Below are 230,686 nucleotides of genomic sequence, written 5' to 3'. Positions count from 1 at the left end.
CGTTCAGCAATCCGCGTTGCAACATTCCAAATGGGCAACGTATGAACCCGCGAGACCAAATCGTCCGCAATATCCACCACATCCCCTTGCTGAACACGCCATACTTGCAAAGCAAACATCAAGGCTAACGCCAACGCCCCTTCGTCGGTAAAACGCACACCCATTTGCGTTTCAGCCCGCTCCACGTAGTGCAAGCCACGTTTGAGATCAAGGTGTTTGATGATCTGCGCGACCTCATCAATCAATTTCACAGCGGGCAATTGCGTGCGATCCAGGATCATGCCATGCTCGTAGGAAATGCGAACACTGCTTCCAGCCCCCGGAAACGCCCCCCACAGCAACGCCGCTATGGCTTGCCGCTTGCTCTTTTCGTCGCCCTGGATCCACACACCATAGTTGCGCCGCTTCTTGAGCATCAAATCGAAAGAAGCCAGCCACTCATTCAGCGCATCCAAATCCAAAAAGAGGGTCCGCCGCGAAACGGTGGTCAACCGTTGAAGTTGATAGAGGATAGCAGGCTCGTTTTCAGCGAGAAGGTAAAGAGCCAAAAAACGCCGCCGCTCTGCGTCCACCCAAACGCTCTGTTGCGTCCGGCGCAACGCTTCCAATGCGGCACTTTTTTGCTCAACAGTCCCATCAATCACGATGCCGACCCCCGCTTGCATCCTGAGCGCAAGCCCAAAACGCGCCAGCCAGTCCTGCACACCCCGTAAAGCATACCGCACCTGAGCCGGGCTCAGCCCAAGCGAAGCCCCCAATGCGGCGGCGCTCATCGGTGTTGACGATTCCAACAACCGTATGAGCAATTGCTGTTGATGAAAATGAAGATTTGGCATGGTATGCCTAATAGGTGAACCCCCAACCAGTCCAACGACTTTGGACAGTTTTCAGTATACAAGCAAAGGCGCACCGTGAAACAGTCAATAAATTCCTTCCACTTGTAACAAGTTGTAATAAAATGATATTTATTATGTCAAATTCACCTCATTTTGCTATACAGCCACATCCGCTTGACCGTTTGACGCTTTCCCCCACAATTCCCCCACACCAAGGGGGGTGAAGCCACAACGTGGTGGCGGCAAAACAGCCGAACAACCACGGAGGGGCTTTATGACACGTTCAACCACATCCCAACCCACAGCGCAAGCCGCACCCAACGAACGCCTGCGCGAACAAATCCGCTTGCTTGGCAATCTCCTTGGCGAAACCATCATCGCCCAAGAAGGGCGTGAACTCTTTGACATTGAAGAAACCATGCGCGCCCTCACCAAAGCGCACCGCGCCGGCGATGAAGACGCCGGACGCCAAGCGCTGGAACTCGCCGAGCGCCTGGCGCAGAACCCGCGCCAGGCGGCAGCCATCATCAAAGCCTTTGCCACCTACTTCCAACTCGTCAACCTGGCGGAAGAAGAACAGCGCGTGCGCGTCTTGCGCCGCCGCGCCCGTGCCGCCGCCCGCGACGGCTACCCCGTGCGCGAATCCATCGCCGCCGCCATCTTCCGCCTGCGCGAAGAGGGATTTACCGCCGAAGACGTGCAAGCGCTCCTGCGCGACGCGCTCGTCATGCCCGTTTTTACCGCCCACCCCACCGAAGCCCAGCGCCGCGCCGTGCTCACCAAACTCCAAGCCCTTGCCAACATCCTCTACGAAATGGACACGCGCGACCTCTTGCCCGACGAAGAAGCCCGCCTCATTCAGCGCATCCGCGAAATCATCGTCGCGCTCTGGCAAACGAACGAAACACGCCCACGCCCCCCCACCGTCATGGATGAAGTGCGCAACGGGCTTTACTACTTTGAAACCGTACTCTTCGACCTCATTCCGCGCATCTACGAGGACTTGCAAGCCGCGCTCGCCGACATGTACCCCGACGCCGCCTTTGACATTCCCTCCTTCCTGCGTTTCGGCTCATGGATGGGCGGCGACCGCGACGGCAACCCCTACGTCACCACAGACGTGACCGAAGAAACCCTGCGCGCCCAAAAAGCGCTCGTGCTCAAACTCTACCGCCGTGAAGTCGCTGAACTCTACAACGAACTCACCATGTCGCAGAAACGCATCGGCGTCTCGCAAGCCCTGCTCGATTCCATTCCCGAAGACGCCGCCCGCTTTCCGGACGAAGCGCCCGAAATCCTGGACCGCTTCGCCGATGAACCCTACCGCCAAAAACTCGTCTTCATGCACCGCCGCATCATGGCCGCCCAGCGCGAAACCGAACACGCCTGGACCGAAGGCTTCCACGAACCCGGCGCCTACCACCACCCCGAAGAATTCCTCGCCGACCTGCGCCTAATTGACGAAAGTTTGCGCGCTCACAAAGGCGAGATCCTCGCCAATGGGCGGTTGGCGCGCCTCATTCGGCAGGTGCAAGTCTTTGGCTTCCACCTGGCAACGCTGGACATTCGCCAACATTCCGGCCGCCACGAGGAAACACTCGCCGAAATTTTCAAACGCTACGCCCTGGCAGACGACTACGCCGCACTTGATGAAAACACCAAAGTCGCATTGCTGGAACGCGAAATCAACAGCCCGCGCCCCCTCACCGCGCAACTCACCTTCTCGCCCGACACCAACGAAACCGTGCGCGTCTTCCGCCTGATTCGCCGTGCGCATGACCTGCTCGGACCACGCGCCATTCAGTCCTACATCATCAGCATGACCACCAGCGTCAGCGACATGCTCGAAGTGCTTTTGCTCGCCAAAGACGCCAACCTGTTCGGGCAGATTGACATCGTGCCGCTGTTTGAAACCATCGAAGACCTGCACAACGCCCCGCGCATCATGAGCGCGCTTTTTGAAAACAGCGTGTACCGCCGGCACCTCGCCGCGCGCGGCAACCGCCAGCAAATCATGATTGGGTACAGCGACTCCAACAAAGACGGCGGCTACCTCACCGCCAATTGGGAACTCTTCAAAGCCCAGCGCGCGCTCGCCCAAACCTGCGACCGCTACAACATCCAACTCACACTCTTCCACGGGCGCGGCGGCACCATCGGGCGTGGCGGCGGCAACGCCGTGCGCGCCATCCTTGCCCAACCCCCCGAATCCGTGCGCGGGCGCTTCCGCGTCACCGAGCAGGGCGAAGTGATTAGCCACCGCTATGGCAACCCTCACCTGGCGCATCGCCACCTGCACCAAATCATGTACGCCGTCCTGCTCAGCAGTGGCCGCCGCCCGCATCCCGAACGGGAAAGCGTGTGGAGCAACGCCCTGGACGAGATGGCGGCGATTGCCTTCCGCACCTACCGCGCACTGGTGGAACGCCCAGAATTTTTGCGCTACTTCCACGAAGCCACACCCATTGACCACATCACACGGTTGAACATCGGGTCGCGCCCCGCCAAACGCCGCCAAACACAAGGCATTAGCGACCTGCGCGCCATTCCGTGGGTCTTCGCATGGACGCAATCCCGCGTCAACCTGCCGGGATGGTATGGGCTGGGCACGGCACTTGAAACATGGGTAGAGCAAGGCGATGAAGAAGAACGTATCGCCCTGCTCAGTGAAATGTATCGGCAGTGGCCTTTCTTCCGCACCGTGATTGACAACGCCCAAATGTCCCTGCGCAAAGCCGACATGACCATCGCCGCCATCTACGCCACACTCACCGACGACGCCACCCGCGCCGCCGTCTTCGACCCCATCCGCGAAGAACACGCCCGCACCGAACGCATGATTTTGCGCATCACCGGATACAGCGACCTACTCGAAAACGAACCCTGGTTGCAGCAAAGCATCCGCCTGCGCAACCCATACGTTGACCCCATGAACTACATTCAAGTGGCGCTCATTCGGCGCTTGCGCGAAACACCCCCGCCCGAAAACAGCGCCGAACTGGAAGACATCGTCTTGTTGGCTGTGAACGGCATTGCGGCGGGTTTGCGCAACACGGGATAAACACCAGCACGACGGCGGGCGCCGTTGCCGAAACACAGAGGCGGCAAAAGAAAAGCGCCTTGCTTCCAACGAAGCAAGGCGCTTCTTCAATCCCCAAAAAACTTACAGTTCAATCGGCGCACGCGGGCTAATCTTGCGAATCTTCTCAATCAAGCGCGCGCGCTCTTCACTGCTCTTCGCCTGCGCCAGCCGCGCCCGCAGTTTGCGCAGTTTTTCGCGGCGGTGGCGGCGACGGCGAATTTCACGTTTGCGTTCTGCACGATTATGAGCCATGTCTTCTTTTCCTCCCTCTTGCTTCTTCGCCTCGACTGTGTTTTAATAGTATTCAACTACGATTGTAGCGCAAGCAACCACCTTGTTCCAGATAGGTGTAAAAAAGAAAGGAGTGCAGCATGAGCAGCCTTGCCAATGCCAGCAGCGAATTCATTGCCCTTTTCAAGCAGGCGCTCGCTGCGTACGACCAAGGCGACCAAAACACAGCCTACGACCTTTTTCTGCAAGCCTCCGAACTTGAACCAGACAACGTCTGGTGTCTCATCTGGCTTGGGGCAACCGCCCCCAGCGCCGCCCAAGCCATTGAATGGCTGGAACAAGCCCTCGCTCTCGACCCCGAAAATCCGCACGCCCAGGCGGGGTTGGCATGGGCGCGCGAACAGTTGAGCCTTGAACAGACCATGGACATGCTCTCGGTGGATGAAGAGGCGTTGAGCGAGGAAACCGCCGAGCCGCTTTTTGAGGAAGAGGTTTCGTTCACCGAGCAGGAAGAAGAAGCCTTCTCGGCGGAAGAACTCGGCATTGACGAAGAAGAATTGCCCGACTGGCTGCGCGGCGAGGGTGAAGGTGAGGCTGGCGTTGCCGAGGTTGCAGAAGAAGCGGAAGAAGAAATCCCCGATTGGCTGCAAGGCGGCCAGGCGGAAGCCGCAAGCCCCGCCGCAACCGCTGAACCAGCCATTGACACCGGTTTACTGGGCATTGACGAAGAAGAATTGCCCGACTGGCTGCGTGGCGACGCCGAAGATATCTTCGCCGAAGCCGAATCCTCCGAAGAGTGGGTGGCGGGCGAACAACCCACCGCCGCCGCGGAAGCCATCACTGAACCCGACTGGCTTGTCGGTGGCGGCGAGCTCACCGCCGAAGAAGAAGAATCCTTGCAGTACCAGCTCACCGACAGCTCGCTGGAAGCCAGCGACGAAGCCACACGCGCCTACCAAATGGGGCTTGCCGCCTACGAAAACGACGACCTCGACGCCGCCGCGCGCTTCTTCGAGCGCACCGTCAAACTCAATCCGCGGCATGTGGAAGCCTACAACTACCTGGGAAGCGTCTACTTCTTGCAGGGCAACGTTGAACCCGCCATCAAAGCCTTTGAAACAGCCCTGGCGATTGACCGTAACCACGCCGAGACCTATCTCAACCTGGGCTTGATTTACCAGAACCTGGGGCAAAAGCAGAAAGCCATCTTCATGTTCGAGCAGTATCTGCGTATCGCCCCCGATAGCGAAATGGCAGACGAAGTGCGCAACATGATTGAAAGCCTGCGCTAACCACCACCGCCGCACCACACGCGCCGACGCCATGTCGGCGCGTGTTTGTTTTGGTGGACAACCCTCCACTGAATGGATACAATGGCATGTGTCGCAAACGGTGGCAGGAGCGGGAGCAATGGACGAACGGCACATGACCTGGTTGCGCCGTATCGAAGACGCCATTCGGCGCGCCTTTCAGCAAGGCGATTTTGAGGACTTGCGCGGCACAGGCCAACTGCTAGGCGACACCCACAGCGATTACTACGCCGGCGAGCACGATTTAGCCAACCGCGTGTTGGGCGCGCTGGAAATGCCCCCCGAATTTATCACCATGCGCCGCGAAATCGAGCGCGAGGTGGACGAAGCCCGCCGCGCCCTGCGTTCAGCTGCGCGCCGCCGTGAACGCCTGCTCGCACAGCTCAACCGCGCTGCCATCGGCGAAATTGTAACCCTGCACCGAGAAGCGTGGGATTCGTGGTACCAGGCGGTGGAAACGTTCTACGAGCAAGCCCGCGCCATCAACCGCAAAGTGGAAATTTTCAACTTGAAGAACCCAATCCCCAATCTCTTCTACCCACCCCTGCGCATTGAAGAGGAGATTGAGCGTGCCGAGCAAGACATCCTCAACGAAAGCCATCAGCCGCCACGCTAGCCGCACAAAAAAAACGCACGCGCGCGGCGTGCGTTCCCCCACTCCCACCAAACAACGGCTTAGCGCATGAAAAACCACAAAACGACTTGCCCGCCAAAAATCAGTGCCGACAAAATCGCAATACGGGTCAAGTCGTGCTTCACATGCGTGTAATCCATCTCAATGCGCGTCGAAGGTTGCGTCGAAACGGATTGCGTGCGTGCGCGGCGGCGTCCTTGTTTGCGTGCCATCGGTTCGTTCCTCCTGCTTCTCTCAAAGTGCCCGCGATTTTAGCGAGAAGTATCCAGTTCGGCAATTACAACGAGCCGTTGCGTGTCAATCAAATAGGGGTGGCACGTAATCAACGTGGCAATCGGTTCCTGGCTGGGCGCCAACACCTCCACCGCCGTGGGTTCGACAATGCGTTTCTGCGCAACAATGTAGCGGTATTCACGCCCCGCGCCATCGTAGACCAGCACTTCATCCCCCACTTCCACCTTTTCCAGATAGCGGAAGATTTCCCCAAAAATATCGTTGTGCGCCGACAACACCATGTTGCCCCGCTCGCCTGGGTTGGCTGAGCCGAGATGATGCCCCACGCCACGCTTCAACGCCTCCCAATCGTCGCCCTCCACAATCGGCGCATCCACCCCGATTGAGGGGATGACAATCCGCGTGGGCAATTTTTGCGCTTCGGCTTCATCCACCACAGGCGCGCCGGCGGCAGACGGCTTTTCTTCCAGCCATTCGGCGTACAACACGGGAATGGCGGCAATTTGCGCATTGGGCGGCGGCGGCGGACGCCCCGGCAACACCTGTTCCGCCACGGCGCTGGTTGCGCCGCTGTTGCCGGGTGCAAGCGATAGGTCGCCCACGGTGATCTCGTCGGGGGGGCGCACCAATTCACGGTTGGCGCGCCAATCCTGCACGTAGAAGAAAATCGCCGTCAGCAAACCGATGAGCGCCACCACTTCTACCACCACCAACAAACGCTCATACCAGCGCGCCCCCCGGTACAGACCGCGCGTCATCACCGAGCCGCGGCGGCGTTCCAGAAACGCGAGTTCATCATACCGCTGGACGCCCGGCTTGGGGGGGGCATGCGACGGCATAGGCTTTTCACGCAAGCGGCGCTGACGGGCTTCGCGCCGTTTGAGCAACAGCAGACGTTCCAGTTCTTCAACGCTCAACTCTTCCGGTTTTTTCTTGCCGAACATAGGTGGGCACGTATCCTTTTCTGTTCCGCTTTCCCGCCAAATTGGTTTTCAACCGTCTACGTATTCGTCTCATTCCTTTCAAAGCAAAGCACTGCCGCTCATATCATGACAAACAGGACGGATGCCACATTGCTCACGCCATGAACCAACCACCCTGGAATGATACTCCCCGATTTCAATCTGAGCCATCCCGTCATCAATCCAGCCACAAACGGCAACACAACAGCAACAGGCCATAGGCGTATATCTACGATCAACACCAAAAGGTGGGGTAAGGTGAAAATAGCGGCTTGTATCACATTCGCTCGCCAGAGTGCTTGTCGTCGCCCTAGCCAACCAGCGATGAGTCCACGGAAAAACAATTCCTCTCCTAACCCCGTTTCAATCATCCCAAAAGTCAATATAGCAAACAAATTTTTAAGAGTGAACGTTTCCCCAGCAAACCGGCTTACTGCCATTAATTGTTGGCTTTTTACATCCTCAGGAATCGTCGGCCATAACATCCACGAAAAGGCGACGCCCAATACAGAAAACCCCAACGCCCACCAGTAGTAGGTGCTTTGGCCAACCGTCAATCCAAGTCGTTGGGCAATATCACGCCATTCGTCCTTAAACTTCCACTTGGCAACAAACGCGTAAATCATCAAAGGAATGCTATACAAAATCAATGATGCCATATTGCATTCTCCTAGATGTATCAGCGATAACAACGCTTGTTTTGTCGGGTACGGCAAAAGGAAGTTGCGTGGCAAGAACAGACGAACATCACGATTGTACCGCCCATTTGCGCCTTGCCAAACACGTTTGCAAACAGTTTTCCCTCTTGCGCGCCCTGTGTACAATCACGCCATCATGCCAAGGGGGAAGACGATGCGGCGACCATACGAACCCGACTGGTGGAAAGAAGACGCCAAAGAGCAATGGGGGCGCTGGAAGCGGCTCTGGTTCTTTGTTGATGCGTTGTTACTGGTTGCCGCCGCAGGCGCAGCAGCAGGGCTTGCCTTGTGGGATTACACCTATCCCGCGCAACTCCCTAAACTCTGGAACACCGATACGCTGTTCACCTACCACCGCCTGCAATTGGAGCGCTTTCTGGCGGTTGGCGCTGGGGTGGCGGTGGTGCTCTGGCTGCTGGCAACCTGGCGGCGCTTGCACATCAGTCCCTGGACGCCGACCACCTTCTTCCAGCGCGGAACATGGCCGCCGTTTGTCCGTTGGGCGCGCCGTCTGGCGCGGGGGTATTTGCCGCTCTTCTGCATGCCGCTCATTGGCGTGCGCTATCTCTGGACACCGTTGGGCATGGGGATTGGCAGTTCATTCTGGACGTATGTGCTGATTCTCCCGCTCGCGTTCACGCTGGCGGTTGTGCTCGTGCCCTGGCTGGAACGCAACGAACGCCCCCCCGACTGGCTGACCGACACCAACGTGCGCCCTTCGTGGCGTGAACGTGTGCGCCCCGCCTTCGTCGTCATCGTCGGCATTCTGCTCTACCTCGCCGTCTTCGGCGGACTTTCGGCGGCACGCCATCTCTCGTTTCGCAGCCACGCCCTCGACCTGGGCACAATGGCGCAAGCCGCCTGGAACACAGCGCACGGGCGCTGGCTGGAATACACCCCCATGCCGGAAGAAGCCACCACCGCCGCGCCCCCCATCTCCAACCGTCTCACGTCCGGCAAAGCCGAATTTATTTTCTTGCTGATTGCGCCGCTCTACCGCCTCTGGCCCGACCCACTCTTGTTGTTGTTCATTCAAACCGCCCTGCTGGGCTTGAGCGCCTGGCCGCTCTTCCTGGCTTTTGAGAAAGTCACCGATTCTGGGCGCACCGCCGCCCTGCTCGCTCTGGCCTATCTCGCCTACCTGCCCCTGCACTACGTCAACATGGCGGATTTTCACCCCTCGGCGCTGGCGCCCTTCTTCCTGGCGTGGATGCTCTATGCCAGCGTCACCGACCGCTGGCGGCTCTACGCGCTGGCGCTGGTGCTGGCGCTCGCCTGCCGCGTGGACGTCGCGTTTGCGCTGGCGGGGTTGGCGCTGGCGTTCATGGCATACGAGCAATGGCGCGTGGGGCTTTTCACATTGCTGGCGGCGGTCGCCTGGTTTCTGGTGGATTTCTACGTCATCGTACCGTGGGCAACCGCCCGCTACGGTCCCGACCCCCTGGCGCTGGTCAATCAGCGTTTTGGGCAATACGGCGAGACGCCGCTGGAAATCGCCCGCACGCTTGCCCAACAGCCCCGCACCCTTTTGGGGCTCTTCCTGGACCGCGAAAAGGTGCAAACGCTGTTCGACCTCTTCATGCCTGTGGGCGGCGTGGCACTGCTCGCCCCCGTCTGGCTGGTTGCCATCGTGCCGCTCCTGCTCGTCAACCTGCTCGCCGACTCCGCCTGGCAAGGCACGGTGCAGGCGCACTACTTCGCGCCGATTTTGCCCTTCATCTTCTTCGCCGCTGCCATCGCCATTCGCATTCAGCCCAGCCTGCGCCGCGACGCCTTCTGGCGCGACGGGACGGCGCTCTACATCTTGCTCTCGGCGTTGCTGGTCGGCTACTTTTTCAGCCCCTTCCCACCGGGCAAGGATTTTCATCTGGCGCGCTTTTGGGTGAACACCCCCCACCAAGACGCCATCCGCACGGTGCTCACATACGTTCAGCCTGAAAGCCGCCTCAGCGGACAAAGCGACCTTGTGCCGCACGTCGCCAACCGGCGCTACCTGTACCTCTTCCCCGTCGGGCTGGATGACGCCGAAGAAGTCCTGCTCGACCTGGACAACGGCGCGGAACGCGCCCCGCTGGATTACTTCGCCTATTTCGACATGGTCAACCGCCTGCTCGCCAACCCCGAATTTGGCGTGGTGGCGTGGGAAAACGGCGTCGTCCTCTTGCGGCGCGGCTGGCCGCACGACGCCAACGCCATCGCCGCCCAACGCGCCGCCTTCGATGAGGGCTTCTACCGCCTCACCTGGCTCGACCATACCACGCCGCACAGCATGCAAGCCGGTGAGTTCTACCCGGTGCGCGTCTGCTTCCGCAATGACGGCACTCAATCGTGGCGCTCCGAAGACTGGTATCCCGTCTTTGTCGCATACCACTGGCTCACCCCCCAGGGCGACGTCGTGCAGTGGGAATCGGAGCGCGTGCGCTTGCCCTACACGCTCTACCCGACGCAATCGCTCTGCCTGCGCGTGCCGGTGGTCGCCCCGGAGACAGTCGGCGACTACATCTTGCAATTCGACCTCGTGCGCGAGCACCAATACTGGTTTGCCCAGAAAGGCGCGCCCCCGCTGGACGTAGCGGTCTCTGTGGTGCGCTAACCCCGCTGGCGTGAGTGGGAGCGTTCCCCCTCTGGCGCGTCTTGTGATACAATGGCGGCACACTTTGGGGGAAGGAGTTCGCCGCGCGTGAACATTGACTATCTCGTCATCGGCAACATCACCAAAGATATGCAACCCGACGGCTCATGGCGGCTCGGCGGCACAGGGGCGTATTCAGCCCTTGCCGCGCGCCGAATGGGCTACCGCGCGGCGTTGGTCACCCGCGCCGATGAAAACGTACCGCTGGAAACGCTCTTGCCCGGTGTGCAGGTGCACCGCCTGCCCGCAGACGTTTCGACGACGTTCGAGAACATCTACAACGGCAATGCACGCACCCAATGGTTGAAAGCGTGGGCGCCGCCCATTTCCTTTGAAGATATCCCGCCGGCCTGGCGCGACGCGCCCATCGTGCATTTGGGCCCCATCGCGCAGGAATGCGACCCACGCATGGCGGTGCACTTTCCCAACGCACTGGTTGGCGCAACACCCCAGGGGTGGTTGCGCGCGTGGGATGACGAAGGGCGCGTTTTCTTCCGCCCCCTTGCCAACCCCGCCGAGGCGCTGGCGCACATTGACGCGCTTGTTTTCAGCCTGGAAGACGTGCAAGGCAACCGCAACGCCCTGCACGCGCTGGTGAACGCCGTCCCCATCGCCGTGGTCACATGCGCAGATGAGGGGTGCCTGGTGTTTGCCGAAGGGGAAACGTGGCGCGTACACGCTCGCCCCGTCGCCCATGTGGTAGATCCCACCGGCGCAGGCGACGTGTTCGCCACCGCCTTCTTCTTGCGCTATGCCGAATGCCGCGACATCCTGGACGCGGCACGGTTTGCCAACGTGGCGGCTTCATTCGCCGTCGAAGGGGTCGGCGTCGAGGCGGTGCCCAACCGTGAGCGTATTCACGCCTGGCTTGCCGAACAAACTTTGCCAATTGAACAGGTGGTCGAATGGCGATGACGCACATCATTGTTTTTGCCAACCAAAAAGGCGGCGTGGGCAAAACCACGTCGGTGGTCAACGTGGGCGCGGCGCTCGCCGCCCGCGGTATGCGCGTGCTGGTGGTGGATATTGACCCACAGGGCAACAGCACCAGCCACCTGGGCATTGACAAAACCACGCTCACCGCCAGCCTCTACGACGTGCTGGTGCGCGACCTGCCCATCAGCCAAGCCATTCACCCCACAGGACGCCCCAACCTGGAGATTGTGCCCGCTTTGCCGGCGCTGGCAGGCGCCGAAGTGGAACTCATCAACGTCATTGCCCGTGAAACCTTGCTGCGGCGCGCCCTGCAAACCGTGCACAACCGCTACGATTACATCCTGATAGACCCGCCGCCCAGCCTGGGGCTGCTGACTGTGAACGCCCTCACCGCCGCCCGCTATGTGGTCATTCCCGTGCAAGCCGAATACCTGGCGCTGGAAGGGCTTTCGCAACTCTTGCACACCATCACCCTTGTGCGCGACAACCTGAACCCCACCCTGGACATTCTGGGCGTCCTGCTCACGCTTTTCGACGCCCGCACACGGCTGGCAAGCGACGTCGCCAAAGAACTGGTTGAACACTTTGGGCGGCGCGTGTTTCGCACCATCATCCCGCGCAATGTGCGTTTAGGAGAAGCGCCCAGTTTCGGCGAAACCATTTTTGAATACGCCCCCGATTCAGCAGGCGCGCGCGCCTACACCGCACTGGCGGAAGAACTGCAGGCACGCTTGCAAACGGCACACACCTGATTGACCAAAGAAACACGGCAGAGCGAGAGGCGGAGGAGCAGCGATGAGTGCGCAAAAGCGCCAAGGCAAGAAGAAAAGAGGGCTCGGCAAAGGGCTGGAAGCGCTTATCCCCACCAGCGAACAGAGCGCCACACCGCCCCCCAATGCGGGCAACGTGCGCGAAGTGCCCATCAACAGCATTCTGCCCAACCCCTACCAGCCGCGCAGCCACATAGACCCTGCCGCGCTGGAAGAATTGGCGGCTTCTATCCGCGAACATGGGCTTATCCAGCCGCTCGTCGTCACCCAAATTGAAGAAGGCGCGGTGGGCGAACGCTTCCAACTGATTGCGGGTGAACGCCGCTGGCGCGCCGCCAAAGCCGCAGGGCTGGAAACCGTCCCCGTCGTCATCAAAGAAGCCAGCGAGCAACAAATGCTCGAATGGGCGCTCATCGAAAACATCCAGCGCGCCGACCTCAACCCCATCGAAGAAGCCTTGGCGTATCAGCAACTGGCGGAAACCTTTGGGCTGACCCACGCCGAAATTGCCGAACGCGTGGGCAAAAGCCGCAGCGCCGTGAGCAACATGCTCCGCCTGCTCAAACTACCCATGCCCATCCAGGAACTTGTCTCGCAGGGCACACTCAGCGAAGGGCATGCGCGCGCGCTTCTGCCGCTGGAACGGCTCAGCCGCATGCTCGACGCCGTGGAAATCATTGTGGGACGTGGGTTGAACGTGCGCCAAACCGAAGAACTCGTCAAGCGCATGTTGGAAGAACCCACCGAACGCCCCCAAAAACAAGACCTCTCGCCGCTTGACCGCCGCCTGCAAGAGCGCATTCAAGCCCGATTGGGCACCAAAGTTGAACTCAAACGCGGCAAAAAAGGCGGCAAAGTGGTGATTCACTTTTACAGCGACGACGATTTGGAACAGATATACAAACTGGTGACAGGAGAAGACGACCTCTCATGAACGATACACGTCCACGTTGTGATTACGAAGGTTCACGCTATCAAGATGAATTTTGGACACCCGACCGCACGTATGAAGACCGTGTGGAACGTATCGCCTTGCGCCGACTGCTTCCGCCGCGTGGTCGGCGGCTGATTGAGATTGGCGCAGGTGCGGGACGGCTCGCCTCGCTCTACGAAGGCTACGATGAAGTGTACCTGCTCGACTATGCACGCTCGCAACTGGAACAAGCCGCGGAACGTCTGGGGCACGACCCCCGCATTCGCTACGTGCAAGGCGACATCTACAATCTCCCGTTTCCCACGGGCTTTTTCGACACCGTGGTGACCGTGCGCGTCCTGCACCATGTGGTGGATTTGGGCGCAGCGTTTGAAGAAATTGCGCGCATTCTGGCGCCCAACGGCGTGTACGTCACTGAATACGCCAACAAGCGCAACCTGAAAGCCATCTTGCGTTGGCTGTTGCGCCGCGCACGTCCTGGGGAAAACCCCTTCTCACTCGACCCATACGAATTCGTGCCGCTCAACCTGGACTACCACCCCGCCATGGTGGATTGGGAACTCCGCATCGCCGGCTTCACCCATCACGGCGAATTGTCGGCGAGTTTCTTCCGCATGCCGCTGCTCAAACGGCTGCTGCCCACCGGCTTGCTCGTCGCTCTGGACGCGCGCCTGCAACGCCCGCTTGCGCCCCTGCGCCTGACGCCGAGCATCTTTGTGCGGGCGCGGCTCATTCGCCAGCAAACCAGCGCCCCAGAGACGGCACAATGGCGCTGCCCCGCCTGCCACAGTTTGGACATGCACGAAGAAGAAACCGGCTTGGCGTGTCGAGCGTGCGGGCGGTTCTATCCCAAAACCAACGGGGTGTATGTGTTGCGCGCCGATTTGGTCGAAGAAGTGGCTTCACGTTCGTAAATCATCTATAATGCCAACATCGTTGACAAGCCTGTTCGATTGAAGAATCAGAGAAGCAAGGAGGCTGTATGCGCGTCACATGCTCTCAGGAACAACTCGCGCGAGGGCTTTCGATTGTGGGGCGTGCCGTTGCCACGCGCACAACGTTGCCCGTGTTGAGCAACATTTTTATTGGAACAGATGACCACCGCCTGAAACTGGTGGCGACAAACCTCGAAATTGGGATTACCGCCTGGGTGCCTGCGCAGGTGATTGAAGAAGGCGCAACGACCGTCCCCGCGCGCCTCATCGAAGACCTGGTGAAACAATCGCCCGCCGAAACCATTGAATTGGAGATGAAGAACGCGAACGAACTGGGCTACCACTGCGCCAGCATCTCCGCCACCATTCGCGGCATTCCCGCCGAGGAGTTTCCCATCATTCCCACGTCTGAAACGGCGGAAGGCGAAGTGGTGACGTTGCCCGCCGATTTGCTGAAAGAGATGATTAGCCAGGTGGTGTTTGCCGCCGCCACCGATGAAATGCGCCCCGTTCTGACGGGCGTCCTCGTCAAATTCGAGGATGATACACTCACCATGGCAGCCGCCGACGGCTACCGCATGTCCGTTCGCAGTGCGGCAGTCGGGGCGGCGGTGGAAGCGCCCGTCTCGGTGATTGTGCCCGCGCGTGCGCTCAATGAACTGGCGCGCATTCTGCCATCCGACAGCACGGTGGACGTGATTTTGTCGCCCAACCGCAACCAGATCCTGTTCCACGCCGACGACATGGACCTGGTGTCGCAACTGATCGAAGGCGCATTCCCGGACTATCGCAAAATCATCCCCCAAACTCACAAGACGCGCACGGTTGTGGACACCGGTCAACTCCTGCAAGCCGTGCGCCGTGCGCTCATCTTCGCCCGCGACGCCGCCAACATCGTGCGCCTGCGCTTCGAGCCGGGGAACGGGCTGGAGGGGCGCATGGTGGTTTCGGCGCAAGCCACCGAAGCTGGCGGAAATGAAGAAGTATTGCCCGCCGCGGTTGAAGGCGACGCCATGGAAGTTGCCTTCAACGGGCGCTATCTGGTGGACGTGTTGAGCGTCATGCACAGCGCCCAAACGGTCATCCAAACGCAATCATCCTCGCATCCGGGCGTCTTCCGCCCCGCCAACGAGGATACGAACTTCACCCATGTTATCATGCCCATGCACATTTGAACGGCGTTTGCGCCTGAACAAAAAACGCGCCACACGTGTGGCGCGTTTTTTTTGGCTTGCGAAGCGTGCCCGGCTTATTCGAGAAACGAGCTCGCTCCCATATCGTCCACAAATTCCACCAGCTCGCCCGACACCATGTAAATGGTGCGTTCGCAAATGTTCGTCACACGGTCGCCAATGCGTTCGAGGTTGTGCGCCACCCAGAGCAGATAGGTCAACCCCTGAGCGTATTCGGGTTGTTGCGCAATCTCGCGGATGAGGCGCTGAACAAGGTCGTTGTAGAGGTCGTCCAACTCATCGTCGCGCATGCCAATTTGGCGGGCGGTCACTTCATCGTTGTTGATGAACGCATTGAGGGCGTCGCGCAACATTTCGCGCCCAATGTGCGACATCTGCTCGAACGTGGGCAACAGTTCGCGCGGGTAGGGCACATCGTGCATGCGCAAAACAAGCCGCGCCACGCCTGCGGCGTGGTCGCCCATGCGTTCCAGGTTGGTCGCCAGGTACATGACGGCGATAATCGTGCGCAAATCGCGCGCCAGTGGCTGTTGAGTGGCAATCAGGGCAACGCTGTGTTCTTCGATGTAGTAGCGCAAGCGGTTCATCTGCTCATCTTCGGCAACCACCTGCTGCGCCAGCGAGATGTCATCTTCAACCAGGGCTCTCACCGCTTTTTGAAGAGCCACGTCCACCATGCTCCCCAGGCGCAGCACGTCGCCCACCAGTGATTCGAGTTTATGTTGGAATTCTTGACGGATGTCCATAGGTCGCTCCTTTCACTTGCTCCGCTGTTGATATCTTCGCCCAAACGCTCTTTGCTGGCAACTGAACGTCATTGCGCACGCGGCAGGGTGATGGTAAAGAGCGCGCCGCCTTCGGGAGCATTGGCGGCTTCAATCCGCCCGCCGTGCGCTTCGACGATATGGCGGGCAAGCGCCAAGCCGATACCACTTCCCCCCCGTCCGCGCGTGCGCGCACGATCAATTTTGAAAAAACGCTCAAAAATGCGCGGCAACAAATGCGGGGGAATGCCGGGTCCCGTGTCTTGCACGCGCAGGAACACATGCTCGTCATCACACATACCTTGAATGGTAATGCGTCCCCCCGCGGGTGTAAACGTGATGGCGTTGTCCAGCACGTTCGTCAACACTTGCGCGAAACGGTCGCGGTCAACCATCACGCGGCACTCGGCGGGCGCGTCGTAGGTGATGGTAATCTGCTTTTCGCGCGCCAGCGGCTCCATGCGCTGGACATGGGCGGCGATGAGGTCGCGCAGTGGGACGTCGGTCAAGCGGAGCGGCAACCGCCCACTTTCGATGAGCGCGAGCGAGAGCAAATCATCCACCAGACGCGTCATGGCGTCGGCTTCGCGTTGCAGGCGTTCGACGATGTGAGCCGCGGTTTCAGGCTCATCGAGTGCGCCGGCAAGCGTTTCCAACCAGACCTTCATGCCCGCCAGCGGCGTGCGCAGTTCATGCCCCAAATTGCCCGCGAGTTCACGCCGCGCACGTTGGGCGCGCACCTGCTCGGTAACGTCTTCCACAAAGAAAATTACGCCGTGCTGTCCCTCGTTGTGCCACGGAATCACTTCAATTTGAAACGTGCGGTCACCTTCAACAGCCAACCGTTCGCGCAACGGGGCGTTTTGACGCCGTACCTGCTCCGCCAGGTCCATGTAGGTGTGGTGGCGAAAATAGACCATGATGTTTGCAGGCAACGTTGGCGCGCCAAAGAGCGCCGCGGCGCTTTGGTTGGCATACACCACACGCATCACCGCGCTTTCAACCTGCGCCACCACAATCGCAATGGGGGCGGCGTCGAGCGCTGTGCGCCACCAGGAGGGTGAGGGCGTCGCCTGAGCACTACGCGGCGACGGCGGCGGCATGGCGGCGCTTCGCCGTACCGCACGCGCCCACCCCAACGCCAGCAAGACGCACAGCGCTAGCAAGAATGTGTCCAGCAATGACCAGGTCATACGGCTTCGTCGTCGGGCACTTCAAAGCGATATCCCAAGCCGCGCACGGTTTGAATGTAGCGCGGGTTGGAAGGGTCGGCTTCGATTTTCTTGCGCAACCAGGAGATATGCACGTCCACGGTGCGGGTTTCCCCGACGTAGTCCTCGCCCCACACACGTTCAAGCAACCAGTCGCGCGAAAGCACAATGCCGGGATGGCGCAACAAAACGTGCAAGAGTTGGAATTCGCGAGGGCTGAGCACCAATTCGCGGTCGTGCATGAAGGCACGCCAGCGCTGCAAATCCAGGCGGAAGGGTCCTACTTCGAGCACATCTTCATGCTCACCGCTCCGCTGCGCACGACGCAAGACGGCGCGAATACGCGCCACCAATTCGCCCACACTGAATGGCTTGACCACGTAATCATCCGCGCCGCTTTCCAGCCCAATGATGCGGTCCACTTCGCTGGTACGCGCCGTGAGCAGAATTATCGGAATATCGGAGTGGGCGCGCACAATGCGGCAGACGCTCAGCCCGTCGAGTTTGGGCAACATCACGTCCAGGATGACAAGGTCCGGTTCGGCGTCGCGGATGGCGTCGAGGGCGGCTTCGCCGTCGGCAACCTGCAAGACGGTGAAGCCCTGACGGGCAAGGTTGAACGCCAACCCTTCGCGCAGGGTGTCGTCATCTTCGGCAAGCAACAGTGTGGGTGTCGTGCTTTTGGTTTTCATGTGTTCGCGTGCACCTGCTTCTTGACCAACGGTTGCTATGCGTGCGCCAAATTGGCGAGATACCCCACAATCCGCTCACGGATACCGTCGCGCACCTCGCGAAAGACGCGCATTTGCGCCTCTTCATCACCTTCGGCTTTGGCGGGGTCGGGGAAGCCGATATGCACAACGTGCCCGCCCCCCAGCCAAACGGGGCAATTTTCCGCGGCGTCATCGCAAACAGTGATCACCACATCGAAGGTTTGCCCGCGAAATTCCTCGGTGGATTTGGAACGCAAGCCCGCAGTTGGCACCCCAATCTCTTCCAGCGCCCGCAGGGCGAGCGGATGGACATAGCCGGATGGGTTTGTTCCTGCTGAAAAGGCTTCCCAGGTCTCGCCCAACTCGTGGTTGATGATGGCTTCAGCCATTTGCGAGCGGCAAGAGTTGCCGGTACACAGTACCAAGACGCGCCGCTTGGACATCTGTTGCTCCTTGCTGGTTGGTTGTCTGTTTAGCCAAACCGCCCTGTGATGTAATCTTCCGTGCGCTGGTCACGCGGGCGGGTGAAAATTTGCTCGGTCGGTCCAAATTCAATCACCGTGCCTGCTTTGCGGTCGTCGGTCAGCATCATCATCGCCGTGTAATCACTCACACGCGCGGCTTGCTGCATGTTGTGCGTGACGATGAGGATGGTGTAGTTCTGTTTCAATTCCTGCATCAGGTCTTCAATTTTGAGCGTGGCAATCGGGTCGAGCGCCGAAGCGGGTTCGTCCATGAGAATGACTTCGGGTTCGATGGCGATGGTGCGGGCGATACACAACCGCTGCTGCTGACCACCACTCAACGCCAGCGCACTGCTATGCAAACGGTCTTTGACTTCGTCCCACAACGCCGCCTGGCGCAAAGAGCGTTCAACCAACTCATCCATGTTGCCCTTGTAGCCGTTGATACGCGCCCCCCAGGCAATGTTTTCGTAGATGGATTTGGGGAACGGGTTAGGCTTCTGGAAGACCATGCCGATACGGCGGCGCACTTCCACCGGGTCAATATCGGGGGCGTACAGGTCTTCCCCGTGGTAGGTGAGACGCCCTGTGATACGCACATTGGGAATCAGGTCGTTCATGCGGTTGAAGCAACGCAAGAGCGTACTTTTGCCGCACCCCGACGGTCCGATGAGCGCAGTAATTTTGTTTTTGGGCACATAGAGCCAGACATCGCGCAAGGCTTCTTTTTGCCCGTAGTGCAATCCCACCTCTTCGGCTTGAAGCACAATCTCTTCGTTGGCTGGTTTGTCCACGTATTTGGGCTTCATTGTCTCCCCCCTCGTCTGCGTCTGAATCGCGTCAACAGTCATCGGCTCGCGTGTTTCTGTTTCAATCATGGCTCATCCTTTCAAACGCTGCTCGAAGCGATAGCGCAAGAAGACCGCCAGGGCGTTCATGCTGAGCAAAATCGTCAGCAACACAATAATGCCGGCGGCGGCGTTCGCGTGGAAATCCGCCTGCGGGCGTGAAATCCAGTTGAAAATCTGGATAGGCATCACGGTGAACTGGCTGTGCAGGCTATCGGGCAAGAAAGCGACATAGGTGAGCGCGCCGATGGTAATGAGCGGCGCAGTTTCGCCGATCGCGCGAGAAATCGCCAGGATGGTGCCGGTGAGAATGCCGGGCATGGCGTAGGGCAACACGTGGTCGCGCACGACTTGCCAGCGCGTTGCACCCAGCCCAATCGCCGCCAGCCGCACGCTGTTGGGCACAGCGCGGATGGCTTCACGCGCGGAGATAATCACGATGGGCATCACCAGCAACGCCATGGTGAGCGCCCCGGTGAGCAAGGAGCGCCCGCCCGTCCATGCGCCCAGCACACGGGCGAAAAATTCCAACCCCAGCAACCCGTAGATGATGGACGGCACGCCCGCCAGGTTGGCAATGTTGATTTGGATGAGGTCGGTAAGCCAGTTTTTGGGTGCGTACTCTTCCAGATAGACCGCCGCGCCCACGCCAATGGGAAAGGCGAAGAGCACCATCAAGCCGACCATGTACACAGAGCCGACGATGGCGGGCAAAAAGCCGGCGCGTGCCGCACGCCGCGAGGGATAACTGGTGAGGAATTGCCAGTTGAGCCGCCCCAACCCGTCGCGCAACACATCCCAAAAGAGCAACGCCAACGCCGTCAAGGCAATGGTAATCGCCAAAAGCGCCACTATCTCGAAAATGCGCCCTTTCAGGCGACGGCGAGCAAGTTGGGCTTCAAATTCGATATCGTGAAGTGTCATCTCACACCCCCTTTACTCGTAGCGCTGGCGGTAGCGCCGCACAATGAAGTGGCTGGCCACGTTGAGCGAGAGCGTCATCAAGAAGAGCAGGAACGCCACCGCAAAGATGGTTTTGTACGCCAGCGAGCCCGCAGGTGTATCGCCCAGGCTGACTTGCACGATGTAGGCGGTCATCGTTTGGATGGGCTGGCGCGGGTCGAAGGTGAGCACGGGGCGTTGCCCAGCAGCGATGGCAACAATCATCGTTTCGCCCACCGCACGAGAGACCGCCAGGATGAAGGAAGCCGCAATCCCCGAAAGCGCCGCCGGCACGACGATTTGCGTCGCCACTTCAAACTTGGTGGCGCCCAAGCCGTAGCCCGCATCACGCAGGGCTTTGGGGACGGCGTGCAGGGCGTCTTCGCTGAGCGAAGAGACCATGGGCAAAATCATAATGCCCATGACGATACCGGGGCTGATGGCATTGAAGCCCGCCAAATCGGGGATGATTTTCTGCAAGGCAGGTGTGACGAAGAGCAAGGCAAAGTAGCCGTACACCACGGTGGGAATGCCCGCCAGAATTTCGAGAATGGGCTTGAGAATGCTGCGCGTGCGCGCCGAGGCATACTCGCTCAGGTAAATGGCGCTCAACAAGCCCAGCGGCAACGCCACAATCAGGGCAATCGCCGATGTCATGAACGTCCCCACCACCAGCGGCCAGACGCCAAAATGTTTGTCAGTAAAAAGGGGCGTCCATTGCGTGTCGGTCAGAAACTCCCACACCGAGACCAGCGGGTCGCGGAAGAATTGCACCGATTCCCAAAACAGAATCACAACAATCGCAATCGTCGTCGCAATCGAAACCAAGCCGCACAACAAGAGCAAATAGCGAATGACTGTTTCCCCCACGTCGCGGCGTCGTTTGCGCCGCAACGCCTCGGAAATGGGCAGAGATGTGCTCATAGCCGGTCAACTCCTTTCATGTACGCGCTCCCCTCACTGAACAAGAACCGACGGTATGAGCATCCCACTCATACCGTCGGCATTCTATCATAACGCACGTTGTTCTGGCGAAACGCTCATTGCTCTTCAATCGCCAGCAAATCTTCAATCGAAACGCCCACTTGCGAACCACCACTGAAGACCGAACCCGTAATGCGCTGGGCGACGCGCGCTTTCGCCAGTTCATACGCCTTTTCGGGCAACCCAACGTAGCCCACTTCTTCGGCCAACGTGGCGGCGTTGTCCAGGTAGAAGTTGACGAACGCTTCGACCTCGGGGCGTTCCAGCGCCTTGGTGCTCACGTAGATGAAGATGGGGCGCGACAGCGGCTGGTACGTCCCGTTGTTGATGGTTTCCACCGTTGGCTCGACACAGCCGTTGCCGCCGTCAATCGCCACGGCTTTCACCTTCCCCTGGTTTTCGACGTAGTACGCAAAGCCGAAGTAGCCGAGGGCGTACTTGTCGTTGGCGACACCCTGCACCAAAACGTTGTCGTCCTCGCTGGCGGTGTAATCGCCGCGGCTGGCGCCTTCTTCACCCACAATCGCGTCGGTGAAGTAGTCGAACGTCCCCGAGTCGGTGCCGGGACCGTAGAGGCTCAGCGTTTCATCCGGCCAGTCGGGGCGCACCTGGCTCCACTTGGTAATCACGCCCTGGGCGCTCGGCTCCCAAATCATCTTCAACTCGTCCACGGTCATGCAGGTCGCCCAATCGTTTTCGGGATTGACCACCACGGTCAAACCGTCAAACGCCACCGGCAACTCGATGAATTCAATCCCGTTCGCCTGGCACTGTTCAATTTCGCTCTGCTTGATGGGACGCGAGGCATCCGAAATGTCGGTTTCGCCAGCGCAGAACTTCTTGAACCCGCCGCCTGTGCCGCTCACACCAACGGAGACACGCACATTCGGGTTTTCCAGACCAAATTCTTCGGCAACGGCTTCACTGATGGGGAAAACGGTACTGGAACCGTCAATCAAAATGTTGCCGCTCAATTCCGCACTACCTTCTGTGGTGGTCGTGCTTTCATTGCTGCCGCCACAGGCAGCCAACACGAACACGAGCAGGGATACAACCAGCCAGGAAAGTCGCTTCATGCTTTCTCACTCCTTCTTGCCATGGTTTTTGGTTTGGGCGTGAGGCGTTTGACACCCAAGGATGAGCGTAGCAGACGTGCGAAAATCGTTTGTAAAGGTTCTGCTAAGATTTCTTTACAAAAGCGGAAAGGGTGGCCTCTGTTCGGCCACCCCGGCAAGCGCTACTTGTTTTTGCGCGTGTGTTTATTCGTTGAACAGTGCCCCCACCGAAATACCAAAGTGAATGCGGCGAATCACTTCACCCAACAATGGTGCCACGCTCAAAATGGTCATGTTGGGCAGGCGCTTTTCAGGCGGGATGGGGACCGTGTTGGTCAGGATGAGTTCGGTCAGTGGGGCTTCGCGCAAGCGTTCAAGGGCGGGTGGTGAAAGAATGCCGTGCGTGGCAACCGCGTACACCTCTTTTGCGCCCGCCTGCTTCAAGAAGTGGATGGCGTTCGTCATCGTCCCGGCGGTATCAATCTCGTCATCAAAGATGATGGCGTTCTTGCCTTCCACATCGCCAATGAGCGAGAGCGCCCGCGCTGTGGGGTCGTTGCCCACGCGGCGCTTTTCGACAATGGCAAGCGGAGCGTTGAGCGCTTCGGCAAGGTTGCGGGCTTTCTTGGTTGCGCCCACGTCCGGCGCGACCACGACCATGTTGTCCAACCCTTTGCGCAAAAGATAGTCGCGCTGCAAGTGGAACGCCGTCAATTCGTCGCCCGGAATTTTGAAGAAGCCTTGAATTTGCCCCGCGTGCAGGTCAATCGTCAGGTAGCGGTCAGCGCCCGCAGTTTCAATCAAATCGGCAAGCAAGCGGGCCGTGATGGGCACGCGCGGCTGGTCTTTCTTGTCCGAACGCGCATAGGCGAAGTAGGGAATAACCGCCGTAATGCGCCCAGCGGAGTCACGCTTGAGCGTGTCAATCATGATGAGCAATTCCATGATGTTTTTGTTCACTGGGCGCGTCATCGGTTGAATCAAAAACACATCTTGCCCACGCACGCTCTGGTGCAGTTTGACGAAGATGTTCTCGTTGGGAAACTGGAACACATCCGCGCCGCTCAGCGGAATCTTCAAGTAATCACAAATTTCATGCGCCAACTCCGGATGCGCCGTCCCGGTGTAGATTTTGATTTCGCCGTACAAGGTTCTCCCTCCCCTGGTGGTCGCTCCTGTTGGTTCCTGCATTCACCATGATTATGGCAGTTTTGTGTTTTTGCAAAAGCGCATCAGGGGGCGTTGCAGCCCAAGCGGGCAGACCACCGCCAAGCCGTCTATGGCAAATGACCATTGATCACATGACATTCGCGACTAGCAACCTCACGCCGCTTTATGTATCGTACCATTTTGAATGTCCGTGGTGATACGTGTTTGCTCAAATTCAGGAGGAATTGCAATGGTGCATCAAAAACGCTCCATCACCCGTGAAGAAGCATTGGAATACCACCGGCTCGGTGGGCGTCCCGGCAAACTCGCCATTCGCCCCACCAAGCCCCTCACAACGCAGCGCGATTTGTCGCTCGCCTATTCCCCCGGTGTCGCCTACCCCGTGCTGGAAATTGCCGCCAATCCGGACGATGTGTACGAGTACACCGCCAAAGGCAACCTGGTCGCCGTGGTCTCCAACGGGACAGCGATTCTGGGGCTGGGCAACCGGGGGGCGCTTGCCGCAAAGCCCGTTATGGAAGGCAAAGCCGTGCTCTTCAAGCGCTTTGCCGATATTGATGTGTTCGACATTGAAGTCAACGAAACCGACCCCGACGCCTTCATCCGCGTCGTTGCCGCCATTGCACCAACATTTGGCGGCATCAACCTTGAAGACATCAAAGCGCCCGAATGTTTCTACATCGAAGAACAACTCAAAGCCATGCTGGACATTCCCGTCTTCCACGACGACCAGCACGGCACCGCCATCATTGCCGCGGCGGGGCTTCTCAACGGGCTGGAACTGGTCGGCAAGCGTATCGAGGAGATTAAGATGGTCATTTCGGGGGCGGGGGCGGCCGCCATCGCCTCAGCCGACCTTGCCATCAAAATGGGGGTACGCCCGGAAAACATTCTGCTGGTAGACAGCCGCGGCGTGATTTACAAAGGACGCACCGAAGGCATGAACCCCTACAAAGAGCGGTTCGCCGTTGAAACCGACGCGCGCACACTCGCCGACGCCGTGCGTGGCGCGGATGTGTTCTACGGGCTCTCGGTCGCCGACATTCTGACGCCGGAGATGGTCAAAACGATGGCAGAGCGCCCGCTCATCTTCGCCATGGCCAACCCAGACCCCGAAATCAAGTATGAAGTAGCGCGCGAGGTACGCCCCGACGCCATTATCGCGACCGGGCGCTCCGACTACCCCAACCAAATCAACAATGTGTTGGGCTTCCCCTTCATCTTCCGCGGCGCACTGGATGTACGGGCGCGCGCTATCAACGATGAGATGAAACTGGCGGCTGCGTATGCGCTGGCGGCGCTTGCCAAAGAGGATGTGCCCGATGCCGTTCTCCGCGCCTACAACCTGGAAAACCTCCAATTCGGGCCGGAGTACATCATCCCCAAGCCGTTCGACCCGCGCGTGCTGTTGTGGGTTGCGCCGGCAGTTGCCAAAGCCGCCATCGAAAGCGGGGTGGCACGCCGCCCGCTGGATATTGACGAGTACCGCGAACTGCTCATGTTGCGCCAGGGCAAGGCGCAAGAAGTGCGCCAATTCATTCTGCACCAGGCGCGCCGCAGCCAGGGGAAGGTGCGGCTGGCGTTTGCCGAAGGCGATCATCCCAAAATCATCCGTGCGGCGGCGCAAGTAGCGGATGAGCGTATCGCGCACCCCATTCTCATCGGCAATGAAGCGCGTATTCACGCCACGGTGGAACGTCTGGGGCTTTCTTTCGACTACACGGTTGTTGACCCCGATACGTTCCCCAAACGTGACGAATACGCGCGCGTCTTCTACGAACTACGCCAGCGCAAAGGCGTCACGTATGAAAAAGCGCGCAAGATGATGCACGAACGCAACATCCTCGCGCCGATGATGGTCAAAATGGGAGACGCCGACGCCTGTATCTCCGGGCTGACGTATGAATACCCCGAAGTAATTCGCCCGGCGCTGCAAATTCACCACACCCGCCCCGAAAGTCGGCTTGTCGCCGGGGTGTACATCATCATCGTAGATGAGAAGGTCTATCTCTTCACCGACGCCACCGTCAATATCGAGCCGAGCGCCGAAGATTTGGCGGATATCGCCATTCTGGCCGCCGACTTTGCCACGCACATTGGGCTGGAACCGCGCGTTGCCATGCTGTCGTTCTCCAACTTCGGGTCAACCCAACACCCACTGGCGCAAAAAGTGGCGCGCGCCGTCGAACTGGTACGCCAACGCCGCCCCGATTTGGCGATAGACGGCGAAATGCAAGCCGATACGGCGGTTGTGCCGGAACTGGTGGAAGAACGCTACCCGTTCAGCCGCGTGAAAGACGCCAATGTGCTCGTCTTCCCCTCGCTGGAAGCCGCCAACACCGCCTACAAACTGCTCATCCGCCTGGGGCACGCCGAAGCCATTGGTCCCATTTTGCTCGGCACGGGCGCACCCGTCCACGTGATTCAAACCGGCGACGACGTGCGCAACATTGCCAACATGGCGGCTGTCGCGGTGGTGGATGCACTCACACGCCAGGAGGCGTAATCCGCCAGACACAAAAAAGGTGCGCCGCGCATTTGATGCCGGCGCACCTTTTGTTTTCCCCACGGTGTGCGACTTACAAACGCCCCGCCTCCACCAATTGCAGGATGACATCACGCAAGGCGCGCGCCGCACGTCCCCGATGGCTGAGTGCATTCTTTTCCTCACGCGATAACTCGGCCATCGAGCGCCCCTTTTCGGGGACGTAGAAAATGGGGTCGTAGCCAAAGCCCCCTTCCCCACGCGGCGCGAAGAGAATGCGCCCTTCCACTTCACCGCGCGCGCTCCAACAATCGCCGTCTGGGAGCCGCAACACCGCCACCGCTACAAAGCGCGCCGTGCGCTGCGGCCACGGTACATGCGCCAGGCGCGCCAGCAACGCTTCGTTGCGCTCCGCCGCCGAGACCGCGCCCGCCCAACGGGCGCTGTAAACACCGGGGAAGCCGTCGAGGGCGTCCACTTCCAAGCCGGCGTCTTCGGCAATCACGGGCAACCCACTCGCTTCACCGTAGGCGACGGCTTTCAGGCGCGCGTTTTCTTCAAACGTTGTGCCTGTCTCTTCCACATCCATGGTTGCCAGGCCCACATCATGCAGGCTGAGCAGACGCACCGGCAACGCCTCGAAGGCTGCGCGATATTCGCGCAATTTGCCGGCGTTTGTGGTCGCAATCAGCAGATCCGGTTGGCTCATTGTGATTCCTCGGATTCTTCACCCAGGACACGCAACGGCAAGCGCAGCACACCGTCTTCAATCTCAACCGTTGCTGTCAGGGCTTCCGCTGTGATGCGTTTGTTCGATTCGGTTTCGCGCCAGAAGAAACGCAGTTGGTACTCACCTGCAACGGCAATCGGCGGCACGGCAACCTGCATGGTGGTCACCACACTTTCACCGGGCGTCCAGACTGTCGTCGGGTATAAGCCGCGCAAGGGGCGCTCTTCAATCTCGGTGACGGTAGGCGCTGCACATGCGGCGTCCTGGCAGGGTCCCACGAGCGAGAGCACGCCCGTCCAATCGGCGGCGAGAGGCTGTTCCACTTGCCAGCGCGCTCGCACCACCACCGAATCAAAGACGCGCGCTTCTTCGGGAGCGTCCAATCCCACCAGCGTCACAGCGTCGCCGAAGCGCGCCAATGGTTCGCCGGCGGGCGGTATGTCTTCCGCCTGGTCGAGCGGGACTTTGAAGCGCGGGATGGTGAGGGCTGTCCCCACGGGCAACACGGCGGCGCTGGGCGAGGTCGCGCGGAAGACCATCAGCACAAGCGTGTACGCCCCTTCGGGGAGTTTTTCAGGTAAGGCAAAGGTGATGCGTTGCTGAACCACGCCATCGTGGACTTCCTCAACCGCCAGCGGGATTTCCGCCTGAAACACCTCCCGCCCCAACACATGGCGCAACTGCGCCTGCACCTGATACGCCCCCTGTGGGGGTGTTTCCACGCGCCACACGAGGTCAATGTCAAGCGTGGCGGCTGGGCGCAACAGCACAGGCACATCGGCTGGCGTTCCATCAACGGTAGCGCGCCACTCTTGCAAGGTCAGCCACGGCGCCACCGTCATCCCCGCCGGTTCGGCGGCATGCGGCGGTGTGGTGGGCGTTGCGGATGGTGTCGTGGATGGACCGGAACGCGCAGATGCGCACGCCGACACAAACAGAAGTATCCACACAAGCCCAACACCAACGAATGCGGCAAATGGTCGTCTGAACGTGGTCATTGGCGCTTTCCCCCTTGTGGAACATGTTTCAAGCGGCGCGTATTATGGCGTGATTGGGCGCAAGAGCAACTCCCCCATGCAGGGCAAACAAAAAACGCGGCACACAGTGCGTGCCGCGTTGGTGGGCGTCAGAGCGTATTAGAGCGTCAAATCCATTGCTTGCTCAACACGTTCCCACATTTCCGTGTCGGGGTTGACAATATCCGGATCAATCGTCTTCATCAAACGCGCCGCCACCAAAATCAACGTCCCCACCAGGTCGGGCAACATGTTGACAACGTCTTCGCTCAACTCGCGCTCAAGCGGGGGATAGGTCGCCAGGTGGTCGAGAATCGGCTGCAATTCGATTTCTTCTTCCAGTTCGCGGAATTGGCGCAGGCTTTCCTGCAACCCCTTGGTGATGGGCAAATCAGGCTCCATCACAATATCGCGCCCGTTGTAGGACGCATTGCGCACACCCACCACGAGCAAATCATTCAACTTGCGCCCCACCAGGTCGGTCAGGCGCTTGATGTCGTTCTTGTCCACGTTCAAGCCGGCAACACGGCGAAGCAATTCTTCCAGACGTTTGGCGCCGATGACTGCACTCATTGTTTCCTCCTCCTGTCAATGAAAATTTGGGGTGTGAATCGGGTGGCGGGGCGTCTACCGCCCCACCACCCTTGGGCGAGATTATGCCGTCGCCGCTTCGGCTTCCTGCTCTTGCACGTTGCCAATCTTGCGGAAGACGAACTCGTTCAATTCATCGTCGTAGTCCACTTCGATGATGTCGCCTTCCATGAAGCGCCCTTCCAGAATCTCCATCGCCAGTTTATCCTGGATACGGCGCTGGATGACGCGCTTCAACGGACGCGCACCATAGACCGGGTCGTAGCCCTCTTCGGCCAAGCGCTCTTTGGCGCGGTCGGTCAGGCGAATTTGCATACGGCGATCCTCCAACAGGCGCGCCAGCCGCTTGATCTGGATGTCCACAATCTGCTTCAAGTCTTCCTTCGTCAGCGGCCGGAAGATGATGACTTCGTCCAGACGGTTCAAGAATTCCGGCCGGAAGTGCTGGCGCAGGACTTCCATCACGGCTTCGCGCATGCGTTCTTCGTCGTGCACCAGTTCCTGGATGTACTGGCTCCCCAGGTTCGATGTCATGATGATGACCGTGTTGCGGAAGTCCACCGTGCGCCCTTGCCCGTCGGTCAAGCGACCATCGTCGAGCACTTGCAACAACACGTTGAAGACTTCCGGGTGCGCCTTTTCGACTTCGTCGAACAGGATGACGCTGTACGGGCGTCGGCGCACCGCTTCGGTCAACTGGCCGCCTTCTTCATACCCGACATAGCCGGGCGGCGCACCAATCAGGCGGGCGACCGTGTGCCGCTCTTGATATTCGCTCATGTCAATGCGAATCATGGCGTCTTCATCATCGAAGAGCACTTCGGCCAATGCACGCGCCAGCTCGGTCTTCCCAACCCCGGTCGGGCCGAGGAAGAGGAACGAACCGATTGGGCGGTTCGGGTCTTTCAAGCCGGCACGCGCACGGCGAATTGCGTTCGCCACGGCACGCACCGCCTCATCCTGACCAACGACGCGCTCATGCAAGCGCTCTTCCAGATGCAAGAGCTTCTCGATTTCGCCTTCCATCAGCTTGCTGACGGGGATACCCGTCCACGCCGAGACGACCTCGGCGATTTCTTCGGGCGTCACTTCTTCACGCAAGAGCGCGCCCTCTTTCTGCATTTCGGCCAGTTTCTGCTCTTGCGCGGCTAATTTCTGTTCCAGCTCGCGCAGTTTGCCGTAGCGCAAGCGGGCCGCTTCTTCCAGGTCGGCGCGGCGTTCAGCCTGCTCAATGGCAATCTTGGTCTGCTCGATTTCTTCCTTGATGTTGCGCAATTCATCAATGACCTGGCGCTCGGCTTCCCAGCGCGCCGCCAACGCATTGCGGCGTTCTTGCAAGTCCGCCAATTCTTGTTCGAGCTTCTTCAAGCGCTCTTTCGACGCCGGGTCTTTTTCCTGTTTCAGCGCCTCACGCTCAATTTCCAGCTGCATGATGCGGCGGTCCAGTTCGTCCAGTTCCGCCGGCTTGCTGGTGATTTCCATCTTCAGCCGACTGGCCGCTTCGTCCAACAGGTCAATCGCCTTGTCGGGCAAGTAGCGGTCGGTGATGTAGCGGTTGGACAGGGTCGCCGCCGCAATCACCGCCGGGTCGGTGATGCGTACACCGTGGTGCACTTCGTAGCGCTCTTTCAGACCACGCAGAATCGAAATGGTGTCCTCAACGGACGGTTCACCCACAAAGACGGGCTGGAAGCGCCGTTCGAGCGCGGCGTCCTTTTCAATGTACTTGCGGTACTCGTCCAGCGTGGTCGCGCCGATGACGCGCAGTTCACCACGCGCCAGCATGGGCTTGAGCATGTTCGCCGCGTCCACAGCCCCTTCGGCGGCGCCAGCCCCCACGACCGTGTGCAACTCGTCAATGAAGAGGATGATGTCCCCTTCGGATTCTTCGACTTCCTTCAAGACCGCTTTCAAGCGTTCTTCAAACTCACCGCGGTACTTGGCGCCTGCCAGCAACGCACCCATGTCCAGCGCCACAATGCGCTTGTTCTTCAGGTTTTCGGGCACGTCGCCGTTGACAATGCGTTGCGCCAAGCCTTCCACAATCGCCGTCTTCCCGACGCCCGGCTCACCAATAAGCACGGGGTTGTTCTTGGTGCGGCGGCTCAAAATCTGGATGACACGCCGAATCTCCTCATCACGCCCGATAACGGGGTCGAGTTTGCCCTGGCGTGCCAGTTCGGTCAGGTCGCGTCCATACTGTTTGAGCGCTTCGTAGGTCGCTTCGGGGTTTTGCGATGTGACACGTTGCGACCCACGAATTTGCTGCAATGCCGCCATGACGGCGTTTTCTTCCACGTTGTAGGTGCGCAAAATGCGGTCAGCCGCGCCCCCCGCCGCGCGGATAATCCCCAGCAAGAAGTGCTCCGTGCTGAGATAATCATCGTTGAATTGGCGGCGGGCTTCCTGCGCCTTTTCCACCACACGGCGCAAGCGCTGGCTCACCAGCGGTTGCCCAGCGCCGCCGCTCACGCGCGGCATTTTTTCCAGCGCGTCTTTGACCGCGGCACGCATGGCGCGCACGTCAATGTTCAGCCGCTGCAACACGCGCGGCACAACGCCTTCATCCTGCTCCAGCAAGGCGTACAACACATGTTCGGGCTGAATTTCGGGGTGCCCGTATTCCACAGCGAGCGATTGGGCTCGTAGAATTGCCTCTTGTGCTTTTTCGGTAAATTCATTCAGGTTCATAGAAACCTCCTCTCGTTCTCTCACCTAAACAGTCTGGTATCTGCACCAGACTATCGCCCAAACATGTTGGAATTTCCGCAACATTTTGTTAGAAAGTTATTGGATTTTGGCTGTGAAGCGAGTGCGTTGCGGGTTGTTTTCACACGTTGGAGTAGCGTATTCGCTCTGTGTAGCGGGAACGTGCGAGTGCAATGGCAAGAAAAAATGTTGATGCAGTGTGTCAGCGGAAAATCGAGAAAAAGTGAGGCATATTTTCTTGTTGTTCCAGGGCTAATCCCCTTCGGCATTGCGCCACTGAGACATGTAGCGGAAGAACCAGACCAACACGATGCCTGTTCCAAAACCGCCTACGTGCGCCCACCAGGCAACGCCGCCACGCGCTTGCAAGGTGTCCGCCGAAAGCGCAAAAAAGTCGTTGAAAAATTGCGAAAGAAACCACACGCCAAAATAAATGACGGCGGGAATACCTACCACTTCAACCCAGATGAGCAGCGGTATCAGCGTATAGACCAGCGCTCTGGGGAACATGATCAAATAAGCCGCCAACACCCCCGAGATAGCACCGTTGGCGCCCACCGTGGGAATTGAACTGGTGGGGTTGAGATAGAGATGCGCCAACGCCGCCTCAACCCCACAGAGCAAATAGAAAAGCAGATAGCGCAGGTGCCCCAGGCGGTCTTCGACACTGCCCCCAAAAAACCACAACGCCAGCACATTGCTCAACAGGTGAACCGTCCCGCCATGCAAAAACATGCTGGTGAGCACCGGCAACCAGCGCACCATGCCGGTTTCGCGCCAGAAATGCGCCGGTACCAACCCAAACTGGCGAATCGTTGGCTCTAACGCCGCCCCCAACCTGAATTCCCACACAAACACGAGGACATTCAGCAAGATAAGCGTATAGTTGACCCAAGGGGTACGGCGCGACGGGTTGTTATCGAATAACGGAATCATGCATTCTTCCTCGCCTGGTTGCGTGTGGATGAAGTGCTGATTCGCCAGGCTTGGCGTCGGTGCCCGTCAGAGCATGGGCAACACGTGCAGTTTCGGCTGCTCAGCGCGTTTGCGCCCCATTGCGGCGCTCATACGGAGCGGGAATGTACTGCACGGACGGGCGTTGTTGCTGTGGTTGCGGGTAGAGCGCCATCAGTTCGTACACTTCTTGCGGCATCTCCGTGGAAACCGGCAACCCCAACTCGCGCGCTTCATCCACCATGATCGGATAATCGTGCGTCCAAGTGCCGGTCGCCATAATGCGCGCGACCTCCGCGGCGCGTTCCGGCGGCATTTTGTCCTTCAAAATCGTTTCCACCGTCCGCGTCACCTGCTGAATCGCCTTGCGCGAGACGTCCGCCATGATGAGCGTTTGGTCGTCAATCTCGGCTATCGGCTTTTCTTCCACCACTTTGAGAATGCTCGCGGCGGGGAATTGCCCCAACTGCGGGTCAACAGGTCCCAACACCGCGTTTTCATCCATGACGATTTCATCCGCCGCCATGGCAATCAGCGTCCCCCCGGACATGGCATAGTGCGGCACAAACACCGTCACCTTCGCCTTGTGCTTCTTCAACGCCATGGCGATTTGCTCCGCCGCCAGCACCAGCCCGCCCGGCGTGTGCAGGATGAAGTCAATCGGCACATCGTCGTCGGTCAACTTGATGGCGCGCAACACCTGCTCGCTATCATCAATGTTGATGTAACGCGCAAGCGGAAAGCCGAGAAAACTCAACGCTTCCTGGCGATGAATCATGGCAATCACACGGCTGTTGCGTTTGCGTTCCAATTCACGCATCTTGTTAATACGTTGCATCATCAAAATACGTTGCTGCAACATGGGCTGCAACGAAGAGAGAATGATGAAGAGCCAGAGAAGCGAGAAAAAGTCCATATGTGCCTCCTTGTTGTTCGATCGTGCGCTTACCAGGGCCAATACTCATCGGCATAGCGTCGCTCCGGCGGTCGGCGGAAGAACCAGACCAGCACCAACCCCGCCACAAAACCGCCCACGTGCGCCCACCAGGCGACGCCGCCACTGGCTTGCAAGGTGTTCACCGAAAGCGCAAACAAGCCATTGAAGAGTTGCGAGAAAAACCAGATACCCAAATAGACGACGGCGGGGATACGCACCACCTCAACCCAAAAGAAAAAGAGGGGAATGAGCGTATAGACCGACGCCGTGGGGAACATGACGAAATAGGCCGCCAACACGCCCGAGATAGCGCCGCTGGCGCCCACCGTAGGAATTGGGCTGGTGGGATTGAGATAGACATGCGCCAGCGCCGCCGCAACCCCACAGAGCAAGTAGAAAATCAGATAGCGCAGGTGTCCCATGCGGTCTTCCACGTTATCGCCAAAAATCCAGAGTGCGAGCATGTTGCTGAAGAGGTGAAACGTTCCACCATGCAAAAACATGCTGGTGAACACCGGCAACCAACGCGCCATGCCGGTTTCGTGCCAAAAGCGCACCGGCACCAACCCAATCTGGCGAATGGTTGGCTCTAACGCCGGTCCCAAACTCACTTCCCATACAAACACGAGCACATTCAGCAAAATAAGCGTATAATTGACCCAAGGAATACGGCGTGAGGGAATGTCGTCGAATAGGGGAATCATGCAATACTCCTCGCCTGGTTGCTTCTGAATGCGTTGCTGTCGGGGAGTATATGCGCCCAATAAAAGCGAAGCAAATGGGTACAAGGCTCTTCAACGCTCGCAAAAGCCAGCCAGCGGAACGCAGGACGCTGCCTGCATCTAGCCACAACAGCGTGCTCATGCTACAATCGCGGCAACCCGAGACGAGGTGGTGAAGACGACGGAGGCGGTTTGTGTCTGAGTGGTTGACGCTCAAAGAAGCAAGTGATCTCCTTGGCGTGCATCCTTCCACATTGCGCCGTTGGAGCGATGAAGGCAAAATCAACACCATTCGCACACGCGGCGGGCACCGTCGGTTTCACCGCCGCGATATTGAAGCCCTACTCCAACAAGGCATTACCTCGCACAGCGAACCCCAGATTGATTCACTGGCCGGGCGTGTGCATTCCCAACACCCTGAATGGGGGCAAACCCTGGGCAAGGAAGCCCGCACCCAGGCGCGTGAACTGGGGCAACGCTTACTGGGCTTGTTGATGCAATACATTCTGCAAGCGGGCGACGAAACACGCTTGCTCCAACAAAGCCGCGACGTCGGACGCGAGTATGGCCGCCTGATTGCCGCCGCGGGTTTTTCACTGCTCGAAACGGTGGAAGCGTTTCTCTACTTTCGCCGTCAGGTCACCACCATGGCGCTCAAACTGCCCTCGTTTCCACAACCAGAAGATAGCCAAGCCCTGCGTGAATTGCATGAACGCCTGGACCACTTTATGAATGAAGTGCTTTTGGGCACAATCGAAGGCTTTGAATCTGTCAGCATGAAAGGATGACGACCATGCCAAAACTGAACGTTGGCGACCCTGCACCCGATTTTGAACTGCTTGACGACCAAGGGCGTCCTGTACGCCTGAGCGATTTTCGCGGGCGTCCCGTGCTGCTCTACTTCTACCCCAAAGCCATGACCAGCGGATGTACCCGCCAAGCGTGCGCCTTCCGTGACGCCATGCCCGAATTCGAGCGCCTGGGCGTCACCGTACTGGGCGTCAGCCCCGACCCCGTCGAACGCTTGCAGGCATTCAAAGCCAAAGAGGGGCTCAACTTTACGCTGCTCTCCGACCCCGACCACACCGTCGCCGACGCATACGGTGTTTGGGGCGAAAAATCCATGTACGGGCGCACCTACATGGGTATCATTCGCAGCCAGTTTCTGATTGATGAAAACGGCATCATTCGTGCGGCGCACTACAAAATCAGCCCTGCCAAAAGTGTGCCCACCGCCCGCAAAGACCTTGAAGCCTGGCAACACGCATCCCAACAAGGCTCGTAGTCCATCAACACGGGCGTATGCTCGTGTTTCCACCTTCATCATCAACCCAAAACTGTTGCAGGAGAGACGCCATGAAAATTGACACCGCCTTGTTTGTCACCAACCTGAAAGATGCGCCCGCGCTGGCGCGCCAGGCCGAAGAGATTGGTTTCGACGGGCTTTGGACCAGCGAAACCAGCCACAACCCCATGTTCCCCCTCGTGCTGGCCGCCGAACACACCAGCCGCATTGAACTGGGAACCGCCATTGTGGTCGCGTTTGCACGCAGCCCCATGGATGTGGCGTATCAGGCGTGGGATTTGGCGCAGTACAGCAACGGGCGCTTCATTCTGGGGTTAGGGACGCAGGTGAAGGCGCATATCGAACGGCGCTTCTCCATGCCGTGGGATAAACCCGTGGCACGCCTGCGCGAATATGTGCAAGCCCTGCGCGCCATCTGGCATGCGTGGCAAACGGGCGAAAAACTCAATTTCCGTGGCGAATTCTACAAATTCACGCTGATGACGCCCTTCTTCAACCCAGGTCCCATTGACCACCCCAACATTCCCATCTACATCGCCGGCGTCAACCGCGGCTTGTGTCGGCTGGCGGGCGAAGTTGCCGACGGGTTCCACGTGCACCCCTTCCACACCGTGCGCTACCTGAAAGAGCGCATCATCCCCTGGATTGAGGAAGGCGCCGCCGAAGCGGGACGCAGCCGCGCCGATGTGAAACTCAGTTCCACCATCTTTGTGGTCACAGGACCCGATGAAAAAGCCGTCGAAGAAGCCAAATTCGGCGTGCGTCAGCAGATTGCTTTCTACGCCTCAACACCCAGTTATCACTCGGTCATGGAATTGCATGGCTGGAAGGACGTTGCCGAAGAATTGAGCCGCCTGGCGGCGCGCCAAAAGTGGCATGAAATGCCTGCGCTGATTACTGATGAAATGCTGGAAACGTTCGCCGTCATTGCGCCGTACGACTCGCTGGCGGCGGCTATCCGGCAACGCTACGAAGGCTTGCTCGACCGAATCACGTACTACGCCCAATTTATTCCCGGCGCCGATGAAACCTTCTGGCGCGAAACCGTGCGCGCCTTCAAGGAAGGTTGAGCGCCAACACCACGCCGGCTTGCCGGTTGGAGGACGCAATGAGCAAACTTTCTTTTGTCAACATCGTCAAACTGCTGCGTGAAATTGACCTGGAAAGCATCCGCAAAGAAGTGGAACGCCGCTTTGCACTGGTCATCTTTGGCGAACACACGCAAGACACCATCGAAATCGGGCGGCTGCTCAGCGGTCCCGAAATTCACCCCTGGATTGACCTTGCCGATACGACCATTCCCGCAAATGTGACGTATGACCTCGGCATTCTGGTGACGCCGAACCAGAAACCCTCACAAGCCGAAAAAGCGGCGATGGATCGCCTGCACCACCAGAAAGCGCCCATCATCGTGGTTGAAACACCTTCCCCCACGGTGATGAAGGGCATCCCGCGGCGGGGCGAGTTTGCACGTGTGAAACTCCGCCGTGCCAACGACCAGGAAGGGTTTGCGGAGGTGCTGGCGCCCACCATCCTGGACGCCCGCGACGACCTTTTGCTGGCGTTTGGTCGCCAACTCGATGGACTGCGCCCCTTTGTGGTGCAGCGCCTCATCGAGCAGACGGCGACCACCAACGCCACCTACGCCCTCACAACTGGATTGGCCGAAAGTGTGCCCGGTTTGAACGTGCCGCTCAACGTCGCCGATATGGTCGTTCTCACCAAAAACCAGTTGATTATGGCGTACAAAATCGCGCTGGTGTATGGCAAAGAGGGCGACCCGCGCGACTTGTTGGGCGAGATTCTCGGCGTGCTGGGGGGCGGCTTCTTCTTCCGCCAACTGGCGCGCCAACTCGTCGGGCTGATTCCGGTGGCGGGCATCCCCGCCAAAACAGCGGTCGCCTACGCCGGCACCTACGTCATCGGCGAAGCGGTGCGCCGCTGGGCGGCAGGCGAAGTGCCGATGAGCACAGAAGAATTGCGCGCCATGTTCAGCACGCTGGTGCGCGAAAAACGGCTGGCGTTGCGCGCCCCAGATGAACCGCTGCCGGGCGACGAACCGCTTGCACAACATGACGAGTAGACGCCATGCGGTGGTTGATTGTCGGAGCAGGCGCTATCGGTTCGCTTGTGGGGGCGCGGCTTGCACAGGCGGGTGAAACCGTTGTGCTGGTTGTGCGCCCCCACACTGCGGCGCACCTTGCCCAACACGGGCTTACTCTGCGCGCGCCCGACAGCACCTACACAGCACATCTCCCCGCCGTGACAACCGTGGCCGAGGCGCGCACCCGTTTCGGCGATTTTGACGCCATCGCCTTCACCATGAAAGCGTTTGGCGTGCAAACAGCCGCCGAAGACCTGGCACACGCCGGCTACACCCAAACACCGGTGCTCACGTTCCAGAACGGCGTTGGGAGTGAAGAAATCGCCGCGCAGGTGCTGCCCAACGCGCCAATTGTTTCAGCCAGCATCACAGTGCCGGTTGAAGTGCCTGGTCCGGGCGTGGTGGTTGCCAAAGCCAAAGGGGGGATTGGGCTGGCGTGTGTGCAACACTGCACGGCGCACACGCTCGAAACGCTGGCGCGCACCTTCCAGCGAGCGCACTTTCCAGTGCATCTCCACACCGACTACCGCGCCATGGTCTGGAGCAAACTCCTGCTGAACATCATCGGCAATGCCACATCCGCCATCACCGGATTGCCGCCGCAGCGCATCATTGCCGACCCCGTGCTCTTCGAGGTGGAACATCTCGCCTGGCAAGAAGCCTACACCGTCATGCAAGCGCATCGCATTCCGGTGGTCAATTTGCCGGGGTATCCCCTGCGCTGGTTCGCGCGACTGGTGCGCTGGCTTCCCGCGGTGCTTCTGCGTCCGGTGCTTGTGCGCCTGGTTGCGTCGGGGCGTGGGGGCAAAATGCCGTCGCTCTATCTCGACATTGAAGCGGGGCGCACCCAATTGGAGATTGACTTCCTCAACGGGGCGGTGGTCAAGGCGGGGCGTGCGGTCAACATCCCAACCCCGGTCAATGAAACACTGACGACACTTGTCTGGCGCGTCGCCGAAGACCCCGCCACGCGGCAACGTTTTCGCGCCCACCCTCACGAACTGGCGCGCGAAGTGGCTCACGCGCGCGCGTGTGGGCGGCAACCCTAGGGTGACGGTTCCAGCGGCTCGAATTCCAGCACACGCACAACCACTTCGGTATCGCGCAGAACCGCCCCATTCTGGTCGTGCACGTTGCCCAGCCGAATGAGCGTGGGGAAGTGATACGTTTCATCATAACGAGCGGAAACCCCGCGCTGTTGCCCCGCCAGTTGCCCCCCCACCATCTCGAACAACCCCGGCACCGTATAGGGTTCACCTCGCTCTTCACTGAGCACCTGCGGCGCCTCCCAGTCGCGCGCCTCGTCATTCCAATAGCGCAAGACGGCTTGTTCCAAACGCCCATCACGCACCACGGCTTCCACCTGACGTCGTTCGTTGTACTTTTCCACTTCCACCAGCAGGCGGTACGACGTAATGCCCAATGCGTTCCACGCTTCACGTTCAGCGTTGTTCGTGTCGAACGACGCCGCAGGCGCAAACCCATCGAACCATCCACACCCGCTCAACATCAGCAGGCTCAGCATGAATAACAACCAGCGTCGCATCTCATTGCTCCTTTGCCTTCGCTCCATACGTCTCTTGTGAAGGCGCTATCATTTTTCGACGCCCTGCACCGCACGCCAAAACGCTTCATTCAACACCACCGTGCGAAACCACCGCGCCATCTGGGGGTCGGCAATATCCAATTCGCGCGGCGACACCATCAAGCGGGCAAACCCGCGTCGAAAAAGCGTTGCCGGTTCCTGCGTGCCCAACAGGTCTTCGGCGTAGCCCAGCGCCAACACATCTTGCCAGCGTCGGGCGGCATCTTCGGGCACAAAAGGGGCGCGCGCCCCTTCGCTGAAAAACGCCCCCGTCGCATCGCTCCCCAGCCAATGGTCAAGCCAAGCGCCGACCACTTCCCAAAAGGCTTCGCGCCGCTGCATCACATCATCCACATGCCAGAGCAACAGTCCCGCTGTGTGCAAATGCCGCCAGTAGGTCGGTTCCGCCAGGTAGGCGCTAGCGGCTGAGGCGTCAACCGCCATCACACCGCGCGGGTGCTGCGCCCACAGCGTGCGCAAGGCGCGGGGCAAGCGTGAGAGGTGGCGCAAGACGGCGTCGCGCAGACGCCCCGGCGGTGTTGGCACAGAGGGCGCGATATGAATGCGGTCGAACAACGGCGATTTATTTTGCTGAGGCATGCGCAAACCTCTCAAACAAGTCAGGACGCAGATACGCGAGTACCAACTGGTTGGCGTTCAACGCCCAATGCAGCACAATCACAAACCACAAACTGCCTGTTGCGATGAACAACCACCCCATGACCATCCCCAACGCCGCCGTCAGCAGGACGCCCCACACACCTTGCGCCATATGCAGAACCCCAAACAGCAAAGAAGAAAGCACCACGAGCAAGGGTGCAGGCGCCCACAACGAAAAACCGCCCACCAGCAACGCGCGAAAGAGCATTTCTTCAAGCGCGGCGGCGGGCAACGCGGCGAGCACAACCGGCGCCACTTCATCGCGTGTGCGGGGGCGCAACAGCCGCATGGCTGTCGGGGCGTACAACCCTGGGCGCAAACGAGGCAAAAGCCCCATCGAAAAGGCGTTCACCACCCACGCCAGCACAACCCCCAGGAAGGCGGCCATCGCCAGGTCGCGCATGGGGTTGAATGGCACCACGCCAAATTGCTCGCGCGGCAAACCGCTCACCAGCATCAAACCGGCGCACAGCAGGAGCAACGCCAGGCGAAACGCCGTTTCCAGGGGGTGCAACAAGGGGTTGAAAGGCAACGGTTCGTCGGTAATGGCAAGCAAGCGTGCTGTTTCCAATGTCATCATCGCCACGAAGCCCAACAGCACAAGCGTTCCCCCGGCAAACAGCACGAGCCGCAGCGTCTCCATGGCGCTTACTCCTCGAACGTGGCTTGCAATGTGTACTCCGCCCGCTCCGTTGTCACGGGCGTCGCGCCGGCAACCACCAGCACGACCGCTTGCACATCGTCACCAAAGCCGGGCACTTCCAATTGCCCGCGGTTGGTTTCATCCAGCACAAGCGACACCACGTCCTCATCGTTTTCACGCAGAAGCACGGCGCGCACCACAAAACCTTGCTTCAGGCGGTTGTGAGTGCGCACCCATCCGTCGGCGTGCCACCCGCCCTCATCCTGCTCAAAGTCGGTGGCGTAGCCGATTTCGGGCACGCGCACATCGTCCAGCCAGAAGCCGTTGGCGTTGAGCGCATCATCGTTGACCATTTCAAAACGCACCAGCACCTCTTGCCCCACAAAGGGCGTCAAGTCCACACGGTTGAAAACCCAGGTGGGCGTTTCACCATCGCCACTTGTGCCGGTAAAGCCCGGTCCAAATGCATTGCCATTCGGATTGCTGGCGACGGTATGCGCCGTGGGGAGCGCCTGCCAGGTGGCGCCGCCATTCGTCGAAACCGCCACATAGACGTAATCAAAGTCTTTTTCGATATCGTACCACGCCCAGAATTCCAGCGTGGCGCTTTCCACATCACGCAAGTCGAAGGAGCGCGTGAGCGTTGTGTCCACATCGTCGCCCCGATGGCTCCAAAAGCCAAATGCGCCGCTGTGCGCCGTGGCCGGAAGCAACGAGACCTCATCCTGACCGTCGAAGGTCAACACAAGCGTGCCGGTGCGCCCACTTTCAGGCTGGAACTGAAAATAATCAATGCCATACTGGGCAACCGAGTCGGAAAAGGTGGCGGGGTATCGGCGAAAGGTGCGCGTTTGCCAGACGCCGCCCAAATTGAGCGAGGGAAACGCATAGGGACCACCGTCGGGGTCATCCAACAGAAGCGCAACCGCCCAATCGCCAAACACCTCGTCGAACGGTACGCCCAACACCCGTTCCAATCCGTGCATGCCATTGAAAGGCTCCGCCACCAGGGCACGAATAGCGTCATCACCAAAACGGTCGGCGACATACTGCATAAACAGATACGCCGACCCGTAGGCTTTCGCGCTCTGGTCAGGCCAGTTGGTCAAGGGCCAATCGGGTTCCAGCAAAAACTGGCGTTCGGCGCGGCTTGCGGGGAAGCCATTGCGGGCGGCCGCCAATTCGGACAACCCTTCGTTGACCCAGGTCTCTTCGTTGCGGTCTTCGTTCCAGTGAATCATGTGCTGGTACTCATGCGCCAGCACTTCATCAAATCCCGGTTGCCCTGGGCGGCGATTGTTCAGGTTGATGTAGAAAATTTCTTTTTCATTGGAATAGGGATTGATGAGGCGCACAAATTCGTCCGCGCTGGAATAGTAGCCCCCCACACCGGGGACATTCCCCAAAAAGATGTGCAAGCGGGATTCGCCGTCCACTCCAGGCGACCACTCTTGCCCAAAGAGGTCGCGGTCTGTCGGGTAGGTGCGTGTGTCGAACCGTTCCACAGACGCCGCCAAGGCCGCCTCATCCACTTCGTAGCCCACCTGCACCCACCAGTAGGCGTGTTCGCCAATGGCGCGCAGTTCCGCTTCCACGCGGTTGTGGGTATTGTTCAGCAAATCCGCCACCGTAAAGGTTTCGCGGTCTCCCAAACGGCGCTCTACCGGGGGCGCTGAAACCGTCCGTGGGGTATCCGGCGAAATGCGCCCATAGCGGATACCGAGGTCGTGCAAATCACGCATGGGCAAATCGGGCCGGTTCACCAGCGCGAGCATATCGGCGGCGGGAGAAAAATGCCCTTCACCCGAAGGGAGTTCCGCCGTCGGCGAGACGGCTGGGGGAGGCGTCGCCTCTGGGGATGCCATGGGGGTGGGCGTCGGCGCGCTTGCGGTTGCCGCCGTTGGAAGAGGTGTCCGAGTCGCTTGGTCATTCGCCAGCCACGTCAACCCAATGCTCACCGTGACAAGGCTGAGCACCAGCAAGCAAAGGCCGAATGCCAGAAAAAAGAGCACGTACGCGATTTTACGCATGTTGAAGCGGCTCCCGTTGATTGGTTCGCTGGGGCAATTATAGCGCCCTGGGTATGAAGTCGAAAGCGCATTGCGGTGCATAAAAAAACAGCCCCATGTGGGGCTGTTTGGGTGCTCGGGCAAACAGCGGTTCGTGAGTTAGAAAGGAATTTCGTCCGGTCCGAAGTCGTCTTCTTCTTCAAAAGCGGGTGTCGAAGGGGCGGTGGTGCTGCGGCGCTGGGAAGTTGCCGAAGAAGCAGCCGGTGCTTGAGCACCGCCGTTTTCACCACGCCCACCGAGAAACTTCACCGTGCGTGCCCGCACTTCAAAACTGGCGCGCACAGTACCATCTTGCCCCGTCCAGAGACGCGGACCACCGGTTTGCGGGTCGGGCACGATTTCGCCCTCGATGAAGACCATGCGCCCTTTGCTCAGGTATTGGTGGCAGGTTTCACCAAGGCGTCCCCACGCGCTGACACGCCACCAAACGGTTTCTTCGCCTTGTGTGCCATCGTTGTTCGTCCAGCGGCGATTGGTCGCGACGCTAAACGTGCAGACAGGCGTGCCTTGGGGTGTGTAGCGAAGTTCCGGGTCGCTTCCAAGATTGCCGATAAGCGTTACTTTCTGAAACATGGTGCCTCCTTAGGTGTCAATTGGCTGTTTCTGTCGAACCATGTTTGCCGAGCGTGAGGGTATGATAGCAGAGAGGTGCGACAGAAACGGTTCAACTGGTGATGAAAGTGTAGATTGAGCATGTGGAATGTGCGTCTCAGTGAAGCGCGTTGTACGGGCGTATTGTTCCACAAGTGGATGAGATTGGCAAACGTCAAATCGCCGGTTCAAGGTGTGGCTGTTGGCACAGGCGTGAGCACCAACGTTTGGGTTGGGGTGGCGGTTGGCGGTGTGGCGGCGGGGCTGGGCGAAGGCGTGACGCTCGGCGTGGGCGAGGGGGTCGCGCTGGGCGTGAGCGACGCTGTCGGCGAAGGTGTGGCGCTGGGCGTGGGTGATTGTGTGGGCGAAGCCGTCGGCGTCGCAGTAGGTGACGATGTGGGTGTGAGTGTCGGTGTCGGTGTGAGTGTGGGGGTGGATGTTGGCGTAGGCGTTGGCGTAGGCGAGAGCAGCACCCACTGCACACGGATGGCAGCCTCGCCGCCGGCATCGTAGTATTCGACGATGAAGCGGCGTGGTTCTCCATCGGTAGCGAGGTCGAACGTGTAGGTAGTGTCGGCGGCGTGCCATTCATCCAGCATGAGCGTGTTCCCAACCCAGAGCCGCACGCCACCCTTCACGTCAACCGTGAAGCGATAGCCGGGTGCGGGGAGTGCCAGCGTGCGTTCCCAGCGAGCCGACCAGCCATCACGCGGCAAAACGGGGGCGGGCGCATCATTGCCCCAGTCGAAATCAATCACCGTATCATCGCGTTCAAGGACTGGGGTGCCGGTCGGCAAAGGGGCGGCAAAATAGCGCCCCTGCCAGCCATCAAAAGAGGTGGGAATGGGCGACCACCAGAGAATGGCGACCGCCTCGCCCGCCGCTTCAAAGTATTCCAGGCGCAGCGTATGCTCGCCTTCCGTCAAGGTCACGTCCACCGTCAACGTGCGCGATGGTCCCAGTTCCCACGCATCAAGCACAAGATTGTCATCAATCCAGAGCCGCGCGCCGTCATCTACACGCACGGCAAAGCGATACGTTCCGGCGGCAAAGTGCAGGCGGCGCATCCAGCGCACGCTGAAATTGTCGGCGGGCACCCCCTCAGCAGGGGCTTGTGTGCCCCACTCGAAGCGCAGTTCGGCGTCGGTGCGCACAAGCGCGGGAACGCCCAACAGCCCGGCGTTGCTAAAATACTCGCCCCGCCAGGCGTCGGTCGGGATCACGGTCGGCGTTGGTGTTGGCGTGGCGGTTGCCGTGGGGGTGGGCGTTGGCGTCTCTTGCGGTGGCACAAGCACAGGCAAACGCGAGAGCGGTTCCGGGCAGTTGAGCGCGTCCGCCGTCACCCAGCCGCGTGTGCCATCGCTGGCCTCAATGTGCACCCAGAGCGTGTCCGCAAGCCGCCCGACAGCCTGCACGGTCGCACCACGCATCAACACCACGAGGACAGGGCTTGCGCCGTCAGGAAAGGCGCGCACATTCGCCGAGGCGAGATAGATTGAGCAGGCAAACGCCCCTGCAATGGTCGGCGTGGGGGTCACGCTGGGGGTTGGCGTGGGTAAGCGCCAATCGAACGTGCTTTCCTGGCGCACAGCCCCGCTCAACACAATCAACGTTATGCCTTCGCCAGAAGGCATCAAGGATTGGTGCGTTCCCCGCCATTCAAAGCGCCCTTGTTCATCCGTGGTCACGGTGCCCAAGAAGTATTCGGCGCTGATAGATGGATGGCGCAGCCACAATTGGACGATGGCGTTGGCGGGCCAATTCGTTCCGACGACTGTGAGGGTGTTTTCTTCAACACGAACATTGAGCAGAGGCGTGGACGGCGTGGCGGAAGGTGTCGGTGTTGAAGGCAGGCGCGGTGTGGCGGTCAACATGGCGGTGGATGGCGAAGCCACGGACGACCAGACAAGGCGCGCCGCCAGAATGCAGACAACGCCCCACACCACCACCAGCCCCACAACGATGATGTAGGGCAGGTTTTTCCAAAACCACGCCGAGACACCCTTCACCGATGATTGCTCCTTTGATGGTCAGGGTTGTTGCGGGGTGGGTTGCTGCGGGGTCGGTTGTTGCGGGGTCGGTTGTTGCGTTGCCGACGGAAGTTCCCCTTCTTCCAACGTTTTCTGTACATTGATAAGCTGCTCACGCCAGACCTTGATCATTTCGGCGAATGGCGTGTTCGCGAGCGAGAATTGCACCGGCACCGTCATGTTGATGGGGACTTCGGCTTGCACGGGAATGGTGCGCTGAACAGGAACCGCCACCGTCATGTCAATCGGGACTTCGAGGTAGAGTGGGATATCAATCGTGTAGGTACGTCCCGGCACACCAAACTCCAGGGGAATGGACTGGTCAATAACAAACACGTCGCGAATGGGCACAATCCAGGTATCACTGATGGCGATGTCGGCGCTAATCGTCAGCGTGTCGCTGATAGGCACCTTCAGGTCAATCGTCGTGTTTTCCAATTCACCCATTTGCTGTGTGGCTTCTTTCAGCACGCCGGCGGCGGCTTTTGCGCCCTCGCTGATTTGGGTTTGGACTTGCAAGGCTTCGCGAATGATGAGGATATTCAACGCCAACGAGGTGATGGCAATCACCGTGAGTACGAAGATGTAAATGCGCCACCATTTGGACATACCGTCCCCCTTTCTTGGTTGCCCATCGTGCCAATAGTACCTTTTTTTACACAGAATACAACAAACTCATCAACAACACGTTCAGCGTGTTGTACAAAGCATGTACGAGTATCACGGTGGTTGTGTTTGTGCGGTCGCGCACGACACCCAACACAAGCGCAATCACGAACACTTCGAGCATGGCGGGGCTCAATCCATATTGCACGTGCAACAGGCTGAACAAGACCGCCGTCGGCAGTAAGCCAAAGCGGGGTTGCAACGCCCCCCGGAAGAGTAATTCTTCGCCAATCCCCGCTGTCAGCCCGATGGACAATGCGCCGGCGACGTTCATCAAACCGCCAATCAAGCCCATGAAACTTTCGTTGAGCGCCTCAAAGCCCTGGGGGTCGAGCCACTGCCAGAGCAGCACGATCATGGTGTCCAACACCTGCAAAAGCAGCATGATGCCCACCGCCAGCACGATTTGCCGCCCCGTTGGACGTTCAAGCCCCAGACGGTGCAGGGTCTCGCGCCAGGAACGGCGCACAAACAGCCCTACGCCTAAAAACGCAAAGAGCACGAACACAACCCCTTGCGCCCAGACGGTGAGCAAACTGACACTGGCGTCCAACGTTTGTAACAGGTCGCCAATGCCGGAAAGAATTTGCGCCAGGCTCACCCCGACGACGTAAACGCTGAACATAAGCGCGGTGATATGCACCATGTTCTCCGGGTCGAAGGCACGCAAAAGAGGCGCAACACCACGCCGTACAGGCGGCAACAAGACGAGCATGCCAGCACAACCGGTTGCAAAAAGAATGAGGGCAAAGGTGGGTTGCACGAAGAACAGAACATTCGGCGGGAGCGTGTCGAGCATGGCGGCGTCAAGTGTGTTGAGTATTTGCCCCAAAAGCAGCGTCAAAAGCCCCAAGCCCATAGCGAGCAGGTTGGTGATGAGCAACAACGCCCACGCCGCCACGCGCCACGAGCGCATTTTTTCAGCCACATTGGCAACCAGCAGCACGGCTAAAAACCACAACAATTCAAACATGGCGTTTCCTCATTGACTTTCTTCATTTTGCAAAGCCGCCCACACCATGAGCGCAGCCTGTTTGGCATTGTGCTCACTTTCCGGGTGTGGTCCAACACACGAAGGACACCCATGCCGACACGGGCAATCTCGAATCAGTGCGCCGACTGTGTCCCAGATACGGGTATGCAACGCAAAAAGTTGTTCGGCAAACCCAATTCCGCCCTCGGCATATTCGTACACAAAGATGGTGGGGCGCTGAGTGAACGCGTTGTTGATGTCCGTCGTCACGCCGATGTCGGCGGGGTCGCACATGAGGAAAAGCGGCGCCACATGTTCCAGCGCATGGGCGACGCCCTGCAACCCCAACGCTGTCTCACTGATGTATGACGGTTCGGCGCGGCGATGGCACGTTGGGCACAGGCTGATGAGGTTGTCAAGCGCATTGGCGAGCAGATAGCGGTCGGCGCGGGTAGGGTCGGTGGGGTCGTACTCAAATTCGCGGAAGGGGCGCTTGTGGTGGACGTCGAGTTCGCGCCCCAGTTCGTCTTCGCTCACGCCGCACATCTGGCAGCGAAACCCATCACGCCGGCGGGCTTTGCGCCGCTGGGTTTCCCAATTGGGTCCATAATCGCGGCGCTGGGGGGCAAACGACGCCGGCAAGCACGCCCAATAGGCGGTGGTGTGCAAGCGGCTTTCGGGCAGGGTGAGCGAGTGTTGCCCCAACACTTCATGCGTGAAGAAACGAATCTGCTTGTAGCCAGTGGCGCGCCGAATCACCTCGACTTCCCCCAAGGCATGCCTGCCCTCATGCGCCAGCACGTTTTGGGGCGTGACGGTGGTTTTGGTGATGGGGCGTGTGTAGTATTCCACCTCGGTGGCGACAGCCTCGGCACGCCCTTGCTCCCAATCGAGCGCCGTAATGCGGTACTGCCGCCCTTCGTGCAGGTAAATCGCGCCGGGAAAGCACATTTGATGCACGGCGAAACGGTCTACTTCGCCAATCGTTGTACCGCCGGGCTGTTCCACGATGAGAATGCGATACGGTGTGAGCGTTCGCAATGAAACCTGTTCTGACGGATACTCCGGCGCGCTCCAATAGTAGGTGTCGGCGGCTTTGTGCAGTGCGCCTTCTTCCACCAGAAAATCGAGCAACACTTGCACCATTTCGGCAGGCAGCGAGCCAAACGTCTCCCCCGGACGAAATGGAAGTTCAAACGCTGCACACCGCAAATGGTCTATGAGGATGGGCAGGTTGTCGGGGTTGATGCGGGCGTGTTCCGGCGAAGCGTCGAAAAACCATTCGGGATGCTGTACCAAAAACTGGTCGAGCGGGGCGCTGCTCGCCACCAACGCCACCGCCGAGGGGGCGCCCCGACGCCCCACACGCCCGGCTTGCTGCCATGTGCTGGCAATCGTGCCGGGATACCCCACAATGACACAGGCTTGCAGCGCGCCGATGTCAATGCCCAGTTCGAGCGCATTCGTGCTGACCACCGCCCGCACACGCCCTTCACGCAACCCCCGTTCAATGTCGCGTCGTTCACGCGCCAGATAGCCACCACGATAGCCACGCACTGCATGCGTGGCGACACCCAGCGCGGGGGCGTCATTGCGCAAATAGGTGAGCAGGACTTCTGTGTTGAGGCGGGCGCGCGTAAAGATGATGGTTTGCGCACCACGAGCGATAAACGCGCCGGCGACACGTCGCCCTTCGAGCAAGGCGGAACGGCGCATGTTCAATTCTTCATTGACCATGGGGGGATTGATGAAGAAAAAATGGCGTTCGCCGGAAGGGGCGCCGTTTTCATCCACCAGATGCACAGGCGCGTCAATGAGCCGCTCGACAAATTCGCGCGGGTTGGCGATGGTGGCGCTCCCACACAGAAATTGCGGGCGACAGCCGTAAAATTGGGCAATACGGTGGCAGCGCCGCAACACATTCGCCAGATGGCTTCCAAAGACGCCCCGATAGTGATGAACTTCATCAAGAATGATGTAGCGCAAATTGGTCCAAAACGAGAGCCATTTGGTGTGGTGGGGCAAGATGCCGGTGTGCAGCATGTCGGGATTGGTCATCACAACCTGCGCCGAAGCGCGAATCTCACGGCGCGCCGCGGCGGGCGTATCGCCATCGTACACTGCGACACGAGGCGCGACGGGCAGCCCTTCGGCAAGATGCTGAAACGCCATGCGCTGGTCTTGCGCCAGGGCTTTGGTGGGGTAGATGTAGAGTGCGCGGGCGTTCGGGTCGTGCAGAAGGGTGTGCAACACCGGCAGGTTGTAAGCGAGCGTCTTCCCCGAAGCGGTCGGCGTCACCAGCAAGACATGCCGCCCCTGCAACGCCGCAGAGACAGCCGCCGCCTGATGCGTATAGAGCGCCTGAATGCCACGGCGTTGCAGCGCTTCGACCAGCGCGGGGTGCAAATCAGGTGGAAAAGGGGCATACTGCGCTGAACGGGCAGGCAGAATGCGATGATGCACCACGCTTCGCTGAAACGCGGGGTCGTGCAAAAGGGGTTCCAGCCAGGTTTTTGAATGCGTGTGTGCCGACATGCCGCTCCGGGCGCTGCTCGTTTTCGTCAACTTTCAAGCGCCATATTGTGGGCGCGTTTGGATGGGATGCAAATGGACCAGCAAGGCACGCCAATTGCATTTGACAGCGGGCATGCGCGGCATATACTTTTTTGATGCACCCCATATACCCAGGGGGGGCATTTTTGACAAAAAGACGCCCTGATGGGCGATAAAGGAGGCTCCCATGAGCGAAAAACAGGTAACACTCCCGGTTCAGGGGATGACCTGCGCCTCGTGTGTGCGCACCGTGGAGCGCAACTTGAAAAAAGTGCCGGGTGTCAAAGAAGTGCATGTCAACTTGGCCACCGAGCGCGCCACAGTTGTGCTTGACGAAGAGGAAGGCGCAGGGGTCGGCGACCTGGTGAGCAAAGTCAAGGAAATTGGGTACGAAGTGCCTACCGCGACGGTCACGATTCCCGTGCAAGGGATGACCTGCGCTTCGTGTGTGCGCACTGTGGAGCGCAACCTGTTGAAACTGCCCGGCGTGCTCAGCGCCGATGTGAATCTGGCGACGGGACGCGCCACAGTCACCTACATTCCCACCGAAATTACCGTGCGCGATATTCAGCAGCGCGTGCGCGACATTGGCTATGAATCGCCTGATTTGACCGCTGAAGAGGAAGAAATGCGCGACGTTGAACGTGAGGCGCGCGCGGCCGAATTGGCCGGCTTGCGGCGCGACCTGACGGTGGCGCTGGTCTTCGGCACGCCGCTGTTGTTGCTGAGCATGTTGCCGATGGTGCTACCGGGGGTGATGGAAACGCTGCTGGCGCTAGTCGGTTCGGAGCGCGTGCTCTGGTTCGTGCAACTGGCGCTGGCAACCCCCGTGCAATTTTACGCCGGTCGGCGCTTCTATCGCCTGGCAATCAAAGCCGCCCGCCACGGCACAACCGACATGAATACGCTTGTGGCGTTGGGGACCAGCGCGGCGTACTTTTACAGCCTCGCCGTCACGCTCGCGCCCTCGATCTTCCCCGAAGGCACCGCGCATGTGTACTACGAAACCTCGGCGGTCATCATCGCGCTGATTTTGCTGGGGCGCTACCTGGAAGCACGCGCGAAAGGTGAAACCAGCGAGGCGATTCGCCGCCTGATGGATTTGCGCGCCAAAACCGCCACCGTTTTGCGTGATGGGCGCGAAGTTGAGGTGCCGGTTGATGAGGTGCAGGTGGGTGATGTTCTGCTGGTGAAGCCTGGGGAAACGGTACCCGTGGACGGCGTCATCATCGAGGGGCGCAGCACGATTGACGAAAGCATGGTGACGGGTGAGAGTGTGCCGGTTGAAAAAGGTATCGGCGCACAAGTGATTGGCGGGACCGTCAACCGCGCGGGGGCGTTCAAAATGCGCGCGACCGCCGTCGGCAAGCAAACGGTGCTAGCGCACATTATTCGGCTGGTGGAAGAAGCCCAAGGCTCAAAAGCCCCTATTCAGCGCCTCGCCGACCAGATTGCCGCCATTTTCGTGCCGACGGTGCTGGGCATTGCCGCGTTGACGTTTGTCGTCTGGTTCTTCTTTGGGCCGGAGCCCCGCTTGACCTATGCGCTGGTGACAACGGTGGCAGTCCTCATCATCGCCTGCCCGTGCGCGTTGGGGCTGGCAACGCCCACCGCCATCATGGTGGGCACAGGCGTTGGCGCTCAGCGCGGCATTCTCATTCGCAGTGGTGAGGCGTTGGAAACGCTCCACAAGGTCAATGCGATTTTGCTGGACAAGACGGGGACGCTGACGGTTGGCAAGCCATCGCTGACCGATGTGGTGCCGCTGAACGGGTATGACGCCAATGCGCTGTTGCGGCTGGCGGCCGCCGCCGAACGCCGTTCGGAGCACCCACTGGCGGAGGCGATTGTTGAAGCCGCGCAACGCCAAAATGGGCATACCATCTCCGAACCAGAACGGTTCGAGAGCCTGACCGGCCACGGCGTGCGGGCGTTGGTCGAAGGGCATGAGGTGTTGATTGGCAATGCGCGCTTGATGGTAACCGAAGGCATTTCCATTGATGATTTTACAGCCGAAAGTGAACGGCTGGCACAGGAAGGCAAAACGCCTGTCTTCGTGGCGATTGATGGGCGCGCCGCAGGCATTTTGGCGCTGGCGGATACGGTGAAAGAAAGCAGCCGCCGCGCGGTGGCCACTTTGCAGCAAATGGGCATTGAGGTCTGGATGATGACGGGTGACAATCGCCGCACGGCGCTGGCGATTGCCCGCGAACTGGGTATCCCTGACTCGCATGTGATGGCCGAGGTCGTGCCGGAGCAAAAAGCGGCAAAGGTGAAGGAACTGCAAGCGCAGGGCAAAATTGTTGCTATGGTGGGCGATGGCATCAACGATGCGCCCGCGCTGGCGCAAGCCGATGTGGGGATTGCTATCGGCACAGGGACGGATATTGCGATGGAAGCCGCGGATGTCACCCTGATGCAGGGCGACTTGTTGAAAGTGGTCGAGGCGATTCAGTTGAGCCGCGCCACCATGCGCACCATCAAAGGCAACCTGTTCTGGGCGTTTTTCTACAACGTGATTGGTATTCCCGTGGCGGCCGGGGCGCTCTACCCCTTCACGGGCATGCTGTTGAACCCGATGTTCGCCGCGGCGGCAATGGCGTTCAGCAGTGTCTTTGTGGTCAGTAACTCGCTCCGCCTGCGCAACTTCAAGCCCGAATTGGTTTAGGCGTGTAAGAAGACGCCTGTTGCATACCTCAAAAATGGGGGCTGTCATGTGCATGGCAGCCCCCGTTTTTGCAAAGCAAGAGGGAAAGAACCATGCGAACCATGACGATTTGGCAACGGCTTTTCGTTCTGGCGCTTCTTCTGGGGGGCGCGTGGCTGGCGGTTTCCCGCATTCCGCCTCTGCCCAACGCCGACGCCGTGGATGCGGCGCTACCGGCACAACCGCGCGCCGGCTTTCCCGCGCCCGATTTTGAAGGGCAAACATTGGACGGCGAGACCGTGCGGTTGGCGGATTTCCGCGGTCATCCCGTGGTGTTGAACTTTTGGGCGACCTGGTGCGGTCCATGCCGCTTTGAAATGCCGGCTATCGAGCGCGTGGCGCAAGCGTATGCCGACCGCGGATTGGTGGTCTTGCTCATCAATCAGGGCGAATCACCGGACGCGATTCGTGCATTTTTGCAAGAGATGGGTATTACACAAACCGTAGTGCTGGATAACGGCGAGATTGGTGCGAAGCAGTACCGCGTGCGCGGATTGCCCACCACCGTCTTCATTCATCCTGATGGGATGATTGAAGATGTGGTCGTTGGCGGTCCTATGAGTGAGGCGTTTTTGGAAGAAAAGGTGCAGAGCATTACACCGTAAACAAGCAGAGGGAAATCCATGTTGCCAGTGTTGAATGTCGGCTCCGTTGCGCTGCAAACGCGCGGATTGGTGCTCCTGGCGGCATTTTGGTTTGGGCTGTACGCCACCGACCGCGCCGCCCGCCGCCTCAACCTTGATCCTGATGACTTTTGGAACGCGGGGTTTATGGCGTTGCTGGCGGGCATTTTCAGCGCGCGCACTGCTTACGCGATCCGCTTTTGGGACGTGTATGCGCACTCGCCACGCCTGCTGGTTTCGCCCAACATTCGTGATATGGATTGGCGCGTGGGCGCACTGGTCGGGGCGCTCGTTTTTGTTGTCTGGCTGATACGCATGCGTGTGCCGCTTCGACGCGCCGCCGACGCTCTTGTGGTGGGTGGTGCAGTGGCATGGGCGCTGGCGGGATTGAGCGCCTTTCTGAGCGGCGACGCTTTCGGGACGCCCACCCGTCTGCCGTGGGGCGTGGTGTTGTGGGGGGTGAAACGCCACCCGGTGCAACTCTACGAAAGCGTGGCGGGGGTTGCTATTGCGGCCATACTGTGGGCATGGCTGCCACGCCGACGCTTCGATGGATGGCTGGCGCTGGTCGGGGTGGCGTTGCTGGCAGGGGCGCGGATGCTCATCGAAACGTTTCGCGCCACGCAAACCGTTTTGCCGGGGGGCTTTCGCGCGGTACAATTTGCGGCGTGGCTGATTTTGCTGGCGGCGCTGGCGCTGCTCGCCATGCTCGACCGCCCAGAATCACACCAATCCAGCAATTCAGGTAAATAATCATGCAACAAAAGCCGGTTGATACACCATCATCACGACGCTTTGCCCACCTGGTGCTGATGCTGCAAACAGGGGTATATTGGATTGCACGGCATTGGTTGCTGTTGTTCAACGGGTTTTGGGCGCTCTTTCTGGGGGGCATTTTCCTCACGCCGCTGTTGATGGTGGCGGGGTTTGAACGCACAGCCAACGTGCTCTACACGCTCTACGGTTCCACCTGCCACCAACTGCCCGACCGATCCTACTTCTTCGGCGGCGAGATGCGCGCCTTTTTCAGCACCTACGACCTCGCAACGCTCATCGCGCATGGCGCCAACGCCACAAACGAATTGACCTTGCGGGCGTTTCGCGGTGATGCGGTGCTGGGATACAAAACGGCGGTGGGATTTCGCTGTATCGCCGAGTATAGCGGCGTGCTTGGGATGGGGCTTCTGTACGCGCTGGTGCGGCACTGGAAACGCCTTCCCCGGCTTCCCTGGTGGGGGCTTGTCTTGATGAGCCTGCCCATGGCGATAGACGGCACGTCGCACCTCATCAACGACATAACAGGCTGGGGGTTTCGCGATACGAACACGTGGGCGATGGCGCTGACCGGCAACATGTTTCCGCCGGAGTTTTACACGGGCACGCAACTCTGGTCGCTCAACTGGTGGCTTCGTACCTTGACGGGGCTTTTGTTCGGGGCTGGCGTGGTCTGGTTCGCCTACCCACTTTTGAACGAGGGCATGTGCGAGATTGCGGATGAAGCCAAAACGGCGTTAGCGCAAACCCGGCAACGCCTACAGGCCAACGTGTAAAGGATGAGGAAATCATGACGGCGACACCACAGATTCCACGCGCGCAACGGCTCGCTTTGCAGATGCAGCGGTTGGTGCTGTGGGTTTCAAAGCATTGGCTCTTGCTCTTCAACGGCTTTTTTGCGCTCTATCTGGGCGGCGCGTATCTGACGCCCTGGCTCATGCAAGCCGGCTTGGAGACGCCGGCACGCATTTTGTACACGCTATACGGCTTCACATGCCACCAACTGCCCCAGCGCAGTTACTTTTTCGGTGGGGAAGCGGGTGCTTTTTTCGCAAGTTATGATTTGCCAACACTGATAGCGCATGGCGCCAACCCGACGAATGAATTGACGTTGCGCACATTCATCGGCGACCCACAATTGGGGTACAAAGCGGCTATCGCCCACCGTTTGACGGGCATGTACAGCGGCGTGCTGACAGCGGGGCTGCTCTACGCATTGGTGCGCCATAAGCGCCGATTGAAGCCTCTACCGGTGTGGCTGCTCTTCTTCTTCCTGGCGCCGATGGCGATAGACGGCACGTCGCACCTCATCAACGACCTCACCGGCTGGGGGTTTCGTGATACGAATGCGTGGGCGGTCAGGCTTACGGGGGGCGCGTTTCCGCCGGACTTCTACGTTGGCAGTGGGGTTGGCACGCTGAACTGGCTGTTGCGCACAGTGACGGGTTTTCTCTTTGGCTTCGGCATGATTGCGTTTGCCTATCCACTTCTGGAATGGGGGTTTGAGGATATGCGCCGCGAAGCCGAAACGGCGCTTGCGCGCAATTTGGCGCGCCTGCATGCAGCGGCGGCACCCACACAACAAGAACCGTAAGCCCGCGCACGGCTGACCGCACCCACAGCCGTATGTTTCACGTGAAACATCACGCTTGCTGAACCGGCACCAGCCACATGCCATCAGGGCGCACCCGCAAAGTGATGGGCGCACCAACCGCGGGAATATCCGTGCCCGTGGTGGTGATATCGAACACGAGCAAAGCGCCGCTGGTGTGTTGCACACGCACATGAAAGAATGGCCCCCGGAACGAGCGTTCCACAACCTCGCCGCGAACGATATTGACGCCTGTCTCCGGATGTTCAGCCACATGCGCAGCTTCGGGGCGAATCGCCAGCCGTACCGGTAGCGGCGGCATGGTCATCTCAGCAGGCCACTCCACCAGCAAGCGCCCCAATGCTGTTTCGACTTCCACCATATTCGCCGAGCGTGTGCCATATCGCACCACGTTGATGAGATTCTCAACCCCAAAAAATTGCGCCGCAAAAGGGCTATTCGGACGGCGATAGACCGCCTCGGGCACACCTTGCTGAACAATGCGGCCCTCATGCAACAAAACAAGCCAATCGCTGACGGCAAAGGCCTCTTGCTGGTCGTGGGTCACATAGAGCGCCGTGACGCCAACATGCTTCAAAATGCCGCGCACCTCATCCAGCAAGCGGTCGCGCAAAGCACGGTCGAGCGCGCCAAGCGGTTCATCCAGCATGAGCAATCGAGGTTGCGGCGCAAGGCTCCGCGCCAGCGCCACGCGCTGTTGTTCGCCGCCGCTCAGATCCAGCACATCGCGGTCTTCATACCCCTCCAACCCCACCAACGCCAGCATTTCCGCCACGCGACGGCGAATGCGCTCGCGCGGCCACCCCTGCATACGCAAGCCAAACGCCACATTTTCAGCCACGGTGCGGTGGGGAAAAAGAGCGTATTGCTGAAACATCAAGCCAAAGCCGCGTGCATGCGGTGGTACCGTATCAATACGCTCACCGGCAAACCAAATCGCCCCGCGATCAGGGTGTTCCAGACCGGCGATGCAGCGCAGCAACGTGCTTTTTCCGCTCCCACTCGGTCCCAACAAGGCCACAATCGCCCCTTGAGCCGCGCCAAAAGTTATATCGCGCAAAACCGGTTGGTTATCAAAAGACTTGTATATGTTTTCCACAAACAGCAATGAGTTATCCACAATTGGCATTGCTTCTCTCCACCTTTGTTGTTGTCAAAACTCACCAATATCACGATACCGGAAGCGCTCGATAATGAGAAAACCGGTTGCTGTGACCAACATCAACAAGGTGCTCATGGCCAATGCCTGACCATAATTGCGTTGGCCGGGTTGCCCTAAAAACCGATAAATGACCACAGGCATGGTTGGGTATTCAGGGCGCGCCACCAGCGCCGTCGCGCCGAATTCACCCATGGAGATGGCAAAAGCAAAAACCGCTCCCACCAGCAACGCCCGGCTGACGATAGGCACATCCACTTCACGCCAGACGCGCCAGGGCGATGCGCCCAAAATGGCGGCGGCTTCACGCAAGCGGGGGTCAATGCCACGCAAAACGGGCAAAATCGTACGCACAACAAACGGAAACGCCACCAGGGAGTGCGCAATGGGAATCAGGAGCGGGCTGGTACGCAAATTGAGCGGCGGTTCATCTAGGGCGATCACAAAGCCAAAGCCCAACGTCACGGCGCTGGTACCCAAGGGCAAGAGGATGAGCGGGTCGAAAAGACGCCGCAACCAATCGCTGCGCCGCGCACGTTGCCCCGGTACAAGGAAGTAGGCGCTGAGCGTTCCAATCACCAAGCTCAGCGTCATGGTCGCCAGTGCAAAGAGCACTGAGTTGCGCACCGCCACCAAAGGTTTCACGTGAAACACTGAGCGTGTTGGGTTGGTATTCAATGCGCGATAAAATTCAAGCGTCAACTCCCCGCCCAGCGTCAAACTGCGCACCGCCAGCAACAACAAGGGCGCTACCTCGAACGCTAACACCGCCGCCAAAAACACCCAGACGAGCCACGCCCGTCGCCCGCGCAACGGGCGTTCCACAGCAGCCGCACGGCGCAAGCGGAGCGGGACACTGGCGCGTTGTTGCAGGCGCGTATAAGCCACCATGACGACGAAGGTGCAGGCAATTTGAAGTAATGACAACGTCGCGGCCAAAGGTAAGTTGAAAAAACTAATTGTCTGACGGTAAATTTCGACTTCGAGCGTCGCGTAGCGCGCGCCGCCCAGAATCAGCACAATGCCAAAGCTGGTAAAGCAGAAGAGGAAAACAAGCAACGCCGCCGCCCCCACCGCCGGGAGCAAGAGCGGCAAGGTAATCTCACGAAAAACGCGCCAGGGTGATGCACCCAATACGGTCGCCGCCTGTTCGAGTTGAACATCCAAATTCCCCCAAACGCCCCCTACAAGGCGCACAACAACAGAAATGTTGTAGAAGACATGCGCCAGCAAAATCGCCCAAATGGTGCCTGTCAGCACCAGCGGTGGTGTATCCACCCCTAAAAGGCGCATCAATATGAGGTTGAGCCACCCCGAAGGCCCCAGCAAGGCTGCAAAAGCCGTTGCGACGACGACGGTCGGCATCACAAACGCAACGGTCAAAAGGGCGCGCCATAACGCTTTGCCCGGCAAACGATACCGCGCCAACACATAGGCAACAGGCATCCCCACCAACAAGGTCAAGCCGGTGGAAAGCGCCGCCTGCCAAACCGTGAACCAGAGAACGCGCCATATGTACGGGCGCGAAAAGAGCGCTATCACGCCTGCCGCAATGAAACGTCCTTCGGGAAACAGGCTGGTTTGGAAAATCGCCCAGAGCGGATAAAAATAAAAAAGCAACAAATATCCCAAGGGGATACCCCATAGCAAATGACACGATACTTTTAATAAAGTAATTCGACCTCTTTTTTGCGCTTCTTGCTGCATGCCGACCGCTCCTTGGAAGACGTGATGCATTCGATTTTCATAAAAACACGTTGAAAGACAAAAGATTGTTGGTAAAGAAAATAATATTGCTACTCAAATGAGTAGTTGCAAAATCGTTTTGCGTTCTGATATAATGCCCCTGCACCTTCAATCAACATGTTTATTCGTATCACCCGTCGAGTATCCAAAGGAGGATTGTATGCGACGGATTGTCCCTCTTTTACTCTTGCTCGCAGCTCTTCTTTTGACCGCCTGCCCCGCCCCGCCGACGGAAGAAAGTAGCACTAGTGAAACAGCCTCCCAAAGCGAGCAAACCGCAAGCGAATCATCCAGCGGGGAGATGAAAGTCATCCGCCTTGGCGCTGCGGTGAGTGAAACCGGCAAATATGCCCGCGAAGGGAAAGATACCCGCCAGGGCTACGAAACGTGGCGCAAGTGGGTCAACGAAGAATATGGCGGCATCAAAGTGGGTGACGAACGCTACAAAGTCGAAATCATCTACTACGACGATGAAGGCGACCCTGATACCGCCGCCCGTCTTGTCGAGAAACTCATCACTGAAGACAAGGTTGACTTCCTGCTGGGGCCCTACTCCTCAGGCTTGACGATGAGCACCAGCGCCATCGCCGAAAAGTACAACAAGATCATGATTGAAGGCAACGGCGCATCGGAATCACTCTTTGAGCGCGGCTTCAAAAACCTCTTTGCTGTGCTCACGCCCGCCGGAAACTATACCCAATCCGGGTTGAAACTCCTCGCCGACAAGGGCGCGAAAACAATGGTGCTCGCGTATGAGGACACTGCTTTCCCAACCAGTGTTGCTGAAGGGGCGCAACGCTGGGCGCAAGAATACGGCATTGAAGTCTTGGCGGTTGAAACGTATCCGAAAGACGTCGCCGACGTGAGCGGCATCATGAGCAAGTTCAAAGACCTTAACCCCGACATCTTCGTAGGCGGTGGGCACTTCAACGATGCCTTGCTCTTCGTCCGCTCCGCCAAAGAACTCGACTTTGTGCCCAAAGCCATGCTCATCACCGTGGGACCCAGCAACCCCGAATTTGTGTCCGAAATGGGCGCTGATGCCGAGTACATCCTGGGGCCGACGCAGTGGGAACGCACGATGTCATGGAAAGGTCCCTGGTTTGGCACAGCGGAAGAATACGCCCAGCGTTATGAGAAGTTGTGGGGTGAACCACCCACTTACCAAGCGGCTGAATCCACTGCTACCGCGTTAGCCCTGCATGTTGCCATCGAAAACGCCGGCTCGCTCGATACCGATGCCGTCCGCCAGGCCCTGCTCGACCTCGACATTATGACCTTCTACGGTCCCATCAACTTTGATGAAACCGGTAAGAACGTCGCCAAACCCATGGGCACCATCCAGATTCAAGACGGCAATATTGTTGTCGTCGCACCCGAAGAAGCCGCGGTTGCCGAACTACGCTACCCAATGAAGCCCTGGAAAGAACGCTAAGCCAACCGGTATGGGGGGCGAGAAGGGGGGACGTTGCCCTTCTTGCCCCTTCTGTGGCGTGTTAATCGAATTGTGAGGAAGCATCATGGATCGCGTGCTTCAGGCGCTTGTAAGCGGGCTCTTACTCGGTGGGTTCTATGGCATCATGGTGCTCGGTTTTTCCATCATTTGGGGCGTCATGGGCGTCATCAATCTGGCGCATGGCGAATTCCTGATGATGGGGGCGTACATGGCATGGGCGCTCTTTCGCGCATTCGGTTTAGACCCCTTCGCCTCGCTGCTCATCGTCATGCCGGTCATGTTCGTTGTCGGCTATCTCTTGCAAAGCGTTTTGCTGAACCGCATTATTGAACGCCCCCACTTGATGGCACTGCTCGTCACTTTCGGTATTTCAATTAGCATTGCTAACATTTACAAGGTGGTTTACACCGCCAGCCCGCGCAATGTTCCGGTTGCCTACAATGGGTCTTTTGACCTCTTCGGCATTACCTTCCCGATTGTAAAGACCATCGTCTTTTTTGTTGCGCTGGCGCTTATGCTCGCCCTGCACCTTTTCTTGCAGCATACCCGCCTGGGAAAATCCATCCGCGCAGCGGCGCAAAATAAAAACGCCGCTCGCATCGTCGGCATCGAAGTCAACCGCGTTTATGCCATCACCGCCGGCATCTGCATTGCCTTGACGGGCGCAGCCGGTGCCATGCTGAGCCCCACCCAGGCGATTTTCCCCTTCATGGGCGCCCCCTTCACGCTCAAAGCCTTCACCATCACCGCGTTAGGAGGCTTGGGACGTATCCCCGGTGCGCTCTTGGGCGGCATCGTCCTCGGCATGACCGAGGTCTTTGTGGCCACCTTCGTGCCAGGCATTGGCACCAATCTAGGCGTTGCGGTCAGTTTCGTTCTGCTTGTGATCATGCTGATTGTGCGCCCCCAAGGCTTGCTGAGCGGCTTGCGTCCCATGGAGGAAGCCGAATGAACAGACTTCGACAGCATCTCGCACCCTGGCGCGGACTGCTCGCGTGGCTCACGCTCATCGTCATTCTGGCACTCTACCCCTACACAGGACTCAGCGGCTCGACGCTGTTCACATTCAGCCAGGTGTTCATTCTGGTCACGCTGGCATCCAACTGGAACCTGATTGGTGGGATGACCGGCTACGTGGACTTCGGCCACGCGGTCTTCTTCGGAATCGGCGCCTACGTCATGGGAATTTTGGTGACACCTGTGGACATGGCGTTTTCGCCGCATCTCACCTTCTGGCAAGCCCTGCCTCTGGCCGGTTTGGCGTCAGCCCTGTTTGCGGTTCTCATCGGGCTTCCCACACTGCGCCTCAAAGGGCCCTACTTCTCCATCGCCATGCTAGGCACTTTTGTCGCCATGCGCGAAATCATCCGCATCGCCGCCCCCATCACCGGCGGCGGCAAAGGGCTGAGCCTCCCGCCTGTGCTCAATCGCGTCAACGATTACTACTTCACGCTCAGCCTCATGGCGCTAGTAGTGGCGCTCATCTGGTGGATTCGTCGCAGTGAATTCGGCGCAACGCTCATCGCCATTCGCGAAGACGAAATCGGTGCTGAAATGCGCGGAATCAACACCACCTTGCACAAAATCGCCGCCTTCGTCATCGCGGCTTTCTTCACCGGCATCGTGGGCGCCTTCTGGGCGTGGCAAAACACCTACATTGACCCCGACGTGGTGTTCATCGAAAGCCGCACCGTCGAAATGGTGATGATGAGCATGTTGGGCGGTCTGGGAACGGTGTGGGGACCACCTTTGGGCGCTGTGGTACTCTACTTCATGCGGGATATCCTGTGGGCGAACCTACTCGATTATCACCTCATCTCGCTGGGCGTCCTCCTCATTCTGACCGTGCTTTTCATGCCGGAAGGGATTTTGGGCACATTGGGTAACCGCCATAGCACTTCCCTCTTGCGCATCTGGCGGCGCGACCCCCAATCAATCACACCCAACAAAAAACCAGGGGGACCATCATGAGCCAATCAGCAGAACTCCTGCGGGGAGAAAAGATTGTCAAATATTTTGGTGGTCTGGCGGCGGTCAATGGCGTGGATATTGTCGTGCGGTCTGGTGAAATTGTGGGCTTGATTGGTCCGAATGGAAGCGGCAAAACCACCTTGTTCAACTGTCTGAGCCGGCTTTTGCCCATAGACAGCGGGCGTATCTTCTTCAAAGGGCGCGACATCACCCGTGCGCGCCCCTACCAGGTTGCCCGTATGGGGCTTTCGCGCACATTTCAGGTCATTCGTGTCTACCGCAAAATGACCGTCTTGGAAAACATGCTCATCAGCCGCCAATGGCGTGGTGAAACGCTCCTCAGCATGTTGAAACCCAGCCATCCCGAAACCGAACGCCGCGCTCGTGAACTGTTGGATTTTCTCAAACTCTCGCACCTCATCAACGAACAAGCAGGCAACCTTTCCGGTGGGCAACGCCGCCTGCTCGAAATTGGTATGGCGCTCATGCCCGACCCCGACCTAGTCTTGCTCGATGAAGCCACATCCGGCGTCAATCCCACGCTTATCGAAGAAATCAAAGACCATATTCGCGAACTCAACCGCACCCAGGGCAAGGCGTTCTTGCTCATTGAACACAACATCAACTTCATTGCCGACCTGTGCGAGCGCGTCTATGTGCTGAACTACGGGCAATTGCTCGCCCACGGCACACCGCACGACATCATGGAAAATGAAGCCGTCATCGAAGCCTATTTTGGCGCATAACCTGCCAGACAGACAGGAGTTGAACACCCATGACGCAAACGCAACCCGTTATCCGCTCCCCCCTCTCACCAGAAAGGGCATTGTTGCGCGTCGAAGACGTATACGCCGGCTATCAAGATTTCGACATCCTGAAAGGCGTCTCTCTCCACGTGCATGAGGGCGAAATCGTCTGTGTAATTGGCCCCAATGGCGCGGGAAAATCCACCGTTTTCAAAGCCATCTATGGCTTTGTGCGTATCCGTCAGGGGCGTGTTCTGTTTGATGGGAAAGACATCACCAACTGGAAACCCCAACAAATCTTGCAAGCCGGCATCTCTATCGTGCCGCAATTGCGCAGCGTGTTTCCCCAAATGACCGTGTACGAAAACCTGGAACTCGGCATGTACCTTGAAAAAGACAAGCGCCGCATCAAAGAGCGCATCGAATATGTGTTCGAGCTCTTTCCCCGCCTGGCGGAACGCCGCAACCAACTTGCCGGCACCATGTCAGGGGGGGAACAGCGCATGCTCGAAATCGGGCGGGCGCTCCTGCTGGAACCCAAAATGGTGATGATGGACGAACCCAGCGCAGGGCTAGCGCCATTGATTACGCGCGCTATCTTCCAGACAATTCGCGAGCTGAATGAAAAAATCGGCCTGACGGTGCTGATGATTGAGCAAAATGCGCGCCAGGGGCTGGAAATCAGCCACCGCGGGTATGTGCTCGAATTGGGACGGAACACATACGAAGGAAACGCCCAAGACTTGCTCAACAATCCAGACGTGCGGCGAGCATTCCTGGGTGGACGATAAACCGGGAGGGACAACATGGCACGCAAGCCCTATTCCCCCATTGCCTCATACGCCAAGCTCAAGGAAGTCGAAAAAGCGTTGCAAAACGCCCAAACGGCTGATGATATTCGCAACCTCACGCGCAAATATGGGGCTGACATCGGCTATAAAGCCTTTTGCTACCTGCTCACTGGCAAAATGACGCCCGAAGCCATGAAACCGGATGAAGCCGCCATTCTCGCCTTTGAATATGAACAGCAAGGCGAACGCGAAGCCGCACGCGAAATCTACCGTCGTATCCTGGAAGTGCATCCCAACCATCCGCTTGCCAAATCGCGGCTCTCGTAAACCTCGCCCCGCTTCACCACGATGACGCCAGACCGCTCGTTTCAGGCCAACCTAGCCCGCCGCCTTCCCTTCTTCTACGGCTGGGTCGTTGTTGGTGTCTGCTTTGTGGTCATTACCCTGCTTTTTGCAGTGCGGCTCAGTTTTGGACTTTTTTTCGATGCGCTCATTCGTAGCGGCGAATTCAACTGGTCGCGCGGGAGCACAGCCGGCGTCTTTAGTCTTTCGATGATCATCGCCACCCTCGGCGGCATGCCCACAGGCTGGCTGCTTGACCGGTATGGCGCGCGAAAAGTCTTTACAAGCGGCTTATGCCTGCTGATTGCCGGCTTAGTTCTCACCAGCCGCATCCGCTCACTGCGTGAGTTTTACCTCGCGTACGGCGTGCTCGCCGGTTTAGGGATTACCATTCTTTCGCTCCCCGTCCACGCGACCACGATTAGCCGCTGGTTTAGCCGTACCGGGCGGCGCGGTCTCGCCATTGGACTGGCATTTTCAGGCACAGGCATTGGCGTCCTCACCATCATCCCCTTCCTGGAACGGGTCATTACACGTTGGGGCTGGCGTGAGGGGTATCTACTCCTTGCCGCGTTGCTGGGTGGCATCGCCCTCCCCATCACATTGCTTTTCTTGCGCAACCACCCATCCGAACTCGGTTTATCCCCCGACGGTGCGCCGTCGCCACTCACACCAGATTCCACCACACGCGCCACGCCTCACACAACGTGGCACTGGCATGACGCAATCCAAACGCCGGCATTCTGGTTGCTCCTGCTAGCGGGCGGATTGAGCCTTTTCTCGTTGCGCATGGTGACCGTCCACCAAATCGCGCACTTTGTAGACCGGGGGTTTTCTCGTCAAACAGCCGCTACCATTTTTGGCGGCAGTGGGCTTATTACGGGCTTCTCTTTTATCTTTTTTGGGCGTCTGAGTGATAGTATTGGTCGCGAGCGCGCCTTTATGCTGGGCACACTGTTTCAAGTGCTGGCATTTGGGCTTTTGCTCATTGTCAGCCCGCGCTACCCGGTGGGCATGCTTTACCTCTATGCGGTCTGCTGGGGGCTTGGCGAAGGAAGCCGCAGCGGCCTCTTGACCGCCATCGCCAGCGACACCTTTCCCGGCCCCGCTATTGGCGCGATTGTCGGCTCACTCGGCGCCACATTTGCGCTGGGGGCTGCCTTAGGCAGTTGGGTGGGCGGCGTCCTGTTTGATATGACACACACCTACACCGTCCCTTTTTCAATCGCGCTTGGCGCAACGGTGCTTGCCACCCTAACCGTGTGGGCGGTCAAACGCATGACACCAACCCCAACGGCGGCATAATCGCACATAAAAAGAGAGCGGGGTCTCCCGCTCTCTTCCCCACAACACGCATTCACAACAGCCGGGACTACGCCTCGTTGTTTTGCGCGGCTTCCGCCCCCACGACAATGCCACTCAAGCGCTCAATCGCTTTGACCAACGCATGATTGCCCTCATGCCCCAAGCCGGCGCGCTGCAACGTGCGATACAGGTTGAAAATCACCGCCGTTGTGGGCACCGGGACGCCCAATTCATCCGCTGTTTGCAACACCAACCGCAAATCCTTCTGCTGCAAATCAATCGTGAACCCCGGTCGCCAATCACGCGCAATGACCTGTGGACCCCGATTGCTCAACATCCAACTGCCGGCTGCCCCTTCGGTCACTGCTTCCAGCGTTTTTTCCAGGTCAAGCCCGCCTGCTTGCGCAAAAACCAACGCCTCACTCACAGCCAACATGTTGATGACAACTAAAATCTGATTGACCAACTTGACCATTTGCCCCGCACCATGCCCGCCAACATGGGTAATCTTCTTGCCCATGGCTTGAAAAACAGGCATGGCACGCGCGACCTGTTCCGCCTCTCCCCCCACCATGATGCTCAATGTACCGCGCTCTGCGCCTTCACTCCCGCCGCTAATGGGGGCATCCAACAAATGAATGCCGCGTTCGGCAAGCGCCGCGGCAATGCGTTGGGTCGCCTTGGGGCTAATCGTGCTCATGTCAATCACCAGCGCCCCCGGACGCGCTCCATGAATGACACCATTCTCCCCCAGAATGACAGCCTCTACGTCAGGCGTATCACTCACACAAGTGATGATAATATCGCTCTGCGCCGCCAAATCCGCCGGCGACGTTGCCGTGCGCGCCCCTGCTTCGGCAAACGGTTGCATCTTCTCCGGCGTTCGATTCCAGACGCACAGGTCAAACCCCGCTTTGAGCAAGTTGCGCGCCATACCGCGCCCCATAATGCCGAGACCAATGAAACCCACACGTTCGCTCATATGCCCTCCCGCTGGTTCTTGATTCATGCGCCTCATGCTTCTTCGGCGACGCGCTTCACCACCACATCGCCGCTTTCCATGCCAATGACCACTTGCGTCGCATACCCCAAAAACAAACCATTCTCCACCACTCCGGGACGGTTATTGATGGCGGCTTCGACACGCATGGGGTCGTCAATCCCTTGGGGGAAGTGGCAATCATAAATGTAATTGCCGTTGTCGCTCACAAACGGCTCGCCTTGCGCTGTGCGCCGCAACACCGGCTCCACCCCCAGCGAACGCAACCACGCCTCATGCAACTGCCAGCCAAACGTCAAAACTTCCACCGGCAAGGGCGCGCGCGTTCCCAATTTGGGCACAATCTTGCTCTCATCCACCACCACAACCATGCTCCGCGAAGCGCTCGCCACGATTTTTTCCCGCACGAGCGCCCCACCCAAGCCCTTCACCAGGTTGAGCGACGGGTCAACCTCGTCAGCGCCGTCAATACAGAGATCCAACGACTGCACATCATCGAACGAGAGCAAAGGAATACCCAACGCTTGCGCCCGCTGCGCCGTCGCTTCTGACGTGGGGATGCCGGCGATATCGCGCAAATCGCCTGTCTGCAACCGTTGCGCCAAGCGTTCCAACACAAACGCCACCGTTGAGCCGGTGCCCAAGCCCAAACGCATACCGCTTTGCACAAAATGGTCTACAGCGTAGTACGCCGCCGCACGCTTGGCGGCACTTTGCCAATCGCCCATACCGCCTCCTTTCGTCAAATATATGTTCGATTTATCCACACTTCACAAGAGTTATCCACAAAAAAAGGGGCTTCTTCCCCAATTTCATATGACTTTCGACCTGCCAACCCGTTTTGACATTGCAACATTTGTTCGTATCTGATTGGCACATTTGTGCTTTTGACAAGGCTTTGCCCTGAATTCCCACTCTGTGGTAGGATGCAAACCAACAATCGCTTACAAGGGAGGCGCCTTCATGCAAGCGTGGTACGACTTTTTCGAGCAATTTGCTCCCGAACTCATGCTCTTTGCACTCGTCGGGTTGATTGTGGTGCTGCTCTGGACATTCTTTCTCGCCTGGCGGCTTCAACGCCTGTACAGTTTGCGGCGCTCACGGCTACGCTTGCACGCCGACGGCACGCTTGACATTGAAACGATGGTGCAACACATCCTCGATACGCTCGACAAACAATCCGCCCACATGCACCATCTGGAAGAAAGCCTGAACGCCCTGACTCAGCGCGTGGATAGGCTCGCCGGTCATGTCGGCATTGTGCGCTTCAACCCGTTCCAGGAAACAGGCGGCAATCAGAGTTTCGCCATAGCCATACTGGACAGCGCAGGCAACGGCGTCACCATTACAAGCCTGCACAGCCGCGATGGAACGCGCGTGTATGCCAAACCGGTTGAAAAAGGCCAATCTGAATACGCGCTGAGCGACGAAGAACGCGAAGCGATTGCCCTGGCCATGCAACACCGCGCCGCCAAGCCTTCCAGCGCATGAAAGCGGTACGCATCCCGCCAACACCCATCAAAGGGCAAGGGGGGCGTTTGGGTCTACGTCAAGGTCAAGCGGCGAACGTTCACCCCTGACGAGCCGATAGTAAGCCGCTCCGGCAATCATGGCGGCGTTGTCGGTGCAAAGGGCTATGGGCGCCACATGCAACGCGACGTTGTGGCGCTCCAGCGCCTTTTGCATCTGCTCGCGCAAGGGACGATTGGCAGCCACCCCGCCGGCCATCACCACAACCTGCACGCCGTATTGCTCCACGGCTTGCAGGACTTTCCCCACCAAGACATCAATCACCGCTTGCTGAAAGCCCGCCGCAATGTGTGCAACAGGCAACTCACGCGTGACCACCGGCATAAAGGACGCTTGCTTTTTTGATGAAGCCGCAGGCTTGCGGTACTTTTCCACCTCGCGCAAGACGGCCGTTTTCAAGCCGCTGAAACTGAAATCATAGGTGCCAGGCAACCACGCACGGGGGAATTCAAAATGGCGGGGGTTGCCTTGCTCTGCGGCACGCTGAATGTGCGGACCACCCGGATACGGAAGCCCCAGCAACCGCGCTACCTTGTCGAACGCCTCGCCGGCGGCGTCGTCTTGGGTTTGCCCCAGCAGACGATAGACGCCGTGGTCTTCCATGAGCACCAATTCCGTGTGACCGCCACTGACAATCAAAATCAGCGCGGGAAATTCCGGCAAAGGGGCGTCCTGGTCGGGGCGCAGACGCAACCAGGCGCTGTAAATGTGCCCTTCCAGATGGTTGATGCCGATAAAGGGCAACCCCCGCGCAATTGCCAGCGCCTTGGCAAAATTCAAGCCCACTACAAGCGAACCGGCTAAACCCGGACCATAGGTTGCGGCGATGGCGTCAATCGCATCCCAGGTGACGCCGGCTTTTTGCATCGCTTCGCGCAACACTGGCGTGATAGAGAGAATGTGTTGCCGCGCCGCCATTTCGGGAAAAACGCCCCCATACTGGCGATGCAAATCAATCTGCGAGGCAACAACGTTTGACAAGATATCGCGACCATCGCGCACGATAGCCACGGATGTTTCATCACATGACGTTTCAATTCCAAGCACCAACATAGCAGCCCTCACTTTTGGGAAATGTATCACACATGCCAACAAGATGCCTGTTCTTGTTGTGGTGGTAGCATATCCAGACTCACGTAAAAGGGCAAGGTTTTTTTGCAAACAGGTTTGTGCACACGTTCATCCCCATAAAGAACATGTCTATTTGTTTTTTAGACGTAGTAGGGGGCGTGGATAAGTGTATAACTCACGTTTCTGTGTTTCACATCACCGTAGTAGTTGTGGTTGTACCTTCGGGATACCACAAGATGTTGTGTAAACATTCCTTTTGACAATGTGGATAACAGGGCGTTCTCTTGTGGAAGAGTGTGGGGAGATGCCAAAACCTTGATTCAATTCCTGCAAGCACCACCCCCTATATCTTGTGGTATCGGTTTGGAAGCGTGGAATATGCGGGTCTCCTGTGGGAAGTTGACCATAAAGTTATCCCCATTTACCCACACTTTTCCACATCTATCCCAAAGTTATCCACAAAAATGTGGAAAAATATCAACATCCGTTGATAAACGAACCTTGAAATGGAGATAAAAAAAGCGGGAGTCCTGTGTGACTCCCGCTTGAAGGTTGCCGTCTGATTACGCCGGCAGAGGAGACAGGGATAAATCCCCCCCCGCTTTTTTGTCGCTGTCGGTTTGCGTTGATGCTGTCGGTTTCGATGCGGGGGCTGATGGCGCGGGTGGTTCTTCGCCACGCATCAGCGCTTCAAATTCCGCGCGGCTCATCGTCTCAACTTCCATAAGGCGTTGCGCCAGGCGGTCGAGTTGGTCGCGGTGTTCAATCAAAATTTGGCGAGCGCGCTCATACGCGTGCGTGACCAGTTTACGCACTTCTTCGTCGATCATCTGCGCCACTTCTTCGCTGTAATTGCGCTGTTCGGCAATCTCACGCCCCAGGAACACCATTTCCTCTGTATCACCAAAAGTCAGCGGACCCAGTACATCGCTCATGCCGTAGCGTGTCACCATTGAGCGCGCCATGTGAGTGACTTTTTCCAGGTCGTTGCTGGCGCCGGTGGTGACATCGCCAAAAACGAGTTCTTCGGCGATGCGTCCACCCAGCGCCGCCGCCATTTCATCCAGGAATTTGGATTTGCGCATAAACATGCGGTCTTCCGCCGGCGGGTTGAGCACATAGCCGCCGGCCATGCCGCGTGCAACAATGCTGATTTTGTGCACGGGGTCGCAATTGGGCAGGTGGTAGATGACAACCGCATGCCCCGCTTCGTGATAGGCGATGACGCGCTTTTCGTGTTCGCTGATGATGCGGCTCTTGCGTTCCGGCCCCGCCAACACCCGTTCGATGGCTTCCTGGAATTCCGCCATGCTAATGGTGCGGCGGTTGCGGCGTGCCGCCAGAATAGCGGCTTCGTTCACCAGGTTTTCCAGGTCGGCGCCGGTGAAGCCTGGCGTTTGTTGGGCGATAGCGTCCAGGTCTACGTCTTTGGCAAGCGGTTTGCCGCGCACGTGCACGTCCAGAATGGCGCGGCGACCACGCAGGTCGGGGCGGTCGAGCACGACGCGGCGGTCGAACCGCCCAGGGCGCAGCAACGCCGGGTCGAGAATGTCGGGGCGGTTGGTGGCGGCAATCACGATGACGTTGGTATCGGTATCGAAGCCGTCCATTTCCACCAGAATCTGGTTGAGCGTCTGCTCGCGTTCATCATGGCTCCCGCCCAGGCCGGCGCCGCGATGCCGCCCGACGGCGTCAATCTCGTCAATGAAAATGATGCAGGGACTGTTGCGCTTCGCCTGCTCGAAGAGGTCGCGCACGCGGCTCGCGCCGACGCCTACGAACATTTCTACAAACTCACTCCCCGAAATGCTGAAGAAAGGCACACCCGCTTCGCCGGCGACGGCACGCGCCATGAGCGTTTTGCCGGTTCCCGGCGGCCCGACCATGAGCACGCCTTTGGGAATACGCGCGCCCAGCGAAACGAATTTTTCGGGTTCGCGCAGAAACTCAACGACCTCTTTCAGTTCTTCCTTGGCTTCGTCCGCACCGGCGACGTCGTCAAAGGTGACTGTGGGCTTGTCGCCGCTGAACATGCGTGCGCGGCTTTTTCCAAACGACATCGCCTGATTGTTCGAGCCTTGGGCTTGCCGCAGCATGAAGAAGAGGAAGCCGGCAAACAGGAGAAGCGGCAGGAAAGACCCCAGCACACTGAGCAAGGCGCCCCATTGTGAGGGGGGCTCATAGATGATATCCACGCGGTTCAACTGTTCAGGCGTCACGCCAAAATCGCGCAGAAGTTTTGTGATGTCGGCGTCGGGTTCGAGCGTGGCGCGATAGCGGTCACCGCGGCGTGTGATGATGGTGGCGGTGTTGTTGCTGACGCGGATTTCGCGTACTTCGCCGTCCATGACGGCTTGCGCAACCGTGTTCAGCGCGACAACCTGGGTTGGTTCGGAAGATGTCAACATGCTGTACACAAACAGACCGAATGCGCCGAACAGCAAAATATACAGAATGTACGACCGTGGATTGCGTGAAAAGTTCATAGGCTATTTACCACCTTCAATGTATGGAATCGTTTTATTCTCATTGAATCACGTAACGACTCTTGAACGAGTTTGCTGTATCTGTGTTAGGGCGTACAGATTTTACGTTTCGCTTTGCTGTTTATTTTCTTGAATTATTTCTGTCAATGTTTTTCCTGCAAAGATTTCATCACGTTCTTGCGTGTAATTCCCAAAACCTGTTGTAAATTGTTTTAAAAATCGCACGGTATCTACGATACCCAATTCTCGATACAACACACGCAACGCATGTTGGTTGATTTCAATGAGTGGTCGCTCTTTAGCCATTTTTTAACCAGGAGAGTTTGTATAACCACAAGCGCATTTTGAAATTATAGCCAACCTGTATGGAAAATTGAAAGCACCGTTGCTGTATCGTTCAGCCACCCGAGCAAATTCGATGACGTGAGTTCGCGATAGACGAGCGCGTAGAGTGGAATGAGGCCTAGCACCGCCAGCATGGCCAGAATGCCGAGCAGAACCCCCACCCAGTCCACACCTGGCGTGCCTGGTTGCGGTTCGGCGCGGCGTTGCGGCTCCGCCCGTACGGGCGCCGTGCGATAGTCCGGCGTGCTTGTTGGCGCGGCTTTGGGGGGAGGCGCTGAACGCGCAGCCGCGGCTTGGCGTGGCGGTGTGGTTGGTGTCTGAATGCGAGGGGTGACGGCGGTGGCTTCATTCCCCATGTTCTGGTAGGCGCGCAACAGTCGCGCAACTTCGTTGGCGTCGGCGGGGCGTTGCGCAGGGTCTTTGCTGAGCATGCGCAGCACCAGGCGTTCCAATCCCGGCGGCACGCGCGGGTTGAGTTCGTGCAGCGGTGGCGGGGGTTCGTTCAGATGTTTGAGTGCCACCGCCACGCGGTCTTCTCCCTGGAAGGGCGTTTGCCCCGTCAGCATTTCGTAGAGCAGAACCCCGATGGCGTACACGTCCGACGCCGGTGTGGCGGTTTCGCCCCGAATTTGCTCTGGTGAGAGATAGGCGGTGGTTCCCCACACAACACCCGGCTCGGTGAGATGTTGGGCGTCGGCCATGGCGCGGGCAATCCCGAAGTCAGCGACTTTGACGCGCCCATCGCTGGCAATGAGAATGTTGCCGGGTTTGATATCGCGGTGCACGATGCCTTTGCGGTGCGCTGCGCCGACGCCTTCGGCAACCTGGCGGGCGATTTCAAGCGCTTCGCCGATGGAGAGGCGCCCTTCTTGTTGCAATTTGCGGCGCAGGTCAATGCCGTCCACATATTCCATGACGATGTAGGGGCTGGCGCCCGTGCGCCCTACGTCGAAGACGTTGACGATGTTGGGATGCGAAAAGCCCGCCATGGCGCGTGCTTCTTGCACAAAACGCTCCACGAAAGTGCGTTCGTTGGCGTATTGCGGGCGCAGAATCTTGATGGCCACTTCACGCCCCAGGCGCAAGTCGTCGCCACGATAGACTTGCGCCATGCCACCTTCACCAATCAGTTCAACAATGCGGTAGCGATTGTCAATCGTTTGTGGCAGTTGCATAGGGTCTCACCAAATTCATAAAGTTGCATTGTGCGTATTGTTTGGTATGCGCATTGTAGCCGAGAGTGTGGCAAGATACAAGGTTTTGCAACGCCACAAAGGTCTCTCTCTGCATACCATGCAAGCGTGCCAAAAGCACCACCGCCACGGTTGCGCCGTGGCGGTGGGTTCGTTCTTTCAAGGTGTGATGCTAAACGGCAATTCGATGGTGTCTGTGCCGTTGGTGGTGGTGAGGCGCTGGAAGGTGACCGGATCGTACATGACCACGATGATGCGCGCCCCCGCTTGCGGTGTTTCGCGGAAGGTGATGGTGTGCGTGTCTTCGATGTATTCACCCGCCACCCACGAGGTGGTGGGCGTTGCGCCGTTGCCCGGTTCGTGGTCGCTTTGCCCGATGAGTCGCCCCTCGGCGTTCAATACCTGCACAGAGACGACGTAGGGCGTGGCGATGGGCGCGTCGTTGATGGCTTGCCAGACCAGGCGCACGGTGGCGGTACCGGTTGCGGCGTTGTAGGGTTCGGCGAGTGTTGCGCCAACTAGTTCGGCGACGCCGGGGAATGACTCGCCAATAGCATGCTCGAACGCGGGTGGTTCAAACAGGCGCGCGCGCCCTTCGATGGTGATTTCGCCGATGGTAAGCGGTTCCCCTTCGCCCCAGCGCACACGCACCGTCGCGGGACCTTCGCCGGCGTCGGGGGAGATGATGACAAAGCGGCGTTCCAGCACGGGATAGCCCGGTTGCCATTGCGAAACGGGATAGCGCCCGTAGCCCACGTGGTCGGTGGCAGCACCCAGCACGGTATCGCCGCGCACAATCTCCACGGTGAAGGGATTATCGGGCAAGCCGGCTTCGTCGGCGTGAAGCAGGAGCACAACTGGCAGGCGTTCGCCCGGCGCGGCGCTGGTCTTGGGCAGGAGCGCGCCATCCAGCGCGACGCCTTCGCCCAGCGTGCGCGGTTTTTCGATGGGAATGCCTTCCATGGTGTCGTAAGGGTCGGCGAGCAAGCGCGGCGGCATGATTTCGACCGTACCCAGCACCGCTATGCGCCCCGCGGGGTTGCCGGCTTCGTCAAGAACATCCAGCCCACGCAGGGCTTCTTCTTCGTACACGGTGGTGGCGATGCGGTAGGTGCCTGGCGGCGTGCCCAGCGGGACCGGCACCACGTGGTAGGTCGTGGTGGTTTCGCCCACATCCCACCGCGTGGTGTAGCGGTGCAGTTCATTCATCATCATGATATCCATGTTGTTGATGAGTTGCCCCGCTTCGTCCAGCAGGAAGACCGACACCTTGTAATCCACGTCCACGGGGGCGGGCATGTGCCATTGAAGCGCGACCGGCACACCTTCACCCGCGTAGGCGCGCGTTTCGCTAAACAGACCTTGCAGATAGAAGGTGTTGTTGAAGTTGACAGCCGTCGGTGTGAGCGGCGGCATTTCCACCGGGCGTTCCAGTTCGTACATCCAGACATCGTAGCCGTGGAACGTTTGATGGTCGGCGAGCCGCCCAGCGGTTTCCAGCAAGAAGGGCAGGAAGCGTTTGTCGTCCGTCACCGAGAGGTCCCAGTGAATGAGGAAGACGCGCTTTTTGCCGGCGCTGACGGCTTGCAAATCAGCCAGCCCCGCGGCTTCACGCCCACGCATTTTAATGCCGCGAATGGGCGCGGGACCAGTGTAATACTGCTCAAGCGTGTAATCTTCCGAGTCGAACACAATGGCATCGTCGGCGGTGGTCACACTGTCAAGATAGCGGGCGAGGCTGCGTGTGTCGGCGCGGTAGTAGGCTTCATCGTAATAGACAATCCACAAGCCGCGCGCAAATGTGGCGCTGATACTGAGCAGCAGCGCCAGCAAGAGCCCCCAACTGAGCCAGCGCCACCGCTTTGGCTGTGAGAGGTCGGCGAGGAGTGCGCCCACCGTCAGGAAGAGCGCGGGTGTGAGCATCATCACATAGCGGGGGTGAATGAGCGGCTTCCACTGCATCAGCCCGAACACGGCGAGCAACGGGATGGCAAACGCGGCAGTCCAGAGGCTGAGCATGCCCAAATCGCCGGTGCGGCGTTCGCGCCACCAGCGCACCACTACGAACACAAACGCCGCCACGAAGAAGACGCCAAACCAGCCTGAGGCGGCGACGACGAAGGGGCGCGGTGGTTCTTGGCCCGGGTTGCCCAGTGCGCCGCGCACGCCAATGTTGAAGAAATGCCACACCAGGGTGATGAAGTCCATGAAGGGCAGTGGGGTGGCGCGTTCATCGCTGTGGCGCAACGATTGGCGGATGGCGAAAGGCAGCCATGGGAAATACGAGACGGCAGCCAGCACCTGAGAGATAAACCAGGCGCGTGCATTTTGCCAGCGCAGCGCGCCGTGTTGGCGCGCCAGCAACACCAGCAATACCAGATTGATACAGACAATTCCCACCGATGAGAAATAGTGGGTGTACATCATCGCCGATTCGACGAGAATGAGCGCCCCCAACGTGCGCCACGACCAGCGCTCGCTTTCCGCCAGACGCATCAGCAGCCAGATGGCGGCCAGGTATTCGAGCGCAAAGAGCGTGTACATGCGCACTTCTTGCGAGTAGTAAACGTAAAGCGGCGAAAAGACGCTCACCAACGCCGCCCAAAACCCCACACGTTCATTGAACCCTTTTTTGCCCACCTGGTAGATGAACGGGATGAGCAACACGTTCAAAAAGGTGGAGAAGAGGCGCGTGGAAAATTCAGTATAGCCGGTAAATGTGCCCCAAATCGAAAGCAAGACGTAGTAGAGCGGCGGATGGATATCCACCGAAGTCATTTTGATGGCGGTGATGATACCATGCCGTGCCAGATAGGTGCTATACCCTTCATCCCACCACCAACTTTGAACATCAATCCGGTGAATACGAAGGGCAAACGCCAGCAGTGTAAGCCCCAGTATGCCCCATTGGGTACGCTGTCGGTTGGTCATGCGTCACAACCTCGTTTCCAGGTTCTGAATCTGTTTCAAAGCGGCAGATTATACGTTAATGGGCGGGGAGAGCAAAGCCTGATTTTTCCATACCGTCTGAACCGCTCCGCTTCCGTGCGCAACACTCCCTGCACTGCACAGACCCCGGCGGGGATTGCCGCCTTTGTCTTCTTTGAACCTTCTCACTATACTTGCGCCACCTTGCCAACCAACTGATGACGAGGGCGTTATGAACAGACGCCGTCTTCTTTGGCTTCTTCTGGGCGTTGTCTGGTTGCTCTTTGCCACACCGGTGAATGCCCAAGACCCCATCGAAGTGGACATCCAACCCTTCTTTGATGGTCACATGAAACTCGGCGCCCTTCATCCGGTGCGTATCGTGCTCCACAACCAAGGGGGCACGCGCGACGTGGTGGTCTCGGCACGCTTTGTTGGGCGTGCCGGGCTTGTCGAACGTGAGGTCAATCTCCCCACGGGGGCGCAAAAAGCCGTCACGCTCTTTATGCCGACGTCCTCGGGGTTGTTGAATAAAGCCACCTTGCGCGTCATTGTCCGCGATATGGCGTCCGATGAGGTGCTGGTACGCCAAGACGTCACGGTGACGCTCCACACCAGCGACGTGCTGTTTGTCGGGCGTGTGCGCGGCGCGGGCAGAGGGCTGGATTTTCTCACATCGCGTGAAATGCAAATCGCCGACGTTCCCCTTGCGTCCTTGCCGGAACACCCCGCCGTCTTGCATATGCTTGACGTGCTGATCATCAGCGGCGTGGATACGTCGCGGCTTTCGCCGGCGACCCAGCGCAGTTTGGTGGCGTGGGTCAACCGCGGGGGCGTCCTCGTGCTCGGTGGTGGGGCGGACGCCGCGGCTGTGTTGAGCGGATTGCCGGAGACGCTTCAACCGGTGCGGCTCAATGCCACCGAGACTGTGAACGCCGACGACCTGTCCATACTTGCCGAGACGACGGGCGAACAGCTTCGCCTTGCGGGGGATTTTGTGTTTGCGAACGCCACACCGACCACCGGCTTTGTGCAACTGGCGCTGGCGGACGGTCGCCCCCTGGTGGTGCAACGTCGTTTGGGCTATGGCGTCATCTACTGGCTGGCGCTCGACCCCAACCAGGCGCCTTTTGACGCTTGGGCGGGACGTGAAACGTTTTGGACCTACCTGCTCCCTTCGTCAATGATGACCTACATCCAGCCCGTGTTCCAACTCAACGCTTGGGCAATGCGCTCCACTTCCAATCTGCTGGCGCTGACCGTCCCCTCCTTGGGCGTCTTGGGCGTGGTCTTGTTGCTTTACATCATCTTTGTTGGCCCTATCAACTACCTCTTCTTGCGCTGGAAACAGCGTCTGGAATGGGCGTGGCTCACCATTCCCCTCTTTACGCTGGTCTTTTCCGTCGTTACGTACATGTGGGGTACGCGTCTGCGTGGGACTGATTTGTGGTTGGCTGAAATGGGGGTGGGCTTCCTGTTGCCCAATGATACCCTCGAAAGCGAGGGAGGCGCGCTCTTCTTCTCGCCCTACGATGACACCTTCACGATTGAAGCCCCCGGTGACGTCGTGTTCGCCCCCTTGCCCGACGGGACATTTGACGTTCAACCCGCGTCCACGGCGAGTGTGTACACGTTCCGCTTTGGCGACCGTGCGCAGGCAGGCCCGATTCAAACACGCCCTGGGGCGCAAACCGTCTTCTACGTTTCGCCCCCCGTCCAATCCGCCCCCGTGCACATTGAAACGCGCCTCACGCCGGACATTGTGGAAATTCAGGTCACCAATACAGGCACTGTGCCGCTGAAACACCTGGTGCTTGGGCGCGGAAAAACCATTACGCGCCGCTCCGAACTTGCGCCTCAGGAGACCTGGACGGTGCAGTGGAATGTCAACATCTTTGCGCCTTCGGCAGAGAGCACGTTTATATGGCCAGGCGGCTACTTCGTTCCCGACAGTGGAGATGATGAAAATCGCCGTATCGCCCGCGACCAATTTGTGTCCGCCTTGCTCAATCTCCCCTTTGCCAGCAATATGCCGCCGCCCACCTTTGAAGGCGAACTCGATCCGTTTCTTTCGCTGTTCCAGGCCCCACTGGGAAGCGCCATTTGGTTTGGCGCATGGCTGGATGAACCGCTTTACAATCTCAGCGTAGCCGGAAATCCCGCCAAAACCGTCGGCATGCACCTGTTGCTGGCGCGTATCACGCCCGCAGCCCCCAATGCCGCCTACATCGTGCCGGGCGATATTCCGCTTTGGCCTGAACGCCCATTTTTGGCGCTCGACCGTTGCACGTCCTGGTGGGGAATGGGCGTCGCCAATGAAGAGATGACCTTCTCCGCATGGCTTCCCACCCCCCAACCCGGCGATACCATCTTGCTGGGAAAAGCCTACCTGGGATCCTCTCAAACGCGCACGCTTGAAGTACTGAATGTGCGCACAGGTGAATGGGAGCAAGTCGCCTATGAAAGCGGCCTTGTGCGTTTACCCGTTGCTGACTATGCCGATGCCAACGGACGCGTGCGCATTCGCGTGCAACCGAACAACATGTGCGCCTATCCCGCTATCGGACTTGAACGAACAACCGGAGCAGGCTCATGAGTACCCAGCCCCTCGCTATCGAAACACGCCATCTCACCAAGCGCTATGGTTCGCTCGTGGCGGTGGATTCGCTTTCGCTCGCGATTCCACGGGGTGTTGTCTGCGGCTTCATTGGACCCAATGGCGCCGGCAAAACCACCACCCTGCGCATGCTCGCCGGCTTGCTCAAACCGACGTCGGGTGAAATTCGCATCGAGGGGGTGGACATTCTCGCCGAACCGGAGCGCATCCCCTGGCTGATTGGCTACATGCCCGACTTTTTCGGTGTCTATCATGACATGAAAGTTTGGGAATACCTCGATTTCTTTGCGCGCGCCTACCGTATCCCCGCCGCTCGGCGTCCCGGATTGATTGCTGACTTGCTCGAACTGGTGGACCTGTCGCACAAACGCGACGCATTCGTGCAGTCGCTCAGCCGCGGCATGCGCCAGCGGCTCTGTTTGGCGCATACTCTCGTGCACGACCCCCATGTGCTCTTGCTGGACGAGCCCGCCAGTGGGCTGGACCCCCGCGCCCGTGTGGAAATGCGCGAATTATTGCGCGAACTGGGGCGCATGAACAAAACCGTCTTCATTTCCAGCCACATCCTGACCGAATTGGCCGAACTCTGCGACATGGTGGTCATCATCGAAAAGGGGAAACTGGTCACGGCGGGCAATGTGCGCGAAATCAGCGCCATGACCCAGGGGTATCGGCTCTTGCAGGTGGAACTGCTCGCCCCTGACCGCGATACCCCCAAAGCCCTGGAACTGCTTCGTCAAACGCCCGGCGTCCAAGACGTTTTCACCACCGACGACCATCTGGAAATCGCATTTGCCGGCGACGCCGCGCAACAAGCCGCGTTGCTGGAACGCCTCATCCACGCGGGGATTTCCGTGCTTACATTTGGCGAAGCCACCACCGACCTGGAAGACCTCTTCTTGCAACTGACGAAAGGCGAGGTGCAATGATGAAACTCGCACGCCTCCCCCGCCCCACCACAATTGAAATCAACCCGGTGTTGCTGAAAGAAATTCGTGGGCGTATGCGCGGCGTGCGCGCCTTCATCCTGCTCACGGCGAACCTGGCGCTACTCGCCTTCTTCACCGGGCTTTTTTACCTGGCGCAACGCTCAAGCATGGGCACGCCTTTTGGGCCTACGCCGGCGGAAGTGGGCTGGAACCTTTTTGTCGCGATCGCCTTCATGCAGTTTCTCATTATTCTGTTTGGCGTTCCCTCGCTTGCCGCCAACACCATCAGTAGCGAGTATGAAAACCAAACCTACGAAATGTTGTTGACAACGCCGCTCTCGGCGCGCAGCATCGTTCTGGGAAAACTCTTCGCCATGCTGGCGTATGTGGTCATCACGCTTCTCTCTGCGTTGCCCCTGTACAGTCTTGTGTATGTGTTGGGGGGCTTCCGGTGGACGGACGTCTTCAAAGCCAACGTGGGCATGCTCTTCCTCGCCACCTTGTTTAGCATCATCACCATGTGCAACTCCGCCTGGCTGCGACGCACCGTGCGCGCTTCTGGGCTTTCCTACTTCCTGATTGGTGGCTGGACGGCGTTCCCCTATGTTTTTGCCATTTTTGATGGTATCCTGAATGAGGCCTCCCCACTGCGCCTTTGGTTTCTCTTCTCCCCCCTTTCGTTCTATGCCTCATTGCTCGCCGCTTCTGAAAACAGCATTTTGCATGGCTCGAGCGGGCAAACCAGCACGCAAACGCCCACTTGGCAATTGAGCGTTTTCCTCTTTGTGGCAGTCGTCGCCGTTTTCTTCATCTTGACGACGCGTCTGGTGCTCCCCGAAGCACGCCGAGCGCCGCGCTCACGCACCTTTGTCATGATTGCGCTGGTCGTTGTGGCTGTGACGATTGCCGCTTTGTTGGTGCATCCCCCATCTGTATGGAAAACGATTTTCGAGCGCCCCGCATTCTAGCGGGGGAACGGTTGCAGCCTGTTGGACGTTTAGACAAAAGCGGCTAGCATGATGAAAAGCGTATGGCGAAGGTGGGGGCATGGACCAGCAACCGACAATGGAAAGTGAAGAGCGCCTGTTTCGCGCATTGCAGCGGATACGGCGGTATGCTCGCCGCCGCGCGCTGGTGGAACACGGCGCACATTGGGCATGGGCGCCTCCCCTTTTGGCGTTGTGTGTGCAGGTGCTGGCGCGTGCCGTGCCGCTTGAACACGCCGACCTGCTGACGGTGAGCATGCCGCTGGCGCTGGTGCTGGTCTGGCTGGCGTGGGAATGGCTACGCCCCATGCCGCTGGCTCACGTGGCGTTGTGGGCGGATACCGAAGCCCATCTCAAAGAACGCCTCACCACAGCGCTCGACCTGCTGGCGCACGCGCCGCACGAACGCCCGCCCCTGGCGTCGCGCCAGATTGCCGACGCCGCCGACCATGCCGAACGCCTCGCCCGCGACGCCCGCCGCCTTTTGCCGCCCCGCCTTGCCACGCGCCCGCCCGCGCTGGCGGCGGTGTTGGTTGTGGGCGTTGTGGCGCTCTGGTGGTTGCCCAACCCCCAGGATGCGGTACTCGCCGAACGGCGAGCGATACGCGCCGCCGCCCAGGCCGAAGCCGAACGATTGGAGCAAGTGCGCGAAGCGCTCACCCCGCGCGACCGCTTGCCCCCACCCGACCTTGAAGCCGTCTTGCAAGAACTTGACCGCCTCGCGCTTGCATTGCGCACCAACCCAGGCGACCTTGAAAAAGCGCTTGCCGACATCGAAGCCGCCCGCGCGGCGCTCGAAGCGCAGGTGCCCCCCAACCTTGCCGCCCAAGAGGACGCCTTGCAAGCCCTCAGCCGCCAACTGGAAAGCGCCAGTCGCCCCAACGAACCACCCACTGGCGACGCTCGCGCCGCCGCCCAAGCCTTGCGCGACCTGGCGTCGCGTTTGGGGTCGCTTTCACCGTTGGAACGCGCCGACCTCGCCGCCCAATTGCGCGAACAAGCCGCGGCTGTCGCGCCTTTCGACGCCGACCTTGCCGCCGACCTGAACGCGCTTGCCAACGCCCTCACCCAAAACGACCTTGCCGCCGCGCAGGAAGCGGCGGAGCAAGCCGCCCAGCGGCTGGAAGCCGCGGACGACGCCTTGCAAGCCGCCGAAACCGCCCAACGTGCCGCCCAGGAACTTGACGCCACGCGGCGTGCTGTTGCCCGTGCCGCACAACAGGCGCAAGCCCAGGCGCAGGCTGGCGGCCAGAATGGGCAAAGCGGTCAAAATGGCCAGAACGCCGGAACCGGGCAAGGGGGACAGGGAACCGGTGGCCAGAATGGGGCGCAAGGGCAAAATGGGGCTCCCAACCCGCAAGGCGGACAAAACGGGCAACCTGGCGGTGGGGGCGGCACAACCGCCGGGCAATTGCCGGGCGGCACGCGCCAGGGGCAATTTTCAGGGAGCGACCCCAACCGCGCCGGTCCCGGAGCGTTGGAGGGGGCGTATCAACCGGGCGTTTTTGCGCCGGTTGCGCCCACCAACCCCGACATTGACCGCGTGGAAGGCACGCTCGGCGACAATGGCACAAGCACGGAACGCCTCAGCGCCCCCGGTGCGGGCGTGCAAAACCCCGCCATTGTCCCGCTGGATGCGGCGTTGCCGGTGTATGCCGAAAGTGCTGCGCGCGCACTCGAACAGGAGCAGTATCCGCCTCATTTGCGCACCTTCATTCAGGAATACTTTACTGCTTTGGGCGGTCAACCATAGCCACCAAACCAAGCCATGCAGGAGGAACCCATGTCCATGACGCCCGAAACGTTCCGCGCCACCGCCGCCGCCATCGAACAGGAGGTTGGGCGCGTGATTGTCGGCCAGCAGGCGCTCATCCGGGGGGTGCTCATCACCTTGCTGGCGGGAGGGAACGCCCTCCTGGAAGGGGTGCCCGGCTTGGGCAAAACCATGCTCATTCGCACGCTGGCTGATGTGCTGGATGTGCAGTTTAGCCGCATTCAATTCACGCCCGACCTGATGCCTGCGGACATCACGGGCACGAACATTATCGCTGAAGACGAGCAGGGGCGGCGCTTCTTCCGCTTCGAGCCGGGGCCCATTTTCGCCAATCTCGTGCTGGCGGACGAAATCAACCGCGCCACGCCCAAAACCCAATCGGCGCTGTTGGAAGCCATGCAGGAGCGTACCGTCACCGTTGCCCGCCAGATTCACACATTGCCGCAACCTTTCTTTGTGCTGGCAACCCAAAACCCGCTGGAAATGGAAGGGACATATCCGCTCCCCGAAGCCCAATTGGACCGCTTTTTCTTCAAAATTGATGTGCCCTTCCCCAGTGTGGAAGAGTTGGTGGAAATCGCGCGGCGTACCACAGGCGCGGAAACGCCTCGCGCGCAAACTGTTGCCGATGGCGCAACCGTGCTTGCCATGCAGGCGCTCGCCCGCGAAGTCCCCATCGCTGACGCCGTGTTGACCTACGTCGCGCGCCTGGTGCGTGCGACCCACCCCACCGACGCCAACGCCCCCGACACCGTGCGGCGGTATGTGCGCTATGGAGCGTCTCCGCGTGGGATGCAAGCCATCATCCTGGCGGCGAAAATCACCGCCCTGCTCGACGGGCGCTTCAATGTCGCGTTCGACGATGTGCGCGCCGTGGCGACGCCAGCCTTGCGGCACCGCATTGGCTTGAACTTCGAGGCGCTCGCCGAGGGCGTCAGCACGGATACGATTGTGGAAACCTTGCTCGACCACGTCCAGCCGCAAGCCGCCTTGTGAAATGGTGCACAACATCTTGTGGTGGTGTTTCCAGTACAACACAAGCCTTGTGGAAAAGTCTGTGGACAAGTGTGGAAAACTGCCGTTTTTGATGTGGATAACGTGGGAAAAGTGTGGAAAACTCGCCCATAGGTGTGGGAAATCATGACGCTTCAACGTGAAGACGCCCCCTTGCTCGAAAGCGCTTTTTTGCGCCGATTGGAACAACTGACGCTTGTCAGCCGACAGGTGCGGCGTGGCATGTTGCAGGGGGAGCGCCGCAGCCCCAAACGGGGGCTTTCGGTGGAATTTGCCGACTATCGCCCATATGTGCCCGGCGATGATTTGCGTCAACTGGATTGGAACGTCTATGCGCGGCTGGAACGCTTTTTCATCAAACTCTTTGTTGAAGAAGAAGACATCACCGTCCATCTTCTTTTGGATGCGAGCCGTTCCATGGCGTGGGGTGCGCCTTCCAAACTGCGCCTGGCTGTGCAGACAGCCGCCGCCATCGGCTACATCGCCCTCAACCATCTCGACCGGGTGACGCTCACGCGCTTTGGGGCAACGCGCGACACCTTGCCGCCCCGCCGTGGGCGGCAAGCCGCACTGGCGTTGTTCGACTTCTTGCAGCAGACGCGCGCCGAGGGCGCTACACACATGGGCGAACACTTGCGGGCATACGCCGCCGCAGCACGCCACCCTGGCCCGTTGTACCTCATCACCGACCTGCTCGACCCCACCTGGCAAGACGGCATGCGCGCCCTGCTGGCACGCCAATTTGAAATCAACATCCTGCACATTCTGGCGCCTGATGAGCGCACCCCTGATTTTTTTGGCGATTGGCGCTTGCGTGATGCCGAAACGGGGCAGACCGTGGAAATCACATTGGACAACGCCTTGCTGGATGCGTACCACCGCCACCTCAACGCCTGGCTTGATGAGGTGCGGCAGTGGTGTCAGGCGCGCGCCATCACGCATGTGTTGGTGCCGTCCGAAACCGCGCTCGATGCGTTGTTGTTTGGGCTTCTGCAACGGTATGGTCTGTTGCGGTAGGCGGCGTACACTTGCGGCGATACCGGTCGGTACATTGCAAAACGCCCACCCCATGCACGGGGTGGGCGTTGCCGTCTCAAACCGGGGAAGGGTTAGCACCCAAAACAGAGTTTTCCTGCCCAAAAGAGCAGGAAGCACCCATACACAACCACGTTCAGGAAAATCAACACGCTGATGATGAAGAGCCAATGTTTGGGTGTAAACAGGCTGAAATCCATGGCTGTCCCTCACGCTTTGCAGTTCGCTCCTGTGTCAACCTTACGACGGCTTTGCGGTGGCGTCAAGTTTCTGACGAAGGAAAACGCACACGCACATCCGCCGCATAGATGGCGCGCACACCTTCTTCGGTTTGTACCAGCAGCGCCCCATCTTCGGCCACATCCAGCGCCACACCATACCAGGCGTCTTCCTCTTCAAAGACGGTGATGGGCTTGCCAAGCATCGGGGCGCGCGCTCGCCAGGCGTCTAACGACCATGCGCCCGCTTGCAAGGCGTCGTAGGCTGTTTCCAGGCGCGGCAACAGCGCCGCCAGAAGGTCTTCCCGCTCCCAAATTTGCCCCGTTTCCAGGCGCAGACTGGTGGCGGGCATTCCCACACGCTCAAAATCGTGCGCTTGCATGTTGACGTTGATGCCCATGCCAATCACAGCCGCTTGTTGCCCGCGTTGTATCACCGTTTCCACCAGCACACCCGCGACTTTGCGCTCGCCTATGAGGACATCGTTCGGCCATTTGACCGTGGCGCGCGCACCGCTCACGGCTTCTATCGTTTCAGCCAGTACAGCGCCTGTCATCAATGGGAGAAGCCCCACCGCCTGACGTGGACGTACCAGCAGGCTCATCAACAACCCCGTGCCCGGCGGTGCGATCCATTGACGCCCGCGCCGCCCCCGTCCTGCGGTTTGTTCGTCGGCGACGAGCAGTGTGCCTTCTTCCGCACCGCGCACCGCCCATTCCAGCAACTCGCGATTGGTCGAGTCAATGCGGTCGTACCAGTAGAGCGGTCGCCCAAAGCGGCGTGTAGCCAGGCGTGCTTCGATATCAGTGCGTCGAATCATGGCGGTTTTTCCACAATCTGCTTTTGTTTCCACACATTTGCAGTATACTGCTGCGCGTGATGAACGCAATACCATGTTGAAGCAACCATGAAGCATCTGGAGAACTTGGTCCAGCACACTGTGCTTGTGTTGGGCGACCTGATTCTTGATGAATACCTTTCCGGGCGGGCGGTGCGCCTCTCGCGCGAGGCGCCGGTGCCTGTGCTGGAACGCACTCGCCGCACGCTTGTGGCGGGTGGCGCCGCCAACCCCGCCGTCAACCTGGCGCGTTTGGGGGCGGAGGCTTGGGTGGCGGGCGTGGTCGGCGATGACCAGCAGGGGCGCGACCTGCTGGATTTGCTGCACCGGGCGGGCGTGCACACCGAGGCGGTAGTGCGCGACCCCTCGCGTCCCACCACGACGAAAACGCGCATTGTGGCCGAGGGAAGTTTTGTGCATGGGCAGCATTTGGCGCGTATTGACCATCTGGATCGTCGCCCGCTGGATCATCCTGTCGAAACGCTGTTGGTCGAGCGGCTTCATCATGTTGCCGGGCGCGTGAACGCCATTGCGGTGAGCAACTATCGCAACGGCGTCATCACCGACGGCGTTATCGCCGCTTGCCATGCCGCGCGTGCCCAACACGGCGTTTTGCTCTGTGTGGATTCGCAAGGCGGCTTGCAGCGCTTTCGAGGGTTCGATGTGGTGAAATGCAACCGCGCCGAAGCCGAAAGCGAACTGGGGGCGCACTTGCCCGATGCGCCCGCCGAGCGGCTGGACGCCGTGCGCGCCTTGCGCCGGCAGTGTGATGCCCATTGGCTTGTGGTGACGCTGGGGGATGAAGGCATGGTGTGGGCGACACCCGACGCCGCGGGGCATGTGCCCCCTGCGCGGCGCGCCACCGTGTACGATGTGACGGGAGCGGGCGATACCGTGCTGGCTCTGCTCACGCTGGCGCGGCTGGCGGGGCTTGCCCCCGCCGACGCGTGCCACCTTGCCAACCTGGCGGCTGGGCTGGTGGTGCAAGTGTTGGGCAACTACGCGCCCACGCGCGACGAACTCGAATCTCTCTGGCAGGCGCATCCCACGCCGCCGGTATGAACGAGGCGGACCTATGGGACGTATTCTCACATTGGATGATGCACAGCGCGAACGTGAACGCTTGCGCGCTGAAGGCAAACGCCTGGTGCTCACAAACGGGTGCTTCGACCTGTTGCACGTCGGGCATTTGCGCTCTTTGCGAACCGCCGCTGCCCAAGGCGATCTGCTCTGGGTGGGGCTCAATAGCGATGCGGCTGTGCGTCTGCTCAAAGGACCACAGCGCCCGCTCGTGCCTTGGGAAGAGCGCGCCGAACTCCTCAGCGCGCTTGACGTTGTGGATGCCGTGATCGGATTCAACGACATCACCGCGGCACACCTTCTTGTGGCACTTCGCCCTGATGTGTACGTCAAAGGGGGCGATTACACCCCTGCAACCCTTCCCGAATATCGCCTGGCACGCTTGCTTGGCGCCGACGTGGTGTTGGTGCCGCCTGTGCCGGCACGTTCAACCAGTCAACTCATTGCCACCGTTGTTGAACGATACGCGCCATGAGTGCTGAAACACCGCATGCCACACCTGCTACCGAACCGCAACCGGTGATTGTCCCCTCACGGCGGGGTATTGCGCGCGCCGCAAGCATCATCAGTTTGGGGAATATCGCCAGCCGCGTGCTGGGCTTGGTGCGCGAAACCGCCTTTGCCAATGCTTTTGGCGCCAGTGGGGCGTTCAGCGCCTTTACCGCCGCCGCCCAAATCCCCATGATGATTCATGACATGCTCATCGGCGGCTTGCTCAGTTCCGCGCTTGTGCCTGTGTTCAGCGAACACGCCGAGGACCGCGAAGCGATTTGGCGCATTGTGAGCATCGTGTTGGGCACCATCGTGGTGCTGGTTTCGCTGGCGGTTTTGCTGGTTGAATTGACGGCGCCGGCGCTCACCGTCTTGCTTGTCGGCGGCTTTTCGCCCGAATTGCAAGCGCTCACCACGCAACTCATCCGCCTGGTGACGCCTGCGGTGCTTCTGCTGAGTGTCGCGGGCGTGCTCACAGGGTTGCTCTACGCGCTCAAACGCTTCACCTTCGCCGCGTTTGGGGCGGCGGTGTACAACATCGGCATGATTGTCGGGGCGGTCTGGCTAACGCGCTTTTTCGACGAACCGCACCGCATCTATGCCCTGGCGCTCGGCATGTTGCTGGGGTCGGCGGGGCAAGTGCTTCTCCTGCTGCCCGACTTGCGCGACCAGCGCATTCGCCTGGCGTTTGATTGGCGGCATCCCGTTTTGCGGCGCATTGGCAAACTCTATCTGCCCATTGCCTTGGGGCTGGTCATCAGCCAGATTGGCATTTTCATTGATCGCAACCTCGCATCGGGGACGGGTGAACAAAGCATTTCGTGGATGCGGTACGCCACCACGCTCATCCAGTTCCCGCTGGGGCTGATTGCCGCCGCCGTCTCGCTCGCCGTCTTGCCCAATCTCTCTGAACTGGCATCGCGGCGGCAGTTTGAAGCGTATCGGCAGACGCTCTTCACCGGCTTGCGGCTGGTGCTGGTGTTGATTTTGCCCGCCACATTGGGCTTGTTCGTGCTGGCGCACCCGATTGTGGCGTTATTGTTCCAGCGGGGCGAATTTACCGCCTACGATACCGCATGGACGGCGCGGGCGTTGCGCCTCTACTTGCTGGGGTTGCCCTTCGCCGCCATAGACCAGCCGCTGGTGTTTGGCTTTTACGCCCGCCAAAACACCACGTTGCCCGCCATTGTCGGGGCGATTGCGGTGGGGATTTACACGCTCGTGGCGCTCTCGTTCGTCAACACCTTCGGCATGATGGCGCTGGTCGCCGCCAATTCGATTCAGTGGATGGGGCACGCCTTCATCATGTTGTGGCTCACGCGCCGCCATGTGGGCACGTTCCACGAAAGCGGTTTGCTGACGACGACACTCAAGGCGGGGCTTGCCGCGCTCATCATGGCGGTTGGCGTTGCTGGGGCGCTGGCTGGGCTGACGCCCATGCTCCCCGCCACGCTGGTGGGGCGGGTGTTGGCGGTGGTTGTGCCGGCGCTGGTGGGCGTCGGTCTCTATGCCCTGATGGTTTGGCTGTTGCGGCTGGATGAAGCCCGTGCGGCGGCGCGCCTCGTCTGGAAAAAAGTGCGCGGGCGGTAATGCGCATGAGCGTGCAGGTTCATCGGCTGTTGCGGGCGTCCCGTTTGGCGGCGTGGGGGCTTCCGCTGGCGATTGTGGCGCTGGCGCTTCTCCTGCGCATGGCGTTCCCCACTCTGGTGGAATTCAAGTATGACGAGGCGAATGTGGTGCGGCGGGCGCTTGCCATTGCCTACGAAGGCGACCGCCCCGCAGTGGGGGCTATTTCTTCCGTGGGCACGTTTCACCCCCCTTTGCACTTGTACCTGGCGGCGCTGCCGCTCCGTCTCTGGCCTGACCCCGTTGCGCTGGTGCTCTTTCTGGGCTTTTTGGGCGGCGTGGCGGTTTGGATGTGCTACTTGCTGGGGCGCACCTACCTGGGGCGCGACGTCGGGCTGATTGCCGCTTATCTGTTTGCTGTCAACTCGTGGTCGGTTTACTACACACGCAAAATCTGGACGCAGAACAACCCGCTCGTCACCGTGCTCTTTTTCATGGCGTTGCTGGCGTTTGTTGTGCAGGGGCGGGCGTGGGCGCTCAGCGGGGCGTTTTTGGGAGCGGCGGCGCTCATCAGCCTGCATTTGGGTGGGTTGGCGTTTGTCCCTGTGCTCGTGCTGGCGTTGTTCATGGGACGCCGACGCCTTGCATGGCGACCTTTGGCGCTTGGGGTGGTGCTCTTTGGGCTTCTGCTGGCGCCCTATTTCATCCATGACGCACGCCACGGGTGGGAGAAGGTGCGCGGGTTTCTTGAATATACGGGCGGAGAAGCGCATTTCTCCACTGCCGCACTGCGCTATGCGTTCTTGCTGACCGGGAGCAAGGCGGGGTTGACCGTTGTGGGGGGAAACCGCGAGGCGTACCTGGCGGGATTGCCCAACCTCTGGTGGCTTGATCGGGTTGCTGCGGTCTGTTTGGCGCTGGCGCTGGTGTATGCGCTTGTAGAGGCGGTGCGTGGTGATGAAACGCGCCGCCGCACTTTGCTGGTGTTGCTGCTCTGGTTCTGGACGCCTGTTCTTTTGCAAAGCCGCCCCACACGCCCAATCTATCCGCATTATTTCATTCTGCTTTTCCCCGTCCAATTCCTGCTGATAGCGTTCCTGCTGGTTGATGGGGGGCGGCGATTGCCGGATTGGCGTCTCTCATTGGCGACAAAAACGGTTTCCGCCAAGCGGCTGGTGTTGGTCGCGGGGTTGCTGGTTTGGGGGGCTTGGAATATCGCAGCGCTGGGGCGCTTGTGGTTCGTGATGGAGGCGTACCCCAAAGGCGGCGGCTATGGCGCCCCGCTCAAATACACGCGCCAGGCGGCGCATACCGCCCGCGCGTTAGCCGCCGACGGCGAGGTAGTGGTGCTGACTGACGGATTGACGCCCTTCATTGATGAAGCGCCCACGCTTTTTGAAGCATTATTGTTCAACACCCCTCATCGCTTTGCCAACGGCGCCTGGGCGCTTCCTCTGCCTGAAATGCCTACCACTGTGTATCTCGTGGGGGAGATTCCCCCCGATGCTGAATCAGTTGCGCCTTTGCTGGATGGTCTGGCTGCGTGGCATTCCCCGCGTGCGCACACGGCGCTGGTGATGCCCGGTGGGTGGGCGTATGAGGTGTGGGCGTTTTCATCGGACGTGCGCACGACGGTGTGGCGGCACCTTACGCGCTTTCCGCGCCCATTGAGGCTGGCAAACGGTGTGACGTTTGAAGGCTACACGCTGCGCGGAGAAGCCCGACCTGGCAACACACTGGAAGTTTGGCTGGCGTGGCGGGTACACCAGGCGCAACCGACGGGCGTCGAGTATCACTTTTTTGTGCACCTGCTGGATGAAGGCGGCGCACGCCATGCCCAGCACGACGGCACCGGTTTTCCCGCCTACGCCTGGCGTGTGGGCGACCTCGTGCTCAGCCGATTTGTGTTGACCCTGCCCCCTGACTTGACGCCGGGGCGCTATGTTTTGTGGGCGGGCATGTACACATACCCCGATGTTGTCAATGTGGCGGTGGTGGACGAAGCCGGCAACGCCGTGGACGCCGGCGTTTGGCTGGGCGACATCTTCATCGAATGAGCATGCGTGTGGCGTGCCAACCACAAGGCGCTTCTTTGCGTAGAAAAAAAAGCGTCCGCAACTGAACACCGGGAGGCTTCTATGAACGCTCAAGCCGTCTTGGGCTATTTGGTCGGATTGGTTGATCGTCCGTTGGAAACGTTTCGGAACATTGCGCCTCATGCGCGCCGTGCGTGGGTGGTGCCTGCTCTGTTGATGGTGCTCATTTTGGGGGTGCATTCGGTGCTCACGCGCGAGGCGCAAGCGGACTTGCAACAACGTGTGACCGAGTATGTGCTCACACATTCGCGCTTCGCCAGCCAATTGAGCCCCGCTGAGCGCGAGCAACTTTTGGAACAACAACGCCAGGCGCGCGGCGGTCTGTTCGACCCTGCTTCGCCCATGGGGTTTGCGCTTCAATTGAGTCTCAGCACGCTGGGGACGCTGGTGGGTTGGCTCATCTGGGGCGGTGTGCTGTATGGGCTGGCGTTATTGCTCGGCGGCGAAGACCTCACGTTTGCGCCTTTCTTCAACGTGGCGGCGTGGTCGTGGCTTCCGTTGGGGGTGGGCTTGCTTGTGCAAGCCGCCTATGTCGCCTGGTCGGGAACGATGCCCATTTATGAAGGGCTTTCGTTCCTGGTTGCCAGTGGCGAACCGATTGCCGACCTGTTCAACCCGTTGCATACCTTCCTCACCAAACTGACCGTGTGGCAACTCTGGTCGTGGTGGTTGCTCATCAATGGCACGGCGGCTGTCAGCGGATTTTCACGCCGCAAAGCCGCGGGGATGGTGCTTCCTGTCTGGTTTTTGTTTGCCGCCTTGCAGGTCGCCCCAACGGTCATTTCATCGCGGTTGCAGGGCTTCTGACCTTTCGGGCGTGCGCACAAAACACGCGGTGCATGGCGAACATGCGCCGCGTGTTGCTTTCAAGATGGAAAGTGTGGAACAAGGAGCAGCATTGTGACGTTTCATAGGCACACCAGCCCAAGGATATGCAAGGAGGAGTGCCATGAAACGTCTATCAACTGTTGTGCTCGGCTTTGTCTTCGTCCTGTTGACGGCATGCGGCGCCCGTACGGCTTCTTTTGAAGAAGCGCGCATGGCGCCGGAAACCGCTGACATGGCAATGAGTGCTCCCGTGGGAGCAGGAGCCCCCGCTGAGATGGCGGTTGCCAGCGAAAAAGCCTTTGTGGATGGGCAAGAAGGGGGTGCCGAAAGCGCGAACCCGCTTCTCTTTGATCGAAAAATCATCAAGACCGGCTCGATGACGCTGGAAGTCGATGACGTTTTCGATACCCTCGACCAAATCACCCTGCTGGCCACACACTATGGCGGGTATATGGTGGCTTCACGCACCTGGTATGAAGGCGAGTATGCCTACGCTCAGTTGACGCTTGCTGTGCCCGTTGACCAGTTTGAGCAGGCTGTGGCGCAAGCGCGCCGTTTGGGCAAAGTGCTCGATGAAGCCATTAGCAGCGAAGATGTGACCGACCAATACGTTGACCTGGAAGCCCGCATTCAAAATCTCGAAGCCACTGCTGCTCGCATTCGTGCGTTTCTGGATGAGGCGCAGACGGTAGAAGAGGCGTTGCGTGTCAATGCCGAGTTGAGCCGTGTCGAAGCGGAGTTGGAGCGCTTGAAGGGGCAACGCCAGGCGCTGGAAAAGCGCACCGCCTTTTCGACCTTGCAAGTGACCTTGCAGCCCGCTTTGCCGACGCCTATTGTTGAAGAAAACGGCTGGTCGCCCATGCAAACTGTGCGGGAAGCCTGGCGCACGCTGACGCACCTGGGGCGTGGCGTTGTAGATGCCGCCATTTGGCTGCTCGTGGTGGGTGGTCCGATAGTGTTGTTGGTGGGCGCTGTGGGATTTGTGGGCTGGCGTGGTTTGCGTGCGCTCTGGCGATTGGTGCGGATGCGCAAGCCTGCGTCTCCGCCGCTGAGCCCGCCGGCGGTTGAATAGTCGGCAACACATTCAACAAGAAAGCGGCGCACATTGAACGTGCGCCGCTTTGTTCTGTCAGCGAAATTATTTTTCTTCTTCAAGCCGTGCTGTGTCCAGCAACGCCAGGCTAGCGACCAGGTCGCCGTCGTCGAGTTTCATGACGCGCACCCCCCGCGCTTGCCGCCCCATTTGCGAAATCTGCTTGGCTTTGGTGCGAATGAGGATGCCTTCCGCCGAGATGATGGTAATGTCGCTTTCTTCCGTCACCACACGGGCGTCCACGATCGGGCCGGTCGTCTTCATGGCGCGGGCAATCGCACGCACGCCTTTGCCGTAGCGGCTTTGCGTGGGGAATTCGCTCAGCGGGACGCGCTTTCCGTAGCCGCGCGCCGTCACAATCAGCAAATCAGCGTTGGGTTGCACAACGTCCATTGCGGCAACTTCGTCGCCTTCTTCCAGGCGAATTGCCATGACGCCAGCCGCTGAGCGTCCCATGGGGCGCACATCTTCTTCGGAGAAGCGGATGGCTTGCCCTTGCTTGGTGACGATGATGAGTTCTTCGTTGCCGTGGGTCATCTTCACCCAACGCAATTCATCGTTGTCGTCCAGTCCTATGGCAATCAAGCCGCTTGAACGCACGGATTGGAACGCCGACAAATCCACCCGCTTGATACGCCCAAAGCGTGTGAGCATGACCAAATAGTCGGCGGCGTCCCAATCGCGCACAGGAATAGCGGCTGTCACCGTTTCATCTGGCGCGAGGTTGATGAGGTTGACCAGGGGCGTGCCTTTGCCTGTGCGCCCGCTATCGGGAATTTGGTAGGCGCGCACCTGGTACACCTTCCCTTTGTTTGTGAAGAAGAGCACGTCGTCATGCGTGCGGGCGGCGAACATTTCCTTGACTTCATCCTCGCCGCGCGTGCCCATGCCTTTCACACCACGCCCGCCGCGCCGCTGAGTGCGGAATGTTTTGGCGTCAATCCGCTTGATATAACCGCGGTCGGTAATCGTGACGAGGATAGGCACGTTGGGGATGAGGTCTTCCTCATCAAACGAGCCGTCCGCGCCTGGGATAATCTCGGTGCGGCGTTCATCGCCATATTTGGCTTTGATATCTTCCAGGTCTTCACGAATCAAGCCGCGAATTTTTTCTTCGTGTTCCAGCAAATCGGTCAGGTACGCGATGCGGGCTTGCAATTCGCGGTACTCGTCTTCCAATTTCTGGCGTTCCAACGCCGCCAGACGGCGCAACTGCATATCCAGAATAGCGCGGGCTTGTTCCTCGCTGAACCCGAACGTTTCAACCAGCGCGGTCAACGCCTCATCAGCGGAAGCCGACGCCCGAATGGTCTCAATCACGGCGTCAAGCACGTCCAGCGCTTTGAGCAGCCCTTCGACAATGTGGGCGCGCGCTTTGGCTTTGTCCAGTTCAAAGATGGTGCGGCGGCGAATGACCTCGATACGGTGGTCGAGGTAATGTTTGAGCATGTGCTTCAAGGGGAGAACGCGCGGCACGCCGCCGACGAGTGCCAGCATGTTGATGCCGTAGGAGACTTGCAGTTGGGTGTACTTGAACAACTGGTTGCGCACTTTGTTGGCAAACGCGCCCCGTTTCAGTTCGATAACGATGCGAATACCGTCGCGGTCGGTTTCGTCGCGGATGTCGCTAATCTGGTCAAGCCGCCCCTGGCGCACAAGTTCCGCCATGCGCTCAATGAGCGAGGATTTGTTCACCTGGTAGGGAATTTCGGTCACGACAATCTGCTGACGGCCGCCACGCAGGTCTTCGATTTCGGCGCGAGCGCGCACCGTGATTGTGCCGCGACCAGTGGCATAGGCGGCTTTGATGCCTTCTGTGCCTAAAATGCGGGCGGCGGTGGGAAAATCAGGCCCTTTGATGAAGTCCGTCAGTTCATCAACGCTGATGTCGTCAAAGCGTTCCCAATTGTCGAGCATGTAGATGAGCGCGTCGGCGACTTCGTTCAGGTTGTGCGGAGGAATGTTGGTCGCCATGCCAACGGCGATACCACTGGCGCCGTTCAGCAACAGGTTGGGAATGCGGGCGGGCAACACGACGGGTTCTTGCAAAGAGCCGTCGAAGTTGTCCACAAAGTCAACCGTGTTTTTGTCAATGTCGGCGAGCATTTCCATGGCGATGGGCGCGAGCCGCGCTTCGGTATAACGCATAGCGGCGGGAGAATCCCCGTCAATCGAACCGAAGTTGCCTTGCCCATCCACCAGTGGGTAGCGCATGGAAAAATCTTGCGCGAGGCGCGCCATGGCGTCGTACACGGCGCTGTCGCCGTGGGGGTGGTATTTCCCCAACACTTCCCCGACGATACGGGCGCTCTTTTTGTAGGGTTGGTTGGGGCGCAAGCCCATATCGTACATGGCGTAGAGGATGCGCCGATGGACGGGTTTCAGCCCGTCGCGCACGTCGGGCAGGGCGCGGCTGACAATCACGCTCATGGCATAGTCGAGGTAAGCGCCGCGCATTTCGTGTTCGATATCAATTTGCTCAATGCGTCCTGCAAAACTTGTCTCAGTCATAGGATGCGTCCTTCCAGCGAGGGTCTTCTGTGCGTCTTTTCACAACTCTTTTAGTATAGCCAGATTGGCGAGAGAAGCGAGTATGTCCACGTTGTGGCGCGTCTCAGCGCCAGGTGAAGCGCCACGTTTCGCTGGGGTGGCTGAGCGGCTGGCGCATGACGCCCCATACGCCCTGCACAATGCGCACACGCCAATTCCAGGTTGCGCCGTGGTCGTCCTCGGTCAGCACCCATTCGGTGGCGCGCGTCCAGCCGCGCGCGGCTGGTGGTTCGCCGTCGCGCCAGAGCATGACTTCAAACCAGGCGTCCTCAGGAAGCGGTGGTGCGCGCCATATGAGACGGGGCGGCGTTTCGGTTGTCAGGATGGCGGTGTTGGCGGGCGCGAGCAGGCGCGGCGCGGGGAGCGGCGTGGGCGTTGGCGTGGGGGCGGGGAGTGTGGCTTGGAGTGGGGCGTGGGTGGGTGTTGGGGGCGCTGTGCGCTCAGGCGCGGGAATGATGAGCCGTTGCCCAACACGCAGGGCGGTCGCGTCGTCCAACCGATTGCGTGTTTGGATGCGTTCGGCGGAGACGCCAAAGCGTTGCGCGATGGCAAACAGCGTATCGCCGGCTTGGACGGTGTACTGTTGCTCGCCGGGTGCAAGTGTGGGCGTGGCGGTTGGTGTGGGGGTGGGCGTAGGCGGGTTGGGTATGGCGTTGGGGTCAAGTGGGATGATGAGTTCTTGCCCAATTTGCAGGAAATCGGTTTCCAGCGCATTCGCTTGCCGGATGGCGTCTACGGTTGTCTCATACCGGCGGGCAATCAGCAACAAGGTTTCGCCCTGTTGCACGGTGTGCAGTGTGGTGGGGGGCGGTGTAGGGGTGGCGGTTGGCGTCGGCGTGGGCGTGGCTGTGGGGGGCGGCGGCAATGTGGGGCGGGGTGTTGGCGATGGGATGCGAGCGAGCGGCGCGAGGGCGGGGGTGGGAAGCAGGCGCGTTGGCGCATTTTGCGGCGCAAGCGGTGTTGGGTGGGTCAGACGGGGTGTTGCAACCCACAGCACAAGCCAGACCCCCAGGACGAGCAGCAGACCGTCGAGCCAGCGCGCAAACGGTTCTTGGCGCAGGTGATGGATGCGACGTAGAACGTTGGTTGCCAGTTCCCGCCAGTCCATGCGCTTCACGGGATGATGAGTTCCTGCCCGACTTGCAAACTGTCCGGGTTGATGTTGGGGTTGAGTTGGATGATCTCTTCGGTGCTCACGCCGAAGCGCTGCGCGATGAGATAGAGGGTGTCGCCGGGTTGCACAACATAGGTGCGGACGATGACATCACCTTCGCGCGGGATGATGAGTTCTTGCCCGATGCGCAAGATGTCGCTGGTGAGGCGGTTCGCCAGACGCAAGTCTTCCACGGTGACGCCAAAGCGTTGTGCAATGCCCAAAAGGGTGTCGCCTTGCTGGACGACATACACAAAGGGCGTTGGTGTGGCCGCGACGGTTGGCGTCGGTGTGGGTGTGGGCGTCGCCGTCGGTGGCAGAGCGGTGGGGGTTGCGCTGGGTGTTTCGGTTGGCGTCATGGTGGGCGTCGGTGTGGTAGTCGGCGCGCTGGTTGCGTGGGGTGTGGCTGTGGCGGTTGGGACGGGCGCGCGCGTGGCGGTGCGTGTTGGGCGGGGTGTCGGTGTTGGCGTTGCTGATGGAACGGGCGTGGCTGTTGGGGCTTGTGCAATGGGTTCAGAGCGTGTGGGAGACGGCACCGGGGCAAGTGCCAACAAGGCGAACAAGACCGCAAACGACGCGACCATGGCGGCTGTATCCAGCATGATGAGCCAGGTGGGGCGGTGGACCATGCGGCGGCTGTTGACCACCAACCAGACAAACCCCAACCAGATGACAAATGCGAAGACGATGAGAGGCGCCATAGCCCACCTTTAGGGAATGATGAGTTCTTGTCCGACTTGCAGGCTGTCAGGGTTGATGTTGGGGTTGAGCCGCACAATCTCGTCAATCGTGACGCCGAAGCGTTGGGCGATGAGGTAGAGTGTATCGCCTTGCTGAACGATGTACGTTCGCACAGCCGGCGTTGGTGTTGCCGTAGGCGGAACAGGTGTGGGTGTGGCTTCGGGCGTTGCTGTCGCCGCAACCGCTGTTTCGTCGGGTTGGGTTTCAGGTGTTGGGGTGAGTGGAATGATGAGTTGCTGGTCAACCTGAAGGGCGTCGCTGTTCAAATTGTTGGCGGCGCGCAACGCTTCCACTGTAACGCCAAACCGTTCTGCAATTGCTGCGAGCGTATCGCCCTGTTGAACCACGTACACAACAGGGGTTGGGGTTGGCGGTGGCGCAGGTGTTTCCGTTGGCTGGGGCGGTGTTTGGGTAGGCGACGGTGCAGCCGTCGGTGTCAGGGTTGGCGTTGGTGTGAGAATGACGACGGCTTTGCGGGGCTCCACGACCGGCGTTGGGGTGGCCTCGACGGTTGCCCCTTGCTGGCTCAAAACGACAGAAGTCACAAGGAAAGCCGTTATAGCGACTGCAATGAGATCAACGTAGAGACTGGCTTTGTGTTTCCACCGATTGCCTTGCCGGTAGCGCTGCCAGGCGATACCCAGTAGCCCAAGCACTAACAAACCGACAAGGATGCCTAGCCATTCATTCACCATTGATGTTTCTATCCCCCCACTCGTTCAAGCAGCGAAGCGGATTATAACGGTTGGACTTCAAAGAGCAAAAGAGCGTTTTCTGTTGATGTCGGCGTTGTTTTCGCAAGGTTGTTCATTTATGCTATTATCGACGCGTCTGAAGAAACCAAGTTTAAGGCTGACGGCAGAGCATTCTATGCGACACCTTATCATCTCTGATATCCATGCCAACCTTGTGGCACTGGAAACAGTGCTTGAACAGGCAAAACAATATGGCTATGACGATGTGTGGTGCCTGGGCGATATTGTCGGGTATGGACCAAACCCGAACGAGTGCGTGGAACTCGTCCGCGAACATGCCGTGTATAGTCTGGCAGGGAATCATGATTGGGCGGCGCTCGGTCGCATAGATATCAGCGATTTCAACCCTGACGCCCGTTATGCGGTTGAATGGACGCGCGCGCAGTTGACACCCGAGTCGGTTGAATATCTCCAATCGTTGCCGCCGCGCATTGACGATGTGGCGGATGTTTTTACCCTGGCGCATGGAAGCCCACGCCACCCGGTGTGGGAGTACATTATTTATCCCGCCACGGCGGCTGAAAACTTTGAGCATTTCGACACTCCATTTTGCCTCGTTGGACATACGCACCAGCCGGTTATCTTCCGCAAAGACCCGGACGACGATTACGTCCAAGCATTGTTGCCTGCTTTGCAACAACCATTGCCGATTGCCAGCGCCGCCAAGCAAGGTGTGCGCCTCATTATCAACCCCGGTTCAGTGGGGCAGCCCCGCGATGGTGACGCGCGGTCGAGTTTTGTGATTTATGATGATGAAACCGGCGCGCTGACCTACTATCGTTTGCCCTACAACATTGGTGAAACCCAATCGCGCATGCAGGCTGCGGGGTTGCCCGAACGCTTGATTATGCGGCTTGAATTTGGATGGTAAACAGGCCCCATGCGTAGCGCACTGGCTTTACGCATTCGCTGGGAGCTTTTGCATCTTTGCATTGCCACTTTTGAAGCGACGTGGGTGTACGCCTGGGTGGAAGCTCTTCACGCTCCCGGCGATGCGCACATAGGTTTCGGAGCGCTGTGGTTCTACGCGCTCGTGCTTTTTACCTTTTCGCGTTTTGTCATCGCACAAGAAACGTGGACCAACCGCCGGCAGTGGCTTGTATTGGGAGGTACAGCTGTTGGGTTGGCGCTTCTCCTTCTGCAATTGACTTTGTTCCCCACGTATGGCTGGTTAGGGCTCCATGAGATGTATGAGTTATTGGCGTCGCCGGTGGCTCTTTTTTTGGGGAGCGTAAGTCCCTTGACCAGTGGGGGAATCGCCTTTTTGCTGGTGTGGTTTCGTCTGATTCACAATTATGAATTTCAATTTACTTCGTATCGTTTTCGTTTGGGCGTTCTGTTTTTGTTTGCTGCGCTCCTCGTTGATACGTACAGCCCGTCCGTTGGGTGGTGGGTTCCCGTGATGTATTTTGTGAGCGGGCTTGTTGCCATTGCTTTGGCGCGTGCTGAAGATGTGAGTGCGATGACCAAAGGAGAGGCCTTACCGTTTACCCCGCAGTGGTTTCTCACGTTGTTCGTCGGTGTTGTTGTGATGTTTATAGCGGCTTCTTTTATCACATGGTTGTTCTCTGACAATGGGATAGCATGGCTTCGTGAGAATGTCCCATTGTTTTTTGTTGTGGGGAATAAAGTTGTTGACCTCTTTTTGTATCTGGTGTATTACATAGCAGCCTTCACCCTTTGGCTTCTCTCACCTTTATTGCGGATATTTCAGGAGGCGCTATCGGATGCGCGCCCTTTGATGCAGCCACTACCGCTACCCCCAACGCCTATGGCGGAAGAAGCGCAACCTGTATTCGGAAATTGGGCTTGGCTGAGAACTGTGTGGAACGTTTTGCGGGTTGTCGCACCGATGGCGATAATGGCGTTTCTGTTCTGGCTGGGCTTTGAGATGACGCAACGTGAGGAACAGACCGACGCTGATGTGTATGCCGATTTTACCACTGTGGTGCAGGAGGAACAGGAAGAGGACTCACTTCTTGATAAGTTGATGGCTCGCGGGCGGCGTTTTTTCCGATGGCCACGCAGGGCGGAGTATCGTACCGAGTCCGTTCGTGATTTGTACCGCAATTTGCTCATTCTTGGCGAACGTGTGGGACATCCACGCCACCCCGATCAAACGCCGCTTGAATATTGGGAGCAACTCCGTATGATTTGGCCGTCGTTGAGTGAACCTATCTTGAAACTGACGCAGACATACATTCAAACACGGTACGGGCATGAACCTGTAGATGATGACACGTTGGAAGAGTTGCGGCGTGTGTGGGAAACAATCCGAACATTTGTGACAACGCAAAAGGCGCATTCTGACTCAAAACACAAAATTTCCTCAAAAACATTGCCAATGTGACAAAAGCACCATTGACCAAAACCTTGACTTATGGTACGTTTGGTGATAGCAATACAGTATTCACTGGGCACACATCAATGATTTGTCAACAATGTTGACTTGAGGAGGAAACTACGTCATGGTTCGATCGCGAAATGAACAGATGTTGGAAGAGTTGCGCTCCTTGCGTCGCAATTCCCCCGATATTGAAGCATCCGCTATTGTGAGCGCCGACGGCTTGACGATTGCATCGGACTTGCCAACGGGTGTGGAAGAAGACCGTGTTTCCGCGATGTCCGCGGCAATGCTTTCGTTGGGTGAGCGTATTGCCTCTGAATTGGGGCGTGGTGCTCTGGATCAGGTGTATATTCGCGGGGACAAGGGGTATGTCATTCTGACCTCGGTCGGTGAAGAAGCGGTGTTGACGGTTCTTGCACGGCAAGAGGCGAAGTTGGGCTTGGTCTTCCTCGATATGCGGCGTGCTGCTGAAAGCCTGGCGAAAATCATCTGAAACCGACGTTTCGGAAAGCAACGGCCTCTGCCAATGCAGAGGCCGTTTTGGTATGCATGCAAAAAGCCCCCATGCGCGGGGGCTTTTTCTTTGGCGAATCTTCACACTAATACGCGTTGCGGTCGGTAAAAATGCGTACCAGTGTCATCAGCATAATCTTGAAGTCGAGCGTGAGTGACCAGTTCTCGATGTACCACAAATCATACTTCGTGCGTTCGGCGATACTCGTATCACCCCGCAACCCGTTGACTTGCGCCCACCCTGTCAAGCCGGCTTTTTCGCGGTGGCGGTCCATGTACCGCGGGATGTAGCGGCGGAATTGCTCCACGTAGATTGGGCGTTCAGGGCGTGGTCCCACCAGGCTCATTTCCCCCAGCAGGACGTTGATCAGTTGCGGCAGTTCGTCAATGCTCAGGCGGCGCAAGATGCTCCCCAGGCGCGTGCGGCGCGGGTCGTTTTCAGTGGTCCAGCCAGGGCCAAACTTTTCCGCGTCTTGTCGCATGGAGCGGAATTTGAGCATCTGGAAGGGTTTGGCGTCCAGCCCCATGCGCTCTTGCGTGTAAAAGACCGGACCAGGGGAATCCAGTTTGATGAGAATGGCGATGAGGAGCATAAAGGGCGAAAGCAACACCAACGCTGTTGCACTCACCACAATGTCAATCAGGCGCTTGGCCGCCAGTTTCCAGCCGCGCAGGGCGATATCGCGCACCGTCAACAATGGCAGACCGTTCAGGTCGCTGATTTCCATATCGCCGGCAATCAGTTGGAAGAGGTCGGGGAAGACCTTGATGGTGACTTTTTCGCGCTCACACAATCCAATGATGCGCAGAATTTCCCGATGACTGGCTTCGGGCAAGGCGATGATGACTTCATCCACACCATAGCGGTCAATGAGGCGGGGAATGTCCTTGTCCGTGCCGAGTAGCGGCGCGGGGAGTGAATCCAGGACGGGATAGCCGTTGAGGGTGACAAACCCCACAGCGCGATACCCTTGCCCCGGCGCGCGGTTGATGGCTTTCAACACCATGTTCGCGGTATCGCCGGCGCCCACGACAAGGACGTTTTCGTAGGTAAAATCGCGGGCTTGCAAGGCTTTTTGCAAGCGCCCATTGAGCACACGCCCAACCATCACCAGCAGAATGCTCAGCCCCCACGCATAGACCACCATCAAGCGAGGGTAGTCAATAGCGTTTTTGTAGGCGAATGATGTAGCGGCGATAGCCAGCACCATGCCAATCGAGGTGGCTGAAATGACGCGCCCCAGTTCATCCACAAACGAGAGCACACGTTTGCGGCGATACAGGCGTGCCATCGAATACGCCAGAACGAGCGCCACCACGTGAATGGCAAGCATACCGGTGTACGCCTGGAAGGGCGGAATTGAGACCGGTGGCGGAAACTCAATGGTCAGGCGCAGGCGGTACGCCAGGTAGAAGGCGACAGCCGCCATGATCGCATCAGTCGCAATTTGCAGGAGAGGGAAGAGAAACGCGCGGCGACGCCGTCGTTGGCGTTCGGCGGCCTGTTGCGCGATTGAAGGTTCTTCGGCGGTCACAACCTGCAAAGCAGGGCGAAGCCCCTGGACATCTTCGGTGACCGCGGGCGAAACGGTAGATGGTTCGGGTTGGTTTTTGATTTGCGGATAACTTGCCTTCATACTGCCGAAGCCACTCCTTTTCGCTCTCGCGGACGAAATGCGTTGCGTACCAGTTCAATGCCACAAAAGACCCAAATGCCGGCTTCGATGAGCCAATTGAGCGGTGTGATGGTTTGATGCCAGTAATGTTTTCGATGGAAGCGGTGCATGGCATCGTAAAATGCCAGGATAGAGCGCACGCTGCGCTGTCGGCTCGCTGCACCTTTATAATGCAGAATCGTCACATTGGCATTGTACCAGATACGCCAGCCCGCTTGTTTGATGCGATACGCCCAATCCAAATCTTCACCATACATGAAAAATTGTTCGTCGAGCAAGCCGACGTCGCGCACCGCTTCGCGGCGCACCATCATGAACGCCCCGACAACCGAATCCACCTCAATCGTTTCATCGGGCGAGATATACGTCAGGTTATACCGACCGAACCGCTTGCTCTTCGGAAAGAGAAAACTGAGCCCCGTCATGCGCCAGAAACTCACTTCGGGCGTTGGGAACGAACGGCGACATGCACGGTCCAGCGAGCCGTCGGGGCGCAAAATTTTGGGACCAGCCGCGCCGGCTTCGGGGTGCGCATCCATGAAGGCGACCATATCCGCCAGCGCGTTTGGTGGGAGCACCGTATCCGGATTGAGAAGCAAGACATAGCGCGGCGCATCGGGCGCGGGAGGGGTGCCGGGTTCATCATGGAAGCCAAAGCGCCGCAACCCAATGTTGTTGGCATAAGAGTAGCCGCCGTTACGCGGCGTGACAATCACTTCCACTTCGGGAAAGGCTTCCCGTACGGCTTCCGCGCTCCCATCGGTCGAGCAATTGTCAACAACGCAAATATGGTACGAAACGCCTTCGTTTGCCAAAACGGAACGAAGGCAATCAAGCAGCAATTTTTTGGTATTGTAGTTGACGATGATAATGCCCACATCAATCATAAATCTTCCTCGTCTTTCAAGCGGTGTGTATTCTAACACTCGCCCCCCTGAGCGGCAAACTATTCGACGAGTTGCCCAAATTGGCTACGATTGCGCAAAAAGTGAAGGAGTCAGCGCTATGTGCACGTATGAAGAATTGAGCCACACAGCCGACCTTGCCATCCGTGTGCAGGCGGAGACGCGCGAAGGCGTGTATGAATGCGCGGCATTGGGAATGTTTGATTTGATTGCGGGCGGCGAGCGCCACCGTGTGCCTTGCCTGCGTGAAGAACGGCGCACGCTCTCTTCAATTGACCCAGAGAGTTTGCTGGTGGATTGGTTGACCGAATTACTTGTGCAACATGAAACGAGCGGCGAATATCTGGCGCGTGTTGAGATTGAATCGCTGAGCGATACGACGCTGACGGCGCGGCTATGTTGGGGAACCGTTGATTTTGAGCCGTTTGAAGATATCAAAGCCGTCACGTATCACGATTTGCGTATCGCCCAACGCGAAGATGGCACGTGGGAAGCCACGATCGTGTTTGACGTGTAATGTTCTCTTTTTGAGACTTTTTTGCAATGATTGTTGCATTTTTCACAAATAGGCGTACACTGCGATTGCAACCAACGGCGTTTGCCCCTGACGATGGTGTCTATCAACGGCCACACAGGAGGCGAGCAGATGGCTATGAACGACGCCGTATCCACAAAACCCCCTCTTTCCCGCGAGACGTTGCGCAAAATTGCGGATGTGTGTCTGCTGGCGGGGCAATTGTTGTTGCAATATGGCGCTGATGCGCAGCGCGTCGAAGAGACGGTCCACCGCTTGGGGACGGCTTTGGGCGCGGAATGGATGGATATTCTGGTTTCACCCAATGGGCTGTTGGTGAGCACCATCAGCCATGGGGAATTTCGCACGAAAATGCGGCGCGTGGTGCGGCATGGCGTCAACATGCATGTTTTGACGCAGGTCAATGAAATAAGCCGCCGTGCTGAAAGCGGCGAGTACGATTTGTATGAAGTGCGGGCGGCGCTGGAAGCGTTGGCGGCGCACCCTCCGCATGCCCCGCGCTGGCTTGTCATCGGGTTGGTGGCGTTGGCGTGTGCTGCGTTCAACCGTTTGATGGGTGGTGATTGGGGCGCGTTTGGGGTCACGTTTGTGGCGGCTGCGGCTGCCATGTGGGTGCGTCTCACCATGGCGCAACGGGCATTCAACCCGTTGTTGGTGACGTTGGCGACGGCTTTTACCGCCGGCGTGGTGGTGCTGCTGCTGGTGCGCCTGCCGTTGACGGCGAAGCCGCAAACGGCGCTCACGGCGTCGGTCTTGTTGCTTGTGCCGGGGGTGCCGCTCATCAATGCCGCCGAGGATTTGATTACGGGGCATTTGGTGATTGGTTGGGCGCGTGGTGTGCAAGGCGGGTTAATTTCGATGGCGATTGCACTGGGCTTGTGGTTGGCAATGAGTCTTTTGGGGGTGCCGCGATGAACGCAAACACATGGATGGAATGGGGTTGGCTTTTGTTGCGTGATGCTTGGTGGTCGGCAATTGCGGCGTTGGGGTTTGCCGTTTTGTTTAGCGTGCCGCCGCGCTTGTTGTGGGGGTGTATGCTCGGCGGTGCGGTCGGGCACATGGTGCGCACATTCTGCATGCAAATGGGGCTTAGTATTGAAGCCGGGACGCTGTTGGGGGCAATGGCGATTGGTTTGTTGGGGGAATGGCTGGCGCGGCGCACGCACACGCCGGCGCTGGTGTTTACCGTTTCGGCGGCGATTCCGATGGTGCCGGGGGCGTTTGCTTTTGGCACCATGCTCAATTTGATTGACTTCTCGAATACGCCGGATGCGGGTGCGGGGCAGGTTTTGCTTTGGCAAGCGGCATATGACGCCATCAAAACAGCGCTGGTGTTAGCGGCGATTGCGTTTGGCATTACGTGGCCGGCGCTGGTGCTACGGCGACCGCGCCCGGTGGTATGAGCAGCACCTGGCGCGCGTGTCGTGGCGATGGATTTACCCGAGATGTGCCAGTTCGCCGCTTTCCAGCATAAGCAAAAAGAGAGGCAGAATGTCTGGGTCGAAATGTTTCCCAGCCTGCTCGCGAAGATAGGCGATGACTTTTTCCTGTGGCCACGCGCGGCGGTATGGGCGGTCGTGGGAGAGGGCGTCCCACACGTCTACGATGGCAAACAAGCGCGCTGCGAGGGGAATTTGGTGCTCTGCCAGCCCGCGGGGATACCCGCTGCCGTCCCATTTTTCGTGGTGGCAGTAGGGGATATCAATGGCGGGGCGCAGGTATTCGATGGGCGAAAGGAGTTCATAGGCATAGACCGGATGCAAGCGCATCACTTCCCACTCTTCGGGGGTGAGTGGTCCCGGCTTGTTGAGGATGGCGTCTGGAATGCCGATTTTACCAATATCGTGCAGCAAAGCCCCACGCCGAATGTGAAGTAAATCCTTATCGGGGACGCCAACGCGGCGAGCAAGCGCGAGTGTTGCGGCGGTTACACGGCGACTGTGCCCTTCGGTTTCATGGTCGCGCAGTTCAAGCGCGCGCGCCCATCCTTCGATGGTTTCGTCGTAGGCAATGCGCAATTGCAAATGTGCGCGGCGGCTGGCATCTACCAATGAGAGAACGTCAATCGCGACGGCGGCCTGGTTGGTGATGAGGTGCAGCATTTCGAGCCATTCTTTGTCAATAGAAACAGGATGGCGATGGTACACTTCTAGAACGCCTTTCAGCACCCCACGCGCCAGAAGCGGCGCACCGTGATAGAGAACGAACCCCTCTTTTTCCATCAGGTCTCGATGGACGGATGTTGCCCGTTCGTCATAGAGGGGCGCATTTGACCAGACAACCTTGCGTGTACGGGCGACCGTTCCCGCTAAGCCTTGGCCTACGCGCACATATGCTTGTTCGATGTCACGGAACAAGAAGCCGTAGTTGGCGAGATGCGAAAGCGTCATGCTTTCTTCATCCAGTACCAGCAACGCAGCGGCGTCTGCTTCGAGCAAAGTGGTGGTGTGCGAGAGCAGAATATCGGCGGTGAGATGCAATTCAAGGCTGCCAGTCATCGCCACGGCGATATCACGCAGGGCGGTCATGCGGTGAAGTTGGCGTCGGGTTTCTTCGTAGAGTTGGACACGCCGGCACGCACTGGCTGTAAAATCGGCGAGGAGCGTGAGCAACGCAAGGTCTTGCTCATCGGGCATTTTGTTTGTGCCGATAATAACAAGCCCAAAGGTGTCATGATGGCTGCGCAAGGGAACATAGGCCAGTGCATCCATGGTCTGCAAATCTTCATAAAATGGAAACTTTTGGTGTGTCAGTACATCTTGAATCTCATTGAGAGAGAGCGCAGCGGCGCTTTTTTGTTGCAAGGCGGTTTGGGCAAAGTCAGGGTCAATTTGAACAGAGTGCCCTTGCAGGGCTTCCCATGCGCCGGTTGTGCAGGCAATCAAAAATGTGTCTGGTGAGCGTTGTTCCAGAAGGGCGACCGCAGCTGCGTTGAGTTGGTCTTTGATCACCTCAGCCGCAAGGGTGTACACCTCTTCGAGTCGGGTGATGTCTCGCAAGGCGTCGGCAAGGGTGGCTATGGCTTGCCAGCGTTTTTCCTGGCGTATGCGGTCGCTGATATTGCGCACCAATACTTGAATGGCTGGGCGTCCTTGCCACATGAGCGGCGACGAGACGATTTCGGTGTGGAGCACGCTGCCATCAACCCGCACAATGCGGTGTTGTTGGGGGGGCACCGGTTCGCCGGTGGTGAGCATGTGGCGGATACGCGCAATGGAGATGGGGTGTTCATCAGGGTGAATAAAATCAAGTGGATTGCGCCCCACTAAGTCGCGGGGGGAGGCGGCACCGACAAATTCGGCCGCGCGCTGATTGGCGAACACAATTTGCCCGTCGGCGTGAATGATGATGGCGTCTGGTGATTGTTCAACCAGGGTACGATACCGTTCTTCGCTTTCGCGCAGTGTTTGTTCAGCGCGTTTGCGGTCTATGGCATAGCGTATGACACGTTCAAGATTGGTATGGTTGAGTTCATCTTTCAGCAGATATTCTTCTGCGCCGAGTTGTAAAACCATCGAGGTGATATGGCGCGAGTGGACTGCTGTCAGCACAATGATGGGAACAGTTGGCGCGGCGGCAATAAATTTCTTGACCGTGTGTACACCGGTGGAGTCAGGTAAGTTGAGGTCCAAAAAAACAATGTCGAATGCTTGTTGCAAGACGATCTCACATGCTTCAGAGAGGGTTTCGACAGAAACGATATCCCACGTAAAGGCGGAAACGGTATGCAACGCCGCCATGATGGTGCGCGCGTCGTTTGGGTTGTCTTCAACCAGCAAGGCGCGCAAATGTGTGGGGTTGACGTGGCGCGAGGTATCTCGCATGACGTGCCGCTCCTTATGCGTCATTGGTGTTTGATGGGGAGGCGGTTGGCAACGTAAAGTAAAAAGTTGTGCCTCTATCGGGTTCTGTGTGCGCCCAGATACGTCCCGCGTGGCGCTCAACAATATGGCGGCAACTCACAAAACGCAAACGCGTGCCTGGCGTCAGGTCTGTTTCCTGGGTGAGTAACGACGTGAATAAACGCGCCATATTTTCGGGGGCAATGCTTGTTCCGCTGCTGTAGATGGCAATTTTCCACATTTCGTCGTCGCGTTCGGCTGAAAGGCGCAGCAACGGCGTTGACGTGTTGGTATGTTGGATGCTGTATTCAAGGAGCGCCTGGAAAAGCAGAGAAAGCTGGGCGGGGTGCCCCTGAACGCGCGGCAATTCGTCCAGAATGACGGTGGTTTGATAGGTTTGAATGAGCGGCGCAAGTGCCTTCAAGATCGCCTGGACGAGTTCGTTCAGGTCCACTTCGGTGAAAGCGGTATCTTGGGCAACGATGATTGCCGAGCGCACCATCTCATCTACGAGCGTGTGGAGTGTGCGTGTGGTCTCCAAGGCGTCTTCTATCGCCTGGGTGTGCGATGTTCCCAGTTCGCTATCCGTCAGCACGTGATTGAGGTTGTTGGCAATACGATGCAGTGGTTTGGTAAATTCGCTCGCCATTGCGAGGAGATGGCTTTCAAACCATTGATCGCTGGAAGCGTTTTGCAGAGCGCGTTCGAGTTCTTGCTGCAAGAGCACGTAGTCGTGAATGTCATGCGCATTGATGACGATACCGCGCACGATGGGGTTGTGCAGCAGATTGGTAGCGATGCATGCAAGGGTGCGCACGGTGCCGTTTTTGCGTCGGTATCGCGCAATTGCCGAAACAGCGCGGTCGGGGTTTTGCAAGGCCTCTTGCAGGCGTTCACGTGCGTATGGGCGGTCTTCGGGTACCAGCAAGTATTCGAGCGGTTGCCCCAAGACCTCGTCCGGAGCGTATCCCGAAAAGCGTAAACCGGCGTCGCTCATGAACCGTACGCGTAAGTGCTCGTCAAGCACCAGAATTGAATCACGCGAATGTTGGACGAGCGCCCGGAAATAGGCTTCGCTCTGTGCTAGCGCGTCGCGGGCTTCTTTCTGGGCTTGAATATCGGTGGCTAACACAATCCAGCGTTCGGCATGGGGTTGGGGCGCCGGCAATTCGCCGACGGAGATGTACGCCCAGCGTTCCGTCCCATCGGCGCGGCGTATGCGGAATTCGGCGGTGGAAGATTGATGTTGCCAGAGTTGATACGCGCGGGGAATATCTTCCTCAAAGCAGAGTTGTTTCCAGGAAAGCCCTTCAAGCTGCTCGCGAGGCATGCCAACCAGCGCGGCAAAAGCGGCGTTGGCATACCGAATACGTCCCTCTTGGTCAATGGTGCAAATCCCCTCTGATGCCGACTCCACCAGAAAGCGGTAGCGTTGCTCGGCGATGCGCAGGTGTTCGCGGGCTTCAATCGGCTCGGTGATGTCGGTGAGCGCACAGAGCAGTTCCACAAGCGTTCCTTCGGCGTCGAAAACAGGCGAGATGTCCAGGCGCGCCCAGCGTGGTGTGCCATCGGCACGACGCCAGGCAATTGGTGTCAGCGTGATGGGATGTGTGGCATTGGCGATGGATGTTCGCCATTGTTCGGCGGCGTCATCGTCGCGCCAAAATTCGTGTATGGAGCGCCCAACAAGGGCAATGGCTGAGGAGACGCCGGCAATTGTGGCGGCGGCGGCGTTCGCCGAGAGAATACGCCCTTCGGTATCGAGCCGCAGGACCCCCAGCGGCATGTTCCAAATCATGTCTTGGTAGGCTTCAACTTTGTGAAGATGGTCTGCCATGCGTTGATATGTGCGCTGAATGGCGTCGGCGAGCAGGGTCATTTCACGCACGGCGGGCGTATCGAATGCCGCCGGTTGACGGCTTTCGAGTGTTTGCACGTATTTGACGAGCGCATGCATTGGGACAATGACCAAACGGTACAACGTGAACAAGAGTACCAAGGCTATGCAGAAGAGAAGGGTGTCGAGGACGAGAAGAAAGCCTCGCGGCAGCGTGGGAAAGAAGAGTGTTGCCCCAACGAGCACCAAAAAAACCAAAAGAGTGATACCTATGGCAATGAACAACAGCTGTTGCAATGTCGGAAGGCCCGAAGCCTGCTGACGTCCCGCGCGCATGGTCTTGATCCTTGAACCAATACTCTTTTTCCCATTTGCCGCTTATGTGCCGGAAGAGCATATCTGAGAAGTACGTTGGATGTGCAATGATAACACAGGATGGAGTGATTTTCCAACAAACCCATGTTTTCCACATGTGGCGGAAAGAAGAGGGCGTTTGATGGGTGAGGTGTTCAACGGAACTGTGGCATTGGAAGGTGTATGCTCGGGTGAGATGAGGCGGCGTCAACGCCATAGGCGGCGCAGAAGCGCGCGCACATGCCAGAAGAGAAAGCGCCAGCCGCTCGGAGGCTGGACAGCCAGCAGGCGCAGGGGCGCGTCGCCGGTATTGGTGACGCCTTGAATGTGACCACGCGGTACGATAATGCGGTCGCCGGGGAGGATGTCGGCTTCTTCGTGCTCGATGGTGAAGCGTCCTTGCCCTTCCAGCACAAAAAAGACTTCTGCTCCGTGGGCGTGCAGCATGATGCGCCCCCCCGGTGCAATTTCAACGAAGAGCATTTTGACGCCGTTGGTGGCGCCTTCGACACCTAAATCTTTGAAGCGCGTTGCGATATGGTGCGCTGATGTTCCCCAAGGGATACGTGTATCAAAAACGTTGATAATTTCCATAAGAGATTTTTGCCTCAAACGTGCTCTTTTTCTTCGGGTTCCAGATGCGCCATGTCGTTGAGACACATGAGCATGCCGGGCGTCATGCCGGCGGTACTGGGGCGTGTTTTGAAGACCACGCGCGAGATGCCCGTGTTGCCTAGATGCAAACGCCAGGCGTGTTCAAGTGGAAGGTGGAGAACGTGCGCCAGGTACGTGCGCAGCACGCCGCCATGCGAGACCACAAGGATACGCTCGCCCGGGTGGCGGGCGGCGTACTCGTTTATTGCCGCCACAATGCGCGTTTGCATTTGCACGTAGGATTCTCCACCACCCCGCGGATGGTGAGGGTCATTGGTGCGTTGTATGTAGGCGCATTCTTCGGGAAACGCTCGGCGGACTTCCTCAAAGGTTTTCCCCGTCCATGCGCCTAAATCCCCTTCGCGCAGGCGGCTGTCCGGGTGGGGTTCAAGCCCTAACGCCTGCCCGATTATCGCAGCGGTCTGTGCGGCACGTTGCAAGTCGCTGGTGTACAGCGCGGCAAATGGCGCATGGCGCGCAAGACGCGCCAACCGTGCCGCCAGTTGTGCCGCCTGGTCGCGCCCGCGTGCGGAAAGGGGCGTATCGGTTTGCCCTTGCAAGCGACCACTGGCGTTTGCTTCTGTTTCCCCGTGGCGAATCAGCCATATGTCGGTTGGTGTGTGCGGGCTGTGCATGGTTTAGTCAACTCCTTGTGCGTGGGCGATGTCTTCAACCAATTCCTCCGGCTCGGCACGGGTGACGATGTAAATGCCGCCCAGGATAAAAGCGCCGCCGATAATTTTCGGGATGGTAACCGCTTCGCCCAGAATGAAGTAAGCCAGCAGGGTGCTCCCGATGGGTTCGCCCAAGAGGCTGACGGCTATCACACCGGCGCTGAACCATTCAAGCGCCCAGTTGTAGGCGCTGTGCCCAATCAATTGTGGCACAAGCGCCATAGCCAGAAACCACCCATACGTAGCCGGCTGATAACCGGTGATGGGATAGCCCAGTATGAGCACCAGCGCCCACAAAAGCACAGCGGCCATACCATAGCAGAGCGTTACGTAGACGAGAAGCGAGAGATGTTGGCGCAAACGTCGCCCCATCAGGATGTAGAGCGCGGCGCTGATGCTCCCCAAGATGGCGAGGATATCGCCCCACAGCGCTTTGCCGCCAACCGCAAAGTCGCCCATGCCGACGATGACGCCCCCAATGACGCTCACAACGATGCCGAAAATGGCGCGCCGCGAAAGGCGGTCGTGGCTGATAAAAGGCGTGAGTAGCGCCACCCAGAGTGGGTTGGTGTTGACAAGCACGACGCTGCTGGCAACCGTCGTGTAGTCGAGCGAAGAGACCCACGTGATGAAGTGGATGGCCAGAAACACGCCCGCCAGCAATGCCAGGCGAATGTCTTGCCATGCCAGGCGGCGGAGTTCGTCGCGTGCGCGCCACCAGGCGATGGGCAACAAGATGAGAACCGCAAGCCCGACACGGTAGGCGGCAATCACCAGGGCGGGGGCTTCATCTGCCAGGCGAATGAAAATGGCGCCGGTTGAGACGGCGACAACGCCTACCAGCAATGCCAGAATGGGCGGAAAGGGAGGATGGCGCTGCGGAGAGAGCGTTTGCATGTGTCAGCCTCGCCGGGTTAGTTGACAATGTGAGCCATGCAAGCAAGCGAAACAGGCGTGCACAGAGTGACACGCCTGTTGTTGAAACCAGACCGCCGATGAAGTCCTACATACCCAAGCGCGCCCGCAAGCGTGCCAGAAGCCCACGTGCCCCTTTCTCTTGCTGATGAGATTGATTGTTTTCTTCAAGTGGGCGGGCATAACTGCGGTTTTTGTTGGGGTCTTCTTCGGGATTACGCGGCACATTGTAGCGTGGGCGCTGAATGAGCCGCCGATGTTCGCGGTAAAATTCCTCGTTGTTTTCGTAGCATACCAGGCACAGGAATTCACCACGTTGAACGCGAATCATATGGTCGTAGCAGGCATAGCGCCCGCATTCACTGCATTCAGCATTGGCTGGATTGGGCTGTTCAACTTGTTTCTCTTCACAAATGAAACACGTTTCCATATGCGCCCCTCCTTCCTCTTTGAGATGGGCGCATGCTAGCACAAGCCTGCGGCAATGAAAAACCGCACGAAACAAAAAAAGCACTCTCCACATGGGAGAGTGCTTGGCGTTTTGCTGGCTTCATCAGGGGGTTGGGATGATCAGTTTCTGCCCCGGATAGACGGTGTAGGGTGGTTGCAGGTTGTTGGCGGCGATGATAGCGTCCGGTGAGACGCCGTAGGTGCGAGCGATGGCGTAGAGCCATTCGCCTTCTTGCACAACGTGGATGCGCTGCTCGCTGGTGGTATCGCCGGTTTGTGTTTCATCGCTGGTCGCTTCAGGGATGATCAGTTCTTGCCCCGGATAGACGGTGTAGGGTGGTTGCAGGTTGTTGGCGGCGATGATAGCGTCCGGCGAGACGCCGTAGGTACGAGCGATGGCGTAGAGCCATTCGCCTTCTTGCACAATATGCACACGTGGCCCGGTGGCCGCTTCTTCTTCCGGCTGGGTCGTTTCCGCGGGCTGTTCTTCCGCAGCGGCGGCTTCAGGTGTCGGCGTCGGTTCAGTGACGGCGACTTCGGTCGCTTCCGGTTCAGGTGTGGGCTCTGCCGCTTCTTCGGCTTCTGGGGTCGGGCTTGCTTCGCCCACTTCAATCACGGTTTCTTCGGTGGATTGGGTGGGTTCTTCAACGGAGGCGGCCACTTCGCCTTCTTGCGTTGGTGGCGTTTCTGCGGTTGCGCCCTCTGTTGTCTCTTCGGTTGCGCCTTCTTCCTGCGTTGTTTCAGCAGGAACGAGATCACCGACAACCTCTTCGCGCTGGCGTTCACATGCCGTGAGGGTGAACAGGCTCAGCAGTGCGATAAGCAGAAATATCCGAAATGACTTCATGCAATCTCCTCCTGGCGTCAACAGCCATTCCTCATTCTGTCAGACAAGTGCAATGATAGCACAAGGCAAAAGGCGGCGTCAAGCAAATTGTAACAAAGATGTACTAAAAATGTGCAATTTTTTGTATAAAACAAGGCTGAAACGGCTCACAGCATTGCGGCATGAGCGCGGCCGACTAGGCGCTCCGCAAGGCTTCCAGCACAAATTGGATGAGGGGCAAGAGAGTTTGTGGCGCGAGGGCAATCAGCGATGAGAGCGCCACAACGCCCAACATGAGAATGGCAACAGGAAGCGGTTCGGGGTCTGTGATGGCAGCGCCATCATGGTCAAGGCGCACCGCCACATGGAGCGCGCGCACATACCCCAGCACGCCCAACAAGGTGGCGGCAAGGGTGCCCCAAAACCAGATGGAAGCGTCCGGGAAAATGGCGCGCAACGTCATCCAGTGCCCCGCAAAGCCGGCGGAGAGCGGTAATCCAAAGAACGAAAGCCCCCCACCCAGGAGCGCCAGGTACGTCAGCGGCAGGCGTTGCGCCGTACCTGGCAGGGCGTCAAATTCGAGGGAGGTAAGGCGGTAGCGAATGGTGGCAATTGCCATTCCGCTCAGCAAGAGCGCCAGCAGGCGTGCCCCAAGCAGGAAGAGCACGATGCGCAAGCCGCTTGCGCCCCCCAGGCTCAGCGCCAACAAAATGTAGCCCTGGTCGGCGAGAATGCTGTACGCCCACAGACGCCCCAGATGCGTTTCACTGAACGCAAACAGCCCGCCGCTGATGGCAAGGATAAATCCCGCCCCCCGCAATAACGTGCTCATGCCTCCGAAGGTCAGCACCCATGGGTTTTGGGCGAGCAGTTCTACCAATGTCATGAGGAAGACCGTGCCAAACAACCCGACCACCCATGCTGTGACGAGCGGGGGACCGTCTTCCGTGGCTTGCGGCACCCAGGCGTGAAAGGGGAAAATTGCCAGAATCAGCGCGGTGCCCAGCGCCAAAAGTGTGCCCGCAGCCGGTGCAAGCGACAAGTCCGCCGCGTCGGTGCTGATGCGCCCGACCAGAAGCCCCCCCGCAAGAAGAACCGGCGTCGCCAGCATAATCACGATGAGCATGCGGGTCGCCGCACGAGTGCGTTCCATGGTGCCGCTTTGAATGAGCAAAATCGCCAGCAACCAGGCGCTTTTGAAAACCAGCATGCGCAACACGAAATCCTGAAACAGGAAGACGCCCGTGAACAGCGCCTGCACAACCAGCCAGAAGGGGTAGATGCTCCAGCCTTGGGAGATGCGCAGTGTGTAGAGTGTCGCGCCAATCACCCAAACGTTGGCGCTGATGAGAAACACGCGCCCTGTGCGCCCCAGCGCCAACGTGCGCCCCAGCACGTCAAACGTAGCCGGCGGATAGTTCCACAACAAGAAGGTGTGGACGGCGAGTGTGACAATCACAATGCCAGCCGCCAGCACTTCTTGACGGCGGAGGAGGTACGCGAGCGGTGCGGCAAAAAGCGGCAACCCCAGCACCAACAACGTCGCAATCATTCGGCTTCCTCCTCTGCGAACATGCGCTGCCGCCGAAAAGCCGCTAACGCCCGTGCAAGCGCCTCAGGACTACGGGGGTCGGGGAAGGCTTCCACAAAACGCAGATTGCGGGCGATTGTGAGATATGCCCCGACGAGCGCCGTGAGCAGGTTGGTCACACCTAGTAGACCGATGAGGACTAACCCCGGTTCGATAGCCAGAAAGACCAACTCAAAGCCTTGCTCGAATATCAGTACCGCCACCGTGGTTTTGAAGGGGTCGCGTGTGAGGATGATGGCGAGCAAACTCATGGCAATCATCCAGAGCGCCGCCGTCATAAGCGCTTCGTCCACGGGCGGCAGTCGCAGGCGCTGTTCCATTGCCAGCAAGCCAATCACCCACACAACCAGCGCCAGCAGGCGAAACGACATGCTCATGGGCAACACTTCATGCTCAATGTCGCTCCATCCACCGGGCGCCGTGGCGATTTCAATGGCTTCTTGAATATGCCGCCCCGTCCAGTAGAGCAGGAGCACCACGAAGAACCCCCCCACCAACAGGACAATCGTCAGTGGAGCGGGCAGGACGGAACTCAGCAGCAGGCTTGCGGCTGCATACGCCGTGCCAAGCATGAAAAGGAGAAGACGCCAATCCACCGCCACAGCCACCACCGATGCGGCGATGGCGGCGATGAGCACAAGTTGCGTTGATGAAAGCCAGCCAACCCAATCGAGCATGAGCGCGAACCTATGAGAGCAGAATCAGGATAATCACCAGGAAAAGCAATAACCAGCCATAGTTTTCGCCTTCCAGAACGCGGAGCAAGCCGCGTGTTGCACGCATGAGCAAAAGCCCCAGCGCGCCAACCCCTTGCCAGAGCCAGCGGGCGCTGAGCGTGGCGGCAAGCGCGTTGAGCCAAGCGCTCAAACCGAGCACGCTCGTTTCCAGGCGTATGAAGAAGAACGCCGCGAGCCATGCAAGCCCCAAGGTTGCGATGTGCATGCCCCAAGGGAAGGCACTCGTCGCGCTTGCGGGTGGCGCGAGGCCAAGCACGCCACCCACAACCGGCCATGCCGCCAGCCCCAACACCATCAACCCCAGCCAGGTGCGGTCGGGGGTGTGGGCTGAAGGAGCCTCTTCTTCCTCGGTTTCGTTTGCCGAAGCGGCGTCTGCGGCTTCTTCGGCATGAGCATACATGCGGCGCAGCAGAGCGAGCATGCCGGCAAAAAGCATGCTCATGCCAACCACAACCGCCCCTGCCAGCCAATCATGCCCCTGCGTGGTGAGCGTTGCCAGCAAACGCCCAACTTCCCCCAGTGCGCCGCCGGGAAGCCCACTCAGCGCCAGAATCGCCATGCCCAGCGCCAAGGTTGACGGCTGCCGCCAGGGGCGTGAACCACCATGAAAGGCAATCACAGCCGCCGCCAGCGTGCCATTCCAGAGAATAGCGTGGGCGAGCGTGGGAATGTTGAAGAATACTGCCAGCGCCAGCAGATGCCCCAACCAGACCGTGAGCGTAGCGGTGCGCAGAGCGGGACGCCGCGCCCGCCAAAAGAGCAGCCCCGAAGCAACCAGCCCAATCCCCAGCAGAAAGTAAACGAGCCATGCGTAGGAGAGCGTTTCGAGTGATGCCCCAAAAACCAACCACCAGAATCCCCCCGCGCCCAGCGTCAGCAGGGGAAGGAGCGCGCGGGTGTGGGGCGGAACGTGCATTTGGGGCCATGCGAACAGGTGAAGCGGGTAGAGGCTCATGCGTACCGCCATCGCCGCCAACAGAATGTGAAGCGTGAGCGCATCCGTCGTGACGGCGAAAAACGCCAGGGTGGTTGAAGATGTCCATGTGCGCAATGTGGCAATCAGCAACAGGAACAAGCCAACGCCTTGCAGAATGCCCGCCATAAGCGTCCAATTGGAGCGTCCGGGAAAACCAAGCGCCATGAGCGCCAAAAGGTCGAGCAAGGTCCAGGCAAACAGGAGTGTGAGGAGATTGCCCGAAAGCCCGAAAAGCAACAGGGTGACGGCGATGGCTGGGACAACCGTGATATGCTCGGAAAAAGGCGTTTCGTGCGTCTCATCCAGCCCGGCGGTCAGAATGCCAACCACGGCGAGAAACGCCAGCACACCCAGCCGTACCCCGTCCGCGGTTTTTTCCAGGCTCAGCACATGCGCGGGACCAGCAAAATTTTGCCACGCTGAAATAATCTGCATGAAGGAAGGCACGGCGGCAAACGCCAGGGTAGCCAGCAACCCCAACACAGCCAGCCACAGCACCAACATCTGGCGCAGTGGCCAGTCAAGGCGAGGTATGCGTGGTATGGCAACCGCGCCGAACAAAAGCAGCGCGCTGAGTACAACTGGATTCGTCAATGCCATAAAAAGGCCCGCTCCTTTCTCTGAGCGGGCGGATTGTAGCACAGCGACTTGCCCTGACAAGTGCCCTTTGCCGCTTTACGAGACAAAGGGGCGCTGAATACCGCTCAGCGCAGCACCTTCGGCTGGTCGCCACATGGTGATTTCTTCGATTTTGCGCGCTAATTCCACATCTTTCATCGTGATACCGCCGGCGGAGTGCGTTGTCAGGTGGACGACTACACGGTTGTACGAGACGTGAATATCGGCGTGATGCCATGCCGCCTCGCAAATGTAGCCAATCGCATTCGTGAGCAAGAGCGAGGTGGGCCACCCCTCTGTGGCGAATGTACGTTCCAGCGCATTCTCCACCACTTTCCACGCTGTCAAACCGGCTTCATCCAGCAACGCACGCACCTGGTCATGGTCAAGCAGAACATCGCTCATCTGGCACCTCCTGTCTGTTGATTTGCGCTTGCCAACGGCTCTCCTATTGTAGGCGCAACATGCACAAGCGAACAACCAATCAGGAGGAAGCCATGCCGATTGTTGTGGTGGGAAGTCGGAATCCGGTGAAGGTGGCGGCTGTTCAGGCGGCGTTTGCCAAACTGGGCGATGCGTGGGAGGTGCGCGCCGTGGATGCGCCGAGCGGTGTCTCTCCTCAGCCAATCGGGCATGCGGAAACGCGCCGGGGGGCGCGCAATCGGGCGCAAGCGGCACTGGCGGCGTATCCCAACGCCGAGTTTGGTGTCGGGCTGGAAGGTGGTGTGTTTGAGTACGATGGTGAGTGGTATACCGGCGCGTGGTGCGCGATTGTCGATCGGGATGGGCGTGTTGGCTGGGCGGGCGGCGGCTTGATTTTGTTGCCGCCGGCTGTTGTTGAAGGATTGCGCGCCGGGCACGAACTTGGCACGCTGATGGACCGCCTGAGCGATGAACACAACACCAAGCAGAAAATGGGCGCGATTGGCTTGCTGACAAATGGGCTGGTGGGGCGGCAGGAAACCTACGAGCACCTGGTATTACGGGCGTTGGCGCGCTGGCGGCGGCCGGAGTGGTTCGAGAGTGAAGAAGAAGCGGGCTGACAAAGAGACCGCTTTGACGTCTGCCACGCCTGTATAGCCATTTTGGGCTATTTGACACACGTCGCTTCATCTATATAGTGAAACTGTGCACAAACAGGTGAAGCGCTGTTGCAGAACTGCCACTCCTGTTGTGCCCGTTTCGTGTGGTCTCTCATGCAGTTTTCTCTGTTCCGCCTACTCTGCGAGCCGTTTTCTCTACTGCTGTGCCTCTTTTTGGAAGAGACCACCGCACCCTATTTGATGGTTGAATGAAAGAGCAACGGCGCATCACCTGGCGGCGGCAACGCGTTGCGTGAGCCGCCTTAGCCTGTTTGTGCCTGAAGGTTTGGGAGAGAGAAATGGTGTTATTTGTGTGAAAGGAGGTTGCAATGAAGCAGGTTTTGTCGAATGAAATGACGCAGTACAAACCGTTGACGCTCGCCACTATCAAGAAGCATCCCGTGTGGCATACGCTTACCCCCGAAATGCGCGAAGCGATTGAAGTTGTGGCGCATGTGCTCCCCTTCCGCACGAACCCGTATGTTGTTGAGCAGTTGATTGATTGGAGCGACATTCCCAACGACCCCATTTTCCAGTTGACCTTCCCCCAGCGCGGCATGCTTGACCCACAGGACTACGCACGTGTGCGTGACGCCTTGCGCGATGGGGTTTCTCGCCAAGCGCTGCAAACGTTGGTCAACGAAATTCGGTTCCGCATGAACCCGCACCCCGCAGGGCAAATGACGCACAACGTGCCGGAAATGGATGGGCAGCGGCTGTGGGGCATTCAACATAAATATCGCGAAACCGTCCTCTTCTTCCCGGCGCAGGGGCAAACCTGCCATGCGTTTTGCACCTATTGCTTCCGCTGGGCGCAATTTGTGGGGATCGAAGAACTCAAATTCCAATCGCGGCAGGTGGAACTGCTTGTTGAATACCTCAAACGCCACCCCGACGTGACGGACGTACTCTTCACGGGGGGCGACCCCATGGTAATGAAAGCGAGCCTCTTGCGCCGCTACATTGAACCCTTGCTCAGCCCTGAACTGGAACATGTGCGCACCATTCGCATTGGCACTAAATCGCTGGCGTACTGGCCGTATCGCTATGTGAGCGATGCCGACGCTGACGACATTTTGCGGCTTTTTGAAGAGATTATCGCCAGCGGTCGCCATGTGGCGTTCATGGCGCACTTCTCGCATCCGCGCGAACTTTCGACCCCCATTGTGCAGGAAGCCATTGCCCGTATTCGCAACACCGGGGCGGAAATTCGCACGCAAGCGCCGCTCATTCGCCACGTCAACGACGACCCCGATGTCTGGGCGACCATGTGGCGCGAATCCGTGCGCCTGGGCATGATCCCATACTACATGTTTGTGGAACGTGATACTGGCCCGAAGGGATACTTTGAAGTGCCGCTGGCGCGCGCACAGCGCATTTTTGCCGACGCCTACCGCCAGGTTTCCGGCGTGGCGCGTACCGTGCGTGGCCCTTCGATGTCGGCGTGGCCGGGGAAAGTGCGCGTTGTCGGGACAGCGCGTGTGGCGGGCGAGCGCGTGTTCGTGCTGGAATTCTTGCAAGGGCGCAAGCCTGAATGGGTGGGACGCCCCTTCTTTGCCAAGTTTGATCCGCACGCGACCTGGCTTGACCAGTTGAAGCCCGCTTTTGGTGAGAAGTTCTTCTACGAATACGACCTTGAAGAAGACGCCATGAGCGCAACGCCGCACTCCGTTGCAGTGGACGATATTGTGCTCAACTAGCGCGGTGGCGTGCCATAGCAAAACCGCCCGACCACATGGTCGGGCGGTTTTTTGAGGGTGCGTCAACTTACTTCAAGCCGCTTTCGGGCAGGTTCTGCACCGCCGAGGCGGGAATGCCCCACTTTTCAGCAATTTCGGCCAGTTTGCCGCTTTCGATGAGCTGCTTCAGCGCGGCGTCGAACGCCGGTTTGAGTTCGGCTGTCTCTTCCGGGTTGATGGCGATGCCGTAGTATTCTTCAGTGAACGGTTCACCCACCAGCTTCAACTGCCCGGCAAACTGCTTGTTGACGATATCCGCCGAGGTCGGCGCATCGGCTACCACAGCCTCAATGTCGCCGTTGGCGAGCGCCAGCATCGCCAGGTCAATCGTTTCGTAGCGGCGGATATTTTCTTCTTCCACGTACTTCGAGGCTTCGATGTCGCCCGTGGTCCCCAACTGCACGCCCACCACATGCCCTTTCAGGTCTTCGGGCTTGGTGATGTCGTTGTTGTCCACACGCACGGTGATAATCTGACCGGCGTTGAGATATGGGCGGCTGAAGTCAATCAGCTTGTCGCGTTCTTCCGTAATCGTCACCGCCGAGACCACGGCATCAAACTCACCGGCGGCAAGCGCGGCAAAAATACCGTCCCATTGCGCCGAGACAAACTTCGGCTTGCAGTTGGCAATCTCACAGACGGCGTTCATCATGTCCACGTCGAAGCCCACAATTTGGTTGTTTTCATCCACGAACTCGAACGGCGGGTAGGCGGTATCCGAACCGATGAGAATCTCGCGACCACCCAAATCGGTACCGCCTCCGGTTTGGGCGGCTTCTTCATTGCCGCCGCCGCATGCGGCCAGCGCCAACACCAGCACGACCAAGAGCGCAAACAGACGTTTCATACCTTCTCCTCCTTGCTTGAACAAAAGTTTCCTCCGCCGTAGCCAATGTGTGCATGTGAAAACACGAAGGGCTTGGCGTGGGTAGGGGCATTATAGAAAACCGGAGGAGGGTTTGGCAAATACGTTCCGAGAATGGCGCTTTTGCTTCTCCCCCTCACCCCGCCTATACTCGGCACCGTCAGCCTGTCTGAACGAATCAAGGAGGCTTGTATGGACGCCTACGAAATCCTCGAATTGCAGGGGAAATACCTCTGGCCGAACCATCTGCTTTACTACACCGACCCGCTCCCGCTTGACCATGGCGAGGGAATGTACGTCTGGGATGTTGAAGGCAACCAATATCTGGACTTTTTCGCTGGTATTTTGACAACCAGCGTGGGGCACAAACACCCCAAAGTGCTCGACGCTGCGCGCGAGCAGATGGAAAAACTCATCCACTCGTCCACGCTCTACCCCAACGAAAAACATGTGCGCCTGGCGGAAAAAATCGCCGACATCACACCCGGAAACTTGCAAAAATCCTACTTCACGAATAGCGGCACCGAAGCCAACGAAAACGCCATCTTGCTGGCGCGCGTGGTCACCGGTCATCAAGAAGTGATTGCCTTGCGCCACGCCTACCATGGGCGTTCGGCGCTTGCCATGAGCCTGACGGGGCAAGCGGCATGGCGCATTGGCGGCACACACGCCCACGGGGTGAAACATGCCATGGCGCCCTACTGCTACCGTTGCCCGCTCAAAATGACGTACCCCGAATGCGGCGTGGCGTGCGCTGAGGATGTGGAAGATGTCATCAAGACGCAAACCTCGGGCAAAATTGCCGCCGTCATTGCCGAGCCCATTCTCGGTGTGGGGGGCTTCATCACACCGCCGCCCGAATACTTCGGCATTGTGGCGGAAATTGCCTACACCTATGGCGGATTGTTCATCGCCGACGAGGTGCAAACCGGCTTTGGGCGCACGGGGACATACTGGTTCGGCATTGAGCATTGGGGCGTAGTGCCGGATGTGATGACGATGGCGAAAGGGATTGCCAACGGTTTCCCGCTGGCAAATACCATCACCACCGCTGAAATCGCGGATGAGATGAAAGGCAAAGGGCTTACCATCAGCACCTTTGGCGGCAACCCCGTCTCCTGTGCGGCCTCACTCGCAACGATTGAAGTCTTGGAAGAGGAAGCCAACCCCGCGCATGTCGCGGAAGTGGGCGACTACTTGCACGCAGGTTTGAAACGCTTGCAGGAAAAATACCCCATGATTGGCGATGTGCGCGGCAAGGGGCTCATGCAGGGCGTTGAACTGGTCAACGACCGCGAAACCAAAGAACCCGCCGCCGACGCTACCAACTACGTGTTGGAAGTGGCGCGTTCCAGCGGTTTGCTCATCGGCAAAGGCGGCATGTACGGGAACGTCCTGCGCATTGCGCCGCCGCTTACCGCTACCAAAGAGCATGTGGATGAAGCGCTCGAAAAACTCGACCGCACGTTTGCCATCGTCCATGAGATGACATGGTAGCCGTCTTCGATACAAGCAAGGTTGCACAAAGGCAACGCACTTGCTGGTGCGTTGCCTTTTCGTTTGGGGCGGCAGCGGGCTCATGACAACTGTCCAAGGTGTGCTATCATACGCGGCGCAACGCCATGCAAGGAGGCAAACATCGCCGTGAAGAGACGAACCAACGAATGGATTTTGCTCCTGCTTTTCATTTTGCTGGGGGCGGCTTTACGCTTGCACCGCCTGGGTGCCGAAAGCCTTTGGTACGATGAAACCGTCAGCGTTCTGCTGGCGACAAAACCCATTGGCGCCATGTTGGTGCACACCGCGCGGGATATCCATCCGCCGCTCTACTACCTCTTGCTCAACGTGTGGGTGCGCTTTGCCGGCACGAGCGAGTTTGCCGTCGCCTGGCCCTCTTGGGCGGCGGGTGTCCTCTTGTTGCCCGCCACGTACATGCTGGGTGTGCGTGTCTTGCGTCGGCGGGATATGCCGCTGATAGCGGTTGCCTTGCTGAGTATCGCCCCGTACCACATCTGGTATTCGCAAGAGGTGCGCATGTACACGCTGGGGGCGCTGTGGGCGCTCCTCGCCGGCTATGCCGCCTGGGGCATGCTCATGCGCCAGCAAGCCGGCGAACCGGTTGCGCGCGGGCGGCAATGGCGTTTCTTCGTGCTCTTTTCGGCGCTGGGGCTTTACACACTCTACTACTTTGCCTTTTGGTTGGCGGCGATTGGCATCGCTTTGCTGGTGATACTCTGGAAACAGCGTTTGGCGTTGCGCCCCTGGCTGGAAGCCGCCGCCGCAACGCTTCTGCTTTGGTTGCCCTGGCTTCCTATTGCTGTGCGGCAAGCCATTGAACCGCCGGTGCCGCCCTGGCGGGGTGCCGTACCTTTTACTACCATGCTTCTGGAAACAGTAACCGCGCTTGCGTTTGGGCAATCTGTGCAGTTGGAAGAGGTGATGGCGTGGCTTGCCATTGTGGTCCTGCTCTATCTGATTGGGCTTGCCGCCATTGCACGCCGTTCCTGGATGCGTGCACTGTTCCTTGCCGCGTGGACGTGGGGGCCTTTTCTGCTTATTGCGCTTATCTCGCTGACCGTGCTCCCCTTGTATCACGTGCGCTACATGTTCATCTATTCGCCGCCTTTCTATCTCGTGCTTGCCGCCGGTATGGTGACGCCGGTGTGGCACATCGCGCGTCGTCTGAGCCATCGTCGGCGCGTCGCGCAAGGCGTTGCTGTTCTCTTTCTCGGCGGTGCTTTTGTGGTGTGGGGGGCGCTGGCAGGCGTTTCGCTCAACAACTTCTGGTACAATCCAGCGTATGCCGCGGATGACTACCGCAGTGCGATGCGTCATCTTCAGGAACTCTGGACGCCTGGCGATGTGCTCCTGGTCAATGCCGGTTATGTGTACCCCGTTGTGAACTACTACTTCAAAGGGCCAATTGCCTGGCAAGGACGTTTGACGGCGTATCGCGAGCCGCTGACCGATGCGAACGGTTTGATTGTGTTGCAAACGGGCAGTCTGGAAGGGGCGCCCTCGTTGGGATGGGGCAACTCTGAAAGTGATTTTTATCTCACCTCGCCAGAAGAGACTATTACTCACCTGGAACATCTTGCGCAGCACCATGCACGCTTGTGGATGCTCCGCGCCTACGATACGGTAACCGATCCACAGGGTGTGATTCGCGCCTGGCTGGAAGAACACGCCACGCTTTTTTATGACGAAGTGCTTACTGGCGAAACCAACGCCCGCCTGCAAGGCTGGCTTCTCGATGCCGCCTGGAACCGCACGCCGCGCGTGCAACAAAACGCCGTCTTCACCGAACCCGATACGAACCGCCCCATCATCGAACTGGCGGGCTACGACCCCCCGCCGGATATCGCCCGCGGTGGTGACCATCTCGCCATGACGCTCTACGTGCGCCGCCTTGATGATTTTGCAGGCACGTTGCGCCTCTCCATGGGCATTTTCGACGCCACAGGGCGGCAATGGCCTGACAGTGTGCGCGATTTTGCGCCCTTGGGCCCCCAATTGCTGCTCAATGACTTGCCGGTCGGCAAACTGGTTCCGGTGCCTGTGCGGATGTCTGTCCCCGTGGGGCTTCCGCCTGATGGATACGAAGTGCGCCTCAAATTCTATCGTGCCGAAGATGGGCGCTCGCTCGGCGTGCAAAGTTTCATCGCCGTCAACAACGAACAAATCCGCATGGCGGGGATTGTGGTTTTGCCGACGCCCGCCAACGCCCCCTTGCCGACGATGACCCGCATGCTCAACGTCGAAGTGGGGCCGTTGGAACTGCTCGGCGTGACCATGCCCAGCCGCTCGTTCCAACCGGGCGAAATTTTCGAGGTGGAATTGCTGTGGCGTGTGCACGCCCCCTTGCCCGCGTCGCTGACGCCTTCGCTTGCCGACGGGCGCTTTTTTGACGATGACGGCGGCTTGGCGCGCCGTTTGCCGCTCGACCGGTGGCCCGCCGATGCGCTCATTCGCGACATTCACCACGTCATGGTGCGCCCCGACGCGCCCCCTGGCGACGCCCCGTTGGCGTTGCGTGTCATGCAGGGGAGCGTGCCCATCGAGTTGGGCGGCTTGCTCCGTGGGCGTAACGCCGTCAATTTGGGCACTATCACCATCGTGGACCGCCCACGCCTGTTTGAAGAACCGCCCGTTGACGTGCGCATGGATGCCGACTTTGACGGCGAAATCACGCTTGTGGGCTACACGATTGAAAACGCCGACTTGCAGCCGGGCGGTTCGCTCACGCTCACACTCGTCTGGAAAGCCGAACGCCGCCCCTCACAGCGCTACAAGGTCTTCACCCACCTGGTAGGACCGCAAGGCAATATTCGCGGTCAGCGCGACCTGGAACCGGGCGACGGCACATTGCCCACCATCGGCTGGGCGCCCGGCGAATACGTGGTGATGACCTATGACGTCCCCATCGCCGCCGACGCCCCCGCGGGTGCGTATGACTTGCGTGTGGGGCTCTACAATCCCGAAACGTTTGCTCGTGTGCCCATCAACCACCCGCAAGCCAACCCGCAAGAGCATTACCTCTCGCTCACCACGCTGGAAATTCGCTGAACAAACGCCCCACCACACGGTGGGGCGTTTGCCTTGCCCGCGCCCTCGCCTACACTTTGCCTGCCCGACCAAACACCAGGAAACAGGCGTGCCCGATGGATGAAGACCGCCGCCCCCTTCCCAAAATGGACGTGAACGCCTTGCGCGCTCGCCTCAACACCTTGCGCGGACGGCATGCGCCGCCCGCCCCTGCCGCGCCCTCTCCATCGGAGACGCCGCCCGCTCCCGTGGAAGAGGTGCTCGGTCTTCAGCCGCACACCACCGAAGCGGGCGTTTGCCTGGTGCGCGAAACGCGCTTGCCTCTGAGCACACGCTACGGCGTAGCGCCGCTCGCCGAGTTGCAGCGCCCCCACGGTGAGCGCATCGCCCGCCTGTTGCGCGCCCCCGCCTGGCGCACGTTCGATTTTCGACAGGCGCTCTTCCTGGACACCGAAACCAACGGGCTGGCCGGCGGTACGGGCACCTTTGCCTTCCTGGTGGGCGTGGGCTTTCTCGACGATGACGCGTTCGTCGTGCGGCAATTCTTCCTGCGTCATCCGGGTGAAGAACCCGCCATGCTGGCGGCGCTTCAACCGCTGTTGGAACGGTTTGACACCTTCGTCACCTTCAACGGCAAATCGTTCGACATCCCCCTGCTCGAAACCCGCTTTGTCCTGGCGCGCCGCCCGCTCGACCTGCGGACGCGCCCCCATCTCGACCTCTTGCATCCCGCCCGCCGCATTTGGCGCTGGCGGCTCACCCACTGCGATTTGGGCACGCTCGAACGCCAGGTGCTGGGTGTGCGCCGCGCCGCCGAGGATGTGCCCGGCTGGCTGGTGCCCCGCTACTACAACGACTACCTGCGCACCGGCAACGCCGCCCCGCTGCGTGGCGTCTTCTACCACAACCGCCATGACATTGTGGCGTTGGCGGCGTTGAGCGTCCACATGGCGACCATCGTTGCCGACGCCAGCCCCGCATTGGGCTTGGCGGGCGCCGACCTGTTTGGCGTGGCGCGCCTGCTGGAAGAAGGCGGACATTGGGACGAAGCCGAAGCCGTCTATCGGCGGGCGTTGCAAAGCCAGTTGCCGCACGCGCTGCGTCGAGAGGCGCTCAAACGGCTTTCGTTGCTCTTCAAGCGGCGACAACGCTGGGAAGAAGCCGCCGCGCTCTGGCGTGCCATGCTGGCGCAGGGCGACCTGTTCCCCTATGAGGAACTGGCTAAATATCTCGAACACCACGCCCGCAATCTTCCCGCGGCCTTGGCGGTTGTGCAACGCGCTTTCCACGACGCCCGCGAAGGCTGTTTGCGGCTCAACAGAGCGGAACGCGAAGCATTGTTGCACCGGCTGGCGCGCTTGCAGCGCAAAATGGAGCAGGCCAACACGGATGAATAGGCGGCGATATGCCGCAACTCACATCCAGCCTGGCGATGTGTGGGCTTGCCAACCTGTGAACGATTGACGCTCCCCCTCACCGCAAGTACAATCGTCCCGACCTGAGAGTGGAACACGAGCACGGAGTATCATGACGCCCGAAGAACGCGCCGCCGCTTTACAGGCACTCGAAGCCGAAGTGCGCACCTGCACGCGTTGCCGTCTCTGCGAGACGCGCACGCATGCCGTGCCGGGCGAAGGACCTGTAACGGCGACGATTATGCTCATCGGGGAAGGACCTGGCGCGAATGAAGACCGTCAGGGGCGGCCGTTTGTCGGCGCCGCGGGGCAACTGCTGAATGAACTCCTCTTGCGTATTGGGCTGTTGCGTGAGGATGTTTACATAACCAACGTCGTCAAATGTCGTCCCCCCAACAACCGCGACCCACATCCCGACGAAATCAACGCCTGCAAGCCCTATCTCGTCCAGCAGTTGCGCCTCATCGACCCCGAAGTCATCATCACGCTGGGGCGTTTCGCCATGGAACGCTGGATACCGAACGCCCGCATCACACAGGTGCATGGGCAGGGGTTCATGTACAAGCATCGGCTCATCGTGCCCATGTTTCACCCCGCCGCCGCCCTGCATAAACCCCACTGGCGTCCCATGCTCGAAGAAGACTTTGACCGCTTGCCCACCTTGATTGACCGGGCGCGCATGGTACGCAGTGGGCAGATGAGCGCCGAAGCAGCAGGCATCACCATTCTCACACCAGCCGCCCCATCCGAAGAACCCACCCAGCTGGACCTCTTCGGTGGCGGTGCATCATCAGGAGGAAGTGATTGAGCAACGCAGTTCGCATTGTTCCCTTAGGTGGCGTAGGCGAAGTTGGCCGCAACATGATGGCAATCGAATACGAGGAGCAAATGCTCCTGGTGGATTGCGGCCTCATGTTTCCGCAAAACGATATGTTCGGCATTGATGTCGTCTTGCCGGACATGCGCTACGTCTGGGCGAACCAGGAACGCCTGCGCGGGATTGTCATCACCCACGGACACGAAGACCACATGGGCGCGTTGCCCTACCTGCTGCGCGGGCTTGATATCCCCGTCCCTATCTTTGCCACGCCGCTTACCGCCGGCCTGATTGCCATGCGCGCCCGTGAGCACCGCGTCAGCAGTCGCGTCCAGCTCGACGTCATCGAAAGCGGCATGCGTCGCCAGGTGGGCCCCTTTGACATCGAATTTATTCACGTGGCGCACTCCATCCCCGACACGGTGGCGCTGGCTATTCGCACCCCCGCCGGCTTACTGCTCCATACCGGCGAATACAAACTTGACATGACGCCCTACAGCGGCGCACCAACCGACCTGCAACGCTTCGCCCAATTGGGGCACGAGGGCGTCTTGTTGCTCATGGCTGACAGCACCAACGCCGACAAACCGGGGCGCACCCCCAGCGAGCGGCTGGTGAGCGAAACATTGGATCGCATTTTTGCGCAAGCATCGGGGCGCATTCTGGTGAGCACATTTGCCAGCAACCTCATGCGCGCCGCCCAGGTGATTGAAACCGCGCGGCGCTATGGGCGTCGTGTGGGCGTGGCGGGGCGTAGCATGGAAAACAACATTCGCCTGGCGATCGAAATGGGCTATTTGCCCATCGAAGCCGACGAACTGCTCCCCGCCGATGAATTTGAAAGTGCCCCCGACCATGAAGTCTGCATCCTCTGCACGGGCACCCAGGGCGAACCCATGTCCGCCCTGGTGCGCATGGCGCGGGGCGAATACCCCCACCTGACCATCCGTCCCGGCGATACCGTTGTGCTCAGCGCCCACACCATCCCCGGCAACGAAGAACTCGTCAACCGCACCATCAACCACCTGTTCCGCTTGGGCGCGCGTGTTCTGCATCCCCCGCTCTGGTCGGTGCATGTCAGCGGACACGCCGCCCGCGATGAAATGCGCATCATGCTCGATACCGTGCGCCCGCGCTTCTTCATGCCCATTCAGGGCGAATACCGCCACCTTGCCCTGCACGCCGACCTCGCCCGTGAGATGGGCATCCACGACGACCGCATCATCCTGGTGGAAAGCGGCACACCTGTGCATGTGTGGGCGGAAGGGTGGGCAACCGCTCCCGCCGTCGGTGGCGATTTGCTCTTTGCCGACGGTCGCCGCGTGGACGAAGTGCATGTCACCCTCTTGCGCGACCGCTTGCGCCTGGCACGGGGTGGGTTTGTCGTGGTGGTGGTGTCGGTTGATGAAACGCGCAACGCCGTTGTTGGCGAACCGTCCATCGTCTCGCATGGGTTGTTGCGCCGTGAAGAACATGAACGCCTGCGCGAACTCTTGCAAAACGCCCTGCGCGACCTCACATTTGATGAAGCCGATGACGATATCGAAACCGTCATTCGGCAGGTCGTGCGCCAGCACATTCGCCAGCTGACGGCGCGCAAACCATTGGTTTATCCGGTGATTGTGCCTGCGTGAAAAAAAGACCGGTGCGGGTATGGGGCTTTTCTCCTATTCGCAAAAAATGGAGATTGTTTTATACTTTTCGGCAAAGGTCTTTTTGACCCCAAAGGGATGAATGCGCGAACGTAAAGAGAAAGGGGCAGGGCGTATGAGCGAAGACAAACAACCCTACATCCTTGTGATTGAAGACCACCGACCCAACGCCACGCTGGTGTGCGATTTGCTCTCGTTCCACGGCTTTCGGGTTGAATGGGCGCCCGACGGCGTCAAAGGGTTGGAGATGGTCGAAAAAGAACCCCCCGATTTGATTTTGATGGACTTGCAATTGCCGCGTATGGATGGTTTTGAGCTGACCCGCCGCATCAAAGCCAACCCCAAAACCAAACATATCCCCATTGTGGCGCTGACAGCCTGCGCCATGGTCTCGGACGCCGAGCGGGCGATGGACGCAGGGTGTGATGGGTTCTTGACGAAGCCAATCAACACGCGCGAATTGCCCAAAACGGTGCGCAAATTCCTGGAAGAAGCCAAAACATCGTCGTGAGAGGGAGCAGCGAAACAGCTAAAGGGTGAGGAGAGATGGCACGCAAAATCTTGTATGTAGAAGACAACCCGGCAAACAAAATGCTGGTGCGGCGCGTGCTCGAAGCGCAGGGCTATGAGGTGATTGAAGCCGATGATGGGTTGAGCGGCATTCGCAAGGCGCAGGAAGTGCGCCCCGACTTGATTCTGATGGATATCAACCTGCCCGGCATGGACGGTTACGAAGCCGCCACCAAAATCAAGAGCATTGAAACGCTCAAGCATGTGCCCATTGTGGCGTTGACGGCGAACGTCATGCAGGGGGACCGCGAACGGTCGCTTGCCGCCGGTTGCGACGGGTACCTGCCCAAGCCGATTGACATTGACCAGCTGATTGAGCAGGTCGAGGCGTTCCTGGCTGGGAAGCGCGAGGAGGTCTCCGCTGACGAGCGCGCGATTTATCTGGAAGAACATACGCGCCGCCTGGTGGACAAACTCGAAGCCAAGGTGCTCGAACTCGAAAAAGCCAACGCCGAGTTGCGCGAGCTGGACCGCTTGAAGAGCGAGTTTGTGAGCACGGTGAGCCATGAGCTGCGCACGCCGCTCAATATCATCATCGGGCACGCTGAGTTGCTGCATGATGAGTTGTTCGGCGAGTTGAACGAGCACCAGAAACGCTACGTCGGCAACATTCTGCGCAGTGCGCGCCACCTGCTCGACCTGGTGGAAGATATCCTCGACCTGAGCAAAATCGAATCGGGGCGCATGGATTTGCGGCTGGAACCGTTTGATGTGCGTGAAGCCATCAACGAGGTCTGCGTCCTGCTGGAAGATATGGCGAAGAACAAGGGTGTTGAGCTACGCGTCAACCTGCACCCCGACTTGGATCGCATTGTCGCCGACCGCTTGCGCTTCAAGCAAATCATCTACAACCTGGTGAGCAATGGCATCAAGTTCACCCCCGAAGGGGGCTACGTGGAAGTGCGCGGGCGTCGGTTGCCCAACGGCTGGTATCAGTTTGAGGTGGAAGATACCGGCATCGGTATTCCCAAAGAGCACTTCGATACGATTTTCGAGCGCTTCCGCCAGCTGGACAGTTCGGCAAGCCGCGAGTGGGAAGGCACCGGTCTGGGGTTGACCTTGACGCGCGAGTTTGTGCGCCTGCACGGTGGCAAGATTGATGTGGACAGTGTGGTCGGGCAAGGAACTACGTTCACGGTGTTGCTCCCACCGCACTAAGGCGTAGCAGGGCAGAAGTTGAGCCGCTCCTCGTTCGGGGGCGGCTTTTTTCATGCGTACACGTCCAGCAGGGTGTCCAGGGTGGGCGTGTCGCGCAGGCGGTGCGCCAGGCGCGTGTTGCGCTGGGCGACGCGGTTGTTGCGCACGGCGATGGCGATGGCGCGCTTGCTGCCCACCAGCACAACCATTTCGCGCGCGCGGGTGATACCTGTGTAGAGCAGGTTGCGTTGGAGCATCATGTAATGCTGGGTGAGCACCGGCATGACGATGACGGGAAATTCGGAGCCTTGCGATTTGTGCACGCTGATGGCGTAGGCGTGCACAATCTGGTCGAGTTCGTGGAATTCGTATTCGATGGGGTCGCCGTCGAAGTCGGCGATGAGGCGCTGTTCTTCCAGGTCAATCTGGGTGATGCGCCCCATGTCGCCGTTGAAGACCCGTTTCTCGTAGTTGTTGCGAATTTGCATGATGCGGTCGCCGATGCGGAAGGTGCGGTGCCCATGCCGGTATTCGGGAACGCCGGCGCGGGCGGGGTTGAGGCGTTCTTGCAGGCGGCGATTGAGTTCGCCCACACCGACTGCGCCGCGGTGCATGGGGCTGAGCACTTGCACGTCGGTGAGCGGGTTGTAGCCGAATTTTTGCGGGATACGCCGCGCGACGATGTCCAGCACCAGGTCGGCGGCGGGTTCTGGTTCAGGCTGGTTGAAGAAGAAGAAATCGCGGCTGTTGCGGGCGAAGATGGGCATTTCGCCGTTGTTGATGCGGTGGGCGTTGACGATGATGTAGGAGTCGGCTTCCTGGCGAAAGATGGTTTTGAGCCGCGTGACGGGAATTTGCTCGCTTTCGATGAGGTCGCGCAGGACGTTGCCGGGCCCGACAGAGGGCAGTTGGTCAATGTCGCCGATGATGAGCAGGTGCGCCCCCGCGGGGATGGCTTTCAGCAGGTGGTTCATGAGCAGGATGTCAATCATCGAGGCTTCGTCCACGATGATCATGTCGGCGTCGAGCGGGTTTTCGCGGTCGCGCAGGAAGAGGTTGCCCGCCGAGGGCTTGAATTCAAGCAGGCGGTGGATGGTTTGCGCGGGCAAGCCGGTGGCTTCGCTGAGCCGTTTGGCGGCGCGCCCTGTGGGGGCGGCTAGCAAAACCGAGCGCCCCTTGGCTTGCAGCAGGCGGATGATGGCGCCCGTGACGGTGCTTTTGCCGGTGCCGGGGCCGCCGGTGAGGATGCTGACGCGCTGGGTGAACGCCATGCGCACGGCTTGCTGTTGTTCGGGCGCGAGGGGGAAGGGGCTTTGACGGTCGAGCCATGCAAAAATGCGCGTCCAGTCGGCGGCGGCGAAATCCCCCAGGCGGTCGTGGCGGCTCTGCATGAGCAGGTGCAGTTTGCGCGCCACGCCCACTTCGGCGTAGTAGAAGGGGGGCAGGTAGATGGCGTCGCCGTCGGCGATGAGGGTTTCGTTGCCCAGCAGGGTGTCCAGATGCCATTCGCACACGTCGGGGGGCACTTCCAGCAGGGTTGAAGCGGTCGCCACGAGGTCTTCACGTGTGGCGAAACAGTGGCCGTCGTCGGCGAAGTGCGAAAGGGTGTAGACCAGCCCCGCCTCGATGCGCTGGGGGGCGTCGGGAGGCAAGCCCAGTTTCTGGGCGATGGCGTCGGCGGTTTTGAAGCCGATGCCGTAGATGTCGCGCGCCAGGCGGTAGGGGTCGCTGCGCAGGATGGCGATCGCCTCGTCTTCATACTGTTTGTAGATTTTCACTGCAAGCCCCGTACTGACGCCGTGCGCTTGCAAAAAGAGCATGATTTCTTTGATGCGCTGTTGTTCTTGCCAGGCTTGCTTGATGCGCGCCACCCGTTTGCGCCCGATACCGGGCACTTCCAGCAGGCGTTCGGGTGCCTGTTCGATAACGTTCAACGTCTCCTTGCCGAAGTGCGCCACAATGCGTTCCGCCATCACGGGACCAATCCCCTTGATGAGTCCGCTTCCCAGGTATTTGCGGATGCCTTCAATCGTGGCGGGCAGGCGCACGGTGTAGGAACGCACTTCAAACTGCCGCCCATATTCGGGGTGGGTCGTCCAGAAGCCGCGCAGGCGCACGGATTCCCCCACTTGCACGCCGCTGAGCGTCCCCACGGCGGTGATTTCGTAGCGCTTGCCCTTGGGTTGTATCTTGGCGACGGTGTAGCCGTTTTCCTCGTTCTGGTAGGTTATCCGCTCGACGGTCCCTTCCAGTTCTTGCAGTGGTGGCTGCTGGCTCATGGCGCATGCCCATGTGTGGATGTTGGCATGGGCGCATTATAGCACACTTCCCGCGATTGACGTCGTGAAGAGTGAGCGGGGGAGGGTGTTTGTGTGTCGGGGCAACATGCAATCGTCGCAGGGGTTCAGAAGGCATCATGGGGGCAAAAAGCCCAACGCGTTTCAATCCCTCATAGGTAGGCTAAAAACGGCTTCAAAGACGGCCGCAACGCGAATTGCACCGACCGGGTTTCAATCCCTCATAGGTAGGCTAAAAACCCCGCGCCTGGACCAGGCGCGGGTAGCATTTCGATTTGTTTCAATCCCTCATAGGTAGGCTAAAAACGGTGCGTGCGGCGTCCGACGGCGACGATGAGAGCGTTGTTTCAATCCCTCATAGGTAGGCTAAAAACTTCACCCGGCGCTATGTCCGCCACCGCCACGTTGATCCCGTTTCAATCCCTCATAGGTAGGCTAAAAACTACGCAACATGCGCGCATACTCACGCGCGTAGCGAAGTTTCAATCCCTCATAGGTAGGCTAAAAACGCGCCTTTTACCAATCAGAAGTTGACATGCTCGAATACGGTTTCAATCCCTCATAGGTAGGCTAAAAACGCCGATTGAAAACCCGCGCTGGGTGATGAGTAGCAGTTTCAACCCCTCATAGGTAGGCTAAAAACCAGTAGCACTATGCGCGCGAGCCACACACTCACCTCGTTTCAACCCCTCATAGGTAGGCTAAAAACAGAACACTATTCCCGCTCTCACAGGCGTCCACGAAAAAGTTTCAACCCCTCATAGGTAGGCTAAAAACGCCGCTATCTTGCTGCAACAAGCCATGTTTTGGAGTAGGTTTCAACCCCTCATAGGTAGGCTAAAAACGGTGCTCCTTCGTCTCGGTGTCGGTTGCGGATATATGAGTTTCAACCCCTCATAGGTAGGCTAAAAACAACACCGCAACCGTGCAGGTGGAACACCGCACGCCTTGTTTCAACCCCTCATAGGTAGGCTAAAAACTACGCGTAATTGCGCGTAGTTTGCGTGTAGCGTGCGCGGTTTCAACCCCTCATAGGTAGGCTAAAAACTTTTGTTGAAGAGTAGAACAAAACCTGGCACACGTGGTTTCAACCCCTCATAGGTAGGCTAAAAACAAGAGTACCGCGGCCAGATTTATGAGAAAATAGAATATGGTTTCAACCCCTCATAGGTAGGCTAAAAACGACAATGCGGCCAAGTAGCCGCATGTCGCCGTATTGTTTCAACCCCTCATAGGTAGGCTAAAAACCGTTGTTGAAGGAATTGCCTGAACTGATGCGTATCGGTTTCAACCCCTCATAGGTAGGCTAAAAACGCCACCTGGACACGCCGCATAGGTGCGCCGTCCATTAGTTTCAACCCCTCATAGGTAGGCTAAAAACCTACGATTGCCTGCACAGATGAAACATCGCCCGCTTTAGTTTCAACCCCTCATAGGTAGGCTAAAAACCACACGTGTCCGGGTTGATTTGCGGCTTGGGTTCTGGGTTTCAACCCCTCATAGGTAGGCTAAAAACGGGCGCGCACGCCGCCCACGTGAACCCCACGCGCAGTTTCAACCCCTCATAGGTAGGCTAAAAACGGTTATCATCGTGGGCGCGCACGCCGCCCACGTGAACGTTTCAACCCCTCATAGGTAGGCTAAAAACTTGCATGGGGCTCGCCCCGCCCGCCAACCAAACCGGTTTCAACCCCTCATAGGTAGGCTAAAAACCACAAAACCGGCGTCCGCCTTTTCAGCCTCGATTTCCTGGTTTCAACCCCTCATAGGTAGGCTAAAAACGATGGTGATGCTTAGGTTTCGTTTTCCTTCTTGGGGTTTCAACCCCTCATAGGTAGGCTAAAAACCTGGGTGCGCGCGTGGAACGACATTACAGGGGGCGAGTTTCAACCCCTCATAGGTAGGCTAAAAACATGCTCGAAGACGGTCTCGACGAATTTGATTCCGACGTTTCAACCCCTCATAGGTAGGCTAAAAACGACGGCTACATTGACCCGCGCGCCATTCTGTTCATTGTTTCAACCCCTCATAGGTAGGCTAAAAACAAACGCGTATGTATCATGTCTTGCGTCTCCACCTCGAGTTTCAACCCCTCATAGGTAGGCTAAAAACTGCAAGTCCACGCCCACGGGGTCGGCTTTGCGCGGGTGTTTCAACCCCTCATAGGTAGGCTAAAAACGCGTGCGTTGGGAAACGTCCGTATCAATGTCTTCTAGTTTCAACCCCTCATAGGTAGGCTAAAAACGAATATACGCGCCTCGGGCACGACCCCCGAGCACCCGTTTCAACCCCTCATAGGTAGGCTAAAAACGCGGTGATTGACGGCGATGCGGTGGTGAGTGATGGCGAGTTTCAACCCCTCATAGGTAGGCTAAAAACTTCGTAGGTCGTGGTGCCAGGCACCACGACTTCTTGGGTTTCAACCCCTCATAGGTAGGCTAAAAACTGTGACTCGCTTGCGAGATGTTGACACCTTCCCGAAAAAGTTTCAACCCCTCATAGGTAGGCTAAAAACCTGACCATCTCAAACTCTGCCGCTTCATCCGCAAACATTGGTTTCAACCCCTCATAGGTAGGCTAAAAACCAATAATTTCTAGCCAATACTCAATGTACGCCTGAAGTTTCAACCCCTCATAGGTAGGCTAAAAACGGATAGTTTGAATATATATGGTCGGCGAACCCGTCAGGTTTCAACCCCTCATAGGTAGGCTAAAAACGCTGGCTTGAACGTGCTCACGCGCCGCGGCGTCAGCAGTTTCAACCCCTCATAGGTAGGCTAAAAACATTGGCAGTTTTCTTGGGCTAGCGATTGCTAATTTGAGTTTCAACCCCTCATAGGTAGGCTAAAAACTATCGCTCTTTTTCATTGTCCTTTTTCTCCTTTCTTTTTGTTTCAACCCCTCATAGGTAGGCTAAAAACTACTTGCCGACATCTTCAAACCTTGTCGCTTTGAAGTTTCAACCCCTCATAGGTAGGCTAAAAACGTTCTGGTTGAGTATGTGCCGCCGTTTGCGGCGTGGTAGTTTCAACCCCTCATAGGTAGGCTAAAAACCAAGGGCATGAGCGACCGCCGCGCGGCGCTGGTGCGTTGTTTCAACCCCTCATAGGTAGGCTAAAAACGAGTAGAGAAGCAAATAAGAGAAGGTAGCCGTCTCTTTGTTTCAACCCCTCATAGGTAGGCTAAAAACGTACCATAACCGTCAACCTTCAATTCAGCGCTGTATTGAGTTTCAACCCCTCATAGGTAGGCTAAAAACTAGAATGTTTTGCGGCTTCAAATTGCTCAGGGGAAAGGTTTCAACCCCTCATAGGTAGGCTAAAAACACATCTTCGGCGATAGCGACGTGGGCTAACTAAAGAAGTTTCAACCCCTCATAGGTAGGCTAAAAACGTCGCAAATTGCAGCGATGGGGCTTGTTTGACGAATGAGTTTCAACCCCTCATAGGTAGGCTAAAAACACAAAAGAAGAAACCAAACCCAGGGAAGGAATACGAGGTTTCAACCCCTCATAGGTAGGCTAAAAACAGAGACCGCAATTGCAAGCGTCCCGTCGTCATGTGCAGTTTCAACCCCTCATAGGTAGGCTAAAAACCAGAGGCCACACCCATCCACCAACAGCTGATCGAAGGTTTCAACCCCTCATAGGTAGGCTAAAAACGTGGAACAAATCGCGAAGCGCCGTTTCAGTGGCAAGTTTCAACCCCTCATAGGTAGGCTAAAAACCAAGATTTGCGCAACTTTCAAGCACCAATGTTGCACCTAAACTATGCCTGAAAAGTGAATTTGTCAAATTGCTTCGTGCCATGACGCCTGTTTGGGCGCTCATACTGTCGTCGAACCCCTGGGCTGCATGCGCGATTCCACTTCGACGACATCAGCGCCAGCCTGCGACGGCATGAAAAAATGGACTTTGCCCGTATTTCAGCCACAATTCCCTCAGAACCAAGCGTCAAAGGAGAACACATCATGTCCACCAGCAAAACCTACCCGCTCATTGTCATTGGTGGGGGCTCTGCCGGTTTGACCGCCGCCCGCAGTGCCGCCTACCTGGGCGTCCCTGTTGCCCTGGTCGAAAAAGAGCGCATCGGCGGCGATTGCACCTGGGCGGGGTGTGTCCCCAGCAAAGCCCTGCTCAAAGCCGCCAAAGTCGCCCAGACGGCGCGCAACGCCGCCCCGTTTGGCGTGCAAACAGCGCATGTGCACGTTGACATGCCGGCGGTGCGCGCCTACGTGCAGAGCGTCATTCAACACATTTACGCCCACGAAACCCCCGAAACCCTGCAAGCCGAAGGCATTGACGTCTACCTTGGGGGCGCAACGTTTGAAGACCCCCATACCATCCGTGTCGGGGAGACGCTCCGCCTGCGTGGCAAGCGTTTCATCCTCTGCACCGGCGCGCGCCCTTTCATTCCCCCCATCGAAGGGTTGGAGAGCGTGCCGTTTGAGACCTACGAGACCATCTTCAACGTTGACCGCTTGCCTCAGCGGCTCATCGTCATCGGCGCGGGACCGATTGGCGCCGAACTGGGGCAAGCCTACGCCCGCCTCGGGGCGCGTGTGACGCTCATTGACGTCGCCTTCTTGCCCACCGAAGAACCCGAAGTGCGCACCGTCCTTCTTCCCCGCCTCGCCGCCGAAGGCGTTACCATGCGCACCGGCCTGGTGGCGCGCGTCGCGCGGGACGGCGCTGAGATTGCCGTCTGGGTGGAAGACGACCCCACCCCCCTGCGCGGCGACATGCTTCTGGTGGCAACAGGGCGCACTGCCGCGCTGGACGGCTTGGGGCTGGACGCCGCCGGCGTGGCGGTCTCGCCCAAAGGGCTGCTTGTGGATGAGACCCTGCGCACCAGCCAGCCGCACATCTTCGCCGCCGGCGACTGCATCGCCGACAACCCCCAATTTTCACACCTTGCCGGCGCGCAGGGCTTCACCGCCTTTCGCAACGCGCTTTTGCCGCTGAAGAGCAAAGCCCGCCGCGCCGCCGTGCCCGCCGTCATCTACACCGAGCCCGAAGTCGCCCGTGTGGGGCTGACCGAAGCCCAGGCGCGCGCCCAATTTGACGATGTGCGCACCACCACCTGGGCGCTCGACCGCGTGGACCGCGCCGTGACGGAGCATGACACCGACGGCTTCATCAAAGCCGTTCATCGCGCCAACGGCACCCTGCTGGGCGCAACCATCGTCGCCGAACGCGCCGGCGAAGTGCTCACCGAATTCACCGCCGCCCTCGAACGGGGCGCGCGCCTCACGGCGCTCTCTGCACCCATGCGCGCCTACCCCACCTACTCCTCAGGCGTGGCGCAACTCGCGGGCGCGGCGTGGCGTGCGCGCTGGCTGGCGCACCCGCGCTGGGGACCACTCATTCGGCGGCTCGCACGCTGGTGGGCGTACCGTTTACGCTGATTCCCTTTGCCCGTCACGCTTTTGCACTATCCTTGGGGAAATACCCTGCTTGATTTTCAATAAAACCGATTTCAACAATACTTCGTACAGCAAAGAATGGACACCACCAAAAAACAACCGAAGGAGCAGACCATGCGTCGGGGAATCATTGCCCTTGTGGTCGTCGTTCTGCTAGCCGCCGTCCCGTGGATTGGCTACACCCGCTTCGGTGGGCAAGACGAAACCGCGTCAGTCGCCAGCGAAGAGCAAATCACCGTCACCCGTGGGCGTCTGGTCGCCAGCATCAACGCCTCGGGCACCGTCAACCCCAATCGGCAAATCACCCTCGTGTTTGACACGCCCGGGCGCGTCGCCGAAGTCCTTGTTGAAGAAGGGCAGGACGTGCGCGAGGGCGACCTGCTCGCCCGCCTGGACACCACCGACCTGGAATTGGCGGTGCGGCAAGCCGAAATCAACCTTGAAATTGCCCAGGCGCAACTCGACCGCGTGCGCAATCCCGCTTCATCCGAAGAAGAAATCAGGGCTGCCGAAGCCCAACTGCGCAGCGCCGAAGCCAACCTCGCCAAACTCAAAGCCGGTCCCTCAGCCGCGGAACTCGCCGCCGCCCGCGCCAACCTCGAAGCCGCCCAAGCCGCGCTCGACCGCCTGCTTGCAGGACCCGACCCCGTGCAACTGGCGTCCGCCCAACAGCGGCTGAAAAACGCCGAAGCCGCCCTGCGGCAAGCCCAAGCCGCCTACGACCAGGTGAAATGGCGCCCCGACATCGCCATGTTGCCCCAATCCCTGCAACTTGAACAAGCCACCATCGAATACGAAGCCGCCCGCATCGCCTACGAAGAAGTCGCTAACAGCCCCACCCCCGAGCAGATTGCCCAGGCGCGCGCACAGGTCGAAACCGCCCGCGCCAACCTGCAACGCCTGCTCGAAACACCCAGCGAAGCCGAAATTGCCGCCGCCGAAGCCCAGGTGGAACAGGCGCGCGCCAACCTGCGACGCCTGCGCGGCGAAGTGGACAGCGTGGACGTGCGCATTCAGGAAGCGCAGGTAGAACAGGCGCAATTGGCGCTCGAACAAGCCCGCCGCAACCTGGAAGGCGCGCAACTCGTCGCCCCCTTTGACGGCACAGTCGCCACGGTGAACATCAAACCCTTTGAACTCGTCTCCTCGGCGACCCCCGCCATCGTCCTGGCGGACTTGTCCCGTTTTGAACTGGAAGTGGGCGTGGACGAACTCGACGTGGGGCAAGTCCAGGTTGGCAACCCCGTCACCGTCACGTTGGACGCCTACCAGGACGCCACCATTCGCGGGACCGTCATCCACGTAGCCCCCGTGGCGCGAACCGACGCCCAGGGCGTCGCCACCTACCCCGTCCGCATCGAACTCGATGTGAGCACCGCCCCCGGTCCCTTGCGTGCCGGCATGAGCGGCAACGCCCAAATCGTCACCCAGGTGCTGGAAGACGTGCTCATCGTGCCCAACCGTGCCATTGCCATTGACCGCACCACCGGGCGGCTCACCGTCTGGAAACTGGAAAACGGGCAAGCCGTGCCTGTGGAAATCGCCATCGGCTTGCGCGGCGACACCCATAGCGAAGTCATCGCCGGGCTGGAAGAAGGCGACATCATCATCATTCCCAGCATAGACCGCCGCGAACAACTTCGCCGCCAATTGGAGGGCAACTAAGCCATGCACGCGCAATCAGAAACCGCCATCCAACAGACCGGCACAACCACACAGCCGCTCATCCACCTGGAAAACGTCACCAAGGTTTACCGCATGGGCGACGTGGAAGTGCACGCCTTGCGCGGCGTCTCGCTGGACATCTACGAAGGCGAATGGGGCGCCATCATGGGACCCAGCGGTTCGGGCAAAAGCACCCTGATGAACATCATCGGCTGCTTGGACCAGCCGACCAGCGGGCGCTACCTGCTGGCGGGGGAAGACGTGGGCGAAATGAACGATGACCAACTGGCGGAAATCCGCAACCGGCGCATCGGCTTCGTCTTTCAGCAATTCAACCTGTTGCCCCGCACCACCGCCGTGGAAAACGTCGAACTCCCCCTGCTCTACGCGCGGGGCGTGAAAAACCGGCGCGAACGCGCCATCCAGGCGCTCGAAGCCGTCGGCTTGGGGGATCGCCTCTACCACAAGCCGAACGAACTGAGCGGCGGTCAGCAACAGCGCGTGGCGATTGCCCGCGCCCTCGTCACCAACCCGTCCATCATCCTGGCGGACGAACCGACCGGCAACCTGGACACCAAAACCGGCGCGGAAATCATGGCGCTCTTTCGCCGCCTGCACGCCGAGCGCGGCATCACCATCGTTTTCGTCACGCACGACCCCGAAATCGGGGGGCAAATTCCGCGCCGCATCTGGATTCGCGACGGCTTGGTGGAACGTGAGGAACACGGCATCACCTTCACGCCCGACGGGCGCGCCGTCGAACCTGACGACGGGAAGGAGCAAGCCGAATGAACATCAAGGAAGGCATTCGCATCGCACTGCGGGCGCTTTCAGCCAACAAACTTCGCTCCGTGCTGACCATGCTGGGCATCATCATCGGCGTGGGCGCGGTGATTGCCTTGCTCAGCGTGGGGCAGGGCGTCCAGCAATTCGTCACCGAATCCATCCAGAGCACGGGCACCAACCTGCTCTTTGTCATTCCCGGCTCGCCGGGGGGCGGTTCAACCGGCTTGACGCTCTCGGTGAAAGACGCCGAAGCCATCGCCGACCCGCGCAACGTCTCCAATGTGGTCGCCGTGGCGGCTGAACTCTCGCGCGGCGCGAACGTGGAGCGTGGGCGCATCACGCGCCGCTTCCCCATCTCCGGCGTGACGATTGAATTCCCCCAGGTGCGCAATTTCACAGTCGAAATTGGGCGTTTCTTTGATGACAGCGAAGCCGCCACGGGGTCGCGTGTGGCGGTGATTGGCGCGAATGTGTACGACGTGCTCTTTCCTGAGGGGGAGTATCCCATCGGGCAAGTCATCAAAATCAACGGCATCCCCTTCCGCGTGATTGGCGTCATGGAGCGCAAGGGGGGCGGTGCGTTCGGCAGTGAGGATGACAACATCTGGATTCCGCTTTCGACCATGCACCGCTACCTCTCCAGTCCGCGCAATCAGCGGGGCGAACTGCTGGTTTCGGTCATTTACGTGCAGGTGGCGAGCGCCGATGTCATGGACCAGGTCGCCGACGAAATCACCGAATTGCTGCGCCAGCGGCACAACATCCAGTTTCGTGAAGACGACGACTTCACCGTCATCAACCAGGCGGACTTGGTCGCCATTTTCGGCGAAATTACGGGCGTGCTCACGCTCTTCCTGGGCGCGATTGCGGGCATCTCCCTGCTGGTGGGCGGCATCGGCATCATGAACATCATGCTCGTCAGCGTCACCGAACGCACGCGCGAAATCGGTATCCGCAAGGCGGTGGGCGCCAAGCGGCGCGATATTCTCTTCCAGTTCCTCATCGAAGCGATTGTGTTGAGCATGTTGGGCGGCTTTTTGGGGATTGTGCTGGGCTGGATTGGCTCCATCATCATCAGCACCCTGAGCGAAGATTTGACGCCCATCGTCACGCTGGACGCCGTCTTGCTCGCAACCGGTTTCTCGGCGGCGGTGGGCTTGTTCTTCGGCATCTATCCGGCGTATCGCGCCAGCCGCCTAAACCCGATCGAAGCCTTGCGGTACGAATAACCCGACCCGGCAAACAACCAGGAGAGACCATCATGTTCCTGCACGGTCGCAAATCAAACACGCATCTCATCACGCTGTGGGGACTTTTGGCTGGCGTGGCGCTTGCCCTGGCGGCGTGTGGCGGTGGTCCGCCGCCCGTGCCGACGCCGCGCCCCTTGCAGACCAAACCGCCCACGCGCACGCCGTTCGTGGCGCAGGCGCAAACCCAGCCTGTTGCGCCCACGCCTACGCCCACCTCTGGCGCGGCGCAGGAGCCCCCATCGCCGACGCCGTCGCCGACAGCGGCGCGCGCAACCCCCACGACTACCCCGACACCGACAACCGCCCCCGCGGCGTCCGTATCGGCTGGCGCGGGGGGCAGCGACGCACCGGCGGCATCGCCCACCCCCACACCCACACCCGACGCCCTGACGGGGAAGATCATCTTCCAGGTCGCGCCGGGTGGTCCGCTCTACACCATCCGCGCCGATGGGAGCGACCTGCGCATGGTCGGCGTCGGCATGGACCCCGCCTGGTCGCCCGATGGGCGGCGCTTTGCGTATGTGGATTGGCGCAAACCCGCGCCGGGGGTCTATATCGCCAACGCTGATGGGAGCAATGCGGTGCGCGTCTTCGAGGACGACCTGGTGCGCCAGCCGGCATGGAGCCCGGACGGTGGGCGGCTCGCCTTCACATGGCAGAATGGGGGGCGCTTGCATGAAGAAGAGCAATGCTTCTCGCTCTTCGGCTTCTCCTTCTGCACCATCTTGCCCGCCGACCCCTACTGGCAGTTGGGCATGGTCAACCTGGCGGATGGCACGTTCCAGGGGCTTCCCAGCGACGCCCATTCGTTCTCCCCATCCTGGACGCCGGACGGCGCAGCGCTCATCTACCGCGGCGACAACCCCGACCCTGACAGACCGGGGGGCGCGCTCCGCCGCCTGACGCTTGCCGACGGGGCGCAAACAACCGTGCTGGGCGACCACTACGCCCACGACCCGCAGGTCTGCGCCAACGGCATGGTGGCGTTCACCTACTGGCAACACGACCACTGGGAGATTTACACCGTGGCGCTGGACGGGAGCAACCTGCGCCGCCTGACCACCCACAGCCCGCTGGCGCTCGACCCGCCGCCCAACAACGCCGCGCCCGCCTGGTCGCCCGATTGTCGGCGGATCGCCTTCCTCTCCGACCGTGACGGCGTCTGGCGCATCTACGTGATGGACGCCGACGGCGGCAACCAGCGCCCCATGTTTGGCGACGCCCTGGACAACCTCGGCTTGACCTACACCGGCTACGACGACCGCGTCATCTCCTGGGCGCCGTAGCCTAGCCGCCAGCAAAAGCGAAAGCGGGGCGCTTGCAAACGCCCCGCTTTTTCATGCGCACGTCTGCCCCGTTCAGGGCAATTCGATTTCCACCACGGCTTGCTCGCAGACGGGCGGGCATCCCGGCCCGTTCGGCTGAACCTTCTCGTAGGTGGGCTTCACCAGCCGGCTGACGTTGTTGCTTTGCCCCACACGCACCACAATTTCCACTTCTTCCGGCGTGAAATTGTCGAAAAAGACCCCATCCGGCTGGCAGATGGCGCTCGCGCCGGCTTCGCGGTCGGGGACGGTGATACGCCCCTCGGGGCAGATGGCGACAATCGGCGGTTGCCCTGGGCGTTGGGCGGCGATGGTGAATGCATCCGGCACATTGCCGACGAGACGCACCGTCAAGCCGCTGGAACAGCCGATTTCGGTGCAGCCGCGTTGCCCGGTGAGTTGGTCGGCGCTGGGCAGGCTCTCGGTGCGGCACGCCGCGACGCCCACCATGAGGACGAACAACAGAAGCAACAGAAAGCGACGCATGGTCTCACTCCTTCACAGGCGGCAATGGCACATTGTCAATCAGACGCACGTTGTCAATCCAGGCGGCGAGTGAAAGCAAACCGGCTTCAATCTCGCCGCTCAACTCATGCAGCTGCTCGGGGTGCGCCAGGCTCACATACTCCACACGGATGGCGGGCTCTTCCGCCAGGCGCTCTTCCACAATCCCGCGCAGAACCTCGGCGCGGCGCTCACCCCGCAACCAGGCTTCTTCGGCGGCGTGTAGCGCCTGGTACAGCTTCGGCGCAATGGCGCGCCCTTCGGGGCTCAGGCGCACATTGCGTGAACTGAGCGCCAACCCGTCATGTTCGCGCACCGTTGGCACCGTGCGAATCTCGATGGGAAAATTGAGGTCGGCGACCAACCGCTTGACGACCACCACTTGCTGGGCGTCTTTTTGCCCGAAATAGGCGCGGTCGGGTTGCACGATGTTGAACAGTTTGCTCACCACGGTGGCGACGCCGTCGAAGTGTCCGGGGCGGTGCGCCCCTTCCAACACTTCGGTAATGCCGCTGATGTGGACGGTCGTGGCGAACCCTTCGGGGTACATCACTTCCACATCAGGCACAAAGACCAGATCCACGCCAGCCTCTTCAAGCAGGCGCAGATCACGCGGTACATCGCGCGGATAGGCGTCCAGGTCGTCTTTGCGGTCAAACTGTATTGGGTTGACGAAAATGCTCACCACCGTCGCAGCGTTTTCGAGCAGAGAACGGCGCACCAGCTCCAGGTGGCCGGCGTGCAAATAGCCCATGGTCGGCACAAACCCGACCGGTGCAGGCAGTTGTGCGCGCGCGGCGCGCAATTCTTCGATGGTGTGGCAAACCTGCATGGCCTCTTCCTCCTGATGTGTGACGTCGGTTGGTTGGGGCTGTATGGTATCACGACGCCACCGCGCGCCAAATGCCAACAGGTTTGCTATGCGCGCCACAAGCGCGATTGGATTGTGCGCCAGAGTGGACAGCGGTCATACACGCCCCAAAACGCCATCCCGGCGGCAATCGCCCCCAGCCACCAGACGCCTTGCGCCAGCGCAATCGTGAACAAGAGCGCCGCCGCGCCCAGGCGCAACAGGCGTTCCCCAGGGGCAATGGCGGGTGTTGCCGCCGTCTCGGCGCTCGTTTCGCCCGCTAGCCGTGCAAACAGCGTCTTGTACGTTCCCGGCGATTGCGCCCCCACAAGCCGCTGTGTGAGTTCGCCTTGCTCGAAAATCAGCAGTGTGGGAATCGCCATGACCTTGAACGCACGCGCCACCTCCGGCGATTCATCGGCGTTGACCGCGAGGAAGGCAACTTCGCCTTCGTATTCGCGCGCCAGTTCTTCCAGCAAGGGCTTGGTGGCGCGGCACGGCAGACACCAGGGCGCCCACACATCCACGATAACCGGCGTCGCACTGGTTTTGATGGTCTGTTCAAATTCTCGCATGTTCATTGTTGGCTTCCTACCTTATTTGAAAAATGAAAAACCGACCCAGCACGGACGCCAGGTCGGTTCTACAAGGAGACTTGCCTTACGCTTTGCGTGTGCTGAATTTGAAAACTTTGTACAAAGGGCAGAACCCCACCAGGCTTGTGACCAGGAAGATGATACCCACCACAAGCAACAGCAGCCCAAGCGCGCCTGTCACCGTCCCGTTGAAATAGAGATACGCAAACAAGAGCGCCAGAATAATGCGAATTGCTCGGTCCCACCCAGCCATGTTCTTCGGCATCGTGCCACCTCCAACGCGAATTGCTGTTTGATATCAACACACGACACCGGCATTATACTACTACCCTGTATGTGTGTAAAGTGTCATTTGTCATTCTGAACGGCGGGTTTCTGCTCACCGACTTTGTTTCCAACACGTTGCAGGTACAATTGACACAGCATCACATCGCAGGAAAGGAGACCGGACCGGTGGCATACGCATTAGACGATACCATTGCCGCGATTGCCACTCCCGTGGGCGAAGGGGGGATTGGCATTGTGCGCATCAGCGGACCAGAGGCGCTGGCGATTTTACGGCGCTTATTTCGCCCTGCTCGCCCACGCCCATTTGAATCTCACCGCCTGATGTACGGGCACATTGTTGACCCGCATACTGGCGATGTGGTGGACGAAGTGATGGCGGTCTATATGCGCGCGCCCCACACCTACACGCGGCAAGATGTGGTCGAAATTCATGGTCATGGCGGCATGGCGCCACTGCGCGCCGTGCTTTCGCTCGTGTTGTCGGCGGGGGCGCGCCTGGCGGAACCCGGTGAAATGACCTTGCGCGCCTTTCTCAATGGGCGTATTGACCTCGCGCAAGCCGAAGCCGTGCTCGACGTGGTGCGCGCTCGCACAGAAGCCGGCTTGCAAGCCGCCTTGCGCCAACTCGGCGGCCATCTTTCCGACGATATTCGCCACGCCCGGCAAATGTTGCTGGATGTGCTGGCACACCTGACCGCGCTGATTGACTTCCCCGAAGACGATGTGCCGCCGCAAGACATCGCCCCCGACCTTGAGCGTGTCGCGGCGCACCTGGAACGCTTGATTGCCACCGCCGACCGCGGCATGCTCCTGCGCGAAGGGGTGCGCGTCGCCATTGTGGGGCGTCCCAATGTGGGCAAAAGCAGCCTGCTCAACCGCTTGTTGCGCCACGACCGCGCGATCGTGACCGATATTCCCGGCACCACGCGCGATGTGTTGGAAGAAACGCTCAACGTGCGCGGCATTCCCGTGGTGGTGGTGGATACGGCGGGCATCCGCCAGACGCAAGATGTGGTCGAAGCCATTGGTGTCGAACGGAGCCGCGCCGCCATCGCCCAAGCCGACCTGGTGTTGCTCGTGCTCGACGCCAGCCAGCCCCTCACCGACGAAGACCACGCGATTGCCGCCGAAGTCGAAGGGCGTCCGGCGATTGTTGTGCTCAACAAAACCGACTTGCCGCGCCGTCTCTTTCCCGACAACGTGCCCTTTTTACCCGCCGCCCCGCGCGTTGAATTGTCGGCGCAACAGGGCGAAGGGCTGGACCGGCTGGAAGAAACCATTTTTGAACAGGTGACGGGGGGGCATGTCATGCCACTGCATGGCGCGCTCGTGACCAATCCGCGGCACAAAGCCGCGTTGCAACGGGCGCTCGACCATGTGCGCGCCGCTCAATCCACGTATGCCGCCGGCTTGCCCGCCGATTTTATCACCATTGACCTGCACAGCGCCGTCAACGCGTTGGGTGAAATTACAGGTGAAACCGCCACCGAAGACCTGCTGGACACCATTTTCAGCCGCTTTTGCATCGGCAAATAATCCCCCACCTTCCCCGTGTGTGAACAAAAAAACATCTTTTCAACGTTGAAATGATAACGTTGCTGTTCCTTGCATGGTGTAGAGTACACATGCGCCAAAAGTCGAACCGAACGGGCGCACGCCCAAAGGAGTCATGTATGCACGTCAAATACCTGTCGCCAATCGCTTTCATGCTGGGATGGTTCTTTCTGGCCGCCTGGCTGACCGCGTGCGGTGGCGCTGAGCCGCTCGTGCAAGAAGCCGTCATCGAACCGCCAACCGCCACGCCGTCAGTCGTGGCTTCGCCGGTGCCGGACACGCCGACGCCAACCCCAACCCCTCCTGCCCCCCCGCGCGACCTGCCCACACCGACGCCCGCGCCGCCTTTTGTGGTGGATGAGCGCGCCAATCTCTGGCAGGGGGACCGTCTGGTGGTCAACACCGAAGAAGTCGCGCCGGCTTGTTCCCGTGGCACTATTCTCCCCTCGCCGCGCGGCGACTACGTGGTCTTTTTGCTCACCTGCATCGAAAATGAAAACGAAGCCTATCTGATTTCCACCGATGGGCAGGACGTGCGGCGCATCACCGACCAGTGGGACGCCGTCAACGGTGAGGCGCTTCTCTGGGCGCCGGATGGGCGCGCGTTTGTCTACGAACGCATCAACGCTTGCTGCATTCAACCACCACCGACTGCCCCGCAAGCCGGTTTGGTGCTCTACGACGTCGCTACGGGCGAAAAGCGCGTCCTTGCCGCGGACATTCATCTTACCCCGCTCGCCTGGTCGCCTGATGGCCGCTGGCTGGCCTTCCTCGACTTCCGCGACGCCTCGTTTGGCGGCACGCAAGGCGTGCGTCTCTACATTCTGGACGTTGACGCCGATACCGCCTGGCTGGTGGATGACAACCTCGCCGTTGAAGAGTGCCGCACGCTGACATGGGAGACGCACGACGCCGAACTTGTGCTCGTCTGTGCCACTGCCGACGGCGCTCAGCGTGTTGAATACAGCATCAGCACGGGCACACGTGGACTTGAACCACCGGGCACGCCTGTTCCCATCGAGGCGCTTCGCCCGCCACAACTGCCCGAAGAGCGCTACCGCGTTGTGCGCGTCGCAGATGACGATGTGTTGAACGTGCGCAACGGTCCCGGCGTCGAATACGACATCGTCGGCACACTCCCCCCCGACGCTGAGGGAGTGCGCATCGTCGGCGATCCGGTGCAGGTCAACGATTCGTTTTGGGTGCAGATTGAGTGGAACGACGTGCAAGGCTGGGTGAACAGTTTTTACCTGGCGCCCATGCAAGGCAACTGACAGACGCGCCGGCGCGCGTTCAACAGTGCGGCACATCGCAAGTGTGCCGCACTTTTCTTTTGAAATCGAAAACAGGCTTGCGAATTTACCGAAAAAAGGGCAAAAACCTGAAAAAACCTATTGACTTTGACGCACCAGCGTCTTATAATGCGGCATACCTGCGCGGTGTATGTGATCCCCGCACAGCGTACCTCTTCACCAACAAAAGCCGCTTGGCAACCATAGCGGAGGAGATACATGGGGCGTATCGACGCGATGTTTGACGTACTGCTCGCGCTGGCCGACAAGAACGGCTCACTTCGTATGCAAGACATCCTCGCCCGATTTTCACCACCCCCTGACGAAGAAACGTTGCTTATCTTGTGCGAACGCCTTGAAGAAGCCGGTGTTGAAGTGACCGCAGATGTTCCTGAACGCACCCGCTCACCACGTCCCGCCTCAACGTCTGCATGGCGCGATTTGTCTCTGGTCAACCCCGATGACACCGTGGGGCTCTACTTGCTGGAAAGTTGCCAGCACCCCTTGTTGACCGCCGAGCAAGAAGTGGAGTTGGCGCAGCGTATGGAGCGCGGCAAAGCCGCCGAAGCCCGTTTGCGCGCCGAGGGGGAGGTGTTGGATGACGCGACACGGCGCGAGTTGGAAGCCCTGGTGCAAGATGGGCGCGAAGCGCGTCGGCGTCTCATCGAATCAAACTACCGCCTCGTCATTTCGATTGCCAAGCGATACGAAGGGCGCGGCGTGCCGCTGCTCGATCTCATTCAGGAAGGCAACATTGGCTTGATGCGCGCCGTCGAAAAGTTCGACTACCACCTGGGGTACAAATTCAGCACCTACGCCACCTGGTGGATTCGCCAGGCGATTACGCGCGCTATCGCCGACCAGAGCCGCACCATTCGCGTGCCCGTCCACATGACGGAACGCATCAGCGAAATGAAGCGCGTGGAGCGGCAACTCTCGCAGGAATTGGGGCGTGAGCCGACGGTGGAAGAGTTGGCGTCGGCGCTCAACACCACCCCCGAAAAAGTGCAACAGATGATCCGTGTAGCGCAACACCCCATGAGCCTGGAAACCCCCGTCGGTGACGATGGCGAAACCAACCTGAGCGACTTCATCGAAGACGACTCGTCGCCGTCACCGCTCGACCACACCTCGCAGCACCTCTTGCGTGAAGAGTTGGAGCGCGTCTTTGCCTCGCTCCACCCGCGCGAAGCCCAAATTTTGCGTTTGCGCTACGGGCTCAAGGGGGGCAAGGGCATGACGTTGGAGCAAGTCGGGCAAAAGTATGGGCTCACACGCGAGCGTATCCGCCAGATTGAGGTGGAAGCCTTGCGCAAATTGCGCCACCCCAGCCGCAGTCGGCGCTTGCGGGACTTTTTGGCATGAGCGAACGCGAAACCGCGCGTTGCCCGTTGTGTGGGGCGCGCCTGGTTGTGGCGGACACATTCGCAGTGGGCGATGTGCTGGCGTGCCGCGGCTGTCGGGGAATGCTGGTGCTGAGCGATACAACGCCCCCCGCGCTTGATGTGGCGTGGGTGGAATGGCTCTCATCGCGCGCGCTTTTGCCGCCACAGCGACCTCGCTCTTCGGATTGAGACGATGTCCCGCAGCCGTTCCTTTTGCCTTGCCTCCGCCTTTCGAGTACAAACCTCACGTCTCTCCATATGCGCGTGAGGTTTTGCATGTCTGAACAGCATTCGCACGCCAACCGTCGCCTTGCCCGCGCCACCTTCATCGTCATGGCGGGGTATCTGGCGGCGAAGGTCAGCGGCATTGGGCGCGAAATCATTGTGGCGCGCACGTTTGGCGCCGTGGCTGAACTGGACGCCTACTATGCCGCCTTCAACATCCCCGACCTGATTTTCACCCTCATTGCCGGCGGGGCGCTGGCGACGGCGTTCATTCCCGTGTTGGCGGAGTATGTGAGCACGCGCGAACGTGAAGCGGTCTGGCGGCTGATTGGCAACGTGCTGACGGTTGTCTTCTTGCTGACGGCGTTGCTGGCGGGAGTGGTAGCGCTGGTAGCGCCCTGGCTGGTGCGTGTGGTGGTGGCGCCTGGGTTCGACGCGGCACAGCAACACTTGACGGTGGCGCTCATGCGGTTGATTTTGCTGAGCACGCTCATTTTTAGCGTGAGTGGTCTCTTCATGGGCGTTTTGAACACATTTCAGCATTTTTTGCTCCCCGCGTTTGCCCCCGTCATGTACAACCTGGGCATCATCTTCGGTGCGTTGGTCTTGAGCCCACGGATGGCGCCCGAAAAAGCGATTTTTGGGTTGGCGTGGGGCGTGGTGATTGGGGCGGCGCTCCATGCTGCGATTCAAGTGCCGGGCTTGTGGCGCTACGGCGTGCGTATTCGCCCCCATTTGGCGTTGCACGACCGCGGCTTGCGTGATGTGTTGCGGCTGATGGGGCCGCGTGTGCTGGCGTTGGGCGTCATCAAACTCAATTGGCTTGTGGTTTCAAACCTGGAGTCGCGTTTGGAAGAAGGGAGCCTGGCGGCGTTGACGTTTGCATGGCATCTTGTGCAGGTGCCGGAGACGATTTTTGCCAGTGCGCTTGCCACGGCGCTTTTCCCAACGTTGGCGCATCTGGCGGGACAAGGGGATTTGGCGGGATTACGGCGCACGTTCGAGACCGCCATGCGCCTGATTTTGCTGTTGACCATTCCCACAGCGGCGGGGCTCTGGATATTGGGGCGCGCTCTGGTGCAGACGGTGTATGAGGGGGGCGCGTTTACCGCCGCGGCAACAGACGCTGTGACGATAGCCTTGCGGTTCTACGCCTTGGGGCTGGTTGGGCATAGTGCGCTGGAAGTGGTGGCGCGGACGTTTTACGCACGCAAGGACACGCTGACGCCGTTGTGGATGGCGCTGATTGCGATGGTTGGCAACGTTGCGCTGGCTCTGCTGCTCTTGCGCTCATTGGGGCATGGCGGGCTGGCGCTGGCAAATTCGGCGGCGGTCACGCTGGAGGTGGCGCTGGGCGTCTGGTGGCTGCGGGGGCGCGTTGGGGGAGATGTTGTCGGCGGTGTGGTGCAGGCGGCGGTGCGGGTCGCGCTGGCGACGGCGGGCATGGTGGCGGTGTTGGTGGTGTTTCACACGGCGGTGCCCACCTGGCCTGCCTGGGGGCTGTTGTTGGCGGGCAGTGTTGTTGGCGTGGTGGCGTTTGCGGCGGTGGGTGTGGTGGTGGGCTTGCATACGTGGCTCTCGGCGTTTGGCATGCGGTTGCCTGTGGGGCGTTGAACGTCGGGAGCATGCAAAAAGCCGCCCGGTGAAGGGCGGCTTTTGATGTGTCAGGTGGGAGCAGAAAGTGATTTCCGTCGGCGTTGCCAGCGCCGCGCCAACCAAACAGCCGCCAGGAGGAAGCAGGCCGCCAGCAAGACGGGGGCGAGCAATGCAAGCAACACCAGGGCAACAGCCACGACGTCTTCCAGCAGGCTCACGATGGGGTTGGCGCACCCACCGCTGGCGGCTGTGACGGCTGGGCGCGTGGCGCTTTTGGTGGTATGCACAGTACCGGCGGAAAGCAGCCCCAGCACCAATGCAATACTTGGGTCAATGTCAGCAACGCCGCTGGTGCCGGCAAAGAGAATCGCACCAGCGGCTGGACGGACAAGGGTGTTGATGGCGTCGTTGAGCGAATCGAGCAGGGCGATTTTATCAGCGCCCATTTCGACGATGAGGAGCAGCGTAAGCGTGAGGAGCACAGCCGGGTGTTCCAGCACGTCAAACGGTGCGCGTAATTGCACCAACGACGTGTAGCGCGCCACCAATCCCGTTATGAGCAACGGGATGTAGGCGTTCAACCCAGCTGCTGATGAAAGCCCAAAGCCTGTAAGCAAAGTGTTGAACAGGTCCACGCGCATCGCCCCCGATATGCTTTACAACACATCACCATCGGCAACGATTCCATCAGAAGGCGGCGTCGAGATGAGGCGCATGTATTGCCCCATGAGGTGGGCGGCTACCAACATTGCCCAGAAGCTGGTGAAGGGCACAAGCACACCCACGCTCAGCAATCCCACAAATGTGGCCAGCAGATTCACGACAATAATGAGAATGACGACCAGCAAATACTTGCCGAAATCGGCGGAAATCGTCTTCCAAATGCGCCCAAACTCGAACATGCTGCTGAATGTGCCTGCTTCGGCAAAGCGCATGATGACGGCGGGACCCCAGAAGCCCAACGCCACGCCGTACAGCGGCATTATGCAGGCAAAGCAAAGACCCAGCAGCCCTAGCGATTCGGCGCCTTCATTCTGGCTGGCAATCAATAGGAAAAGGAAGCAACAGGCGAAGAGAAACAAGGGCAAGCTATACACGAGAAGCCCCAGCGTCAAGATCAGGCCGCGCATAAACAAGCCGGCAAAATCATCCCATTCCGGCAAGGGCGTATCTTGGCCTTCTTTGACGTTTTTGAGCGTGTCGAGCATATAGCCGTAGAGGAGCGGCAAGGGGATGAGCAATAGTTGCCCAAGAAACGAAACCACGCCGCCAATCAGAATTTTGACGATCCAGGACTCATCATCGAAGGTGAAGCGCAATGATCGCTCAATGTTGATACTGTTCATGGCAGGCCTCCTTTAGGACTGTCAGTTGAGGGCAAAAGGGCACACACTCTCTACGGCGGATTGTGTTGATGGGTTGTGCAAGTCGTTTTTTTGCTGTGGATGGGCGCGAATAGTGTACGCTATCTTGAAAAGCGTGGCAATTGGAAAACGGGCGCCAGCACAGGCGCCCGTTGCAAGTGCTTTATGACCAGATTCCCGGAATTTGCCGCCCGCAATCGGGGCATTTCCCCTCTGGTGTGAGACGATTTTCGAGCACGAGGAATCCGTAGCGGCGAATGAGCATGGCCTGGCAATCGGGGCACTTGGTGTGTTCCCAATCGCCGACCATGCCGGGCAGGTTGCCGGCGTACACAAAGTGCAACCCTTCTTCACGCCCAATTTCCGCCGCGCGAATCAGGTCGCGCACGGTGGTGTTGCGGTTGTCGGTCATCTTGTAATCCTGGTGGAAGGCGGTCACGTGCCAGGGAATCTCCGGCGAGACAGAGGCGATATAGCGTGCCGCCTCGCGCAGTTCTTCTTCGCTATCGTTGAAGCCTGGCACCACCAGCGTGACTACCTCAATCCAGAAGCCCATTTCATGCACCATCTTGATGGTGTCGAGCACGTGCTGCAATTTGCCGCCCAAAATGCGGTAATTGCGGTCATTCATGCTCTTCAAGTCCACCTTGTAGGCGTCCGTCCAGGGGCGAATGTATTCCAGCGCCTCGCGGGTGGCGTTCCCGTTGGAAACAAACGCCGTACGCAGCCCGTCCGCTTTGGCAAGCTTGAAGTTCGCAACCGCCCATTCGGCTGTGATGAGCGGCTCGTTGTAGCTGGACGCCATGACGCGCGCACCGCATTCATGCGCCAGTTGAAGCATCTGTTCGGGCGTGATGGGGTGCGGGAGCACGCCGGCGGCTTCATCACGCAGGGTCTGACTGGTGAGCCAGTTTTGGCAGTATGGACATTTGTAGTCGCATCCCAACATGCCAAACGTCAGCGCCTTGCTCCCCGGCAGCATGTGGAAGAAGGGCTTTTTCTCCGTCGGGTCGCATTGCAGCGCCGCTACATACCCCCAGGGCACATAGAGTTTGCCATCCTTGTTGAAGCGCACTTTGCAGACCCCGCGTAACCCTTCCCCAATCAGGCAGCGGTGCCCGCACGCCACACAGCGAATGCGTTCCCCTTCGGGGTGCCACAATTCCCCGACGCGCGTCATGCGGTCGAGATATTCAGCCAGCGTCTCGTTGGCTACTTTCGTTTTGCGTGCCATCGTTCCGCCTCCACAGGTTCGCACACATGTTTGTTTATGTCGTATTGTAGCACATTCTGCCGTGGATTTCATACATTTTGGTGCATAATTGGCGCCAAAGTACACAAAAGCATTGACGTTTTGACCACTTTCCATATACTCTTTACCTACAACAACACAGACGCCAAAGGCATTGACGGAGACGAGTTGCGCCATCAGCGCACGTCCCAGGGAGCGAAGGTCGTGACTGGAAGCCTTCGTGTCGTGCCGGTGCAACGTTCCCTCCCGAGCCGACCTGTGAACGGCGCACAGCGCCTAGTAGCAGGCTCCGGTGGCTCCCCGTTATCGGAGCACCCAATCGCGCGGTGGGCGCTGTTGGGGGGAAGTGGCTTGCTTCGGCAAGCAAGAAGGGTGGTACCGCGGGCAAACGCTCGTCCCTTCAGGGGGCGGGCGTTTTTGTATGCGCTCGTCCGTGGTGGCGCGAACAGTTGACGAGACGAGGAGGAGACCATGCAGCAAGAATTGCATGCCTTGCGCGAAGAAGCCTTGCAGGCGCTGGAACGCGCCCAAACATCAGCCGACCTGGCGGCATGGCGCAGTACCTACCTGGGCAAGAAAGGGAAACTTTCGCAGGTGCTGCGCGGCATGGGGAACCTTTCCCCCGAAGAACGCCCCATTGTCGGGCGACTGGCGAACGACATCAAAGAAACGCTGGAACAGGCCTACACCGAGCGCGCCGAAGCCGTGCGTCAGGCGGAGTTGGCGGCGCACCTGGCGGCCGACGCGGTGGACGTGACGCTCCCCGGCCGCCGTCCCCCGTTGGGGCGCTTGCACCCCAGCACACAGGTCATGCGCGAAATTGAACGCATCTTCGCCGACCTCGGTTTCCAGGTGTACGCCTCGCGCGAAGTCGAATTGGACGAATACAACTTCCAGTTGCTCAACATTCCCCCGCACCACCCGGCGCGCGAAATGCAAGACACCTTCTACATCGAGCGGAGCCCGGACGAAAACGACGTCTTGTTGCGCACGCACACCTCGCCGGGGCAAATCCACGCCATGCGCGAATTTGCCGCCATGAACCCGGACAACCCGCCGCCTGTGCGCATCATGTTGCCCGGCATGGTCTATCGGCACGAGCAAATTACACCGCGCTCCGATATCCAGTTCCAGCAGGTGGAAGGGTTGGCGATTGGGCATCACATCACCATGGCCGACCTCAAAGGCACCATCGAATACTTTGTGCGGCGGCTTTTCGGGCCTGAACGGCGCTTGCGCTTCCGCGCCAGTTATTTCCCCTTCACCGAACCAAGCGCCGAAGTGGACATGGACTGCTTGCTCTGCGGCGGCGAAGGGTGCCGCCTCTGCAAAGGCACCGGCTGGCTCGAAATCATGGGGTGCGGCATGGTACACCCAACCGTGCTGCGCAACGGCGGCTACGACCCCGAACGCTACACGGGCTACGCCTTCGGCATGGGACCCGCACGCATCACCATGTTGAAGTATGGCATCGAAGATATCCGCTACTTCTGGCAAAACGATTTGCGGTTCCTGGAACAATTCTGACGAGATCAAGCGAAGGAGATAGCCATGCGCGTACCACTGTCCTGGCTCAACGAATTCGTACAGGTGGACGATATTCCCGTTGAAGAACTCGCCGAGCGCCTCACGCTGGCGGGGCTTGAAGTTGAAGAGATTGAGCGCATCGGTGATTGGTGGGATCCCGAACGTATCCGTGTCGGCGAGGTGTTGAAGGTTGAAAAACACCCCAACGCCGACCGTCTGGTGCTTGCCACCGTTGAATACGGCACGGGCGAACCGCTGACCGTTGTCACCGGCGCGCCCAATGTCCGCCCCGGCATGAAAGTGGCGTTTGCGACCGTGGGGGCGACCGTCATCAACGGGTACAGCGAGGCGCGCGAAAAAATCAAACTCAAACCCGCCAAATTGCGCGGCGTGCGCTCCGAAGGCATGGTGCTGAGTGAGCGCGAACTGGGGCTGAGCGATGAACACGAGGGCATTCTGGAACTGCCCGACGACGCCCCCGTGGGCACCCCCCTGTGCGACTACCTGGGCGACACGGTGCTCGAAATCGCCATCTTGCCGAACATTGCCCGCTGCATGAGCATCTGGGGCGTCGCCCGCGAAGTCGCCGCGCTCTACAAGCGCCCGCTGAAAACCCCCAGCACCGACTGGCCCCGTGAAGCCCTGGGCGAGCCGATCGAAGGCAAAGTCGAAATCGTCATCGAAGACCCCGACAAGTGCCCGCGCTTCACCGCCTCGCTCATCACCAACGTTGAAGTCAAACCCTCGCCCTTCTGGATGCAGCGCCGCCTCATCCTTTGCGGCATGCGTCCCATCAACAACATCGTGGACATCACCAACTACGTCATGCTCGAAACGGGCGAACCCCTGCACGCCTTCGACTACGACAAACTCGTCGAACGGGCGCGCCGCACAGGGCGCGAAACGCCGCGCATCATCATGCGCCAGGCGCGCGAAGGCGAAACCTTGGTGACGCTGGACGATGTGGAGCGCCGCTTGACGCCCAACGACATCCTCGTGACCGACACGGCGGGCATTCTCAGCATCGCGGGGATTATGGGGGGCGCTGAAACCGAAGTGAGCGACGCCACGCGCAACGTTCTGCTGGAAGCCGCTTCGTGGAACTTCCTCAGCATTCGGCGCTCGATGGTTTATCACAACATCTTTTCCGAAGCCGCCAAGCGTTTTAGCCGCGGCGTGCATCCTGCGCTGGCGGAGATTGGCAACCGCCGCGCCGCGTTGCTCATGCACCAGTTGGCGGGCGGCACGATTGCCGACGGCATGGTGGACAACTACCCCGCACCGCCGCCCACCGTTGTTGTGGAGATGGATTTGGACTTCATCGCGCGGTTGCTGGGCGTCGAATTCAGCGCCGAAGAGGCGACCGACATCTTGCAGCGGCTGGAATTCACCGTTGAACCGCTGGACGAGCGCCGCTTGCGCGTCACCGTGCCCGACCACCGCATGGACATTGAAGGGCAAGCCGACCTTGCCGAGGAACTGGTGCGCATCTACGGGCTTGACCGCTTGCCCAGCACGCTGCTGGCGGACGAATTGCCACCGTTGCGCCCCTATCGCGACCACCTGTTGACTGAACGCACGCGCGACCTGCTGGTGGGCGCGGGCTTGCAAGAAATCATCAGTTATGCGCTGACCACGCCCGAAGCCGAGGGGCGCTTGCGGCTGGACGGCGACGTGTTGCCCGATGAGGCCTACGTGGCGCTGCTTAACCCCTCTTCGCGCGAGCGCCGTGTCATGCGCCGCACCCTGCTCGTGAGCCTGGTGGAAGCCCTGCAACGCAACATCCACCACCACGACCGTGTGGCGCTTTTCGAGGTGGGTTTTGTCTATCATCGCCGCGAAGGCGAGCGCCTGCCCGACGAAATCTTGCGTGTGGGGATTGCCATGACCGGTCCCGTCGAGCCGCCCACCTGGTTGAACCCCACCCCACCCGCCGCCGATTACTTCGCCGTCAAGGGCGTGCTGGACGAACTCTTTGCGCACCTGCACGTTGCCGAGCGTATCACGTTCGCGCCCGCCGAGCACCCCACACTGCAACCAGGGCGCACCGCCGCCATCTTGCTGGACGGGGAACGCATTGGTGTTGTGGGCGAAATGCACCCGTTGGTGCGCGAAGCGAACGACTTGCCGGCGCAGCGCATCGCTCTGGCGGAATTCGACCTGCGCCCCGTGCTGGCGGCTGTTCCCGACGGCTACCGTATTCGCGCCGTGCCGCGTGTGCCCGCCGTCATCGAAGACATCGCCATCATCGTGGACGAAGCCACGCCCGCGGCGGAAGTGGAGCGTGTGATTCGCGAAGCGGGGGGCAGCGTGCTGGCGGACGTGCACCTCTTCGACGTCTATCAGGGCGAACCGTTGCCCGAAGGCACGAAGAGCCTGGCGTACCGACTGACCTATCAGGCGGAAGAAACACTCACCGACGAAGCCGCCGCCGCCATTCGCCAGCGCATTGTGCAGGCGCTTGCCGACCAACTCGGCGCAACCCTGCGCAGCGCCTGACGCCCACGCAGCCCTGACAGGCCGCGCCGCCTGTCAGGGCTTTTTCTTGGCGTCGTACCACGCTTCCACTTCCCGCAAAAAGCGCCCCGACCGTAACCCCCGTTCCAAATGGTGCGTTGCCCACAATTCGAGCAGTGTGCGCACTTCTTCGCGCACATCGTCGGGCAAGCGCAATTTGCGCACGCGCGGCCACGGGGCGGTTTGCAGAAACCGCAGCACTTTGAGCGCGTTCAGCGACAGCGGGCGCACCAACTGTTCCGCGGCTGCGCCTTCTTCCTCGCGCAAACGTTGCCGACAGGTGGGGCACACCACGCCGCCCAACTCAACGCTGATGAATTGCGCCACGGGCGCAACCGGTTCGCCGCACACCACGCACTCATGCAGAGCGGGGCGGTAGCCCACCAGGTCGAACAGGTGCATTTGAAAGTGCAACAACACCAGGTCGCCGGGGTCGCCGCTGTTGAGGGCGAGCAATGCGTTGTGGAGCAAGTCATACACCGCGGGAGCCGCGTCCGCTTCTTCAAAAAAGCGGTCAACCAGTTCGCACAGCATGCCCGCTTGCCCAATGCGCGCCAGGTCGCGCCGCACGCCCTCGAAATAATCCAGCGTCTGCGCCTGGGTGAGTTTGTCGAACGTGCGCCCACGCGCCAGCACAAACCGGCCGCGCGTGAAAAGTTCCAGGTGGCCGCTTTTGCGGGTCGTCGGTTTGCGGGCGCTCACCGCCACCACGCGCAGTTTGCCGTATTCCGGCGTGAACAGCGTGATGAGCCGGTCGGCTTCGCCCCAATCACGGCGGTTCAGGATGATGCCTTCGGTTTGATACGTGCGTGCGCGTTCCGGTCGCATGCCTCTCTCACTTCCTCAACGGCGTTGGTTGAGCCGCGCCTGGATGGTGCGCACCAGAAACTGCGACAGCGACCAGGCGATACTTCCACCAAGGGGAAGTACCACCAGCACCTCTGACCAGGAAGCGTCATTCCAGAACGGTGTCAGCACTTTCACCGCCACCGCCGCCAGCGCCATCCAGACGTACACAAAGAGCCATTGAAGCGCCACTTGTTTCAGATTCATGAGCGGGCGTCCTTTCGCACACGCCCCTGTGTGGGGCGTCTCATCATGGGCTTTGCCGCGCCTTTGCCTCACAGTATAATCGAGCCGACGACAAACCCGCAACGAGAGGAGCCTGCCATGTACGAACGCGCCGCCCACGTGGGGCATTTGCTGCGCCTGGCGAATGCCACGCTGGCAACGGCTGAATCTTGCACGGGGGGCTTGCTGGCGCACCTCATCACCGAAGTCCCCGGTTCGTCCGATTACTTTTTGGGTGGCGTCGTCTCTTACAGCAACGCCGCTAAAATGGCTTTGCTGGGTGTGCGTGAAAGCACCCTGGCGGAACATGGCGCCGTCAGCGAGCCGACGGCGCGCGAAATGGCCGAAGGTGTGCGCGCCCGCTTCCAGAGCACCATTGGCGTCGGCATTACAGGCATTGCCGGACCGGGCGGCGGCACACCCGAAAAGCCTGTCGGGCTGGTTTACATCGGCGTGAGCACCCCCGTTCACACCGTTGTGCGCCGTTTCGTCTGGCAAACGGGCGACCGCTCGGCAAATAAACTCGATTCGGCGCTTGCCGCGCTCGATTTGATTGCGCAAGAAGCGAGGGAACTCATGCCCAACGATTGGACGCCTATCCACGTGGAAGCCCACATGTCGCCCGGCGGTGTGTTGCGCCCGCTGGCGTTTGAGGTGCATGGTCAGCGGTATGTGGTCGGCGACGTGGGGCGGCAAACAACCGACGACCTGGGGCGTTTGCACATCATGGTGATGACGCCGCCCAACCGTCTGTGGGAACTGGTGTACGACCCCCATACGCAAACGTGGTATCTGGCGAAGGGACCAGACCGCACCGCCGTTGTTTGAAAAAAACCTTGTTTGAACGTCAAGGAGGCTGAAATGGAACTGCGTATCGCCACAAGCGACCCACGCCAAACCGACGCCGATTTTCTGCTCATCGGGCTGGCTAAAGATGAAACCCCACCCACCGACCTCGACGAAGCCCTGGACGGCTTGCTCACGGATGCGCTCCAAACGCGCGAAATCAACCCCACGGGGAACGAAGTGGCGGTGTTGCACCCCCACGGCAAACTCCCCTACCGCCGCATTCTGGTGGCGCCCTTGGGGAAACAGCGCACCCGCGACGCGCTCCGCAACGCGGCGGCGCTGGGCGTGCGCAAAGCGCGCGCGTTGGGGGGCGGTGTGCTGGCGACCACCTTGGCGCGCGCCCCCCTCGATGACGTCGGCGCCGAGGCGCGCGCGCAAGCCGTTGCCGAAGGGCTGGTTATCGGCAACTGGTCGTTCCGCGAACTGCGCAAACCCGCCGAAGACGAAGGCGAGATCAGCGCGACGCTGGTGCTGGCGCGTGAAGAAGAAAGCGACGCCGCCGACCGTGGGTTGAGTGTGGGACTGGCGATTGCGCGGGGCGTCAACCTGGCGCGCACCCTGGTGGACGAACCCCCCAACATCGCCACGCCTGGGCGTCTGGCGCAAGTGGCGCAAGACCTTGATACGGCGTGCGCCCACATCGTCACGCGCATTCTGGACCGCGACGCCGCCGCCGAATTGGGCATGGGGGCGTTTTTGGGCGTCGCGATGGGCTCCGACACACCCCCCTACTTCATCATCCTGGAACATCGCCTGGATGAATTCCCCAATGTGCCGCCCGTTGTGCTGGTGGGGAAAGCCGTCACATTCGACACCGGCGGCTACAACCTGAAACCCGGCGCAGGCATGGCGGACATGAAGAGCGACATGGCGGGCGGCGCCGCGGTGCTGGGCGTCTTTACCGCATTGGCGGAACTGGAAGTGCCCCTGCCCGTGGTGGGGCTGATTCCCGCCACCGAAAACATGGTTTCGGGGCATTCCTACCGACCGAGCGACGTCCTCACCTCGCTGGGCGGCAAAACCATCGAAATTGGCAACACCGACGCCGAAGGGCGGCTCATCATGGCGGATGCGCTCGAATACGCCAAGCGCTACAACCCGCGCTACACGATTGACATTGCCACACTCACCGGCGCGAAGATGATTGCGCTGGGCTATGACCTGAACGCGCTCTTTGCCACCGATGACGACCTCGCTGCCGCTATCGAAGCCGCCGCCCGCGACGCCGGCGAACCGACCTGGCGCATGCCCCTGTGGGACGCCTACGACGCCTATCTGGAAAGCAAAATCGCCGACGTGAAGAACGTGGGCATTCGCGCCGGTGGTGCGATTACCGCCGCGCTCTTCTTGCGCCGCTTTGTGGATGGCGCGTACCCCTGGGCGCACCTGGACATTGCCGGTAGCGCCACCGTGCAGGGCGACCGCCAACCCAAGCCCCCGTTGACCCCCTACGGCGCGACGGGCGTCCCCGTGCGCACGCTCATCTACCTGTTGCAGCGCGAAGCCGCCCGGAAGGAGTAAGCGCCATGCCGCAGATTGAACCGCGCATTCATCCATCGGTCTTTGTCGCCGAGGGCGCCGTCATCCGCGGCGACGTCGAGATTGGCGCGGAGAGCAGTATCTGGTTTGGGGTGGTCATTCGGGGCGACGTGGACGTGGTGCGCATAGGCGAACGCACCAACGTGCAAGACGGCGTCATTATCCACGTCTCCAAAGGCTTTCCAGTGCACATTGGCAACAATGTGACCATTGGGCATGGGGCGGTGGTACACGGCGCAACGGTTGAAGACGGCGCGTTGATTGCCATCCGCGCCACTGTGCTGGACGGCGCACACATTGGCGCGGGGGCTATGGTGGGCGCAGGGGCGCTTGTGCCGCCGGGGATGCACGTTCCCCCCGGCACGCTGGCGCTCGGCGTGCCCGCCCGTATTGTGGGACCGCTGGACGACGCCAAAAAAGCCTACCTGAAACATGCCGCCGAGGCGTACATTCGGCATGCTCGCGAGTATCGCGAAGGAAAATGGTAAACGAGTTTGGAGGAAAGAGCCATGCAAATTTTTCTGGATACCGCCGTATTGGATGAAATCCGCCAGGCCGCTGAGTGGGGCGTCTTGGACGGCGTCACCACCAACCCAACGTTGGCGGCGCGTGCCGGGCGCGCCTTCAAAGAAAACATCCTCGCCATCAGCGAAATCATTGGCGACCGCGGGACGGTCAGCGCGGAAACGGTGAGCACCGACGTGGAGGGCATGATTGAGGAAGCCCGCCTGGTGACATCTTGGGCGCCCAACATCGTTGCCAAAATTCCCTGCACGCCCAACGGGTTGGCGGCGACGCGCAAACTCGCCGAAGAGGGCATTCGCGTCAACATGACGCTGGTCTTCAACGCTACACAGGGCTTGCTGGCGATGAAAGCAGGCGCCTACTACGTCAGCCCCTTCATCGGGCGGCTGGACGACGCCGGCCAGAACGGTATGGAACTCATCGAGCAGTTGGTGCACATCAAACACACTTACGGCTTTGAAACACAGGTGCTTGCCGCGAGTATCCGCCATCCCATGCACGTGGTGCAGGCGGCGATGCTCGGCGCGGACATTGCCACTATGCCCTTCAAGGTGTTGCAGCAAATCATGAAGCACCCCCTCACCGACATCGGCTTACAGCGGTTCCTTGAAGACTGGGCGTCCATCCCCGAAGAGATGCGCCCATTCTGAAATTGACTATCATACAGGCTTGCTGGTTGCATGGCGTCCCCACGGTGGGACGCCATGCGCTTGTTCGATATCGGACGTAAAGGAGCAGGAACATGAGCAATCTGCTTGCCAAACTGCTGGACGCGCCCGTAGTGGGCAAAGTGCGGCGTGTGCATGCGCTTGAACACGCCACCATCACCTTGTTGAGCATGCGCATTCCCAACCTGCGCATGGTGGGGCGTTCCACCGCGCGCGGGTTCTGGCTCTACGGCAACGTCGAAACCGAAGACGTGCGCCGCGCCGCCGAAGAAGCCTTGCGCCGCTTGCAACGGGGCGAAGCCACGCTGGCGATTCACCCCAACTGCGGCACCAACATCGCCGTGACGGGTGTGCTGGCGGGGCTTTCTTCATTTGCGGCGTCCGCACCCTGGCATGAGAAAGAAAGCATTGCCGACCGTGTGCCGCGCGCCATTATGGCGGCGTTGGCGGCGCTGTTCCTGGCGCGCCCTGTTGGGTTCTGGGTGCAGCGCAACATCACCACCAGCCCCGATGCGCAAACTTTGCGGCTGGGGGAGATCAAACGCATGCAGAAAGGCGGCATGACGATTCATTTTGTTGAGGTGCTGGGATAAATGTTTGATATTCCGACCAAAGTCATCCATGCAGGAGTACAGACCATGGAAGCCTATCGCATTCGGGGCGGGAATCCCATCCAGGGGACGTTTGTGCCGCAGGGCAACAAGAACGCCGCCCTGCCGATGATTGCCGCCACCTTGCTCACCGACCAGGAGATTGTGCTCGAAAACGTGCCCGACATTCGCGACGTGCAGGTGATGCTGGCGCTGGTGGAACATCTGGGGGCGACGGTGGTTGAAGAAGCGCCCGGCGTCTGGCGTATTCGCGCCGAAACGCTCACCAGCACCCGCCCCGACCCCGCGCTCTGCCGCCAGATTCGCGCCTCGTTCTTGCTGGCGGGACCCTTGTTGGCGCGTGAAGGGCGCGCCACGCTGCCGCGCCCCGGCGGCGACCGGATTGGGCGGCGACCGCTGGATACGCACATCTACGCCTTTGAGCAACTGGGCGTGGAAGTCGAAATCTTGCCCGACCGCTACATCCTCACCGCGCCGCATGGGCTTTACGGCGCAGACATTTTCCTGCCCGAAGCCAGCGTGACCGGCACGGAGAATGTCGTCATGGCGGCGACCGCTGCGCAGGGCACCACCATCGTCCGCAACGCCGCCGCCGAGCCGCACGTTCAGCAACTCTGCCGCATGATCAACGCCATGGGCGGACACATTGAGGGCATTGGTTCGAGCACGCTGGTGATTGAAGGCGGCTTGCCGCTGGGTGGCGCGCGTGAGCGTATCGAATCCGACTACATCGAAGTGGGCAGTTTCATCGGGTTGGCGGCGGTGACGGGGGGCGAACTGCGCATCAAGGACGCCTACCCGAACGAACACCACCGTATGACGCGCATTGTGTACGAGCGGCTGGGCATCCGCTGGGAAGTGGATGGCAACGACATCATCGTGCCCGCCGGCCAGACGCTGGAAGTGCAAGACGCCTTGCATGGCGCTATTCCCGAAATCAAAGACCAACTCTGGCCCGGTTTCCCCGCCGACCTGACGAGTATTGCGCTGGTGCTGGCAACCCAGGCGCGCGGCACCGTGCTCATTCACGAGTGGATGTTCGAGGGGCGGCTCTTCTGGGTAGACAAACTCATCAGCATGGGGGCGCGCATTGTGTTGTGCGACCCACACCGCGCTGTGGTGGTGGGTCCCTCGAAACTCTACGGACAGGAACTCACCAGTCCCGACATTCGCGCCGGCATGGCGCTGGTGATTGCCGCGCTCTGCGCCGAGGGCGAAAGCACCATCTACAACATTCACCAAATTCAGCGTGGGTACAGCCGTCTGGATGAACGCTTGCGCGCTTTGGGCGCCGACATCGAACGCATCACCGTCTGAGATGGAGTGAAGCATCATGCCGGCAACGCGCTTCCGCCGCCGCCCATCGCCCACCTTCTGGCTTTTCGCGCTGGTGGTGCTGGCGGCGTTTGCCTTGCGCGCCTACGGGCTGGAGATTCAGAGCCTGTGGAACGATGAAGGCAACAGCATCGGCATGGCGCGACGCGGTTTTCTGGCGATTGCCCAGCACACCGCCCGCGACATTCATCCGCCGCTCTACTACTGGACCCTGCACGCCTGGGTGCAGGGCGCGGGCTTTTCGGTGGCGGCGTTGCGCCTGCTGAGCGCCTTCTACGGCACGCTCACCGTCGCTGTCGTCATGCGGCTGGCGCGCGACTGGTTTGGCGACCGGGCGGCGCTGGTGGCGGGCGTGGCGGCGGCGGTTTCCCCGTTCGCCATCCACTACGCGCAAGAAGTGCGCATGTACGCGCTTGTGACGTTGCTGGGCGCGCTTTCGTGGTGGGCGTTTGGCGCATGGCTGAACCGTCCCACCCCGCGCCGTTTGGCGCTCTGGTGGCTGGCGGCGCTTGCCGTTGCCTACACGCACTACTTCGGCGTGGCGCTCATTGCCACCCAAAACCTGGTGTGGGCGTTGCTCTGGTGGCGCGAACGGCGCACCCGGCAGGCGCTTGCCTGGCTGACGGCGCAAGCCGGGCTGGCGCTTTGCTACCTGCCCTGGCTCTGGTACAGCCGCACCACGTTGCTCAACTGGCCCGCCATCAGCGAAGCGTTTGGCGTCGGCTTCCTGGTGCGCGAATTGGTGCGCGTGTTCAGTTTGGGCGAAAGCGTGCCGCCCACGTGGTCGCCCTGGTTGTGGGGCTTTCTGGCGCTGGCGGGGCTGGGGCTGTGGGGCGCGTGGCGCGTTGGGCGCTGGGGGTGGTGTGCCCTTGCCTGGTGGCTGACGCCGCCCGCTCTGATGGTGCTCCTATCAGCGCTTGACCGACCGTTCTACAACCCCAAGTTTTTGCTTCAAGCCACGCCGGGCTTTCATCTGGTGCTGGGGCTGGGCGTGCAGACGCTGACCCAACGCCTGCCCCGTTCCGCCCGCTGGGGCTTGACCGCGCTTGCGAGCGTGTTCCTCGTGGCGGCGGCTGTGGCGCCTTTGCGCAACGAATGGCGCAACCCGCGCTACTGGCGCGACGAATACCGCGGCATTGCCCGCACGATTGAAGCCACCGCCAGCCCCGACGACGCGATTTTGTTGCTGGGCGGCGGGCAAATCGAAGTGTTCGACTACTACTACCAGGGCGATTTGCCGCGCTACCCCATCACCAGCGCCAATGTGCGCGATGAAGCGCGCCTGCTGGCAACGCTCGAAACGCTGGCGCGCACGCACAAACGGCTTTACGCCATTCTCTGGGGGCAGCAACAGCAAGACCCCCAGGGCATTGTGGAACAGTGGCTGAATGAGCACGCCTTCAAAGCCAGCGATCGCTGGTATGGCGATGTGCGGCTGGTGGTGTACGAATTTGGTGACCTGAGCGACCAACTACGCCCGGTGGACGCCGTGTTTGGCGACGTGTTGCGGCTGGAACGGGCGGCGGTGGCGCCGCTCAGCGTGCCGTCGGGCGACATTGTGCGCCTGGAACTCGAATGGTCGGCGCTGACGCCCCCCGAACGTGCGTACACCTTCTTTGCGCAAGTGCTGGACGGCGGCAATCACATTGTGGGGCAACGTGACGCCCCGCCCGCCGCCCAATCAACGTCGGCGTGGCGTCTGGGCGAGCGGTATCGCGGGCGTGTCGGCGTGCCCATCTTTCCGGGGACGCCGCCGGGGACGTATCGGCTCATCGTGGGGGTGTACGACGCCGCGACGGGCGCGCGCCTGCCGTTGCCCGACGGCGCAGACGCGCTCACATTGGCGGCGGTGCAGGTGGAGCGTCCCGCCGTCCCCCCCGACCCCGATGCGCTCGACCGCCGGGTGGAAGCGCATGAGCGGCTGGGCGACCTGACGCTCCTGGGGTGGCGCTTCAACAAACTGGGGTTCGACCATGCGCCGGAGACGCCGCTGCACGCGGGCGAGCCGATGCAGGTGGTGCTCTTCTGGCGGGCGGAACGCGATGCGCCGCACGTCCCCGCGTTCACCTTGCGCTTGCTGGACGCCGATGGGCGTGAGGTGGGGGCGTGGGGCTGGACGCCCACGGAAGGGCGTTTCCCGCTGGATGCGTGGCGTCAGGGGGATGTGGTGCGCGACCCGCAGGTGGTGTTTGTGCCGGGCGTGCCGCCGGGCGCGTACACGCTGGTGCTGGATGCGGACGGCGAGCGCGTTGTGTTGGGGCGGGTTGTCCTCGAATAAGTCAAGCGGGCGTTTCTTCCAACTGCCGCAGGGCGTGCATGAGGTCGTACACCGAGAAGATCCCCACAAAAACGCCGTTTTCGATGACGGCGGCGGCTTCGCTGTTGGATTCAGCCAGCAGGGTTTGGGCGCGATAGAGCGTGTCGCGGGGCGTCAGCACAGGGTACGACGTTTGCATGATGTCCGCAATGCGGGACGCCGATGCGGCGGCTTTCTCAATCGCCGCGCGGCTGACCAGCCCCAACAGGCGACCCCGTTCCACAACAGGCCAAATGGGTTGCAGGCTCATGCGTGCGACGAGATAGGCGCTGTGGACATGCGTAGAGGGCGCGAAGGTCAAGCCGCGCCGCGTCATGTGGTTGCCCACGTGCGCCGTATCAAGCAGTTGACGTTGCGCGAGGCGGCGCATTTCTTGTTCGGCGGCGAAAAAGAGAAACACCCCCATCAGCAAGAACCAGAGGTTTTGGAAGAAGCCGTAAAGCCCCATCAGGACGGCAACGCTTTGCCCCAAACGAACCGCCACCCATGTCGCCCGTTCGTAGGAAAGCCCCGCGGTCAACGTGGCGCGCAACATGCGCCCCCCATCCATGGGGAAGATGGGCAACAGGTTGAAGCCCGCGAGCAGGGCGTTCGTCAGAAGCAGGTAGAACGCCAGACTTTGCCAGCCGGGCGTGGTCAGCGCGTTGATCAGCCCGAATTGGGTCAGTGAAACGAGCGGGACGAGTGTGGGGGGCAACAGCACCCCGATGAGTGCCAGGTTGACCAGGGGTCCCGCGACGGCGACCAGAAACTCATCGCGCGGATTGTCGAGCGGACTGCGAAACTGTGCCAGCCCACCCAGCGGCAAGAGCAAAATCTCTTCCACAACAATGCCGCGCCAGCGCGCCACGAACGCATGCCCCAACTCGTGCAGCACCACACAGCCAAAAAGCGCCACCACCAGCGCCATTCCGTACAGTGCTGTGTGAAGAGAGCCGTTACGCCCCCATTCCCACGCCGCCCAGAGCAACACCAGCGGAAATGTTGCGTGAATGCGGAGCGGGATACCGCGAATGCTCCCGATTTTCCACGCCCACTTGGGGCTTGTTGATGAGCGAGACACCGTTTTCCTCAGAAGACACGTCCTTTATTTTTGGTGTTGTCCCGTGGGTTCGCTGTAATGCTCCAACGCTCGCACCGCCATTGAAAGGATGAGCGTCATGCTCAGGTAGAGTAGGGCGGCGATTGTCCAGCCGCCAAACGTGTCGAATGTGCGCGAAACATAGCGGCGCGTCATGTGCGTGAGTTCCACAACCCCCAGGACACTCGCCAGCGACGAATCTTTGAGAATGGCGATGAAATCGTTGCCCAAGGGGGGCAAAATGATACGCATCGCCTGGGGCAAGATGATGTAGCGCATGGTCTGCACCCCCGAAAGCCCCAGCGCCGCGGCGGCTTCACGTTGCCCTTTGGGAATTGCCTGAATCCCCGCGCGATACACTTCGGCAAGATACGCACCGTACACCAATCCGAGCGCCACAATGGCGCGAGTCATGTCCGAACGCAAGCCCACAGTGGGACCGACGACGAACGCCACGTAGAAGATGACCACCAGAATCGGCACGCCGCGAAACACCTCGACATAGAGCGTTGAAAGCGCGTAGATGATGGGGTTGGTGGAGAGGCGTCCCAACCCGATGATGAGCCCCAGAACGAGTGCAAGCGCGTAGCCGAGCACCGAAAGGATAATCGTGAATTTGATTCCCTGCGAAATAAAACTTGCAATATCGCTGTAATTTTCCGAAGAGGCGACCAGAATGACGGCGCTAAGCCCCAGGACCAACAACAAAACGAGCCAGAGAGGAATACGCTGGACACTCTCCGCGAGAGAACCTGCACCAGACCGAGGATCGAGATCGAGTTGTGACATGGCAACGCTCCTTCGCAAAAGTCTCGTGTGGGTGTCATGCACTATACCACAAAGTCAAACGCTCTGTGAAGTGTGTGGCGTTTGCGTGGAAAGAACGTGTGTGGTATGCTTGTATCCCCTACGGGGGGATAGGGTGATTGGCTGGCAAAAAGGAGACGTGCTGATGAAAACAATTCAACTCGCCATCCAGGGAATGACCTGCGACGCATGCGCCCGCCATGTCCGAGACGCCTTGTCTGCTGTGCCGGGTGTGGCGCATGTCGAAGTGCCTGGCTGGGAAAGCCAACAAGCCATCGTGCAGGCGGATGAAGGCGTCTCGCCGGAGCGCCTGGCAACCGCCGTGGAGCAGGCGGGATACCGCGCCGAAGTCGCCGCCGTTGCCTCGCCCGCTGTTGCGTCCGACGAGCCTGACACCACCTACGACTTGCTTGTGATTGGTGGTGGGTCGGCTGGGTTTGCCGCCGCCATCAAAGCGGCGGAAGCAGGCGCACGTGTCGCCCTGATTGAGCGCGGGCTGATTGGGGGCACGTGCGTCAACGTGGGGTGTGTTCCCAGCAAAACGCTCATTCGCATGGTCGAAGCGTGGCATGCCGCGGACGCCGCGCGGCGTTTTGACGGTGTCCAACTGGCGCAGGGACACCTCGCTTGGCATCGTCTCATCCAGCAGAAGGACGCCCTGGTGGCTGAATTGCGGCAAGCCAAGTATGTGGACGTTTTGGCGGCCTACCCGACCATCACGCTTATCCGTGGGCGTGCGCGCTTCGTTGACGAGACCACGCTCGCCGTGGATGAACGGCTCTACCGCGCCGAACACGTCATCATTGCCACGGGCGCGCATCCTTGGGCGCCCCCCATCCCCGGATTGGCAGAAGCGGGCTACTGGACGAGCACCGACGCCCTGGCGACCAAAGAGCAACCCCGTTCGCTCATCGTCATTGGCGGTAGTGCGGTGGGGTTGGAATTGGCGCAGGTGTATGCGCGGGCGGGGACATTCGTGACCGTGCTGGAAGCGCTGCCGCGCATTGTGCCGCAGGAAGAGCCCGAAATTGGCGAGGCGCTCGAAACCTACCTGGAAGCCGAAGGCATGCGCATTGAAGCCGGCGTCCGCGTGCGTGGGGTTGAGCGGCGTGCGCCCCAACGGGTCGCCGTCACTTTTGAGCGCGAGGGCGAGGCGGAGACCATCGAAGCCGAGCACGTGTTGGTGGCGACCGGGCGGCGCGCCAACACGGCGGGGCTGGGGTTGGAAGCGGCGCATGTGGAACTGGACGAGCGCGGCCATATTCGCATTGACGAGTACGCCCAGACCAGCAACCCCCGCGTGTACGCCGCGGGCGATTGCGCCACCTTGCCGATGTTCGTCTATGTCGCCGCGCACAGCGGCTCGGTCGCCGCGGAAAATGCGTTGCATGGCAACCGCCGCACGCTTGACCTGGACGCCTTGCCCAAAGTCACCTTCACCGACCCCCAGGTGGCTTCGGCCGGGTTGACCGAAAGCCAGGCGCGCGAAGCAGGATTTGCCGTCAAAACGTCCGTTTTGCCGTTGACGCATGTGCCGCGTGCACTCGCGGCGCACGATACGCGCGGGCTGATCAAACTCGTGGCGGACGCCGAGAGCGACCGTTTGCTGGGGGCGCATCTGCTGGCACCGGAAGGGGGCGAAATCATCCAGATTGCGGTGCTGGCTATTCGGGCGGGGATGACAACGCGCGACGTGGCGGAAACCATCTTCCCCTATTTGACACTGGCGGAAGGGCTCAAACTGGCGGCGCAATCGTTCGAGAAAGATGTGGCGACGTTGAGTTGTTGCGCGGGGTAAAAAACGCCGTGGCGGTGTTGTGTCTGACTTTTCAAGGTTGCTTTTCCCGCTCACCGTGCTATAATCTGCCCTGCTTCGGGGCGTAGCTCAGCCCGGTTAGAGCGCGGCGTTTGGGACGCCGAGGCCGGAGGTTCGAATCCTCTCGCCCCGACCACGTAAAACGAGGCGACATCGTGTCGCCTCGTTTTGTTTTGATGTGCATTAGCGTGTCGCCGGCATGGGCACCCCACGCCCAAGCGCTTCGGCGATACGGCGCGCGGCGTCCACCAGCGCGGGCACCTGTTCCAGCGGGAGCGATTGCTGCCCATCCGATAGCGCTTCTTCGGGGCGTGGGTGAACTTCCACAATCAGCCCATCGGCGCCGGCGGCAAGCGCCGCACGCGCCGCCGGAATCACCAGGTCGGTGCGCCCGGTGGCGTGGCTGGGGTCGCCGATGACGGGGAAAGGCGTGGTGGCTTTGACCAGCGCAATGGCGTTGGTGTCGAGCGTGTTGCGTGTGGCGGTCTCAAAGGTGCGAATGCCCCGCTCGCAGAGGAGAATGCGCTCGTTGCCGCGCGAGGCGATGTGTTCCGCCGCCATCAACCATTCATGCACGGTTGCCATAAAGCCGCGTTTTAGCAGAACCGGCTTGTCGGTTTCACCGACAGCCCACAGAAGCGGGAAGTGCTGCATGTTGCGGCTGCCAATCTGGATGATGTCGGCGTATTCGGCGACGAGGGGCACATGTTCCACGCCCAGCGCTTCGGTCACCACCAGCAAGCCGAATTCATCGGCGACGGCGCGCAAAATTTCCAGCCCTTCACGCCCCAGCCCCTGGAAGGCGTGGGGCGATGTGCGCGGTTTGAACGCCCCGCCCCGCAACAGCCGCACACCGTGCGCCACCAGCACTTCGGCAACGGCGCGCACCTGTTCGTAGGATTCCACCGAACAGGGACCGAGGATGAGCGTAATGTCGTTTCCGCCAATGACCACGTCATCGCGGATGGTCACCGGACGGGTTGTTGTCGTCGTCTCTGTCATGGTTCGACCTCCTCTCCAACGAGGTGTTGGCTTTTCAGCCCATACGGTTCTCACGCCATGCGCCACCGGCAAGGCGTTCTTTCACGGCTTGCCGCGCAATCTTGCCCGAGGCAGTCAGCGGCAAGGCGTCAACAAACAGAACATGCTTGGGGCACTTGTAGCCCGCAAGATGGTCGCGACAAAACGCCCGTATCTCTTCCGGTGTGGCTGACGCCTCCGGGTGCAGTTGGATGACGGCTGTCACGGCTTCCCCCCATTCGGCATCGGGAACGCCGACCACACAAACCGCCGCCACAGCCGGATGGCGCAACAATACGCCCTCGACTTCCGAGGGATAGACGTTTTCGCCCCCGCTCACAATCAGGTCTGTGCGGCGTTGCATCATCCAGAGCCGCCCGACTTCATCGAGATAGCCCATGTCGCCTGTGTGGAGCCAGCCCTGGCGCAGGGTGCGCTGTGTGGCGACGGGGTTTTGCCAGTAGCCGCGCATCACCGTGCGCCCGCGCACGGTGATTTCGCCCACTTCGCCGACCGCCGCGGGCGTGCCGTCGTCGCGCAGAATGCGCACCTCTGTGCCCCAGAGGGGAGCGCCCACCGTCCCCGGTGCGGCGCGCACTTCATCCGGTGCGGCGGTGGCGACTTGCGAAGCGGCTTCGGTCAGCCCGTAGGTGAGCGCCACGGGAAGACCCGCCGCGAGAGCGCGTTCCAGCAGGGGGGGCGGCGTGGCGGCGCCCCCGACAAGCACGGTGCGCACAGAAGGGGGCAGCGGGCGGTCGCGGCGGGCGTCGAGCAGGCGTTTGAGCATGGTGGGCACCACCGAAACAAGCGTCACGCGCCCGCTGTCGAGCGCGTGGGTGACGGCGTCGGTGTCAAAGCGTTCATGCAGAAGAATGGCGGTGCCGTAGAGCGCCGAGCGCAGGACAATCGCCATGCCGCCCACGTGGTAGAGCGGCATGCAGAGCAGCCAGCAGTCGTTGCGCTGCACGCCCAACCGCCACCCCGACGCGGTGGCGCTCCAAAAGTGGTTGGCGAGGGTCAGCATCGCCCCTTTGGGTCGCCCCGTGGTGCCCGATGTGAAGACGATGGCATGCACACCGTCGAAGGGCAGCGGGGAAAAGGGGCGCACGTTGCGCGGCGGGGCAGCCGGTTCATCCACATTGAGCAAGGGAACGTGAACGCCCAGCGGTTCCGCCTGTGCGGCGGTTCTGTTGTTGTGCACGAGTACCGCCGGGGTTGTCTGCGCCACTTGCCAGGCGAGTTCGGCGGGGGTCAGGCGGGTGTTGAGCGGCACCAGCGTTGCCCCCACGCGGACCACCGCATGAATGAGCAACACGGCTTCGGGGGTGTTGGGCAGCAGCATGGCGACGCGCGCGCCGTTGTCCACACCGGCGGCACGCAAACGCGCCGCGAGGTGGTTGGCGTCGCGGTGCAGGTCGCCATACGTCCAGACGCGCTGTTGCCAGTACAACGCCGCCCGCAATGGGGAGCGGGCGGCGCGTTCGGCAAGCCAATCCGTTGGCGGTGTTGTGGGCAACAGCATGGGTGGGTTGTCTGGTCGGTTGGTGTTGGTGTTCACAGCCGATGTGCCCCCCTCATGGCCAGCGTGGGAATTTGTCAAAGCGCGGTTTGCGTTTTTCAAGGAAGGCGTCGCGCCCTTCTTTGGCTTCATCGGTCATGTACGCCAGGCGTGTGGCTTCGCCGGCGAAGATTTGTTGCCCCACCAGCCCATCATCCAGCAGGTTGAAGGCGTATTTGAGCATGCGGATAGCGGTGGGGCTTTTGCTGTTGATAATTTGCGCCCATTCAAAAGCCGCTTCTTCCAATTCCTCATGCGGCACCACCTTGTTGACCATGCCCATCTGGTACGCCTCTTCGGCGCTGTACACCTGTTCCAGGAAGAAAATTTCGCGCGCCCGTTTTTGCCCGACTTGCTTGGCGAGATACGCCGAGCCGTAGCCCCCGTCGAAACTGGCTACGCGGGCGTCGGCTTGCTGGAAGCGGGCATGCTCGCGGCTGGCAATCGTCAAATCGCAGACGACGTGCAGGCTGTGCCCCCCGCCGACCGCCCAGCCCGGCACCACGCAAATCACCACCTTGGGCATGAAGCGAATCATGCGTTGGAGTTCCAGCACGTGCAGGCGCGGCAGTTCGTAGCCCCCCTCGTAGCCGCCATGCCCACGCACGCGTTGGTCGCCCCCGGCGCAAAACGCCCAGCCGCCATCTTTGGGGGAAGGACCTTCGCCGGTGAGCAAAATCGTGCCGATGCTGGTGTCCAGCCAGGCGTCGCGGAAGGCTTCGATCATCTCATCAATGGTTTCGGGGCGAAACGCATTGCGCACTTCGGGACGGTTGAAGGCGATACGCGCCACACCGTCGGCTTTGTAGTAGGTGATATCGTTGTACGCTTTCACCTGTTGCCAATCGGCGGCTTTGCGGATGTAGTTCCAGGTTTGCGGTTCGGTCATCGGGCTCGCTCCTTCTCTTCATTTTGTCTGGTTGTCAATCAGGTCAGCCATCATGTCGCGCAGGAAATGGCGCACATGCTCGGACAGTTCCGGGTCGGATTGGAATTCGATGAGCGTTGGCGTCTCGGTGGCGATTGCCGCATCCAGCGCCGTGCGCACACGGGCGCGGCTTGCCGTGTGGACGTATGCCATGCCGAACATGTCGGCAACCGGCTTGAAGTGCATGGCGTGCGCGGTGTAGAACAGGTCGCGAAACGGTGGGTCGTACTGGGCGATGGGCAGGCGCTTGAAAATCGCGCCGCCACCGTTGTTGAGGACAACGATGTGGATGTTCCGCAGAGCGGCGCGTTGCACCGCCAGCAGCGCGTTCATGTCGTGGTAGAACGAGACGTCGCCAATCACCAGCACAGTGGGGTGGTGGGGGCGAGCGGCGGCAACGCCCAGCGCCGTCGAGACCACGCCGTCTATGCCGCTGGCGCCCCGATTGGCGAAGATGTGCAGGCGGCGGCGGAGCACCCGCCCGAACAGGTCGAGATGGCGCACGGGCAGGCTATTCCCCACGACGAGCGCGCTTTCTTCCGGCAGGCTGTTGAGAACGTCGGCGATGACAAATTCCTCAGCGTCGGGGTACATTTCGCGTGCGCTTTCAATCGCCAGCCGCACCATGCCGTCAATCGCCCCCCAGGCGGATGTCCAGCCCAGCAGGGCGGTGCCGCGGTCGCTGAGTGTAGCGTAGATGGCGCTCAAAAGCCGTGCGGCGTCGCTCTCAATCCAATGATGGGCGGTATGCACGGCGTCTTCCCAGGCGCCGTCTTCGCTGATCACGATGCGCATGGCGGGCGTGCGCGCCAGGAAGTTTTCGAGTTGGGCTGAAACGGGCATGCCGCCCAGATGCACAATCAGGTCGGGGGTGAGTGTTTTGGGCAAGAAGGGCAAAAACAGTTCGTAGCCGGTGCAAATGACCACGCCGGCGTAGCCGAGATGATGCCCAAACCGCGCCCCCGAAAGGGCGTCCGCCAGAACCGGGTAGCCCGTCACGCGCGCCAGGCGGGCGAGGGCGTCCACGGCTTCCTCGGACAAGGGGTGTTTGCCCAGCACGAACACGCCGCGCGGGGTGTTCTGCATGAGCGTGCTGAGCCAGGCGACTGTTTCATCGTCCGGATGCAGGCGTCCACGGCGCACGTGTGTGAAGGGTGTCCCGTCGGAGCGCCCACGGTAGCCGAGCGTGTTCGGCAAGGGCGTGGGCAGGTCGTGCGGGACGGGGGTTGGTTCCAGCGGTTTGCGGAATGGAAAATTCAGGTGCACGGGACCGCGCGGGCGCCCGGTGGCTTCGGCGACGGCGCGCACGGCAAGTTGGCGCACCGCACGCAACACATGGTCGGGCGGTGTGGCTTCGGGCAGGGGCATGTCAAAGAACCAGCGCACATGGTCGCCGTAGAGTTTGAGTTGGTCAATCGTCTGGTTCGCGCCGCTTTGCCGCAGTTCGTGCGGGCGGTCGGCTGTGATGACGATGAGCGGCACGCGCGTTTGAGCGGCTTCGATGACCGCGGGGTAAAAGTTGGCGGTGGCTGTGCCGGACGACGAAAGCACCACAACCGGGCGTTGGGTCGCGCGCGCCATGCCCAGCGCAAAGAACGCCGCGCCGCGTTCATCCAGCAACGAGACGACCTGGATGTGTGGTGTGTTCGCCAACGCCAGCGCCAACGGTGTGGAGCGCGAACCAGGCGCGACGACCGCATGCTGGACGCCGGCGCGCGCCAGTTCGTCCACAAAGATGGATGCCCAGAAGGTGTTGCGGTTGGCGTGCGCGTGTGCGTTCATGGCATATCCTTCACGAGTGTATTCCAATCGCTTCGAGCAATGGGCGGAATTTCAAGCCGGTTTCGTGCCATTCGCGTTGTGGGTCGGAATCGGCGACGATGCCCGCGCCCGCGTAGAGCGTGAGCGTGCGGGCAACCGCCAGCGCGGAGCGAATGGCGACTACGAATGTGCCGTCGCCCTCGGCGTCCACCCAGCCGACCGGGGCGGCGTACCAGCCGCGCGCAAACGGTTCCAGTTCGTGGATGAGCGCCAGCGCCCGTTCACGCGGCACACCACCCACCGCCGGCGTGGGGTGCAAGTGAGCCACAACGTCCCAAATGCGCACGTCGGCGTTGAGCGTGGCGGTGATGGGGGTGTGCAAGTGCTGAATGTTGGGCAAGCGCAAGAGCGAGGGGGCGGGAGCGCTGGTGATGTCGTGGGCGAGATGGCGCAGGTGGCGCAAAATCGCCTGCACGACGAACGCATGTTCGCGGCGGTCTTTGGCGCTGTTGAGCAGTTCGGCGGCGCGGGCGGCGTCTTCTTCGGGGGTGGCGCCGCGCCCGATGGAGCCGGCGAGCGCCATGGTGCGGAGCGTCGTCCCCTGCACGTCCGCCAGGATTTCGGGGGTTGCGCCAAAAAACGCATGCCCCGGCGTCGGTTCGACCAGGAAGATGAAGCACCCCTGGTAGCGCGCTTGCAGGCGCGCCAGCGCCGCCAGCGGGTCAACCGGGGCGTTGGTCTGCACGCGGCAAGTGCGCGCCAGCACCACCTTTTGCACCACGTCGGCGCGAATGCTCTCGATGGCTTGTTGCACCATCTCCCGCCAGGTGTGTTCATCAGGCGCGCGCGTTTCGTGCTGAATGCGGGGCAGCGTGGTTGCGCCCACCGCAGGCGCGCGGTGTACCGCTTCTACCACCGCTTGCCAGAGTTTCTCCGCCTTGGTCTCGTCTTCGGCGCACACACTGAGCCATGTGCCGCGCTCATCGGTACGGAGTACCACGCGGGGCAGGATAAAATCGGCGGGGGCGAACCCTTCCCACCCATACGCCTGGCGGTTGTCAAAGGCGAAACCGCCAACCAGCAGAGGGGCGGGGGCGTCGGGCGCGCCTGTGGTGCGCAGGTTTGCCAGCACGTTTTGGGCGGCGGCGGCCATGTGGACGAAACGGTCGGCGCCGCGTGTTTGCAAACGGTGCATGACGCCAAAAGCCGCCACTGTTTGCCCCTGAGGCGTTTGCCAGAAAAAGCGGGCGTGGCCTTTCCCCACGTGCAGCAGGGCATGGGGCGCAATGGGCGCACACCGTCGGGTGAGCACCACAGGCGTATTCAGGTTGGGGAACCGTCCTCCTTGACGGGTTGAAAGATGAGAAGTCATCGTTTCCTCTCGCAACATTGCCGCTTACTCCGTTTCAACATTGACGCCGACACTCCGCAACAGCATGAGGCGCAAGGTGGGCAAACTGCGTGTGGGGTCTGGTTCGCCCGTGTGTACCCACTGAATGACTACCTCGTTCAGCGCCCCCATCCACGCCAGCGCGGCAACTTCGGTGTCAATGGGGGGAATGTCGCCTTCGGCGACGGCTTTGTCCAGTTCGCGTTTGATGACGTGCACAAACCGCTGATGCACTTCGATGCGCTTCTGCTCGAAAATTTGCCCCAACCCCACGGCTTGCACCAGCACAATTTTGGCCAGATGGCGATATTGCCCGAACGTTTCCAGGCAGACGCGCAGGGCGGCGTCCACCCGTTCGATGCCGCCGGGAGTTTCCGCCAGGGCTTTTTCCAGTTGCGCTTCCAGCAAGTCGGCGAATTGGTCAATGAGTGCCAGAAAAATGCGCTCCTTGCTGGGAAAGTGGAAATAAATAGCGCCTTTTGACGTTTCCGACGCCGCGGCAATCTCGTCCACGCGCGTATCGTGATAGCCTTTGTTGGAAAAAATGCGCATGGCGGCGTCGAGAATGCGTTGGCGTGTCGCTTGGGCACGCGATTGGACGGGTTCGGGCATGTTGCGCCTCCTTGTTGCTCGCAAAACAGACCGACTAGTCGGTTTGTTGTGAAGGATAGCACAAAGCGGGTGGGCGGCAAATAGGGGGATGGCGCGCGGCGCACATGTGCGTGCGCCGCGCTGTTTCAGGCGAGCAAGGCAACGCCGCTGAGTGGGGGCAGGGCGATGCTGGTGCCGCGCAGGTGGATGGCGTCGTCGGTGCGCAGAACAACGTCGCCGGCGCCGGCAATGTCGGCGGTTTGCGGGGCGTCGCTAGTGTTCAGCACGATGGTGTAGGGACCGTGGGCGTAGGCGTAGAGCCCGCGCGTGTCGTCCACCAGGCGCGTCTCATGGGGGGTGCGCCACCAGACGTCGCCCCCCATGCGGCGCAAAAGCGTGAGTTGGCGAAAGAAGGCGAGCAGGTCGCGGTCCTGGTCGTCGCCCCAGAGCATGGGCAGGCGTGATTCTTCGAGCACGTTGCGCCCGTCCGGGTGGCGCAGGTCGCGCACCTGGCTCAGCCCAACTTCGGTACCGTAGTACACAACGGGGGGTCCCGCCAGCGTGAAGAGGCAGAGGAGCGCCAGCCGCAGGCGGCGTTTGTCGTTGCACGCAATCCACAGAAAGCGGTTCATGTCGTGGTTGTCCAGGAAGGCGGGCAGGACAAAGTTTTCGCCCTGCGCAAAGTAGGCGGCGTGGCGGTGCAGGAAGGCGTCGAATGTGCTGACGGTTTCGTTCCCAAAGGCGAAGAGGGCGCGCAGGTGTTGCAGGAGCAGGAAATCGAGACACCCATCCATGCGCCCTTCGTAGGAGCGCATGAGGCGCGGGGTTTCAACCACTTCGCCGAACATGACGCTGTCGGCTTTGGCGGCGCGGGTGGCGGTGCGCATTTCGCTCCAAAAGAGGTGGGGCGGTCCGTAGGCGTAATCGAGGCGGAAGCCGTCGAAGCCGCGTTCCAGCCACTGCACGGCGTGGCGGATGAGATAGTCGCGCGCGCCGGGGTTCTGGTGGTCGAATTGGGGCATGCTCTGGACGTTGAAGAAGGTGCGGTAGCGGTGCGGCCATTCTTCAAAGGTGAACCAGTCGAACGTGGGGGCGTGGCGGTCTTGCTGGGCGGCGAGGAAGGCGGGATGCCGGTGCGAGCAGTGGTTGGCGACGAAATCGAGAATGACGCGCAACCCGCGGGCGTGTGCTTCGGCGAGCAGGGTGTCAATGTCCTCATTGGTGCCCAGGCGGGGTTCAACGCTGCCGTAGTCGGTGGCGTCGTAGCCGTGGTGGCTGGGGCTGGGGAAGAAGGGCGTGAGCCAAATGGCGTTGACGCCGAGTGAGGCGATGTAGTCGAGTTTGGCGATGATGCCGCGCAGGGTGCCGCCATAGAAGCCCGACAGCGGGGTGCTGGGCGGTGCAAAGGATTTGCCGGGGTCGGGCGCGAAGCGGTCCACGAAAATCTGGTAGATGATGGCGGCGCGCAACCAGTCGGGCACACGGAGTGTGTCCACGTCGAACCCGTAGAGCCGCGGTGCGCCTTTGTGCTCTTCGCGCCAGTAGCCGCTGCCGGCGGATTGCCAGGCGTCGAAGGTGTAGCGCACGCGCGCGCCGTCCGGTTGGGGGGGCAACGTGGCTTCCCAGCGGGTCACGTAGCCCCAAATGAGCGTCTCCCATTCGCTGGCGACGGGGCGCATGGGGAGCGCCATGCCGTGCTGGGCGACGCCGCGCGCGCCGCGGGGTGGTGTGCCGTCGGTGGTCACGTAGAGGCAAACGCGGTCGGCGGGCACGTCGGGACCGGTGGTGACGGTGAGGGTGATGGGGGCGCCGGGCGTGGGGTCGCGCGGGTGGGGTTCGGGAAAGTGGAACAGCCCGCGCCGCTCGGCTTTGAGGCGTGCCAGGCGTTTCTCGTCGGTGGCGAGTGTCCCGAAAATGAAATCGGCGGTTGGTTCGGGCATGGGTTCTTCCTCGTGTGTTGGTTGGTGTGTGTCGGGTGGCGTATTGTAAGAAGAGGCCATGATTTGCCGAATATCTATCGTTGCTGAGCAGGTTGGAAACACCTTCACCCACTTGTTTGCATTTTGCGCATTGCACATGTCCCGTTACAATTGTTTTGAACATTCTTATCCCCCCCTGGGGTATAGGGGAAAGAATGAAACAAGGAGGCATTATGCACCAACACCATCAGGCGCATGAAGACCACAAGCAGCACGAGCACCACGCACAGACACCGCATCAGCACCAACAACACGCTGAACATGACCATGGCGCGCATGTTGACCACACTGGTCATGAGGCGTTATTTCGCCGGCGATTCTGGGTCTGCTTGATCTTGACAGTGCCGGTTCTGGTGTACAGCCCCATGTTGCAAGAGTGGTTCGGGTTCTCGCCGCCCACTTTTCCGGGCAGTCAATGGGTATCGCCGATTTTTGCCACGATTATCTTTTTGTATGGCGGCGTGCCCTTCTTGCAAATGGCTCTGCCGGAAGTGCGCCAGCGCCGCCCAGGCATGATGACGCTCATCTCGCTGGCGATTAGCGTGGCGTTTGTGTACAGCCTGGCAGCGCTCTTTCTGCCCGACGCCGGCAGTTTCTTTTGGGAACTGGTGACCTTGATTGACGTCATGCTGTTGGGGCACTGGATTGAGATGCGCAGCGTGCGGCAGGCGTCGCGCGCGTTGGACGAATTGGTGAAGTTGTTGCCGGCGACGGCGGAGCGGGTTCGGGATGATGGAACGGTTGAAGAGGTCCCACTTTCGGCGCTCTGTCCGGGGGATATTGTGCTGATTCGACCGGGGGCGAAAGTGCCGGCTGATGGTGAGATTCTGGAAGGGGAAAGCGAACTCAACGAATCCATGTTGACGGGCGAATCCAGGCCGGTGAAAAAAGGTCCCGGTGAGCGCGTCATAGGCGGCACGGTGAACAGCGGCAGTGGCAGTTTGCGCGTGCGTATTACCGCCACAGGCGACGATACCATGCTTGCCGGCATCATGCGGCTGGTGCAGGAAGCGCAAGCGAGCAAATCGCGCACGCAGTTGCTGGCTGACCGCGCGGCGGGTTGGTTGTTCTATGCGGCGGTTGTTGTGGCGCTTCTGACGGCGGTGGCGTGGATTGTGGCTATTGGGTTTGATGTTGCGGTGATTGAACGTGTCGCCACGGTGCTGGTGATTGCCTGCCCGCACGCCTTGGGGCTGGCGGTGCCGCTTGTGGTGGCGATGAGCACCTCCTTGGCGGCGCGCAATGGCATTCTCGTGCGCGACCGGCTGGCACTGGAAGCAGCGCGCGAGGTTGATGTGGTCTTGTTCGACAAGACAGGGACGCTGACCAAAGGGGAGCAAGGCGTTGTGGCGGTGCAGGCGGTCGAAGGGATGGATGAAACCGCGCTGTTGCGCCTGGCGGCGGCGGCTGAGGGGGATTCAGAACATTCCATTGCGGCGGCTATTCGTCAGGCGGCTGAGGAGCGGGGGATTGATGTCCCCGCCAGCCGCGATTTTGAGGCACTGAAAGGGCGCGGTGTCCGCGCTCGCGTGGAATCGCACGAGGTGTATGTTGGGGCGCCCCGCTTGCTTGATGAGTTGCACGTCCAGGTTCCGCCTGCGCTGCAAACCTTTGCCGAAGAAGCCGGGCGCAAGGGGCAGACCGTCATCTATGTGGTGGTGGACGGCAACGTGGTGGGGGCTTTGGCGCTGGCGGATGTGATTCGCCCCGAAAGTTATGAAGCGGTGGCACAGTTGCATGCGTTGGGCATGGAAGTCGCGATGGTGACGGGGGACAGCCGCGCTGTGGCGGAAGCCGTCGCCCAAGAACTGGGCATTGACTATGTGTTTGCCGAGGTGTTGCCGCAGGACAAAGCCGCCAAGGTGCGCGAGTTGCAAGACAAGGGCAAGCGTGTGATGATGGTGGGGGATGGTGTCAACGATGCTCCCGCCTTGGCGCAAGCCGACGTGGGCGTTGCCATTGGGAGCGGAACGGATGTGGCGATTGAATCGGCGGGCATTATTCTGGTGCGCAGCAACCCACTCGATATCGTCAAACTCATTGAGTTGAGCCGTGCGACCTATCGCAAAATGGTGCAGAACCTCATCTGGGCGACCGCCTACAACATTGTGGCGCTCCCGCTGGCGGCTGGCGTTCTGGCGCCATGGGGTATTTTGCTCTCGCCGGCGGTGGGGGCGTTGTTCATGTCGTTGAGCACGGTGATTGTGGCTCTCAACGCACAAACGCTTCGGAACGCACTATGAAACACTATTGGCACATGCTGACACTGTTGCTTTTGGGAATGGGCGTTCTGTTGGTGAGCGCCTGTCGGGCTGCCGACGCGCCAGCCCCCAAACCCACCGCGACCTACGATTACAGTTTGCTGCCGCCGCGCACAACGCCTGTGCCGCTCACGCCCGCCCCCACAGCGACGCCGGGCGGCACAGTGCGCGTTTCCTTTCGGCGCGACATTTTGCCCATTCTGGAACAAAACTGCGTGCGCTGTCATGGCGGTGTGGCGGGGTTGTGGCTGAACGATTACGAGCACACGCTCTACGGAGGGTTTGCGGGTCCCGTCGTCATTCCGGGCGACCCGGAGGCGAGCCGCCTGCTCGAATACGTGCGCCAGGGGACCATGCCCCCCGACGCGCCCCCACTTTCGCCTGAGCAGGTGCAGTTGATCGAAGAATGGATTGCCGCCGGCGCACCTAACAATTGAGCCGTTGGCGGCTTATTCGTTCCACAAACGCTCAAATTCAGCCACGAAGGGGGCGGCGAATGTGGGATCGTGCACGATGAGCACGTTTTCATCGTTGCGGCGGTCGGCGTTGTCGCTGAAATTGTACGACCCGAAGATGACGGTGCGGCGGTCAATGACGATGACCTTGTGGTGCATGATGCGCGGATTGGCGTCCTGGCGCACCTGCACCGAGGGGTAGCCCGCTTCTTTCAACTTGGTGTAGTAACTGAATTCCGTCTCCGACCCCGTCGTCTCGAAGACGCCGCGCACTCGCACCCCACTGGCGGCGCGCCCCAAAACCGCTTCCCCAATCGGCTCGCTGGTGAACGAAAACGCCATGATGAGAATCTCATCCTGTGCGCCGGCGACGGCGCGGGCAATTGCCAGCGCCGCGCTTTCTTCGGGCACGAAGATGTTTTGCATGGCTACGCCCGCATACGTGAAGGTGGGATGAGGTGTGTTGACGGGGGAAGTGGGACCAAACAGCCGCTCTGTGTACATTTCCTCCATTTCGGTGCGGTAATTTTCGATGAGCGGCGCGACGTTTTCAAAGCGCACAAAATTGTTGTTGTTGCAGTAGACCCCGTTCGTCGTCAGGTTCATGGAGCCCGTCCAGAGGATGTGGTCGTCAATGATGATGAATTTGTTGTGCATGAGCCCCGTGCGGTCGTCCGTCACCACGCTGATGCCGTTGCGGCGCAGGCGGCGAATAGAGGGCAAATCTTCGTTGTCGGTATCGGTGACGATATGCACCGCCACGCCTCGCTTTTCAAGCCCAATCAGCGCGTCCACAATGGCGGGCGCGTCCAGGTCGTAGGCGGCGACGTCCACGCGCGTTTGGGCGGCGGCAAGGTCGGCGGCGATGCGTTCATCCAGTCCGCCGTGGCGTTCTTCTTCCGGCGGGCAGGTGGGGGTGGTGAAGGCGATGGTGTACCAGTCGGGCGACGGCGCGCCGGCGGGGGGCGGCGTGCCAACCCCCAACGTGGCGGCAATCTCGCGCACAATTTCGTAGAGCAGGCGCACCTCGCTCCCTTCTTCCGCTTGCGAACTGAGCGCGCCCAGCACAATCAGCAGGATGAGCACAACCAGCGTTGCCAGCCCTTTGTCTCTGCGTTTCATGGGTGCTCTGCTCCCGTCCCGTCGGTGTGTGTCTCCAGCCAGGCGGTGATGGTTTCCAGCAGGGCTTCACGCTCGGCGGGCAACGGCGGTGGGGGCGGCAAACCAAGCCGTGCGGCGGCGTCCGCCAGCCGTGCGGTGGCGTCGGCGGCGTCGTCTTCGGGATCGAGCAGGCGGTTGACGGCACGCAGCAGCGCGCCAACAGCGTCCAGCGTCGCTTCGATGCGGGGTGTCGCCTCTTCGTCGGGCAGGCGCAACGTGCGGCGTACCACCGCATCAATGGTTTGCTCCGCCCATGCCAGCAACGGGCGGGCTTCTTCATCCGTCAACCGACGGCGCAGGGCTTCGTTGCCCAGCAGCCATTCAATCGCATCACGGCGACGCAGGCGGAAGCGTTCATCATCGCGCAGGTAAGGGCTCATGGTGCAGACTCCTTTTGGTTGCGGTTTCACTCTACCGCGCTCGCAGGGGGAAGACAAGTTCAGCCCCTTGGCTGTCGCGCCAAGTATCCCCCTGCTTTGTGATTCTGTGCGGAGTGCGCTAGAATGGCGCTCCCGAGGAGGTGAAACAGTCATGCAAACAAAATATATTTTTGTCACCGGTGGTGTTGTCAGTTCGCTTGGCAAAGGCATTACAGCGGCCTCCTTGGGACGCCTGCTCAAAGCCCGCGGCCTGCGCGTGACCATTCAAAAACTCGACCCCTACCTGAACGTTGACCCCGGCACGATGGCGCCGTATCAGCACGGTGAAGTCTTTGTGACCGAAGACGGCGCCGAAACCGACCTCGACCTGGGGCACTACGAGCGCTTCATTGACGAGAACCTGTCGCGTCTCAACAACGTGACGACGGGGCAGGTGTACAGCGAAGTGATTGCCAAAGAGCGGCGCGGCGATTACCTGGGCGGCACCATCCAGGTGGTGCCCCATGTGACCAACGAAATCAAGCGGCGCATTATGCAAGCCGCACGCCAGCAAGAAGCCGACGTCGCGATTGTCGAAATCGGCGGCACGGTGGGGGACATTGAAGGGCAACCTTTCCTGGAAGCCATCCGCCAGATGCGCAAAGACGTGGGGCGCAACAACGTGGTCTACATTCACGTGACGCTTTTGCCCTACGTGAGCGCCAGCGGCGAGTTGAAAACCAAGCCCACCCAACACAGCGTGCGCGAACTGCGCGGCATGGGCATTCAGCCCGACATTGTCGGCTTGCGTTCCGACCACCCCGTCAACGATGAAATTCGCGCCAAAGTGTCGCTCTTCTGCGACGTTGAGCCGCGTGCGGTCATTCCCATCGTCACCGCCGAGACGATTTACGATGTGCCGCTGATGCTCGAAGAAACCGGGCTTGCCGACCTCGTCATCGAGTATCTGGGCTTGCAAGAGCGGGTCCACGAGCCCGACTTGCGCGAATGGCGCGAAGCCGTGGAGCGGTTGAAGCAGGCGAGCCAGAGCGTGCGCATTGCGCTGGTAGGCAAGTATGTGGAACTGCAAGACGCCTACATCAGCGTGCGCGAGGCGCTTATCCATGCCGCTCTGGCGCACGACCGCCGCGTCGAAATTGACTGGATTCAGAGCGAAGACTTGGAGCGCGGCATAGGGTGGGACCGCCTGCAACGCGCCGATGGCATTGTGGTGCCGGGCGGGTTTGGCGAGCGGGGCGTGCCGGGCAAAATCCTCGCCGCCCGTTTTGCGCGCGAAAACAACATCCCCTACCTGGGGCTTTGCCTCGGCATGCAAGTCATGTGCATTGAATTCGCGCGCCACGTGCTTGGCAGTGATGAACCCAACAGCACCGAATTCGACCCGCACACCAAGCACCCCGTCATCTCGCTGATGCCCGACCAGCACGCCATTACCGACCTGGGCGGCACGATGCGCCTGGGGGCGTACCCCTGCGTCTTGCAGCCTGGCACAAAAGCCTACGCCGCTTATGGCGAAGAGGTGGTGTACGAGCGGCACCGCCACCGCTGGGAATTCAACAATGCCTATCGCGACTTGCTGGGCGAAGCCGGCTTGGTGTTTAGCGGGCTTTCCCCCGATGGGCGGCTGGTTGAAATTGTCGAACTGCGCGATCATCCCTGGATGGTCGGCAGTCAATTCCACCCTGAATTCAAAACGCGGCTCAATCGGCCACACCCGCTGTTCCGCGACTTCATCGGCGCCGCGCTCAAAACCATTCACAAAGGCGACCCGCTTCCATTGCCCTTTGGCGATGACACACACTCCTGAGCCTGGCGTGCACGACGCTCGTTGATGAAACGCGATGCGGTGGGTGAACATGCTTCGCCCGCCGCCTTTTTCTCGGCGACCAACACACATGGAGCCGTATATGCCGAAACGTCTGGTGCTTTTGATGGTGCTGGTGGGCGTCTGGTTGATGAACGCACCTGCGGCACATGCGCACACACCCACCCCCGTGCAGGGCGGCGCAACCGTCGAACTCATCTCCATCACCGCCGACGTGGACATCTTCACAGACGAGAATGGGTTGACGTGGGCGGCGGTCGAAGCCGCGTACAAACTGCACAACGTCAGCAAAACCAGCGCCGCCTTTGTGCAATTTGGCTGGCCCGCCTGGTCGGGGGGCGCACTCAACAGCGACCCCGCCGCGCTTGTGGATTTTCAGGTGCGGCGCAACGGGCAGGCGCTGACCTTGACGCCCATCGAAATGCCGCTCTCCCTGGCGGGCGAAACCCGCACCACCACCGTCTGGACCACTGCCGCAACGCTGGCACGCGATGAGCGCACAACCTTCACAGCCTCATGGCGGCAACTGCTCGGCGAAGGACCCTTGGTCACGTGGGAATTTGGCTTGTTGCCGGCCGCCCGCTGGCGTGGCGCGGTCGGCAGTACGCGCATTACCGTCAACTTGCCTGAACTCACCACCCAGGAACAACTGGTGCGCGTCTCACCGACCGAGTTTGCGTACAGCGGCGAGTACACGTTTTACGGCGACCGCGTTGAGTGGATTTTCGTCTCCTACCTTCCCGATACCAACGTCTCCCTCACACTGATTGCGCCGCCGCTTTGGCGGGAAATGGAAGCCTTGCGCACAGCGCTCGCCACCCAACCGAACGCCGACGCCTGGTTGCGCCTTGGCGACATCTACACCCAACTCGCCGACGCCGGCGCTAGCGAGTACGACGCCCAAGCCGAAGCCGCCTACCTTGCCGCCCGCGACGCCGACCCCACAAACCCCGAACCGCACCGCCGCTTGTGGCAGCGCTTTGTCGCCCGCCTTGGTTCACCCCCCGACCTCGCCATGCTCGACCTCGCCCGCCAGGAAGCGCAGGCGCTCTACGACCTAACAGGCGACGAAGCCGCACGCGCGTTCATTGTCGAAGCCGAAAGCACCCTGGCGCAAGAATGGCTGGCACGCAACGCCCTCGACCGCGCCTACGAGCGTTTCGCGCATGCGTGGGAACTCGCCACGGCGTCCGAGCGCGCCGCGCTGGAATCCCTGCGGAGCCGTCTTCTCACCCAACGCTTGCACGCCACCTTGCAGAAAGAGGGCGTGGCGGCGCTTTTTTCCGAAGCCGAAACCCTGAACGCGACCGACCTCATCGCGCCCCTGATGGACGTGCCGCGCCCCTGGTTTGAGCGGCGCGCTGTGCAGGTGGCAACCACACCAAGCGGACGCACCGTCACGCTCACCTTCTACAACGTGCAGGATGAAGCCGCTGCCCGGATCGCGCTTGACCGGGCGTGTGGTGAAATGAGCCGCGTTGTCTCACTGGATACGCATGTGCGCTGTGCCGTCCCGCTCCCCAACGCCGAAGTCGTCATCACATTCGACGGAAACGACCCCGCCCTCTGGCGCGAACGCGCCGCCGCCCTGTTGCCCACCATTCCCGACAACGCCACGTTTGACCTGTTGCGCAGTGTGTTGCAGGCGTCGGCGATTGAATGGCGGCTCAGCGATGGTTGGCGTGCATTGCGGGTGCACTACGTCGAAGAGATTCACCTCTTGCCGCCGCAAGCCCTCACACTGGCGGAGACCATTCGCGCGCAAGCCGAAGCCGCCGAGACGCCGCTGGTGCGCGATGCGTTGAACGCCATTGCCGACGCCTGGCTGAACGTGGCGCAGAACGAGAGTGTGCGCTACGAAATTTTCTTCACCCATAACGGGCGCACCCTGACCCGTGCATGGACGCGCACACCGCCCGCCGAGGAACGCCTGACCTTTGAGGCGACCTTCCCGAATGTGCGTTTCTGGCTGGCGGTAGCGGGGGTGCTGATGGTGGCGGTAGTGGGCGTGCTGGCGCTCATCTGGCGCTGGCCCTTGCCGGAACGAATCACCTTGCGATTGTAGGAGTTGCGAATGACCCGCCCGCTTGACGAATTGACCCACTGGATGGAAACCCACCTGGACGCCTATCTCGCCGACCTTGCCGAACTAGTGAACGTGGATTGTGGCACATCCTACAAGCCCGGCGTGGATGAAGTGGGCAGTTGGTGCGCGCGCTTCGCGGTCCACATGGGCGCGACACTGGAATGGATTCCCCAACGCGACTACGGCGACATTTTGCTGGCACGCTGGCGCGGCACCGGTAGAGGGCGCATTTTGCTCTCGGCGCATTTGGACACCGTTTACCCTATCGGCACCGCCGCCAAACGCCCCTTGCGCCGTGAAGGCAACCGCTTGCTGGGTCCCGGCGTTGCCGACATGAAGGCCGGCTTGCTGAGCGGGCTGTATGCCTTGCAGGCGCTTTTTGCGCTGGGCATGGCGCATTTTGAAGAGATTGCCTACTTCTTCTCATCCGAAGAAGAAGTCGGTTCGCCCGTTTCGCGCACTTGGCTGCAAGAACTGGCGCCCCACTACGATGCCGGCCTGGTGCTGGAAGCCGGTCGTCCCGATGGCAGTGTGGTGGTGGCGCGCAAGGGGGGCGGTTTCCTGCGCGTCTGCGTTGAAGGGCGCGAAGCGCATACCGGTGTGGAACCGGAGAAAGGCGCAAGCGCCATTCTGGAACTGGCGCACCACATCATCGCCCTGGAAGCCCTCAATGGGCGTGTTCCCGGCACCACCATCAAAGTCACGCAGGTGCAGGGGGGCACCGCCCGCAACGTGGTGCCCGGCACGGCGGAAGCGGGTGCTGATGTGCGCGTGGTTGATGAGGCGGGGCGGACAGCCATCGAGGCGCTTATCCGCGAGACGGTGGCGCATACCTACATTGAAGGTACACAGGTGCGCCTGGAAGGCGAGATTGACCGCCCACCCTGGCCGCCAAACGAAGGCACCGAGCGGCTCTACACGCTCGCCCGCCAAATCGCCCACGAACTGGGCTTTGACATTGGGGCGGCGACCAGCGGCGGCTCGTCCGATGGCAATTTTTTGGTGGCGGGGGGGCTGGCTGTGCTGGATGGGCTAGGACCTGTGGGTGGACTTGACCACAGCCCCAACGAGTACCTGGACGTTGACAGCATTGTGCCGCGCACAGTGTTGCTGGCGGAACTCATTCGCCGCCTGACGGCGCCGGCGTAGCACAAAGCACCCACGCCGCAAACTCGCGCAAACCGGTGTAGGTCTCATCGGGGAGCGGTGGCACAACAAACGAGAAGAGCGCTTGCCCCTCGCCGGTGTGCCAGGCGTGCAAGCCGCGCCCTTCGCGTTCTTCGGTTGAAAAGGCCAGCGCCCCGCCGGCGATGGCTGCAAATCGGTCGGGATAGCCGAAGTTGTAAAAGTACCCCAGCATTTTGTACAGCGCCTCGCTGTGATGCCCCGGCGCGTAGTTTTTGGCGTCCACCAGCACCATGCGCCCCGACGCCGCCCACTGCAACACGATGTCCGGCAAGCCGCGCACCGTGGGCAGGCGGCGGTACGTGTTGAGCGGCGCACTGCGCTGGTAGAAAAGGTGCAGCGCCCCGTGGGGTGTTTCTGCGGTAAAAGTGGGGGCTGTGTAGTCGGGCGTGGTGGTGAAGAGCGGGCGTTGTTGCACCAGCGGGACGTTCTCGCTGAGTGCCAGCACCAATTCCAGCAAGACCAGCACTTCGTACAGGCGGTCGGGGTCTTCTTCCGGCAGGCGGCTTTTGTGCGGTTCATCTTCAATCTGCGCGCACCGCTGGGCTTGTTGCCACCAGCGCCAGAGCGCGGCGTAGGCGGGATGGCGTCCGGTGATGGCGGAGAGGCGCGCTTGTTCTTGCGGCGTCAGCGCCCCGCCTGACGCCGGTAGCCAACACCAGGGGGGCTGACGCCGCAGGTCGCGCAACGTGTTCAGCAGATGCGCCCCTTCCACCACACCCAACGCCGCCAGGTGTGGGGCAGTCTGACGGACGAGGGTTTCCGCCCAATCGAGCACGAACGCCACAAAGCGGTTTTCGGGCGTGTCGAAGGAGCGCAACACACGGCGCTGGATGACGTTTTGGCTTTGCGGGGCGTGCAAGCGGTGGCGGAGCGTCGCGTGCCAATCCACATGCCCGTGGGGCGTATCGGTTTCGTGCCGATGGCGTTCGCTCTCGGCTGAAAGGGCGTGCGCCAGTGTGGGCAACACCGTTTCAATCAGCGCGGCAAGGTGCGTTTCCAGCAGGGCAAGATGCCATGCGGTGTGGATGAAGGGCCACGTTTGCAGTGGTGCGCCCACTCCAATGGCGGCGTCCAGCAGGCGGCGGTGCAACGCCAGCCGCAGGAGCGCATACAGACGGGCGCGCACCGCCGGCAGGCGGGGGTCGTTGGCGCGGAGCGGTTGGTTCATGCGAGCGCCTCCGGTTCAAAGCGGCGCACCCACGTTTCAAACTGCGCCTGGGCGCGTGCGCCATAACGCGCCACGGCGCGGCGCACCACGTCGAGCGGCTTTTCGTGCCAGAGGTGGTCGGGGTGCTTGCTGAAAAAGAGGTCGGCGTAGGAGATAATCTCTTCTTCCAGCGTTTGCGGCACGTAATCGCGCACAGGCAAAGGCAATCCCTGGGCGCGCACTTCTTCGGCGGTAATGCCCACGCCAATGTGCCGCTCGGCGACCAGCGCATGGCGCGGCAAGCCCTCGGCTTCAAGAATGCGCCGCCCCTCGACAATGTGCATGATGTAGGGGTGGGGTCCCGTCGTGCCAAGCACGTCGTCATGGGTGTTGACGATGCCGATATCGTGCAGCATGGCGGCTTCCTCGATGAAGCGTTCCTGTTCGCGTGAAAGCCCCAATCGGCGGGCAATGCGCAACGCCTTGGCGGTCACCATGGCGACATGCGGCACATAGAGCCGGTAGAGCGGCGTATCGGGCGGAATGTAGGTGTGGATGATGGCGAAATAATCAACTGACATGGTGCGCTTTTCGTCCCTGATTGATGAGATAGGCGGGGAGATTGTACGCTTTTTGGGAAGGGCGCAAAAGCCCGCTTTTGGCGAGTGGGGCGGTTGCCCGATTGTTGAAGGCGGCGGGGAATGTGTTGCGCCTGTGGTTCACCTTCTGTATAATGCGCGCCATCCCTCAGGTCATCAAGGAAGGAGGTTGCGAGACTGATGAAAATCATCGTGGACGCAATGGGTGGCGACCATGCGCCGCAAGCGCCTGTCGAAGGGGCGGTGATGGCGGCGCGACGCTATGGCATTACGATTGTGCTGGTTGGAAAACCCGACGTAATCGAGGCGGAGTTGAAGAAACACGATACCAGCGGGCTTTCGATTGAGATTGAGCCGGCGAGCCAGGTGATTGAGATGGAGGATGAGCCGGCGCGCGCCGTCAAGGCCAAGCCCGACAGTTCCATGGTTGTGGGGATGAAAATGCTCAAAGAAGGCCGTGCTGACGGCTTTTTTAGTGCCGGCAATACGGGCGGTATGCTGGCGGCGGCTATTTTCCATCTGGGGCGTATCAAGGGCGTCAAACGCCCGGCATTGTCCACCATTTTCCCCACCGTCAAGGGGCATTGCCTCTTGCTGGATGTGGGCGCAAACGCCGAAGTCAAGCCTGAATATCTGGCGCAATTCGGGCTGATGGGGGCGGTCTATGCGGAACGTGTATTGGGACGCCGCAATCCGACGGTGGGGTTGGTGAGCAATGGGGAAGAAGAGAAAAAAGGCACGCCCATTGTGCAAGAAGCCCATCAGTTGCTCAAAACAATGCCCATCAATTTCTACGGCAATGTGGAAGGCAAAGACATTCCCGCTGGGCTGGTGGATGTGGTGGTGACGGATGGCTTCACCGGCAACGTCATCATCAAGTTTGCCGAAGGGCTGGGCGCCATGACCAAACAACTCTTGCGCGAAGAATTGTCGCGCGATGCCAAGGCGCTGGTGAAAACGCCGCAGGGCGCAGTTTTGAGCCTGGCGGCTGCTGGTGGGCTGGCGTGGCTGGCGACGCAATCAGGCGTGGCGTTGGGGTTCATCGGCGGTTTGCTCGCCAACACGGGGCTGATTGGTTGGGGCTTCAAGCGCGCGCTGGACCGCATTTCGCAGCGCACCGATTACGCCGAGTATGGCGGTGCGCCACTTTTGGGCGTGGATGGGGTTGTGATTATTGGGCATGGCCGTTCCAACCCCTACGCCGTGATGAACGGGGTGCGGGTGGCAAAGACCGCCGTCGAGCAAGGCGTGGTGCAAGCCATCCGCGACGGTATTGCCGGGATGCCCAAAGCACAATCAGTATCCACAGGAGGCTAAGCGATGCCTGTTGAACGTCCTGCCCACCAGCGGGTGGTGGTGACCGGGCTTGGCGTTGTAAGCCCGCTGGGGCATTCGGTTGACCTGTTCTGGGATGGGTTGCTCGCCGGTCGTTCGGGGGTGAAGCGTATTGAGCGCTTTGAAGAAACCGACTTGCCCACCAAAATTGGCGCTGAAATCACCGACTTTGACCCACAAGACTACGGTTTGGACCGCCGCGAAGCCAAACGTCTGGCGCGGTGTAGCCAATTCGCCATTGTGGCGACACGCCAGGCGTTGGAAGATGCCGGGCTGGCGGATGGCGTTCCCGACCCTGAGCGGGTGGCGTTGCAAATTGGCACTGCTTACGGGGGCTTCGACAAGGTGATTGAGGGGTTGGATATCTTGCACGCCAAGGGGTGGCGACGTGTTCCCCCCTTTGCATTGCCCGAAGCCCTGCCCAACATGATTTCGCACCATGTCAGCCAGTATTTTGGCCTGTTGGGGTATCTGGGCACAACCGTGGCGGCATGCGCCAGTGGTACACAAGCCATCATCGAAGGCGCGGAACTCATTCGCCGGGGCGTGGCTGATATTGTGGTGAGTGGCGGCGCGGAAGCCTTGCTGGTGGACATTGCCTATGCGGGCTTTAGCGCCATGCGCGGCATGAGCACACGCAACGATGAACCCGAGCGCGCTGTGCGCCCCTTCGACAAGGACCGCGACGGTTTCTTGATGGGCGAAGGCGCGGCAATCCTCATTCTTGAACGGCTGGACCACGCGTTGGCGCGTGGTGCGCGTATCTATGCGGAAGTGCTTGGCGGCGCAGCAAGTAGTGATGCGTATCACATTGCCGCCCCGCACCCCGAAGGCGATGGCGCTGTGCGCGCCATGCGGTGGGCGTTGGAGAACGCCGGCTTGTCCATTGAAGATGTGGACTATATCAACGCGCATGGCACAGGGACGCCGGTTGGGGATGTCGTCGAAACTAAAGCCATCAAGCGGCTTTTTGGCGAACGGGCGTACCAGATTCCGATTAGCAGCACCAAGAGTATGATTGCCCACAGCATGGGTGCGGCGGGGGCGTTTGAAGCCATCGCCTGTGTCAAAACCATCGAAACGCAGACCATTCACCCCACCATCAACCATGACGAACCCGACCCGGAATGTGATTTGGACTACGTCCCATGGACGCCGCGCAAAGCCAACGTGCGCTACACGTTGAGCAACTCGTTTGGTTTGGGGGGGCAGAACGCCTGTTTGGTGTTGGCACGCTATCCTGACAACAATGCGGAGTGAAACAGCGCAATGAAAGTCTATACCAACGCACCACGACTCAAACGATACCAGCGCATTGCTACCATCACCCTGTTTGGGGGCATGGCGGTTCTCGCGTTGAGCATCATCCTCTCGTTCCGTCCGCAATACGTCAACATTGCCTGGCTTTTGGCGTTTGTGGGGCTGGGCATCGCCACCATTGGCTCGTACTACGTCAACCGTTGGCTGCGCCGCCCTATGCCGGATGAAGTGCTGGCGCAGGTGCTGAAACGGCTCGACAAGCGCCATGTGCTCTATAACTACTTTGAACCTGTGCGCCACCTATTGCTCACCCCAAGCGGCTTGGTGGTGTTGCACGCTCGCCGCTATGAGGGCAAAGCCGAATGTGTGGATGGGCAGTGGCGCGGCAAGCGCGGCATTTGGCGCATCTACACCCGCGGCTTGACGGCGGAGAACCTGGGCAATCCCACAGCCGAAGCACGCCAGGCGGTGGAAGCCGTGCGTGAATGGTTGCGCCGCCGCAATCCGGAGATTGCCGATGCGGTGGATGTGGACGCCGTGGTGGTGTTTATCAACCCCGATGCGGTTGAGTTGCGGATGACGGGTGAATGTGGCGATGTGCCTGTGGTGTTCCCCAAGCAGGTGCGCGCTGTGTTGAACAAACAAGTGTTGCCCAAGATGCGCACGCTCAACGGGCAAACGTACATGGCGCTCAAAGAGACGCTCGACCAAGCTTTCAATGTGCACATGCTCGAAAATCTGGGCGAAGAAGCATAACCAGCAAAAAAGCCCCCGCAACGGGGGCTTTTTCGTATATGCAATGGGCATCAATCAACTGTGCGGCTGACACGTCCGAGTGCACTAATCATATTTTCGACGAGTTCTTCCGGCGGCGTGCTGTTTTCGGGGTCGAGCAAGCATTCTTTGGCATATGAGCGCACCAGTTCAACACTGGCGTTGTACATGGCGGCGCGCACGGCGCTCATTTGCTGCAAAATATCCTGGCAGTTGCGCTCTTCATCAATCATGCGTTGAATGCCACGCACTTGCCCTTCGATACGTCGTAACCGCCGAATCAAGTTCTCTTTTACTTTTTCATCTTTCACATGCATAGGCGCCCTCCTTGTTTATACTCTTACTGAGTATAAAACAAGAGGTGAACAACGTCAAACAATTCTTGTCAAAAGTTGACCACATTTGAAGAAAAAGCGGCTGTGGTGATGCTCGTTCCCGCTCATTCAGGGCGAGAAAGGGGGCTGTTGAGCAAGACATGGCCGAGTTCGGCGGCGAGTTGCTCGCGGAGAGGGGTTTTTTCGGCGGGGGACAAGAAGGCGTGCTCAAGTCCATTCATCACGCATTGCGCAAGTGTTTCCGGCGCAACGCCCATATCAATCAGGGCGGTGGTGTATTCATCGGTCAATGTGATGCGGCTGATGTTCGGATCGTCGGAGCAGATGACGACCGCCAGCCCGGCTTCCAGGAGGGCGGGGAGCGGGTGCGTGGCGAATGAGTCTACGACGCCGGTCTGGATGTTGCTGGTCGGGCAGACTTCGAGCGCGACTTCACGTTGTTTGAGCAAAGCCACCACGTCGGGGTTTTCGATGCTGCGAATACCGTGCCCAATACGGTGCGCGTGTAAAGCCGTCACGGCTTGGGCAACACTCGATGCTGGACCGGCTTCACCGGCGTGGATGGTGATGCCCAAGCCCTCGTCATACGCGCGGGTGAAGAGCGGTGCAAATGGTTCCGCCGGGAATCGAATCTCATCACCGGCCAGGTCAACCCCGACAACGCCTTTCTCACGTGTGCGCAACGCAATGGCGAGAATACGGGTGGTAATCTCAGGCGCATAGCCCCGCCCGATGGTGAGCAAGAATCGCACGGTGATACCGTGGAGACGCGCGGATTCATTGGCGCTGTCTAAAATCCAGTCGGCGATTTGGTCGCGGTCAAACCCACTTGTGGTGGCAAAATGGTCGGGGCTGAAACGGAGTTCCATGTAGCGGATGTTGTCGCGTGCGGCGTCTTCAATCGCTTCAGCGGCGACACGCTGGATATGCTCAGGGCGCGTATAGAGTTTGCGTAGCGTCTCGAATTTTGAAAGAAAATGGGCGAAGTTGCGCTCTCCATCAAATTCGATGGCTCGGCGCAATTGCTCGGGAGACCAGTCCGCCAATTCAGGGTTTTCTTGTGCGAGTTCCCAAGCCGTTTCAAACCGCACGCTCCCTTCCAGATGGCGGTGCAATTCGACTTTGGGCCACTGTTGCAACCATTTGCGGATAGTTGTGCGATTCGACGATGTTGTCACGACGATTCCCCCGATACTGTTTCCTGCACACCTGATGTGGCTTGATGATAAAAGATCCATTGCACTAAACGTTTGCGGAACGCCCAATCAGTGCATGCCGCCAGAATGTGCAAAATCAATTGGCGGGTGGCTTCATCGCGAGTAAGCCGATAAAGGACTTGTTCTTTTTCATCAACCAGCATTTCAACAGCGCCGCAACCCACCAATGTATCAAGCGCCTGCTCGATATGCGCGAATCGCCGCGCAGTATAGTGCGCTAACATTACAGCGGACATAACGGAAGAAGATGATTCGCTCAGCGCCGTCAGGATGTCCCATTGGGCAAAGGTGTTGAATGCCCGCTGGATGCGGTCTCGCTCTTCAGTTGGGATGTCGTGAAACGGTGCCTGGGTTGTCATGGGTGCACGGGATGGTCTTTTTTCATGTAAAGTCTATCTCATTTTGTGAAAATGGTTGATTGTATAGTTGCCTGATGTGGCTGAAAACGCAAATCTGTTTGTTGGGAATGCTTGCGCAATGCAAAACGCCCCAATCAGAATTGGGGCGTTTGGATAACGAGATGTGAGGCGTGTTTAGGCTTTGGCTTTCTTCTTCAGGCGGCGTTTCTTCTTGCGGGCTTTGCCTCCACCGCGTGTTGAAGTCGCCGCCGATGTCGTCGCATTGGTGTACATTTCGCGCCGCTTGCGGGCTTCTTCGATGATGCTTTCCTGCGCGCTGAAAATCTGCGATGCCACTTGCTTTTCGATTTCTTCAACCAACTGGTTGAACATTTGGAACGCTTCGTTCTTGTACGCCACCAGAGGGTCTTGTTGCGCCAACGCCCGTAACCCAATCCCGTCGCGCAGGGCGTCCAGGGCGGTCAAGTGGTGAATCCACAAGCGGTCAACCACGCTCAGAATAACCTGGCGCTCCAATTCGCGCATGGAATAGCCTTCGGCTTCGATTTGGCGCTCGCGTTCGTCGTAGAGCGTGCGGGCAATTTCCCACAACTGCTCTTCGACTTCCTCAGGCGTCATGTTTGCCCACGCCTCGTAATCAAGGTCGGGTGGGAGTGGGACGATGAGCCGCACCGCCTCAAACAACCCGCGTGGGTCGGGTTCTTCGTCCACGTCATCGCTTTCGAGATAGGTTTCCACCAGTTCGTGGATCTGCTCGCGAATCATGCGCTCAATCTGGGGGCGCAGGTTTTCTGTTTCCAGCACCTCGTTGCGCTGCTGGTAAATCACTTCGCGTTGCTTGTTGACCACGTCGTCGTATTCCAGCACGCGCTTGCGGATGTCGAAGTTGTGCCCCTCGACCTTGGTTTGCGCGTTTTCCACCGCGCGGCTGACCATTTTGTTCTCGATGGGAATATCGTCATCCAGCCCCAGGCGGTCCATGATGTTGATGAGGTTTTGCCCGCCGAACCGCCGCATGAGTTCGTCTTCAAGGCTCAGGTAGAAGCGGCTGGAACCGGGGTCGCCTTGGCGACCGGCGCGACCGCGCAACTGGTTGTCAATGCGGCGGGCTTCGTGGCGTTCCGTGCCGATGATGTGCAAGCCGCCCAAGTTTTTGACCAATTCACGGTCGCGTTGGGTTTCTTCCCACTTTTCTTTGAGCACACGCGCCCAATGCTCATTGTACACGGTGGTGGGGTCTTCCCCTTTTTGCAGCATGTCCAGCGCGTGGTTCCACTCGGTTTGTGGGATAGCGTTCAGGTCAATTCCTTCGCGGCGCAGTTGGCTACGGGCAAGCCCTTCGGGGTTGCCGCCCAGCAAAATGTCCACACCACGCCCCGCCATGTTGGTCGCAATGGTGACGGCTTTGGGGCGCCCCGCCTGCGCGATGATTTCGGCTTCGCGTTCGTGGTATTTGGCGTTGAGCACCTCATGGGGGATGCCCCGTTCCAGCACGGTTTGCAGGTCGTGCAGGTGGGCTTCATTTTCGGGGTCGAGCCCCCAGAGCGCCGCCAGCAGTTTCAGCGTTTCGGGCTTGGTCAGCGTTTTGTTGCTCAGCCGCACCTGCTCCCAATTTTCGGGAATGTAGCGCGCAACAAAATCGGCGTCCTCACGGTATTCGAGGTGGCGGCGCAAGCGTTCCGGTTCCAGGTCGCGCAGGGCAAGGCGGCGAATTTCTGCGCCCGAAAGCAGGCGGCTGTACATTTCGGAACGCTCAATCGAAGCCGTCCCTACCAGCACCGGGCGCCCGATCACATGCATTTGCACGATTTCACGTACCACCGCGTCGGCTTTGGCGCGTTCGGTCTTGTAAATCTGGTCGGGGTAGTCAATGCGGATGACGGGCTTGTTCGTGGGAATCGCCACCACGTCGAGGTTGTAGATTTCGTAAAACTCCTCGGCTTCGGTCAGCGCCGTACCGGTCATCCCCGCCAGTTTCTTGTACATGCGGAAGAAGTTCTGGTAGGTAATCGTCGCCAGGGTCAGGTTTTCACGGCGCACTTCCACGCCTTCCTTGGCTTCGATCGCCTGGTGCAACCCTTCGGAGAAGCGGCGACCATACATGAGCCGCCCGGTAAATTCGTCCACGATGATGACTTCGCCTTCCTCGCTGACGATGTAATGGCGGTCGCGTTCATAGAGCGCCTTGGCGCGGATGGCGTTGTCGAGATAGTGCGCCAGTTCAAAGTTTTCGGGCGCATAGAGGTTTTCGACGCCCAACGCCCGCTCGGCTTTGGCAACCCCGCTTTCGAGCACGGCGGTGGTGCGCATTTTTTCATCCACCACGTAATCGTAGCGCTCCAATTCACGGGCGGCTTCTTCATCACCCATTTTGATGCGCTCCATGAGTTCATCGTATTCGCGCTGGGTGATGCCGCGGAAGTTGCGCACGATTTGCGCCATGCGGTGGTACATTTCGCTTGGTTCGTCGGCGGGGCCGGAGATGATGAGCGGTGTACGGGCTTCGTCAATGAGAATGTTGTCCACTTCGTCAATGATGGCGTAGAAAAGTTCACGCTGGACGCGCTGATCGGCACGCCGCACCATGTTGTCGCGCAGATAATCGAAGCCGAATTCGTTGTTTGTCCCGTAGGTGATGTCGGCAAGGTAGGCTTCTTTGCGCGGGATGGGGCGCAAGCGCAAGTAGCGGTCGTCAGTGCTCATGTAATCGGGGTCGTAGATGAAGGCGGGTTGGTGCACACCGTCTTCTGTTTGGCTTTGGATGACCGCCACGGAAAGCCCCAGGAAGTGGTAGATGGGCCCCATCCATTGGACGCCCACTTTCGAGAGATAGTCGTTCGGCGTCACAAGGTGCGCGCCGCGCCCCAGCAGCGCGTTCAGGTAGAGCGGCAAGGTCGCGACGAGGGTTTTCCCTTCACCCGTTTTCATTTCGGCGATTTTGCCCTGGTGGAGCACAATCCCACCAATCAACTGCACGTCGTAGTGGCGCATGCCGAGTGTACGCCGCGCCGCTTCGCGCACGGTGGCAAAAGCCTCGGGCAAAATATCGTCCAGGTGCTTTTCGCGCTCTTCGGGGTCGTCAAATTTCGCCAGATAGTTGCGAAACTCGTCTGTCTTGGCGCGGAGTTGCTGGTCGGTCAGTTTTTGCCACTCAGGCTCAAGCGCGTTGATTTGGTCAACAATGGGTTGTAATTTGGCAATCTCGCGCTCGTTGGGGTCGCCCAAAATCGTGCGCATCAATTTTTTCAGCATAACAGTTCTCAGCCTCCTGCTCAATGCATAGAAAGAAGGGGCATGCGCCCCTTCCGCCACATGGACTGTGGGGATTATAGCATACGGTATGTGAGGGCAAAAAGCGCGTTTCTTTGAAAAGTGTGACGATAAGGAAGGCCGTCTGCTTGTTCGTATTCGACAAGGAAAAGGGCTCGTGTTATAATCGGCGCGCTTTTCCGGATTGTGTAAAATCGCACAAGTGTATCTGTGTGTCGAACAGAGGGGTTCCATTCCAGCATGCAGGAGACGAGAATGGTCAAAGTAGAACTGCTTCGCGAAGCCGTTGAACGCTCGTTGCTGTCCTATGACCCGTTGCGCACGGGGGAATGTGAAATTTTTGTGGATGTCGAAGAGAGCGGTACGGTCGTGTTGCGCGGTTTTGCCCGCACCGACAGCCTCAAATTTGTCGCCGAGCAATTGGCGCGCGAGGTTGAAGGTGTGCGCGAGGTGCGCAATGAAATGTACTCGGACGATGAGTTGACGGTGGCTGTGGCGCGCCGTTTGCAGGAAGTGGATGGCGGTTGGCTTGCGCCCTTGCCGCTGCCAATCCGCGTGGTGCGCGGCCATGTGATGCTCTACGGCGCTGTGCCCACCGAAGCCGCTCGTGAAGAAATCGTGCGCATTGTGCAGGCGGTGCCGGGGGTGTTGGATGTGCACGATCACATGGTGGTGGACCCCGTTTCGATTGAGCGCGTCCTCGCGCCGAAGAAGCGCCGCAAGCGCAAGAAGAGCGCCGGTGGTGAAGCCAAGCAGGCGATGGTGGGTGGCCGCCCTGTGACGGAAGCCGATTTGCCGGCGTGGGCGCTGAAGCCCAAAGAAGAATGGACGAAGGAAGATTTCCAGGCGCGTGCCAAGGCGAAGATGGCGTTCAAGAAGGGTGAAGGCCCCGACCCGAAGGAGTTGGAAGAAGCAGGCAAAATTTTGCGTGAAGGGGCGCAGGCGGCCGCAGCCGCCGCTGATGAAGGCGAAGGCGACGAAGACGATTTGTTTGGCTTTGGCGCTGAACCCGCCGCCGCTCAGCCGGTGCAAGCCGCCGTTCCGGAAGGACCTATTGACTTGGCAAAAGTGCCCGCCGAGGTGTTGGCTGAGTTGAAGCAAAAGTACCCCGAATGGGCGTTGAAACCCAAAGACCAGTGGAGCGCCGAAGACTTCAAGGCGCAAGCCAAAGCCAAGAGCGCCTTCAAGAAAGGCGAAGGGCCTGACCCGAAGCAGGTGATTGCCGAAGCGCAACAGGCGTTGCGTGAAGCGGTGGCCAAAGCGAGCGCCGGCGCGGGCGCAGCGGCGGCCGCCGAAACAACCGACCCACGCCGCGCGGCGTTGATGGCGTTGCGCCAGCAGTTCCCCATGTGGGCGCTCAAACCACGCCGCCAGTGGACGGCTGACGATTTCCGCGAAGCCGCCGAAGCCAAAATCGCCGAATTGCGCGGCCAGGGCATGCCGGTGGCTGAGATTCGCGCCAAAGCGCAGGAAGCGCTGGAAAAAGCGCAGCGGGGCGAAGTTAGCGAAGGGCCGGGCGTTGGTGTGGCCACCAAGCGCGAACTGACCGAGGAAGAGGTGCAGGCTATCATCGCCAAGTTGAGCGAGCAGTACCCCGCTTGGGCGCTGAAACCCAAAGACCAGTGGAGCGCCGAAGATTTCAAGGCGCAAGCCAAAGCCAAGAGCGCCTTCAAGAAGGGTGAAGGTCCCGATCCGAAGCAGATTATTGCCGAAGCACAAGCCGCTTTGGAAAAAGCCAAGCAAGAAGCGTTGAAGGCCGCGGCGACTGCCGCGCCGTCATCGGCGGCAAAAGCGGCACCGGGTGAAATTCCGCCCGAATTGCTGGAAAAGTACCCCTCATGGGCATTGAAGCCCAAAGACCAGTGGAGTGCTGAAGAGTTCAAGGCGTTCGCCAAAGCCAAGAGCGCCTTCAAGAAGGGTGAAGGTCCCGACCCGGAAGCCATCATCGCTGAGGCGCAAGCCGCGCTCAACGGCTAATCTCGCGAGCAGTTTGGCGGCACCCGTAGCCGGCGGGTGCCGCTTTTTCATGCGCGCCTGGCTTGTCGAGCATGGGGTTCAGGGTATAGTTGCGCCGTTTCAGGAGAAGGTCAACGCAAACAGGTGAGGAGGCATGGAGAATGACGAACGCGCTTGTTGAATTGCATGATGTCATGCGCTGGCTGGTGTTGCTGGCGTTGTTGGTGGCTGGAGGGCAGAGTTTGAAGAAGTGGAGGGAAAACGCCGCTTGGGTGAAAGAAGACCAGAAGTTGCCTTTGATTGCTACCATCTTGCTAGATGTGCAGGTGCTGTTGGGCATTATCATTTGGGTGCTTGAAGGGCGTTGGAGTGGGCAAAACATCTTTTTTGCATACATTCACCCGGTGATTATGCTGGCGGCGCTCGCTTTTGCGCACATGATGATGAGCCGCAGCCGCAAGTTGCGCGGTGGTGCACGCCATCGCACGGTGGCGCTGGGCTTGCTGGGCGCGTTGGTGATTGTCATCCTGGGGGTGCCTTACACCGCGTGGCCCGGCATGTAAACCAAAGCACGTACCGACGAAAGCCCTGTCAGGTCATATCGCCTGACAGGGCTTTTTGATTGCGAGCCGCTTTCAGGGCGCAGATACAAATGGGAAGAACCAGCGGCGCGGCGGTCTGTTCGTGCTGGTGATGTGGAGCGGCGCATCTTCGTCCCCCATCCAGAGTACGGTGAGCCGCACGGTGTCGGCAATGGGGGAGGGGGGCAAGATGGTGGCGTTTTCAAATGGCGCAAGCGTCAGGGTGAAGCCCGGATGGGCGAGTTGCGCACCTTGCAGGAAGGTGGCTTGCACGGTCAGCGTGTAGGGCGTGGTGTTCGTGAGGATGGCGGTGGTTGTGAGTGGTGTGGTGATGACCACCAGCCCCTCGCAGGCTTCGCCCAGGTGCCCCAGCAAAAGCGTTTCGTCGTCGGCGTCAATCTCCCCGTCGCCGTCAAGGTCAAGGGCGCTTGTCTCCGGTGTGATTGTCTCGCCGAGGTGAGCGCGCACCAGCGCGATTTCAGCGCCGGTGGTCGCCCCGTCGCCGTCCCAATCGTGCTGGGCGCAGGTTTGCGCCCGCGCGACCGCGTTCGGCGCGTTGACAAGTCCCCAGCCCCACGCGTGGTTGGGATGGGCGTCGTCGTCGCCGCCGCATGCCGTGTTGGTGAAGGGCGTCGCGGTGGATTGCAAGATGTGGTGCGTCAAGTGCACTTTGTTCTTCACCTGGGGCGCGCCGCTCCAGACGAGCGCCGCCACCCCTGCCACGTTGGGCGATGCCATGCTGGTGCCGCTGAGTACGGCATAGCCGCCCCCAACATAGGCGCTCCGCACGCTACTCCCCGGAGCCGTGATGTTCGGCTTGACACCCCCTTCACCGGGACCCCGACTGCTGAAACTGCTCAGCGTGTTGCTGCTGGTGCTACTGCCCACCGAGAGCGTTTCGACGAACATACCCGGCGGCATGCTCACCGTGCCGCATCCCGGTCCTTCATTGCCCGCTGAAGCCACCACGAGCACCCCCGCCGCTTGGAGCGCCGCCACCGCACGACGCAGCAACATGGTGTTGCCGCTATCACACCCTTCAGACGGCGGACACGCCCACGAATTATTGATGATGTCCGCCGCCAGGTCTGGGCGTGGCGCGCTTCCATCCACTTTGGTGGGCGAAACAAACCATTGGAAGCATTCCAGGTATGTGGCGGGCGAGCCAACGCCTTCATCCATGTTGCGGCATCCAATCCATGTTGCGCCGGGGGCGACGCCGATGTTGTCGGTTGGTGTGCCGCCGACCGCAATCCCCGTCACGTGGGTGCCGTGCCCGTGGTCGTCGCACGGGGTGGGGCTGTCAAAGCCGCAGGGGTTGCTCCCGTTGCCGCTCACATCGCTGTGAATGGCATCATGCCAGGCGTAATCGTGCGGGTGTGTACTGCTCACCACGCGCTCATGGGTGATGAGCGCGGGATGGGTGGCTTCGATACCGGTATCTTGCACACCAACCACGACGCCCTCGCCTGTGATACCGCTCGCCCACACGTCGGGCGCTCCCACGCGCGAGACGTGCCATTCCACCGAGCCGCTGGTGCGATTGGGCGCCGCCGTCGGTTCCGGCAACGTTGCCGCAACCGGGCGTTCGAGCGTCAAGCCAACCACGTTGGGCTGTTGGGCGAGTGCCAGCGCCAGATCGCGTGTACCGTTGCGCACCAAAAGCGCGTTCACCAGCCAGAACGATTCGGCGTCGGCGCCAAAGTGGTGCACCAGGTTGACCAGCGGCGCTTGTTCGGCGGCGGCTTGCGCTTGCCAGCGTGCCGTCAACGTGCGCCGCACCTGCGCCATGGAGCCTGTCATCGGCGGCGGTGTGGTGTCGGGTGGAGAGAGCAACACCCAGAAATCCGCGCGCCCTGCGGCAAAAGCGGCGTCGAGCATGGGGGGGAGTGCCGGCGCGCGCGGTTTCAAGAAGAGCGGCGCACCCAGCAAGAGAAAGACCAAGAGCGAACTCAAAACACGCATGGCTGACTCCTGTACATTGTTTGAACAGAGAAGAGGCCAGGGCGTTGGTGAAGCGCATCAACAGACACCCCGACGGCTTGCCTTTGTTGTCCCTCTTGTTCGCGGTAGAATACAAGCACCCGCGCCGACCCACATGAGAAAGGAGTTGTGTATGCGCAAGCATGAAACATACGCCCAGCAACCACACATACGCATCATCACGGGAGCCTGTCCCCATGATTGCCCCGACACCTGCGCCTGGCAAATTGCCGTGGATGAACGCACTGGTCGCGCGGTAGACATTTGGGGGCATCCTGACCACCCCATCACACGGGGGCGCTTGTGTGGGAAAGTCGAACGGTATCTCGACCGCGTCTATCACCCTGAGCGACTGACGCGCCCGCTCAAACGGGTTGGCCCGAAAGGAAGCGGGCAATTCGTGCCGGTTTCATGGGATGAAGCCATTGCCGACATTGCGGCGCGTTTACAGCAGATTATCGCCGAGTATGGCGCGGAAGCCGTCTTGCCGTATTCCTACGCCGGCACGATGGGCTTGCTGCAAGGTGAAGGGATGGCGTCGCGCTTTTTCAACCGCATGGGGGCGTCGCGCCTGGCGCGCACCATTTGCGCCACGGCGGGCTTCGAGGGGTTGACCTACACGCTCGGCGCGGCGCTGGCGACGGACACCGAAGCCTTTGCCAAAGCGCGCTTCATCCTGATTTGGGGAAGCAACACGCTGACCAGCAACATGCACCTCTGGCCTTTCGTGCAGGAAGCGCGTGCAAACGGCGCGCGCGTCATCGTGATTGACCCGGCGCGTACCCGCACCGCCCGCGCGGCGGATGAATGGATTGCCATCAACCCCGGCACAGACGGTGTGCTGGCGCTGGCGATGATGCACGTCATCATCCGCGATGCGCTCTATGACGCCGACTATGTTGCCCGTGCGACCGTGGGCTTCGACCGCCTGGTCGCCCGTGTGCGCGATTGGACGCCGGAACGGGCTGAAACCATCACCGGCGTTCCCGCCGCGCGTATCGAACGCCTGGCGCACGAGTACGCCACGACACGCCCGGCGGCTATTCGCATCAACTACGGCTTGCAGCGCCACGCCGGCGGCGGCATGACGGTGCGCACCATTGCGTGCTTGCCAGCGCTGGTGGGCGCCTGGCGCGATGAAGGCGGCGGACTGCAACTCAGCACCAGCGGCGCATTTCGTTTCAACCGCAACGTACTCGAACGCCCCGACCTGCTGCAAGGGCGTGAGCCGCGTACCATCAACATGATTCGCCTGGGCGACGCGCTCAGCCTTGACCCCGCGCGGCTGGCGCAGGCGCACTATCGCCCACGTCCCGTTGACCCGCCTGTGCGCCCCGAAGAGGCCGGACCGCCCGTCAAAGCGCTGATTGTGTACAACAGCAACCCGGCGGCTGTTGCGCCGCACCAGCAAGCCGTGCTGGAAGGGTTGCGCCGTGAAGACCTCTTCACCGTGGTGTTGGAACATTTTCAGACCGACACCGCCGATTACGCCGACTACATTTTGCCCGCCACGACGCAAGCCGAGCATTGGGACATTGTGAAGCCGTATGGGCATTACTACCTCATGCTCAATCGCCCGGCGATTGCCCCGCTGGGCGAAAGCCTGCCGAACAGCGAAATCTTTCGCCGCCTGGCGCAGGCGATGGGGTACACCGAGGCATGCTTCACGCAGAGCGACGAAGAGATTTTGCGCGAATTTGTCGAAGCCCAAACCGACCCCGTCTTTGAAGGCATCACATGGGAGCGGTTGGTACGCGACGGCTGGGCGCGGCTCAATCTGCCGCAGCCTTTCGTGCCCTTTGCGGACGGCCGTTTTCCCACCCCCAGCGGAAAATGCGAACTCTACAGCGAGCGCATGGCTGAGGATGGCTATGACCCTCTGCCGACGTGGACGCCGCCCGCCACCAGGCGCAACGCCGACGCCGCAACCGTCTGGCAACAGGGGTGGCTTTTCTGCATTTCACCGCCGGCGCATTCGTTCCTCAACACCACCTTTGTCAATGTTGAGCGGTTGCGCCGTCGCGAAGGGGAGCCGTCGCTCTGGATACACCCCGATGATGCCGCCGCGCGGGGTATTCGCGAAGGCGCTCTGGTGCGCGTCTGGAACGAACGGGGCGAAGTCCATTTGCGTGCGCATCTGACGGAAGACATTGTGCACGGGACTGTGCTCGCGCCGAGCATCTGGTGGAACAAACTGAGCCCCGATGGGCGCAATATCAACCAGGTCACACCCGCTGAGGAGAGCGATATGGGGGGCGGGGCGCGCTTCTACGATGTTCTGGTGCGTGTTGAACCGCTTGCGGTCGCATCTGAGGAGCCGGAAAGCACGCAACAGGCGGTCTCGCTTGCCTGACGAAGTGGAGCGTCAATGATGAAACCGACAGTGGTTGTTTTCGGAAGCATCAACATAGACCTTGTCGCCCGTGTTCAGCGTTTGCCGCGACCAGGTGAGACCCTGACCGGACAGCGTTTTGAAACGACGCCTGGGGGCAAGGGGGCCAATCAGGCAGTCGCGGCGGCGCGCATGGGCGCGCGCACGGCAATGGTGGGGCGCGTGGGGGCGGATGCCTTCGGCGAGCAATTGCTGGCGTCGCTGGCTGAAAACGGCGTGGCAACCGATGCCGTCTTGCGTGATACCGAGGCGCATACCGGTGTGGCGCTCATCAACGTTGCCGAAAACGGCCACAACGCCATTGTGGTCGTGCCGGGGGCGAACGGGCGCGTTGAGCAAGCCGATGTCGAACGGTTGCGCCCTTTGCTCGAACAGGCGGCCGTCTTGCTAGTGCAACTGGAAATCCCGCAAGAAACCGTGTTGGCGGCGCTTCGTCTGGCGCGCGAAATGGGCGTGCGCACCATTCTCGACCCCGCGCCTGTGCATGAAAATCTGCCGGACGAGTTGTTGGCGTTCTGCGATATTCTTACCCCCAACGAGCATGAAGCCGCTGTGTTGGTGGGGGGCGCGATTGAAACAGCCGTCGAAGCCAGCGAAGCCGCCGAGGCGTTGCGCGCACGCGGCGCCCAGGTTGCCATACTGACGCGCGGCGAAAAAGGCGCAACAGTTGCCGTAGCCGATGGCGTCTGGCATCAGCCGCCGTTTCGGGTGAATGCTGTGGATACGGTAGGCGCAGGTGATGCGTTCAACGGCGCTTTGGCGGTTGCCCTTGCCGAAGGGTACGATGTGGCCACGGCTGTGCGGTGGGCGTCTGCTGCGGGGGCGCTCGCTGTTCAGCGGCAAGGCGCACAAAGGGCGATGCCTCGCCGTGATGAAGTGCTCGCGCTGGTGGAGATGCGGCGCGTGTCGTAATACCCACAAAGACGAAACAGCGTGTCAGGTGGGCTGCCTGGCACGCTGTTTTTTTGCAGGTTGCCTCTAAAGTTTCAAAATTTTGTATAAAAAACACCACAAATTTTGCAACATTTTGCCTTGCTTGCCGCCCAACGGTATAATCGCCGCAGCGTCAAACTCGCTGGAAGACCAGAAAATGCAACAGAGACCACCGGTTGGTGAACCGAAACCACCACGCCGCCGTGGAGTTTCGCCCTGGCTGTGGGGGGTGATTGGCGTGATAGGCATTGCCTTGCTGGCATTGCCGTTGCTCATCACCCTGCGTATCATCGCCGCGCGAAGCGAACCACCAACCGGCTGGCTGGCGACCGATGCGGCGGGGTTGCTGGAACTGAAGCGTGTGGATGCGGGGCTGCTCCTTGATTGGATTGGTGGTGTGCCTGATGGGCAAAACATAGAAACCGCCCTCGCATCCGAAGCGTATGCCACCGCTTACGCGCTGACTTTGTTTGCGCCCGATTTGGATGATCGCGAACAGGCGATGTTTTTGGTGCGCCTGGCGGAGGCGCTTGCCGAGAAAGATGAAGACCGCGCAGCGCGCTTGTTTGTGCTGGCGGGGCAGGTCGCGTTGGCATCGCCTTACATTGATGATATCGCACGCGCCCAGGTGTTGCTGCAAACAGGCGACGGATTAGACCGCTTGGGGGAACGTACCGCCGCCCTGCGCGACTGGCAACAAGTTTCGATTCTGGCGCGCTTTGCGCCTGAGATGTCGCCGCCGGTGCGTGAAGCCTTGTTGCAACAGTTGATGGAGCGCTATCAGGCGAGCGGAGAAACGGCGCGTGTCGCCGCCGTGCAAGAGGCGCTTCAAGCCATTGGCATGCGCGACCTGGGGACGGTGAAGCCTGTGCCCATTGATACGCGCCCGGCGCCGGCGCCCTGGCCGCCCTTCGTACTGGAACGGGTACAAGCCCGCCAGCAAATTGCCCGCGAAATTCGCTTTGCGTTGCAAACAGGTGGTACGCCTGCCTGGGACCAACTACAAACGGCGCTGATGGAGGAAGAGGCGGCTATTCAAACGTGGCTGGCCGACCCCGAAGAACCCAACCCGTTTGGGCGGCAGGAACGCTATCGGCGGTGGGTGCAGCAAATGCGCTTGCTCAGTCGGGGTGTGTTGGGTGAAGGGCATTTGCCGCTGTGGGAAGCCCGCCGTTCCGAGTTCGATTTGATTGCCGCGCAGTTGTGGAACCAGCGTGAATTGGAAATTCATTTGGCGTTGCAAGACCGCTCACCGGATGAGCAAGCCATCACCGAGCGTGTGTGGCTTGAAGCACGGCTTCATGCGGTGCTCACCTTCAGCGACCCCGGCGCCTCACGTGATGGCTTGTATGTGCGCCTGGCGGATGTGAATGGCATGGTCACCGAGGACGCGCGGTTGCGTCTGATTATGCAGGAAGATGATACCATGAATTTGCGCTATTGGCGCTTGCCTATTGGCTACTTTACCGGGCAAATTGACGCCTACGAAGTCTTTCGATAGTGAAAGAATGAGGCGGTGATACGCAAGTCTGTTGCGGAAACACGGCACCTCTGGCACAATACATTATAAATGCGCCTGTAAATAAGCCACTTCAACAGAAAAAAGGCATACACGGAGCCCTCGTATGCAAAATTGGAGTGAAGAACAACTCAACATTGGCATTGCGATCATGGCCGTCTTGACGGTGCTGGCGCTCATGGCGATTGGCTTGATTTGGGTGCAACCGAGCATGCTGGCGCCGGTTGGGTTGGCACGCCGCCCGCCGACGCCCACGCCGCGCCCAGTGGCGACATTGCCGCCGACGTGGACCCCCACTGCCACACCAACCCAGACGCCAACGCCTACAGCAACACCGACTGAAACCCCCTTGCCAACGGGGACGGCCGAGGCTGTGGCGACTGAGACCGCCATTGCTATTGAAGGTACGCCGACCCCCGACCTTGTGGCGACGTTGACGGCGTTGCCAACTGACACACCGATACCCTTCCCCACGTCGCCGCCACCCCCGCCGCCACGCACCACTGGGGGAGGTGGTGGCAGTTCCGCACCGCCCGTGCCCACGCCGACACCAATGCCGCTTTATCTCGTGATCAATTCCTTGGGTGGTGTTCGCTGTGATGAAATGAAGTTCTTTGGCTACGTGTACAACAACAATGGCACGCCGCGCCCCGGCGTCACAGTGCGGGTCTTCAACGAGTTCGGCTATCAACAAGACGCCGTCACGCAGGCCGATGGCTACTGGGAAGTCTACCTGGGTCCTGGCCCGGCGCCGGAACGTGCTGGCACGTGGCACCTTGTTCTGCTGGAAGATGGGCAGCGCGCCAGTGATGAAATTGCGTTCGTCATGCCGCGCGATTGCAGTGGTGTGACCGTGGTGCGCGTGGATTGGCAGCGAACATTGCCATAAGTGCGTTGATTTTCAATTTTTTGATAGAAAAATATCCCAAAAATAAACTTTTTGTTGACCGAGAATTGTGCTTCTCGTACAATGAAACGTAATACGGCTGGCTCCAGATTTGCAAAGAGCGGAGACCTGTTTGACATGAAACGACAAATGTACACCACAGTCATAAAGCGACTTCTCTTTTTGCTTGGATGCGCCTTGCTCCTCATGCTTGGTGTTGGCGGGCAAGCGGCCTTCTTTGCCGATGTTGCACTGGCGCAAGGCGGGACTGGTTCCATTCAGGGGACGGTCTATTTGGACGCCAACGGGAACCAGGCATTTGACCCCGGTGAAACGCCTGTACAGGGTGTGCTGGTGCGTTTGTATGCGCTGGGTGATAACACCGTGTTGGCGCAGCAAACCACCACCACAGCGTCGCCGAACTATTTGTTTACGAATGTTGCCGCGGGGCAATATCGCGTCGAAATTGATACGACGGGGACCGCCTATTCGCCGAGTGGTGGCAACGAGCGCATTGTGACCGTTTTTGCAGGGCTGGCGAGCGAAGCCAACTTCCCGGTGTTGCAACGTCAGGCAACAGCCACACCCCCGCCGGGCGCAACACCTGCCTTGACACCCACTTCACAACCAACGTTCACAGCAACGCCGCCGCCACCACCAACTTCAACGCCGTTGCCAACGTCAACACCCATCCCATCGCCAACGCCAACCGGCACTGTCACGCCAACGCCAACCCAAACGCCGACGCCTTCCCCAACTGGGACGTTGTTCCCCATTACACCGATTTTGATTACTACCACGCCGGGCGTCTATGTTTCGGTTACGCCTTCGGTTGTGTCGCGCTTGCCGAATACAGGGGGCGGAAATATGGCATTGTTGCTTGCCATTGGCTTTGGCACACTGCTGGTCTTCGTTGCCGGTTTGCGCCGACTCTTCCAAGACACCGTCTGAGGAGTGCCTATGCGTTCAACAAAGACAATAGCGCTGGTTCTTGTTGGGGTACTGGCGCTCTTTTTAGGGCTTGGACGTGCGCTTGTCATGGCTGACCAGCCAGATAGAGCCACACCGACACCGTACGCGCCACCAGAAGGCCTCGACTCTCAGGGCGATGCTCCGGCATCGCCCGATGCGTTGCCAGACCTGGTGGTGACGCATGTCAATGTGTTCCCGACAACGCCGGTGGTGAGCCAAACAGTTGTGATTCAGGTCGCTATCAAGAACCAAGGTGAAGTGAATCTCCCTGCCGGCAATAACTTCTTTGTTGATTTGTATATTGACCCACCGCTCCCCCCGCAGCCGGGCATTGATATTGGTCCGCCAACTTATTCTTGGGGTGTGCAATCCTGGTATGTGGACAATGGGAACGTGTGGACGCTGAGTTTTTCAACCGCCTTTACGGATACGGGACACCATAGCGTCTATGCGGTGATTGACCCGACGGGGGTAGTCGTCGAAAGCGATGAAGAAAACAACGTAACTGGTCCCACGCAATTTGAAGTCATTACCTCGGCGTATTGGCAGCAATCCAGCCATGCCGATTTTCAGAAAGGATTCTCGAACCTCGATTTGTCGCATTCTCGTGGGTTGATGCAGATTGGGCGCTTTTACGATCGCTACATAGGTTCGCAAGGGACGCAGGTCAATTATGCGTTACAATATTTCGATCAGCCCGAATTTGACCGCGATATTTACTTCCCCGATTACGCCGTGGTGACTGAACCGGGGTTGCAAATTGCGCCGATTATGACCAAAGGGCCCAACAATACGGATGAAGTCGCGGTTGTATGGGAAGACTGGCGTAATGGCACTGCCGATGCAGATATTTACTTTTCACGCTCCACCGACCGTGGACGCACGTGGGGGACGCCTGTGCGTATCACCTCAGATGCGGATAGTATCCACGTTCAGCGGTCGCCTTCATTGATCTACAATGAAGCCTGTGGCACCTATCACGTTGTCTGGGCGGATAATCGCTTGGGGTCATTTGATATCTGGCACGCCTATTCCGCTGACAATGGCGCGACATGGATTGAAGACCCGGCGCCTATCAACGATACCAATGTCAACCCAACAGCCGACCAAACCGCTCCGGCGATTGGTGTAGATGCGTTTGGAAACCTTTTTGTCGCCTGGCAAGATCGCCGTAATGGCAATGATGATATCTACTTCGCGTATGGGAGCGGTGGATGCCTCAATTGGACGTGGGGTGCGAATGTCTTCGTGACAGACGACCCCGAAGCCACCGCCCAAGACCAGCGCTTGCCACAACTGAGTGTTGCGACGTATGGAACATCACCTAACGATGTGTATGTTTTCATCGTCTGGCAGGATATGCGCTATGACGGTGGTGATATCTTCCTCGGAGTGGGGCGACCTTCCCCAGCGCCGCTCTATTTCACATTTGATATTGACATTCAGATGAATACCGATGGAACCACTGCCTTACAACTGGACCCGGCTTTGGATTCCATTCCCTTGTTGGTCGAAGTGGATTACCAGATGTCGGATGACAACAACGAACCGGTAAGTTGTAAAGCCGTTCTTCAGACCAATGTGGCGCATGTTGCCTGGCAAGATTATCGGTACGGCAACCCCGATATCTTTTACGCCTGGATGTTTACAGACTACGCGGTGCTTTCGGTAACGGGTGATGACCCCCTGCTCTGTGCTGCGGGTGGTGCCATTGTTGAAACCGAGTTCGACCCGTTTACGCCGTATGGCAATGTGAATGTCAGCGCTTACCAAGTTGAACCCTTGTCGGCGGCATGTTGGGGACCGGACTCCAACACGGAAGAGCCGATGCAATCGCGTTGGCAAGGTGAGCCAACGGTGGCCGTCGGCAACCCCTATCAGGTTTTTATCGGGTGGAGCGATGGACGCAGTAGTGACGATTTGAATTATGACATTCATATCGCCGGTATGAGCAATTTGACGGAAGATGGCACACCAACTACCGACTTTACGCAACGCGTTGGTGTCGCAAACGTCAATGATAACGTCAAGCGGCTCGACTTGCTCGTGGCGTCTGACGATCAGCATTACAACACGCTCTATGAGGAATATGCGCCGGCGGGTGTGCGTCAGCGTCGCCCGTCACTTGTGACGCAGGTTTCGACGGTTATTACACCATCGTTGAACCCGCCTTCTTCGTGGGTACCGTTTGCCATTGCGTGGGATGATACCCGCAACGATGATTCGTTCTCCGGGACTGTTACCAACCGTGATATTTTTGCTGCGCCGTTCGTCTCTGAGATGGCGTGTGCGGAAGGCACACCACTCTGTTTGATCAATGGGCGCAAACTAGGCTATTACAGTGAGCAAGAAGCCCTGGATCAGGGGTATCAGGCGTGGGGGACGTATATTTCGCCGGTATTCGATGCCGGTTCAGAAGCCGTCTGGTTCGATATTCAATGGTGGGGCGCGACCCAATTCGACAGCAGTTTGCTTTTGCAGGTACGCCTGGGGAACACGCCAACACCGCCATTGGATGATATTAACGATGGCAATTGGACACGGTGGAGCGGTGTTGGGGGCGCTGGTGGCTACTATGATGCCCCTGGGCAAAACATCCGTGATGAAGATGGTTCGCTCTTCCCGCGCTATCGGTACGCGCAATACCGTGTGCTTATCAACCAGAATCGCCCGACCACGGGCTTGACCTCGCCGCTCAATGGGGCGTGTGTTTCACAGGTCAAGCTGGCGTATGAGCCGATTCGGCACGACGTGTACCTCCCCATGGTCGTCAATGGCACGTATCAACCTATTGCCCAGCCCGATGATCCCTACTACGATGCGTTGCAGTGGAATATGCAGATAAGCAATTTTGAAGCCGCGTGGGCGCAAAGTAGCGGGAATGGCGTAACTGTTGCTGTTATTGATACAGGGGTTGACTTGAACCACCCTGAATTGCAACCGAATCTGGTCAGTGGGTGGGACTTTGGAAACAACGATGCCGTGCCACAGGATGTGAATGGTCACGGTACACATGTTGCCGGCCTTGTGGCGGCTGTTGGCAACAATGGGCAGGGAATCGCTGGCGCTGCCTGGAATGCCAAAATCATGCCGCTCAAAGTCTTTGCTGACGGAAGTAGCCTGGCTTCGGATGCAGCCATTGCCTCGGCTATCCAGTACGCCGTGGACCATGGTGCAAAAGTCATCAACCTGAGCCTTGGTTCGCAGGATGATAGCCAGGCGATTCGTGATGCGATTGCCTATGCCCGTAGCAAAGGCGCCGTTGTGGTGGCGGCGGCTGGTAACCTGTACGAAGCTGGCAACCCTGTCGTCTATCCGGCGGCTATCCCCGAAGTGATCGCCGTAGCAGCAGTGACCAACGAGCGCCAGCGTGCCTCGTACAGTAGCGTGCATAGCTATGTGGACGTGGCCGCTGGTGGCGGCGACCCCAGTAGCCCCACCGACCCCGTTATCCAGCATTGGGTGTGGAGCACATACCCCAGGGCGTTAGGTGGTGTGCCGGAGACAGGATACAATGCCATATCGGGGACATCGCAAGCCGCAGCACATGTTTCCGGCGTTGCCGCACTCCTCTTGAGCCGCAACAGTAGTCTGAGCCCTGATGCTGTGGCTAACCTCATTACCGGCACGGCTGACGATTTGGGCACGCCGGGCAAGGATAGTGAATTCGGCTACGGCTTGCTCAATGCGGGGAACGCCGTTTCCAATGCGGTTGTGACCACAATGCAAGACCGGTTCGCGCCGCTGCGCAAGCAAGTCTTTGTGTACAAAGATACGCCCGACCTCTTGCGCCAAGAAAACAATTGGGTGTCTGGCGAACTCTTGGTGGCGTATGAAGAGACCACAACACAAGCCGCGGTGGATGCCCTTCTGAGCGAATACGGCGCAAAGCGGGTTGAACAGGTGCTTGCAACGGGCGTATGGCGCGTGCAGGTGCCCAAAGGACAGGAAGTCGCTGTGCGGGATGCGTTGCGCGCTCAACCGGGTATCCGCTACGCTGAACTCAACTACTTGCGCCCGTTGCAGTAAGCCCGCGTCCAACGTGTGGGAAACCGTCTGTGCCCCTTACGCCACGTAAGGGGCACATTTGTTGTACTCGAAAGTGACTCTTTTCCCTTGCGTCGGTCGCTTTTTCCTATTTCAACTCCCCTTTTTTCCCTTTACGATACGGATGCGTACCAAAGAACTGTACTGAGAAGGGAAGAGTGCCCCGATGACGACGATGCAAAAGACCTCAACCACCTGGACACCGCTTGACATAGGCTGGCTGTTATTGGCGCAACGTGTGCTCACAACACCACGTCGGTTCAACCTCTTGCTGGCGCTTGCCGAATCTGGTGCGGAAGGATGCACAGCAGCCAACCTTGCCGAACGCTTGCACGTCTCTCCTGCACTGGTCGAGCGTGAATTGGCGGATTTGGCGTTGATGGGAGTGGTGAGCCAGACGGACGGGGCGGATGGAACGTTTGTGCTTGCCGAACACCCCCTCAAAACGCACATAGAACGCCTGGCGCGCTACACACAGCGTATGGCAGCGTCGCCCTGAAAACAAACAGCCCATGTTTTCCGCTATCCAGCGCCGCACGTGTGCGGCGCTTTTGATTTTTGCCATGCTTCTTGACGTGCGCCCTTGCCTGACTACAATTTGGCCAACAAAATATTTTGCAATACAAAACAATTGAGAGCAGAGCACAGAGGAGACTATGAATTTCAATCGTTTTACCGAACGCGCTCAGGATGCAATTGCACGTTCACAGGAAATTTTATTGCGCTACCAGCACACCCAACTCGATGTCGAACACGTCTTATTGGCGTTGCTGGAACAGCCGGATGGGCTGGTGCCGCAAATTTTAGAGCGCCTCGATGTTGATGTGGAGCGGATGCGGGCGCGCCTGGATGAAATTTTGAAAGCCCAGCCCAAAGTGCGCTTCTCTGGCGCGACACCGGCGCAACAAGTCTATGTCACGCCGTCCGTCCAGCGGCTGGCGCTGCTGGTGAGCCAGGAAGCCGACGAGATGGATGATGAGTACATCTCGACGGAGCACATGCTTCTGGGGATTGCCCGCCTGGCGGAGCAGCAGAAACAGACGCCGCTGGGGCGGCTCTTCGCCGAATTCAACATTCATCTCGAAGATTTGTATGATGTGATTGACGAGATGCGCGGTGGTCAGAAGGTGGACGACCCCTATGCCGAAACGCGCTACCAGGCGCTGGAAAAGTATGGGCGCGACCTGACGAAACTGGCCGCCGAAGGCAAACTCGACCCTGTGATTGGGCGTGAAGCTGAAATTTTGCGGGTGATGCGCGTGCTCGCACGCCGCAAGAAGAATAACCCCGTGCTCATTGGCGAAGCGGGGGTTGGCAAGACCGCCATTGTCGAAGGGTTGGCGCAGATGGTTGTGGCGGGCGATGTGCCCGACCACTTGCGCGGGAAGCGTATCATCGAACTCGACCTGGGGGCGATGGTGGCCGGCTCGCGCTTCCGCGGGGAATTTGAAGAGCGCCTGAAAGCCGCCATGGACGAAATTGTCAACGCCCAGGGGGAAATCATCCTCTTCATTGATGAGTTGCACAACCTGGTGGGCGCTGGGGCGGCGCAAGGCGCCATGGACGCCAGCAATCTGATGAAGCCCATGCTGGCACGCGGCGAATTGCAAGTCATCGGCGCGACAACGCTTGATGAGTATCGCAATTACATTGAAAAAGATAGCGCGCTGGAACGCCGCTTCGCGCCTGTTTTTGTGGAAGAGCCGAGCGTCGAAGATACGATTGAGATGCTGAAGGGCTTGCGGCGTCGGTATGAGCAGCACCACAACGTGACGATTACCGATGAAGCCATCGAGGCGGCTGTGAAACTCAGCCACCGGTACGTCACCGACCGCAAGTTGCCTGACAAGGCGATTGACCTGGTGGACGAAGCCGCGGCAAAACTGCGCGTGGATGCGTTCAACATGCCGCTGGACCTGCGCGCTCGCAAGCAGGAGATTGACCGGCTGGCGACGCTGGAAGAAGAGGCATGGCAAAATCGCGATTACGAAACCGCGGCGACCTACAAGAGCCAGCGGATTGTGCTGGAACAGGAATTCATGGCGGCTGTGGAAGCGTGGCGGGCGGAACAAGGGCTGGATGAAACGGTGGACGCCGAAGATGTTGCCGAGATTGTTTCGGCGTGGACGGGTATCCCCGTGAAGCGGATGATGCAGAAGGAAGCCGAGAAACTTCTGCACATGGAAGAATACCTGCGCCGCCGCGTGGTTGGGCAGGATGAAGCGATTGCCGCCATCAGTGACGCCATTCGGCGTGCGCGTAGCGGGTTGAAAGACCCCAAGCGCCCGATTGGCTCGTTCATCTTCCTGGGCCCGACCGGGGTTGGAAAGACCGAGCTGGCAAAAGCGCTGGCTGAATTCCTGTTTGACGATGAGGACGCGATGGTGCGGGTGGATATGAGCGAATACCGCGAACCGCACACGGTCAGCCGCCTGATTGGTTCGCCGCCCGGCTATGTCGGGTATGGTGAAGGCGGTCAGTTGACCGAACAGGTCCGCCGCCGTCCATTCCAGGTGGTGCTCTTTGATGAAATCGAAAAGGCGCACCCGGAAATCTTCAACGTGCTGTTGCAAGTGTTGGACGATGGGCGCTTGACCGACGGGCAAGGGCGAACGGTGGACTTCCGCAACACGGTCATCATTATGACGTCCAACCTGGGCACGCGCTACATGCAGCGTGGCGGCCCGTTGGGCTTCCGTGTGGGTGAGCGCGGCGACGAAAACCTGTTGCGCAATGCCGAAGTCGAGGAAGACTTGAAGCGCTCGTTCCGTCCGGAATTCCTGAACCGTGTGGATGAAGTTATCGTCTTCCGCGCGTTGACGAAGGAAGATTTGCACAAGATTGTGGACTTGCAGGTCAAGTATCTTACCGACCGTGTGCTGGAAGCGGGGCTTTCGATTGAATTGACGGACGCCGCGCGCGACTGGCTGGCGGAAAAGGGCTACAACCCTGAATTTGGGGCGCGTCCGTTGAAGCGCGTGATTCAGCGCCATGTGGAAACGCCGCTCAGTCGGCGCTTGCTGGCGGGTGAGTTCCGCGAAGGCGATACGATTGTGGTGGATGTCGAAAATGGTGAATTGGCGTTCCGCCGCAAGGAAGCCGCACACGCCTGACACAGCGAGGTAAAGCGCCACGGGCACGGTTCAACCGAACCGTGCCCTTTTTGTTTGCGCGATTGCCGTGCGGAGGGCGTTTCTTCGCGCTCTAGGCAACTCCGACACGGGCGCACATATCGTTGAGGGGGCATTGAGCGCACTTGGGGCGTGTGCCGGTGCAGATGAATTTGCCAAACGGGACGAGCAAGCGGTTGATGTCAATCCAGTAGCGGCGGGGCAGTTTATGTTCAAGTTCGCGGAGCGTTTCCTCCGGTGTGCGGGTGTGGACGTAGCCCCAGCGGTTGGTGATACGGTGCACATGAACGTCAACCGCGATGAACGGTTCGCCGCAGGCAATCGCCAACGTCAGGTTGGCGCATTTGGGACCAACCCCCTTGAAGGCAAGCAGCGTCTCACGGTGGCAGGGGAGTTTGCCGTTGTGGTGCTCAACGGCGTGGCGTGCGATGGCAACAATTTGGGCGGCTTTGCGCTCATGGAACGAGACGGCGCGGATGAGTTGGTCTACACCCTCAACGCCTAATGCGAGTATGTCGTTGGGCGTGCGCGCATGGGTGAAAAGACTTCGGGCGACGGGGAGCGTCACTTCGTCGCGGGTGCGGATGGAAAGAATGCACGCCACCAGAATTTCAAAGACGCTGGCATGCCCTTCTTCGGCAAGTTCAAACAGCGCCGCCTTGGGAAAGGGGCGCACGGCGGCTTCAACGCGCCGCATGGCTTCGTCAATGTCAAAAGCGGGGTTTGTCATAGGCGCCTCCGTGTACAAAATGGGTTGCCCTGGTCTGGTTCACAGGTGCACAGTATAAGGAGCAACCATGAAACGACCATCCTCCACGACGCTCGCGCTCCTGGCGCTGAGCGGGTCGGCACTGTTTTGGGCGGGCAATTTTATTGTAGGACGGGCGTTGCGTGAAGCCATGCCCCCGCTTTTGCTCACTTTGGGGCGGTGGGTGGTGGCGGCGTTGATTTTGCTGCCGCTGGCGGGACGGGCGACGTGGCGGGCGCGTGCAGATGTATGGCGTGCTCGGCGGTTGGTGGTGTTCCTGAGCGTCAGCGGCGTGGTCTTGTTTCAATTGTGCGTTTACAGTGCGTTGCAGAGGACAACCGCTGTCAATGCGATTATTTTCCTCTCGCTGACGCCGGTGGCGATTGCGCTGATAGCGCGCTTCTGGTTTGGTGAGCGTTTGAATGGACGGCAATGGGTGGGCATTGGGGTTTCGTTGCTGGGGGCGCTGGTCATCATTGGACGTGGTTCATCGGCTTTTTTGGCGGCCTTGCGGTTCAATCGCGGTGATGTGTTGATGCTGGCGGCGGTCTGCTTGTGGGCGGCCTATTCACATGCGTTGCGCCACCGCCCGGCGACGTTGCCGCACGCCGTTTTGCTGACGGCGTCGGTTGTGGTGGGGGTCGGTTTGATGATGCCGCTTGCCGGCTGGGCGTGGTGGCGTGGGCTCACAGTGCAGATGACGCCGCCGGTTGCGGCTGGAATCGTGTATGTGGGCGTCTGTGCGTCCGTGCTCGCGTTTTACTTTTGGAATTGGGGTGTGAGCGTGCTGGGGGCGAATCGTGCAGGAGTGTTTCTGCACCTGATGCCTCTGTTTGGCGCGATGCTTTCGTTTGTGTTTTTGGGCGAGGGGATTCACGGCTTTCATTTGGTGGGCGCGAGCGGCATTTTGGGGGGTATTTGGCTGATGAACCGGGCGGAGGCATGAAAAAATGCCCCCGGTAGGATTCGAACCCACGACCTAGGTCTTAGGAGGACCTTGCTCTTCCACTGAGCTACGGGGGCATTGCGGGTACCATTATATCGCCCTCAATTTGGGCGTCAATCATCTAAATCTCGCCATTTTTCGTACACGCTCATACGCGCAAACGCCGACTCTTCTTTGAAGCGCCACCCTGCTTGTTCCCAAGCGCCGCGCCAGGTGGCGTCATCGGGGATGAAGGCGGCGAGCCGCTGTACGCCCGCTTTGGCTGCCAGCGCTCGCACCACGCGCCCCGCCCAGACAAGCCCCTCGGTATCACCCAGCACCAGGAGCGTCCAGGCGTCGCCGTCTTCAACGTTGGGCGGTGGAATGGCGACCACGCCGGCGTGCACGCGCCCGTTGGTGTCGCGCAGAGCCAGGAAGCGCCCTTCGGCTAGCCATTCTCGCAACAGTTCATCGCGCAAGCGCGGGAATTTCCACCCTGCGGGAAAACGGTTGGCATGCGTGCGCCGATACGGCGATGCCGCGAGGAGCGCTTCCAGCGTGTCGCTATCCTCGGCGGTGAGGTGTGCCGGTGGCGGGGTAGGCTGTTCCGGCAGCGCGTCGGCTTCGTACAAGAGCCAATCACCGCACCAGCGCATGCCGCTTTTGGGGCAGAGGTGGCGCACGACGTCATTCGCCGTCGCCAAGGAGACCACACGCACGCCGGGTTGGCTGAGCGCGTAGCGCAAATTGGCTTCGTGCATGGCTTTGCCCAGCCCGCGCCCGTGATAGTCGGGATGGAGGCGCAAGCCCTGCAACCAGAGCTCATCGGGGGCGATGTGCACCATGTGCGTAATCGCGATGGGTGTGCCTTCAAATTCTCCCACAAGCAATGGTTCGTCGTCGTCCAACCAGGTGTGCCATGTTTCCAGCACATAATCGTGCTCGCCCAGGACACGCGGCAACCAGCGCATGATCGCGTCGGTATCCTCGCGGCGTGCAGGGCGCACCAGCATATCGTGCGACTGGATGCGTGTTTGGCTCATGGTTGCGCTCCTTTTTCATCCAGTAGGTGGGCGGCGCGCAAGTTGGCGACAAACTGCGCGCCCACGTCCGACCCTTCGCGGTAGAAGACGGCGGGATACCCCAGCGGGGCGGAGACGCGAACATGCGTGCCGGTTTCTGGGGAACCGTACACCTCGCCAGTCCAGACGTGTACCCACCGACCGGCGGGCAAATAGACGTCCACCGTCTCTTTTTGGGGATCGAGCACGGGCGCAACAAGCAATTCTGTGCCTACCAGAAATTCCTCGTAGCGAATGCGCCACACGTTGGGGTCGTCCGGGTAGTGCAGGAAAAGGTGGCGCACCACCGGCAAGCCGGTTTGGGCGGCTTCATCCACCAGCTGGCGGCGGTAGAACGCCCAGGCGGCATAGACTTTTGCCATGCGGCTGAAGTGCGCCAGCGTCTCGTCGTCGCTGTAAAACTGCGCGTTGGCGTCGGGGATGTTGCCTTCGTGTGTGCGGTACACGGTTGTGAAAGCGTTCAATTCCATCCACCGCATGAGCAGTTCTTTGCTGCGGTGGTATGAGAGAAGCGGATTGGTAATTGTGGTGTAGCCGCCAATGTCGCTGTGGTTGAACGCAAATCCCGACAGACCGGATGAGAGCAAGCCGGTGACGGCGCTTTTGATGCCATCGTATTCGTCCCAGCTGACGAGCTGGTCGCCTTCCCAGAAGAGCGTGGCGTAGAGTGGGCTGCGTGTAAAACCCGCCCGCATGAAAAAGACCACGTCGTCGCCGCGCCCGGCGTCCTCAATCGTCTCGCGGTTGAGCCGCGCCCAGAGTTCGGGATAGCGGTTGTGCAGGGTGGATGCCGGAATGCCGGCGGCGAGATGCGCGTCCCAGGGCAGGGCTTCGCCAAAGTCCGCCATCCAGCCGTCCGCGCCGATACCCAGCAGGTTTTCGCTGATGATGGTTTGTAGCCAGGCGTAGGCGTCGGGGTTGGTCAAATCAACCAGCCCGGCGGCGAAACTGGTGTTTTGGATGAGATAGGGCGAACCATCGGCTTTGGTGACGAGATAGCCGTTTTCAAGCGCTTCGGCGAACAGGTTGCGGCGGTGGTTGGGCTTCTCGCTCACGTCCGCCAGGAACGGGCTGACGTAGAGCATGACGCGCACCCCCTGCGCGTGCAAGTCGTTGACAAGCGCTTCCCACTCCGGATAGCGGTCAGTGTCGAGTTCCCAGTTCCACCAGAGTTGTTTGCCAAAACTGGTGGTGCGTTGCCCGACCCAATCTTGCAGCCAAAAGGCGGCGATGGGCGTCTCGTGGGCTTGCAACTGTTGCCACACGTCGCGCACGCGGGCGGTGCCCCCTTGCATACCGACGACCGCGCCTTGGAGAATCCAATCGGGCAAGGGACGCATGCGTCCCACCCGCGCGGTGTACGCCTGAATGAGGTCGGTTGGGGTGTCGCCGTTGATGATGGTGCCGACCATGACCGGCGCAAAGAGCCGAATTTGCACCATGTTTGCGGCACGCAGATTGAATTCGGCGTATTCGCTGTTGTCCAGCATGAGCGAGCGCATTTTGCTGGTGATATAATGTGGCACGGCGATGTAGGTGTGGTACGGTGTGCCCCCGGCGCCGGCGGTGAGGTCGGCTAGGAAGGTGAGCGGCTGTTTGCCGCGCCCGATGCCTTGTTCAGACACCAGGATGGGGACGCGGTGGCCTTTCAAATCGAAGAAGGTAAATTGTTCCCCAAAGCCGAAGAAGTGTTCATCTTTGTCGTTGGCATAGGTGAGAAACGTGCGGTTGAGCGGTTCCTGGACTTCGAGACGAAACGCCAGATGGTTCGTCACGTCCGGCGTCAGGGTGAAGCGGTAGGGCACGCGCGACCCGTCCGAACAGCGCAGTTGTCCGCTGATGATGAGCCGTTCGCCTTCTGTGGCAAAATCATCGAGTGTTTGGTCGGCGCAGGTGGTGCGGAGATGGTCTTCGATGCGAAACAATCCCCGCGATTCGCGCACCTCTTCGACGCCAACCCCACCGCCGACAAAGGCGCGCCCAGGCACATTTGCCCAGAGCGTTTTTTCGGGGCGCGAGTGGTGATGGATGGAGAGCAAGCCCCGTTTTCCGTTCCAGAGCACGTCGAATTCACCCAGTGTGAAAGCGGCACCCGTTTGCCATTCTGGTGCGATTTCCAGCGCGCCGACGATGGGGCGCATACGCCAGGTGTTCCATGCGTACCACCCTGCGCTCAGCACGAGCACCAGAACAAGGAACCGCAATCCCCAGCGACGTTTCATGGTTGTTTATCCCTCCACTTTTTCGACAATGGTGGCGATGCCTTGCCCCACACCGATGCACATGGTCGCCAGCCCGTAGCGCACGTTGTCGCGACGGCGCATTTCGTGCACCAGCGTGGTGAGAATGCGTGCGCCTGAACAGCCGAGAGGATGACCGAGGGCAATCGCGCCGCCGTTGACGTTGACGATGTCGGGGTTCAATCCCAGTTCGCGGATGCACGCCAGTGCTTGCACGGCAAACGCCTCATTCAATTCGACCAGGTCAATGTCTTCGATGCGTAGCCCGGCGCGTGCCAGCGCCTTGCGTGTTGCCGGCACAGGGCCAAGCCCCATGGTACGCGGGTCAACCCCGGCGACGGCCATGCTGACGATGCGTGCCATAGGTTTCAAGCCTTGCCGCTCGATTTGGGCGCGGTTGGCAAGCAGGAGCGCTGCCGCGCCGTCGTTGATGCCGCTGGCGTTGCCGGCGGTCACCGTGCCGTTGGGGCGGAAGGCGGGTTTGAGGCGTGCCAGTTTTTCGAGCGTGGTATCGGGGCGGGGGTGTTCGTCCGTATCCACGATGATGGGCGGCCCTTTGCGTTGCGGCACTTCCACCGGCACGATTTCATCTTTGAAGCGCCCGCTTTCGATGGCGGCTTTGGCTTTCATCTGGCTTTGGTAGGCGAACAGGTCTTGTTCTTCGCGGGAGATGTGTGTCAGGTCGTAGATGTTTTCGGCGGTTTCGCCCATGCTTTCGAGCGGGAACATGGCTTCCATTTTGGGGTTGGGGAAGCGCCAGCCGAGGGTGGTATCGTAGGCGGTGAGGTTGCCGCGTGGGTAGGCGTATTCGGCTTTGGGGAGTGCGTAGGGGGCGCGGCTCATGCTTTCCACACCGCCCGCGATGATGACTTCGGCGTCGCCGACCATGATGGTGCGGGCGCCGTAATGCACCGCATCCATGCTGGAACCGCACAAGCGGTTGATGGTTGTGCCGCCGACCGTGACCGGCAATCCAGCCAGCAGGAGCGCCATACGGGCAACGTTGCGGTTGTCTTCCCCCGCCTGATTGGCGCAACCGAACACAACGTCTTCGATGCTCTCCGGGGCAACTCCGGTACGTTCTACCAGCGCTTTGATGACAAGCGCCGCCATGTCGTCGGGACGTACTTTTGCCAGTGCGCCGCCATGGCGTCCCACGGGTGTGCGCACGGCGTCAACAATGAACACGTCTTCGTGCATGTGCCATTCCTCCTTGATTGGCTCGATGAGTGTGTTGGGTAAGGTTAGTGATGGGGCGCGCCATTTCTGAGGGATAAAGACGCGCCCCGTTGAGGTTATTCGCGTTCCAACTCGCTAATCGGGATGAAGACGGCTTCGGGTGTCACACTATCTTCCGGCTCGGGGCCGGGGTCGCTCCACCCCTGTTCAGAGACGCGCATGAGCGGCTTCACTGTCATATCCCGATCAACCACAATCTGGCATGCCAGGCGCACTTTTCCAAACAGCCCACTTTCTTTGAGCTTTTCGTATTCGGCGCGTGTCATCACGTCGGGTTCACCTTCAATGAATTCGACGCGGCAGGTGGTACAACGTGCAAAGCCGCCGCAGCGATGCCCGATATCAACGCCGCAGGCTTTGATGGCTTTGACGAGGCGAGTGCCTTCGGCAACTTCGCAGGTTCCAAATCCGACAATGTTGATGGTTGGCATGGCTCCCTCCCTCTCGCACGGTTTTTTGTTTTGATGAGGAACGCCTATGGACTGTATTGAGCAAGGGGATTTTCGTCAAAATGACGCAGGGCGGGCGACTTATTCGACGCATATCTACCCCTTTTGACCATTGACAACTGCGACAAGGGGTTTATACTGCCGTTCGGATAGCAAAAAGAAATTTTGGGGAGGCGTTTATGTAGAAAACCAGCGCTCTTTCTTGTTGCCTCGTATTTTCCCCGCGCGGCACGCCGTTTTCCCTCTTTGCTACCTATGTAGCGATCACCGATTGTCTCAGCGCCTTTCCATTCTGTTTTTTGCTGGGCTGTGCAGTGGAGTGGTGCTGTCTGCCTCAATGAACAGACCTGCCATATACAAGGAGGATTCCCGATGGTGACTCGAACGAAAACGTTTACCTTGTTTTTCAGTATGATATTGTTGGTCACTTTTGGCGTAAATTTGACGCGGGCAAATTTGATGCAGGCACGAGAAGCCTCATTTGTACCACAAAAGGAGAGTATCTTATCTACATGGTTGCTTCAAGTAGATGACTTGAAAGGTTTTGGATATGTACAAGTATTGGGCTCTGAAAATGCGATACAGCCTGAGAGTTATGGGGTATTACGTGGCTGGCATACGGGAGATGCAACGCACATGGTAGTTATCGCGAAGGATGAACAGGTAGCGTTAGTGAATAGTGCCGTGTATGCCTTTCCTTCCAAAGCAAGTGCGCGCGTTGCATTGAGCAAGATGGCTGACCCCGTGCGCCAATATGGGTGGCAATCAGCCGTGAGCGATGCGGAGATCATCAAACCCGAAATTGCAGAAGGTTTCAAGCGGCAAGGAAAAGTATGGCGTACATGGCAGGGTGTAGATGATGAAGGTGTCCCAGCCTATGTGTTTTGGGTACAGAATGGGGCGTATGTGATTGAGGCGCACATCAATGTGCCCCAAGGTCAGGAGCAGTTTGGGCGCGCGTTGTTTGATTATGTGGTTGAGAAGGTCAGCGAAAGAGTGTATTGAACCCAAAGACGGCGCTGCAACTGTTTGGCATGATTGATAACTCTGCGGTTTGCCCCTCTTACATCTCCCACTGCACATGAATTAGTGGGAGATGTCTTTTTTTGTTTTCAATTCAAAAAGTTAGAATTCACAAAAAGCAATGAGTACAAATGTACTCATAAATTGAGTACGCGTGTACCTATACAAGCGCATTTCAAGTTGGTATACTGTGCATGCACACCTACCCCCACAGGGAAGAACGGTGGCGAAAACAGGAAACACCTCCTGTACAAACCGCCGCAAGGCTATTTTCCGCACAAAAGGGCTCGCAACCATCGCCACCGTTCTTCCCTCCCCCCCCCCTCCAGCACCAAATGCTCCCTAGCAGATGTGTTTTGATTTGACTGTGCCGCTGAAAAGCAGGGCGGAAACTCATAGCGCATCAGCAGGCACGTCCGCAAGCGTTCAAACGCCTCTTGTCCGTCAAATGGGCCGGCTTGCTTCTGATTGTCTCCCTCACTCTGGTCCAGTCCGGCGGGGGTACGACCTGCGCTGGTGGACGGTGGACGGCGGCGGCGGCACCGGCAGCGGCTTGAAACGCTCATTCCACACGAAAAAAGGCGAAAATTGGCCTGCTTATGCGCAAAAAATTTCGCTTGTGGCGTTTAGAGAGTTGAGACCGGTACAACCAAACACCAGCTGTTCCCCCTCCTCGACGGTTGCCGCCCTGCTCCCCCCAGGGCGGCAACGTTTTTTTGTGCCCATTTTGCTATCGCAGAGGTTCCCCCACGGCTTCCACCACCACTGTGGTAAGCATGCTGGCGTGCCCAAACCGATCAAACGTTCGCACGTCGAACCGCACCGCGCCGGGGGTGGGCGGCACCCAATAGGCAACGCCTTCAAACGTGGTCGTGGCGTGGGGTGGGGTGAGCACAGCGAAGAGCTCACGGTTCGCGTAAAACTCAACGCGGTCAAGGGGGTGGGGGGCGTTTGCGCGCACGTGTACGCCAACTTCACGACCTGTGGGAATGCGTTGCCCGTTCACCGGCGCGATGATGTCAACTGTTGGCGCCGGCGACGCGCCACATGCAACGAGCCCCAGCGCCAACAGCCCCAACACCAGGAAACGCATACACCTAGCCGTAAAGGTCATCAATCAACTGGTCGAGGTCTTGGGCGTCCAATGAGGGTCCTTTTTTGCCCCCGCGCACTTGCTGGTAGAAGGTTTCATCGTAGCGGCGTGTGCGCAATTGCACCGGCATGGGCATGGCATGCCCGAACACAACCACTTGCTGGCGCGTGTCCAGTGTGGTGAGCATACTGCGCACAGTCGCGCGGTCGGCAACGCCGGTGAGTACCGCGTCAAGGTCGCGCTGGTCGTTGAGGCGACCGGAGATGCGTGTGCCTAACTGCGAAAGGATTTCATCGTCAATTCCGCTGGGGCGCTGGTCCACGATGAGCAGGGTCACAAAGTATTTGCGCATTTCGCGCGCGATGGTGCCAAAAATGGTTTGGTGCGCCATTTCGGGACCGAGAAACTTGTGCGCTTCTTCCACGACAATCACCAATGGTTTGGGTTTGTCGGCGTCCTGCTTGGTGAGCAGGAACTTCTCGACCTGCTCTTCGTAGCGATTGCGGATGCGGCGGGTGATGATATTGGCGACCAGCAGGTAATCGAGCAGGCTGTTGTACTGCCCGAATTGCACGATGACATGGCGACCATTTTCGATAAGCCGCAAGATCTGGTCTATGGCGTTGTAGTCAGCGTTGTCGAGGACGTAGCTCTTGTTGCGCAGGCGGGTCAGTTTGCGGTGCAGGGCTTGCAGTGAGCCGGCATGCCCGCCGATTTCATCAGCAAATGTTTTCACCTCCTCGGGATCCAGGGCGAGGAAAGCGCTCACCCAGCCTTCACCAAATGCGCGTTCAAGTTGGGCGATGTTGGTTTCGGTAGTGCCTTTGGGCAACCCCAACTCATCTTGCAGCAGCAAAATATCGCCGCTTTCGATGTGGTTCAGACCGATGACGATGTTTCCATCCACGTTCGAGGTCTTGTTTTCATCGAGGGAATAGACGGCGACGCGACTACTGCCGAAGAGGTCGCGCAAGCCTTTCACCCAGTCGCCGCTTTCGGATTGCTGGCTGGTAGCGTATTCGCCGTGCATGTCGAACACGAGCGAGACCGCCACGTCTTTCCAGATGATACCGCTCAGCAAAAGGCGCGTGAGGAAACTTTTCCCCGTGCCTGTGCTCCCAAAAATCCCCGTTGAACGTTCGACAAGGCGGCGCAGGTCCACACAGACGTCAATCTCCATGGTGAGCGGCTTGCCCAGCGCAAAGAACGTAGATTGCGGGTCGTCGCGCTCCTCCCCGAAGACGAGCACAAAATCTTCGGGGCGGGCTTCCACCATGTGGGCGAAGTGCATGGGAATGGTCTTCACCGGGCGGGGAGGCTGCACCTCATCCACGATGGCGTTTTCGGGCAGGCGTTCGATCATCAGCGCCGGCTTGATTTCGGCGACGGCGTATCCCGCTGTGCCGCGGATAATGCGCTGGGCGAATGGTGAGAGATGACGCGGCGGCACGACCATGAGACGGTTGTCGGTGGCGTGCAGGCGCACGTTTTGCACGGTGCCAAAATAGCGGTAGCGGTCGCCTTCAAGGACGCAAAAACTGCCAACAGGCACGTCCTCGGTGTTGATGTCAGGTTCCAGGCGAACGTCCAGCCCGTCCAGAAAGGTGCCGCCGGTGACACTCCCCAGTATTTTGCGCTTCATCTTCTTGCTCCTTGCCAAACCGTTTGGGATGGGGTGTATGATACGCGAAGTATGCGACAAATCAATGTCATTGTGCGGCGAAAAGTGGCGATTGTAATGTTCTTTGTAATACTTTTCTGGTAGAGTAGGACATGCCTCCGAGAAACACGGTTGGTTGGGGGGGGATGATGCACTGAGAGCGCGAGCCCACTCGGTGCATCACAAAAAGGTCACCGCGCAAGCGGTGGCCTTTTTGTTTTCGCTCTACGTTGCTGTTTGGTGCTTTGCATCACTCCGCATACACTTTGGGCGCACACGAACAATCGAAGACAACATGCACCACTGCTGGGGGTGCCGCGTCAGTGGCTGAGACTCGCTTGGGCGAGAACCCCTTGAACCTGATCCGGGTCATGCCGGCGGAGGGAAGCAGGGTGCCAATGGGTTCACCCGGCGGCATCATGCTTCCGGGTGTTTTTGTTGTCTATGCGAGCCCACGTGTGCAGACCAACGAGCATGTATGGCAAGGAGGAGTTTCTATGCGTACCAAATGGTGGTTGTGGAGTCTGTTGTGGGTGCTGGTGATGGCGGTTTCGGCATGCGGCGGAGAAAGCACGCCGACGGCGGAGCCGACAGTGCAGGAAGAAGCCGGCGGCGAGACGCAGACGAACGAGCCGCGTGTCGTTCGCTTGCTGACGCACGATAGTTTCAGCGTGAGCGAAGAGGTGTTGGCGGCGTTTGAAGCCGAACACAACGCCACGATCGAATTTGTGAAGGGGGGCGACGCGGGGACAACGCTCAACCAGGCTATTTTGAGCAAGGAAAACCCCCTCGCCGATGTGATTTTCGGCGTGGATAACACCTTCTTCAGCCGCGCGATTGACGCCGACATTACAGAACCGTACACCCCCGCGGGGTTGGAACACGTTCCTGACGACCTCAAACTCGACCCGCAAAATCGCCTTGTGCCGATTGATTGGGGCGATGTCTGCCTGAACATTGACAAGGCGTATTTTGCGGAGAACAACCTGCCCAAGCCGCAAACCCTGCGCGACCTGACGAAGCCTGAATACAAGGGGTTGACGGTGGTTGAGAACCCGGCTACGTCATCGCCTGGGTTGGCGTTTATGCTGGCGACGATTGGCGCGTTTGGCACGGAAGGCGAGTACACCTGGGAAGATTTCTGGCGTGAGATGCGCGCCAACGATGTGTTGGTGACGGACGGCTGGGAAGACGCCTACTATGGGCAGTTTAGCGGCGGCAGTGGTGAAGGGACACGCCCCATCGTGGTCAGTTATGCGACCAGCCCGGTGGCGGAAGTGTACTTTGCCGACCCGCAACCCGAAGAACCGCCCACCGAAGCCATCATTGCTGATAACACCTGCTTCCGCCAGATTGAATTTGCGGGCTTGCTGAAAAACGCCGCCAATCCGGAGTTGGGCAAAGCCTTGCTCGATTTCATGCTCTCGCCCACGTTCCAGGAAGATATCCCGTTGCAAATGTTCGTCTTCCCGGCGCGGCCAGACGTGGAATTGCCCGAGGTGTTTGTCAAGCATGGCAAGGTGGCGGAAAAGCCCGCCGTGGTTCCGCCGGAAGCAATCGAACAACACCGCGAAGAGTGGATCGAACGCTGGACCGAGATTGTCCTGCGCTGAACGGGAACACGTCGGTATGAAAAAACGGCACGGGGGCGCCCCCGTGCCGTTTTCTTTCGGCTGGCAAAGGCGACTACACAATCAGCGGTTCGCGATATTCGCCCCACACCTCGCGCAGGACGTCCATCATCTCTTGCAACGTGGCGTACTCCTTCACCGCTTCGATGATGGGGTACATGAGATTGACGTCGTCGCGTTGGGCGGCTTGGCGCAGTTCGGCAAGCCGCTGGCGCACAGCGCGGTTGTCGCGCGTGCGGCGCACTTCGTTCAGGCGGCGCACCTGGCGCTCATAGCCGGCTTCGTCCATCTTCAAGATGGGGATTTCGACTTCTTCGGCCATCGTGTATTCGTTGACGCCGACGATAATGCGCCGCTTGGTTTCAACTTCCCATTGGAATTGCGCCGACGCTTCGGCGATTTCGCGCTGGAAGAAGCCCTGTTCGATAGCGGGCAACACACCGCCGATTTCTTCAATGCGGCGGAAGTAGTCGTAGGCTTGCCGCTCAACTTCGTTCGTGAGCGCTTCCACAAAGTAGGAACCGCCCAGCGGGTCAACCGTGTTGGTGACGCCGCTTTCATGCGCGATGATTTGTTGCGTGCGGAGCGCCACCGTCACCGCGGCTTCGCTCGGCAGTGCCAGCGCTTCGTCCATGGAGTTGGTGTGCAGGCTTTGCGTGCCGCCCAGCACAGCCGCCAGCGCTTGAATGGCCACGCGCGCGACGTTGTTCAGCGGCTGTTGCGCCGTCAGGCTGACGCCCGAGGTTTGCGTGTGGAAGCGCATGAACCACGACCGCGGATTCTTGGCGCCAAAGGTTTCGCGCATTTCACGCGCCCAAATGCGGCGGGCGGCGCGGAATTTGGCGATTTCCTCGAAAAAGTCGTTGTGCGCGTTGAAGAAGAAGGAGATACGCGGCGCAAATTCGTCAATATCCAGCCCGCGCTCAAGCGCCCAGCGGACATATTCAAAGCCGTCGCTCAGCGTGAACGCCAGTTCTTGCACGGCGGTGCTGCCGGCTTCGCGAATGTGGTAGCCGGAGACGGAGATGGGGTTCCACTTGGGCATTTCTTTCGCGCCAAATTCGATGGTGTCGGTCACCAGGCGCATGGATGGTTCGGGCGGGAAGATGAATTCTTTTTGGGCGATGTACTCTTTGAGAATGTCGTTCTGGATGGTGCCGCCCAGTTTGTGGCGGGGAATGCCCCGTTTTTCAGCAGCGACGATGTACATCGCCCAGATGATGGCGGCAGGGCTGTTGATGGTCATCGAGGTGGTGATTTTGTCCAGCGGCAGCCCATCAAGCAGGATTTCCATGTCGCGCAGGGAACTGCACGCC

191 protein-coding genes, 2 tRNA genes, 2 pseudogenes, 1 CRISPR repeat array and 1 riboswitch (2 of these 197 only partly in view) are annotated in these 230,686 nt (G+C 59.8%); of the genes and pseudogenes, 97 read left to right on the top strand and 98 right to left on the bottom strand.

Annotated features, from left to right (window positions below; translation table 11 throughout):
- On the bottom strand, positions 1-836 hold the 5' portion of the coding sequence (locus SE16_RS10085) for a BglG family transcription antiterminator (RefSeq protein ID WP_082374435.1). The gene continues 595 nt to the left of window position 1, outside the view; only the first 836 of its 1,431 coding nucleotides appear in the window; its start codon is at positions 834-836; its stop codon lies beyond the left edge, outside the window.
- Between the two features lie 274 nt (positions 837-1,110).
- Between SE16_RS10085 and ppc the strand changes: the two genes are divergently transcribed.
- Positions 1,111-3,897 carry a phosphoenolpyruvate carboxylase gene (ppc, locus tag SE16_RS10080; RefSeq protein WP_054494020.1) on the top strand — a complete coding sequence of 929 codons (2,787 nt, stop codon included), beginning with the start codon at positions 1,111-1,113 and terminating at the stop codon, positions 3,895-3,897.
- Between the two features lie 102 nt (positions 3,898-3,999).
- On the opposite strand, the gene SE16_RS16215 is transcribed toward ppc, so the two are convergent.
- Positions 4,000-4,170 (bottom strand): DUF6800 family protein, encoded by a 171-nt coding sequence (locus tag SE16_RS16215; RefSeq protein ID WP_169787346.1) that lies wholly within the window; start codon positions 4,168-4,170, stop codon positions 4,000-4,002.
- Between the two features lie 119 nt (positions 4,171-4,289).
- Here SE16_RS16215 and SE16_RS10075 point away from each other — a divergent pair, with 119 nt between their 5' ends.
- Both SE16_RS10075 and SE16_RS10070 read left to right on the top strand, forming a co-directional pair.
- Positions 4,290-5,441, top strand: coding sequence for a tetratricopeptide repeat protein (locus tag SE16_RS10075; RefSeq protein WP_054494019.1), 1,152 nt, complete (start codon positions 4,290-4,292; stop codon positions 5,439-5,441).
- Positions 5,442-5,559: 118 nt separating this feature from the next.
- Positions 5,560-6,075 (top strand): DnaJ family domain-containing protein, encoded by a 516-nt coding sequence (locus tag SE16_RS10070; protein ID WP_054494018.1) that lies wholly within the window; start codon positions 5,560-5,562, stop codon positions 6,073-6,075.
- A gap of 59 nt (positions 6,076-6,134) precedes the next feature.
- On the opposite strand, the gene SE16_RS16010 is transcribed toward SE16_RS10070, so the two are convergent.
- The 3 genes from SE16_RS16010 to SE16_RS10060 all read right to left on the bottom strand — a co-directional run bounded on the left by SE16_RS16010 (position 6,135) and on the right by SE16_RS10060 (position 7,948).
- Positions 6,135-6,305 (bottom strand): hypothetical protein, encoded by a 171-nt coding sequence (locus tag SE16_RS16010; RefSeq protein WP_160317041.1) that lies wholly within the window; start codon positions 6,303-6,305, stop codon positions 6,135-6,137.
- Between the two features lie 39 nt (positions 6,306-6,344).
- A complete protein-coding gene (locus SE16_RS10065) occupies positions 6,345-7,271 on the bottom strand; it encodes a sortase (RefSeq protein ID WP_054494017.1) in 927 nt (308 codons plus the stop codon).
- Between the two features lie 98 nt (positions 7,272-7,369).
- Positions 7,370-7,948, bottom strand: a complete 579-nt coding sequence (locus SE16_RS10060) for a CPBP family intramembrane glutamic endopeptidase (RefSeq protein ID WP_054494016.1) — start codon at positions 7,946-7,948, stop codon at positions 7,370-7,372.
- Between the two features lie 193 nt (positions 7,949-8,141).
- Between SE16_RS10060 and SE16_RS10055 the strand changes: the two genes are divergently transcribed.
- The 6 genes from SE16_RS10055 to dnaN all read left to right on the top strand — a co-directional run bounded on the left by SE16_RS10055 (position 8,142) and on the right by dnaN (position 15,369).
- A complete protein-coding gene (locus tag SE16_RS10055; protein WP_054494015.1) occupies positions 8,142-10,580 on the top strand; it encodes a DUF2079 domain-containing protein in 2,439 nt (812 codons plus the stop codon).
- Between the two features lie 87 nt (positions 10,581-10,667).
- The gene (locus SE16_RS10050) at positions 10,668-11,534 is read left to right on the top strand and encodes a PfkB family carbohydrate kinase (protein WP_054494014.1); all 867 of its coding nucleotides are present in this window, start codon (positions 10,668-10,670) and stop codon (positions 11,532-11,534) included.
- A complete protein-coding gene (locus tag SE16_RS10045) occupies positions 11,531-12,307 on the top strand; it encodes a ParA family protein (RefSeq protein WP_152918210.1) in 777 nt (258 codons plus the stop codon). Before SE16_RS10050 ends, SE16_RS10045 begins: the two co-directional genes overlap by 4 nt.
- A 43-nt stretch (positions 12,308-12,350) precedes the next feature.
- Positions 12,351-13,259, top strand: coding sequence for a ParB/RepB/Spo0J family partition protein (locus SE16_RS10040; RefSeq protein ID WP_054494012.1), 909 nt, complete (start codon positions 12,351-12,353; stop codon positions 13,257-13,259).
- The gene (locus SE16_RS10035; protein WP_054494011.1) at positions 13,256-14,173 is read left to right on the top strand and encodes a class I SAM-dependent methyltransferase; all 918 of its coding nucleotides are present in this window, start codon (positions 13,256-13,258) and stop codon (positions 14,171-14,173) included. Before SE16_RS10040 ends, SE16_RS10035 begins: the two co-directional genes overlap by 4 nt.
- Positions 14,174-14,241: 68 nt before the next feature.
- Positions 14,242-15,369: a DNA polymerase III subunit beta gene (gene dnaN / locus SE16_RS10030; RefSeq protein ID WP_054494010.1), complete on the top strand. Its 1,128-nt coding sequence runs from the start codon at positions 14,242-14,244 to the stop codon at positions 15,367-15,369.
- Positions 15,370-15,443: 74 nt separating this feature from the next.
- Here dnaN and phoU read toward each other — a convergent pair whose 3' ends face one another.
- The 9 genes from phoU to SE16_RS09985 all read right to left on the bottom strand — a co-directional run bounded on the left by phoU (position 15,444) and on the right by SE16_RS09985 (position 23,559).
- Complete coding sequence (gene phoU, locus SE16_RS10025) at positions 15,444-16,133, bottom strand: phosphate signaling complex protein PhoU (RefSeq protein WP_054494009.1); 690 nt, start codon at positions 16,131-16,133, stop codon at positions 15,444-15,446.
- Positions 16,134-16,201: 68 nt separating this feature from the next.
- The gene (locus tag SE16_RS10020; protein ID WP_060687560.1) at positions 16,202-17,344 is read right to left on the bottom strand and encodes a sensor histidine kinase; all 1,143 of its coding nucleotides are present in this window, start codon (positions 17,342-17,344) and stop codon (positions 16,202-16,204) included.
- Positions 17,341-18,054, bottom strand: coding sequence for a winged helix-turn-helix domain-containing protein (locus tag SE16_RS10015; protein ID WP_054494008.1), 714 nt, complete (start codon positions 18,052-18,054; stop codon positions 17,341-17,343). Before SE16_RS10015 ends, SE16_RS10020 begins: the two co-directional genes overlap by 4 nt.
- A 35-nt stretch (positions 18,055-18,089) precedes the next feature.
- Entirely contained in the window at positions 18,090-18,518 is a 429-nt protein-coding gene (locus SE16_RS10010) for an arsenate reductase ArsC (protein ID WP_054494007.1), read from the bottom strand.
- Between the two features lie 29 nt (positions 18,519-18,547).
- The gene (gene pstB, locus SE16_RS10005) at positions 18,548-19,348 is read right to left on the bottom strand and encodes a phosphate ABC transporter ATP-binding protein PstB (protein WP_054494026.1); all 801 of its coding nucleotides are present in this window, start codon (positions 19,346-19,348) and stop codon (positions 18,548-18,550) included.
- Between the two features lie 72 nt (positions 19,349-19,420).
- Positions 19,421-20,311 (bottom strand): phosphate ABC transporter permease PstA, encoded by an 891-nt coding sequence (gene pstA, locus SE16_RS10000; RefSeq protein WP_054494006.1) that lies wholly within the window; start codon positions 20,309-20,311, stop codon positions 19,421-19,423.
- A 12-nt stretch (positions 20,312-20,323) separates the two neighbouring features.
- Positions 20,324-21,253, bottom strand: a complete 930-nt coding sequence (pstC, locus tag SE16_RS09995; RefSeq protein ID WP_054494005.1) for a phosphate ABC transporter permease subunit PstC — start codon at positions 21,251-21,253, stop codon at positions 20,324-20,326.
- A 116-nt stretch (positions 21,254-21,369) separates the two neighbouring features.
- Positions 21,370-22,389, bottom strand: a complete 1,020-nt coding sequence (locus tag SE16_RS09990) for a PstS family phosphate ABC transporter substrate-binding protein (RefSeq protein WP_054494004.1) — start codon at positions 22,387-22,389, stop codon at positions 21,370-21,372.
- Between the two features lie 183 nt (positions 22,390-22,572).
- Positions 22,573-23,559 carry a ribose-phosphate diphosphokinase gene (locus tag SE16_RS09985; RefSeq protein ID WP_054494003.1) on the bottom strand — a complete coding sequence of 329 codons (987 nt, stop codon included), beginning with the start codon at positions 23,557-23,559 and terminating at the stop codon, positions 22,573-22,575.
- Positions 23,560-23,767: 208 nt separating this feature from the next.
- Here SE16_RS09985 and SE16_RS09980 point away from each other — a divergent pair, with 208 nt between their 5' ends.
- Complete coding sequence (locus SE16_RS09980; protein ID WP_054494002.1) at positions 23,768-26,044, top strand: NADP-dependent malic enzyme; 2,277 nt, start codon at positions 23,768-23,770, stop codon at positions 26,042-26,044.
- A 73-nt stretch (positions 26,045-26,117) separates the two neighbouring features.
- Here the strand turns inward: SE16_RS09980 and rdgB are convergent, their stop codons facing one another.
- The 7 genes from rdgB to SE16_RS09945 all read right to left on the bottom strand — a co-directional run bounded on the left by rdgB (position 26,118) and on the right by SE16_RS09945 (position 33,664).
- Positions 26,118-26,732, bottom strand: coding sequence for an RdgB/HAM1 family non-canonical purine NTP pyrophosphatase (rdgB, locus tag SE16_RS09975; RefSeq protein WP_054494001.1), 615 nt, complete (start codon positions 26,730-26,732; stop codon positions 26,118-26,120).
- Positions 26,729-27,751 carry a hypothetical protein gene (locus tag SE16_RS09970; RefSeq protein ID WP_054494000.1) on the bottom strand — a complete coding sequence of 341 codons (1,023 nt, stop codon included), beginning with the start codon at positions 27,749-27,751 and terminating at the stop codon, positions 26,729-26,731. Before SE16_RS09970 ends, rdgB begins: the two co-directional genes overlap by 4 nt.
- Positions 27,752-27,889: 138 nt before the next feature.
- Positions 27,890-28,342 carry a DUF1931 family protein gene (locus tag SE16_RS09965; protein ID WP_054493999.1) on the bottom strand — a complete coding sequence of 151 codons (453 nt, stop codon included), beginning with the start codon at positions 28,340-28,342 and terminating at the stop codon, positions 27,890-27,892.
- An 81-nt stretch (positions 28,343-28,423) separates the two neighbouring features.
- Positions 28,424-31,051, bottom strand: coding sequence for an ATP-dependent chaperone ClpB (gene clpB / locus SE16_RS09960; protein ID WP_054493998.1), 2,628 nt, complete (start codon positions 31,049-31,051; stop codon positions 28,424-28,426).
- A 270-nt stretch (positions 31,052-31,321) separates the two neighbouring features.
- Complete coding sequence (locus tag SE16_RS09955; protein ID WP_054493997.1) at positions 31,322-32,005, bottom strand: rhomboid family intramembrane serine protease; 684 nt, start codon at positions 32,003-32,005, stop codon at positions 31,322-31,324.
- Between the two features lie 100 nt (positions 32,006-32,105).
- The gene (locus SE16_RS09950; RefSeq protein ID WP_054493996.1) at positions 32,106-32,939 is read right to left on the bottom strand and encodes an SDH family Clp fold serine proteinase; all 834 of its coding nucleotides are present in this window, start codon (positions 32,937-32,939) and stop codon (positions 32,106-32,108) included.
- Between the two features lie 29 nt (positions 32,940-32,968).
- A complete protein-coding gene (locus SE16_RS09945; RefSeq protein WP_054493995.1) occupies positions 32,969-33,664 on the bottom strand; it encodes a rhomboid family intramembrane serine protease in 696 nt (231 codons plus the stop codon).
- 212 nt (positions 33,665-33,876) lie between these two features.
- Between SE16_RS09945 and SE16_RS09940 the strand changes: the two genes are divergently transcribed.
- The 5 genes from SE16_RS09940 to SE16_RS09920 all read left to right on the top strand — a co-directional run bounded on the left by SE16_RS09940 (position 33,877) and on the right by SE16_RS09920 (position 38,141).
- Positions 33,877-34,470 (top strand): helix-turn-helix domain-containing protein, encoded by a 594-nt coding sequence (locus tag SE16_RS09940; RefSeq protein WP_054493994.1) that lies wholly within the window; start codon positions 33,877-33,879, stop codon positions 34,468-34,470.
- Between the two features lie 5 nt (positions 34,471-34,475).
- Positions 34,476-34,967 (top strand): thioredoxin-dependent thiol peroxidase, encoded by a 492-nt coding sequence (gene bcp, locus SE16_RS09935; RefSeq protein WP_200907451.1) that lies wholly within the window; start codon positions 34,476-34,478, stop codon positions 34,965-34,967.
- Between the two features lie 71 nt (positions 34,968-35,038).
- Positions 35,039-36,058 carry an LLM class F420-dependent oxidoreductase gene (locus SE16_RS09930; RefSeq protein WP_054493992.1) on the top strand — a complete coding sequence of 340 codons (1,020 nt, stop codon included), beginning with the start codon at positions 35,039-35,041 and terminating at the stop codon, positions 36,056-36,058.
- 38 nt (positions 36,059-36,096) lie between these two features.
- Positions 36,097-37,071, top strand: a complete 975-nt coding sequence (locus SE16_RS09925; protein WP_054493991.1) for a hypothetical protein — start codon at positions 36,097-36,099, stop codon at positions 37,069-37,071.
- A gap of 5 nt (positions 37,072-37,076) precedes the next feature.
- A complete protein-coding gene (locus SE16_RS09920; RefSeq protein ID WP_060687558.1) occupies positions 37,077-38,141 on the top strand; it encodes a ketopantoate reductase family protein in 1,065 nt (354 codons plus the stop codon).
- Here the strand turns inward: SE16_RS09920 and SE16_RS09915 are convergent.
- The 9 genes from SE16_RS09915 to SE16_RS09875 form a co-directional block, all read right to left on the bottom strand.
- Positions 38,138-38,638 carry a DUF6174 domain-containing protein gene (locus tag SE16_RS09915; RefSeq protein WP_060687556.1) on the bottom strand — a complete coding sequence of 167 codons (501 nt, stop codon included), beginning with the start codon at positions 38,636-38,638 and terminating at the stop codon, positions 38,138-38,140. The genes SE16_RS09920 and SE16_RS09915 overlap by 4 nt on opposite strands.
- A gap of 48 nt (positions 38,639-38,686) precedes the next feature.
- Entirely contained in the window at positions 38,687-39,277 is a 591-nt protein-coding gene (locus SE16_RS09910) for a hypothetical protein (protein WP_054492230.1), read from the bottom strand.
- Entirely contained in the window at positions 39,261-39,980 is a 720-nt protein-coding gene (locus SE16_RS09905; protein WP_054492231.1) for a CPBP family intramembrane glutamic endopeptidase, read from the bottom strand. The genes SE16_RS09910 and SE16_RS09905 overlap by 17 nt, the downstream gene beginning before the upstream one ends.
- Before the next feature lie 5 nt (positions 39,981-39,985).
- Positions 39,986-42,010, bottom strand: a complete 2,025-nt coding sequence (locus tag SE16_RS09900; protein WP_160316943.1) for an immune inhibitor A domain-containing protein — start codon at positions 42,008-42,010, stop codon at positions 39,986-39,988.
- Positions 42,011-42,148: 138 nt separating this feature from the next.
- Complete coding sequence (locus SE16_RS09895) at positions 42,149-42,622, bottom strand: single-stranded DNA-binding protein (RefSeq protein ID WP_054492233.1); 474 nt, start codon at positions 42,620-42,622, stop codon at positions 42,149-42,151.
- A 206-nt stretch (positions 42,623-42,828) separates the two neighbouring features.
- Entirely contained in the window at positions 42,829-44,649 is a 1,821-nt protein-coding gene (locus SE16_RS09890; RefSeq protein WP_060687554.1) for a PA14 domain-containing protein, read from the bottom strand.
- 21 nt (positions 44,650-44,670) lie between these two features.
- The gene (locus tag SE16_RS09885) at positions 44,671-45,279 is read right to left on the bottom strand and encodes a hypothetical protein (protein WP_054492000.1); all 609 of its coding nucleotides are present in this window, start codon (positions 45,277-45,279) and stop codon (positions 44,671-44,673) included.
- A 46-nt stretch (positions 45,280-45,325) separates the two neighbouring features.
- Positions 45,326-46,309 carry a CPBP family intramembrane glutamic endopeptidase gene (locus SE16_RS09880; protein WP_054491999.1) on the bottom strand — a complete coding sequence of 328 codons (984 nt, stop codon included), beginning with the start codon at positions 46,307-46,309 and terminating at the stop codon, positions 45,326-45,328.
- A 9-nt stretch (positions 46,310-46,318) separates the two neighbouring features.
- Entirely contained in the window at positions 46,319-48,844 is a 2,526-nt protein-coding gene (locus SE16_RS09875; protein ID WP_054491998.1) for a DEAD/DEAH box helicase, read from the bottom strand.
- A 205-nt stretch (positions 48,845-49,049) separates the two neighbouring features.
- On the opposite strand from SE16_RS09875, the gene SE16_RS09865 reads away from it, so the two are divergent.
- The 5 genes from SE16_RS09865 to SE16_RS09845 all read left to right on the top strand — a co-directional run bounded on the left by SE16_RS09865 (position 49,050) and on the right by SE16_RS09845 (position 54,560).
- A complete protein-coding gene (locus SE16_RS09865; RefSeq protein WP_054491996.1) occupies positions 49,050-51,530 on the top strand; it encodes a heavy metal translocating P-type ATPase in 2,481 nt (826 codons plus the stop codon).
- 101 nt (positions 51,531-51,631) lie between these two features.
- Positions 51,632-52,174, top strand: a complete 543-nt coding sequence (locus SE16_RS09860; protein ID WP_161804531.1) for a TlpA family protein disulfide reductase — start codon at positions 51,632-51,634, stop codon at positions 52,172-52,174.
- A gap of 18 nt (positions 52,175-52,192) precedes the next feature.
- The gene (locus tag SE16_RS09855; protein ID WP_054491994.1) at positions 52,193-52,945 is read left to right on the top strand and encodes a prolipoprotein diacylglyceryl transferase; all 753 of its coding nucleotides are present in this window, start codon (positions 52,193-52,195) and stop codon (positions 52,943-52,945) included.
- A 2-nt stretch (positions 52,946-52,947) separates the two neighbouring features.
- Entirely contained in the window at positions 52,948-53,742 is a 795-nt protein-coding gene (locus SE16_RS09850) for a DUF2085 domain-containing protein (protein ID WP_054491993.1), read from the top strand.
- A gap of 14 nt (positions 53,743-53,756) precedes the next feature.
- A complete protein-coding gene (locus SE16_RS09845; RefSeq protein WP_054491992.1) occupies positions 53,757-54,560 on the top strand; it encodes a DUF2085 domain-containing protein in 804 nt (267 codons plus the stop codon).
- Between the two features lie 49 nt (positions 54,561-54,609).
- Here the strand turns inward: SE16_RS09845 and SE16_RS09840 are convergent, their stop codons facing one another.
- Entirely contained in the window at positions 54,610-55,707 is a 1,098-nt protein-coding gene (locus SE16_RS09840; protein WP_054491991.1) for an ABC transporter ATP-binding protein, read from the bottom strand.
- A 24-nt stretch (positions 55,708-55,731) separates the two neighbouring features.
- Positions 55,732-57,369, bottom strand: a complete 1,638-nt coding sequence (locus SE16_RS09835) for an ABC transporter permease (RefSeq protein WP_200907176.1) — start codon at positions 57,367-57,369, stop codon at positions 55,732-55,734.
- Positions 57,370-57,643: 274 nt separating this feature from the next.
- On the opposite strand from SE16_RS09835, the gene SE16_RS09830 reads away from it, so the two are divergent.
- From SE16_RS09830 to SE16_RS09800, 7 genes are all read left to right on the top strand, one after another.
- Positions 57,644-58,918 carry an amino acid ABC transporter substrate-binding protein gene (locus SE16_RS09830; protein ID WP_054491990.1) on the top strand — a complete coding sequence of 425 codons (1,275 nt, stop codon included), beginning with the start codon at positions 57,644-57,646 and terminating at the stop codon, positions 58,916-58,918.
- 85 nt (positions 58,919-59,003) lie between these two features.
- Positions 59,004-59,891, top strand: a complete 888-nt coding sequence (locus SE16_RS09825) for a branched-chain amino acid ABC transporter permease (RefSeq protein WP_054491989.1) — start codon at positions 59,004-59,006, stop codon at positions 59,889-59,891.
- Entirely contained in the window at positions 59,888-60,910 is a 1,023-nt protein-coding gene (locus SE16_RS09820) for a branched-chain amino acid ABC transporter permease (protein WP_054491988.1), read from the top strand. The genes SE16_RS09825 and SE16_RS09820 overlap by 4 nt, the downstream gene beginning before the upstream one ends.
- The gene (locus SE16_RS09815) at positions 60,907-61,656 is read left to right on the top strand and encodes an ABC transporter ATP-binding protein (protein WP_054491987.1); all 750 of its coding nucleotides are present in this window, start codon (positions 60,907-60,909) and stop codon (positions 61,654-61,656) included. Before SE16_RS09820 ends, SE16_RS09815 begins: the two co-directional genes overlap by 4 nt.
- Before the next feature lie 29 nt (positions 61,657-61,685).
- A complete protein-coding gene (locus SE16_RS09810; RefSeq protein ID WP_054491986.1) occupies positions 61,686-62,447 on the top strand; it encodes an ABC transporter ATP-binding protein in 762 nt (253 codons plus the stop codon).
- 15 nt (positions 62,448-62,462) lie between these two features.
- Positions 62,463-62,774: a tetratricopeptide repeat protein gene (locus SE16_RS09805; protein WP_054491985.1), complete on the top strand. Its 312-nt coding sequence runs from the start codon at positions 62,463-62,465 to the stop codon at positions 62,772-62,774.
- Between the two features lie 21 nt (positions 62,775-62,795).
- Complete coding sequence (locus SE16_RS09800) at positions 62,796-64,094, top strand: MFS transporter (RefSeq protein ID WP_054491984.1); 1,299 nt, start codon at positions 62,796-62,798, stop codon at positions 64,092-64,094.
- Positions 64,095-64,161: 67 nt separating this feature from the next.
- Here SE16_RS09800 and SE16_RS09795 read toward each other — a convergent pair whose 3' ends face one another.
- Together SE16_RS09795 and rpiA are read right to left on the bottom strand one after the other, a co-directional pair.
- On the bottom strand, positions 64,162-65,103 hold the full coding sequence (locus SE16_RS09795) for an NAD(P)-dependent oxidoreductase (RefSeq protein WP_082373938.1): 942 nt from the start codon (positions 65,101-65,103) through the stop codon (positions 64,162-64,164).
- Between the two features lie 5 nt (positions 65,104-65,108).
- Positions 65,109-65,822, bottom strand: a complete 714-nt coding sequence (gene rpiA, locus SE16_RS09790; protein WP_054491982.1) for a ribose 5-phosphate isomerase A — start codon at positions 65,820-65,822, stop codon at positions 65,109-65,111.
- Between the two features lie 235 nt (positions 65,823-66,057).
- On the opposite strand from rpiA, the gene SE16_RS09785 reads away from it, so the two are divergent.
- Entirely contained in the window at positions 66,058-66,585 is a 528-nt protein-coding gene (locus SE16_RS09785; protein WP_054491981.1) for a DUF4446 family protein, read from the top strand.
- A 27-nt stretch (positions 66,586-66,612) separates the two neighbouring features.
- Here SE16_RS09785 and tsaD read toward each other — a convergent pair whose 3' ends face one another.
- From tsaD to SE16_RS09760, 5 genes are all read right to left on the bottom strand, one after another.
- The gene (gene tsaD, locus SE16_RS09780; RefSeq protein ID WP_054491980.1) at positions 66,613-67,677 is read right to left on the bottom strand and encodes a tRNA (adenosine(37)-N6)-threonylcarbamoyltransferase complex transferase subunit TsaD; all 1,065 of its coding nucleotides are present in this window, start codon (positions 67,675-67,677) and stop codon (positions 66,613-66,615) included.
- Between the two features lie 581 nt (positions 67,678-68,258).
- Positions 68,259-70,181: an ATP-dependent zinc metalloprotease FtsH gene (gene ftsH, locus SE16_RS09775; RefSeq protein ID WP_082373935.1), complete on the bottom strand. Its 1,923-nt coding sequence runs from the start codon at positions 70,179-70,181 to the stop codon at positions 68,259-68,261.
- A gap of 102 nt (positions 70,182-70,283) precedes the next feature.
- Entirely contained in the window at positions 70,284-70,487 is a 204-nt protein-coding gene (locus SE16_RS09770; protein WP_054491979.1) for a hypothetical protein, read from the bottom strand.
- A 44-nt stretch (positions 70,488-70,531) separates the two neighbouring features.
- On the bottom strand, positions 70,532-71,701 hold the full coding sequence (locus SE16_RS09765) for a protein kinase domain-containing protein (protein WP_054491978.1): 1,170 nt from the start codon (positions 71,699-71,701) through the stop codon (positions 70,532-70,534).
- A gap of 177 nt (positions 71,702-71,878) precedes the next feature.
- Positions 71,879-74,650: a glycosyltransferase family 39 protein gene (locus SE16_RS09760; RefSeq protein WP_054491977.1), complete on the bottom strand. Its 2,772-nt coding sequence runs from the start codon at positions 74,648-74,650 to the stop codon at positions 71,879-71,881.
- Between the two features lie 229 nt (positions 74,651-74,879).
- On the opposite strand from SE16_RS09760, the gene SE16_RS09755 reads away from it, so the two are divergent.
- The 6 genes from SE16_RS09755 (at position 74,880) to SE16_RS09730 (ending at position 82,984) form a co-directional block, all read left to right on the top strand.
- Complete coding sequence (locus tag SE16_RS09755) at positions 74,880-77,243, top strand: hypothetical protein (RefSeq protein ID WP_054491976.1); 2,364 nt, start codon at positions 74,880-74,882, stop codon at positions 77,241-77,243.
- Positions 77,240-78,193: an ABC transporter ATP-binding protein gene (locus SE16_RS09750; protein WP_054491975.1), complete on the top strand. Its 954-nt coding sequence runs from the start codon at positions 77,240-77,242 to the stop codon at positions 78,191-78,193. Before SE16_RS09755 ends, SE16_RS09750 begins: the two co-directional genes overlap by 4 nt.
- On the top strand, positions 78,193-79,161 hold the full coding sequence (locus SE16_RS09745) for an ABC transporter permease (protein ID WP_160316934.1): 969 nt from the start codon (positions 78,193-78,195) through the stop codon (positions 79,159-79,161). Before SE16_RS09750 ends, SE16_RS09745 begins: the two co-directional genes overlap by 1 nt.
- 79 nt (positions 79,162-79,240) lie before the next feature.
- Complete coding sequence (locus SE16_RS09740) at positions 79,241-80,932, top strand: hypothetical protein (protein ID WP_054491973.1); 1,692 nt, start codon at positions 79,241-79,243, stop codon at positions 80,930-80,932.
- 30 nt (positions 80,933-80,962) lie between these two features.
- Positions 80,963-81,949, top strand: a complete 987-nt coding sequence (locus SE16_RS09735) for an AAA family ATPase (RefSeq protein ID WP_152918013.1) — start codon at positions 80,963-80,965, stop codon at positions 81,947-81,949.
- Between the two features lie 144 nt (positions 81,950-82,093).
- The gene (locus tag SE16_RS09730; RefSeq protein ID WP_054491971.1) at positions 82,094-82,984 is read left to right on the top strand and encodes a DUF58 domain-containing protein; all 891 of its coding nucleotides are present in this window, start codon (positions 82,094-82,096) and stop codon (positions 82,982-82,984) included.
- Between the two features lie 92 nt (positions 82,985-83,076).
- On the opposite strand, the gene SE16_RS16570 is transcribed toward SE16_RS09730, so the two are convergent.
- Together SE16_RS16570 and SE16_RS09725 are read right to left on the bottom strand one after the other, a co-directional pair.
- Complete coding sequence (locus SE16_RS16570; RefSeq protein WP_268753456.1) at positions 83,077-83,202, bottom strand: hypothetical protein; 126 nt, start codon at positions 83,200-83,202, stop codon at positions 83,077-83,079.
- A 62-nt stretch (positions 83,203-83,264) separates the two neighbouring features.
- Entirely contained in the window at positions 83,265-84,041 is a 777-nt protein-coding gene (locus SE16_RS09725) for a biotin--[acetyl-CoA-carboxylase] ligase (protein WP_054491970.1), read from the bottom strand.
- Between the two features lie 87 nt (positions 84,042-84,128).
- Here SE16_RS09725 and SE16_RS09720 point away from each other — a divergent pair, with 87 nt between their 5' ends.
- The 6 genes from SE16_RS09720 to SE16_RS09695 all read left to right on the top strand — a co-directional run bounded on the left by SE16_RS09720 (position 84,129) and on the right by SE16_RS09695 (position 91,193).
- The gene (locus SE16_RS09720) at positions 84,129-85,121 is read left to right on the top strand and encodes a bifunctional heptose 7-phosphate kinase/heptose 1-phosphate adenyltransferase (protein ID WP_060687551.1); all 993 of its coding nucleotides are present in this window, start codon (positions 84,129-84,131) and stop codon (positions 85,119-85,121) included.
- A gap of 13 nt (positions 85,122-85,134) precedes the next feature.
- Positions 85,135-85,614, top strand: coding sequence for an adenylyltransferase/cytidyltransferase family protein (locus SE16_RS09715; RefSeq protein WP_054493929.1), 480 nt, complete (start codon positions 85,135-85,137; stop codon positions 85,612-85,614).
- Positions 85,611-87,221 carry a murein biosynthesis integral membrane protein MurJ gene (murJ, locus tag SE16_RS09710; protein WP_060687549.1) on the top strand — a complete coding sequence of 537 codons (1,611 nt, stop codon included), beginning with the start codon at positions 85,611-85,613 and terminating at the stop codon, positions 87,219-87,221. Before SE16_RS09715 ends, murJ (SE16_RS09710) begins: the two co-directional genes overlap by 4 nt.
- Positions 87,222-87,226: 5 nt before the next feature.
- Positions 87,227-89,254: an ArnT family glycosyltransferase gene (locus tag SE16_RS09705; RefSeq protein WP_160317022.1), complete on the top strand. Its 2,028-nt coding sequence runs from the start codon at positions 87,227-87,229 to the stop codon at positions 89,252-89,254.
- 81 nt (positions 89,255-89,335) lie between these two features.
- Positions 89,336-90,100, top strand: coding sequence for a YIP1 family protein (locus tag SE16_RS09700; protein WP_054493764.1), 765 nt, complete (start codon positions 89,336-89,338; stop codon positions 90,098-90,100).
- A 142-nt stretch (positions 90,101-90,242) separates the two neighbouring features.
- Positions 90,243-91,193, top strand: a complete 951-nt coding sequence (locus SE16_RS09695) for a DUF4349 domain-containing protein (protein ID WP_054493763.1) — start codon at positions 90,243-90,245, stop codon at positions 91,191-91,193.
- Positions 91,194-91,259: 66 nt separating this feature from the next.
- On the opposite strand, the gene gyrA is transcribed toward SE16_RS09695, so the two are convergent.
- The 4 genes from gyrA to SE16_RS09675 form a co-directional block, all read right to left on the bottom strand.
- Positions 91,260-93,725, bottom strand: coding sequence for a DNA gyrase subunit A (gene gyrA / locus SE16_RS09690; RefSeq protein WP_054493762.1), 2,466 nt, complete (start codon positions 93,723-93,725; stop codon positions 91,260-91,262).
- A 103-nt stretch (positions 93,726-93,828) separates the two neighbouring features.
- Positions 93,829-94,872, bottom strand: a complete 1,044-nt coding sequence (locus SE16_RS09685) for a LysM peptidoglycan-binding domain-containing protein (RefSeq protein ID WP_161804530.1) — start codon at positions 94,870-94,872, stop codon at positions 93,829-93,831.
- 5 nt (positions 94,873-94,877) lie between these two features.
- Entirely contained in the window at positions 94,878-95,618 is a 741-nt protein-coding gene (locus SE16_RS16005; RefSeq protein WP_054491949.1) for a LysM peptidoglycan-binding domain-containing protein, read from the bottom strand.
- Positions 95,619-95,627: 9 nt separating this feature from the next.
- Positions 95,628-96,353, bottom strand: coding sequence for a LysM peptidoglycan-binding domain-containing protein (locus tag SE16_RS09675; protein ID WP_054491950.1), 726 nt, complete (start codon positions 96,351-96,353; stop codon positions 95,628-95,630).
- Positions 96,354-96,528: 175 nt separating this feature from the next.
- On the opposite strand from SE16_RS09675, the gene SE16_RS09670 reads away from it, so the two are divergent.
- From SE16_RS09670 to SE16_RS09660, 3 genes are all read left to right on the top strand, one after another.
- Positions 96,529-97,284 (top strand): metallophosphoesterase family protein, encoded by a 756-nt coding sequence (locus SE16_RS09670; protein WP_054491951.1) that lies wholly within the window; start codon positions 96,529-96,531, stop codon positions 97,282-97,284.
- A 9-nt stretch (positions 97,285-97,293) separates the two neighbouring features.
- Positions 97,294-98,763: a DUF4129 domain-containing protein gene (locus SE16_RS09665; RefSeq protein ID WP_054491952.1), complete on the top strand. Its 1,470-nt coding sequence runs from the start codon at positions 97,294-97,296 to the stop codon at positions 98,761-98,763.
- A 118-nt stretch (positions 98,764-98,881) separates the two neighbouring features.
- The gene (locus SE16_RS09660; protein WP_054491953.1) at positions 98,882-99,253 is read left to right on the top strand and encodes a roadblock/LC7 domain-containing protein; all 372 of its coding nucleotides are present in this window, start codon (positions 98,882-98,884) and stop codon (positions 99,251-99,253) included.
- 106 nt (positions 99,254-99,359) lie between these two features.
- Here SE16_RS09660 and SE16_RS09655 read toward each other — a convergent pair whose 3' ends face one another.
- Both SE16_RS09655 and SE16_RS09650 read right to left on the bottom strand, forming a co-directional pair.
- On the bottom strand, positions 99,360-100,910 hold the full coding sequence (locus tag SE16_RS09655; RefSeq protein ID WP_054491954.1) for an undecaprenyl-phosphate glucose phosphotransferase: 1,551 nt from the start codon (positions 100,908-100,910) through the stop codon (positions 99,360-99,362).
- A complete protein-coding gene (locus tag SE16_RS09650) occupies positions 100,907-101,836 on the bottom strand; it encodes a glycosyltransferase family 2 protein (RefSeq protein WP_054491955.1) in 930 nt (309 codons plus the stop codon). Before SE16_RS09650 ends, SE16_RS09655 begins: the two co-directional genes overlap by 4 nt.
- A gap of 118 nt (positions 101,837-101,954) precedes the next feature.
- On the opposite strand from SE16_RS09650, the gene SE16_RS09645 reads away from it, so the two are divergent.
- The 3 genes from SE16_RS09645 (at position 101,955) to SE16_RS09635 (ending at position 103,792) form a co-directional block, all read left to right on the top strand.
- On the top strand, positions 101,955-102,371 hold the full coding sequence (locus SE16_RS09645) for an archease (RefSeq protein WP_054491956.1): 417 nt from the start codon (positions 101,955-101,957) through the stop codon (positions 102,369-102,371).
- A 129-nt stretch (positions 102,372-102,500) separates the two neighbouring features.
- Positions 102,501-103,304 (top strand): threonine/serine exporter family protein, encoded by an 804-nt coding sequence (locus tag SE16_RS09640; protein WP_060687545.1) that lies wholly within the window; start codon positions 102,501-102,503, stop codon positions 103,302-103,304.
- A complete protein-coding gene (locus tag SE16_RS09635; protein WP_054492094.1) occupies positions 103,301-103,792 on the top strand; it encodes a threonine/serine exporter family protein in 492 nt (163 codons plus the stop codon). Before SE16_RS09640 ends, SE16_RS09635 begins: the two co-directional genes overlap by 4 nt.
- Before the next feature lie 33 nt (positions 103,793-103,825).
- On the opposite strand, the gene SE16_RS09630 is transcribed toward SE16_RS09635, so the two are convergent.
- The 11 genes from SE16_RS09630 to SE16_RS09580 all read right to left on the bottom strand — a co-directional run bounded on the left by SE16_RS09630 (position 103,826) and on the right by SE16_RS09580 (position 116,268).
- Positions 103,826-106,213, bottom strand: a complete 2,388-nt coding sequence (locus SE16_RS09630) for an HD domain-containing phosphohydrolase (RefSeq protein ID WP_054492095.1) — start codon at positions 106,211-106,213, stop codon at positions 103,826-103,828.
- Positions 106,214-106,226: 13 nt separating this feature from the next.
- Positions 106,227-108,167, bottom strand: a complete 1,941-nt coding sequence (locus SE16_RS09625; RefSeq protein ID WP_161804529.1) for a PAS domain S-box protein — start codon at positions 108,165-108,167, stop codon at positions 106,227-106,229.
- Between the two features lie 462 nt (positions 108,168-108,629).
- Entirely contained in the window at positions 108,630-109,016 is a 387-nt protein-coding gene (locus tag SE16_RS09620) for a cupin domain-containing protein (protein ID WP_054492097.1), read from the bottom strand.
- Between the two features lie 14 nt (positions 109,017-109,030).
- The gene (locus tag SE16_RS09615) at positions 109,031-109,711 is read right to left on the bottom strand and encodes a histidine phosphatase family protein (protein ID WP_054492098.1); all 681 of its coding nucleotides are present in this window, start codon (positions 109,709-109,711) and stop codon (positions 109,031-109,033) included.
- A 3-nt stretch (positions 109,712-109,714) separates the two neighbouring features.
- Positions 109,715-110,647, bottom strand: a complete 933-nt coding sequence (locus tag SE16_RS09610) for a DMT family transporter (protein WP_054492099.1) — start codon at positions 110,645-110,647, stop codon at positions 109,715-109,717.
- A gap of 106 nt (positions 110,648-110,753) precedes the next feature.
- Positions 110,754-111,095, bottom strand: coding sequence for a hypothetical protein (locus SE16_RS09605; protein WP_054492100.1), 342 nt, complete (start codon positions 111,093-111,095; stop codon positions 110,754-110,756).
- Positions 111,096-111,218: 123 nt separating this feature from the next.
- Positions 111,219-111,962 (bottom strand): LysM peptidoglycan-binding domain-containing protein, encoded by a 744-nt coding sequence (locus tag SE16_RS09600; protein ID WP_060687543.1) that lies wholly within the window; start codon positions 111,960-111,962, stop codon positions 111,219-111,221.
- 175 nt (positions 111,963-112,137) lie between these two features.
- On the bottom strand, positions 112,138-113,493 hold the full coding sequence (locus tag SE16_RS09595; RefSeq protein WP_054492979.1) for a proton-conducting transporter transmembrane domain-containing protein: 1,356 nt from the start codon (positions 113,491-113,493) through the stop codon (positions 112,138-112,140).
- Positions 113,490-114,209, bottom strand: coding sequence for a hypothetical protein (locus SE16_RS09590; RefSeq protein WP_054492977.1), 720 nt, complete (start codon positions 114,207-114,209; stop codon positions 113,490-113,492). Before SE16_RS09590 ends, SE16_RS09595 begins: the two co-directional genes overlap by 4 nt.
- A gap of 10 nt (positions 114,210-114,219) precedes the next feature.
- Positions 114,220-115,845 (bottom strand): hypothetical protein, encoded by a 1,626-nt coding sequence (locus SE16_RS09585; protein ID WP_054492975.1) that lies wholly within the window; start codon positions 115,843-115,845, stop codon positions 114,220-114,222.
- Between the two features lie 75 nt (positions 115,846-115,920).
- Positions 115,921-116,268, bottom strand: coding sequence for a 4a-hydroxytetrahydrobiopterin dehydratase (locus tag SE16_RS09580; protein WP_054492973.1), 348 nt, complete (start codon positions 116,266-116,268; stop codon positions 115,921-115,923).
- A 92-nt stretch (positions 116,269-116,360) separates the two neighbouring features.
- Between SE16_RS09580 and yjjX the strand changes: the two genes are divergently transcribed.
- Positions 116,361-116,906 carry an inosine/xanthosine triphosphatase gene (yjjX, locus tag SE16_RS09575; RefSeq protein WP_054492971.1) on the top strand — a complete coding sequence of 182 codons (546 nt, stop codon included), beginning with the start codon at positions 116,361-116,363 and terminating at the stop codon, positions 116,904-116,906.
- Between the two features lie 368 nt (positions 116,907-117,274).
- Positions 117,275-118,645, top strand: a complete 1,371-nt coding sequence (locus tag SE16_RS09570) for a KamA family radical SAM protein (protein ID WP_200907268.1) — start codon at positions 117,275-117,277, stop codon at positions 118,643-118,645.
- A gap of 67 nt (positions 118,646-118,712) precedes the next feature.
- Here SE16_RS09570 and SE16_RS09565 read toward each other — a convergent pair whose 3' ends face one another.
- A complete protein-coding gene (locus tag SE16_RS09565) occupies positions 118,713-119,531 on the bottom strand; it encodes a basic amino acid ABC transporter substrate-binding protein (protein ID WP_054492968.1) in 819 nt (272 codons plus the stop codon).
- 210 nt (positions 119,532-119,741) lie between these two features.
- Between SE16_RS09565 and SE16_RS09560 the strand changes: the two genes are divergently transcribed.
- The 7 genes from SE16_RS09560 (at position 119,742) to SE16_RS09530 (ending at position 129,706) form a co-directional block, all read left to right on the top strand.
- Positions 119,742-121,046, top strand: a complete 1,305-nt coding sequence (locus SE16_RS09560; RefSeq protein ID WP_054492966.1) for an aspartate aminotransferase family protein — start codon at positions 119,742-119,744, stop codon at positions 121,044-121,046.
- 147 nt (positions 121,047-121,193) lie between these two features.
- On the top strand, positions 121,194-124,115 hold the full coding sequence (locus SE16_RS09555) for a glycosyltransferase family 39 protein (protein ID WP_054492964.1): 2,922 nt from the start codon (positions 121,194-121,196) through the stop codon (positions 124,113-124,115).
- A gap of 95 nt (positions 124,116-124,210) precedes the next feature.
- A complete protein-coding gene (locus SE16_RS09550; RefSeq protein WP_054492963.1) occupies positions 124,211-125,491 on the top strand; it encodes a ribonuclease H-like domain-containing protein in 1,281 nt (426 codons plus the stop codon).
- Between the two features lie 130 nt (positions 125,492-125,621).
- Positions 125,622-126,317 carry a uracil-DNA glycosylase gene (locus tag SE16_RS09545; protein ID WP_054492960.1) on the top strand — a complete coding sequence of 232 codons (696 nt, stop codon included), beginning with the start codon at positions 125,622-125,624 and terminating at the stop codon, positions 126,315-126,317.
- Entirely contained in the window at positions 126,314-127,960 is a 1,647-nt protein-coding gene (locus SE16_RS09540) for a ribonuclease J (RefSeq protein ID WP_054492958.1), read from the top strand. The genes SE16_RS09545 and SE16_RS09540 overlap by 4 nt, the downstream gene beginning before the upstream one ends.
- A 133-nt stretch (positions 127,961-128,093) precedes the next feature.
- Positions 128,094-128,489, top strand: coding sequence for a response regulator (locus tag SE16_RS09535; RefSeq protein ID WP_054492956.1), 396 nt, complete (start codon positions 128,094-128,096; stop codon positions 128,487-128,489).
- A gap of 35 nt (positions 128,490-128,524) precedes the next feature.
- The gene (locus SE16_RS09530; protein WP_054492955.1) at positions 128,525-129,706 is read left to right on the top strand and encodes an ATP-binding protein; all 1,182 of its coding nucleotides are present in this window, start codon (positions 128,525-128,527) and stop codon (positions 129,704-129,706) included.
- A 50-nt stretch (positions 129,707-129,756) separates the two neighbouring features.
- Here SE16_RS09530 and recD2 read toward each other — a convergent pair whose 3' ends face one another.
- On the bottom strand, positions 129,757-131,964 hold the full coding sequence (gene recD2, locus SE16_RS09525; protein ID WP_054492954.1) for an SF1B family DNA helicase RecD2: 2,208 nt from the start codon (positions 131,962-131,964) through the stop codon (positions 129,757-129,759).
- Positions 131,965-132,123: 159 nt separating this feature from the next.
- A CRISPR array of direct repeats spans positions 132,124-135,708; the repeat unit is 30 nt; unit sequence GTTTCAACCCCTCATAGGTAGGCTAAAAAC.
- 243 nt (positions 135,709-135,951) lie between these two features.
- Here recD2 and SE16_RS09520 point away from each other — a divergent pair.
- From SE16_RS09520 to SE16_RS09500, 5 genes are all read left to right on the top strand, one after another.
- Positions 135,952-137,388: a dihydrolipoyl dehydrogenase family protein gene (locus SE16_RS09520; protein ID WP_054492953.1), complete on the top strand. Its 1,437-nt coding sequence runs from the start codon at positions 135,952-135,954 to the stop codon at positions 137,386-137,388.
- Positions 137,389-137,520: 132 nt separating this feature from the next.
- Entirely contained in the window at positions 137,521-139,071 is a 1,551-nt protein-coding gene (locus SE16_RS09515; protein WP_054492952.1) for an efflux RND transporter periplasmic adaptor subunit, read from the top strand.
- 3 nt (positions 139,072-139,074) lie between these two features.
- On the top strand, positions 139,075-139,863 hold the full coding sequence (locus SE16_RS09510) for an ABC transporter ATP-binding protein (protein ID WP_082374226.1): 789 nt from the start codon (positions 139,075-139,077) through the stop codon (positions 139,861-139,863).
- Positions 139,860-141,086 (top strand): ABC transporter permease, encoded by a 1,227-nt coding sequence (locus tag SE16_RS09505; protein WP_054492951.1) that lies wholly within the window; start codon positions 139,860-139,862, stop codon positions 141,084-141,086. Before SE16_RS09510 ends, SE16_RS09505 begins: the two co-directional genes overlap by 4 nt.
- A gap of 32 nt (positions 141,087-141,118) precedes the next feature.
- Positions 141,119-142,393 carry a PD40 domain-containing protein gene (locus SE16_RS09500; RefSeq protein WP_060687541.1) on the top strand — a complete coding sequence of 425 codons (1,275 nt, stop codon included), beginning with the start codon at positions 141,119-141,121 and terminating at the stop codon, positions 142,391-142,393.
- A gap of 72 nt (positions 142,394-142,465) precedes the next feature.
- Here the strand turns inward: SE16_RS09500 and SE16_RS09495 are convergent, their stop codons facing one another.
- The 4 genes from SE16_RS09495 to SE16_RS09480 form a co-directional block, all read right to left on the bottom strand.
- Positions 142,466-142,918 (bottom strand): hypothetical protein, encoded by a 453-nt coding sequence (locus SE16_RS09495; protein ID WP_054492950.1) that lies wholly within the window; start codon positions 142,916-142,918, stop codon positions 142,466-142,468.
- A gap of 4 nt (positions 142,919-142,922) precedes the next feature.
- A complete protein-coding gene (gene panC / locus SE16_RS09490) occupies positions 142,923-143,768 on the bottom strand; it encodes a pantoate--beta-alanine ligase (protein ID WP_054492949.1) in 846 nt (281 codons plus the stop codon).
- 86 nt (positions 143,769-143,854) lie between these two features.
- Positions 143,855-144,367 (bottom strand): thioredoxin, encoded by a 513-nt coding sequence (gene trxA / locus SE16_RS16000; RefSeq protein ID WP_054492948.1) that lies wholly within the window; start codon positions 144,365-144,367, stop codon positions 143,855-143,857.
- A gap of 79 nt (positions 144,368-144,446) precedes the next feature.
- Positions 144,447-144,647, bottom strand: a complete 201-nt coding sequence (locus SE16_RS09480) for a YgaP family membrane protein (RefSeq protein ID WP_054492947.1) — start codon at positions 144,645-144,647, stop codon at positions 144,447-144,449.
- Positions 144,648-144,835: 188 nt separating this feature from the next.
- Here SE16_RS09480 and mnmE point away from each other — a divergent pair, with 188 nt between their 5' ends.
- From mnmE to murJ (SE16_RS09455), 5 genes are all read left to right on the top strand, one after another.
- Positions 144,836-146,206, top strand: coding sequence for a tRNA uridine-5-carboxymethylaminomethyl(34) synthesis GTPase MnmE (gene mnmE, locus SE16_RS09475; RefSeq protein ID WP_054492946.1), 1,371 nt, complete (start codon positions 144,836-144,838; stop codon positions 146,204-146,206).
- Positions 146,207-146,343: 137 nt separating this feature from the next.
- Positions 146,344-147,498 (top strand): SH3 domain-containing protein, encoded by a 1,155-nt coding sequence (locus SE16_RS09470; RefSeq protein ID WP_060687539.1) that lies wholly within the window; start codon positions 146,344-146,346, stop codon positions 147,496-147,498.
- 237 nt (positions 147,499-147,735) lie between these two features.
- A complete protein-coding gene (rpoD, locus tag SE16_RS09465) occupies positions 147,736-148,881 on the top strand; it encodes an RNA polymerase sigma factor RpoD (RefSeq protein WP_200907193.1) in 1,146 nt (381 codons plus the stop codon).
- A complete protein-coding gene (locus SE16_RS09460) occupies positions 148,878-149,090 on the top strand; it encodes a hypothetical protein (RefSeq protein WP_054492235.1) in 213 nt (70 codons plus the stop codon). Before rpoD ends, SE16_RS09460 begins: the two co-directional genes overlap by 4 nt.
- Positions 149,091-149,177: 87 nt before the next feature.
- The gene (gene murJ / locus SE16_RS09455; RefSeq protein WP_060687536.1) at positions 149,178-150,740 is read left to right on the top strand and encodes a murein biosynthesis integral membrane protein MurJ; all 1,563 of its coding nucleotides are present in this window, start codon (positions 149,178-149,180) and stop codon (positions 150,738-150,740) included.
- Between the two features lie 50 nt (positions 150,741-150,790).
- Here murJ (SE16_RS09455) and SE16_RS09450 read toward each other — a convergent pair whose 3' ends face one another.
- From SE16_RS09450 to amrS, 3 genes are all read right to left on the bottom strand, one after another.
- Complete coding sequence (locus tag SE16_RS09450; RefSeq protein WP_054491958.1) at positions 150,791-151,363, bottom strand: DUF4126 domain-containing protein; 573 nt, start codon at positions 151,361-151,363, stop codon at positions 150,791-150,793.
- Positions 151,364-151,378: 15 nt separating this feature from the next.
- Positions 151,379-152,068 carry a DUF4013 domain-containing protein gene (locus tag SE16_RS09445; RefSeq protein ID WP_054491959.1) on the bottom strand — a complete coding sequence of 230 codons (690 nt, stop codon included), beginning with the start codon at positions 152,066-152,068 and terminating at the stop codon, positions 151,379-151,381.
- Between the two features lie 181 nt (positions 152,069-152,249).
- Entirely contained in the window at positions 152,250-153,320 is a 1,071-nt protein-coding gene (gene amrS, locus SE16_RS09440; RefSeq protein ID WP_054491960.1) for an AmmeMemoRadiSam system radical SAM enzyme, read from the bottom strand.
- 489 nt (positions 153,321-153,809) lie between these two features.
- Between amrS and pheS the strand changes: the two genes are divergently transcribed.
- Both pheS and pheT read left to right on the top strand, forming a co-directional pair.
- A complete protein-coding gene (gene pheS / locus SE16_RS09435) occupies positions 153,810-154,865 on the top strand; it encodes a phenylalanine--tRNA ligase subunit alpha (protein WP_054491961.1) in 1,056 nt (351 codons plus the stop codon).
- A gap of 24 nt (positions 154,866-154,889) precedes the next feature.
- Positions 154,890-157,364, top strand: coding sequence for a phenylalanine--tRNA ligase subunit beta (gene pheT / locus SE16_RS09430; RefSeq protein WP_054491962.1), 2,475 nt, complete (start codon positions 154,890-154,892; stop codon positions 157,362-157,364).
- A 33-nt stretch (positions 157,365-157,397) separates the two neighbouring features.
- Here the strand turns inward: pheT and recO are convergent, their stop codons facing one another.
- Together recO and SE16_RS09420 are read right to left on the bottom strand one after the other, a co-directional pair.
- A complete protein-coding gene (recO, locus tag SE16_RS09425) occupies positions 157,398-158,210 on the bottom strand; it encodes a DNA repair protein RecO (RefSeq protein WP_054491963.1) in 813 nt (270 codons plus the stop codon).
- A gap of 15 nt (positions 158,211-158,225) precedes the next feature.
- Positions 158,226-158,435, bottom strand: coding sequence for a hypothetical protein (locus tag SE16_RS09420; protein ID WP_054491964.1), 210 nt, complete (start codon positions 158,433-158,435; stop codon positions 158,226-158,228).
- A 117-nt stretch (positions 158,436-158,552) separates the two neighbouring features.
- Between SE16_RS09420 and SE16_RS15445 the strand changes: the two genes are divergently transcribed.
- The 7 genes from SE16_RS15445 (at position 158,553) to SE16_RS09385 (ending at position 166,258) form a co-directional block, all read left to right on the top strand.
- Positions 158,553-159,281, top strand: a complete 729-nt coding sequence (locus tag SE16_RS15445; RefSeq protein WP_200907173.1) for a CinA family protein — start codon at positions 158,553-158,555, stop codon at positions 159,279-159,281.
- Positions 159,282-159,314: 33 nt separating this feature from the next.
- The gene (locus SE16_RS09410) at positions 159,315-160,823 is read left to right on the top strand and encodes a leucyl aminopeptidase (RefSeq protein WP_054491965.1); all 1,509 of its coding nucleotides are present in this window, start codon (positions 159,315-159,317) and stop codon (positions 160,821-160,823) included.
- Between the two features lie 5 nt (positions 160,824-160,828).
- Entirely contained in the window at positions 160,829-161,329 is a 501-nt protein-coding gene (locus tag SE16_RS09405) for a gamma carbonic anhydrase family protein (RefSeq protein WP_054491966.1), read from the top strand.
- A gap of 21 nt (positions 161,330-161,350) precedes the next feature.
- Complete coding sequence (gene fsa / locus SE16_RS09400; protein ID WP_054491967.1) at positions 161,351-162,016, top strand: fructose-6-phosphate aldolase; 666 nt, start codon at positions 161,351-161,353, stop codon at positions 162,014-162,016.
- Positions 162,017-162,108: 92 nt separating this feature from the next.
- Positions 162,109-162,627, top strand: coding sequence for a DUF6391 domain-containing protein (locus SE16_RS09395; protein ID WP_054491968.1), 519 nt, complete (start codon positions 162,109-162,111; stop codon positions 162,625-162,627).
- 45 nt (positions 162,628-162,672) lie between these two features.
- Entirely contained in the window at positions 162,673-163,962 is a 1,290-nt protein-coding gene (murA, locus tag SE16_RS09390; RefSeq protein ID WP_054491969.1) for a UDP-N-acetylglucosamine 1-carboxyvinyltransferase, read from the top strand.
- Positions 163,963-163,978: 16 nt separating this feature from the next.
- Complete coding sequence (locus SE16_RS09385; protein ID WP_060687534.1) at positions 163,979-166,258, top strand: glycosyltransferase family 39 protein; 2,280 nt, start codon at positions 163,979-163,981, stop codon at positions 166,256-166,258.
- 1 nt (position 166,259) lies between these two features.
- Here the strand turns inward: SE16_RS09385 and SE16_RS09380 are convergent, their stop codons facing one another.
- The gene (locus tag SE16_RS09380) at positions 166,260-167,360 is read right to left on the bottom strand and encodes a site-2 protease family protein (protein ID WP_054493098.1); all 1,101 of its coding nucleotides are present in this window, start codon (positions 167,358-167,360) and stop codon (positions 166,260-166,262) included.
- 24 nt (positions 167,361-167,384) lie between these two features.
- A complete protein-coding gene (locus SE16_RS09375) occupies positions 167,385-168,167 on the bottom strand; it encodes an amino acid ABC transporter permease (RefSeq protein ID WP_054493097.1) in 783 nt (260 codons plus the stop codon).
- A 163-nt stretch (positions 168,168-168,330) separates the two neighbouring features.
- On the opposite strand from SE16_RS09375, the gene merA reads away from it, so the two are divergent.
- Positions 168,331-169,983, top strand: a complete 1,653-nt coding sequence (gene merA, locus SE16_RS09370; protein ID WP_082374249.1) for a mercury(II) reductase — start codon at positions 168,331-168,333, stop codon at positions 169,981-169,983.
- Between the two features lie 76 nt (positions 169,984-170,059).
- Positions 170,060-170,137, top strand: a tRNA-Pro gene (locus SE16_RS09365).
- Between the two features lie 47 nt (positions 170,138-170,184).
- Here the strand turns inward: SE16_RS09365 and SE16_RS09360 are convergent.
- From SE16_RS09360 to SE16_RS09330, 7 genes are all read right to left on the bottom strand, one after another.
- On the bottom strand, positions 170,185-171,003 hold the full coding sequence (locus SE16_RS09360) for a bifunctional 3-deoxy-7-phosphoheptulonate synthase/chorismate mutase (RefSeq protein WP_054493096.1): 819 nt from the start codon (positions 171,001-171,003) through the stop codon (positions 170,185-170,187).
- A 34-nt stretch (positions 171,004-171,037) separates the two neighbouring features.
- Positions 171,038-172,543 (bottom strand): o-succinylbenzoate--CoA ligase, encoded by a 1,506-nt coding sequence (menE, locus tag SE16_RS09355; RefSeq protein ID WP_060687588.1) that lies wholly within the window; start codon positions 172,541-172,543, stop codon positions 171,038-171,040.
- Between the two features lie 52 nt (positions 172,544-172,595).
- Complete coding sequence (locus SE16_RS09350; protein WP_054493094.1) at positions 172,596-173,468, bottom strand: 1,4-dihydroxy-2-naphthoyl-CoA synthase; 873 nt, start codon at positions 173,466-173,468, stop codon at positions 172,596-172,598.
- A gap of 18 nt (positions 173,469-173,486) precedes the next feature.
- Positions 173,487-175,289 carry a 2-succinyl-5-enolpyruvyl-6-hydroxy-3-cyclohexene-1-carboxylic-acid synthase gene (gene menD / locus SE16_RS09345; RefSeq protein WP_060687532.1) on the bottom strand — a complete coding sequence of 601 codons (1,803 nt, stop codon included), beginning with the start codon at positions 175,287-175,289 and terminating at the stop codon, positions 173,487-173,489.
- Between the two features lie 10 nt (positions 175,290-175,299).
- Positions 175,300-176,640, bottom strand: coding sequence for an isochorismate synthase (locus SE16_RS09340; protein ID WP_160316987.1), 1,341 nt, complete (start codon positions 176,638-176,640; stop codon positions 175,300-175,302).
- Positions 176,641-176,664: 24 nt separating this feature from the next.
- On the bottom strand, positions 176,665-177,270 hold the full coding sequence (locus SE16_RS09335; RefSeq protein WP_054493090.1) for a TetR/AcrR family transcriptional regulator: 606 nt from the start codon (positions 177,268-177,270) through the stop codon (positions 176,665-176,667).
- Positions 177,271-177,395: 125 nt separating this feature from the next.
- Positions 177,396-179,189: an alpha-amylase family glycosyl hydrolase gene (locus SE16_RS09330; RefSeq protein ID WP_060687529.1), complete on the bottom strand. Its 1,794-nt coding sequence runs from the start codon at positions 179,187-179,189 to the stop codon at positions 177,396-177,398.
- A 194-nt stretch (positions 179,190-179,383) separates the two neighbouring features.
- Here SE16_RS09330 and SE16_RS09325 point away from each other — a divergent pair, with 194 nt between their 5' ends.
- Together SE16_RS09325 and SE16_RS09320 are read left to right on the top strand one after the other, a co-directional pair.
- A complete protein-coding gene (locus SE16_RS09325; protein WP_407922989.1) occupies positions 179,384-181,471 on the top strand; it encodes a heavy metal translocating P-type ATPase in 2,088 nt (695 codons plus the stop codon).
- Positions 181,468-181,926, top strand: coding sequence for a c-type cytochrome domain-containing protein (locus SE16_RS09320; protein ID WP_054491896.1), 459 nt, complete (start codon positions 181,468-181,470; stop codon positions 181,924-181,926). The genes SE16_RS09325 and SE16_RS09320 overlap by 4 nt, the downstream gene beginning before the upstream one ends.
- Positions 181,927-181,938: 12 nt before the next feature.
- Here SE16_RS09320 and SE16_RS09315 read toward each other — a convergent pair whose 3' ends face one another.
- Both SE16_RS09315 and SE16_RS09310 read right to left on the bottom strand, forming a co-directional pair.
- Complete coding sequence (locus tag SE16_RS09315) at positions 181,939-183,066, bottom strand: phospholipase D-like domain-containing protein (protein WP_054491897.1); 1,128 nt, start codon at positions 183,064-183,066, stop codon at positions 181,939-181,941.
- Entirely contained in the window at positions 183,063-183,485 is a 423-nt protein-coding gene (locus tag SE16_RS09310; RefSeq protein ID WP_054491898.1) for a hypothetical protein, read from the bottom strand. Before SE16_RS09310 ends, SE16_RS09315 begins: the two co-directional genes overlap by 4 nt.
- Before the next feature lie 151 nt (positions 183,486-183,636).
- Between SE16_RS09310 and SE16_RS09305 the strand changes: the two genes are divergently transcribed.
- From SE16_RS09305 to SE16_RS09295, 3 genes are all read left to right on the top strand, one after another.
- Complete coding sequence (locus SE16_RS09305) at positions 183,637-185,292, top strand: CTP synthase (RefSeq protein WP_054491899.1); 1,656 nt, start codon at positions 183,637-183,639, stop codon at positions 185,290-185,292.
- 100 nt (positions 185,293-185,392) lie between these two features.
- A complete protein-coding gene (locus SE16_RS09300) occupies positions 185,393-187,375 on the top strand; it encodes a TolC family protein (protein WP_054491900.1) in 1,983 nt (660 codons plus the stop codon).
- Between the two features lie 9 nt (positions 187,376-187,384).
- Positions 187,385-188,545, top strand: a complete 1,161-nt coding sequence (locus SE16_RS09295) for a M20 family metallopeptidase (RefSeq protein ID WP_054491901.1) — start codon at positions 187,385-187,387, stop codon at positions 188,543-188,545.
- On the opposite strand, the gene SE16_RS09290 is transcribed toward SE16_RS09295, so the two are convergent.
- The 3 genes from SE16_RS09290 to SE16_RS15995 are packed head-to-tail and all read right to left on the bottom strand — an operon-like array spanning position 188,517 to position 190,454.
- On the bottom strand, positions 188,517-189,752 hold the full coding sequence (locus SE16_RS09290) for a hypothetical protein (protein ID WP_054491902.1): 1,236 nt from the start codon (positions 189,750-189,752) through the stop codon (positions 188,517-188,519). The two genes, SE16_RS09295 and SE16_RS09290, sit on opposite strands and share 29 nt — an antisense overlap.
- Complete coding sequence (locus SE16_RS09285) at positions 189,749-190,312, bottom strand: HD domain-containing protein (protein WP_054491903.1); 564 nt, start codon at positions 190,310-190,312, stop codon at positions 189,749-189,751. Before SE16_RS09285 ends, SE16_RS09290 begins: the two co-directional genes overlap by 4 nt.
- Positions 190,302-190,454 (bottom strand): hypothetical protein, encoded by a 153-nt coding sequence (locus SE16_RS15995; protein WP_161804528.1) that lies wholly within the window; start codon positions 190,452-190,454, stop codon positions 190,302-190,304. The genes SE16_RS09285 and SE16_RS15995 overlap by 11 nt, the downstream gene beginning before the upstream one ends.
- A gap of 56 nt (positions 190,455-190,510) precedes the next feature.
- On the opposite strand from SE16_RS15995, the gene plsX reads away from it, so the two are divergent.
- Genes plsX through SE16_RS09270 form a run of 3 tightly spaced genes read left to right on the top strand, consistent with a single transcriptional unit; the run spans position 190,511 to position 193,681 of the window.
- Entirely contained in the window at positions 190,511-191,647 is a 1,137-nt protein-coding gene (gene plsX, locus SE16_RS09280) for a phosphate acyltransferase PlsX (protein ID WP_054491904.1), read from the top strand.
- Positions 191,648-191,650: 3 nt separating this feature from the next.
- Entirely contained in the window at positions 191,651-192,925 is a 1,275-nt protein-coding gene (fabF, locus tag SE16_RS09275; RefSeq protein WP_054491905.1) for a beta-ketoacyl-ACP synthase II, read from the top strand.
- Positions 192,926-192,934: 9 nt separating this feature from the next.
- A complete protein-coding gene (locus tag SE16_RS09270) occupies positions 192,935-193,681 on the top strand; it encodes an NERD domain-containing protein (protein ID WP_054491906.1) in 747 nt (248 codons plus the stop codon).
- A 50-nt stretch (positions 193,682-193,731) separates the two neighbouring features.
- Here SE16_RS09270 and SE16_RS09265 read toward each other — a convergent pair whose 3' ends face one another.
- From SE16_RS09265 to secA (SE16_RS15990), 5 genes and pseudogenes are all read right to left on the bottom strand, one after another.
- Complete coding sequence (locus tag SE16_RS09265; protein ID WP_054491907.1) at positions 193,732-194,016, bottom strand: metal-sensitive transcriptional regulator; 285 nt, start codon at positions 194,014-194,016, stop codon at positions 193,732-193,734.
- A gap of 122 nt (positions 194,017-194,138) precedes the next feature.
- A complete protein-coding gene (add, locus tag SE16_RS09260; protein ID WP_054491908.1) occupies positions 194,139-195,212 on the bottom strand; it encodes an adenosine deaminase in 1,074 nt (357 codons plus the stop codon).
- Positions 195,209-195,610 (bottom strand): hypothetical protein, encoded by a 402-nt coding sequence (locus SE16_RS15805; protein ID WP_152918005.1) that lies wholly within the window; start codon positions 195,608-195,610, stop codon positions 195,209-195,211. Before SE16_RS15805 ends, add begins: the two co-directional genes overlap by 4 nt.
- A gap of 174 nt (positions 195,611-195,784) precedes the next feature.
- A pseudogene (gene secA, locus SE16_RS16755) lies at positions 195,785-196,549 on the bottom strand (preprotein translocase subunit SecA); the annotation flags it as partial.
- Between the two features lie 27 nt (positions 196,550-196,576).
- Positions 196,577-198,862: pseudogene (secA, locus tag SE16_RS15990) on the bottom strand (preprotein translocase subunit SecA); the annotation flags it as partial.
- A gap of 273 nt (positions 198,863-199,135) precedes the next feature.
- Between secA (SE16_RS15990) and SE16_RS09245 the strand changes: the two are divergent.
- Positions 199,136-200,857 carry a BON domain-containing protein gene (locus SE16_RS09245; RefSeq protein ID WP_054491911.1) on the top strand — a complete coding sequence of 574 codons (1,722 nt, stop codon included), beginning with the start codon at positions 199,136-199,138 and terminating at the stop codon, positions 200,855-200,857.
- 140 nt (positions 200,858-200,997) lie between these two features.
- Positions 200,998-201,399 carry a hypothetical protein gene (locus tag SE16_RS09240; protein ID WP_054491912.1) on the top strand — a complete coding sequence of 134 codons (402 nt, stop codon included), beginning with the start codon at positions 200,998-201,000 and terminating at the stop codon, positions 201,397-201,399.
- A gap of 72 nt (positions 201,400-201,471) precedes the next feature.
- Here the strand turns inward: SE16_RS09240 and SE16_RS09235 are convergent, their stop codons facing one another.
- The gene (locus SE16_RS09235; protein ID WP_054491913.1) at positions 201,472-203,382 is read right to left on the bottom strand and encodes a S8 family serine peptidase; all 1,911 of its coding nucleotides are present in this window, start codon (positions 203,380-203,382) and stop codon (positions 201,472-201,474) included.
- A gap of 151 nt (positions 203,383-203,533) precedes the next feature.
- Between SE16_RS09235 and SE16_RS09230 the strand changes: the two genes are divergently transcribed.
- The 8 genes from SE16_RS09230 to SE16_RS09195 all read left to right on the top strand — a co-directional run bounded on the left by SE16_RS09230 (position 203,534) and on the right by SE16_RS09195 (position 217,262).
- On the top strand, positions 203,534-205,753 hold the full coding sequence (locus SE16_RS09230; protein WP_054491914.1) for a molybdopterin-containing oxidoreductase family protein: 2,220 nt from the start codon (positions 203,534-203,536) through the stop codon (positions 205,751-205,753).
- Positions 205,754-205,771: 18 nt separating this feature from the next.
- Positions 205,772-206,704: a ribokinase gene (rbsK, locus tag SE16_RS09225; protein ID WP_054491915.1), complete on the top strand. Its 933-nt coding sequence runs from the start codon at positions 205,772-205,774 to the stop codon at positions 206,702-206,704.
- Positions 206,705-206,882: 178 nt separating this feature from the next.
- The gene (locus SE16_RS09220) at positions 206,883-208,226 is read left to right on the top strand and encodes a hypothetical protein (RefSeq protein WP_152918006.1); all 1,344 of its coding nucleotides are present in this window, start codon (positions 206,883-206,885) and stop codon (positions 208,224-208,226) included.
- 124 nt (positions 208,227-208,350) lie between these two features.
- The gene (locus tag SE16_RS16410; protein WP_054491917.1) at positions 208,351-209,133 is read left to right on the top strand and encodes a hypothetical protein; all 783 of its coding nucleotides are present in this window, start codon (positions 208,351-208,353) and stop codon (positions 209,131-209,133) included.
- Between the two features lie 135 nt (positions 209,134-209,268).
- Entirely contained in the window at positions 209,269-210,081 is an 813-nt protein-coding gene (locus SE16_RS09210) for an SdrD B-like domain-containing protein (protein ID WP_160316931.1), read from the top strand.
- Positions 210,082-210,090: 9 nt separating this feature from the next.
- Positions 210,091-214,131: a S8 family serine peptidase gene (locus tag SE16_RS09205; protein WP_054491919.1), complete on the top strand. Its 4,041-nt coding sequence runs from the start codon at positions 210,091-210,093 to the stop codon at positions 214,129-214,131.
- A 184-nt stretch (positions 214,132-214,315) separates the two neighbouring features.
- A complete protein-coding gene (locus SE16_RS09200) occupies positions 214,316-214,648 on the top strand; it encodes a GntR family transcriptional regulator (RefSeq protein WP_054491920.1) in 333 nt (110 codons plus the stop codon).
- 157 nt (positions 214,649-214,805) lie between these two features.
- Entirely contained in the window at positions 214,806-217,262 is a 2,457-nt protein-coding gene (locus SE16_RS09195) for an ATP-dependent Clp protease ATP-binding subunit (protein ID WP_054491921.1), read from the top strand.
- A 91-nt stretch (positions 217,263-217,353) separates the two neighbouring features.
- On the opposite strand, the gene SE16_RS09190 is transcribed toward SE16_RS09195, so the two are convergent.
- The gene (locus SE16_RS09190; RefSeq protein ID WP_060687528.1) at positions 217,354-218,010 is read right to left on the bottom strand and encodes an endonuclease III domain-containing protein; all 657 of its coding nucleotides are present in this window, start codon (positions 218,008-218,010) and stop codon (positions 217,354-217,356) included.
- A gap of 67 nt (positions 218,011-218,077) precedes the next feature.
- Between SE16_RS09190 and SE16_RS09185 the strand changes: the two genes are divergently transcribed.
- Complete coding sequence (locus SE16_RS09185; protein WP_054492243.1) at positions 218,078-218,974, top strand: DMT family transporter; 897 nt, start codon at positions 218,078-218,080, stop codon at positions 218,972-218,974.
- 5 nt (positions 218,975-218,979) lie between these two features.
- Here SE16_RS09185 and SE16_RS09180 read toward each other — a convergent pair.
- From SE16_RS09180 to SE16_RS09160, 5 genes are all read right to left on the bottom strand, one after another.
- Positions 218,980-219,051: transfer RNA gene (locus SE16_RS09180), tRNA-Arg, on the bottom strand.
- Positions 219,052-219,087: 36 nt separating this feature from the next.
- On the bottom strand, positions 219,088-219,996 hold the full coding sequence (locus tag SE16_RS09175) for a GNAT family N-acetyltransferase (protein ID WP_054492242.1): 909 nt from the start codon (positions 219,994-219,996) through the stop codon (positions 219,088-219,090).
- A complete protein-coding gene (locus tag SE16_RS09170; RefSeq protein ID WP_054492241.1) occupies positions 219,993-222,257 on the bottom strand; it encodes an alpha-glucosidase in 2,265 nt (754 codons plus the stop codon). Before SE16_RS09170 ends, SE16_RS09175 begins: the two co-directional genes overlap by 4 nt.
- Before the next feature lie 6 nt (positions 222,258-222,263).
- Positions 222,264-223,475, bottom strand: a complete 1,212-nt coding sequence (pcaF, locus tag SE16_RS09165; RefSeq protein ID WP_054492240.1) for a 3-oxoadipyl-CoA thiolase — start codon at positions 223,473-223,475, stop codon at positions 222,264-222,266.
- Between the two features lie 95 nt (positions 223,476-223,570).
- Positions 223,571-223,945, bottom strand: a complete 375-nt coding sequence (locus SE16_RS09160; protein WP_054492239.1) for a 2Fe-2S iron-sulfur cluster-binding protein — start codon at positions 223,943-223,945, stop codon at positions 223,571-223,573.
- 390 nt (positions 223,946-224,335) lie between these two features.
- Between SE16_RS09160 and SE16_RS15790 the strand changes: the two genes are divergently transcribed.
- Positions 224,336-224,968, top strand: a complete 633-nt coding sequence (locus tag SE16_RS15790) for a hypothetical protein (RefSeq protein ID WP_152918033.1) — start codon at positions 224,336-224,338, stop codon at positions 224,966-224,968.
- Positions 224,969-225,716: 748 nt separating this feature from the next.
- On the opposite strand, the gene SE16_RS09150 is transcribed toward SE16_RS15790, so the two are convergent.
- Positions 225,717-226,079: an Ig-like domain-containing protein gene (locus SE16_RS09150; protein WP_060687523.1), complete on the bottom strand. Its 363-nt coding sequence runs from the start codon at positions 226,077-226,079 to the stop codon at positions 225,717-225,719.
- A gap of 4 nt (positions 226,080-226,083) precedes the next feature.
- Complete coding sequence (locus tag SE16_RS09145; protein WP_054492937.1) at positions 226,084-227,721, bottom strand: ATP-binding protein; 1,638 nt, start codon at positions 227,719-227,721, stop codon at positions 226,084-226,086.
- A 316-nt stretch (positions 227,722-228,037) separates the two neighbouring features.
- A riboswitch (TPP riboswitch) is annotated at positions 228,038-228,142 on the top strand.
- A 94-nt stretch (positions 228,143-228,236) separates the two neighbouring features.
- On the opposite strand from SE16_RS09145, the gene SE16_RS09140 reads away from it, so the two are divergent.
- The gene (locus SE16_RS09140; RefSeq protein ID WP_054492938.1) at positions 228,237-229,352 is read left to right on the top strand and encodes a thiamine ABC transporter substrate-binding protein; all 1,116 of its coding nucleotides are present in this window, start codon (positions 228,237-228,239) and stop codon (positions 229,350-229,352) included.
- Positions 229,353-229,425: 73 nt separating this feature from the next.
- Here SE16_RS09140 and SE16_RS09135 read toward each other — a convergent pair whose 3' ends face one another.
- On the bottom strand, positions 229,426-230,686 hold the 3' portion of the coding sequence (locus SE16_RS09135; protein ID WP_054492939.1) for an acyl-CoA mutase large subunit family protein. Its footprint extends 428 nt past the window's final position; only the last 1,261 of its 1,689 coding nucleotides appear in the window; its start codon lies off the right edge, out of view; the stop codon is at positions 229,426-229,428.

It is taken from the genome of Ardenticatena maritima (assembly GCF_001306175.1).
GTDB lineage: Bacteria > Chloroflexota > Anaerolineae > Ardenticatenales > Ardenticatenaceae > Ardenticatena > Ardenticatena maritima.
This window is presented reverse-complemented; position numbering and strand designations above follow the sequence as displayed.

Excerpts from the sequence above, each read along its gene's own strand:
- SE16_RS09310 (WP_054491898.1), bottom strand. The coding sequence starts at position 183,485 with ATGAGCCCTTACCTGCGCGATGATGAACGCTTCCGCCTGCGTCGCCGT.
- SE16_RS09695 (WP_054493763.1), top strand. The coding sequence starts at position 90,243 with ATGAAACGTCTATCAACTGTTGTGCTCGGCTTTGTCTTCGTCCTGTTG.
- SE16_RS09665 (WP_054491952.1), top strand. The coding sequence starts at position 97,294 with ATGCGTAGCGCACTGGCTTTACGCATTCGCTGGGAGCTTTTGCATCTT.
- SE16_RS09735 (WP_152918013.1), top strand. The coding sequence starts at position 80,963 with ATGTCCATGACGCCCGAAACGTTCCGCGCCACCGCCGCCGCCATCGAA.
- pstA (WP_054494006.1), bottom strand. The coding sequence starts at position 20,311 with ATGACACTTCACGATATCGAATTTGAAGCCCAACTTGCTCGCCGTCGC.
- SE16_RS09325 (WP_407922989.1), top strand. The coding sequence starts at position 179,384 with ATGAAACAAGGAGGCATTATGCACCAACACCATCAGGCGCATGAAGAC.
- SE16_RS09925 (WP_054493991.1), top strand. The coding sequence starts at position 36,097 with ATGAGCAAACTTTCTTTTGTCAACATCGTCAAACTGCTGCGTGAAATT.
- SE16_RS09740 (WP_054491973.1), top strand. The coding sequence starts at position 79,241 with ATGGACCAGCAACCGACAATGGAAAGTGAAGAGCGCCTGTTTCGCGCA.
- SE16_RS09170 (WP_054492241.1), bottom strand. The coding sequence starts at position 222,257 with ATGAAACGTCGCTGGGGATTGCGGTTCCTTGTTCTGGTGCTCGTGCTG.
- SE16_RS09335 (WP_054493090.1), bottom strand. The coding sequence starts at position 177,270 with ATGCCCGAACCCGTCCAATCGCGTGCCCAAGCGACACGCCAACGCATT.
- SE16_RS09750 (WP_054491975.1), top strand. The coding sequence starts at position 77,240 with ATGAGTACCCAGCCCCTCGCTATCGAAACACGCCATCTCACCAAGCGC.
- SE16_RS09605 (WP_054492100.1), bottom strand. The coding sequence starts at position 111,095 with ATGGAAACGTGTTTCATTTGTGAAGAGAAACAAGTTGAACAGCCCAAT.
- SE16_RS09770 (WP_054491979.1), bottom strand. The coding sequence starts at position 70,487 with ATGGCTAAAGAGCGACCACTCATTGAAATCAACCAACATGCGTTGCGT.
- SE16_RS16005 (WP_054491949.1), bottom strand. The coding sequence starts at position 95,618 with ATGGCGCCTCTCATCGTCTTCGCATTTGTCATCTGGTTGGGGTTTGTC.
- SE16_RS09630 (WP_054492095.1), bottom strand. The coding sequence starts at position 106,213 with ATGCGAGATACCTCGCGCCACGTCAACCCCACACATTTGCGCGCCTTG.
- SE16_RS09805 (WP_054491985.1), top strand. The coding sequence starts at position 62,463 with ATGGCACGCAAGCCCTATTCCCCCATTGCCTCATACGCCAAGCTCAAG.
- SE16_RS09875 (WP_054491998.1), bottom strand. The coding sequence starts at position 48,844 with ATGTCGGCACACACGCATTCAAAAACCTGGCTGGAACCCCTTTTGCAC.
- merA (WP_082374249.1), top strand. The coding sequence starts at position 168,331 with ATGAAAACAATTCAACTCGCCATCCAGGGAATGACCTGCGACGCATGC.
- SE16_RS10020 (WP_060687560.1), bottom strand. The coding sequence starts at position 17,344 with ATGACCTGGTCATTGCTGGACACATTCTTGCTAGCGCTGTGCGTCTTG.
- amrS (WP_054491960.1), bottom strand. The coding sequence starts at position 153,320 with ATGGCACGCAAAACGAAAGTAGCCAACGAGACGCTGGCTGAATATCTC.
- SE16_RS15445 (WP_200907173.1), top strand. The coding sequence starts at position 158,553 with ATGTACGAACGCGCCGCCCACGTGGGGCATTTGCTGCGCCTGGCGAAT.
- plsX (WP_054491904.1), top strand. The coding sequence starts at position 190,511 with ATGAAAATCATCGTGGACGCAATGGGTGGCGACCATGCGCCGCAAGCG.
- SE16_RS09815 (WP_054491987.1), top strand. The coding sequence starts at position 60,907 with ATGAGCCAATCAGCAGAACTCCTGCGGGGAGAAAAGATTGTCAAATAT.
- SE16_RS09675 (WP_054491950.1), bottom strand. The coding sequence starts at position 96,353 with ATGGTGAATGAATGGCTAGGCATCCTTGTCGGTTTGTTAGTGCTTGGG.
- SE16_RS09520 (WP_054492953.1), top strand. The coding sequence starts at position 135,952 with ATGTCCACCAGCAAAACCTACCCGCTCATTGTCATTGGTGGGGGCTCT.
- SE16_RS09420 (WP_054491964.1), bottom strand. The coding sequence starts at position 158,435 with ATGAATCTGAAACAAGTGGCGCTTCAATGGCTCTTTGTGTACGTCTGG.
- SE16_RS09450 (WP_054491958.1), bottom strand. The coding sequence starts at position 151,363 with ATGCGCGTGGACCTGTTCAACACTTTGCTTACAGGCTTTGGGCTTTCA.
- SE16_RS09920 (WP_060687558.1), top strand. The coding sequence starts at position 37,077 with ATGCGGTGGTTGATTGTCGGAGCAGGCGCTATCGGTTCGCTTGTGGGG.
- SE16_RS10045 (WP_152918210.1), top strand. The coding sequence starts at position 11,531 with ATGACGCACATCATTGTTTTTGCCAACCAAAAAGGCGGCGTGGGCAAA.
- SE16_RS09200 (WP_054491920.1), top strand. The coding sequence starts at position 214,316 with ATGACGACGATGCAAAAGACCTCAACCACCTGGACACCGCTTGACATA.
- SE16_RS09590 (WP_054492977.1), bottom strand. The coding sequence starts at position 114,209 with ATGCTCGATTGGGTTGGCTGGCTTTCATCAACGCAACTTGTGCTCATC.
- SE16_RS09160 (WP_054492239.1), bottom strand. The coding sequence starts at position 223,945 with ATGCCAACCATCAACATTGTCGGATTTGGAACCTGCGAAGTTGCCGAA.
- SE16_RS09845 (WP_054491992.1), top strand. The coding sequence starts at position 53,757 with ATGACGGCGACACCACAGATTCCACGCGCGCAACGGCTCGCTTTGCAG.
- phoU (WP_054494009.1), bottom strand. The coding sequence starts at position 16,133 with ATGGACATCCGTCAAGAATTCCAACATAAACTCGAATCACTGGTGGGC.
- SE16_RS09175 (WP_054492242.1), bottom strand. The coding sequence starts at position 219,996 with ATGAGCCAAACACGCATCCAGTCGCACGATATGCTGGTGCGCCCTGCA.
- SE16_RS09585 (WP_054492975.1), bottom strand. The coding sequence starts at position 115,845 with ATGGCATTGACGAATCCAGTTGTACTCAGCGCGCTGCTTTTGTTCGGC.
- SE16_RS09500 (WP_060687541.1), top strand. The coding sequence starts at position 141,119 with ATGTTCCTGCACGGTCGCAAATCAAACACGCATCTCATCACGCTGTGG.
- SE16_RS09610 (WP_054492099.1), bottom strand. The coding sequence starts at position 110,647 with ATGCAAACGCTCTCTCCGCAGCGCCATCCTCCCTTTCCGCCCATTCTG.
- SE16_RS09660 (WP_054491953.1), top strand. The coding sequence starts at position 98,882 with ATGGTTCGATCGCGAAATGAACAGATGTTGGAAGAGTTGCGCTCCTTG.
- SE16_RS09360 (WP_054493096.1), bottom strand. The coding sequence starts at position 171,003 with ATGACAGAGACGACGACAACAACCCGTCCGGTGACCATCCGCGATGAC.
- SE16_RS09185 (WP_054492243.1), top strand. The coding sequence starts at position 218,078 with ATGAAACGACCATCCTCCACGACGCTCGCGCTCCTGGCGCTGAGCGGG.
- SE16_RS09220 (WP_152918006.1), top strand. The coding sequence starts at position 206,883 with ATGCAACAGAGACCACCGGTTGGTGAACCGAAACCACCACGCCGCCGT.
- SE16_RS09985 (WP_054494003.1), bottom strand. The coding sequence starts at position 23,559 with ATGCAGGAACCAACAGGAGCGACCACCAGGGGAGGGAGAACCTTGTAC.
- SE16_RS09620 (WP_054492097.1), bottom strand. The coding sequence starts at position 109,016 with ATGGAAATTATCAACGTTTTTGATACACGTATCCCTTGGGGAACATCA.
- fabF (WP_054491905.1), top strand. The coding sequence starts at position 191,651 with ATGCCTGTTGAACGTCCTGCCCACCAGCGGGTGGTGGTGACCGGGCTT.
- SE16_RS09595 (WP_054492979.1), bottom strand. The coding sequence starts at position 113,493 with ATGATTGCGACGTTGTTGGTGCTGGGGTTGCCGCTTTTTGCCGCACCG.
- SE16_RS10010 (WP_054494007.1), bottom strand. The coding sequence starts at position 18,518 with ATGTCCAAGCGGCGCGTCTTGGTACTGTGTACCGGCAACTCTTGCCGC.
- SE16_RS09865 (WP_054491996.1), top strand. The coding sequence starts at position 49,050 with ATGAGCGAAAAACAGGTAACACTCCCGGTTCAGGGGATGACCTGCGCC.
- murA (WP_054491969.1), top strand. The coding sequence starts at position 162,673 with ATGGAAGCCTATCGCATTCGGGGCGGGAATCCCATCCAGGGGACGTTT.
- yjjX (WP_054492971.1), top strand. The coding sequence starts at position 116,361 with ATGCCGATTGTTGTGGTGGGAAGTCGGAATCCGGTGAAGGTGGCGGCT.
- SE16_RS09970 (WP_054494000.1), bottom strand. The coding sequence starts at position 27,751 with ATGACCACGTTCAGACGACCATTTGCCGCATTCGTTGGTGTTGGGCTT.
- murJ (WP_060687536.1), top strand. The coding sequence starts at position 149,178 with ATGTCTGAACAGCATTCGCACGCCAACCGTCGCCTTGCCCGCGCCACC.
- SE16_RS09880 (WP_054491999.1), bottom strand. The coding sequence starts at position 46,309 with ATGTTTGAATTGTTGTGGTTTTTAGCCGTGCTGCTGGTTGCCAATGTG.
- dnaN (WP_054494010.1), top strand. The coding sequence starts at position 14,242 with ATGCGCGTCACATGCTCTCAGGAACAACTCGCGCGAGGGCTTTCGATT.
- SE16_RS09850 (WP_054491993.1), top strand. The coding sequence starts at position 52,948 with ATGCAACAAAAGCCGGTTGATACACCATCATCACGACGCTTTGCCCAC.
- SE16_RS09950 (WP_054493996.1), bottom strand. The coding sequence starts at position 32,939 with ATGGACTTTTTCTCGCTTCTCTGGCTCTTCATCATTCTCTCTTCGTTG.
- recD2 (WP_054492954.1), bottom strand. The coding sequence starts at position 131,964 with ATGAGCCAGCAGCCACCACTGCAAGAACTGGAAGGGACCGTCGAGCGG.
- SE16_RS16010 (WP_160317041.1), bottom strand. The coding sequence starts at position 6,305 with ATGGCACGCAAACAAGGACGCCGCCGCGCACGCACGCAATCCGTTTCG.
- SE16_RS09460 (WP_054492235.1), top strand. The coding sequence starts at position 148,878 with ATGAGCGAACGCGAAACCGCGCGTTGCCCGTTGTGTGGGGCGCGCCTG.
- SE16_RS09670 (WP_054491951.1), top strand. The coding sequence starts at position 96,529 with ATGCGACACCTTATCATCTCTGATATCCATGCCAACCTTGTGGCACTG.
- SE16_RS09405 (WP_054491966.1), top strand. The coding sequence starts at position 160,829 with ATGCCGCAGATTGAACCGCGCATTCATCCATCGGTCTTTGTCGCCGAG.
- SE16_RS09145 (WP_054492937.1), bottom strand. The coding sequence starts at position 227,721 with ATGAAGCGCAAAATACTGGGGAGTGTCACCGGCGGCACCTTTCTGGAC.
- SE16_RS09700 (WP_054493764.1), top strand. The coding sequence starts at position 89,336 with ATGAACGCTCAAGCCGTCTTGGGCTATTTGGTCGGATTGGTTGATCGT.
- SE16_RS09910 (WP_054492230.1), bottom strand. The coding sequence starts at position 39,277 with ATGCCTCAGCAAAATAAATCGCCGTTGTTCGACCGCATTCATATCGCG.
- SE16_RS10060 (WP_054494016.1), bottom strand. The coding sequence starts at position 7,948 with ATGGCATCATTGATTTTGTATAGCATTCCTTTGATGATTTACGCGTTT.
- SE16_RS09635 (WP_054492094.1), top strand. The coding sequence starts at position 103,301 with ATGAACGCAAACACATGGATGGAATGGGGTTGGCTTTTGTTGCGTGAT.
- SE16_RS09825 (WP_054491989.1), top strand. The coding sequence starts at position 59,004 with ATGGATCGCGTGCTTCAGGCGCTTGTAAGCGGGCTCTTACTCGGTGGG.
- SE16_RS09885 (WP_054492000.1), bottom strand. The coding sequence starts at position 45,279 with ATGTCCAAATGGTGGCGCATTTACATCTTCGTACTCACGGTGATTGCC.
- SE16_RS09715 (WP_054493929.1), top strand. The coding sequence starts at position 85,135 with ATGGGACGTATTCTCACATTGGATGATGCACAGCGCGAACGTGAACGC.
- SE16_RS09785 (WP_054491981.1), top strand. The coding sequence starts at position 66,058 with ATGCAAGCGTGGTACGACTTTTTCGAGCAATTTGCTCCCGAACTCATG.
- SE16_RS09530 (WP_054492955.1), top strand. The coding sequence starts at position 128,525 with ATGGCACGCAAAATCTTGTATGTAGAAGACAACCCGGCAAACAAAATG.
- SE16_RS09295 (WP_054491901.1), top strand. The coding sequence starts at position 187,385 with ATGACCCGCCCGCTTGACGAATTGACCCACTGGATGGAAACCCACCTG.
- SE16_RS09320 (WP_054491896.1), top strand. The coding sequence starts at position 181,468 with ATGAAACACTATTGGCACATGCTGACACTGTTGCTTTTGGGAATGGGC.
- SE16_RS09150 (WP_060687523.1), bottom strand. The coding sequence starts at position 226,079 with ATGCGTTTCCTGGTGTTGGGGCTGTTGGCGCTGGGGCTCGTTGCATGT.
- SE16_RS15790 (WP_152918033.1), top strand. The coding sequence starts at position 224,336 with ATGGTGACTCGAACGAAAACGTTTACCTTGTTTTTCAGTATGATATTG.
- SE16_RS09285 (WP_054491903.1), bottom strand. The coding sequence starts at position 190,312 with ATGTCAGTTGATTATTTCGCCATCATCCACACCTACATTCCGCCCGAT.
- SE16_RS09855 (WP_054491994.1), top strand. The coding sequence starts at position 52,193 with ATGTTGCCAGTGTTGAATGTCGGCTCCGTTGCGCTGCAAACGCGCGGA.
- SE16_RS09140 (WP_054492938.1), top strand. The coding sequence starts at position 228,237 with ATGCGTACCAAATGGTGGTTGTGGAGTCTGTTGTGGGTGCTGGTGATG.
- SE16_RS09830 (WP_054491990.1), top strand. The coding sequence starts at position 57,644 with ATGCGACGGATTGTCCCTCTTTTACTCTTGCTCGCAGCTCTTCTTTTG.
- SE16_RS09565 (WP_054492968.1), bottom strand. The coding sequence starts at position 119,531 with ATGAAACGTCTGTTTGCGCTCTTGGTCGTGCTGGTGTTGGCGCTGGCC.
- SE16_RS09290 (WP_054491902.1), bottom strand. The coding sequence starts at position 189,752 with ATGAACCAACCGCTCCGCGCCAACGACCCCCGCCTGCCGGCGGTGCGC.
- SE16_RS09705 (WP_160317022.1), top strand. The coding sequence starts at position 87,227 with ATGAGCGTGCAGGTTCATCGGCTGTTGCGGGCGTCCCGTTTGGCGGCG.
- SE16_RS16570 (WP_268753456.1), bottom strand. The coding sequence starts at position 83,202 with ATGGATTTCAGCCTGTTTACACCCAAACATTGGCTCTTCATCATCAGC.
- SE16_RS09245 (WP_054491911.1), top strand. The coding sequence starts at position 199,136 with ATGGTCAAAGTAGAACTGCTTCGCGAAGCCGTTGAACGCTCGTTGCTG.
- SE16_RS09265 (WP_054491907.1), bottom strand. The coding sequence starts at position 194,016 with ATGCATGTGAAAGATGAAAAAGTAAAAGAGAACTTGATTCGGCGGTTA.
- ftsH (WP_082373935.1), bottom strand. The coding sequence starts at position 70,181 with ATGAACTTTTCACGCAATCCACGGTCGTACATTCTGTATATTTTGCTG.
- SE16_RS09305 (WP_054491899.1), top strand. The coding sequence starts at position 183,637 with ATGCAAACAAAATATATTTTTGTCACCGGTGGTGTTGTCAGTTCGCTT.
- SE16_RS16410 (WP_054491917.1), top strand. The coding sequence starts at position 208,351 with ATGCAAAATTGGAGTGAAGAACAACTCAACATTGGCATTGCGATCATG.
- menD (WP_060687532.1), bottom strand. The coding sequence starts at position 175,289 with ATGAACGCACACGCGCACGCCAACCGCAACACCTTCTGGGCATCCATC.
- SE16_RS09955 (WP_054493997.1), bottom strand. The coding sequence starts at position 32,005 with ATGATTCCGTTATTCGATAACAACCCGTCGCGCCGTACCCCTTGGGTC.
- SE16_RS09240 (WP_054491912.1), top strand. The coding sequence starts at position 200,998 with ATGACGAACGCGCTTGTTGAATTGCATGATGTCATGCGCTGGCTGGTG.
- recO (WP_054491963.1), bottom strand. The coding sequence starts at position 158,210 with ATGCGACCGGAACGCGCACGCACGTATCAAACCGAAGGCATCATCCTG.
- SE16_RS09765 (WP_054491978.1), bottom strand. The coding sequence starts at position 71,701 with ATGCAACTGCCACAAACGATTGACAATCGCTACCGCATTGTTGAACTG.
- SE16_RS09535 (WP_054492956.1), top strand. The coding sequence starts at position 128,094 with ATGAGCGAAGACAAACAACCCTACATCCTTGTGATTGAAGACCACCGA.
- SE16_RS09350 (WP_054493094.1), bottom strand. The coding sequence starts at position 173,468 with ATGACCGAACCGCAAACCTGGAACTACATCCGCAAAGCCGCCGATTGG.
- pheS (WP_054491961.1), top strand. The coding sequence starts at position 153,810 with ATGCAGCAAGAATTGCATGCCTTGCGCGAAGAAGCCTTGCAGGCGCTG.
- SE16_RS09480 (WP_054492947.1), bottom strand. The coding sequence starts at position 144,647 with ATGCCGAAGAACATGGCTGGGTGGGACCGAGCAATTCGCATTATTCTG.
- SE16_RS09980 (WP_054494002.1), top strand. The coding sequence starts at position 23,768 with ATGGTGCATCAAAAACGCTCCATCACCCGTGAAGAAGCATTGGAATAC.
- tsaD (WP_054491980.1), bottom strand. The coding sequence starts at position 67,677 with ATGTTGGTGCTTGGAATTGAAACGTCATGTGATGAAACATCCGTGGCT.
- SE16_RS10055 (WP_054494015.1), top strand. The coding sequence starts at position 8,142 with ATGCGGCGACCATACGAACCCGACTGGTGGAAAGAAGACGCCAAAGAG.
- SE16_RS09505 (WP_054492951.1), top strand. The coding sequence starts at position 139,860 with ATGAACATCAAGGAAGGCATTCGCATCGCACTGCGGGCGCTTTCAGCC.
- SE16_RS09965 (WP_054493999.1), bottom strand. The coding sequence starts at position 28,342 with ATGAGTGCAGTCATCGGCGCCAAACGTCTGGAAGAATTGCTTCGCCGT.
- SE16_RS09560 (WP_054492966.1), top strand. The coding sequence starts at position 119,742 with ATGGACGCCTACGAAATCCTCGAATTGCAGGGGAAATACCTCTGGCCG.
- SE16_RS10040 (WP_054494012.1), top strand. The coding sequence starts at position 12,351 with ATGAGTGCGCAAAAGCGCCAAGGCAAGAAGAAAAGAGGGCTCGGCAAA.
- SE16_RS09810 (WP_054491986.1), top strand. The coding sequence starts at position 61,686 with ATGACGCAAACGCAACCCGTTATCCGCTCCCCCCTCTCACCAGAAAGG.
- SE16_RS09205 (WP_054491919.1), top strand. The coding sequence starts at position 210,091 with ATGCGTTCAACAAAGACAATAGCGCTGGTTCTTGTTGGGGTACTGGCG.
- bcp (WP_200907451.1), top strand. The coding sequence starts at position 34,476 with ATGCCAAAACTGAACGTTGGCGACCCTGCACCCGATTTTGAACTGCTT.
- SE16_RS10065 (WP_054494017.1), bottom strand. The coding sequence starts at position 7,271 with ATGTTCGGCAAGAAAAAACCGGAAGAGTTGAGCGTTGAAGAACTGGAA.
- SE16_RS09945 (WP_054493995.1), bottom strand. The coding sequence starts at position 33,664 with ATGATTCCCCTATTCGACGACATTCCCTCACGCCGTATTCCTTGGGTC.
- murJ (WP_060687549.1), top strand. The coding sequence starts at position 85,611 with ATGAGTGCTGAAACACCGCATGCCACACCTGCTACCGAACCGCAACCG.
- SE16_RS09600 (WP_060687543.1), bottom strand. The coding sequence starts at position 111,962 with ATGAAGTCATTTCGGATATTTCTGCTTATCGCACTGCTGAGCCTGTTC.
- SE16_RS09755 (WP_054491976.1), top strand. The coding sequence starts at position 74,880 with ATGAACAGACGCCGTCTTCTTTGGCTTCTTCTGGGCGTTGTCTGGTTG.
- SE16_RS09385 (WP_060687534.1), top strand. The coding sequence starts at position 163,979 with ATGCCGGCAACGCGCTTCCGCCGCCGCCCATCGCCCACCTTCTGGCTT.
- menE (WP_060687588.1), bottom strand. The coding sequence starts at position 172,543 with ATGCTGTTGCCCACAACACCGCCAACGGATTGGCTTGCCGAACGCGCC.
- SE16_RS10015 (WP_054494008.1), bottom strand. The coding sequence starts at position 18,054 with ATGAAAACCAAAAGCACGACACCCACACTGTTGCTTGCCGAAGATGAC.
- SE16_RS09230 (WP_054491914.1), top strand. The coding sequence starts at position 203,534 with ATGCGCAAGCATGAAACATACGCCCAGCAACCACACATACGCATCATC.
- SE16_RS09315 (WP_054491897.1), bottom strand. The coding sequence starts at position 183,066 with ATGAAACGCAGAGACAAAGGGCTGGCAACGCTGGTTGTGCTCATCCTG.
- SE16_RS09190 (WP_060687528.1), bottom strand. The coding sequence starts at position 218,010 with ATGACAAACCCCGCTTTTGACATTGACGAAGCCATGCGGCGCGTTGAA.
- gyrA (WP_054493762.1), bottom strand. The coding sequence starts at position 93,725 with ATGACTGAGACAAGTTTTGCAGGACGCATTGAGCAAATTGATATCGAA.
- SE16_RS09515 (WP_054492952.1), top strand. The coding sequence starts at position 137,521 with ATGCGTCGGGGAATCATTGCCCTTGTGGTCGTCGTTCTGCTAGCCGCC.
- SE16_RS09445 (WP_054491959.1), bottom strand. The coding sequence starts at position 152,068 with ATGAACAGTATCAACATTGAGCGATCATTGCGCTTCACCTTCGATGAT.
- pstC (WP_054494005.1), bottom strand. The coding sequence starts at position 21,253 with ATGAGCACATCTCTGCCCATTTCCGAGGCGTTGCGGCGCAAACGACGC.
- pheT (WP_054491962.1), top strand. The coding sequence starts at position 154,890 with ATGCGCGTACCACTGTCCTGGCTCAACGAATTCGTACAGGTGGACGAT.
- SE16_RS09580 (WP_054492973.1), bottom strand. The coding sequence starts at position 116,268 with ATGAGCGATGTTCTGCTTGACCATGACCAGGTGCGTGCGTTGCTGGAT.
- SE16_RS09545 (WP_054492960.1), top strand. The coding sequence starts at position 125,622 with ATGACGCCCGAAGAACGCGCCGCCGCTTTACAGGCACTCGAAGCCGAA.
- SE16_RS09210 (WP_160316931.1), top strand. The coding sequence starts at position 209,269 with ATGAAACGACAAATGTACACCACAGTCATAAAGCGACTTCTCTTTTTG.
- SE16_RS09745 (WP_160316934.1), top strand. The coding sequence starts at position 78,193 with ATGAAACTCGCACGCCTCCCCCGCCCCACCACAATTGAAATCAACCCG.
- SE16_RS09615 (WP_054492098.1), bottom strand. The coding sequence starts at position 109,711 with ATGCACAGCCCGCACACACCAACCGACATATGGCTGATTCGCCACGGG.
- SE16_RS09900 (WP_160316943.1), bottom strand. The coding sequence starts at position 42,010 with ATGCGTAAAATCGCGTACGTGCTCTTTTTTCTGGCATTCGGCCTTTGC.
- SE16_RS09990 (WP_054494004.1), bottom strand. The coding sequence starts at position 22,389 with ATGAAGCGACTTTCCTGGCTGGTTGTATCCCTGCTCGTGTTCGTGTTG.
- ppc (WP_054494020.1), top strand. The coding sequence starts at position 1,111 with ATGACACGTTCAACCACATCCCAACCCACAGCGCAAGCCGCACCCAAC.
- SE16_RS09270 (WP_054491906.1), top strand. The coding sequence starts at position 192,935 with ATGAAAGTCTATACCAACGCACCACGACTCAAACGATACCAGCGCATT.
- SE16_RS09235 (WP_054491913.1), bottom strand. The coding sequence starts at position 203,382 with ATGCGTGTTTTGAGTTCGCTCTTGGTCTTTCTCTTGCTGGGTGCGCCG.
- SE16_RS10075 (WP_054494019.1), top strand. The coding sequence starts at position 4,290 with ATGAGCAGCCTTGCCAATGCCAGCAGCGAATTCATTGCCCTTTTCAAG.
- SE16_RS09300 (WP_054491900.1), top strand. The coding sequence starts at position 185,393 with ATGCCGAAACGTCTGGTGCTTTTGATGGTGCTGGTGGGCGTCTGGTTG.
- SE16_RS10070 (WP_054494018.1), top strand. The coding sequence starts at position 5,560 with ATGGACGAACGGCACATGACCTGGTTGCGCCGTATCGAAGACGCCATT.
- SE16_RS09895 (WP_054492233.1), bottom strand. The coding sequence starts at position 42,622 with ATGTTTCAGAAAGTAACGCTTATCGGCAATCTTGGAAGCGACCCGGAA.
- SE16_RS09195 (WP_054491921.1), top strand. The coding sequence starts at position 214,806 with ATGAATTTCAATCGTTTTACCGAACGCGCTCAGGATGCAATTGCACGT.
- SE16_RS09395 (WP_054491968.1), top strand. The coding sequence starts at position 162,109 with ATGAGCAATCTGCTTGCCAAACTGCTGGACGCGCCCGTAGTGGGCAAA.
- SE16_RS09930 (WP_054493992.1), top strand. The coding sequence starts at position 35,039 with ATGAAAATTGACACCGCCTTGTTTGTCACCAACCTGAAAGATGCGCCC.
- SE16_RS09685 (WP_161804530.1), bottom strand. The coding sequence starts at position 94,872 with ATGGACTGGCGGGAACTGGCAACCAACGTTCTACGTCGCATCCATCAC.
- SE16_RS09570 (WP_200907268.1), top strand. The coding sequence starts at position 117,275 with ATGAAGCAGGTTTTGTCGAATGAAATGACGCAGTACAAACCGTTGACG.
- clpB (WP_054493998.1), bottom strand. The coding sequence starts at position 31,051 with ATGAACCTGAATGAATTTACCGAAAAAGCACAAGAGGCAATTCTACGA.
- SE16_RS09720 (WP_060687551.1), top strand. The coding sequence starts at position 84,129 with ATGAAGCATCTGGAGAACTTGGTCCAGCACACTGTGCTTGTGTTGGGC.
- SE16_RS15805 (WP_152918005.1), bottom strand. The coding sequence starts at position 195,610 with ATGACAACCCAGGCACCGTTTCACGACATCCCAACTGAAGAGCGAGAC.
- SE16_RS09820 (WP_054491988.1), top strand. The coding sequence starts at position 59,888 with ATGAACAGACTTCGACAGCATCTCGCACCCTGGCGCGGACTGCTCGCG.
- SE16_RS09550 (WP_054492963.1), top strand. The coding sequence starts at position 124,211 with ATGGATGAAGACCGCCGCCCCCTTCCCAAAATGGACGTGAACGCCTTG.
- SE16_RS09510 (WP_082374226.1), top strand. The coding sequence starts at position 139,075 with ATGCACGCGCAATCAGAAACCGCCATCCAACAGACCGGCACAACCACA.
- SE16_RS09645 (WP_054491956.1), top strand. The coding sequence starts at position 101,955 with ATGTGCACGTATGAAGAATTGAGCCACACAGCCGACCTTGCCATCCGT.
- SE16_RS09760 (WP_054491977.1), bottom strand. The coding sequence starts at position 74,650 with ATGACCAACCGACAGCGTACCCAATGGGGCATACTGGGGCTTACACTG.
- SE16_RS09410 (WP_054491965.1), top strand. The coding sequence starts at position 159,315 with ATGGAACTGCGTATCGCCACAAGCGACCCACGCCAAACCGACGCCGAT.
- pcaF (WP_054492240.1), bottom strand. The coding sequence starts at position 223,475 with ATGCACGAAGACGTGTTCATTGTTGACGCCGTGCGCACACCCGTGGGA.
- trxA (WP_054492948.1), bottom strand. The coding sequence starts at position 144,367 with ATGAACATGCGAGAATTTGAACAGACCATCAAAACCAGTGCGACGCCG.
- SE16_RS09375 (WP_054493097.1), bottom strand. The coding sequence starts at position 168,167 with ATGTCACAACTCGATCTCGATCCTCGGTCTGGTGCAGGTTCTCTCGCG.
- SE16_RS09860 (WP_161804531.1), top strand. The coding sequence starts at position 51,632 with ATGACGATTTGGCAACGGCTTTTCGTTCTGGCGCTTCTTCTGGGGGGC.
- SE16_RS09650 (WP_054491955.1), bottom strand. The coding sequence starts at position 101,836 with ATGATTGATGTGGGCATTATCATCGTCAACTACAATACCAAAAAATTG.
- SE16_RS09905 (WP_054492231.1), bottom strand. The coding sequence starts at position 39,980 with ATGGAGACGCTGCGGCTCGTGCTGTTTGCCGGGGGAACGCTTGTGCTG.
- SE16_RS09795 (WP_082373938.1), bottom strand. The coding sequence starts at position 65,103 with ATGAATCAAGAACCAGCGGGAGGGCATATGAGCGAACGTGTGGGTTTC.
- SE16_RS09470 (WP_060687539.1), top strand. The coding sequence starts at position 146,344 with ATGCACGTCAAATACCTGTCGCCAATCGCTTTCATGCTGGGATGGTTC.
- SE16_RS09800 (WP_054491984.1), top strand. The coding sequence starts at position 62,796 with ATGACGCCAGACCGCTCGTTTCAGGCCAACCTAGCCCGCCGCCTTCCC.
- SE16_RS09915 (WP_060687556.1), bottom strand. The coding sequence starts at position 38,638 with ATGCGACGCTGGTTGTTATTCATGCTGAGCCTGCTGATGTTGAGCGGG.
- rbsK (WP_054491915.1), top strand. The coding sequence starts at position 205,772 with ATGAAACCGACAGTGGTTGTTTTCGGAAGCATCAACATAGACCTTGTC.
- rpoD (WP_200907193.1), top strand. The coding sequence starts at position 147,736 with ATGGGGCGTATCGACGCGATGTTTGACGTACTGCTCGCGCTGGCCGAC.
- SE16_RS09730 (WP_054491971.1), top strand. The coding sequence starts at position 82,094 with ATGACGCTTCAACGTGAAGACGCCCCCTTGCTCGAAAGCGCTTTTTTG.
- SE16_RS10035 (WP_054494011.1), top strand. The coding sequence starts at position 13,256 with ATGAACGATACACGTCCACGTTGTGATTACGAAGGTTCACGCTATCAA.
- SE16_RS09725 (WP_054491970.1), bottom strand. The coding sequence starts at position 84,041 with ATGATTCGACGCACTGATATCGAAGCACGCCTGGCTACACGCCGCTTT.
- SE16_RS09655 (WP_054491954.1), bottom strand. The coding sequence starts at position 100,910 with ATGAAGGCAAGTTATCCGCAAATCAAAAACCAACCCGAACCATCTACC.
- panC (WP_054492949.1), bottom strand. The coding sequence starts at position 143,768 with ATGCAGGTTTGCCACACCATCGAAGAATTGCGCGCCGCGCGCGCACAA.
- SE16_RS09840 (WP_054491991.1), bottom strand. The coding sequence starts at position 55,707 with ATGCCAATTGTGGATAACTCATTGCTGTTTGTGGAAAACATATACAAG.
- SE16_RS09340 (WP_160316987.1), bottom strand. The coding sequence starts at position 176,640 with ATGACTTCTCATCTTTCAACCCGTCAAGGAGGACGGTTCCCCAACCTG.
- rpiA (WP_054491982.1), bottom strand. The coding sequence starts at position 65,822 with ATGGGCGATTGGCAAAGTGCCGCCAAGCGTGCGGCGGCGTACTACGCT.
- pstB (WP_054494026.1), bottom strand. The coding sequence starts at position 19,348 with ATGAAGCCCAAATACGTGGACAAACCAGCCAACGAAGAGATTGTGCTT.
- fsa (WP_054491967.1), top strand. The coding sequence starts at position 161,351 with ATGCAAATTTTTCTGGATACCGCCGTATTGGATGAAATCCGCCAGGCC.
- SE16_RS09495 (WP_054492950.1), bottom strand. The coding sequence starts at position 142,918 with ATGCGTCGCTTTCTGTTGCTTCTGTTGTTCGTCCTCATGGTGGGCGTC.
- SE16_RS09640 (WP_060687545.1), top strand. The coding sequence starts at position 102,501 with ATGGCTATGAACGACGCCGTATCCACAAAACCCCCTCTTTCCCGCGAG.
- rdgB (WP_054494001.1), bottom strand. The coding sequence starts at position 26,732 with ATGAGCCAACCGGATCTGCTGATTGCGACCACAAACGCCGGCAAATTG.
- SE16_RS16215 (WP_169787346.1), bottom strand. The coding sequence starts at position 4,170 with ATGGCTCATAATCGTGCAGAACGCAAACGTGAAATTCGCCGTCGCCGC.
- SE16_RS09330 (WP_060687529.1), bottom strand. The coding sequence starts at position 179,189 with ATGCCCGAACCAACCGCCGATTTCATTTTCGGGACACTCGCCACCGAC.